This is a genomic window from Wolbachia endosymbiont (group A) of Gymnosoma rotundatum (genome assembly GCF_947250765.1).
Taxonomy (GTDB): Bacteria; Pseudomonadota; Alphaproteobacteria; order Rickettsiales; family Anaplasmataceae; genus Wolbachia; species Wolbachia pipientis.
In genome coordinates, this window is sequence record NZ_OX366347.1 from 576,714 (window position 1) to 807,399 (window position 230,686).

Below are 230,686 nucleotides of genomic sequence, written 5' to 3' on the forward strand. Positions count from 1 at the left end.
AACTCCGAATACCAACAATTAATTATACAGCAGGCACACTACGGGTGCTAAGTCCGTGGTGAAGAGGGAAACAACCCAGATCACTATCTAAGGTCCCAAAATTACAGCTAAGTGGGGAAGGAAGTAGAAAAACCATTACAGCTAGGAGGTTGGCTTGGAAGCAGCCATCCTTTAAAGAAAGCGTAACAGCTCACTTGTCTAAATAAGTTTTTCTGCGCCGAAAATGTACCGGGGCTAAAGCTGTATACCGAAGATGTGAGTGCTTATTGATTTCGATCAATAGGCGCGGTAGCGGAGCGTTCCGTAAGTCTGTGAAGGTGGTTTGTGAAAACTGCTGGAGATATCGGAAGTGAGAATGCTGACATAAGTAGCGTAAAAGAGTGTGAAAAACACTCTCACCAAAAATCTAAGGGTTCCTACGTTAAGTTAATCTGCGTAGGGTTAGTCGGTTCCTAAGGCGAGTCCGTAAAGGAGTAGTCGATGGCAATTAGGTTAATATTCCTAAACCTCTTAAGTGTGACGGGTTTCGTATTTGTATAGATCTTATTGGATTGATCTATGCTTAAAAGAAGCTCCAGGAAATAGCACTTATATTTATGAGGCCGTACCGCAAACCGACACTGGTGGATGAGTAGAGTATACTAAGGTGTTGAAAGAATGATGTTGAAGGAACTCGGCAAATTATACCTGTAACTTCGGAAGAAGGGTAACCTGCTTTTAGGCAACTATGAGTAGGTGGCACAAAATAGGGAGTAGCGACTGTTTACTAAAAACACAGGACTCTGCAAACACGTAAGTGGAAGTATAGGGTCTGACGCCTGCCCGGTGCTGGAAGGTTAATAGGAAGGGTGCAAGCTCCGAATTGAAGCCCCAGTAAACGGCGGCCGTAACACTGACGGTCCTAAGGTAGCGAAATTCCTTGTCGGGTAAGTTCCGACCCGCACGAATGGCGTAACGATTTCTCCACTGTCTCCAACATCACTTCAGCGAAATTGAATTCCCCGTGCAGATGCGGGGTACCCGCGGTTAGACGAAGAGACCCCGTGCACCTTTACTATAGCTTTACATTGCTATTAAAAGTGTGATGTGCAGGATAGGTGGGAGACTTTGAAGTTATGGCGCTAGCTATAATGGAGTCAACCTTGAGATACCACCCTTTACACTTTTGATATCTAACTATGTTTCATTATCTGGAACTAGGACATTGTATGGTGGGTAGTTTGACTGGGGCGGTCGCCTCCTAAAAAGTAACGGAGGCGTGCGAAGGTAAGCTAGAGCTGGTCGGAAATCAGCTTGATAGTATAATGGCATAAGCTTGCCTGACTGCGAGGCTGACAAGCCAAGCAGAGACGAAAGTCGGTCATAGTGATCCGGTGATTCTGTATGGAAGGGTCATCGCTCAACGGATAAAAGGTACGCCGGGGATAACAGGCTGATGGTGTTCGAGCGTTCATAGCGACGACACCGTTTGGCACCTCGATGTCGACTCATCACATCCTGGGGCTGAAGAAGGTCCCAAGGGTTCGGCTGTTCGCCGATTAAAGTGATACGTGAGTTGGGTTTAGAACGTCGTGAGACAGTTCGGTTTCTATCTGCCGTGGGTGAAGGAAATTTGAGAAGGTCTGACTCTAGTACGAGAGGACCGAGATGGATATACCTCTGGTGTACCAGCTGTTATGCCAATAGCATCGCTGGGTGGCTATGTATAGATGGGATAATTGCTGAAAGCATATAAGCAAGAAACCCTCTTCAAAAAGATTTCCCAATTAAGGCCGTGGAAGACTACCACGTTGATAGGCTAGGTGTGGAAGCATGGTAACATGTGAAGCTAACTAGTACTAATAGCCTGATTGATTTATTTGCTTTCTATATGTGTGTATGCAGTGTTAAATATTAAGTTAAAATTGTTAAGTTAGAAATTTTTATTGACTTGGTGGCTATAGCAAAAATGAACCACCCGATCTCATCTCGAACTCGGAAGTGAAACTTTTTAGCGCTGATGGTACTTGAAAAGGGAGAGTAGGTCGCCGCCAAGTTTATAAAAATTTCTTTGTTAATTAGACAGTAGGTATACTTATATTTTAACTTTCTTGTTTTGTTACTATTCTTTAAGTTTTTACTTTAACCACGATATCTTTTTTTTCTTATATGTTCTTGGTCATTTTCTACATTATTTAGCATTGTTCCTACTTCCCCTAATTGATTCCCTTTTGAAGGAGAATTACTGATTTCTGGTAATATTACATTACTTCCCACTTTTTTAAATAATTCTTCTTGTTGGCGAAATGCTGACCTCCAATCTGTTCCTGTTCCTTTAGGAAGAAATAAGAATTGATACATCTGACCAAAGCCTGTGTTATTTACCTCTTTTATATGCTCTACCATTCACCACACCCATTAACTATTTTTAAAAATTTTACCTATATTATCATAAAAAATATAGTTGTAAATACCTTAATTGAGATTTTTTTTTATTTTATCTTTTTTAAGCAAATAGTTAGATCTTTTTGTAAGTTTTTATAACTTGCTTGCATAATGTTTCTATGAGTTAGTATTATGTAGTAGTGCCCTATATTACTTATATTTAAAATGCTAATTTTAGCAAGCATTCGTAGTTGCCTTTTTATTTTATTTCTTTTTGCTGCTTTTCCGGTTTTTTTACTGATAGCCAGACCTACTCTAATAGTATGAATGTACTTTTCAGGTTCTCTTTCTTTTATAGCGTACAGTGATATATAAAGCCCACGATAAAAAAGACTGTTGAGTGCTAACTTATTTTTGAAAGCAGAAGAAAAATCTTTTTTTTTATACTTACTATGCGCATAATTTGTTACACCCTAATGAACGGCGCCTATTAAGGATTTTTCTTCCAGCTCTTGTTGCCATACGTGAACGAAATCCGTGTCTGCGCTTTCTTATCAAATTTTTTGGTTGAAATGTTCTCTTCATTGTTTTTATATTAATATAATTATTTATTTTAAATTGTTTTACTTTATTGTCAAATAATGGTGAACTTGTATGACATTTTCGTAGAATAAAATTTGATGCATGGAAGAATGAATTCGGTGATAGTCATACCTGTCTTACTAATCCTTTTATTTTGTTTTAGTAGGTTTCAAGAAGTAAATAAGGTTAAATCTTATCTATATCTTAGTTGTGTATGGATGCTAACTTGGTTGTTAGTATTCTATAATAATTGTTTTGTAACTTTTATTTCTATAGCGTTACTTTTTTTCATGCTTGCTTTTATCTTTAAAAATAAAAGAAATAAGATAATAAAACTTTCGTTATTTGTGGCTTTGGCCATATCATTTTTTATCACTTTATTTATAATGCTGTCTATTTTTATTCAATCCATTAGTTTTTTTAATAAAGTAGCTATTTCAGAATTCTTGTTTTGCTTGAAATGGGGCCACAATGTAGTCACTATCAATGAAGAGAAGATAGGATGTTTTGGTATAGCGCCGCTTTTAGTTGGTACATTACTTATAACTATTATAGCAATGTTAGTTGTCGTTCCGCTTGGTTTATTTTCTGCAATATATATTAGTGAATATGCGAGTGAGAAAGTGCGTTATATTGTTAATACAACTTTGCAAGTTTTGTCTGCTATTCCTACGGTTGTATATGGATATTTCGCGGTTGTGTTTTTGTCTTTCTTTATAAAGCAGGTAGCAAATTTTTTTGGTTTAAGTATACACTCAGAAAGTGCCTTAGTTGCCGGTTTATCGATTGGGATAATGATTCTTCCTTTTATTATTTCTTTACTCGAAGATGCCATAAGATCTGTTCCAAAAAGCTTGCGTTATGGCTTCATGGCACTTGGTGCAACTCCAGCGGAAACTATATGGCATATAACAATACCTTATGCAATGCCTACAATTTTAAGTGCAATTTTATTGTCAATTTCAAGAGTGATAGGTGAAACAATGATTGTGCTAATGGCTGTGGGAATCAACGCAAATTTGACTTTTAACCCTCTTAATTCAGTTACTACCATTACCGTGCAGATCGCTACATTACTTACCGGAGATCAGGATTTCAATAGTGTACAAACTCTTGCTGCTTATGCGCTTAGTTTAGTATTGTTTATTATTACTTGGCTATTAAATGCGTTTGCATTGTTTGTAATGAAGCGTAACTAGTAAGCGTTTTAATGTTGCAAAATTTCTATTAATAATATAAAATTTATTTTCTTTAGAAGTTCTTTTATGGAATTATAGTGTTAGGTGATAAAAATAAAGAGATGAATATAGGTAGAGCGATTAAGGTAACTCAAGCAGTTGTTGATATAAAATTTGAAGGTGAATTGCCTAAAATATTTAATGCTTTAAAAAGCAAACTAAAATATAAGGATAAGGAGCTGGTTTTAGAAGTTTCGCAGCATATAGGTGACAATATAGTTCGTTGTATTGCTATGGATAGCACAGATGGCATGTCAAGGGGGGATGAATTTGTTGATACAGGTGCACCAATATCGGTGCCAATTGGGCGTTCAACTTTAGGAAGGATTTTTAATGTTGTTGGAGAGCTTATAGATGAGTGTGGTCCACTGAAGGGAAAATATAACTTAGAGCCTATACACAGAGCACCTCCAAGTTTTACTGAACAGAGAATACAGGAAGAAGTTTTAGTTACGGGAATAAAAGTTATAGATCTTCTTGCACCTTATCTTAAAGGAGGAAAAATTGGCTTATTTGGTGGAGCCGGTGTTGGTAAAACAGTCCTAATAATGGAATTAATTAATAATATAGCAAAAGCTCATAAAGGATTTTCTGTGTTTGCCGGGGTAGGGGAGAGAACGCGTGAAGGTAACGATCTTTATCACGAGATGATCACTTCAAATGTAATAAATATAAATGAGCATGAAAAATCTCAAGCTGTTTTGGTTTATGGTCAGATGAATGAGCCTCCTGGAGCAAGGGCTAGAGTTGCTTTAACAGCACTTACTATGGCAGAGTATTTTCGTGACCGTGAAAACCAAGATGTTCTATTTTTTGTGGATAATATCTTTAGATTTACACAAGCTGGTTCTGAAATTTCTGCTTTACTTGGAAGAATACCGTCAGCTGTTGGTTATCAGCCAACCCTTGCAACTGATATGGGTGCAATGCAAGAAAGAATAGCTTCAACAACTTCTGGCTCTATTACTTCTGTGCAAGCTATATATGTTCCTGCGGACGATTTAACTGATCCAGCTCCAGCAACTACGTTCTCTCACCTTGATGCCACCACAGTGTTGTCAAGGCAAATAGCTGAAATGGGAATATACCCTGCTGTTGATCCACTTGATTCAACTTCTCAGTCTTTATCTGCTGAAATCATTGGTGAAGAACATTATAAGGTAGCTTCTGAGGTGAAACGTATATTGCAAACTTATAAATCACTGCAAGATATTATCGCAATACTTGGTATGGATGAGCTATCTGATGAAGATAAAATTATTGTTGATAGGGCTCGTAAGATTCAGAAATTTCTTTCTCAACCTTTTCACGTTGCAGAAATATTTACTGGCATGCCTGGTAAATTTGTTTCACTTTCTGATACTGTTTCCAGTTTTAAAGGGATTGTTGAAGGCAAATATGATCACTTACCAGAGGCTGCTTTTTATATGGTGGGGAATATAGATGAAGCAATAAAAAAGGCTGAATTAATACAAGCTGAAGCTAAATAAAAGTTAAAGATTATGAATACTTTTAAAGTGCAATTTTTCTCTCCTGATGATCAAATTTCATTCAGTGGAGTGGTTTCTCTTTCAGTAACTGGGCTCGAAGGGGAGCTTATGATTTTAGCTCACCATGCTCCTTACTTAATTTATTTATTGCCTGGTATGATTACTGTTAAAATGAGTAACCAAACAGAAAAGAAAGTTGTAATTGATAGTGGCGTATTAGAAGTTGCAAGTAATAATTGTAGCATTATAACAAGTCAAATTCAGGTTTTTGATCGTGCAATTCATGATGAGAAATCGTTTAAAAATAAGAGAATTAGTATATACTTAAGTTATCTTGATGAGAAGTTTCTTTCTTAGTTATTTTAGGCAAAAAGTCAATTATCATTCAAGTGGCTATAAGATTTTTGCTCAGGGGGCTCTTTTTTGTCATCCCAGAAACCCCGGGGTGTCATCCCAGTGTCGGAGTACTTTAGGTGTATGATCCCAGAGTGTGATGGTATGGGACCATACACCTAATCAAATAAAAATTAAAGAAGGAGAGTTGGTTGTAACGGTTGGAGATAACGACTTTGTTTTACCTGGAATTTACGTTGGATAAACTACAAAAAATAACAGGTAAAAATCAACGTAAATTTAAGATAAATCGATTTTATTAGTATTATCAAATCAAAATCTGTTTTTAATTAATCAATAATACTTTTTTACATATTTTCATCCCCTTTCATGGATTTTTTAATTTTATAGATGATATCTAATATTATTAGAAGCATTGTAAAATATCTTATGAGAAAAATTATAAAATATATTAGCATTATTGGTATTGCATGTTTGACCTTACCCAGAAAAAGTAGAGAGAAAGTTAAGACGTTTTTATCATGAGAATAAATTGTGCAGGAATGCAATAGTTAATAGTAGAATGTCTACGTTATTTGTTATAAAAGATTTCTATGTATTCAAATATGGCAGTTCTGGTTTGTTGAGCGAGAAGTATCAATAAGCAGCTCCCTTTTAAGTGAACTTTTCTGCAACAGAGTTATCGTAACAACAGCCCTTATGGCTCATGCTGGAAATGATGTTTTTTGTATTCAATAGAAATTGGTAATTTTGAGAGGTATACTGTGACCCTTGATCGCTATGTAACAGCAGATTTTTATCGGGTTTGCGTTTATCAACGGCCATCAATAAAGAATCTATAACTAATTATCATGTTACTCATTAACCACCATGCGTGAATATAGGTCAATTATTGCCGCCAACAACCTTCTTTAGTTTTTATGTAGGTAATCCCAAACTTTATTTGGCTGATCAGTAGTAAAATTTTGATCCAATGTGTTCGGAGCCACAACTCGGTTGCTTATTTGCTGTTTTTTATTTTTGAACCTTCGTCTAAGCTTGGCTTTAATGCCATTTTCTTGCATAACACTTTGTACTGTTTTAATTTTTGCCTAAAGCTTTTAATTCAGCGTGAATTTTAGGGGCTCCATATCTGCATTTAGAATGCTTGATGTATTTTTTGAATATCTGCTAGAAGCCCTTCTTTTGCTAATTCTTTACTGCTTTTTTCCTTAGCAACCAATACCACCAGTACAAAACCCTACATAGTTCCTGTGTTTTATAGCAATTTCTATATAAAAGAATACTTTACTCTTTTTCTTTGCCCAGGGCTTTTTTTAAAATGTCTCTTTCTCTTGTTAGTTCTTTTTTTAGATCAAATCTTTCTTTGTCATAAGGAGCCTTTGCCTGGAAATGCGTATGCTCCAGACATTTTTCCATCATATTTTCTTACTTAACATACTGCCATCTATACCTAGATCTTTTGCTATTTTTGTACTTGCTTGACCTGTTTCTTTAACCAGCTTAACAGCTTCTAATTTGAATTCTGCTGTATATTCTCTTCTATTTGTCATATTTTGAAAAAACGTTTTATTTTACTCCAAAAACGTCTTAACTTTCTCTCTACTTTTTCTGGGTAAGGTCACTACTTGGATGACAGATAGTAGTGCGAAAGTCTCTTACAACTTACTTTTAATTAGTCTAACCCATGCGTGCCAATCCCTCTCACCAAGATTGCTTTCAAAAGATAGGAGATCCTTTACAGCTTTTGAGCAAATTTCTTCACTTGGAATTGATAACTCCTTATTCATTGCTAACGTTAAACATTGAGTTTTGCACGCTTGTTCTAAATGATACGTGTAAAACATTGCTTCTTGTATAGTCCGACCACACGTTATAGATCCATGATTACGCATTAACATGACAAAATTTTCTTTCAGATCAGCTATTAACCTTTTTCCTTCTGTATCGCTAAGTGCTAGGGAATTATAATTATGGTAAGAGATTTTATTGTAAAAGTGCAGTGCCCATTGACTTATAGGAAGCAGCCCATCTTTGAGAGAAGAAACCGCTACAATAGAAGGTGTATGCAAGTGAAAAATTGCTTGAATATCTTTCCGTGCTTGATAAACAAAACCATGAATTATATAGCCAGTTCTATTATATTGATATTCTTTGCCTTCAATTACATCTCCATCAAATGATACTTTCATTAACGAACGTTCATCTACTTCATCAAAACGCATACCAAACGGATAAATATAAAACGACTTTTGATCTTCAGAACGCACTGAAAGGTGAGTATATGTATGATCATCGAACTTAAGGTAGGACAAAATCTGATAGGCATAGACTAGATCCCTTTTTACTCTGCTCTTTGTTAACAACACAATCCTCTGTTAGAATCTTCTGAAGGTTTATACGCGAAAAGAGACTTGTAGTAAACTAATAAGTCTATGCCACTCTGTCTTGCTTTCTGAATACCAAACACTTTTGTGTTGTAGCTTGCTTAAAAATAGTTATCGTTATTATAGAGTTTATATACAGAATTTATGTTTTTAAATTACATAATATCTTAACTACAAAAATAATTTTCTATATAATATTTCATATGCTTTAAAGCTTCATTTTTATGTTATTATAAATGTAAGTTTCAAGATTGAAAATAATATGGTAAATATTAACACAAAAAAACAGCCAGCAGGATTTTTCATATATCTCTCTGGTCTTTCGGGAAGTGGTAAACTTTCCACAGCAATAGAATTATCTAATATGATAAACGCATTAATTGTAAATAGTAAGTTCTATAACAATGTTCAAGCTTGCTCTATATACGATGGTGTCTTTGAACGTGATCAAATACCTAAAGAAGTTCAAGATAGAATATATGGCATTATGCAAATTATGCTTCAGGTAATAGAAAATTATCCGATTCACTCAAAAAATTACATATTTATTGATGAGTTGATGGAAAATAATGACCAGAACATGAGGATGTATGATTCAATAGTAAGGCTTAGTAAAAAAATGAACACAGAAATCCTTCCTGTGGTACTTAGGTGTGATCTACCGACATTACAAAAGCGTATTGCATTAAAAATGCAAAGAAAAAATAGGAAGGTGATTAATCTAAATAGCATGATAGAGCAATGTAGGATTAACAATTTATTTACACCACCGAGTGCTATAGAGATAGAAAATTCAAATATGAGTATAAAAGAAGTAGCTCAAGAGATAGTAAACCAGATGCACAAGCTTAGCCAAATTGCGTGTATGCAAAAAAATAGTCTATAGCAATTTCATATACTGAGGCTCATTTAAATATAGAGCTTCAACTTCATTTAATTTTTGCTTGTTCTTTAGTCTATAATGAACTAATAGCCCTGCATGGCTAGCATTTAAATTGCAATCCATATGTGTACTGCTTGTAGCGTGACCAGGGTCACATGCTGCAGTTGGACCAGACAGCGGCAATAAATTGAAATCAAATAACTGTGTATAAAACCCTTGAGCATTTTTGATTATAGCTCTGATATTTTTTTTGCTATTTGCACAAAGCAAAGATATTGCGTAGGCTTGAACTTCCAGCGCACTAACCCCGTATAACGGCTTATTTGTAGCAAGATTTATACCTTGTGCAGCTGATATACCAACTCTAATTCCAGTGAAACTTCCTGGTCCAACTACTACCGCCAAATGATCTATTTTATCGTAGTTATAATTGTGCTTATTAAATAAAGTATTTAAAGTTTTAAAAAATGATTCTGCATGACTATTGCTGGCGGAATTGCGCTCTACAAAACAATTACCATCATAATCAACTATTGCTATTGAACTACCAATACCTACAGTATCAATCGCTAAAATAGACATTACTTAAGCTTATCATAGAGTTTTGCAAACATCATAGTAAAGGCACCATTACCCATAACATTTGCTGAAGTGATTATTGGATCAAACACTATATACAATGCTGTAATTAACGAAAGCATTTCTGGAGAGAATTTGAGATGTTTCTCAAGAATAGGTAGCATTACCATAATTCCTCCTGCCGGCACTGCCACGATAGCAAACTTAAATAACAAAAAATAGAGAAGAAAAGTTACATAATCTATTGTGAATAATGAATAACCGGAGGCAATTATCATTGATAATATTATAATAAAAAAGCAATCACCTACTAAATGAAAGCTAGCAGTTATTGGTACAACAGACGATGCTATGTCAGGTTGCTTTACATTTTTTTTGCTTCCTTCAAGAGTAAGTGGCATAGTTGCATTACTAGACATTGTGCTCATTGCAGTAATAAATGCCGGTATCATATTGCCTATACTAGCTATCCAGCTTGTGATCTTGAATGAATTTGCTGCTCCATATAAGAGGAAAACATAAAGGTAGGTTGCAGATGCTATAATAATGAAAATTATTGAGTAATCCTTAAATATTATAGATAAAACTTGATCATGCTGCATTTTTAAAGCAAGCCCAAGTACAAATATTGGAATAATCGGCGTCAAAAACGTCTTCAAAATAAAGAGAGTTAAATCTAACATTTTGTTCGAAAGCTCTTTGCTTTTCTTGGGTAGCAGTGTGGACACTACTATGCTGGACACAAATCCACAGGCAAGGGCATAAAAATTAGAAAGCAATGCAGGCAGCCTAAACGACCATAAGGGAACAATTGTTTCTTCATACGTTATATCTTGTATTGAATGAGTGTTTTGTATGATGAAATGCCCAACAGAATAAGCTATTAAACTTGAAGCCAGATTTGACAAGAAGATCATTATAATAAGTAACAATATGAACTTTATAGCTGACTGCTTAAGATTGTTAACACTGCTAAAGATTAACGCAAAAATAATAAAAGGCATTATAAATAGCAAAACCTCTTTTATACTCAGGCTCGTTGAGTACAAGAAGGTTTTTGCTTCCATTGGAACTAAATGACCAAAGAATGCAACTGAAGTGATGACCGTGAGTAAGATTAATAGTTGTAGCACGTTCTTATATACCAATGTCCTATGGACATATATATGGTAAGTTAGTTGTTAAGTAAAGCAAAACTGTCTAAACTGCACAGCAAATGGTGTAATGAAAGTAGCTGACACTGGAATGACAAAGAAGAGTGAAATTAGCACTCACTTATTATTCGTGTCGTTTTCAGTAAAAGCCTCCTCCCATGTGCCTTGAGTTGCTGCACGGCTATACTCTGTTACTCTATTTTCAAAGAAATTCGTATGTTCCACGCCATTTAGTATTTCATCAAGCCACGGAATAGGATTATCATTAACATCATATATGGACTCAAGACCTAATTGCATTAACCGTCTGTTTGCTACGTAGCGTATGTAATTGCGCACTTCTTCTGCAGATAGTCCTTCAACGTCTCCGAAATTAAAAGCAAGCTTTATAAACTCATCCTCAAGCTCAACAATAGTGCGGCATGCAGAATATAATTCCTCTTTAAACTCATCGTTCCAAATTTCATTATTCTCTTTAATAAATGTATTAAATAACATAATAATTGAATTGGTGTGCAAAGTTTCATCACGGGCTGACCAGGCAATTATTTGTCCCATGCCTTTCATTTTTCCAAAGCGTTGAAAATTGAGCAAAATTGCAAATGATGCGAATAACTGCAACCCCTCGGTAAATGCACCAAACACCGCTAGAGTTTTAGCTACATGTTTTTTATCGTGTTTTTTGCTTTCCTCGAATTCTAACATGTATTCATACTTCTTTCTCATAGCATCATACTTTAAGAATGCTTGATACTCGCTTTCTGGCATGCCAATTGTGTCTAAAAGATAAGAATAAGCTGCAATGTGTATAGTTTCCATATTGGAAAAGCTTGCAAGCATCATGCATATTTCTGTTGGCTTAAATATATTTGAATAATGCCTCATGTAGCAGTTATTTACTTCAATGTCTGCCTGAGTAAAGAATCTAAAAATCTGAGTTAGTAGATTTTTCTCTACGTTTGAAAGTTTAGTTTTCCAATCCTTTACGTCATCAGCAAGCGGAACTTCCTCAGGTATCCAATGGATTCTTTGTTGCTGCAGCCACGCATCATACGCCCAAGGGTAATTAAAAGGTTTGTATATTGGATCTGCTTTTAACAATGACATAAGACACCTATTATTTTCTAAAGTAAATATTATATTAAGTGATATTGAGAATCAGTCAATTTAACTTTTTTGAAATTTGACGGCAGATAATTTATTAGTGTATTATAGCTTCAAGTAATTTATCAACAGAAATGCGAGTATTAATATCTTTTATTTTATTATTTACAGTGAGCTGCACTCACACTATTCACAATCACGGAGCTCCTGGCATTAGTGTTGAATTGTGGAGCAAGATAAAAGTAGGTGACGATAAAGAAAAAGTGGTTCACACTTTAGGATCACCAACATTAGTATCAAAGTTCGATGACAATGTTTGGTACTATGTCTCATATAAAATTAAACAAGCCAATTTTTTAGGAAAAAGGAAGTATAGTAGTAAGTCTCTGCAAATTTCATTCGACCAGGACGGTAAAGTTGAAGATACAAAAGAAACTGACATCTTAGAGAGATCTTTGGCTGTTTCTGATTGAAAGTTTGCTAACTATAGAGTTTTTCTCACTCTTCTTTGCATCCAAGAACCGTATAACGTCATCCCAGTGTCAAGCACTGGGATGACACCATTTGTTGTAAACTCACTTTTACTCTATGGTTATACTACCTTGCTGCTATCCTGAACGGATACAGTGGGCTTATTAAATTATAGAATTACTTTAGCTATAGAATAAAGTCTAGTGTTACTTCACGCCAAATGTGGTGGTGCTGAGTAGGCAAGCCGGTTAATGGGCTACATTTATATACTGCACGCATTGCGTTATCTGCTATCGACCTGAAAAGTGGATTATTTCGATAGGAATCACTGTCTGCTACATCCGCCATAATTATCTCGCCTTGACTGGATAACAATAAGTTAATTTTTATATTAAAATTTTCTTTGTAAGCTATGCTTTCAGGAATGCTCCAGCATTTTGTGAGCTTGTCTCTTATAGAGTTAATAATTTCTGTTACAACTAATTCATCCTTTTTGCTCTCAACGCTTTTTTCGTTTCCTATTTCATTTTTTGCCCCTCTAACATCCCTTCTTAGTTTTTTCTCTACACTTTTTTTTCTTTTTGGAATTGGAATGAATTCTTTACCCTCGTTAATAATGACTTCTTCTTGCATTTCGATAATTTGCCTCGGTTGTGCTACAACAGTGTGCTCAACCAATTCTTTTTTCCTTTGTGGTATAGGAACAACTGACGTATCATTCGTTTGGGCTTTTGTTGAAGGTAACGAAAAAAGCAGAAAACAACATAAAGACAAAAAAAGAATATAATTAGAATAGAAAAAACGCATATGTTAAGCAGCTTGTTTTACTGGTTTAAAGCTAATATTGCACATAAAGTCAATATATTTTAGTTGATGGACAACTTTGAAGTCAATAAGGAATCCCTTCAAAGTTGCAGGCAAGCGAAAGATTGTCTTCTCGACAGACAAAGAATTGTATAATGGATTAAAAGGGACCGTATGACAAAAATTATAGGAAAAGAATATACAGAACTTTTAGAGCAGTTGAAAGATCGTATTGCAACAAACCGTTATAAGGCAGCACTTGCAGTAAATAGTAAGCTTATTTTGCTTTACCACCATATTGGTACAGAGATCCTAAAACGCCAAAAAGAACATACCTGGGGAGCTAAGGTAATTGATCAATTAAGTAAGGATTTGAGAAGTACATTTCCAGAAATGAAAGGCTTTAGCACGAGAAATCTGAAGTATATGCGTAAGTTTGCCGAAGAATATCCTGATGTTGAATTTGTGCAGGAGCCTCTTGCACAATTAACTTGGTATCACAATATCACTCTTTTGGAAAAAATAGAAAGTCATGAAATAAGATTATTTTATGTAAAAAAAGCTATTGAACATGGCTGGTCACGTAACATTATGGTGATGCAGATAGAACTTGGACTACATAAACGTCAAGGAAAAACAATAACTAATTTTAAAGAAAAATTACCATCTCCACAATCCGATCTAGCACATTACACATTAAAAGATCCGTATATTTTTGATTTTTTAAGTATAGGTAAGGATGCTCATGAAAGAGAAGTAGAAAAAGGACTCGTAGGGCATATGGAAAAATTTCTGTTAGAACTCGGTGAAGGATTTGCATTTGTTGGTAGACAATTTCATTTAGATGTTGGTAATAAAGACTTTTATATTGATTTATTATTCTATCATTTAAAGTTACGTTGCTTCGTAGTGATTGAACTAAAAGATAAGGATTTTAAGCCGGAATATGCTGGTAAAATGAATTTTTATCTTTCTGCAGTTGATGATTTACTGAAGCACTCGACAGATCAACCTTCTATAGGGTTAATCTTATGTAAATCTAAAGACGATGTACTTGCTAAATATACACTCAAAGACATAAATAAACCAATAGGATTAGCGGAATATCGAATAACTGAAAATCTACCAGAGAACATAAAAACAGCTTTACCGACGATAGAAGAATTAGAAGCTGAATTATCCAAAATTTCAGATAAGGAAAAGTAATGGTTACTAAAATCATTCAAACAATTATTTAGCAAACCAAAAGCTCAGCATGGAGGCTCAGGAAGAAGAGTGGCAGTCAATAACTTACTCTCTCATAGCCTTGAAACTTTGGAATAGTAACGGAGTAAGTGATTTTTATGGATTACAAGCTCTAGGTGTACTATCCTATAATATCATACGGTCAATACACTCTAAATGAGATGGAAAGATGAAGGCATCATTATAGCTGCTAAAAAATACGGCGATAAAAACTTAATTCTTTCTCTGTTTACAAAAAGTCATGGAAAGCGCAGGGGATTAACTAAGCTAACAAACAATAGCAATTATAAGTTTCAGATAAGTAATCTATTACATGCAGAATGGAGTGCTAAGTTACCTGAAAATCTAGGTTTTTTTAAGTGCGAATTAATCGAATCTCCATTCCATCATTTCTTTCAAGATAGGTTAAAAAGCATTACTATTGTTTCTTTCTCCTCTATTTTAGAAAAAGTGCTTCCAGAAAGTGAACCCTGTGCCATACTGTATGACAATTTTCGATATTTCATCGATGTAATTAAACACAACAATCAGTCTTGGCAAAGCCATTATCTTAACTTAGAGCTTCTGCTTCTTACGCAATTGGGATTCAAGTTAGACTTATCCAAATGCGCTGTAACAGGTGTTAAGGAAAATCTGCAATTTATTTCTCCAAAAACTGGTAGAGCAGTGTCAAAAAAAGTAGGAGATTATTATGCAGATAAACTCCTACCTTTTCCACAAATGTTGCATGATGTATACAATAATAACCTACAAAACAGCTACTCATTCCAAGAATTTCAGTTAGGACTGAAAGTTACAGGATATTTTTTAAATAAGTATCTATTTTTGCAGCTAGACATGAAATTTCCAGAGCTGAGAAACCTCATGTTGTCGCTTTAATCTTAGTTATCATTTTTTTGAAATCATTTCAGAAATCTATAGCTAACCCAAGCAACACGTCATACCGCGATTCATTCGCGGTATCTCAGCATAGATTCCGCTCACGAGTAGTGGAATGACGGTTGTCGGTAAACTTAAGCCACTTTAGCTATAGCCAGTAACCACTCTATTTCTACCACTGTTTTTTGCTTTATATAAATATCTGTCAGCACGTACTATAAATTTTTTAATATCATCAAAGTCAGATCCTTGCATTTCTGCAATTCCAATGCTCACAGTTACATTATGGGTTGTATTTTTATCTGCAAGTACAAAAGGTTCTTTAGCAATAATTTTTCGTATTCTCTCCGCAATAGTATACGCATCTGATACATTGGTATCTGGCATTACAACAACAAACTCCTCACCACCAAACCTAGCTAGTAAATCTGTCACTCTGATATTTTCAGAAATTCTTTTCTGTATTTGCTTTAAAAGTTCATCTCCAGCACTATGCCCAAAACTGTCATTCACTATCTTAAAATAGTCTATATCAAGTATCATAAGAGACAACCTTCTATCCTTTTCCACAGAGTCCTTAACAATGTTTCTTAAGTGTGCATCAAAATATCTTCTATTATAACAGTTAGTTAATGGGTCCTTTATAGACATTTCCGCATTATTAAATAAATTCATTCTCAAGGCATCTTGATATCTTTTGCGTTTTACTTGCGAATTAACCCTTGCTATTAGCTCACCCTCATCCAAAGGTACTGTTAAATAATCATTAGCACCTACATCAAGTGCTTTTACTAAATTGTTTTTATCATAATCCTCAGAAAGAATCAGAATTGGTGTATAACGTGTTTCCACCTTACTACGAAACTCAGAACACAAACGCAAGCCGTCAGTTTTTGAAAATTGCATATCAGAAATGATCAGGTCGTAACCATTCTCAATACCAACCTTCAATGCTTCCATTGGATCACTCAGTATTTTAATTGACCTAAAGCGTTGCTTTAATATATTATATATCTGCTCTGCTTGATGAACATCCTCATCTATAACAAGTATGTTAGCATCAAAAATCTGATTGGAATAATCCATAATACTGTTTCCTGCGACTCCACCAATCTCAGCGTTAGTTTCTCCTCTCAAACGCAATTCATCAATAATCATCTTTAAGCGTGTGAGAGACTTAATTCGTGCAGATAAAGCAGTTTCGTTTATTGGTTTAGTCAGAAAATCATCCGCGCCAGCATTAATACCTTGCACTCTATCATGAGTATCATGCAGCGCAGTTACCATAATTATTGGAATATGGGTTGTCAAGGGATCACCCTTTAGCTCCTTACAAACTTGAAAGCCATTCATCTTTGGCATCATGATATCAAGTAATATAATATCGGGCTGCTGCTTTGCTACTAAATCTATAGCTTCTTCACCATCATGAGCTACGATAACCGTATAGTACTCTGCTTTTAGTCGAGCTTCTAAAAGCTTGACATTAGATAGTACATCATCTACTACCAGAATCTTTGCTGTCATTATCTTTAGATGTATTATCTATATCATAAGTAGGATAAAGCTTACCATTTTTACCAATTATGTAATTTACTTTCTCAGCATTACATTCTTTATATAAGTCTTCAACTCCTGCGTCTTTCAATAACCTCCTAGCTTTTGATTTTATAATCATAAGATACTTATACACATTCCTAATAAGGTCAATAAATACAGGCACCTTATTTTTATCAAGAACAATTATGCTCACTAAAGCTACAACTAAAATTTCTGAAAGACCTATATTGAACATTTTCCTATGAAGCAAGTACTTTAATCCTTCTGATTATAAATATTAATTTGCTTAAATCAAGTTTAGAAGCAACCATCTCATCTAAAAAACTATTATAACGTTCTATGTAGTCCTTATCATTACAAGCCCAGGTTTGAACCTTATCTTCAGGGTTATCAGTAGCTTTTATGACTTTAACAGCTAGCTTGTGATGGTAATTGCTTAAATCGTCCAATAAATCATTAACTAAGCTGCGATCCCAATAAGAAGAGCGGCTTTTCATCTTGATGGCAATTGTTCTAATCAGATCGAATCTTAACAGCGACTTTAACTCAAAGTATATTTTACCAGCATCAAGAATGGACAAAGATGTCTGTTCAGCAACAGATATAATGTCCAGTGCATAAGCAAGAACGCATAGATCAGCAACTTTTTTTGCTAGATCTTTATTTATATTAAGTTCTACTAAAGAAGTTGATCCATGGCTATAGATCTTTAATAGGTGTTCATCTAAAACATCAGTTAAGTTCTGGCCTAAAGTTTCAATTGCATCTTTAAATTTTGTAACATCATCCAATTCTACAAAGCTAAGCTTGCCAAGATTTTTCACTAGCCAAAATGATACTCTGCCAATAAATTTCTGCACGTTCCTCACTATTTGTAAGTATGAGTTAACATCAATTTTTCCATCCAATTCATCAATTTTCTGCCACAGGCTGTTTAAATCATACAGGTGGTTAACAACAATATATATGTTAACCGCTTCTTGTATCTTAATTCCAGTGTTCTCAGCCAAATTATTGATGAATATACAGCCCATTCTATTCACTACATCATTTGCAATGCAAGTAGAGATAATTTCTCTACGAAGTTGGTGTTTTAATATGAAATCCTTAAACTTTGTTACCATCTTTTTAGGAAAATAACCTAGCAAGTAGTCATGAGATATAAGATCTTTTTCAGACAGATCGGAATGTATAATTTCATTTTTTATTGCTGTTCTAGCATAAGACATTAGAACAGAGAGCTGAGGAGAACTGAAACCTTCTGCACCAGTTAACATCCTTGCTATCTCTTCTTCAGTTGGAAGAAATTCTACGCTTCGGTTTAACAGCCCAGATTTTTCTAAACTGAGCAGTAACCTGTGGTGCTGCTCCAATCTCTCTTTAGCTTGCAAACACTCAAGAAGTAATGCTTTTGTTTCAATTTTGTTGTGGTTCTCAAGCACTTTGGATGCAACTTCATCCACCATACTTGCCAGTATTTCATTCCTTTTTTCTAAAGAAATACCCCCTGCTTTCATAGCTGAAACAAATGCAATCTTAATGTTAACTTCAAGGTCCGAACATATCACTCCGGCTGAATTATCAACAAAGTCTGCATTGATATATCCACCTTTTTCAGCATATTCTATTCTTCCAAACTGTGTACAACCAAGATTTCCACCCTCTATAAACATAGAAGCTCTAATATCTTTACCATTCACTCTTAACTCATCGTTTGCTTTATCACCGACCATGCTATGATTTTCACTCTTTGCCTTAACAAACGTGCCAATTCCTCCATTCCATATGAAGTCCACTTTTGCTTTCAATAGATATCTAATCAAATCACTTGGAGGTAGCATATCTTCTGTTATATCAAAGCACTTTTTTATTTCTTGAGAAATGTTTACTTGCTTACTGCTACGCTCAAATACTCCTCCACCCTTAGAAATCAAATCTTTATTATAATCCATCCAAGTTGAAAATGGTAACTCAAAGAGACGTTTACGCTCTGTGAAACTCTTTTCTGCATCAGGGTTTGGGTCAACAAAAATATGCATATGGTTAAATGCGCCGATTAAATGTATATTTTTTGAAAGCAGCATACCGTTTCCAAATAGATCGCCAGCCATATCTCCAATTCCAATAACAGTTGTATCCTGGTAAATATCCTTATTCATTTTCCAAAAATGCCTCTGTGCTGCAATCCATGCACCTCTGGCTGTAATACCCATTTTTTTGTGATCATAACCTGCTGATCCACCAGATGCAAATGCATCGCCAAGCCAAAAATTGTATTCAGAGGCTATCTGGTTGGCATAATCAGAAAATGAAGCAGTGCCTTTATCTGCTGCAACTACCAAGTATGGATCGTCTTCATCATACCTAATCACATTCTCTGGTGGAATTATTTCACCATCAACCACGTTATCAGTAATATCAAGCATTCCTCTAATAAAACTCTTATAGCACTCAACACTTTTCTCTCTTAAAATATTCTTATCTTTATAAGCTTGCTTTATTACAAATCCACCCTTTGCACCAACAGGGACAATAACCGCATTTTTTGTCATCTGAGCTTTCATGAGCCCCAAAACTTCAGTGCGAAAATCTTCCGTCCTATCCGACCACCTTAAGCCACCACGGGCTAATTTCCCTCCTCTTAGATGTATTCCCTCAAAAAGGTTTGAATAAATATACAATTCGCGATACGGACGAGGATCAGGCAAACCATTTATTTTACTTGAGTCAAATTTTGTAGATAAATATGGTTTATCGTCTTGATAATAACTGGTCCTTAAAATAGCCATTATCAAGTTAAATATCGAGCGCAAAACGTAATCATGTGAAACATTGCTGATCTCTTTTAGAAGTTCCTCAATTTTTTCTCTGACAATGTCCGTAGTTTCTGCTCTATCAATGTCTATGTTAGGATCAAATCTTGCATGAAATAGTTGTATCAAATACTTTACTACTTTTGGATACTCTGAGACTACCTTTTGGATATATTCTGGGTTGTAGTTAAATGACGTCTGCTTTAGATAGGCACTTAGCGCTCTAATCAGAAGCACTTCCTTCCACTTGAGCCCAGCAATAATGATCAAACTATTGAAATAGTCATTTTTAATTTCCTTGCTAAACACTTTCGCAAGTGTTATTTCAAATTGCTCTTTTAGAGTAATGTTGTCTATTAATTCCTCGACTCTTGACAACACAAAATGGTGTATCCATATTCCACCGTTAATTTCTATGTAATAGCCATTATGAGATAGAATTTTAGCTCCCAAATTCTTAGTGATCCTTAATATCTTCGATAATTCAAGGCCTCCATTGTTTGGAGTATAAACCTTTAATTGATAATTAAGATTATCACGAGTAAGTCTTAAATCGACCTCGCTAACTCCTTTCTTCCTCACTATCTCCAATTTTTTCATATCGTAATATGCGTCATGAGGTTCGAAACTCTCTTGATAGCTTATTGGAAATGCCTTGCAATAACGGATGAATATATCCTCAACAGTGCTAAAAGTATTGTATAAATTGTCTATAAAACGATCTTCCCACTTTTCTGTAATGTTTCTTAATTTGTTTTCGATACGCAAAACTTCATCATCAAGAACGCTAGCATTTTTGGTCTTTAGCACTACATGCAATTTCATCAAATCATATTCATTGATAATGTGATTGTTATAAATATCTGAACTTCCTGCACTTGTCTCATCCTTCAATATGTCACGTATCTTGAACATTAGCCTAGCGCTAGCATAACGCATCGGTATCAGCACTATGCAACTAATAAAATCCCCGACTCTTCTTAAAAATAATCTGACCCTTGGCCTAATCGCAAGAGACATGATCGAAATGCAAATTTTAAATAATTCGTCTTCATTTGATTGGAATAATTCATCACAAGAGAACACTTGCAAAATAGAAATCAAAGCTTTATTGTTGTGGCCCCCGGTTACAAATCCTGCATTTTTTTCTATAACTTTAACTTTATCTTTTATTATTGGAATAGTTCGAATATCTTGGACCTCCGCTACAGAAGTAAATAGCCCGAAAAAACGCCGTTCCTTTACTACATTACCCTGGTCATCAAATTCTTTTACTCCTATACAATTCATGTATGTACGCCGATGGACTATTGAGATTAGATCTGATCTCAATATGTATAGGGAATCAAGGTTTGCAGAAGGAATCAACGTACTTTGACCTACTCTCATCAGGCCAAGGGCCTTTTTGCTATCACAGACGAGTTTTTCATCTTTACCAGCAATATATTCTTGATAACCTAGAAATACGAAGTTACTATTCTTTAACCAAACTAGAAAATCTTTTTGCTCTTGATTTCGGTCTGGTGTCATTCCAGTGCGTGACACTGGAATCCACGTGTCCTTTTCCTGGATCCCAGCTGGGATGACAGAAAGACTTGCCTCATCAAGTTTCTTGAGCATTAAGTGCCAATCTTTCACAACGCAATTAACTGCTTTCAGCGTTTTTTGTAGAGATTCTTTTAATGTATCAACAAAACTGTCACTTATACCTTTGATAATTACATATATAACTGACTCTTTGACTCCATTGCTTTCTTCCAAAGAGTAAATCTCATCTATTAGGCCATCTTTTCTTTTAATGTTAATTATGCTGTTGCTGTAATAGCATATGGTTAAATTGTGCGATTTAATAATTGCAATAACAGAATCAACCAAAAATGGCATATCATCGTTTGTTATCTTAATCGTGGTAAAATCGCCTTCTATTCCTGGTATATCATCTATATTGCTTACTACTAACTTACTTTCATCTTTCTCTTTTTGAGAAACAAAATTGTAAGCATCGTTTACAATATATAGCAAAAACTTATCGTTGGCTTTTAGGTCGCTTTTATAAACAAAACTATAAAAATACTTAATGAATTTTTTAATTTTTTCTTTATCTTGCTGATTTTCTTGATCAGCTAACTTAAATAAAGACTCAGTGTCAACATTATGATCTATACACATTTTTTTTAACAAAAATACACAGTGAACTTAAACCTTTTTAACTAAGATTTCATTATCAAGAGCGTACACTATTAGTTCATCATTTTCTACTACTTCCCCTGATAAAACTAATTTAGCTAAATTATTTTGAATACACTCTTGTATAACCCTTTTTAAGGGCCTTGCTCCATATTCAGGGTCATAGCCAGTTTGTGCTATTAGTTCTTTAGCTTCCTGCGACAAACTTATACTCAGTTTACGCTTAGCAAGTGTTTTTTGTAAATAAGAAAATTGAACATCTATAATTTTATAGATGTCATTTCTGGTTAAACTGTGAAATATAATAATTTCATCCAGTCTGTTTAAAAATTCTGGACGAAATGTTGATTTAATTATCTGCATTACCTCATCTTTTACAGACTCAGCAATCCCCTTTAGCATTATCTCAGCACCAAGATTAGAAGTTAAAATCAGTATGGTATTGCGAAAATCAATCAATTTGCCATGACTATCAGTGAGTCTTCCCTCATCCAAGATTTGCAGCAATAGATTAAATATATCTGGATTTGCCTTTTCTATCTCATCAAATAAGATTACCTGATATGGTCTTCTCCTCACTGCTTCAGTTAATCTGCCACCTTGTTCATAGCCAACATACCCTGGAGGCGCGCCAATTAACTTTGAAACAGAATGTTTTTCCATATATTCTGACATATCAAAACGCAAAAGCGCTGATTGATCGTCAAACAGAAATTCAGCAAGGGCTTTTGCCAATTCTGTTTTTCCAACTCCGGTTGGACCCAAGAATAAGAATGAACCAAAAGGTCGATTAGTATCTTGCACACCAGAGCGAGAGCGCCTAACTGCATTACTTATCGCTTCTATTGCATCTTTCTGCCCTATTACTCTTCTTCCTATTTCATTCTCCATGTTGAGAAGTTTTTCCTTTTCGCTGTGCATCATGTTATCAACTGGAATTCCTGTCCACTTTGAAACAATGTTTGCAATATCATCTCCAGTCACTTCTTTCTTTAAGAAACTATCAGTAACCTTTTCCTGATTTTTTAATTCATTCTCAAGCTGAGGAATCACACCATACATCAGCTCTCCTGCTCTTCCCAAATTCCCACTACGCTGAACTAATTCCAACTCTTTTCTAGCGTTATCTAATTTTTCGGCTGTTTCTTGTATTCTAGCTATTTTATTCTTTTCCATCTGCCATTTGCTGTTCAAGTCAGCAAATTTACTGTTTAGATTTTCGATCTCTTCATTTATCTTTTTTAAACGCTGTTTAGAATTTTCATCACTTTCTTTTTTTAAAGCCTCTGCTTCAATCTTTAGCTGTATAACCTTTCTCTCAAGTTCATCAATAACTTCAGGCTTGCTATCCATTTCAATTCTCACCCTGCTTGCTGCTTCATCAATCAAATCAATTGCTTTATCAGGTAAAAACCTATCTGTTATATATCTATTGGACAACGTTGCAGCAGCAATTATTGCACCATCTGTAATTCTTATACCATGATGCACCTCATATCTTTCCTTCAAACCCCTGAGTATTGAAATGGTATCAGTTTCAGTTGGTTGAGAGATAAACACAGGCTGAAAACGCCTTGCAAGTGCAGGATCTTTTTCTATATGCTGACGATATTCATCTAAAGTTGTGGCTCCTATACAGCGAATTTCTCCACGCGCAAGAGCAGGCTTCAGCAGATTCGAGGCATCCATTGCACCACTTGTTGCTCCTGCTCCAACTAAAGTGTGCAATTCATCGATGAATAATATAATTTTTCCCTCCGCTCTCGAAATCTCATTAATCACTGCTTTTAACCTTTCCTCAAACTCTCCTCTAAACTTAGTGCCAGCAATTAGTGCTCCAAGATCCAAAGCTAAGACCTTTGCATCATGCAAACCAAGTGGCACATCGTTTGCAACAATTCTATTTGCAAGCCCCTCAACTATTGCAGTTTTTCCAACACCAGGTTCACCGATCAGCACTGGATTATTTTTTGTCCGCCTCAGTGATACCTGCATAGTTCTTCTGATCTCTTCATCACGACCAATTACAGGATCAAGCTTTCCTTGCATAGCAAGCTCTGTAACATCTTTTGTATATTTCTTTGCCGCGTTTAATTTTTCCTCACTGTTTGGCGAGTCCGCACTGCTGCCCTTTCTCATTTCTGCAATAACTGAGTTCAGTTTTTGTAGAGTCACACCATTCTCTGCCAGAATTTTGCCTACAGTATCATCTTTTTGTGCAGTGAGGCCCTGTAGTAAACGCTCAACAGCAACAAATGAATCTTTATTTCTTCTTGCAATACCAATTGAATCTTCAAAAACTTTTGCTATTTCTCTTGAAAGTTGAAGGCCACCACTTCCTGGACCTTCAATTACTGGCAACTTTTTTATTGCGCTATCCACAGCATCAGAAATACTTTGCACACTTCCACCACAAGCGTTTATCAAATCCTGAACTAAACCTGATTCATCTTCAAGCATCACTTTTAGTAAATGCTCAGGCATAAAAATCTGATGCCCAGCTCCCAACGCTTTCATTTGAGCACTTTGAATTAGACTTTTTGCTTTTTCGGTAAATTTATTTAAGTCCATAACACCAGTTAAATTCGTATTTGCTGATGTATATAACAACTGATTTCATAAATTTAAACCTAAAGTTGTTTATTGTTAGGTATGAAATTTAAAACTTTCTTAAAAAAGGAACTATCATAGTAACCATACAAATATCTTGTATCTCAAGACCTTTGGTTTTTGTTGCTGAAAATGGTTGTATTATTTAAGTTATTAACAATATACAATACTAAGTTAATGTAATTTATTTGGAGATGACAGGAAAATTTATTGTAACTTTATATTCTAAATAGAATAAAGTTCTTTTGTTAGTATTGTCCTTTTTGTAAAAAATATTCCTAATTTCTTCATCATTTCTGTGGGTAAGGTCATCTGCTTCTCTACCTCAAGTGGTTAACAAAGTTTCTTGTCACGAGGGACCAAATGGAAATCTGCTCGTTTTCACGCGAATTAATGTTACAAATTCTATACATTTCGTTACAAAATGGCATTCGCTTTCTCCATTATCCTTTACCTGCATTTTCATCAGCGTTCCTTGCGGTTTGCTTGCCATATAGGCGGAAATACAGGCTTACCCTGTTCCTTCTGTCATACAACAGTGGGTTAGGTGACTTCTCTATACCGGTGATTTGCGTACATCCAGAAATGAAAAATGTCACATTACCTTTTGGTCGGAGCTTATCAGCATCTTTAGCTCTTTAATCGTTACGATACTTATGAAGCTTCACTTACGTTCACCATACCACTAAGCCTAGCTCTCCAACCACATGATGCTTGTAGTTTATGCTCCTTTCACGATTGAGCATCTTCTTTTTCAAGAGGAGGTTCATTGTCCGCATCGCTTGGCACCAACCGGTTACCCGATTCGCACTGATGCGTAGACTCAGATGGCAAAACATCTGGTTTAATAAGTTTTAGAACTCTTTTAGTTTCTTTCTGAAGGAATTCCTCTCCTTTTAAACAATATGACCGAAGACTTTCAGGTCGCACCATTTCAATAATTAGCTGGGTTCCAGCAGAATCAGTACAGAAAACATCAACAATACTTTGTTTTTTAGAGGCAATCTCAGCATCCATGATAGTGCTGAGAAATTCTATTTCTTCTATTTCATCTTTGCCAGCGAAGCCCAATATATCATTGAGAAAGTGAATGAGAATATCTTTATTTTTCTCAGTGCCAAATATTCTCTTGAACGCGAAATTGTTTTTTGGATCGAGAAATTTCGAAAAGGCCATAATTAAATACAATTAGGAGACGAATAATTATACACTATTTTTCGCAAATGTTCAACCTCTGATTACTCCTTATTCTTTGCCCTTCCTGCACGCCTACGTTCATTTGGATCAAGGAATTTCTTGCGTAAACGTATAGATTTTGGAGTTACTTCCACCAATTCATCATCATCTATATACGCTATCATATCCTCCAGTGTCATTATCTTTGGTGGAGTGAGCTTTATAGCTTCATCACTACCTGAAGCTCTTACGTTTGTTAATTGCTTACCTTTTAGCACGTTTATCTCCAAATCATTGTCACGGCTATGCTGGCCGACAACCATGCCACAATATACCTTATCTTGTGGCTTAATAAACATAATTCCCCTGTCTTGCAAATTGAAGATTGCATATGCCACAGCCTCACCCTTATCTGTAGAAATTAAAACTCCATTGCGCCTTCCAGAAATTGGACCTCTATGTGGAGCATAACTATGAAATAAACGGTTAATTATGCCTGTGCCCCGAGAATCAGTTAAAAACTCTCCTTGATAACCAATTAATCCTCTTGATGGCACTAAAAACGTTAATCTTGTCCTGCCATTACCAGAAGGTCTCATGTCAGTCACTTCACCTTTTCGGAAGCTGAGTTTTTCCATGATGATTCCACTATATTCATCATCTACATCAATTACTACTTCCTCTATAGGTTCAAGTTTTTTGCCATCTTCTTCCTTAAATAGCACTCGAGGGCGTGATACCGAAAGCTCAAAACCTTCTCTTCTCATATTTTCAATTAACACCCCAAGCTGTAGCTCACCACGTCCACCTACTTCAAACGCTTCACCGCTTGGTGCCAAAGTCACAGTAATTGCAACATTTGTTTCTGCCTCCGCGTATAAGCGATCCTTTATAGCAGTTGAGGTAAGCTTTGTACCTTCTTGTCCAGCAAAAGGCGAATCATTAACACTCAGAGTAATCGCCATTGTCGGCGGATCAACTGGAGTTGAGCTTACTGCAGTTGTAACCTCTGGTGCTGCTATAGTATCTGAAACCGAAGCTTCCTCAAGTCCTGCAATTGCAATTATGTCTCCCGCCACAGCTTGTTCTACTGGAATGCGTTTCAAGCCAGAAAATGAGAGCAACTTAGTTAATCTTCCTCGTTCAATTACTTTGCCATCGAGGTCAAGCACCTTAAGATCTGAATTGACTTTTGCAACGCCCTGATAAACCTTTCCTGTCAATATTCTGCCAAGAAACTTATCAGACTCAAGTAGAGTGACTAACATAGCAAAAGGTGCATTTTGATCATAAACAGAAGGTTTTATATAATCTATAACCGTTGAAAATAATGGGCTTAAATCTTTTCTTTCATCAGAAAGCTCCTTAGCACACCAACCATTTCTACCTGAAGCATACAACACTGGAAAATCTAGCTGCTCGTTGGTTGCATCAAGGTTAAAAAATAACTCATATATTTCATTTAATACTTCATCAATTCTGCTGTCTGGTCGATCGACCTTATTGATTATCACAATTGGCTTCAAATTTGCTTTTAGTGCTTTTGACAACACAAATTTAGTTTGTGGCATGGGACCTTCTGCAGCGTCAACCAGCAGCAACACACCATCTGCCATGCACAATACCCTTTCCACTTCTCCACCAAAGTCTGCGTGCCCTGGCGTATCAATAATATTGATCTTTTCATCGCCCCACATTATTGATGTGCATTTTGCAAGTATTGTAATTCCGCGTTCACGCTCTTGATCACCACTATCCATCACTCGTTCTTGAACTTCTTGATTCTCGCGAAATGTGCCGCTTTGTTTTAACATGTTATCAAGCAAAGTAGTTTTACCGTGGTCAACGTGTGCGATTATTGCTATATTACGGATCGATTTAAATTCGTTCATTTTCTATTATTTCAAAATTAATTTAGTAATAAGTATACATAAAATACACTTAGAGTAAATAACTAAAGCTGTGCTGTGCTTCCAAGATATTATAGGATTACTTTGTTAAATATTCCCTACTCCCAGGTTTTGTTATGGGTAGTTGTTTTAATTCACTTGGAAGTTCTTCCTCGCTGTAGTTTTTGATGTTCAGTTCAATCAAAGATATGACAGGAAAAGGCAGTTTCGTTTCACTATTTCTCTTTATCAAAGAAGCTTCAGCAACAACTTTACCTCCTTTCCCTTCTGCACATTCCACTGCTTCAAGTGAAGATTTGCCTGTGGTTATTACATCCTCGATAAGTAATATTTTCTCACCTTTTTTGATCTTAAATCCACGGCGTAATTCAAACTTGCCGTTAACGCGCTCGCAAAACATTGTCTTTATTCCAAGCTGCCTGCCAATCTCATAACCCACAATTATTCCACCAATTGCAGGAGATAATATTAAATCTATTGAGCTATTTAATTCTTTTCTTATTTTATTTACCAATAGCTCACAAACTCTCATAGCTCTGCTTGGATTTTCAAAAATCTTCGCACATTGTATGTACGTGTCGCTGTGCAGCCCGGATGATAAAACAAAATGCCCATGCAAAATTGCTTCTGCTTCCTTAAATTCTTTTATTATTAGATTATTTTCGTCTAATATCATTTTTTAAGTTTCACTATTACATTCTTTATTAATTATCTGAGTAATACAAATATCAGACCACACATTTATTGCAGTTTCAAACATATCGATGATCGTGTAAATAGGTAAAATAAGTCCCATGATGTGCAAAGGAACATTCATCGATACGAGATAACTGGTTGCCATAAAATAGCACCCCATCGGCACTCCAGCGTTACCAATTGCAGCCCCTGTAGCTAAAAAAATCCATATCAACATTTCGCTTAAGGAAAATGCGTATCCGTTCATTTCTGCAACAAACATTACAGTGATTAGTATAAATGCAGCACATGCATTCATGTTGATTGTTGTGCATATTGGTAAAATAAAAGACGATAATTTCTTTGGCACCTTTAGCTTGTTCTGCACACATTCTATAGTTGTTGGCAATGTTGCACTGGATGATTTAGAAAAAAACGCAAGTGTGAGTGCCGGCATAACCCCTTTCAGCGTTTGAGTTGGTGATATGCCTTTATACCACATAAGTAGCGGTAAAATCAGAAACGCTTGCACGAAATTTGCAGACATTATGCAAATAAAATACCATAAAAGACTGTAGAACTCACTACCACCTTTTAATTCATGCAAAAAACAAGTAATAAAAGACCAAACAGCAAGCGGAATAAATTTTAATAACCCTTGAGCAATTTTAAGTAGCGCATCAAAAAGTGCAGAGAATACTTGATATAATATATCCTGCTTTTCTTTTGAAAGTGAAACAATAGCTCCACCCATCAAAAAAGCGATTAATATGCTACCAATCATATTATTTTCAAGAAAAACTTGCACAAAATTAGAAGGAATGAGTGATTTTAAATATGAAAAATAACTGTGGTTATTGCTGTTAATACTCCCTATTGTATTACTTATGAAATTTTTTCTTGCTGGATCTATTAACAAATAAAACGATAATGCAACAAACGCAGCTATAATAGTTGTAAGCAGAGTATAAAATAGTGTTTTCTTAACTAAGACTTTGATTTCAATTGAGTCTTTGAGCCCGGAAATTGTGGAAACTATGGATAAAAAAACCAGAGGTAAGCTTATTAATTTGAGCAAGCTGATAAAGATATCACTAAATAGCTTTGCTATTTCAAATATGATTTCATTGTTTAGGTAGTAAGCAACTATTGCAAGCAGTATAGAAAAAAGTATTGCAAACTTGTGCATTGAAAATAAAACTTCAAAGTAACATTATACAATAATTTTGCTGTTTTGGAATCAGATTGATAGACAAAATAACTTTACAGATTAGGGAAAGATAAGAGGATGTGTTTATTCGGAGACAGTGTAAGATTTCTTAATTTAAATTTAGGTGCACTTAGCCCATTCTGGTGATAACAAATTGGAATAGATAAGATATGATAACTAACTCTTCTGCGAGTATATAGTTTTGCCGGACACAACAGTACGTACTACGTGTCCTTTTACTTTGCGACCATCGAAAGGAGAATTCTTTGATTTACTAGCAAAGTTGTCAGTTTTAATTTCCCATTCATGATTGAGGTCAACTAAAATTAAGTCTGCAGCAAGGTTTTTTTGTATACGACCACGTGGTATGTGTATTATATCTGCAGGCTTATATGTCAATTTTGCAAGCACATCAAGTAGACCCATTTGCCCACTGTGATAGAGTTCAAGTGAAAGGGGCAGCATTGTTTCAAGACCAACAATACCAAATGCAGCATTTTCAAGTGGTAGATCTTTAGAACTACGATCATGCGGAGCGTGATCAGTTGCAATGCAATCAATCACACCTGTCTTTAAACCTTCAACCATAGCTAAACGATCTTCTTCAGTGCGAAGCGGCGGATTCATTTTTGCAATTGCCCCATGTTGTTTTACTATATCTTCAGTCAAAGTGAAGTGATGAGGGGTTACTTCGCACGTAACATTTAATCCCAAATCTTTTGCACGTTTAATAGCATCAAGTGAATCTTTTGAAGAGACATGTAGAATATGGTAGTGCACATTTTCCATATCCTTCATTAGCAGTATATCACGATTTACCATAACCGATTCTGACGCACTCAAGATCCCCTTTACTCCCAATTCTTCAGAAATTTTACCTTCGTTGATTGCGCCACCAGCAGATAAATTTAAATCTTCTGCATGTTGAGCAATAGGGACATTCAGCATACTTGAATAAAGCAGTGCCTGTCTCATAATCATTGGGTTCATAACTGGCATGCCATCATCAGTGAACCCAACCGCACCTGCTTCCTTTAAAAGTGCCATTTCAGTCAACTTTTCTTCCGAAGTGGTGATTTTAGCGTAAAATTCAACGTTTACATGTGAAGTTTCAAGTGCTCTATATTTCAAATATTTAGCCAAAATAACGCTATCAATTGCTGGAACAGTGTTTGGCTGACAAACTACAGTTGTAACTCCCCCCGCAGCTGCAGATTTGCTGCCTGTATATATAGTTTCTTTATGTTCCTGGCCTGGTTCACGAAAATGTACGTGAATGTCAATAAGGCCTGGCATTAGAACAAGCCCTTTACAGTCTATTGTTTCATCAACTCCACTTGTTGAAAATAATGATTCACCAAAGTCAACAATTTTATCCCCTTCAGTCAATAATGAACCTTTTATATCAAGTTTAGTTTCCGGGTCGATAATACGAGCATTAGTATACGCAATTTTATAGCCTTCCTTTTGCCCTGTTTGCAACAAATCCCAAGTTTGAGTCATTATATTTGAGTATCGATTATAAAATAAATTTAAAGTTTTTTTAATAAAACACAACCAAATTAAAACACAGACTAAGAGCTGTCTTGAATTAAAGTGCTTTCATTACCCTAAAGATTTGGTTCTTATAACCTAGTTAGCTCAGTTTTAACGTTAATGTGTGAAACTCTGAGTTCTGTTGAAGGATTTTCCAGCTGAATATCTAGCTCATTCTGTATGTTCGATAAACAAATTAAAGCTGAATCAAAAATTTCATCACACTGCTTTGCTTCATGTATATCATCAATTATTTCCTCGAATTCTTCCACATCATCTATTTCTTGCGGCGCACTTTTTAATATCGCTTTTATTTGGTTTAAGTTTTGACGAATTTTCTCCTGATATCCAACAATTCTCTCTTGATATATATCAATCATTTTTTGACATGCGTTGCCTCTAAATGGATGTTCTTTTTTCTCTTTTATGTAAGAATTTTGAAAGTCTTTACAGTTAAGGATTGCTTCTCTATGTTTTTTTATGTCATTAATTGCGCTGATTATCGACTTATCTCTTTTCTTTAAATTTTCTTCCCGTTCTTCTCTTTTAATTATACTTTTGGATTCATTTTTTATCTGGTTCATTTTGTCATACAGGTTTCTGCATCCTTTGTAAGATGCCATTGGTTGTAATATTCCTTCTTCTACACCTTTATTGTAAAAATTCTTCAACTCATCACTTGATAGTATTGTTATAGCATCTTCCCTTTTACCTTGTGATTTAGGATACTTTTTATTCAATAAACTAACATGATTTAACAAGAAATCTCTAACTAGCCCTTCTTTTTTTACTTCGGATAATCTTTCTAGTGTTTCTATATATTTCAGAGTTTCCGCAAAGAGCTGTCCACCAGAGGGAGCAAATCCTTGAAGTGATTTACTCTGTGCTTTACAAAAATCGGTTTGTAAAAAATCTTCAGCTTGTTTTTTTATTACTGAAAGTTCATTAAAGGCTTTTTCTGGATTGATTTTTCTCAAAATACTAATAGCTTTTCTAATCGCTTTTTCTCTCTTTTTATTATCTTGCTTTTCATTTAATATGAGATGTTCAGTTTTGGTAAAAGCATTACCTTGATCACTCTTTGCAATGTTACAAACGATGTTTTTTACAACTTCTTCGGTTGCTGCATAATCTATTTCTTTTGCAAAGCAGTCAACAAATGATTGCCAAACTTTTTTATTAACAAGTTTACTTGTCTTATTTTCAAAATCTTCTATATCTTTGAATCCTAAAATAGTATAGAGATTTTTTTCGATTATTGGTTCGGCATGTTGTTTTGCCACTTTACCTTTTATATTGAATGGAAATTTACTAATCTTAGTTGTACCCACAATGTTACCTCAATATTAACGCTATCTATAAAAGTATAAAGATTTAATATTTAATTTTTAATTAATACTAGCACAGCTAACTACGGGAGCATTATGCTAGCATCAATTAACACTTTAACTTCTAACTTGTCATCAGTAATATTGTTTATATAAAAACTATAATTTTTTATGCCTGAACTTGGGAATATATTGCTATTGCTAGCCTGCTTATTGTCTTTGACATATTTGTTTTTACCGCTTAGTTCTTGTCGGTTTATTACCACTGCCATATTTTTTTGTGTATCAGCGTCAATGGCTATTTTGATCTACTGCCACATTACAAATGATTTTTCACTTGAAAACGTATACTACCACTCACACACAACAAAACCTTTGATCTACAAGATTTGTGGTGTTTGGGGAAACAAAGAAGGGTCCATGTTGCTTTGGACCTTAGTGCTTGTCATGTATTTATTACTAATGGATATTTATATACCTTCTGTCATCCCAGTTTCCCCCTCTGTCATCCCAGTCTCTTCTTCTGTCATCCCAGTGTCCAGACACTGGGATCCAGACAATTTAATTGCAAATGAGTACATCAAATGGCAGTGTAATAAAAACTGGATTCCAGTGTCAAGCACTGGAATGACACCAGAACGAACTAATGGTAGTAAATTAAAAAAAATATCTCTTATCACTCATGGGCTGATTTGCTTTTGTTTTTTGCTGTTCACTTTAATTGAATCCAGCCCCTTCACTAAAATGCCAGGCATTGAAACAGATGGATTGGGTTTTAATCCGATATTGCAGGATATAGGCCTTGCTATTCATCCACCGATATTATATTTGGGGTACCTTGGATTTAGCGTTCCTTTTTCGCTCTCTATAGCTGGATTAATTTTAAATACTGAAGGAAATGTTTGGGCTAAAATTGTCAGGCCTTGGGTACTTATTTCTTGGTCGCTGCTCACTTTGGGCATCAGCTTGGGTAGCTGGTGGGCATATCGCGAACTTGGGTGGGGTGGATTTTGGTTTTGGGATCCAGTGGAAAACGTTTCTTTGATGCCGTGGCTAATTGCAGTAGCGCTGACACATTTGTTGCTCGTGGTACGGAATTTCAATGTTTTAAGGAACTTTGCTATTTTACTTACGCTTACAACTTTTATATTGAGTGTGACTGGAACATTTCTAGTCCGCTCAGGAATACTTACCTCAGTGCACACGTTTGCAGATGACCCAAGATATGGACTATATATATTAGCTCTACTTGGTGTAATTACAGTCAGTAGCTTAGTAATATTTGTAGTATTTACGAGAAAAAATCACACGCCTGCGATGTCATTCCAATGCTTGACACTGGAATCCAGAAAGAAACTTGCTACTCAAGTGACAGAGGGTAGAAGATTCTTTTCACGCTTTACGATGATACTGATGAACAATTTATTATTCATCACTGCCTTTTTCATCGTGTTCGTTGGCACTTTATACCCTACAGTGCTTGAGTATTTAACCGGTGAATTAATTTCAGTTGGAGCACCATATTACAATTCTTTATTTAACTCTATTGCACTAGCTATTCTAGTGCTCACCATGATAGGGCAATACTGCAGTTGGCAGGGAAATAGTCTATTGCCAATATTCCGTGAATACAGATTCTCATTCTGTAGTGCTGCAGCTATTTTGCCGTTTATCTTTCACATGGAGCTAATGATTGTGCTATCAATTACTATCTCCATAGCATTATTAATCTTTGTTTTAGAAGCATACAGTAAAAGAATTCGTTTATTTAAGGTAGCATTTGGTGAATCAATTTTATTAGCAAGAAGAGTTTCTAAGTCCTACTATGCAATGATGCTTGCTCATGCTGGAGTGGCAATTCTAGTGCTTGGTATAGCTTATTCAGTTGGTTGGCAGGAGAAAAAAGAAAATTACTTAAAAATAGGGGATAGCATAACAGTCAATAAATTTAAAGTTACTTTACGAAATATTGAGCTAATAAAAGAAAAAAATTTCCATGCAGTGAGGGGTACAATGGATATCAGGAATTTGCTGAATAATAAGATATTAGGTGAAGTAACTCCTGAATATAGATTTTACCTTGCGGAAGGTCAGAAAAATGTTGAAAGCAGTATCTACCACAATTTATTTTCTGATATTTATGTTGTAATTGGAGAAATTGATAAGAGTAAGAGCAAAATTGCAGCTAAAGTGCACTATAAACCTGGAATGTCTATAATCTGGTTTGGATCCTTTCTTATCGCTTTTGGTTCGCTCCTTGCTGCTTTGCCTTCTAGTAAACGGGCGAAGGTTGTCTAGCTGTCGTGGATTTATTAACAACGCTCCTAGGTCCAGAGTGCAATATATGAGAAATTACCGGGCTATAGATACTGATTTGCAAAGGTTAGAACCAAAGAAAGTTATATTTTTTTATTGACAGACCTATATATTACGATATTCACTAAGGGATTAGTGAGTAATGGTTATACAATATGAATGGTGGGGTATCAGGCAAGGAAAAAGTTATACGCACTGCTTTCGACTTTAATAAGGATCCTTGCAGTGAGTGGCGTAAAACTCTTAAAAGTAATGCACAAACTCCTCTACAGCACTCCGATGATTCTCGTACAAGCGATAACAGTAATAATCATAGTCAAGTGCTTTTCACTACGCACCGTTCTAATCAACAGTATAACCCTTCCAACTATGATTCGTCGAGCGAAATAAATGAACACGATATAGAAACTCAAAAGATTAAAGAAGGTGATGGCCATGATTCAGGTATTAGTTCCGATGATGAGGATGACCGGACAACTTATACAGCAGTACAATTAACTAATGATTCTCTTGATAGCCAAAGATATACAGGAATATATATTCCAACAACAACTGATGGTTGGGTAGGTGAAAATAATCATCAGACTGGTTTATCAGGTAATTTGCCAGACGGAAGTAATAATCCACAAATTTTTGAAAGTACTGATTCAGTAGAGCATAATTCTACCTGCAATGATCATGTAATTTGTGATTCAGGTCACAATTCTGACGATGAGGATCAGTTTAAACTGTTGTACGAAAAGGAGAAAATAGAAGCACAAAATAATCAAAAATATACAGAAAATGTATGTAATCCAACAAATGGTGGTTTGTTAGGTGAAAGTGATAATCAACAGATTTCTGAAGATACAGAAATAACTTCTGATTGTAATCCAGATGATTCAGATCCAAAAGGGAATGAGGGCTATGGTTCAGATGGTTCTTGTGAAAGTAAAGAAAATTTGACAAAGGGCGCTGGTGGTAGTAATCAGACTTTTGAAGGTGAACAGAAAAGCTCAGAATTTCCGAAAGTTGACAATTGGTCAGATAGTGATGGGAACTCAGAAGATAGTTCGGACTCAAAAAAGGGTTCGTACTATAGTTCAGGTAATCTTGATTCAATGGAGTTAACAGATGATTTGGATTCAGAAAATGATCGGGACCTAGAAGATGATAATCCTTTTCTAAAAGACTCACTTTTTATGAAACTAAAAATGTCGTTAACTCAAAGTAAACAGGATCTGATTGATAAATGCTGTGGGGAGGTGAGAGGTATAACAGAACAAAATGAACAAAAAGATATAAAAAATACTCCAGAAAGTATTAAGTGCATAGTAGCTAAATACTTAGAAAAAGAAGTAATGTTAAATTTAAAATGTAGTTGTTGTAACAAAACTGTAACAAATACAGTATTTGAAGAAATAAAAGATCTTACTAGTGGTAGTCATATAAGTAACAGAAGTAACACTTTTGTATTTGATAACTTTCCCTATCAAAGTAAAGATAAAAACTGTAACAAAGAAAGTAAAGGTCAAAACTGTAACAAAAAAAATGAAGTGTCCGAAGAGGACATTATCAAAAGCATTGTTAGTAATTTATTGTTAGAAGGTGGGAAGGTAAAACGCCATAATTTTTTCGATGGGAATGAGTTTGAGCAGATAGTTACTTGTAATGGATTTAATGATGGTCTTTCTGAGAAATGTAAGGAAATTGAAAGCAAGCTAAAAGGTTTAGCATATGAAAGTATTGTAAACAAAAGCAAGCAGACTCAAAATGTATTAGGAGTAGACAAGGATAATAGATATTTTTGTATAGAATACTCGCAAGATAGTATTGTTGAAGTTGCAGAAATCCTAAATAATGAAAAAGCCAAAGACTTAAATTTAAGAGTTGGCATACTCAAAATTGGAGAAAGTATAGTAAGAGTTGAAAATGTAGAAGAAATAGGGGGAAAAAGAAATTACATGGATGTCTCAAAAGGTGGTATTGAAATGTCTTTTACTACTGAGGTAGGAGAGATAAGTATTTATCTAAGTCCTAGTGAGAAAGGCAGCAATAAAATAAAAGTGGAGATTGATGGGGAAAACAGAGCAAGGCTTAATGAGTTAAAAAATAGGGGAAAAAGTTTAGGGGAAAACTGTCTTTTAGGAGGAAAAAGTGTTGAGGAAGCTATAGAGCATGAAAGTTTTGAAAGATATGGCAGTGTACCTAACACTGCTATGAAGGAACCTAGCTTAGGTTGCGTTGCTAACATAGCAAGGGGGGATAAGCTTGCAGAGATAAAATGATGGGCCAAATTGGCAGTATTTCGCTTTTGTAATGTACTTCAAAATGGTAGTATGCAAGCTAGATAGAACTTAATTGACAGACAAGAATTAACTGATGGAAAAATTGACATAATCAAACAATCACAGAATAAACTAGTGAATTTTTTGAAAAGTATATAAAATTCAAGTTTAAGTAAATAGCATGGCACTTAGACTCATTCCAGACAACCTCGATATCAAGTTTAGTAAATATAGGGATTTGACTGCATTAATTAGCATTATTCTTATCATCTTTTCAATATTCACTGTTGTGCTGCGTGGAGTGAACTTAGGCATAGACTTTGCAGGCGGAATTTTGATAGAGATAAAATCTTCAGATGAGAATCACTCTATTCTCGATGCATTAAAAGAAAATAGTTTTACAGTGCAGAGTTCAAAAGCGGGTGATAATTTAGTCATGCGTTTTAAAGATGAAGGAGATGAAGATAAAATCAAAAAGATAAAAAGCATACTAGAAGAAAAGCTGGGGAGCTCAATAAGCTATCGTAAAATAGACTATGTTGGCCCACAAATAAGCTCAACACAAATATTTGAAGGAATGTTATCCATGTTGATCGCAATTGTTGGAATATTTTTTTACGTTTGGTTTAGATTTAATTGGCAATGTGGATTCAGTGGAATAACAGCACTGATTCATGACGTGATTTTAACTGTTGGTTTTATTAGCCTAACTGGCATTGAGTTTAATATTTCATCAGTTGCAGCTCTTCTCACTGTCATTGGTTATTCAATCAATAACTCAGTAATTATATACGATCGGATTCGAGAGTATTGCAAGAGTGGTAAAAGTGGGCGGATGAGTGAGATAGTAGATGCAAGTATCAACGCTACATTATTTCGCACTATATTAACCTCGGGTACAACCCTTCTTGCTGCTCTTCCTTTGGCATTAATCTGCACAGATGCAGTGAAAGACTTCAGCTTGATCATTTTTTTTGGTATTTTGATTGGCGCTTGTTCTGCAATATTTATTTCTGCTCCTATATTAACCTACAGAGCTTTGATAAGTAGATTGTAGAAGTGTTTAGTCGCGGTATAATATCAACTTATTATCTCTTATAGTGAAATGAAAATACCTTAAAAAGCTCATTCCAAGTAGTGAATGAGACATAGAATGAGTGTTAACGCTTGCCTGTACATCATTAATCAAAAAATTTCCTATTTTAACTTGAGGTATTTGAACCACTCCAGCTTTTATTTGACCTTTCGCAGTTTCATATATTTTAAAATCCTGAACATTTTGTAAGTTAATACCAACATGTAATGCGTCTTTTTGTGATAGAACAATATCGGTTGCTCCAGTATCAAGCAAAAACGTTATATTGCGATCATTGACTTGAGCCTGAATATAAAAGTGTCCATCATATGACTTCGTAAATTCAATACTTCCACTATTCTGACCGCTATTTTGAATTCTTCCTTTATATGGTAAAAAAGTACTGAGAAATCTGTCGCTTAGTTTGTCCCTTTGTGAATCAATAAGCATTGCAGTAGTGGCTATTATTAGCAACCAAATAACTAGATTTTTCACCGCGTTCATATTGTTAAAATTTGAAGCTATTAAAATAAATTTTAAAGATCAGCGTTAAAAGTTATTATTAAAAATAAGTAAATTTCATTGTTTTAGTACAATATTTAGTATACACTTTAAGAAGATATGTTTGATTTAATTTCATGTCAGAAGCAAAAAGTTTAATTTTAGCAGCTATCCTTTCCATGTTGATCATGGTATCTTGGCGTATTATTTATGATAATTTTTTTAGTGCAAACCAAAATCAGCCATTGATTGAAAATATTGAACATATCGAATCTTTTAACGACCTTGCTCCTATAATACACCAAAATCGTTCTGAAATTATTAATTCTACTCGAGAACAGAGGGTTAGTTTAACCAATAACATGATTAAAGGATCAATTTCTCTGAAAGGTGCAAGGTTTGATGACTTAATTTTAACTAATTACCACTTAGAACCGAGTTCTTCTTCTCCACAAGTGGTGTTACTGTCACCTGCAGAATCAAAAGATGTATATTTCGCAGAATTTGGGTGGCTCGATCCGAATAAAAAGATTAAAGTTCCAGATTCTAAGACAGTCTGGCAAGCAGATAAACTCAATCAAAGAGAGGTAATTTTATTTTGGGACAATGAGAATGGCATTGTGTTTAAAATGAAAATTAGCCTTGACGATAACTACATGTTTAAAATTGAGCAGATTGTTGAAAATAACACAAAAGATAATGTAGTTTTGGTTCCTTATGGTAAAATTAACCGTAAACGTGACAATATCAACGAATCTTATTGGATATCCCATGAAGGAGTTCTGGGTGCATTTGATAATAAACTAGAGGAGTGGACATATAAGGATGTCTCTAAGAAACATTTAATAAAAGCAAGTGCAAGTGAAAAAAATTGGTTTGGTTTTGCTGATAAATACTGGCTTACAGCCATCATACCTGAGAAATTCGATAAAATAAATGCAAGCATTAAACACACGAACGTTAATAATACTGATAAATTCCAAGTAGATTTTGTCAAACCTTACAAGAGCATACTTCCTGGTGCAAGCACTTCTAATGTGAATTATTTTTTTGCTGGAGCAAAAAAGTTGAATTTACTGGATTCTTACAAGGATACTCTCAATATACCTTTATTTGATAAAGCTGTAGATTTTGGTGTTCTTTATTTTATAACCAAGCCAGTGTTTTTACTGCTTGAATACTTTAACTTCGTTTTAAAGAATTTTGGCTTAGCAATATTATTGCTGACTTTAGTAATCAAACTTTTGATGCTTCCTTTATCTAATAGATCATATGTTTCAATGTTCAAGGTGAAAAGCTTGCAGCCTGAGCTAACTCGTGTAAAAGAGTTGTATAAAAATGACAGCTTAAAGCAGCATAAAGAGACAATTGCATTGTTTAAGAGAAACAACGTAAACCCAATGTCGAACATTTTTCCCATGCTAATACAAATACCGGTATTTTTTGCTCTATATAAAGTATTATTTGTTACTATAGAGATGAGGCATGCTCCTTTTTTTTTATGGATTAAGGATCTTTCAGCTCCTGACCCAACGAACATCTTTACATTATTTGGGTTGTTTAATTATAACTTTCCTATTTCTATAGGCATTTTACCTATAATTTTCGGTGCCACCATGATAATTCAGCAGAAGCTAAGTGAGAAAGATCAAACCAGTAAAGATGATATTCAAGTAAATGTTATGAAGTTTTTACCTTACATTTCTGTCTTTATTTTTTCTTCTTTTCCTGCCGGCCTGGTAATATATTGGATATTTAGTAATATTATAACTCTAATTCAACAGTCATTAATAAAGTTGTTTTTAACAAAAAAAGTGGTAGTAAATGTCGAGAATACTAATAGTTAATTCGATTTATTATACTGAAATAGCGAACCTTTTGCTTGAAGGTGCAATTGATAAATTAAAAGGCAGTAATGCCAGTTACGATGTAGTTGAGGTTCCTGGTACATTTGAGATACCAGCTACAATTCTTTTTGCAGTCAAGAGTGGGCATACTAATTATGATGGTTATTTAGCTCTTGGGTGCGTAATTCGCGGTGAAACCGATCATTATCAATATGTTTGTAAAGGAGTAATTGAAGGCTTAAATGAGGTTGTTATGCATTATGCAATACCCCTTGGTATGGGTGTAATTACCGCTGACAGCAAAGATAAAGCACTAGTTAGAGCTGATAAAAACAAAAAGAACGTTGGTGGCCATGCAGCCTCAACTGTTTTGCATATGATAGATTTACACAATAAATTAAAATAATGGAGGAAAAACCAGTAGATAAAAAGTGGCGCATAAAAAGAAGCACGGCAAGATTTCTTGCTGTACAAATTGCTTATTCAAATATTTTCGTAGGTTACAACAAAAGCACTTTTAAACTGGAAAATTGTGAGCTTAAGGACTACATAAATAAGTTGAAAGATATATTTGAATGTGAAGAATTTGAACATCAGTTCTTAGAAAACTTGTTATATAAGGTTATAAAAAGCAGTGAAGAATATGATAAAATAATAGAGTCTTACTTACACCCAAGCTGGTCCCTTTCACGGTTAAATCTCATAAGCTTATCTATTTTGCGTGTTGCAATATGTGAGTTGATTAATTGCGATACGCCAGTTCCAGTTGTCATTAATGAATATACTAACATTGCATCTGATTTACTTGATAAACCAAGCGAAATTGGCTTTATTAATGGGTTATTGGATAAGGCAAAAGATGCAGTTAAATTAAATAAAAATCCTTAGCAATTATAGCCAGCAAACACAGGGTGTCATCCGAGTAGCTGCTGTATGAACGTTGTCTACCAGGAGGGTGTCATCCCAGTGCCCAGACACTGGGATCCAGCTTTTGATCGAAAATGTTGTATAGTGCACAGTCAATTTTTCTGGATCCCAGTGGGCTTTGTTGCATCGCTAGCTATGATGGATTAAAGATAAAAAAGGTGGAGAATATCAGTAGCTTATTATTCTGGTATTTACAACAAGAACGGTCAGTGAATACCTAAATTTGAGTAAAAGAAATTTCACTACCACTCACTAATCCGGCTAAAATTCAAGAATTTCAATGCTTTAGCTATTTTCAATAGAATTAAATTTATTAATATAAATAACAAATTACTATTCTTAAATTTGATCAGATTGATTGCAAAAAAACAAGATTTTCAATAAGTTGCTTATAATCCTAATTATAGTTAGCCTTTCATAAGTAGCGATGCAACAAAGCCATCCCAGTGTCAAGCACTGGGATGACACCATCATAAAGTGAACCAGTGTCAGCTACTTGCATGACACCATTTGTTGTACACTCACTTTTTCTTGATTTTTTAGTTTATCTTGCCTACCTACTTTGCCACTCTGCTGAACGGATACATTCCCATAATGAATTTGAGTAACCGACACTAAAAAAACAAAGAGGCAGACTTAATTTACCTCTTTTATTTCACTTGGCTATACTGTCTGTTGTTGAGAAGCAACTTGTTCAACAGAAATAAGTTGGCCTAAATAAGTGTTAACCTCTTTAGCACCATCTTTGTCTAAACCTAATGTTTTACTCCACTTTGTTTCATTTACTGCCTCGAACTTACCTTCATCGTTTTTCTCTTTTAGTGAATCTATCTTGAAGAGTAAAGTATTGCCTAGCGTCTTGGTAAGCTGATCAATATCAACAATAATACGGTAGTTCTTGCCTTCTAAGCTGAAGTCTATATAATGTTTATCCTTTTCTACCTTACCTTCTTCATCTTTAACTTGGTTATTTCTTACAATTTCCCTAAATGCGTCTTCTGTTACTAGCAACCCATCCTTAATAACCTTCAGAGCTTTCAACTCAGATATTTCGTTATTTTTGCTGATAGCATATATTGCTAAATAAGTCAGCGCAGCAGCAACAAATGCTAAAACGCCCATTCCAAGTGGTGTAGCTGCAAAAGCTGCTAGCTTGCAAGTTGAAGGCCTCCAAAGCGGTGTTGAAAGTATTGCTAATCCACCTATAACGTATATAGCAGTAAATGCAACAAATACAGTGTTTGCTTTGTGGAGCTGGCCACAATGATTTTTGAAAGTTAGCATAAACGACTTCATTTAATAAAATATTAATATGCTTAAATTATGTATAAAAAAATTGTCATAGTCAAGCTTTTCCGTAAGTTACCTGCCACTTGAGCCAAAGCCCCCTGCATTGCGACCGGTTTCTTCTGCGCAGAATTCTTCTCTGTCATCCCAAATTACCTGAGATACAGGAGAGATAAGGATTTGTGCGATTCTATCTCCTCTTTTTATTTCGTATGGCTGATTACTTAGATTAATTAGACAAATTTTAACTTCACCTCGATAATCAGAGTCTATAGTGCCCGGAGAATTTAAGACAGTGATTCCATGTTTTGCAGCAAGACCAGAACGTGGGCGGATTTGCCCCTCAAAACCGTTTGGTATTGCAATCACAATTCCAGTTGGAACAAGTAATCTTTCAAGTGGATTTAAAACAGCAGAATCATTCAATGCAGCATAAAGATCCATGCCAGCACTCTGCGTAGTTGCATAACATGGAAGAGACAAGTCTTCTCCGTGTGATAATCTTTTTATTTCTACTTTAATTTTACTTCTTTGCACTCCAATTTACCATCTATGAAGACTCAATTATAGCATGTAAATTGTATCTGCAAAAGTGATAAATGTTACATCGTAAATGATGTCATTCCAGCGCGTGACGCTAGGCCATAAAATTCCTTGACAAGTTCAGTGCTCCTTTTTTTGTCATCCCAGTGCTCCTATGATGTTATTCCAGTCTGGAATCTAGTCCTTATTATGCAGCCACTTGGTTGAAATTAAGTCTTCTGGATCCCAGTGTCTGGGCACTGGGATGACATCATAAGGGCGCTGGGATGACACCCTGACAACCGTCATCCCGCTACTTGTTAGCGGGATCTAGAGATACCGCGAATGAATCGCGGTATGACGTAGATTGCTGTCATTCCAGTGTCAGCTACTTGAATGACACCCTCTTGGTATTCGTGTAGTTGTAAGCAGTATAGCTATAAATCACTCACAATCGATATGCTTGAATTATTCTCAGTAAATAAATCAAGCATAATGTTAGGTATTCTACCATCAACTATGTGAACAACTCCAGCACATTCCTCCGCCATTTTAACGTATGTCATAAGCCTTTCAATAAATTTTTCCCCTTTAATTTGCCCACAATCAATCGATGCATTTAAACTTTTAACAGATATCTTCCTGCCACCAATTTTATCTATTTCTTCATCTGTGTCACTCAAGATTATCATTTTAGATGCAGAAACTGCAATTGCAATTGCGCTTGCAGTGCTATCGGCATCAATATGATACGTTTCCCCATCTTTTCCATGACCAATTGGTGCAATAACTGGTATAAAATCTGATTCTTCAATAAAAAATAATATATCAGGATTGATTTCAGTGGGTCTACCGATGAACCCCATGTCTAATATCTTTTCGATATTATTTGATCTATCTTCTCTAAGCGTAGCGGTTATTTTTTCGGCTTTAATTAAGTTACCATCTTTTCCACATAATCCAATAGCTGAACCACCAGCAGAATTTATATACTGAACAATTTTTTTATTAATTGAACCACACAGTGCCATTTCAATGATTTTCATAGTGTCTTTGTCTGTAAGTCTGATACCATTCACAAACTTACTGTTCATATCCAGCATTTTTAACACTGAGTTAATTTCATATTCTCCGTCATGAATTATTACCGGATTTATACCAAGCTGCTTCAACAAGACAACATTATGCACAAAAGTATTAAATAGTGTTTCATCTAAGATTATTGTACCACCGCATTTAATGACAAAAGTCTCGCCTACAAAGCTAGGTATGTTAGATAGCACTTCAAGTAATATTTCTGCTTTTTGTTCAAATGATACCTCACCCTTTAAAAATTCACTACTCTTCATTTTTTTATCTTGTAAACTTGAAAAACTCATCTCTTACCTTGGTTATTTTATGCTTAACACGGATGCTCATTTGATGAATTGACACATTCTCATTATTAATCCATTTTTGAATATCTTCTATAACAGCACCTAAGCTTTTTTGACTTACTTTATCTATTTTTGTTAGCACAATGTTAAAGTTAATGTTATTATATATTAACCAATAAATGAAGTCTTTGTCTATTTCTTTTAATCCTACCTTGCTATCTATCAACACAAACACTCTTCTTAGATTTTCTCTTTGAATTAGATAATACTCAATTAAGTTTAAATATTGTATAATTTCCTCCTTGCCTGCATGAGAGTAGCCATACCCTGGTAGATCAACAAGTCTGAACTTATCATCGTACATAGAGTAAAAATTTATTTGTCTAGTGCATCCAGGTTTAGAGGAAACTCTGGCAGCTTTTTTGCTGTTTATCAGTAAGTTGATCAGACTGGATTTTCCTACATTTGATCTACCAGCAAACGCAATCTCTGGAGCCGACTCATTTGGTAATGATTTTATGTCCGAAGCTCCAAATATGAAATTGCAGTTTGATGTTATCTGTTTTGCCATTATATTCAACTAGAAGGTAGTAGGTATATTATAGTGTTATTGCTTGATATAAGAAATTTTTTATTTCAGTATATATTACTTAGCTAGATCTGTGCTATATGGATATGGAAAATAATTTACAAGACTTAAAGAAAAAATTTAATGATATAGAGAGGAATTTGGAAAATCCTACCAATTTAAGTCAAAAAGAATTCATTACCCTTTCAAAGGAATACTCTGAGCTCAGGCCAATAATCAAGATAATTGATGAATATAACACGCTGAAAGAGGAAATTTCAGACTTAGAAGAAATAATGAAAGATGAAAACAGCGAAGGTGATATAAAAGAGTTAGCAAAAGAAGAATTTTTCGAAAAGCACAAGGTATTATTACCAAAAATAAAAGCAAAATTAAAGTTAGCATTATTGCCCAAAGATGAAGATGACTCAAGAAATGCAATATTAGAAATTAGAGCAGGTACAGGCGGAGAAGAAGCAGCATTATTTGCAGCAATGTTATTTCGTATGTATCAAAAATATGCAGAAAGAAGAAATTGGAAGTTCGAGCCAATAAGCATTTCTAATACAGGTATAGGTGGCTATAAGGAAGCTTCTGCACTCATTAATGGAACAGAAGTTTTTGCAAGGTTGAAATTTGAATCAGGGGTGCACAGAGTACAGAGAGTGCCAGAAACTGAATCCTCAGGAAGGTTGCATACCTCTGCCGCTACTGTTGCGATATTACCTGAAGTAGAAGAAGTTGACTTTAAAATAGAAGAAAAAGACTTACGCATAGATGTTTATAGATCCAGTGGTCCTGGAGGGCAATCAGTGAATACAACTGACAGCGCAGTAAGGGTCACCCACTTGCCAACAGGGATAGTTGTGATACAGCAAGATGAAAAATCGCAGCACAAAAATAAAGCTAAAGCGCTCAAAGTATTGAGGGCAAGGCTATACGAAATTGAAAGACAAAAAAAAGAAATGGAAAGGTCAACAATGAGGAAAAGTCAGATTGGCTCCGGAGATCGTTCCGAACGCATAAGAACATATAATTTTCCACAATCAAGAATAACAGATCATAGAATTAATCTAACTTCACATCGGCTAGAGCAGATCATAAAAGAAGGCGAACTAGATGAATTTATTGAGGCACTAATCTCACGTAATGAAGCAGAAAGATTGGCCGGAGAGAGTTAAAATTGATTAAACAATTCTGCAATTGTTTTTTAATCAAAACAGGCTTATACACGTACTCTGCTTGTAGTTCTTTTCACAGAGATTTCAAACCCCCTAACACTTAATGCTAAGACTAATCTATTTTTTTCAAATATTTCTATTGATTTCTTGATGAATAATAATATAATATTAATGTACTAACTAATAATAGTAGTAAAGAAATGCATAATAGTACTAGTGATATAAGTGATGAAGTAATTCAAAAATTAAACGATTCAGCGAACCGCGTGCAAATAAACAAATTTAGAGAGACGTTTAATAGCCTCAGTAACGACCATAAACAGTGTTACCTTAACATAACAACACTGAATGGTCATGCTATGGCTATGTCTTTTATACTGGTAGTAGTGGCAAAAGATCAAGCTGTTAGCATATTTCGTGATCTACTCGAAAAGAATCAAGATTTTGCGTTCAGTGTATTGAGAAATATCTCTACTCATAAACTTGCTTTATTTAAAACTCTATCTAATGAATTAGATTCTCAGCAAAAAGAAGACTATAAGGTATATTTAGAAACAAAGGTAACGGCCAGAGTTCGGTTTATCCCAAGGAATTTTTACTCAAACAATAAAGAGGGTTCAAGCAAGCTAAGAACCGAAAACTCCAATACAGACAGTTTAGGTAATGAATCGTTAGCGCAAAAAAGAAAGAGATCTTTTCAGGATGAATTTTCAACGTTAAATAATTTAATAAATTTCCTTTCAAATTCTGCTCCGTTAGAGGAGACAGCTGATCAATATGGGTTGAATCCCAGAAGCGTCGTTCCAAAATCTACTCTTATGGGCAATTGTATCGTCGATTTGGAGAATCAATCATGCGGTGAATTGATTTCCTGGGTGAATGGAGAGCAGCCATCAAGTAGTCTTCAACTCTCAATATTAGAAAAGTTTGATAGACTAGATGAGTTGGAAGAAATACACATAGAACCAGTAGCAAAGCGCCAACACATATTATAATAATAACTGAAAATAAGAAGATCTATATACCAATAATTATAGATCTTCTCCAGACCTTGAAAACAATAAATAGACAGTAAAAATAAGTTCTAGTACTATCACGGATAAAACAAGAACAGCTACACTGATTGCCTGACCATTGTAAACGTAGCTTGTTAAGCCGATAAAAATAGCCATGATAAAAGCTCTAATAAATGAAACTGCAGAAGAAGCTGTGCCTTTAATTTCAGGGAAAACATTTATTGATGCATTAAAAATCACTGCCTGGCAAATTGCACAACCGATAGAAAAAATAATCATAGACAGTGTTACTAAGTAGAAAGAGTGGGGTACAATTATACTGAATATTACAAGCAATAGAGACCCAATAGCACCCACGCTCGTGCCAGAAATTACACACCATATTTCTCCAAGTTTCTGCAAGATTTTGCCAGCAAATAGACTAATGAGTGAGAAGCACCCAACTATTGCACCTTGATGTAGTGCATAAATAGTGCTAGATAAACCAAAAGTCTTCATATACAGAAAAGGTCCACAAGTAATGAATGACATATAAGCGGCAGAAAAGAGGCTTGACATCAAAGACAACGTAACAAACCTCGGATTAGATAGTAGTTTTCTGTAATCTTTCATCGTTTTTTTCAAACTGAAAATATCGCGGTCCTTTTTTGTTTCTGGTAACGCTAAAAGCAGCAAAACCCAAGAGATCAAACAAAGTATTGCAACAGTTGCATAATTACCACGCCATCCTACAATTTCATTGATGAAACTGCCTAACACTGGCGCAATTGCCATGACAACTGTTAGAACAGAATTCATGATTCCAATAAATTTCACCGCTTCGTCACCTTTATAGCTGTCTGCAACGATTGCAAACACAACTACAGATGTGCTGACACCAATGCCCTGAACAAAGCGAGAGATTAAAAGCCAAAAAATCGACGGTGCAAAAACACAACCAACAGCGCCGATTAATAACAAAGTGTTACCTATGATCATAATTCTCCTTCTGCCGTAGCATTCAGACAATGGACCGAAAAACAACCCTCCTATGCAAAAGCCTAAAAAATTATAAGCAATAGTTAATTGAATTGTTCCTTCTGATACGTTAAAATAGCGCACCATATCAGGAAAACTAGGTACGGAAATGTCAATTTCAATGAACTTGGCAATGAGAGACAGGATTAACAGAAATGGTAGTAACATTTGAGATTTTTAATTAATGAATAAAAATATCACATTTAAAGCGTTGAAAGAAAACATTTTTTACTGTTATTAAAATGGTTAGAAACACCTCATGTGAAGGAATGGTGGATAAATTGGACACTAGGGTTAATTAAAGAAAAATACGACAACTATGTTAAAGCTCTTACTCTCTGTCCTAACTTTACTTATTTCCTCTTACTTTTTCAACAGTCCGTCTAAATTACTACAAGCAGTTTAATTTTTAGTAAATATGTCATTATTCAAAAATATGCAAGAAGCTTTACAGAAACTTAACATAATTTTATCATAAAAATGTCATTCTTAAGTCCTATGTAAAAACAAATTTTGGCACTAATTTAATTAACTATGAGCTGGATAAATTGGAAAATAAATTTTGTTTACTTTTATAATACCTTAAGATCTAATATCACTTTATCAGTCAAAAGTATCACAATAGGCTAGTATGTTCTTTACTCTTTTTCTCAAAATATTACCTATTTATATTACAATATTTATTGGTTACTTAGCAGGAAAATATCTTAAAATTGATAGAAACACTATATCTCAAATACTTTTTTATATAGCTAATCCAATAGTGATTTTATATGGAGTCTCTCATACAGAAGTTAACTTAAAAGTAATTTCTCTGCCGATTTTGATATGGTTTATAGGTAGCACTATGTCCTTATCAGTGTATTATCTTTCTTCTTTTTTATTTAAGGATAACACGAGAAACATATTAGCATTTAGCTCGGGTAGCACAAGTATGGGTTATTTTGGCCTGCCGATTGCCATGGCTTTATTTGATGAAGATTCAGTATCTGTATATGTTGTTTGTTATATAGGAATGGCGCTATTTGAAAACAGCTTAGGATTTTACATAGCTGCAAATGGTATTTATACCGCAAAAGAATGCATATTAAAGTTGTTCAAACTTCCTTCGCTTTATGCGATGGTTCTGGGCTTCTTTTTAAGTATATACGATATACAAATACCTACTTTTTTAACAGATGTTATGATGAATATTAGAAGTACATTTGTCACATTAGGAATGGTGCTACTTGGAGTGAGCATTGCGAATATTGCAAGCTTTAAAATAGATTGGAAGCTTGCTTTGATCACTATTACAGCAAAGTACGTATTCTGGCCACTGTTTGTTTTAGGAATTGTCCTTTTAGACAAGCATGTTATAGGTATATACGATGAGAGCATATATAAAGCACTGATGTTGCTGGCTATTATTCCACTTTCTGGGTCCAGTATAATACTTGCTAATATTTTGAATTATCAACCAGATAAAGCTACTCTGTTGCTTCTAATCAGTACTGCAGTGGGACTGTTTTATGTTCCACTAATAATATCATTATTTTTTACTAAACTTGTTCCTTTTTGATCAAAAAATTAAGCGCTTGCACAACCATTATTTGGGTAACAACACAAGACATTGATAAAACTTGAATTTATAGCTAAAGCAACTTCTACAATTTGGTAACCCGTCATCCCGCTACTAGTTAGCGCCGCGGCGGTAAATTGACCTTACCCAGAAAAAGTAGAGAGAAAGTTAAGACGTTTTTGGAGTAAAATAAAACGTTTTTTCAAAATATGACAAATAGAAGAGAATATACAGCAGAATTCAAATTAGAAGCTGTTAAGCTGGTTAAAGAAACAGGTCAAGCAAGTACAAAAATAGCAAAAGATCTAGGTATAGATGGTAGTATGTTAAGTAAGAAAATATGATGGAAAAATGTCTGGAGCATACGCATTTCCAGGCAAAGGCTCCTTATGACAAAGAAAGATTTGATCTAAAAAAAAGAACTAACAAGAGAAAGAGACATTTTAAAAAAAGCCCTGGGCAAAGAAAAAGAGTAAAGTATTCTTTTATATAGAAATTGCTATAAAACACAGGAACTATGTAGGGTTTTGTACTGGTGGTATTGGTTGCTAAGGAAAAAAGCAGTAAAGAATTAGCAAAAGAAGGGCTTCTAGCAGATATTCAAAAAATACATCAAGCTTCTAAATGCAGATATGGAGCTCCTAAAATTCACGCTGAATTAAAAGCTTTAGGCAAAAATTAAAACAGTACAAAGTGTTATGCAAGAAAATGGCATTAAAACCAAGCTTAGACGAAGGTTCAAAAATAAAAAACAGCAAATAAGCAACCGAGTTGTGGCTCCGAACACATTGGATCAAAATTTTACTACTGATCAGCCAAATAAAGTTTGGGATTACCTACATAAAAACTAAAGAAGGTTGTTGGCGGCAATAATTGACCTATATTCACGCATGGTGGTTAATGAGTAACATGATAATTAGTTATAGATTCTTTATTGATGGCCGTTGATAAACGCAAACCCGATAAAAATCTGCTGTTACATAGCGATCAAGGGTCACAGTATACCTCTCAAAATTACCAATTTCTATTGAATACAAAAAACATCATTTCCAGCATGAGCCATAAGGGCTGTTGTTACGATAACTCTGTTGCAGAAAAGTTCACTTAAAAGGGAGCTGCTTATTGATACTTCTCGCTCAACAAACCAGAACTGCCATATTTGAATACATAGAAATCTTTTATAACAAATAACGTAGACATTCTACTATTAACTATTGCATTCCTGCACAATTTATTCTCATGATAAAAACGTCTTAACTTTCTCTCTGCTTTTTCTGGGTAAGGTCACCTCTTTAGGTGCTCCTTTTTTCTTTCTTATACACACAAAAATCATATAGAATTGTAAATACAGCTTTTTTATTCTGATGCTTTTCAATTCTATAGCTCTGGTTGTCTCTCTATTACTATTTTTCTACATTATCGTAAAAAAACTGAGCGAAAAGAAAGCAAACCTTGAGGGTAATTTATGTAAATTAGAGCAAGAACTTCAAGAAACAAAGCAAACTTTGCTTACGAAGAATGAAGAAATAGTTGATTTAAGGGTCAAAAGAGCAGAACTTGAAGTAACTCTGCAAAAAGAACGTGAGGAAAAGAAAAAGGAAATAGAATTACTAACAAAAGCAGAGGAGAGATTAACAAACACTTTTAAAGCGCTCTCTCTTGATGCTTTGCAAACAAATAACAATAATTTTCTGAACTTAGCAAAGGAAGTCATTGATAACAAATTAAAAGAAACGGAAAGCGATTTCAAAAAAAGACAAGCAACGATCAACGAAGTTGTAACGCCAATAAAAGAAAAATTAGAAAAATTCGATAATGAAATACGCGAGCTAGAAAAAGAGAGGGTAGGGGCCTATGAAGGTTTAAAGGAGCAAATTGGAGCGCTGATGAACCAAACTTCCAGCCTTGCTAATGCCTTGAGAAAGCCTCACATCAGAGGAAAGTGGGGTGAAATGCAGCTCAAAAGGGTGGTAGAAATGGCGGGAATGATTGAATATTGCGATTTTTTTACTCAAGCCTCAGTGATTGATAAAAATGAGGATAATTTATTGCGTCCTGATTTAATAATTAAAATGCCATCTGGAAAGCAAATAATAATAGATGCTAAAGTGCCGCTTGATTCTTACATGGATGCTATATCACAAAATGATTTGCAAATACAAAAGGAGAAATTAAAGAACCATTCCCTGGCAATAAAAAAACACATAAATGATTTGGGTAAAAAAGAGTATTGGAATCAATTTGAAAATACGCCAGAACTTGTGGTGCTTTTCTTAACAGGGGAGGGGGTTTTTAGCGCAGCACTGGAATATGAGCCTGCTTTGATAGAGATTGGAGTGGAAAAAAAAGTGATCATTGCAACACCGATCACTCTAATTGCGTTGCTGAGAGCAATAGCGTATGGATGGAAGCAAGAGATGATAGCTGAAAACGCAAAGAAAATCAGTGAACTAGGTCATATTTTATATGAGCGCATTTGCACAATGGGTGAAAACTTTGATAATTTGCGCAGGAGCTTAAAAAGTGCTGTTGATCATTATAATAAAACTGCTGGCTCTCTTGAAGCAAGGGTGTTTCCTGCTGCTCGAGAATTCAATAAGCTTGGTATACATGCAAAAAATAAAAGTTTAAGTGCTGCAAAGGAATTAGAGTCTTTACCACGCAGTTTACATACTGAGGAGCTGAAAGTAGATTAGGCATCTTAACAGGGAATGTTCAAAAAAGCATACGCGTCAAGTTAAGGAAATAAAGGTATGAAAGAGATAGAATAATAAGGTATAAGTTCTCCCAGATATACTTTTAGTGAGAGAACCAATGAATAAAATAACTTGCTTATCAAAAAAGCTCAAAGAATTTTTTAATGAAAAAGCAGAGAAAATCTCAATTACAACAAGGTTTATAAAAAGAAAGAGAAAGCTAAAAGGTTCATCGTTCGTAAAAGCCATGGTCTTGGGTAATATAGGGGTTGATAATTGTGGCGTAGAAACAATGTGTCAATTACTAAACGAGGACTCGATAGATATAACAAAACAAGGTTTGGATTTTAGATTTACTGAAGAAGCAGTGGAATTTATGAAAAGGATGTATAATGAATCTGTGATTCTCTTTAAAAATATCTTGCAAGTTGATTGCAAAATCTTACAGCAATTTAATAGTGTTAAATTATTGGACAGTAGCTCTACCTAACAGTATGGAAGAGATGTATAAAGGTTATGGTACTAGCTACAGTGGCTATGAAAGCAATACTAAGTCTGGAATAAAGTTACAATTAGTTTTCGATTACATGAATCAGATAATAGACCAACTTAATTTAACGGAGGGAATAAGATCAGACCAGGGATATAGGAAACATTTAAGTAATATATCAAGCAATGATTTGCTAATATCTGATCTCGGTTATTTTGTGCCAAGTTCTTTTAAACAAATCAATGAAATAGGAGCTTATTTCATAAGTCGTCGATACCAACGTATATGATGTAGAAACAAATCAAAAAATGGAGTTATTAGAATGTTTAGAGATTTTTAGAAAACGAGGTATTGTTAGGAAAAGAAGCAAAAATTAGAGTAAGAATTATATGTCAGAAACTAACTGAATATGGCCAGAAGAAGGAAAGCTAATAGATTAGCAAGATCGCAGGATCCTCTAAAAGAAATCAAAAATTATTGAACTGGTATAACTAATGTTCCAGAAAATAAAATTAGTGCTGAGCAAGTATTACAGAGTAAGGTGGCAAATTATTTAAATTGTATAAAAGCCATATCAGGCTTGATAAGCTAAAAGGAAAGCCATGCAGAGTATTATGTGAACTATATGCTAAATTGTGCGCGATTCTTATATTTCACGGCATAGTTGGTTGCACAGAAGTGAAAAAGAATACAGAACTTAGCTTAACAAAGGCATTTATTGAGCTAAAAAGACGGGTTAGAGAGTTATTTTTAGTATTAACCAAAATTAATAGTTTAAAAGTATTTCTTAAAAAACTCACTATAACTTGGTCGCGATTTTCATTAAAAGACAAACGTAGAAGGGCTAGAGTATCCACTTTAACCTCTCTAAATTTGCTCACAATCTCTTAACTTGACGCGTATGGTTCAAAAAAGTGTGTCAAACCGAAAAAAAAGTAATAAATTGATATAAAAAAATGGAGGTTTGACAATGAGTCAGAAAGTAGTAAACAGAACTACCGGTTTGGTAGATTACAAAGAACTGGAAGCAAATATACTGTCATCAATAAGGGAAGGCAGACCATTAACAGGAAGGGATGGAGCATTTACACCATTTATAAAAAAGCTGCTGGAGGCAAGTTTGGAAGGTGAAATAGAAAATCACTTATTAGCTGAAAGTGAAGAGAGGGTTTGGTTGGAAGAAGTGGAGTAGCGAATGGATATACAAAACGCTGGGTCTATATTCAGACTACAGAATAAGGTATTACAAACCGAAAGCATCACCAGCACAATATGTTATAAACTTTGGTAAAGAATCTGCTAGGAAAGCGTAGTGCGGATGCTGCGTTTGACGAGGCGGGAGCTGGAAACGTTAACATGGGAATTTGGATTGAGGCCTATTGTGAAAACAATGGATCAGCCACCAAACCCTAAAGTAGGCGCGCCAGTTCTTGACCCTACATATTTTTTTGAAGGTTAAATCCAGCTTAGGGTCGAGAAACTTAGATAAAGCCATAGCCAAAGTGTTTAAAAATATTAATAATTATACACACAATTATTCAACCATATTTTTGAAGATAGCTATGCCGCCGCGGTATCTCTTAGCCGCTAACAAGTAGCGGGATGACGATTGTTGGTAAATCTAAGTCAGTTTAGCTATAGGCAGCAATTTTCTGTATTTATTTTAAATTGAAGGAAGCTCAAATGAAAGATCATGTTTTGCTAAAAATCACAGAATGCAGTCTAACAGTGAACGGTTACGCTTTTGATCAAAAATGTTGTATAGTACACAATCAATTTTTCTGGATCCAAGTAGTCAAGGCACTGCCTTTGTGTTTGAGGCAAAATCGGCTATAACACTTAACATACTGCCTTTGCAAACAAATGTTCGTACAGTTATGTGTCAGCTACTTGCATGACGCCATTGCCTGAACGGGTACCAATGATTACCTATCAATCTCACCAAAAACTATATCGAGTGAGCCAATAATTGCTGCAACGTCAGCAAGCATGTGTCCTTTTGCCATAAAGTCTAAGGCTTGTAAATGCGCAAAGCCAGGTGCTCTTATTCGGCACCTATAAGGTCTATTGGTACCATCTGAAACTATATACACTCCAAACTCACCTTTTGGTGCCTCAACAACTGCGTAAGCCTCACCTTCTGGTACGTGATATCCTTCTGAATAGAGCTTAAAATGGTGAATCAGAGCTTCCATAGATTTTTTCATCTCTGCTCTTGACGGTGGAGAAATTTTTCTATCTTCAGTTTTTATTTGCCCTTCAGGCATTTTCTCTATGCACTGCTTCACCAAACTGATAGATTGCCTAATCTCTGCCATTCTAACTAGATAACGGTCATAACAGTCGCCATTTTGGCCGATCGGTATATCAAAATCTAGTTGATCATATATCTCATATGGCTGGCTTTTTCGCAAATCCCAAGCAAGCCCAGCAGCGCGCAACATTGGGCCACTAAAGCCCCAATCAAGTGCATGTTTAATTGATATTTCACTAATTCCTACAGTGCGTTGCTTCCATATCCTATTTTCTGTTAAAAGTTCATCAACATCGTCTATATATTTTGGAAATTGCTCTATAAACTTTGCAATATCCTCAATCAAATCTTCTGGAACATCTGCTGCAATTCCACCTGGCCTGATGTAAGCTGCGTGAAACCTTGCACCTGAAGCTCTTTCGTAAAATTCCAGTATTTTTTCTCTTTCTTCAAAGAGCCATAAAAGAGGGGTCATTGCTCCAACATCAAGTGCTTGAGAAGAAACGTTCAGTAAATGATTTAGTATTCTCGTCAGTTCACAAAACAAGACACGTAAATACTTTGCCCTAATTGGCACTTCACATTGCAACAATTTCTCCACACAAAGTGAATATGCATGCTCTTGTGACATTGGTGATACGTAATCAAGGCGATCAAAATAAGGCAAAGCTTGAAGATACGTTTTATGTTCTATTAATTTTTCAGTACCGCGGTGCAAAAGCCCAATATGGGGATCTGCCCTCTCGATCACTTCACCATCCATCTCTAAAACAAGACGCAACACTCCATGTGCAGCTGGGTGCTGAGGTCCAAAATTTAACATCATTGTCTTTAGATCGGGCATGTCCAGTAGTTTAAGATATTAAAATTGTATAGGCTAAAGTGCGCTCAAAGTCAATAAACTTCTTGCATAGGCTACAACTATCATTCAATAGAAACAAAAACTTTTACAATGGCTAATAAGTGTTGGTAAAACCAAGTCACTTTAGCTATAGAATGACAAAAAAGGTTTGCATTAGCCAAATTTTTAGTTGAAGTAGCATAAGAGGTTAAAGGAAAAGCTTTGTGTTAATGGATTCATTTCAGGTATAGTATAGATAATACCACAATACTTATAAAATGGATCATGTTGTTAATGCGTATAATAGACTTGACACTCCTATAGTCAGGGGAGAAGGGGCATATCTTTTTGATAAAGATGGTAAAAAATATTTAGATTTTGCTGCAGGTATTTCTACAACTTCTTTAGGGCATTGTCATCCATACATTACAGATAAGCTGAAAGAGCAATCGAGCTCATTATGGCACTGCTCTAACATTTTCACTATTCCCGAGCAAGAAAGGCTTGCCGAGCGTTTAACAACCCTTACTTTTGCAGATAAAGTTTTTTTCTGCTCAAGTGGGCTTGAAGCAACAGAAGCTGCAATTAAGTTTATTCGTCGTTACTTTTATTCAAAAGGGCAAGCAAAACGTAATCGTATTATTACAATTGAAGGAGGCTTTCATGGCCGCAGTATTGCTGCAATTTCTGCTGGAGGCAATGAAAAATCACGCGAAGGTTTTGCTCCGCTCCTTTCTGGTTTTGATAAAGTGCCAAGAAATGACATTAAAGCATTAGAAGAAAAAATCAACAATGAAATAGCTGCTGTATTTTTAGAGCCCATACAAAGCGAAGGTGGAGTATATCCACTAGACGTAGAATATCTTCAAAAAGTAAGGGAAATAACAAAAGCTCAAGGAATAATTTTGTGCTTTGATGAAGTGCAGTGCGGATATGGACGCATCGGTTCTTTATTTCATTATCAAAATGTCGGCATTGAACCTGATATGCTAACCTGTGCAAAAGCTATGGGTAACGGTTTTCCTTTAGCTGCATGTTTAGTGAAAGATTATATAGCAGAAGCAATCACTCCAGGAACTCATGGATCAACCTATGGTGGCAATCCACTTGCCATGACTGTTGGTAATGCAGTGCTCGATATAATGCTAAAAGAAGGCTTTTTTGATCATGTTAAAAAAATTAGTAAAGATTTAAAAGAAAAGCTGTTGCTTTTAGCTAAAGAATTTCCTGAGATGATTTTAGAAGTTCGTGGAGAAGGGTTACTAATGGGAATAGAACTAGCAACTCCTGTAGCTGATAAAATTATTAGTCGATCTCTTGATAAAGGTTTAATAATAACTAGGGTTTTAAACAACAAAGTAGTAAGGGTAACCCCACCACTTATCATTGAGGATGAGCATGTGAACGCAGCGTGTAATATGCTTTATGATTTGTTTTTTAAGATTAAAGGTATATAAAATTCGGCAATATAAATTCAGGCTTGCAAATGCCTCTCATAACATGTAAAATTAATTTTATTTTTTATCACAATAACATCGTACTTTAATGGATTGGTTATTGGTCTTAGTATCATCAGCAATTTTTGTTTTGTTAGTTTTATCGTTTTTGTTCTCAGGAGCAGAAATAGGCTTAACCTCAATTAGCCGTTCTCGAGTTAATAAGCTAAAGCTAGACGGTAACAAAAAAGCCAGGGTAATAGATCGCTTATTAAATAGGAAAGAATTGACAATAGGAACGGTATTGCTCGGCAATACAATTATTAATATTACTTGCTCTGCTTTATTTACAGCAATATTTATCAATCTTTTTGGAAATGAGGGCATTCTCCTATCAACAATTATAATGACATTTTGTATTTTATTGTTCTGCGAAGTTCTACCAAAAACTTATGCTATTCAAAATCCTGAAAAATTTGCATCATTTTCTGCTTATTTTGTATTGTTTTTTGTAAAGATTTTTTCTCCATTGACACTAGGTATTCAATTTATTGTTAACCTCATCCTAAAATTATGTGGGCTGCATAAAGATAAGGAAGTGATATCTGCAGCGGATGCAATGCGTAATATGATTACTCTTCACCGCAGTGAAGGAACTATGTTGCAACAGGATTTAGATATGCTAAGCAGCATACTTGATTTGGCTGAGACAGAGATATCACAAATTATGACCCATAGAAGAAACCTATTTTCTCTTGATATAGATCGGAATAAAGAAGAGTTAATAAGAGAGATTTTAACCAGCAGTCACAGTAGAGTACCTTTATGGCAGAAGGAACCAGATAACATTGTAGGTGTAATTCACGTGAAAGCTCTAATAAATGCTTTGCGTGAAAAGAATAATAAAGCGGAAGAAGTTGACATTACCCAAGTTATGTCAAGGCCTTGGTTCATACCAGAAAGTACACCGCTCAGCGTGCAACTTCACAACTTCCGTAAGAACAGGAAACACCTTGCATTTGTTATTGATGAGTATGGAGCACTGCAGGGAATTGTAACTCTTGAGGATATACTGGAAGAAATAGTTGGAGAAATTTCGGATGAACATGATTTGATTACGGAGAATTTTATAAAGAAAATATCTGATAATATGTATTACATAGAAGGAAAATCTACTATTAGGGACATTAACAGGCAGTTACACTGGAATCTCCCTGATGAAGAAGCTACAACTCTAGCAGGTATGATTGTAAATGAAATAGAGCGCATTCCTGACGAAGGCGAGGAGTTTTCCATGTATGGTTTTCGCTTTAAGATTTTAAAAAAAGATAAAAATATTATTACTGTTGTTGAAGTGCAAGTAAAAACTGGTAATATTAGTGGCAGCAATTAATTAGTGGAGTTTCATGGAAGATACAGTAAAAATAACGGCTGAAGAGTTGAAGGGTTACATAGAGAGAATCGAAAAACTTGAACAAGAAAAGAGGGATGTGCAAGATCACATTCGTGATGTATATGCAAAAGCCGCAGATGAAGGTTGGGATATAAAAGTGATGAAACAAATTATTAGGCTGAGGAAGATGGATGATGATGACAGAGAGGAACAAGAAATATTGCTTGATACCTATAAACGTGCATTGGGAATGAGCTACGAAGAAGAGTTAAGTGAATAGCAGAATTGTAATTGGAATAAGTGGAGCATCTGGTTCTATTTACGGTGTGCGTATTTTAGAAGCGTTGAAAGACGTCGATTATGAAACTCATTTAGTGATAAGTCGTGCTGGGAAAATAACTTTAGCTCACGAGATTAAAGAAAAACTTGAAGATATTACATCGCTTGCAGATTTTTACTATTCTGAAGAAAAGATTGGAGAAAAAATAGCAAGCGGCTCATTTAAAACCTCAGGGATGATTGTAGCACCATGCTCTATGAAGACAATGTCTGAAATCGCATCAGGTGTTACTTCCAATCTATTGACAAGGACTGCAGATGTAACGCTAAAAGAAAGAAGAAAGTTAGTTCTTATGGTGCGAGAGTCACCACTGCATCTTGGGCATTTACAAAATATGTTAAAATTAACGGAGATGGGAGCAATTATTGCTCCACCAGTGCCTGCTTTTTATATTAAACCGAAATCGTTGGATGATATTATTAATCATTCTGTTGGCAAAGTATTGGATTTATTTGATATCAAATTACCCGACTTTAAGGAGTGGCAAGGAAGTGACAATTATTATTGATGGTAAAAAAATAGCAAACGACCTATGTGAGAGGCTATCACAAAAAATTGATATTTTAAAGAGAGAGTATAACATTTTTCCTTGCCTGAAAGTAATTCTCATGGGTAGCAATCCAGCAAGTCAGGTTTATGTTCGCAACAAACAGAAAAAAGCAGAATCAATAGGCATAAGTTCTGAGACCATTGTTTTGCCTGATAATATTTCAGAAGATGAATTAATTGAAAAAATCAATGAATTAAATGAAGATCCATCTGTGCATGGCATTTTAGTGCAATTGCCTTTACCAAATCATATTAGTGCAAGCAGAGTAATTAACACAGTAAGTGTTGAAAAAGATGTAGATGGCTTTCATGATGAAAACGTTGGCAAATTAGTTAAAGGTGAAAAAAACTGCCTTATACCTTGCACTCCTAAAGGTTCTTTGCATTTAATTAAGTCAATTGAAGAGAACCTTTCCGGTAAAAACGCAGTGGTAATTGGTAGGTCAAATATCGTGGGCAAGCCAATGTTTTACCTGCTATTGCAAGAAAACTGCACTGTCACCATCTTGCATTCACAAAGCAAGGATTTAGCTGAATATTGCTCTAAAGCGGATATAGTAGTTGCAGCAGTCGGAAAGCCAAATTTTGTTCAAGCAGACTGGATAAAGAAAGGTGCAATAGTGATCGATGTTGGCATAAATAGCGTTAACGTAGGAAAGCTTGTAGGTGATGTTGACTTTGAGGGAATAAAAGGGAAAGCCAAAGCTATGACCCCAGTACCCGGGGGCGTTGGCCCAATGACCATTGCATTTCTAATGATGAACACTGTTATTGCTGCTTGCTTGCAAAAGGGAGTTGATGCTTCTGATTTCATTGGTTGAGGTATGAAGAGGAAAGCTATATGAAGATAGAATGTACCATATCACAATTAATAAAAAATTGAGATTTTTGAAATTCCTCAGTAGTCAAATTTATTAAATATTTAGGATCATCATCTATTCTTTTTTCTCTACAAGTATAGCTAAAGTGGCTTAGGTTTACCTACAATTTGAAAAACAACAAATTCGTCATTCCGCTACTCGTTAGCGGAATCTATGCTGAGATACCGCGGCGGTATGACGTAGGGAAACCTTTCTTGGGTTAGCTATAGTTAGTGGAATTGCAAAGTTTCTAGGCATAAAAAGCTTTGAACCTAATATATGAGCCAAACTTGATTTTCCAACCGTAGATACACCTGTAATAAAAATAATAGTCTTCATTTTGTGAATTTACTTGCTATATGAACTATCGGAGAAATTTTTTTATAGTTTATAGTATCTGACCTTACCCAGAAAAAGTGGAGAGAAAGTTTGGAATGTTTTTCACAAAGAGAATGATGAATCAAAATGCTCAGGAATGCAATAGTTAATAGTGACGTTGTTTGTTATAAAAAATTTCTATATATTCAAATATAGCAGTTTTGATATGCTGTTTAGAGTGCCGAGAGGTGTCTATTGGTAACTCCCTTTTTAGAGAACTGAAGAAGCTTTCCACAACAGAATTGTCGTAACAACAACCTTTATAACTCATCTATGTTTTTTATGGATAAGAGATATTGATAACCTTGCGAAGTATATTGTGAACCTTGATCACTATGTAATAGTAGATTTTTGGCAGGTTTACGCTTGTTAACGGCCATTAATAAAGAGTCCATAACCAATTGTTTATTTATTGAACTGCTCATTGACCAGCCAACTACCATGCGTGAATATAGATCGATTATTGTTGCCAAATATAGCCATCCTTCTTTGGTTTTTATATAAGTAATCCCATACTTTATTTGGTTGATCGACAATAAAGTTTTGGTCTAATATATTGGGAGCTACTGTCCGTTTGTTGTTTCTTAATTTTAAATTTTCTTCTCAATATAGCCTGAATACCATTTTTCTGCATAATACTTTGCACTGTTTTTAAGTTGCAACTTTTACCCAAAGCCTTCAATTCAGCATGAATTTTAGGAGCTCCATATCTACATTTAGAAACTTGATATATTTTTTGAATAGCTGCGAGTAGCTCTTTATTTGCTGATTCTCTACTGCTTATTTTTCTTGTGGTCCACTTATAGTAGCCACTAGCAGAAAATCCTACATAATTCCTGTACTTTATAGCAGTTACTATGCTCTTTTATAAAAAAATATTTTACTCTTTTTGACTGGCCAGGGCTTTTTTTTAAATGTCTCTTTCCCTTGTTACTCTTGCTTTGTAAATCAAACCTCTCTTTGTCGTAAGGAGCCATGTTACCTCTACCTGGAAATGCATTTGCCGCTGACTTTTTTTCGTTATATTTCTTCATCCATTTTCCTAATACACTATCCCTTATTCCTAGATCTCTTGCTACTTTTGCAACTGGTTGACCTACCTTTCTTTGTTCATTTGCCAGCTTAACAGCTTCCAATTTGAATTCTGCCGTATATTCTCTTACCATTTCTAATCCTCCAAAATTTTATTTTACCCGAAAAAACTCCTTTCTTTCTCTCCACTTTTTCTGGGTAAGGTCAATATACCAGTGCCGAAAATAGTTGACAAAGATTGTGTATACTTATTACAATTGTTTGGGTAACAGAAGTTTTTACGGCAACAAAGTATGCACTAACTATAAGTAAGGAAGACTTTAAGCAGGCAATAAAAAAAATGAAGTAACGTTTAAAAGAGATTGAAGGAGAGAAGAAAAAGGTAAAAGGGAATACGGCAGAAAATGAATCTTATTACAAATAGCATAAAGGGCTTTTATTCTAGTGTTAAATCGGACCTAGATTGGCAAGCCAAACGTAGTCTTATTAGAACATTAGTAAAAGAAGTCAACATTGATCTTGATAAAGTAGATGTAGTATTTAAGATCAAAGAACTTGAAAACCCCGCCCAGAATGGACAAAATCAAAAGATGGTACATTGTCTAAGGGGTCTGGGCACTGGGATGACATCTTTTTTCTTGGTACAAATTACTCTTATGTCTCAATATTTGTACAGTTGTGTTATCGGCTGTTTGATGTTTACAACGCAGAAAGTTCATACGGTTGTAAGTCAAGCGGTAGGATGACAAGATTTTGCAAGGGTATTTTTTTTATAGGAGATGAATATGGAAATTTTTCTTGATAGCGTTGATTTAAATGAAATTAAAGGACTAAAGGAGTTCATTGACGGCATAACAACTAATCCTTCTTTAATAGCAAAGTCCGGGCGTAAAGATAAATACGAGGATTTAGTGCGTGAAATATGCTCTATTATAAAAGGGCCTGTTAGTGTTGAAGTTGTTGCAGATAGCCATGAAGAGATGATCACAGAAGGTCTGAATTTAGCAAAAATTGCTGATAATGTTGTGATCAAATTACCTCTTACACATGAAGGATTAATTTCTTGTAAAAAGTTATGGACAGAGCATAAAATACCTGTTAACATCACATTATGTTTTTCTCCTGGACAAGCACTGCTTGCCGCTAAGGTCGGTGCTTGTTTTATTTCCCCCTTTGTTGGTCGCCTTGATGATATAAGCTATGATGGCTTATCGCTAATAGAAGATATATGTACTATATATTCTAATTACGGTTTTGATACTAAAGTTCTTGTTGCATCAGTGAGAAGCCCAGCGCATGTAATAGAAGCTGCAAGGCTTGGTGCTGATTCAATTACTGTGCCAGCAAAAGTACTTAGACAATTAATTAATCACCCACTTACTGACCAAGGGCTAGCAATATTTGAAAAAGACTGGGGTGTAAAATAATAGACGGTTACAAATGAACATAAAAATTGGCGTATCCGTTCAGGCAATGGCGTCAACTTAAGAGCCTTCATTAGCAAACTCTCCTAAAGACATGATGGCGTTTGCTACCTTATTGCGGCTGCCCTGGTCGAATTTTAACTTTATAGCTAACCCAAGAAAGGTTTCCCTACATCATACCGCCGCGGCGCTAACGAGTAGCGGAATGACGAATTTGTTGTTTTTCAAATTGTAGGTAAACCTAAAGCTATAGAAAAAAAGAAGAACCAGTTTCTTAGTTCTTCATTGACATAATCCACTCCATATGCCATAATAAAATTTTATATCTTGGAGAAGGAAATGACATTAAGGTTAATACTACAAGAAGTCAACAGTAGTCCAGACCTGAGTGCAGAAAATGTAGTTGAGAAAATCAAAGATGAACTACAGCAGAAGCTTCCAGATATCTACAGTGAGTGGGAAAGTAACCAGTTTGATATAAATCACACATTTGAAGTACTTAATTGTGGTTTATTACTTATAGCAGCTAAAAATGGTTGTGGAAAAGTAGTAAAACACCTAATAAAAAGCGGGGCTAATGTTAATGTACAAGATGTATGGAAAAAAACCTCTTTACATTATTCTGCTCAGTATGGGTATACGCAAGTAGTAGAAGTTTTGCTAGAAGAGGGAGCAGACGTTAATGCACAAGATGAAGATAAAGAGATTCCTTTACATGTAGCTGCTGGCAAAAGAGATATAGAAATAGTGCAAATGTTATTGGAGAAAGTGGCAAATGTTAATCTACAGGATAAATCTGGAGGAACTGCTTTGCACTATGCTACATGTAATGCTAACATATGTACTCCTATGAAGGATGATAGTGCAGCAAAGATAGCGGGACTTTTATTACAAAGAGGAGTAGATGTTAATATAAAAGACGAGGATGGAAAAACTCCTTTGCATTATGCTATTGGTTATGAACTTATACAAACAATAGAAATGCTATTAAAAAAAGGTGCAGATGCTAATATAAAAGACAAGGATGGAAGGGCACCTTTATACTATGCTACTCTTAATTATAGTTACCGTAATATAAGGTTAGGAGGAAAACTGCTACTAGATTGTGACACAACTTTACTAGGTAATTTTTATGAACCTTACAAACCTAGTCCAAGGATGGCAAAACTCCTGCTAAATTATGGTGCAAATCCATCATGCATCCATAGACCTAAAGCTATAACAGCAGGAATTACTGTGGGTGTTATATCTGCTGTTGTAGTTCCACTAGTATAGCTCTTTCCATAAAAGTCCGGATGTGATAGGATAAGGATAGATGATGATAAGGAGGTTGAATGCCAGCAGCATATAGTTATGATTTAAGAAAAAAAGCAATGGAAGCGCTAGACGAAGGAGAAAGCAGAGAAACAGTGGCAGCAAGATTTAAGATTGGACGAACTACTTTATGGGAGTGGCAGCAAAGAAGAAAAGAAACAGGAGACTTTCAATCAAAAAAACTTGGAAATGGGGGTTACAATCACAAAATTACCGACTGGGATACCTTTGCCAAATTTGCCAGAGAACACGGAGGAAAGACTCTATCGGAAATGGCTAAACTTTGGAACAACGTTAGTATCCAAACGATCTATCGAGCCCTTAAAAAAATTGGATTTACGCGCAAAAAAAGACATATGGATACAAGGAAAGAAACGAAGAAAAACGTGCTGAATTTTTGAAAATTATAGCGACAAAAGAACCTAAAAACTTAGTGTATATAGATGAGTCTGGCATTGATAACACCGAAGACTACCCCTACGGATATTGCCAGAAAGGACAGCGGTTTTATGCCTTAAAATCTGGAAAGAAAACTCAACGAATCAGTATGGTTGCAGCCTTAAGTGGAAGAAAGATAGTTGTTCCGTTAACCTTTGAAGGCCACTGTAATATGGATGTTTTTAATGGATGGTTTGAGCAATTTTTGACACCGATCTTGGAACCTGGACAGACTGTCATTCTTGACAATGCTACTTTTCATAAGTCTGATAAGATTATCGAGCTTGCTAAAGGGGTTGGTGCAGAAATTTTGTATCTGCCGCCTTATTCTCCAGATTTCAACAAAATTGAGCATCATTGGTTTGCTATAAAAAACAGAGCCAGGAAAAACATTCCTCTATTCGAATCCTTTCGTCGTGCTGTTGATTCTGCCTTCCTATGACCTGTTCGGACTATTATGAGAAATGCTATACTTGCCTATGCCACTGCATTACCTGCACTAGCAATAATTGGAATTACTGTAGCATCTGTACTGATAGTTGGTGGTATTACCTATGGAGTTGCATATAAGTCATCAGAGCATTCATTAAACAGTAAGCTAAGTGAGGTTAGCTGCAGTAATGTTGATGGAAATAAACAAACTGTATAACCATAATTATTAGTTCACTACAGTAACCGCACCATGGCAGTGTTTGTATTTCTTTCCGGAGTTGCAAGGACATTTGTCATTTCTTGAGACTTTGGGAAGTCTGCTATTTCTAGCAGAATGTAACCTATTGCCTATCTCTTGGTTGTCTGCCAACTTAAAGTGTGCTAAGCGGTGAATGGTGAGTTCCTTCCATTTTTCAAGCATTGACTCAAACATCAAGAAAGCTTCGCGTTTAAATTCATTCAGTGGATCTTTCTGCCCCATAGCACGTAAGCTTATGCTTTGTCTTAGGCTCTCTAGAACTGAAAGGTGTTCCCTCCATAAATGATCAAGTGTCATTATCATCATTTGCTTCACGATCGTATTCCACAAATCTGTAGTGTGCTGACTGTTGAAATATTTTTCTTTCTCAGTAAAAAATTCTTGTATCTTATCATTTATATAATTCAAAGCTTCTTGTTTATTCAAAAACTTTGCCAAGTCTTCTTTATCAAGCGTTATTCCATACCTTGTATGGAATTCTTTGGCTATATCTTCAACATAATCTTCGTAATAGCCACTTTGGATTATACCTTTTACTACGCTCTCATTTACTTCGCTATACACTTCAAATATATCATTAATTTCGTTGCCTAAGATATTGTTTCTCTGCTTAAAAATAACTTTACGTTGGTTATTGATTACGTCATCAAACTTAAGTAGAGATTTCCGCACGTCATAGTTTCTAGCTTCAACTTTCTTTTGCGCTTTCTCGAGTGCCTTATTGATCCATGGATGATGAATAGCTTCGTTATTCTTTAACCCTACTTTTTGTAAAAAGCTTCTCATTCTATCAGAACCAAATATTCTCATTAGGTCATCTTCGAGCGATAAAAAGAACTTAGAAAGTCCAGGATCCCCCTGACGACCAGAACGGCCGCGTAATTGATCATCTATTCTCCTGCTTTCATGTCTTTCGGTTCCAACCACACATAAACCACCAGCTTTTATAGCAATTTCCTTATCTTTTTTTACTCTTTCAATTATTTCTTGATATTTTTTTTCTCTTTCATCAGCATTTTTTATTTTCTTGAGCTCTACCTTTGCGATCATTTCAGCATTTCCACCAAGCTGAATATCAGTTCCACGCCCTGCCATGTTAGTTGCTATAGTGACACTACCTGGCACCCCAGCTTGCGCTATTATGTACGCCTCTTGTTCATGATAACGAGCATTCAATACTGAATGCTTAAGAGAATGGCTTTGCAAAAGCGCAGAAAGCTTCTCAGAGTTTTCGATGCTCACCGTGCCAACAAGGACCGGTTGAAGGCGTTTGTGGCATTCTTCTATAAACTTCAACACAGCATTAAATTTTTCCTTTTCTGTACCGTAAATTTCATCATCAATATCAACTCTTTTTACAGGTACATTGGTTGGAATTTTTACTACATTTAATCTGTATATATCACGAAACTCTTCTGCCTCTGTTGCTGCTGTTCCAGTCATTCCGGAGAGTTTATTGTACATACGAAAGTAATTCTGAAATGTAACCGATGCTAAAGTTTGGTTTTCATGCTGAATTTCAAGATTCTCCTTCGCTTCAAGTGCCTGATGAAGACCATCGGAATATCTCCTGCCCTCCATCATACGCCCAGTAAATTCATCAATAATCACTACCTTGCCATCCTTTACTATATAATCTTTATCAGCAGTAAACAGCTTATGTGCACGTAATGCTTGGTCTATATAATGAGTCATTATCATGCTGTCAGTATCATAGAGCGAGGAATTTTCAGGAATGAGATTGTATGACCTCAGTAGTTCCTCCACTCGTGAAATACCATCTTCAGTCAAGAATACCGTTCTACCTTTTTCATCTACTTCATAATCATAGTCAACTAATTTGGTTACTATTTTATTGATATGCTTATATATCTGATTGTTTTCCTCAACAGGGCCAGAAATAATAAGCGGAGTGCGAGCTTCATCAATGAGTATTGAGTCCACTTCATCAACTATTCCGTAGTGAAAGCCTCTCTGAACCATGTCTTCTTGAGAAAATTTCATATTATCTCGCAGGTAATCAAAGGCAAGTTCGTTATTTGTAGAATACACGATATCTGCACTGTAAGCCTCTTTTCTCTCCTCATCCGTCAAATTATTCGTAATGAATGCAACAGAAACCCCAAGAGAGTTATATAATTTGCTCATCCACTCCGTGTCTCGTTTCGCAAGGTAGTCGTTAACAGTTACGACGTGCACGCCTTTCCCTTCTAAGGAATTTAGATATGCTGCTAAAGTTGCAACGAGTGTCTTTCCCTCCCCTGTTTTCATTTCTGATATCATGCCACTGTGGAGTACCATTCCACCAATTAGCTGAACATCAAAGTGTCTCATGTTAAGAAACCTTCGGGAGGCTTCACGCACAACCGCAAATGCAGGTACGAGAAGATCATTTAATGTTTTTCCATTTTTCAATTCTCGTTTGAATTCTTCAGTTTTACCAGCAAGTTCCTCATCAGATAAGCTCTGCATTTCCGCCTCTAGTGCATTAATTTGCTGAGCAATTTTTCTGAAGGATTTTATTATCTTCTTATTTGTTGACCCAAACATCTTTCTTATAAAAAAGAATGACGACGTAAAAATGAAAAATATAAGAATGGCTGTCAAAATTAGCGGAAAATCTAGCATAAACTTAAGTAAAGTCTTATTTAATATGAGATTATATTACTAAATGCAGCCTACAGCAATTACATATTAGATTCGGGAAATCTTTATTCATATACTAAGGTAATAAACAAAGGAACACTTCCAACCCTGTTCTTGCAGACTTTTTTATTGACACACAAAAATTCTGCTGCATTATTTCAGGCATTTGATAACTTTTATCGAAGAAAGTTATTGGTAGTCTTCAGTAGAGTGGTGAATTATGCACGGTAATATCTATCAGTTAAAGGTATTGATGCTGTTTTTGCATCGCGGAGTACTTTATCAGCATTCTTTTCGCTTAGGTACAGAAATAGAAGAAGCCAGAAAGTTTGATGACTTAGTGTTTGAATATACCCAGGGTAGTAAGAAAGCATACCGCTTTTTGCAGGCTAAACATACACAAGATGAAGATAATAGAAAAATTGAAGTAAGGGACTTACTTACAAAAGATAAAAATAGAGATGAGTTTAGGTTAGCAAAGTATTTCATCTCTTATCTAAAGATTAAAAATAATCAAGATTTTGCAGATGGTAACCTGAAAGATTTTATTATCTGTACTAATATCGATTTTGATCTGGATCAAAGCACAGCACGAAACACAGTGAAGAAGTTGAGGGTAAAAACTTTAGGACCAAACGAGGAAATAGAAATTTTAGTTGAAGTAATCGACACTAGTGATGTCTTTTTTAAAGATGGTGGCACTAGATATAAGTTCTCTTATATTCACAATAACATGATTTCAGTAGTGCAACCAGCATTTGAAAGTGCTGTAGAAGAAGCGATGGAAGAATTAGAAGAGGAGATAGAAAAACTTCAAAGTAAACCAGATCAGGACTCAAAAAGGAAATTGGAAAGAAATCAGACGTGGCAACGTGAATTTGGACGAATGATGAATGAAGGTAGGTTGGAAGACAATATAAAAGAATTTTTTGACAAATTAGTATTTGCAGTAAATCAGCCTAATGAAATAAAACTAGCGGATATTATCAAAAGTGAGCTAGGTGAGCAATTTAATGATATTGACAGAAAAAATGTTTACGCTCGCTTCCAAGAAAAAATGCTAGATTGGCTGAAAGAAAAAGGGAGACGTTTTCTTACACATGAAGACGGAAGAGAATTCTTTCGCAAGATGAAAGAAGAAATCTTAGGAGGCTTTCGATTTGAGGTAAGAAACCCAGTAGGATCGTTTACTGGAAGAAAAACAGAGCTAGAAAAACTGCATGAGTCAATACAAGAGAGTCAAGGTGTAGCCACAGTAATATCGCAACTGGTTTCTATTAGTGGGTTGGGAGGAATAGGTAAGACTGAGCTGGCCAAAAAATATATTGAAGAACACAGTAAAGATTATGACAACAATATTATATGGATAAAAGCTGAAACCCATGAAACCATGGTGCAGTCTTTTCTCAGGTTAGCTAGAGATCCTTTAGGCATTCCTACAGAAGATAGGGATATTGAATCTATTGTAAGAGACATATACGCTTTTTTCGCCAAGAGAAAAAGTCTCTTTGTTTTCGATAATGCAGAAGAATATAGAAGTGAAGGTCAAGATGCTGGTATTAGTCAATTCTTACCGTCCCACTTTTTATCATCTGATGATAATAAACCTAGTGTTTTGATTACCTCTCGTAATCAGAAATGGGGAGATATAAAATCATTAACATTGGGTGCATTTACTGAACCAGAATCAATAGACTTTATTAGAAAAGCATTAGGTATAAAAGATGGGTCACAAGAAAATGAAATAAAGAATTTGGCAGAAACATTACAGCATTTTCCTTTAGCTTTGCAGCAGGCAGTTGCATACATAAAAGAAAGGGATATAGCATTAAAGAATGTAGGCTTGAAGTTTGAAATTAGTGATTATTTAAAGAGATACAAAGAGGAAGCAGAAAAATTACTTGATTTTAAGTTTCCTAAAGACAGCGACAATAGCTACACCAAGACAACTTTTATAACCTGGAGAATTACTATTGATAAAATCAAAGATAACCCAGAGTATGGTCAGCAAGCCAAAGAAATTTTGGATATCATTGCCTATATTGCTCCTGACAACATTCCTGCAAAAATGTTTTTAGGGGTAGAACGCAATGAAGAAAAGTTAGGTGATGCTATCCAACTACTTAAACAATATTCAATGATCAACTCAGGAGAAGAGCAAAGTTCAGTCAACGTTCACAGGTTAGTGCAGCAAGTAACAAGAATAGAGTTAGAAAAGCAAGGCAAAGAAAAAGTTGTGAAAAAGACTTTTGAATTACTGAAAGAAAGCTTTCCTTATGACAGTGACAAATTAGAAGATTATGCTAAGAAACGACAATTATTACCACATTTAGAAGCGTTCTTATCACATATAGATAATTGGCTAAAAGAAAACCCTTTGAAAAAACAAACAATAGAGAAGGATTATCTAGGAGATTTATTAATATGGATGGGTGATGGATACCGTGACTTGGGTAATTCCAGAAGACAAAAGGAGCTGTTTGAACGGGCTTTAGTAGTTCAAGAGAAACATTATGGGCCTTATCACTTTCAAGTTGCTATAGCACGGGCAAACCTAGGTAACGCTTATGGGGATTTAGGTGATCATAAGAAAGAAAAGAAGTTACTTGAGCATGCTTTACCTATTCTTGAGAAACATTATGGACATGATCATTCTCAAGTTGCTATTATACTGATAAACCTAGGTAACGCTTATGGGAGCTTAGGCGATCCTCAGAAACAAAAGGAGTTGCTCAAACGGGCTTTAGCAATTCAAGAAAAACGTTATGAACCTGATCATTTTGAAGTTGCTAGAACACTAGCAAATCTAGGTAATGTTTACAGGGATTTAGGTAATCCTCAGAAAGCTAAAGAGTTGTTTGAGCGGGTTTCACCTGTTTTTGAGAAACACTATGGTTCTGGTCATATTCAAGTTGCTAAGCTACTGGTAAGCCACGGTGGCACTCATGGGGATTTAGGTGACCATAAGGAAAAAAAGGAGCTGCTTGAACAGGCCTTTCCTATTTTTGAAGAACATTACGGCCCTGATCATCCGGAAGTTGCCAAACTACTGGCAGACTTATGTGAAGTTTATGGTACCTTAGGTGACCACAAGAAACAACAGGAGTCGTTTGCACGGGCTGTATCTATCTTTAAGGAACATCAGAGTCCTAATCATTTCTGAAGTTGCTAAACTGCTGGCAGAATTAGACAAAGTTTAGGTTTTGAGCAATACTAGACTAACAACAACTCATTTGAGCTACACTTCCAAAACTAATCTATTTGGATCTTCTATATAATTTTTTATTTTAACGAGGAAAGTTACTGCTCCTTTGCCGTCAACTATTCTGTGATCGTAAGAGAGAGCAATGTACATCATAGGTCTGATTTCTACTGCATTACCAACAGCAACTGGCCTGTTTTGTATTGAATGCATTCCAAGTATTCCAGATTGCGGAGGGTTTATTATCGGAGTGGAAAGAAGTGAACCGTATACTCCACCGTTTGAGATGGTAAATGTTGCACCTTCCATTTCTGATACTTGTAATTTACCCTCACGAGCTTTTTTGCCAAGAGCAACTAAAGTCAACTCAATTTCTGCAAATGACATCTGATCGGCACCCCGAATAACTGGTACAACAAGACCTTTATCGGTGCCAACAGCAACACCTACGTCATAGTAATGTTTATATATGATTTCATCGCCTGAGATTTCAGCGTTAATTTCAGCAATTTCTTTCAATGCTTGCACCGCTGCCTTTATAAAAAACGACATAAAACCAAGTTTTATTCCATATTTTTTTTCAAAGGCGTCCTTATATTTTGCTCTTAGATCCATGACATTTTTCATGTCAATTTCATTGAACGTGGTCAGTATTGCAGCAGTATTTTGCGATGCTTTCAAACGAGCGGCAATTACTTGCCTTATTTTGCTCATTTTTACTCGTTCCTCTCTTTGCTTTCCATTTACTACACTTTTTGGCAATTCATATTGTTTTATTGGAGGTTGTTCAGCTTTGTTCATATGGCCTATCACATCTGCTTTTGTTATTCTGCCTCCCATGCCAGTTCCTTTGACGCTTTCTGCACTGATTGCATTTTCTTCCATAATTTTACGAGCTGATGGAGCATCTTTTTTAGCAGCACTTTCGCTTTTATCTTCTTTTCTCGCTTCCTCTTTTACTTCTCCCATGGAAAGCTTTGCTAACAATTGATCAGGACTTATTACATCATCTTCTTTTATAAGAAATTCAGTTATTTGCCCTGAAGCTTCTGCAGTTAATTCGAGTGCTGTTTTGTCAGTTTCAATTTCAAAGATCAAGTCATCTACTTTTACTGCTTCTCCAATACCCTTCTTTATTTTTACTATACCTTCTGTAACTGATTCACCACCAAGAGTTTTTGGTGCTCTGATTTCTATAATTTTGCTCATAAAACAACTTCCGTATAAAACTTTCTATAGATTTATACATGAAAAGAGACATGTAATAAACTAATAAATTCATTGAGGCTCTTATCATTTAGAAGTGGACCACAACTCCCAAATGTCATTCCAGCGCAGCCATAAAAATTCCTTGACAAACTCCGCTAGTCCCCTTATCATGAAACTGAAGCTATTTATTTATCTTCTCTGTACAGATTAAATGACAAAAAAACTCACGTATCTGGCGTCCCATGTTTAATTTTTTGCACTATGTGCACCTTATGTCTTTATAAAATTTCTAGGTTTTTACCTAATATAAGCTGAAATGCGCTTATAAAGCATTTAAAACATCAAAAAACGCCGATTTAAAAAATGGATAGTGAATAACTAGCTACCCTAGGGTTTCTTTTGCCTTTTTTTCTGTTTAGTAAATTTCTTAAACATTTATAACTAAAGGTTAGTTGCATTAAAAAGCAGCTAAATCGAGGTTATTAAGCGTTTAGAATAAAAAAACGCCATACTTGAAAGTATAATGTAAGTAATTAGCCAACCACGGGGCTTCTTTTGCCTTTTTTTTCGTTTGGTAAATTTTTTAATATTTATAGCTAAACGACAACCGTCATCCCGCTGCTTGTTAGCGGGATCTAGAGATACCGCGAATGAATCGCGGTATGACGGTTAAATAATTCGTCATCCCGCTACGTGTTAGCGGGATCTAGAGATACCGTGACGGTATGACGGTTCGCGGTGGTATGACGATAAGGTTTATACCTTGTCATGCAAGTACTAGAATCCAGTAAGCTTATTTATGCATATAAAAGGTTATTATTTTGTAAAGTCAAAGTTGCTTTTGGTTTTAAGTTAAAGTACAATAAATGCAAAGGTTTATATAAACTGGATCCAAGTAGTTAGCTACTTGAATGACATCAGACAAACAATCGTACACATGCTAGTCAAAATAGGCACCAGAGGAAGCAAGCTTGCAGTTGCCCAGACTTTGGAAGCAAAACAAAAGTTGCTGGACTCTTTTCCTAACTTATCTATTGAAATTGTTAAAATAAAAACTTCTGGAGATAAGTATGCAAACGCAAATCTTGCTGAAATAGGAGGTAAAGGATTATTCATTAAAGAAATTGAGGCTGAATTGCTTGAAAATAATGTAGATATGGCAGTTCATTCGCTAAAGGATGTGCCTGCGTTTTTCTCAGGGGGTTTAACAATTCCTTGTGTTTTAGAAAGGCTAAGTCCATGCGATGCGTTTATTTCTCATAAACACAATAGCCTTGAGTCTTTGCCACAACAGGCTATTATTGCCACTTCTGCAATAAGAAGAAAAGTTCAGTTACTAAATTTTAGACCAGATTTAAATATAGTACCGTTACGTGGAAATGTAACAACTAGATTGCAAAATCAAAGTTTTGATGGAATAATTTTAGCTGAAGCTGGACTCATAAGATTAGAAAAACATCACTTAATTACAGAGGTATTGCCACAAAAAGTTATGTTAAGTGCAGTGGGGCAGGGGGCGGTTTGTATTCAATGTAGAAGGAATGATGTAAAAATTATCGATCTTTTAGAGAAAATTAATAATAATATGTCTTTTATAAGAGTGAAATCAGAGCGCAGTTTTATGAAAACAGTGAATGGTTCGTGTTTCACACCACTTGCAGCTTTGGCTGAATATGTGAGCGAAAATATGCTACATCTTCGTTGTATGTTAGCAAATGAAAAAGATATATACTTTACTGAGCGCACTTCATTTATAGAAGATGCAGAAGAAATGGGTATGGATGCAGGATTAGAGTTGAAATCAAAATGCTTATAGGCTTACCTAAAGTACGTGGAATCTATCGTTATGACGTCTTAATGTCTAAAGCGACGTGGTTAAACGTCGGTGGACGAGCTGATGTGTTATTTAAACCATGTGATATTGAAGATTTAACATACTTGATTAAAAATACTGAACTGCCAATTAGCGTTATTGGTGCAACATCCAACATAATAGTGCGAGATAGTGGCATTCGAGGAATAACAGTAAAATTGGGTAAAGAATTTTCATATATAAAAAGTAAAGGTAACAACTCTATTGTTGCAGGTGGTGCTGCGCTGCTCAGGAACCTTGCTTACTTTGCAGGAGAGCAACAAATTAGTGGACTCGAGTTTCTAGTTGGAATTCCAGGAACAGTTGGTGGCGGAATAGAAATGAATGCAGGTGCATATGGTAGTGATATCGCAAGTGTTGTACAATCCATAAAAGCAGTGAATCTAGAGGATGGAAACCTATATGAGTTCTCCAGCGAAGAAATGGGGTATTTTTACCGTGGACATAGCCTAAAAGGAAATTGGATTTTTGTTGAAGCTGAGTTTAAAGGAGTAAACTCAGAGTATGAGCTTATACTGCAAAGGTTAAAGGAAGTTATTGAGAGGAAAAATAAAAGCCAGCCAATAAGAGGAAAAACTGCTGGGTGCATATTCAAAAATCCAAAAAACTACCGAGCATGGGAGTTAATTGATAAATCTGGCTGCCTAGGGTTAAATATTGGTGGAGCTAGAATCTCTAAGAAACATTGTAACTTCTTGCTCAATTACGATAATGCAACTGCATCTGACTTGGAAAACCTTGGCAACAAAGTAAAAGATGCAGTAAAGGATAAATTTAATGTTGAACTTGAGTGGGAAATAAGGGTTTTGGGTAGCTATTAGATAGTTTTTATAGCTTATGTATATTCGTTCAGGAGAACGGCAAATAAGGTAAACAAGTAATCTAAAAAAATAATCATAGAGAAACCGTGAGGTAATGTGGTTAATCTTGTAGAACTTTGCAAGAATCTAGAGAGAAAAATAGCAAAGTTATACCAATTCTCATTATTAGTGAATCAAATAAGCGATATTGTAGAGTTATAGCCTTTCTTATAATAGTCCGAATGCGATAAGATATGTGTTTATGGCTATAGCAGGCCAGTAGCATATTACGGTCTGTTCGGATTATTGTAAAAAGAGCTATATTTAATTGTGGAGTGAGAAAGAAAGGCAATAGTATGGCTTTTTTTCCATTGTTATCTATCCGTTTATTGTGCAGTGGGAATTGGTATTAGCTGAACGGACACTATTGTTATACTATATCTTATATACAATTGTGCAATATGGACAATGGCAACAAATTTACTAGCGAAATTCAGTGATTTATGATTGATAATTAAAGTTCTTAATTAGTAACCGTTCACACTTAATTCTTCAATCTCACTAATAGAAAGGCCAGTAAATTTGACAATAGTGTTGACATCAACATTGTTAGCCAGCATTGCTTTTGCGACTTCGATTTTTCCTTCGATTTTTCCTTCAATTTTCCCTTCCTCTTTACCGATTTTGATGCCTCTTTCTTCGCCAATTTGGATGCCTTTTTCAGTAGCAAGATCAAGTCTGTATTCAAGAATGGCTTCTTCTTTGCGTAGATCCATTATTCTTTCTTCATAAGCTACTAAATCTTTTTCATTCCAGCTAAACCTGTCTAATTCATCGTAGGCTAACTTTATTATTGGTGCTTTTTCTGCTATTTTCCTTAAGTCTTCTTCCGTAGTTTCATCTGCATATTTGAAGAAAAATAACCAACGATCCACTATGCTTTCTAGCTGTTCTTCCTTATTCTTAGGAAATTTAGGTAGTTCAATAAATACAAATTGAAAATCTTTTAAGTCATGCTCATTGGTTTTCTCATCTCTTATAGTGTGGCTGATCAAGCTTATCAGGAAATAAATTACAATTAGAGATAGCAATAAAGAAAACCTTCTTTAAATCAATGTACTTACCAGATTTATCAGCTTGCCTTGAGTAAGCCTTAGCAGCATATAATTGAGCTCGTTTTTCGAAGCCTTTATCGCGAGTAAGCTGGTTAGGTAAGGAAGTAGTATTGCTACTACTCCCTCCCTTAGAAACGCAGCATGCAGGTTTCCCCACACTACGCTTGAGCCCCTTATCTAAGTCCTTCTTTTCTCGAACCGGCTTGTCCTTCATGATTCCTCAGAAAACATCATTCTTAATGGTGACACCAACAGTAGAGAACCTTCTCTTGAGAAAGAGCTTGCTAACATTTTTGTTTGTTTCACTCTTTCATCAAAATACTTTTTCCATTTTAAGTCAAGTGGATTTGCATCCGCCCTGATTTTAACATGTCGTCTGATAGGTATATCAATCAACCTAAGCAGTCTTAAATACCTTATCTCTTTCGGTTTGTTCTTGCATATGGGTGCAGCAAAGACCCATTGACGTTGTTTCATTACCTTGAAGTAACGATTCTTTATCCAACGTAATCCTTTACGAGGATGTCTTTTCTTTGCCCATTTCCATAGAGCACACATAATTTCATGGTCTATTTTGTTAAAAGCTCTTTTCGCACACACATGGCTGTAGTAATTTCCCCATCCCCTTAATAGGGAATTGAGCAACTTGATTAGTACGGCCTGAGTGTTCGCTATGTTTGCCTTTATCAATGTACGTGCTTTATTAAGAAGTTTCTTAATACTTTCTTTTGAAGGTTTTATAATTAACTTCTTATTATACCTGCGTACATTACAACCAAGAAAGTCAAACCCTGTTGTAATAGATATAATTTTTGTTTTCTCTTCGGAAAGGATAAGACCTCTCTCCTGAAGAAAGGACGATACTAGAGGTTTTACTTCATTTTCCAGTACTTCACGTGTGATTCCTGAAATGATAAAGTCATCTGCGTACCTGATTACATTTACTCCACTTCTGATTTTGCTTCTTCTTTTACTGCCAAGTTTACCAAATTGACTTTCCAATGATTTTTCAAGTCCATTTAGGGCTAGATTTGCTAGTATTGGAGAGATGATACTACCTTGTGGGGTACCTGCAGTTGTGGAATACAGAGTTTTTGATTCTAGGAAGCCAGCTTTTAACCAGCTATGAAGAATTTTCTTCTCCATAGGAATATGCTTCATGAGCCATTCATGGTTAATGTTATCAAAACACCCTTTAATATCACCTTCGAGTATCCATTGTAGTTGGTTACGGCTTGCCAGTAACAAGTGACAAGCCACAGTAGCGTCTGCGCAGGATCTTTTTGGTCTAAAGCCATAAGAGTGACGATCACTGATCGTTTCAGCTATCGGTTCCAAAGCAAACAAGTATAATGCTTGCATGGCTCTATCTTTTATCGTAGGGATTCCAAGAGGTCTTCTTTTGCCATTAGACTTACTGATGTATATCCGTTTTAGCGGAGAAGGTTTGTATCCTCTTTGTTTTAATAGCTTTATTCCTTGAAATTTTGTGTTGCAAGTTGACCATATTTGACGATCTACACCTGCTGTCTTGGTTTTCAGTTACTCTCTTAACCGCCAAAGCTTTGCCGCTAAAAGAGCGTGTGAGAAGATGTTGTAAAGTTTTCACCTTACCCCATCTGCCTTGTTGGACAGCCTTAACAATACGCCTCTGTAGCCTCATAACAACTTTTTGGCATTTCTTCCAGGGTCATGCTTCGGAGTTATTGGTAGGTGCACTTACAGTTGTACTTGTAATCATCTGCTTTCCTACCTTAAGTGGTTAACAAAGTTTCTTGTCATGAGGGACCAAATGGAGGTCTGCTCGTTTTCACGCGAATTAATGTTACAAATTCTATCCATTTCGTTACAAAATGGCATTCGCTTTCTCCATTATCCTTTACCTGCACATCCATCAGCATTCCTTGCGGATTGCCTGCCATATAGGCGAAAATACAGGCTTACCCTGTTCCTTCTATCATACAACAGTGGGTTAGGTGGCTTCTCTATACCGGTGATTTGCGTACATCCAGAAATGAAAAATGTCACATTACCTTTTGGTCGGAGCTTATCAGCATCTTTAGCTCTTTAATCGTTACGATACTTATGAAGCTTCACTTACGTTCACCATACCACTAAGCCTAGCCCTCCAACCACATGATGCTTGTAGTTTATGCTTTCTCTCACGATTGAGCATCTTCTTTATCAAGAGGAGGTTCATTGTCCGCGTCGCTCGGCACCAACTGGTTACCCAATTCGCACTGATGCGTAGACTCAGATGGCAAAACATCTGGTTTAATAAGTTTTAGGATTCTTTCAGTTTCTTTCTGAAGGAATTCCTCTCCTTTTAAACAATATGACCGAAGACTTTCAGGTCGCACCATCTCGCAAATGTATTGAGCACCTGTAGAATCTCTACAGAGAACATCAACAATACTTTGCTTTTTAGCGGCGATATCAGGGTCTTGAATAGTACTTAAAAACTCTATATCCTTTATTTCATTTTTACCAGTAAAGCCAAGAATATCATTGAGAAAGTGAATAAGGATATCTTTATTTTTTTCAGTACCGAAGATACGCTTAAATGATACATCATTTTTGGGATCAAGAAACTTAGAAAAAGTCATAAGAAATCAACCTAAAAAGCATTAATAATTATACACAATTCTGAAGAAATATTCAACGTTTTTATTTTTAGGTAAGATTCAAGAGTGTTGATGAAAAAAACGACCTTCAGAGGTGGGCTTAGAATAGCATTCTCTACTTTAGACGTCTTTTGTATATCTTTTTACAATCACCTCTGTAACATGCCTTAGAAGGCCGGCAAATGGATACTATGAGTTTGGAGCTGTAGGAGACATCAAAGATACCCTTTTTGGTGTATAAAAATACGAATCTACGACAACATCGTTTAAAGAAATTAGCAGCTATTAATATCTTCTACCTTTTCATAAAAAAATAAACAAAAAAAAATTGAAAATTTGATTTGACTTCACCCAAAAGCTATGGCTTTATGCCAATACTGCTAAGAAAATAACAGTAAACATTTAAAAATAATTTATTATTAGTGAAGGGTATATTATATGAACAATAAGAATAAAAGTAAAGATCGTAAAAAAGAAATAGTGACCTTACCCAGAAAAAGTGGAGAGAAAGAAAAGAGTTTTTTTGGGTAAAATAAAATTTTGGAGGATTAGAAATGGCAAGAGAATATACGGCAGAATTCAAATTGGAAGCTGTTAAGCTGGCAAATGAACAAAGAAAGGTAGGTCAACCAGTTGCAAAAGTAGCAAGAGATCTAGGAATAAGGGATAGTGTATTAGGAAAATGGATGAAGAAATATAACGAAAAAAGTCAGCGGCAAATGCATTTCCAGATGTAGCACCTTATGACAAAGAGAGATTTGATTTACAGAAAGAGTTAGCAAAAGTAACAAGAGAAAGAGACATTTTAAAAAAAGCCCTGGCCAGTCAAAAAGAGTAAAATATTTTTTCATAAAAGAGCATAGTAAACACTATAAAGTGCAGGAATTATGTAGGGTTTTCTGCTAGTGGCTACTATAAGTGGACTACAAGGAAAATAAGCAGTAGAGAATCAGCAAATAAAGAGTTATTAGCAGATATTCAAAAAATATATCAAGCTTCTAAATGTAGATATGGAGCTCCTAAAATTCATGCTGAATTAAAGGCTTTGGGTAAAAGTTGCAACTTAAAAACAGTGCAAAGTATTATGCAGAAAAATGACATCAGGGCTATACTGAAAAGAAAGTTTAAAATTAAAAAACAACAAACAGATAATAGAGCTGTAGCTCCCAATATACTAGATCAAAACTTTATTGTTGATCAACCAAATAAAGTATGGGATTACTTACATCAAAACCAAGGAGGGATGGCTATATTTGGCAGCAATAATTCTCACGTATGGTAGTTAATGAGTAGTGCAATAAATAAACAATTGGTTATGAACTCTTTATTAATGGCCGTTAACAAGCGTAAACCTGCCAAAAATCTACTATTACATAGTGATCAAGGTTCACAATATACTTCGCAAGGTTATCAATATCTCTTATCCATAAAAAACATAGATGAGTCATAAAGGTTGTTGTTACGACAATTCTGTTGTGGAAAGCTTCTTCAGTTCTCTAAAAAGGGAGTTACCAATAGACACCTCTCGGCACTCTAAACAGCATATCAAAACTGCTATATTTGAATATATAGAAATTTTTTATAACAAACAACGTCACTATTAACTATTGCATTCCAGAACAATTTGATGCATCATTCTTTTTGTAAAAAACATTCCAAACTTTCTCTCCACTTTTTCTGGGTAAGGTCATCATAGCATTAGTTAGATGCATTAGAATTGATCATGATGATGTACATATAATGTTTAGGTTTCAAGAACTTGCTCTGGAAATGCAAAAAAAAATGTTCAACATTATGTCGCGAGTCAAACTTAGGGTATTTGGCGTCTCATGTTTAATTTTTCGCACTACGTGCATCGCATGTCTTTAAAAATTTCTGGGTTTTTACCTATATAAGCCGAAACGCGCTTATAAAGCGTTACAAGACATCAAAAAATGCCAATACTCGACAGAGATAGTAAAAGACTAGCTAACTCGGGGATTCTTTGTCTTTTTTTCTGCTTAGTAAATTTCTTAAACATTTGCAGCGTAGGTTAGTTGCAATTAAAAGCAGCTGAATTTCGCTTGTCAAGCGTTTAAAACATAAAAAACGCCAATATTTTAAAGCGGATAATAACCCCAGGGCTTCTTTTGCCTTTTTTTTATTTGGTAAATTTCTTAATGTTTATGGCTAAACGACAATCGTCATCCCGCTACGTGTTAGCGGGATCTAGAGATACCGCGAATGAATCGCGGTATGACGGTTTGTGGCGGCATGACGATAAGGTTTATACCTTGTCATCCCAGTGCTTGACACTGGGATGACAGCTAGCCTGACAATCGTCATCCCGCTACGTGTTAGCGGGATCTATGCTTTGAGATACTGCGAATGAATCGCGGTATGATGGTTAAGTAAGGGATCTATGCTAAGAGATGCCAAAGACCTTCATGAAACTTTGCCCATTTGGCTTCTCTAAAGATTTCGTTTACAGAATCTAGTAACTCAGCTATGCAGAATAAAAAAAGTTTGTATGGTATACAAATAGTGTGTTTTTTTTATAATTATTTTCTATAATACATAAACCTTTGGTCCAAGCTGTAAATGCCACCATAGGCATTAAAAGTTAATTAACAAACTGCAATGTATAATGAAATAAAGACACTTGCAAGATTTTGATCTTGCAAATCATAAACTTATCATAAAGTTTAATAGTGTCTGTTACTGCTTTTAGGTGTGAGGCTAGAGGGTTATTAGCAGTAACAGACACTATTAAACTTATTATAGAATTTACTTAAAGTAAATACTTAATTTAAAATATTATAATATTTTTACTTACAATAGATTTATGTAAATGCTTTTTTCCTCAAATTAGTATTGTACTATTATACTTGTTGAATGCTAAAAAATTATTAACCATCACTAATCTCTATTTGCATAGTAAGTTTATATATACTATTATACAGTATATCATTTAGTTTTATAGCAAACAAAAGATATGGTGAAGTTATTTGCACTATTGATAATATTTTACTCAAATATATCTGTTGCCTCTGCTCCTACTTCCTGGCAATTTGGATTTCCTGCTCCTGCAACTGAAGTAATGGAGGCTGTAGTTAGGTCACATTCGTTTGTGATGCTTGTGATGGTTACAATAATGCTTTTTGTGTGGGCGCTGCTTGCTTATATAGCGTTTCGCTTTCGTAAAAGCAAAGTAACAAACATAAGTAAAACTACCCATAGTGTTCCTTTAGAAATTATTTGGTTTGTTATACCAACTATCATTGTTGGAATATTAGCCTTTGAAAACGCTAAATTACTGAAGCTACAGGAAGAAATACCGAAAGCTGACATAACACTAAAAGTTATTGGCCATCAATGGTATTGGAGCTACCAATATCCAGAATATCAAGGTGTGTCATTTGATAGTTATATTAAGGGAAAAGAAGACTTTATCGAAGGAGATTTAAAGCTATTCTCTGTTGATAACAACATCATTTTACCCGTTAATGCTAACGTTCGTTTACAAGTTACAGCAGGAGATGTGATACACAGCTGGGGAGTACCGGCTTTTGGTGTAAAAATTGATGCGATACCAGGTAGGCTGAATGAGGCGTGGTTTAATATCAAAAAGCCTGGTGTTTATTACGGGCAGTGCTACGAATTGTGTGGTCAAGGCCATGGATTTATGCCAATTGTTGTTGAAGCAGTAAGCAAAGAAGATTTTAATAAGTGGATTGAAAATAGAAAATTAGTGAGTTAAATTTGGAGTATAGATATGAGTGACGTACCAAAGGGCATAAAGCGTTGGTTGTTTTCCACTAATCATAAAGACATAGGGACACTGTACATTATTTTTTCCATATTAGCTGGAATTATTGGTGGATTATTATCGGTGATTATTCGCACTCAGCTAATGCACATTAATATACTTAACAATAATTATCAATTATATAACGTAATGGTTACAGGGCATGCGTTGATAATGGTGTTTTTTATGATAATGCCAGCCTTAATGGGAGGATTTGGTAATTGGTTTGTACCTCTCATGATTGGCGCACCAGATATGGCATTTCCTCGTATGAATAATTTAAGTTTTTGGTTATTAGTGTCATCTTTTATTTTGCTCATTCTCTCAGTGTTTATTGGTGAAGGTCCAGGTACAGGTTGGACTTTATATCCACCTTTATCACAGGTAATGTCCCATCCAAGTGCAGGAGTTGACCTTGCTATACTTGCACTTCATGTTGCTGGTATGTCGTCAATTGTTGGGGCGATCAACTTTATAGTTACTATATTTAACATGCGCGCAAAAGGCATGTCATTAACTAAGATGCCACTGTTTGTTTGGTCTGTCTTGCTAACAGCATTTATGTTGATTGTTGCTTTACCAGTGCTTGCCGGTGCTATAACTATGCTTCTTACTGATCGCAATATTGGCACTTCCTTTTTTGATCCTGCCGGTGGTGGCGATCCTGTGTTATTTCAACATCTATTTTGGTTTTTTGGTCATCCAGAAGTTTACGTAATTATTTTTCCTGCATTTGGCATCATAAGTCAGGTTGTATCAACTTTTTCTCACAGACCTGTATTTGGTTACATAGGGATGGTTTATGCAATGATAGGTATAGCAGTATTTGGCTTTATGGTTTGGGCTCATCATATGTTCACTGTTGGGCTTAGTGCTGACGCTGCTGCATTTTTTAGCACTACCACAATTTTTATCGGTGTTATAACTGGTGTAAAAGTCTTTAGTTGGATTGCAACTATGTGGGGCGGAGCAATTGAGTTTAAGACCCCTATGCTATTTGCACTAGGTTTTATTTTTATGTTTGTTGGCGGTGGCATAACGGGAATAATTCTTTCTCATGGTGGAATAGATAAGCTCCTGCACGACACCTATTATGTTGTTGCTCACTTCCATTATGTCATGTCACTTGCTGCATTATTTGGAGCTTTTGCTGGCTTTTATTATTGGATTGGTAAAATGTCGGGTAAACAATATAATGAGCGCTTAGGTCAAATCCACTTTTGGCTTACTTTTATTAGCACCAATATCACTTTTTTACCTCAACATTTCTTAGGATTAGCTGGTATGCCAAGGCGTATACCTGATTATCCTGATGCGTTTATCCCTTGGAATTATATATCCTCAATTGGTTCGTATATGTCCTTTGTTTCAGTTATGTTTTTTGTGTTTATAGTTATACATCTCTTTAAATGGGGCAAGAAAGCTGGAGATAATCCTTGGGAAGGTGACACCTTGGAATGGACGGTATCTTCACCACCGCCTTTTCATACTTTCGAAAAGCCACCAGTGGTAAAATAGAATGTACACAAGTGTTTTGCTAAATGTTGAATCAACAATACTGGATTTTTGGCGTTTGCTGAAGCCAAGGATAATGTATCTTGTGGTATTTACTGCAGTTGCTGGTATGGTTACTGCACCAGGTAGTATGCACCCTTTTCTAGCACTAATATCTCTTATATGTGTTGCTCTTGGCTCAGGATCTGCAGGTGCTATAAATATGTGGTATGACAAAGACATAGATCTGCTCATGGAAAGGACAAAAAACCGCCCTATACCTTCAGGTAGAGTTTCTGCAGAAAGCGCGCTTGAATTTGGTATAACTCTTGGAATATTGTCAGTATTTATCATGGCAATAGCAGTAAACTATATTTCTGCTGCTTTACTTGCAATCAGCATATTGTTTTACGTTTTTGTATATACGATCTGGCTCAAAAGACGCACTCCGCAGAATATCGTTATCGGTGGTGCAGCAGGTGCTTTCCCTCCAATGATTGGCTGGGCAGCTGTGACTAATTCTGTCAGTTGGGAAAGTTTCATTTTATTTTTAGTAATTTTTATGTGGACTCCACCACACTTTTGGGCCCTATCTTTAAATAAGTCTGAAGACTATGTAAAGGCATCGATTCCAATGTTCAATATTGTTTATGGTCCGAAGAAAACAAGAAAATATATATTAATTTATAGTGTGTTGCTGGTGCTAACTAGCTTGCTTCCAGCTCTATTTTTGAAAAAGGCTTTACTTTATCTAAGCATGGCAACCTTTGAAGGGTGCGTTTTTATTTGGTACGCTATATCAATTCTCAGATTCAAGAACCACAGCTCACAGAAAAAAATGTTTTCTTATTCAATTTCTTATCTATTTTCCCTATTCGCCAGTATTATTTTTTGTTCTATTGATTTATTTTAGTTATGAAAGAACGGCAGAAACATAAAAACTATTTTTTCCTTTTCCTTTTGGTAATGCTCGTTGTCACACTTTTTTTTGTTTCTATAATAAAATTTAAAGGTGCAGCTTAAACTACCTTTAGAAATTGTGCTTTCATAGAAGCAACTATATACTTTGTTAACCGATATAAACAAAGATGAGTAAAAAAGAAGTGACAATATATACGGATGGGGCGTGTTCTGGTAATCCTGGAGCGGGAGGATGGGCAGCTATCATATTATTTCAAGATTACAGAAAAGACATTTATGGTAGAGAAGAAAATACCACAAACAATAAAATGGAGTTAACAGCGGTGATCAATGGGCTGAAAGTATTGAAATTTTCTTGTAATATTAATTTATATACGGATAGTCTTTATGTTAAGCATGGCATAACAGAATGGATAAATAAGTGGAAAATGAATGGCTGGAAAACAAGTAATAAAAAATCAGTAAAAAATATGGAATTGTGGAAAGAGCTAGACAACGTTGCTTCACAACACGAAATTGATTGGAAGTGGGTTAAAGCACACAGTGGCGATAAGTATAATGAGGAGGCTGATAGTTTAGCAAGAAAAGCAATAATCGATGCTTAAAAAAATCACTATATCACTTTCCATAGTTCTATTGTTTGTATTCTGCTTATTTGTCTTTTTTAAGGGTGAGAGTCCTTTAGAAATCAATATTAATTATATTAATTTTTATGTTAAACATAAAATATCAAAGATATTTGTTGGCTCAAGCGTTAATATGGAGAATACCTCAGTTGTTTGGCAGAAAGGTAGTAAAGATCCGTATTTAGTCATTACAGATTTGGCAATAGCAAATCCTAATTTTACTATAAAAGTTCCTGAGCTTTTTGTACATTTTAAGTTAAGTTCCTTATTTAAAGCTAGCACAAATCTCTCTCAGGTTTCAGCTGATAATGTGCATGTATATATCAAGAGAGAAGAAACTAATGTTAATCCGCAAAACTCATTAGACCTTTTGGATAATCATTATTTAAGTAATAACCGCCTTCCTTCGGTGTCATTCCAGCGCGTGACGCTGGAATCTAGAAAAAAAGAAACCTGGATCCCAGTGTCAAGCACTGGGATGACAGGAAAAAAAGATACTGGGATGACAGGGAAGAATTTCAAGATGACAGAAAGCAGTGCAAAAAATCTATTAAAAACAATAAGGGAATTTTTTTTTGACTTAAATGCGGATTCAAAAATTGAATTTACTAACATCGCTATTGATAAAAGCACAGAAGATGAATTTTTTATTGATAAATTATATATAGGGAAGGGGGAAGATTTTAATGTTTTAGATATTCATGTGAATACAAAAGATGGAAAGGGATTTTTGGATGATTTATCAATTACGATAAAAAATCGCAACAATTTGCTAAATGTGTACGGGACATTTTATGATCTAAAATTGGGACTATTGAGCAAGTTTTCTACATTAGTTAAAAGCTACAATTTGGACAAAAATATAGGATTCGAAGGAAGCTTCTCAGTGAAAATTAATAAAAAGGATGAAATTGTAGATGGAAATATATACGTATTAAATACAGAAAATTATTTGAACAAAAATTTGGCCTTAACTAATGTAAATATAAATTTAACATATAGTAATGGAATTATTAGTGTAAAAAACTTCCATTTTAAGTTAAATGACACGTATCTCTCTTTAATAGGCAAAATGAACTTTAGTACAAGTCATGCTTTGCTTAGAATTAATATTAGTAAGTTTGCTGCAAAGGATTTATGTACTTATATACCAGATAGTGTAGTAAATAGTAAATTTAAAAGCTGGTATTGTGATAATATCGAAGGGGATGTTTTAAATACCATTGTAAGTTTCAATGGCAAAATTAACAATTTGGTTGATGACGATCTGTCAGACATTGTAATTGTTGCTGATATAGAAAACGGTAGCGTAAAATTTGATGAAGATTTTGAGCAAGTAAAGGAATTAAAGGGTGATTTGATCATCAAGAATAACGATCTTGAAATTACTGTAAATAGCGCTAAGTTTCAGAATTTCACTGTTAATGGTGGTGATATTGCAATGAAATCTCTCAATAAGGAAAATTCAGTTCTAACCATTAATGGCCAAGCTGTAAGTGATGCTTATGGTTTATATGAGCCTATAAAATTTAAGCTGGATGATGTGGTGAAGGTTGAAAGGGATAAAGTAAGTGGAATGGCAAAATCCGTATTTAATTTTCGCATTTTTAATCTAAATGCTGATGACAAAAAAGTAGATTTTTCGGCCAATTTTCATTCCGAAATTGACAATTTGGCCGTCTATAATGCAAGTCTTGGTAAATATGATGTTAAGCTTAGTTTTGGCAGTGACTTTATAGATTTAAATGGTAGTGGTATGGTGAATAACACACAGCTATTATTTGACCTGAAAAGTAGCAATAGGAATGAAAGTTTCGCCTGGAATTTGACCGGAGATTTACCTGCTCAAATATTTAATTTTGATAGTGGCTATGTCAGTGCAAATTTAGAGTCAGTGATAAATCAAGATAAGACGGGGTATGTTAATGGTGATATAGATTTATCAGAATTTGAATCACATTCAAGCTACTTAGGGTGGAAAAATCGCTTTGAAGATCACAATAAAATTTTGTTTTCTACAAGGTTAAAAGGAGCAGGTGAATTGTTAGTAGATAAATTAGACATTGTAGGAAATGACCTAGATATAAAATTCAGCGGAAGAGTAGAAAATGGAAATTTATATTTAAATTCTAGTAGCTTTAAATTGCCTGATAATGATTTTAGTATAGAAATTGAATCAGGTAAGGAGAAAAATGCCATAACTATTTATGGTGAGGAAATTAACTTAAGTGATATTTTAGGCTTGCTTGGCAAAAACAGTAATGGATTAAATAAAGATATAGAGATTAGTATGAATGTTGACAATGTAATTATGAAAGAAGGCATCGTTATCAAAAATGCTAAGCTGAATGTAACCTGTACTAAAGGTAATTGCAATGGAAGTCAATTTACAGGGCAGTTTCTGGAAGATAGCAGCAACATACTAGCAGAATACAGTGGAATAGGGCTCGAAATATATGCGGATAATTCAGGTATGCTTTTGCGTTCCTTAGGCATTAGTAAATCAATTAAAAACGGCAAATTGTCTTTTTATCTCTCTCCTCAGAGAGAAAGTGGAGAACATTATGGTACGTTATCCATTAGCAATTTCTACATCAAAGATGCTCCACTACTTACTACTTTATTGTCGATGTCTTCATTGCCTGGCATTGTAAATGCCATAAAAAATGAAGGTGTATACTTTTACAAATGTAATGCACCTTTTTCATACAAAGATGGCACTATTGAAATTGAAGAATCTTGGCTTGAAGGGGCGGAGTTAGGTATTAGCACTGGTGGTAAGCTCGATATTAGAAATTATAAATTCCAGGTTGCAGGACAAGTAATACCAGCATATTCAATTAATAAATCTTTGTTAAAAATTCCTATAATTGGAAAACTTCTTACTGGTGGGAAAAGTAGGGGAATCGTTTCAATAGACTATAAAGCAAGTGGTGATGACAAAAACAATAACGTATCTGTTGATCTTATCTCTTCGCTAACTCCAAACCTATTAAAGAGGTTATTGGGAGTGTTTGATCGCATTATGACAAAAACTAACGAAAGTGGCTTAAAAGGTGGTGTGAAAAAGAAATTTGGTTCGATATGACCAAAAGGGAAGTTATTTAACAAAATTATGGACAAAAATGCAAGAATTTCAGAATGATCTACCTGATTTTTTATTTAGTTGTTTAAGTAATACCACTCCCTTTAACCTCTCTATATTTGCTGAACAACTAAAAAGGGTAGGGGGGTGGTTGTAAATTGTATCTGTTCAGCAGAGTGGCAAAATAAGGTAGACGAGAAAAGACAACTATAGGAACAAATGGGTGTCATGCCAGTGCGTGACACTGGTTTCCATCCAAAAGGGTGTCATTCCAGTGTCAGCTACTTTCATGACATCGTTTACTATGTGCCATATTGTAATGTTCGTACAGTTGTGGAATGAATCGCGGTATGACGTGTTGCTTGGGTCAGCTATAGTATAAATATACTAGGGGTTATAGTTTTCTTATGCTGCCTTTTGTTATTAGACAACCACAATATAAAGGAGTGAAACGGATGCAAACAGTAGTGCATTTCTGCACCAAACGTATTACCTTTAACGAATAGTAAAATGTGAGATTTTTTGGAACTACCGTGGAGCAATTGCTCCACGGTTTCATTCTACTTAGAATCCACCCATGCCACTCATTTCTCCTGCACCCATAGGAGATGAAGCATTTTCTTTGCTTGGTACATCAACTATCATAGATTCAGTAGTTATCAGCACACTCGCAACAGATACCGCTGTTTCAAAAGCAATACGCACCACTTTTGCTGGATCAATCACACCAGCTGTAAACGCATTAGCATAATTCATAGCCTCAACGTTGTATATAAGCTCTTTATCATTCTGCTTAATCAAATAGTCAATTATAACAGCAGATTCAAGACCAGCATTTTTGACTAACCTTCTAATTGGAGCACTGAGAACTTTCTTGATAATGTTTATGCCTATTTGTTCCTCGTCACTTGCACCTTTTAATTTGTCGAGAACAGATGAAGCATAAAGAAGCGCAACCCCACCACCTGGAACTATACCTTCTTCAATTGCAGCTCTTGTTGCATGCAGCGCATCTTCGACTCTATCTCTACGTTCTTTAACTTCCACTTCAGTTGCTCCACCAACTTTGAGCACAGCAACGCCACCTGATAATTTCGCTAAACGTTCTCTTAGCTTTTCTTTATCATAATCAGAAGTTGAAGTTTCAATTTGAGATTTAATCTGCTCGATTCTAGCTTTCACACTGTCAGAATCGCTATTTTCGCTGACAACTGTGGTATTATCTTTAGTAATTTTAACATTTTTAGCCGTACCAAGATCATCAAGCGTGAGATCTTCCATCTTGATTCCAAGTTCATCTTTTATGACGTACTTAGCACCAGTTAAAGTTGCTATGTCTTCGAGCATCTCCTTTCTTCTGTCACCAAAACCTGGAGCTTTTACTGCAGCAACTTTTAAACCACCACGCAATTTATTGATAACTAAAGTGCTTAATGCTTCACCTTCGATATCCTCTGCAATAATAACCAAAGGTTTACCAGATTTAACAATAGCTTCAAGAATAGGAAGTAAAGGTTGAATAATATTTAATTTTTTCTCTGTAATTAATAGATAAGGATTATCAAGCTCCACGATCATTTTTTCATTATTTGTAATAAAATACGGAGAGAGATAACCGCGATCAAATTGCATGCCAGTAGTCAGCTCAACTTCTAACTCTTTTGAACCTTTACTCTCTTCAACAGTTATTACACCCTCTTTTCCAACTTTTTTCACGGAATCAGCGATACTATTACCTATATCCTTATCACCATTTGCAGAGATTATTGCAACTTGTGCCACTTCGTCTATTTTCTCTAGAGAAATTGTACGAGACATTGACGCAATTTCCTTTAATATTACATCTTTTGCCTTCTGTATTCCGTTTTTAATACCAACACGATCGTTTCCAGCAGCAATTGATTTTGAAGCTTCCATTATCATGTTGCTAGTTAGTATTGAGCACGTTGTTGTACCATCACCAACTTTATCGTTACATTGAGAACAACTTTGTGCAAAGATGCTTGCTATTACAGCGTTTAATGGTTTTTCAGGCTTGATACCCTTCATCACCTTATAACCATCTTTTGTAATTTCTGGTGCTCCATAGGGCTTATTAATCCCTACTGTTTTTCCTCTAGGTCCCGCAGTTATTGCTACCGTTGAATCCACTATTGCTGCGACTTCACGAAAGGCTTCTTGCAACTGCTCACCTGATACTACTACATTAGTCATTTTTATCACCTCTTGTTAATAAAAAATTTAGAAAACTATAATAAAACCATTTACAATGCGCTATGTTGCGCTTTGTTTCAGTTTAGTAAAATAAAGACTGCTACTTAATGACAGCAAGTATATCGGATTCCTTCATCACGATAAGCTTCTCATTATTATGTTCTATTTCTGTACCAGCCCATTGGCGATAGAACACTTTATCACCAGCTTTCACAGTTAAAGTTACGCGTTCGCCACTTGAATTGCGTGAACCTTCACCAATTGCTATAACTTCACCTTTAGTAGGTTTCTTTTCAGCACTTGATGGAAGCACAATTCCACCTTGCTTTTCTTCGCTAATAGGCTTGATCAGCACGCTATCATCTAATACATTTAAACTTATACTTGACATTTGTTTTTCCTCATCAACAAATTAACTTATAAGTTTATATATATATACTCGTAAGTTAGATTTCAAGGGCTGGAGCTTGTAAAATATGCACGCCATTATAAAATATGCACGCCAAAAGCAGTTTCTAAAAGAGCCTAATGTTATATAATAAAATTTAGATTTATTTATAGAGATTTCATGAGTTATATACCATTTTTAAGTCGTGGTGTGATAGTGCTATATGGGCCTGACACTAGAGATTTTCTGCAGGGTATTATAACCAATGATATTAATAAGTTGGATAGCCAAAAAGCCATTTACTCTTTATTGCTTAGCCCTCAAGGGAAATATCTATATGATTTTTTTCTTATTGAATATGGTAAATACACCTTCTTGGAGTGCGAAAACATACACTTGCAGCAAATAATCGAGAAACTAGATTTACTTAAAACTTATTTGAGGGTAAAGATTAAAGACGTTAGTGCACTATATAAGGTTGGGGTTTTGTTTAATACTAAGTTGGCGGAGTGTAGTAGTAAGTCACAAGTTATTTTTCAAGATCCAAGGCACAAGCTGCTAGGAATGAGGATCATACATAAAGATGAAATAAAAGAGCCGGTTGGGGATTTTACTCAGTATGAAAAAGTCAGAATTCAAAATCTCGTTCCAGATGGAGCGAAAGATATGGTGCAGAATTCATCATTTCCGCTGCAATTTTTAATCGATAAAGTAAACGGTATAAGCTTTAATAAGGGGTGTTATATAGGTCAGGAAGTCGTAAATCGAATGAGCAGACAAGAAATATTCAGAAGAAAACTTTACCTTGTTGAGGGAGATAACGCACTTCCAGATATTGGCACTAAAGTTACAAATGAAAATAATGAGGAAATAGGGGAACTGCGCTCTAGTGTAGACAACATTGGATTTGCATTGCTTAATACTGGAAAGAGCCATGCAAATTTATATGCTGGTGGGGTCAAGTGCGTTAAGACGTTGAAGTCTTAAGGTAGCACATATAGAAACGAAAAACTTGCTTGACACCCTTCGCCAGCACCCTTATCATAACAGTGAAGCTATTTCATTTAACTTCGCAATCTGTGCAGATTAAAACGACAAGGACTCCTGATATAATGTTGAACATTTTTTTTCTGCATTTCCGGGAATGTTCAAAAAAGTGTGTCAAACCGAAAAAAAAGTAATAAATTGATATAAAAAAATGGAGGTTTGACAATGAGTCAGAAAGTAGTAAACAGAACTACCGGTTTGGTAGATTACAAAGAACTGGAAGCAAATATACTGTCATCAATAAGGGAAGGCAGACCATTAACAGGAAGGGATGGAGCATTTACACCACTTATAAAAAAGCTGCTGGAGGCAAGTTTGGAAGGTGAAATAGAAAATCACTTATTAGCTGAAAGTGAAGAGAATAATCGAAGAAATGGGAGAAATGGAAAGACTTTACGGACAAGTGCACACTCACTTCTTCTTGATTTTTTGGTTTATCTTGTCTACCTATTTTGTCACTCTGCTGAACAGATATACTCAACTAATGGTCAATACATCTTCTATTAAAAATTGTACAAATTCATTGCCATTCCAGTAATTCATAGAGATTTTACCCAAAATAGCTTTAACATTACCCTGCATGATAGCAGAGCCAAGATGAGTATTTGCAGAACGAAATGCAATAGCTCTTACCATAACATTATCATCAGCAATAAAACATTTTATATGGTCAACTCCTATAACTTCAGGCTTTCTTATCTTTGCTCCTTGGATAATAAACCTTGGTTCAGGATTTCCAACTCCAAATGGTCCCAAGCGTTGCAATTGATTCCATAAAGACAAATTTATTGCTTTAGCAGTTACTATACTATCAGCTTTTAAAGTTTTCTCATTTATAGAGTTTGAAAATCTTTCAGTAAAAAAATCATGCAAATCATTTATTTTGTCTTCTTTAATTGAAAATCCTGCCGCCATACTATGGCCACCACCTTCAATAATCAAATTTATAAACTTTGCGGAAAGGACTGCAGCACCGATATCAACTCCCAAAATTGATCTACAGCTTGCTTTTCCTATTCCATTATTTAAAGATATCACTACTGTTGGCAAGTGAAACTGCTCCTTTAGCCTTGATGCAATTATACCAATTATTCCCTGGTGCCAATTGCCACTTATCATTATAAAATTCGCACCTGATTGGGCAGACTTTTCCGCTTGTGCTGTAGCTTCCAAGAGAGCCTCATTTTCTAACACTTTTCTTGCATTATTCAAATCTATTAATTTTAGCGCGATTGAATGTGCCTCTTCATCATCATCGGTGGAAAGCAACCTTGCACCAAGCGATGCTTCTCCAATTCTTCCTCCAGCATTTATGCATGGCCCAATACTAAACCCTAATCGAGAAACACTTGGTTTTTCAAGGATTCCCAAAGCATCAAATAAAACACGCAAGCCAACGTTTTTTCTTGTTGACATAACTTTTAATCCTTGTGAGACAAGTGCTCTATTGAGGCCTGTGATCTGCATAACATCACAGACAGTTCCCAGGGCAACCAAATCCAACAGATCAAATAAATCTGGTTCTTTTTTGTTGGTAAAAAATCCTTGCTCACGTAGGCTTTTATTAAGAGCAACAATTAGCAGAAATGACACTCCAACTGCTGCTAGGTTATGATAAGGAGAGCTCTCATCAAGGCGGTTTGGATTCACAACTGCTACGGCGCTTGGTAATTTTTCCGTACCAAGGTGATGGTCAACAACTATAATATCAAGACCAAAAGCCTTTGCATCTTCTATTGGTTGATATGCAAGCGTACCACAATCAACGGAAATACATAAATCAATTCCATTCTTTTTAAGTTGTAATAAAGCATCTGTGTTTAATCCATAGCCCTCATCAACACGATCTGGAATGTAGATTATAGAGTGTATATCGATTGCTCTTAGGTACCTGTTAATCAATGCTGACGACGTTGCACCATCAACATCATAGTCACCAAATATTGCAAGGTTTTCATCATTTTTTATTGCCCGTATTATACGAGAAACAGCTTTATCCATATCAAGAAGGTGAAAGGGATCTGGTAATAGCGATCTGATTAGTGGATATAAGAAGTCGCTTGCATTTTCTATGTTAACACCACGAGTAACCAATATTCTTGCTAATATTTCTGGTAACTCAAATCTCTGTGTAAGAGTTAAGATTTGCCTTTGATCTGCTTCTTGCAACTTCCACAATGCATTTGTTATGCTGCGCTTTTCAATTTCAAGTAGCATATTCTTTCTTTGTAAATAAAACTACTTTACCAGAATTTTTAAGCTTGTTCTATAATTGTATTAGACTTCTGCATAACCTAAACTAAGTAGAAAAAAGGTATCATCTAAGTAGCTGACACTGGTTTCCATCCAAGAGGGCAGTAGCCCCTTCGGTGTCATTCCAGCGCGTGACCAGGTCTTTTTAGCTATCATAGGATGACAGAAGCAGACACTCCACTTTGTCGTTCCAGTGCCTCCTTTTTTTGGGGTTCCAGCGTCACGCGCTACCTTCCGTATAAATATTAAAAAATTTACCAAATGAAAAAAAAGGCAAAAGAAGCCCCGTGGTTGGCTAATTACTTACATTATACTTTCAAGTATGGCGTTTTTTTATTCTAAACGCTTAATAACCGCGATTTAGTTGCTTTTAAGCCGCAACTAATCTAAATTACAAACGTTAAGAAATTTACTAAACAGAAAAAAAGGCAAAAGAAACCCTAGGGTAGCTAGTTATTCACTATCCATTTTTTAAGTTGGCGTTTTTTTATGTTTTAAATGCTTTATAAGCGTATTTCAGCTTGTGTAGGTAAAAACCTAGAAATTTGATAAAGACATAAGGTGCACATAGTGCAAAAAATTAAACATGAGACGCCAAATACGTTGAGTTTTTTTGTCATTTAATCTGTACAGAGAAGATAAATAAATAGCTTCAGTTTCATGATAAGGGCGCTAGCGGAGTTTGTCAAGTAAGTTTTTTCGTTTCTATGGGTCAGTTGGTACGCGCTTTGCCTTTTAACAGATGTAAAAGCACAATTATTACGAACAACATTCCACCAACAACTGATATAGCGCCACCTATAATGAAGCACGTGCGTGCTAACATTGATGAAATACTTGGCAGATCTGCAACTTTTCTTAAGGCACCATATCCACCAAGCCACACAAGACCAGTGATATGGAGAAAATGCCCTATACTGTAGGCATAAATCTGTAATTTTACGATAGAGTTTTTTACCTCTTTAAAGTTTAATTTGGGTAACAGCCAATAAATGAAATTCATAAAAGCTATAGTGATCCCAACTACAGAACCGTGATAATGAGCGGGAATGGTGACATTTCCTTCAATAGTCAACACTCCGAGCACATCTCCATAAGTGAACAACAAAAATGAATGTAATAAATAGTTGCTTTTATCATTAATAAAAGTTCTGATGTTGCAGCACACTAATATTATCAAAAAGCACGGCAAAACTGCTCCAGCAATCCTCATATGCCAAGTAAAAAACTGTATTAACTTGGCACTATCAACTGGATAAACAAAATATACAAACGGTGCGCCTACAGCTAAAATCGTGTTTATAAATAGTGGTAAAATAGTAATTTTATTGTTTGAAGCTAAACTAATATCATTGGAACTTAGCATTATTAAATAGACTAAAAACATTCCTTGAGTAAAAGCAAACTGCAATAAATGTCCGCCTCCCCAAAAGAGATATTCGTAAAATAAATTATTATCTGAGTGATATAGACCTGGAGGCATATTATTATATGCTAAAACAAAGCAAAGAAATGACGATACAAGTATAATAACTAGCCCAATTTGTCCCATGCAGAGGTATGAGGCTTGCTTATTTGACATATATGCAAGAACTGCATTTATTAATATGCTGGCAATAAATAAACTGAGTCCAAGTAAAAATAATTTGTTTTGTAATACGGGAATATAGTTACTTTTGATAACTTCAGTGTTTGGAACGAATGCGGATATAAACATGAGCAGCATCGAAAGGGTTGATAGAACCCATGAAAAGTTAAACCAACTATTGGTATTTTGTAGGTTTATGATAAAGAGCAGAGATATTATAGAGCACATCCACACTAAAATTGACAAGTTCACGTGTATTACCAGCGCATTATCAAAAATATATTGTGCAGAAGGAACAAGAGAGGAGATAAAAGGCAATCGTAGAAAAATAACAATTATTGACAGTAACCCAGAGCAAGCAAGAGCACATACTGCCAAGAACATCCATTTTCTACAGAGCGGAGCGTTGTCTTGTATATTAAGCACAATCTTTTTTCTCAATTTTGTTCAATACAATATATAACACTGCAATAATACCTAAAACATAGCAATAGTATACGTGTGGCACGACTGCCAAAGGTGAAACTCCAGCAATAGTGCTAGCCAAAAGCAATTGAGCGCCATACGGTATTAATCCTTGAAATACACAAGAAAATATGCCTAGCCATGCTGCACTATAGTGAGGCGGTATTTCATATTTCTTAGCAATATCTCTAGCAATTTCACCGCTAAAAATTATAGCGATGGTATTATTTGCAAGTAAAATATCAAATATACTGACTATTTTTGCAATAAATAACTGCGCTGTTTTTTGTCCACCACGTTGTATCATAACCCAAGATGAAAGTTTATCTGCAAACTCCTTAGAATTTTTACCTACCAGTCCTGAAAGCCCGCCAACCATCAATGACAGTAGCATAATTTCATGCATACTCATAAACCCCTTAGTGATGTTTTGGCTTAAAAACAATAAACCATGATTGTTGTTATTTATAAATCCAATGATTCCAGCAAAAGTTATGCTTAAAACCAATGCCGTAAATACATTTATTCCAAAGTTTGCAAGCAATATAAGTATTATGTAAGGAGTCACAAGCAATAAAGAATACTCCTTAACTGAAATAGCAGCACTATTGCTTGAGCTATAAAATAATATAATTATTGTGAATATAGAAGCAATTAGTGCCACTTTTGCATTCAGTTTTAATTTTTTCTTTATATCAGCCTTTTGAGACATCACAGATGCAATTGTAGTATCAGAGATAATAGATAAATTGTCGCCAAACATTGCTCCTCCTACAACGGTTGCAACTCCTAAGGAAGGAGAAATCCCAGCTTGTGTCAGTTCAACTGCAATAGGAGCAATTGTTGCAATGGTGCCCATTGATGTACCAATAGCAGTGGAGATGAAAGCTGCTACAAAAAATAATCCTATGAGTAAAAATTGTGTTGGTATAAATGAAAGAGCCAAATTAACTGTGGCATTAGCACTACCGATTGCTTTAGTTACTTCACTGAATGCACCTGCAAGTAAGAAAATGATACACATAGTGATAATATTACGATCTCTTACCCCATCTAGAAAGGCATACATTTTTTCTTCAGTATTGCCCTTGTATAAAACCCAACCCAGAGCTATGGCAGGAACAATGGCTACCAGTGGAGATAACTGATAAAAAGCATTTGACACGCCAAGAATAGTAAAATATATACCACTTCCTACAAAAAGAAATAGGAACAGTAAAATAGGCAAAAAATTTGTAAGATAAAACATACCTCAGCTCTGATAAATGCAAATCAACTATGATATAATTTATATTATTATAAACCACAGTTAGCACCTTGACCAATGTTTTTCTAGAAAGCAATCTACCAGAAAAGGTTTCCATGAAAAGGACTATTATAATATATCATCTACTTGAATTAAACTGGGAGATAGAATAAGTAAAAAATATGAATGACATAACAACAAAGCAAGTCATATCCTTATGGGATGCACAAGTTGGTGGATTTTTGCCGGATAAAAGAGAAATGGAGATTGATAATATTTTTTTAATCTAATGCTTCAATGTTTCCGACATAGGAAAAGTATCATCTTTACTTTCTATAGAGGAAGGCACACTATTTTGATTATCATCACCATCAATTGGAGTAGTAGGGTGCATTAAAGCAACTTTCATAACTTCATCAATATTCTTAGCAAAAACTACGTTGATCCCCTCTTTGATGCTTGCCGGAATCTCTTGCATATCTTTCTCATTTTCACTTGGTATAATCACAGTTTTGATTGATCCTCTGAGCGCTGCAAGCAATTTTTCTCTTAAGCCCCCAATAGCTAAAACTCTACCACGCAATGTCACTTCGCCTGTCATAGCAACATTTTTGTTAACTGGTATATTCGTCATAAGAGAAACAATAGACGTACATACCGCGCCGCCAGCAGAAGGGCCATCTTTTGGTACTGCACCCTCAGGTACATGTAAATGTATATCATTATTTTGGAATTTTTCGGGCTTTATACCAAAAAACAAACAATTTGATCGAATATAACTATACGCAGCTTTTATAGATTCTTGCATAACCTCTCCAAGCTTTCCTGTGTATTTTATTTCTCCCTTGCCCGGAATTAGGACTGATTCTATCATCAAAATATCACCACCTGTTTCAGTATAGGCGAGCCCAGTTACTATTCCTACTAAACTCTCATTTTCCGCAATGCCAAAGGTATATTTACGTACCCCTAAATAATCTTGTAAATTGTCAACCCCTACGGATATTTTCTTATTTTTATCAGTCAATATTTCTTTAACTGCCTTTCTCATGAGCTTTGCAAGCTCCCTTTCCATACTCCGCACACCACTTTCACGTGTATATAAACGTATCAACTCGTATAACGCCTCATTAGTTATGTCCCATTCCTTCTGATACAAACCATGCTCCTTCTTTAACTTCGGAATAAGGTGGTGTGTAGCAATACTGATTTTTTCATCTTCAGTATACCCGGACAATTGTATAATTTCCATCCTATCACGCAAAGGATGTGGTAAATTTAAGCTGTTTGCCGTAGCTACAAACATTACACTTGAAAGATCAAACTCAACTTCCAAGTAATGATCCGTAAAGTGTTTATTGTGCTCAGTATCTAAAACCTCAAGTAATGCAGATGCAGGATCGCCACGCGAATCAGAACCCATCTTATCTATTTCATCAAGCAGAAAAAGCGGGTTGCATGAATTAGCTTTTTTCATGTGTTGAATGATTTTACCAGGCATTGAGCCAATATAAGTTTTCCTATGCCCTCGTATCTCAGACTCATCACGCACACCACCAAGAGCTATGCGAACAAAATCTCTTCCTACTGCTCTTGCCATAGACTTAGCTAAAGAAGTTTTACCAACACCTGGCGGTCCAACTAAGCAAAGTATAGGACCTTTTATCTCTTTTACTCTTTTTAATACCGCTAAAAATTCTATTATTCTATCTTTTACTTTCTCTATGCCATAATGATTTTCATCTAAGATTTTTTTAGCTGCATTTAAGTTAATTTTTGCATCTTTGTACTTTCCCCACGGCAAATCAAGTAACCAATGCAAGTAACTAGATATAACTGTAGCTTCAGGAGAAATGGGATTCATTTTCTTGTATCTCTTCAAATCAGTTATAGCTTTCTCTCTTGCTTCCTGAGAAAGCTTTGTTTCATTTATCTTTTTTTCAAATTCATTGAGTATATTCCCTTCATCACCATTCTCAAATTCGCCTAATTCTTTCTGTATAGCTTTCAATTGCTCGTTAAGGTAGTAAACTTTCTGAGTGCTTTCAACTTGCGATTTAATTGTCTTATATAAACGGTTTTGTGCGTTCAAAATACTCATTTCTCTCTCAATAAAAGCAAAAGCTTTTTTAAAACGCTCTTCTGGGTCATAAGCCTCAAGTATACTTTGTTTATCTGATACTTTTATATTTAAATGTGAAGCTACCGTGTCTACAAGTTGATCAACTTCTTTGATTTGATCAATGGAGTTAATGGCAACCTCGGGTTGATTTTTCTTGTTTAGCTTACACCAGCTATCGAACGCGTCTACAACAGACCGCCTTAAAGCTTCTAAATCAATATTGTCTTCATCTTCTTTATAATAATTGTCTAACTCTACCCTGGCTTGTAATAAAGTATGAGAGCTAATATATTCTACAACTCTTCCCCTTCTTATCCCCCGGATTATAACTTTTACTGCATTGTCAGGTAATTTTATTAACGGTTGTACAATGCTTGCTAACACACCTACTTCATAAAGATCTTCAGGCTCTGGATTATCAACAGAGCCATCTTTCTGTGCTACAAGAAAAATCTCATTTTGGTGATTACTACTACTTATTGCATACTCTAGTGCATTAACAGATTTTTCTCTGCCTATGAATAAAGGCACCATTATATTTGGAAAAATTACTACATCTCTTAAAGGTAATACTGGCAATGCAGTAAAACTAGAGCTTACAGCACGTTCAATGTTCATAATATATGCCTCAAATTAATCATTAACCGTTATAACATTGCCATTGTTATTATGATTAACCGTTGCTTTTCCTAATTCTACCATTTTCTTAGTGATTACTATAGTGCTACCTTCAAAGCCTCCGTTTCCAGATGTATACATAATGTCAAGCAAAAGTGACTCCAAGATAGCACGTAACATTCTTGCACCTGTTTTGTAGCTTATAGCCTTTTTAGCAATAGCTGATATTGCTTCATCTGAAAACTCAAGGTTTACTTTGCTAAACGCAAGCAATGCTTTGTACTGTTTTATTAGTGCATTCCTTGGCTCTGTCAACACATGTATTAAATCTTCATGATCCAGCTCATCTAAAACAGCAGTTATTGGAACCCGCCCTACAAATTCGGGTATTAAACCGAATTTGATTAAATCTTCAGGTTGAACATCATGTAAAGCATTCTTTTTCTTTTGCTCTTTAGACTGACTTATATCTGCTCCAAAGCCAACTGACGTTCCCTTTTTTCTCGCTTCAATAATTTTATCGAGGCCTTCAAAAGCTCCTCCACAAATAAACAGTATGTTACTAGTATCCACTTGTATAAACTCTTGTTGTGGGTGTTTTCGCCCTCCTTGTGGCGGAACATAAGCAACTGTACCCTCCATAATCTTAAGCAGAGCTTGCTGGACCCCTTCACCTGAAACGTCACGGGTTATTGAAGTGCTTTCAGATTTTCTTGTAATCTTGTCTATTTCATCTATAAACACTATACCACGCTGTGCTTTTACAACGTCATAATTTGCAGCTTGTAATAAACGCGACAACACGCTTTCTACATCATCACCCACATAACCTGCCTCAGTTAAAGTTGTCGCATCAGCCATAGCAAATGGCACATCTGAAACTTTAGCAAGTGTTTTGGCTAGCAAAGTCTTACCAGAACCAGTGGGACCAATAAGCATTATATTTGACTTCTCGATTTCAATATCACTTATAGCATGAAATTGTACCATGGATTGACAATGGTTATACATAGCTACAGATAAAACGTGTTGCGCGTGTTCTTGACCTACAACATGCTTGCTGAGAAAGTTTTTTATATCCTCAGGTTTCTTTAGTAATAGCTTCATATCAGATATACGATCTGAATTAAAAGATCTATCTTTCTTTTGACTTATTGCTTTATGGGATAATTCTATGCACTCATTACAAATAAACACCTTTAAACCATCCGAAGAGTTAGTAATCAATTTATCTACTTCATCTTGCGCCTTGTTGCAAAAAGAACAGTAGTGTAAATCATTATTGTTATCCATTAACCCACCTTTTGTTTAACTTTAATATTTTCAATTTCAATATCTGTACGCTCAGCTATCACCCTGTCAATTAAGCCAATTTTCCTTGCTTCTTCAGGATCCATGAATTTATCTCTTTCCATCATTCCTTCAATTTTCTTCAGTGAATTTCCAGTATGTTTTTCATAAATTTGATTTAGTTTTTTCTTAACCCGCAAAATTTCATTAGCATGTATTTCTATATCAGTTGCTTGACCATGATAACCACCAGATGGCTGATGTATCATAATTCTTGAATGAGGTAGAGAGTAGCGCTTACCTTTTGTACCAGCTGCAAGCAATAAAGAACCCATAGACGCAGCTTGACCTATACATAAAGTTGAAACGTCTGGGTTTATATACTGCATTGTATCGTAGATCGACAAACCAGCAGTTACAACACCACCTGGTGAGTTGATGTACATACAAATGTCTTTATCGGGATTTTCCGATTCTAAAAATAAAAGCTGTGCTACTATTACACTGGCCATATTGTCTTCAATAGGACCTGTTACAAAAATTATTCTTTCTTTCACTAGTCTTGAATATATGTCATAAGCGCGCTCACCGCGACTAGTTTGTTCAACTACAATTGGTATAAGAGTCATACCTTTTCCTATTAAATATTATCAAATAATTCCTTTAATTCTTTCACAGAAACAATCTGCTCTTCTTTACTAACTTTTTCTATTATATAATCTGTCACTTTATACTCAAGCGCTTGCCCTCTAACTAATTCTTGAAATTGTTTATTTGATTCAAAATGCTTAAGTACTCTGTCAAACGGTACATCCTTACTGACATATTGATTTACAATAACATTCAAAACATCATTTTGAGTTAATGATATTTTATGTTCTGCACTAAATTTCATAAATAACATAGCAAGCTTTACACGTTTTTCAGCTTCTTTACGAGAATCATTTTGAGCACCCAATTCTCCTTCCATTCTTTGTTGCTCCTGTTTTACTATGTCTGTGGGTAAATCAAAACTATAATTAGCATCCAAATAATCAAATAGCTCTTTTTTAATTAAGAGATTTCTCATTTCGGTGCACTGATCACCAATCATTTTTTTTGCATGACTTATTAGCAAAGAATAATCTTTAAAACCAATACTCCTAGCTATTTCATCATCATTTTCAAAATCTTTGGCAATTTGAATCTCATTAACTCGCACAGAAAAATCAGCTTCCTGTCCTGCAAGGGAAATGGCTTGGTAATTTTCAGGAAATTTCAACTTAAAGTTCTTTGTTTCTCCCTTTTTCATACCAGTTAATTGATCTTCAAAACCATTAATAAATGTGCCAGACCCTAAATTAACGGCAAAATTTTTGCTACTTCCACCTTGAAAGAGCTTATTCCTAATCCGCCCTTCAAAATCAATTATCAATTTATCCCCATCTTTCGCTTGATAAGAAGCATCATCAACAGAGGCGAAATTGGGGAACTTTGTTTTAATAGAATCAATAAATTCTTTTATATCTTCCTCTTCAATCTTTGCTTCAATTTTCTTTAAGTTTATTTTGTCAAGATCTATCACTGGTACTTCAGGCATCGACTCAAAAGATAGCTTGTATACAAAATTGCCCTCCTCATTTTCTTTGCCCAGATCTGGTAATGATATAACATCAACCTTAGGATAAATGTGAGACTTGACTTCAATTTTTTTCATCAAATCACTTGAGCAATAATCAATTGTATTATTTATCACATATTCCAAAGCCTCGTTTTTATAATTTGCAACAACAAGGTCATAGGGCATCTTTCCAGCCCTAAATCCAGGTGATTTTGCATTTTCTGCTATCTCTTGCAACCTGGAATTTACCTTTTGTTTTATATAATCACTACCAACTGTGATTTCATACTCATACTTTAGTTTATCTATACTAAGCTCTTTGTAGGTATATACGCTACTTACTTCGACTGTATTTTGAGGTATATTATTAGACATCATAATTCATTTATTAACATTTTAATTCATATCTTAATAGAGTCATTTTACCAGAATTTAAGTTAAACACAATCCTTAAGAACAGGTTTTTATACAAACAAAAGTGTATTTAGTGATTATAAATTTTCCCTTAAAACCTAAGTTACATGACTTTAAAGTGCGGATAGAGGGACTTGAACCCCCACGAGCAAGCTCACCAGGACCTAAACCTGGCACGTCTACCAATTCCGCCATATCCGCAAGAAATTTTCATTACCCTATTATAGGTATTCCATTAAAAATATTCAAGGTTTAAAGTCTTACTTAATTTATGGTATTTACACAATCAAAAAAGCTTATTAACATTTCTTAATGAAAGCTCTAAACCATGAAAATCAATAATGAGATTAATAACAAGCTTCTTACTCGCAATTTTTTTGATTACACAAAGTGGTTGCACAACCCTTATAATAGGTGGTGTGGTGGCTACAGCGACAGCAACAGCAATAACAATGCAGGACAAATCCTTGGGAAATATCATTGATGATACGACTATGGTCATCAGAATTAATAAGGGGCTCTTAAAACATGGGCTATTTTCATCCATAAAGGTTAAAGTAAGTGAAGGAAGAGTATTGCTCATTGGAAGTGTTGACACTCCTGAAAAACAACTTACAGCAGAAAAAATAGCTTGGCAGCAAAAAGAAATTAAAGAAGTGATAAATGAAATAAGAGTAATACCAATTCAAATGGCTTCCATGCTAGACACCACTGTAGATGGCATGATAACAGCGGAAATAAGAACAAGACTTCTGGGAAAAAGAAATATTAAGTCAATTAATTATAGCGTTAATACGGTTGATAGAGTTGTTTATTTGATGGGTATAGCCCAAAATAAAGCGGAATTAAAAGCTGTAATAGCAATTGCAAGAAAAGTAAAGGGAGTAAAACAAGTTGTAAGTTATGTACGATACAGGTACAGTAAGTTACGCCATTAGGCAAAAATCGCTTTCAAATTATAACATTTGTACAGTTGTGACAATAGGTAGAGAACATAAATGAAAATTGCCTTTCAGATGGATGAAAATATAAATTTTGAAACTGACACTACATTCGTGCTAATAAAGGAAGCACAAAGGAGGAAGCACGAAGTTTTTGTCTATGCTCCTAACAATTTAGCACTAAAGCTAAACCATCCAATTGCTCTGGCTCAGAAAGTCAGCGTTGATGATTTTAGTTTTATCTCTAAAGAGGATGTAGCAATCAACTTGAATGAAATGGACATCATATTTATCAGACAGGATCCACCCTTTGATATGCGTTATATTACAACAACATATATCTTAGAAAAAACCAGCGCATTGGTAATTAACAATCCAACAGAAATAAGAAATTGTCCTGAAAAATTGATAACTTCATTATTTCCAGAGCTAATTCCGCCAACTTTGATTACTGAAAATATATCAATGATTAGAGATTTCTACTACAACTATCAAGATATTATTCTGAAGCCATTGTATAGTTATGGAGGAAACGATGTGATAAGAATACAAGATGAGAATAGTATTCAAGTAGTAGTGGATCTCATGATAGCAAAATACGAATGCCCTGTGATTGCACAATCATTTTGTAAAAACATAGATAAAGATAAAAGAATATTGCTGCTTTATGGCCAACCAATTGGTGTAATGAAACGAATTCCAAAAATCAGTGGAGAGATCAGGACAAATGTGCGGCTTGGAGCAAGTTTTGAACCCGCTCAAATGAACGATAGGGACAATGAAATATGTAACAAAATTGGTCCTGAATTAAAGAAAAGGGGGCTAATATTTGTTGGTATTGATATTATAGATGACTTCCTGCTCGAAATTAACACAACTTCACCCACGGGAGTAGTTTATATCAATAAATTGTATAATATATCGCTAGAAAAGGATCTTTGGGACGTGTTTGAAGAAAAAGCAAGCAGCCATCAACTAAACCTGTGAACAATCACCTTAACAAACTCAGTAGTCCCATTCTTTATCCCTGTTTTTTCTGTACTATTGGTCATATCACGCAATTTTTGAGAATTATTTAATAGATCAAATAGTACCTCTGTTAGATTTTTTTTTGCTTCACTATTCTGCTCAACTATTATAGCTGCTCTCGAGTCTTCAATATATTTTGCGTTATAAAATTGGTGATTATCTTTTGAGTAAGGGTAAGGAATATATATAGCAGAACGCCTAGCAAGAGTGATCTCTGCTATTGAAGTTGCTCCTGCTCTGCTAATTACCAAGTGAGCATTGGCCAGTCTATTCTTCATATCATCAAAAAATTCACTCAATTCACAATCGATCTTTTCACTTTTGTATAGACTTTTGACCTTGTTTACATTTTTCTTCGTACATTGCTGCGTCACTCTAATTTTCTTTTTCATTTTAATAGGTAAATCACAAATTACGCTGCTTACTACATCATCAAAAAAATTTGCACCTTGGCTGCCTGCTATGACCAATATATTTAGGATTTTCTCAGTGCTAGAATGGCTCTGTGCTTTTATATCAACAAAATTTCCTGTAAAAATACATTTATTGCCCTCTGCATATTTAGTCTCCGGAAAGCTGGTTGCAATTAATTTTGCACTCTTGAAAAAGAATCTATTTACTCTCCCTAAAACTGTGTTTTGTTCATGTAAAATTATAGGTATAGAAAGAACTCTTGCTGCAAGAAGAGTTGGAAAAGAAGCATAGCTACCAAAACCAATGACCGATTTTGGTTTTAATTTTCTTACTTGATACAGTGCTAACATAGAGCTGTATATCAAGAAAAGGAAAAACTTAAATTTGTTGCTGCTTGGTCTACGTAATGGTAAGGTGTAGCTTTCTATGTCGGTATTTTTATTTGTTTTTTTATCAGTGAATAATATGCAATTGTATCCTTGTGTCTTTAGTGCTTTTGCTAAAGCTATGGCCGGAAAGATATGCCCACCTGTGCCACCTGTTGCTAAAATAATATCCATCTGTAAATAATAAATCCTAGATTGTTAACTGTTATTTAACAATTTGCACGTAGAATTTTATTAAGCGTTATGATAGTTGAGTTAAAAATGCCTAAAAGTAATAGTAAAAAAGAACCTAATGAGAAAAATAAACCTCAAGAACAAAGAGAAGGCAGAAGCGGAGGTTTTTTAGAACTGCTAAAAAATATAATAAAAATTCTTTTCAATTCGGTCGTTGACCTACCTGAGCACGAGCAGCATAATAAAATGAAAAGCACTAATCTACAACAAGGTTTGGATACTAAAGGAAAAGGCCCAGAAGATCTTCATCCAAAGGCAAAGCTTGAAGTCAAAGAAGCAGCTAAGGGATTGAAAGAAGAGTTACAGAATTCTGATGCTGGTGGTAATCAATCTATTGAAACTAAAGTGCCTAATCAAACTACTACTCAAGACATTGACAACTCTAAAACAATGGAACGTTAATTCAACTATTTAACATCTGCAGCAAGCACTGATTCGTGTATCATCTCTGAAATGGTTGGATGAGGAAAAATCGTAGATTTTATGTCGAAGTCTGTTCCTTCTAGTTGCTTTGCAAGAGCAAAATTGCTAATTAACTCCGTTACTTCTGCACCTATCATGTGGCTACCCAGAATTTCTCCGGTTTTTTTATCTATAATCGTTTTCACTAACCCTTCAGTTTCACTGAGTGCAACAGACTTACCATTAAAGTTAGAGTGAAATTTTCCTATTTTTATATCATACCCACCTTTTATTGCCTGTTCCTCAGTAAGGCCGATGCTCGCTATTTGTGGATGAGAATAAGTGCAATTTGGTATGCATTCTTTTTTTAACGCATGAGTACCTTTACCAGCAATCTTTTCAATGCAGATCACGGCTTCATGGCTCGCTTTATGTGCTAAACATGGTGGGCCAGCTACATCACCTATTGCATACACATTTGATTCACTAGTTTCATACCATTCATTTATTTCAATAAAACCAGAAGGGCTTAATTTAATTTTTGTATTTTCTAAACCTATATTTTCAGTATTTGCCTGAATGCCAACCGCAACAATCACCCTATCAAATTCTTTGCTCTCACCACTACTTAGTAGCACTTGAGCAGAGTCTTTATTTTTAGTCAAAGCTTTTACGCTACTATTTGTATATATTTTTATCCCCTGTTTTGTGAATATTTCTTGTGCTAAATCTGAAATGTCTTTATCCTCCAGCGGCAAAATAGTGCTCTTTATCTCTATGATTGTTACATCAACCCCCAAAGTACTATAAAAACTTGCAAATTCTATTCCAATTGCACCAGACCCTATAATTAGTAGCGATTTTGGTAATCTCTCTGGAGTCATAGCGTGCTGCGCATTCCATATTAAATCTCCATCTGCCTCTATTCCAGGCAGATTCCGTGCCCTCACGCCTGTTGCTAAAATGATATGCTTGGAAACAATTTCTTGTTCTTCCTTATCGCTAACGACTTTTATAGTACTATTACCTGCAAGTTTACCAAAACCTTGATGAACTTTGATATTATTTTTTTTCATCAAATATGCAACACCACTTGACAATTTATCAACAACGTTTCTTGAATATTTCACTATTGATTGTATATCAAAACTCGCTTCCTTTACTTCTATACCAAACTCTTTTGATCTTTTTATTAGCCTATAAACCTCAGATGCTCTAAGCAGTGATTTTGTTGGTATACATCCCCAATTTAAGCATATACCGCCTAAATTTTTTTCTTTTTCCACAATTGCAGTTTTAAACCCAAGCTGTGCCGCCCTAATTGCCGCTATATAACCACCAGGACCGCTACCTATAACCGTAATATCATACTCATTCATCAGTTTTCTTCGTATTCAAAAAGATTATATATAACAGATGGAACCCATACAATCAATGGTCTGTCATCTACCGTCTTAAGAGTCAAGATAAAAGTTGTTATTTTTTATCATGGCATTTAAACAAACGATAATTTTTCTCATGACAGCAACTAATGCAACCTTAGCAGCTTTGCCAGAATCAACCAAACGCTGATAAAACGCTTTCATTTTTCTGTTGTGGCGCATAGCAACAAGAGCTGACATGTATAGTGCTTTCCTTGCATAAAACCTGCCTCCTTTGATTTGAGCTTTGCCAACTTTTCTTCCACTTTCACTAGTTTTAGGTGCAACTCCAACCAAGCATGCAATTTCTCTATTCTCTAATCTACCAAGCTCAGGCACCTCTGTCAGTAGAACGCTCGCCGTCTTTGATCCAATACCTTTATAGCTGATTAAAAGCTCATTTTTTCCTTTCAATTCAGGGTCAGAATCTATTGTGTCTTCTATGTCTTGCCTAATTTCTTTCAATTGTTTTTCAGCAAACCCTATCTGTCTTTCTATGTATTCTCTAGCTTTTCCCGTCGCACTTTGCAGGCGACACTTGTTTGCATGAATTGCATCATTTAAATTACGCTCAACTGCCCCCAGCTCCTTTAATTCCTCTTGCTTTTTTGAAATTACACATCCTTTTACTTCACCGTCTTTACTGACAAATTCAGCGTATTTTTCCAGTAATTTAGCATCTAACTTGTCAGTTTTTGCAAAATGATTGCAAGCTTTGGCAAATGCATATACCCGATTCGGGTGAGCTTTATGGACAGTTATCTTGCAACAATTTTATAATGAGCTTTTCATAGCCACCAGTTTACACATAACTTGATGGGTAAATCGACTATATTTGTTTCTCCTAAGAAACTCCCTCAATTAGCTCTTCCTGTTGCACCAAGATATAACCAAAAACCCGTGCCTTTTTGATCAAATTTTTCACGACTCTCTCTTTGTAACGTGTTTCGTAATAGTTCATTCCTTTTTCCACATACTCTTGTCCGTATCTCAACATTTGATAGAAGATACACGCTAATTTCCTTGCTGTAGCAGTAATTGCTTTTGGGGATCCCAGTTGCTTTTTTAATCTTCTATAATATGCACCCAATGCACTCTTACTTTTTCCCACGGCATAAGCAGCCATTCGAAATGCATTCGCAGCACGATTGATAACCTCACGAGTTCTTGTCCTAAATACTTTTTCCCCTGTAATCTTATTAGCAGGACTTAGCCCCAACCATGAAGTAAAATGCTTTTCTGATTGCCATTTACTGTAGTTAATACCAACTTCCGAAATAATAGCTTGTACAGTTAGTACATCAAATCCAGGAATTTTAGTAAAATCTATACCGGTTACTCGATACAATTCTTCACGCAAGGCAAAGTTTAGCTTATCTTTTCGATACTTACTTCTTTCCTTGCTTAACTCTCTACTCTCGTCAGATTTTGCTTCAAATGTCTTATAGTGGTTTTCAATATTTTTGTCACACTCTGCTATTTTTTCCTGATAAACATTGTATAGTTCAAATTCCTGCTGTAATGCAAATAAATGTTCCTCTCTGTAGTCACCTGTTAGTGCTTTGGCAATAGCCGATTTATCACTCTTTATTCGCACATCCCTTAATTCAGCTAATTTATTAGGATTTCTTTCACCTTCGATTATAGCCTTAATAATTTGCATTCCAGTGACACCTGTTATATGGCTTATTACTTTATGTAACTGAATATTCATTTGTACTAACGCCTTTTGCATCCTATTAATGTGTGTAGTCGCACTTTCTGTAAGATTTTTACGTTGCCGAACATAACTACGCAATATGCACATTTGATCATCTGGCCTAAACGATCCTTGGATTAACCCATAACTGTGTAGTTGTTGTAGCCATTGGCAATCCTGGACGTCTGATTTTCTCCCAGGTACATTTTTTACATGCCTTGCATTTGCCAGTTTTACTTCGAATCCATACGATTCAAGTACTTGGAACAAAGGAATCCAATATACTCCTGTTGACTCCATAGCTACTGTAGTAACTTTACACTTCTTTAACCACTTTGCTATATTGTGAAGATCTTCTGTGAAGCAGCTAAACTTTTGTACACGTTGTTCATCTCTTTCTTCAGGTATACATACATAATGCACAGATGAACCGATATCTATTCCTGCTGCGTTAGGATTCATTATCTCTAATTTACTTTTTGCTTTTTTCATGGTAGCTCCTATAATTTATAATAACGAAGCGCTTCAGCTTGGGAATGGTTAAGATTATACAATCTCCTAAACGAGGTAGTCATAAAATATGGCTCCATCAATGGTTCGAACGTTCCTCCCAAAACCATGCTATAAAACGGGCACTTATGGCACCAGTGAAACATTCGGTTATAACTGCAAAAGCACCTCCTGTACAATTGTACTTAAAAACTACTAAAACTTAAATTGGAGAGTTTCTTCCTGGTTTGACAGATTTTTCTGTTCGGTGCTATAAATTAAGTGAAAAAAAGGAATCAACTCCATTGGTCTGCAAGCTTCCAACGACCATCTATCTTATCAACAAGCTTACTTGCTACACGTTCACCATTACGAAGCTCAAATACTATTTGACGGACAGTGCTTTCCTCATCATGAGCAAACATCACCATGCCAGTGCTATAAAATCCACGTAAAGATCCAGCACCGCTTAGGCCTTGAAATGGATCTTCTTCCAGCATCTTTTTCGATAATTTTTTTGTGTGGTGAGTGAGTATTATGCCCGAATCTGGATTGATAACATTTCTCAGTCTTTCAAGCGTTTTTTGCAAAAAGAATAGCATAGCGCTATTGTCATTTTCATTGCCATATTCACTTGAGTTGAAGATGTTGCGAAGAGGATCGATTGCAATAATATCAGGTTTAAAACGCTCTTTAATAACATTTTTAATTTCATCTATTTCTTCACTGCTGAAAGATAATTGTACTCTTGGTGTAATGATTAAGTTATTGGCAGCTATAGCTTTTTTTACAATAATCCGAACAGACCGTAATATGCTACTGGCCTGCTATAGCCATAAACACATATCTTATCGCATTCGGACTATTATAAGAAAGGCTATATATTCAAAAGTTCGTTATCCAGTTGAAGTTGTTGCAAACGTTCTTTCATATATTCATATTCAATTTCAGTTTGCAGATAGAAAATTTTCATAGGTTTGCTTGGAGTCATACCCAAAAATGAAACTCCAGCAGCCATGTAAACAAGCCAAGAGATCAAAAAGTCGCTTTTGCCAATCTTAGGTGGGCCACCCAGTACTAATAGACCTCTTTTTGTCAGAATCCTTGGCGAGATTATATCTTCTGGTATTGGTGATTGATCATTCAAGTATTCTTTCACACTGAAAAAGGGAATTTTTTGACCGATATTGAAAAAGCTTTGTTCCATAATAATTATTCTCCAATTTTTAATTAAGCAATAGGTGCCAAAGTTTTGGCTTTAATTTTTGCAAGTAATTTACCCAAATGTGGTTCTTCAACCATATTCAAGCAGCCACTGCGATCTTTAGCTGGATATCCCCAACTATTAATAGTCTGACAGACAAATGAACGTTTCTCTGTTCCATCATCTTTCTTGATTCCAACCATGCTGATTACCTCATCAACTATCCCTGGAATCTCACTAGCAGTTTTAGCTCCTTCACATTGAGGTAGCCAAGTTGGACGATTGCAGTCATCGAGATATTGACCTAATGTGCCAACTGTGATGATGTCTTTATCTCTGATATGTTGAAACTGATTGAGCCATGCCATCATCTCTTGCGCAAGTATTCCGTAAGCAGCTCTCATGTCTTGCTTTCCACTTCTCTCAGAAAAAGCTTCAGGTTGCATCCTTGCCCATAATAGACATAAACGTGAAGCAACGGTTATACTATCCACAAAGATGCATCGGTATTTAGACACTTCAGAAAGAAGATCTTTGTGCTTGCTACAGACATGCTCATAGTGTTTCTGACTATACGCCTGATCAGATTTTAGTGCAGGGTTCGGACCACCAATTAGGCAGGCAATATCCCGAGCTTGATTCCAAGTACGAACACTAATTGAATCTCCCTGCCAATCTTGAACAGCAAGCAGACCTGCTTCAAAGTCAAGACATAGTGTTGGTTCACTTATAGTCTTTAAGAGACTGGTTTTACCAATACCGTAAGGACCAAAAATTACTACTTTTATGCCTGTAGTTGTTTTCAATCTTTCATTATTGTTTAAAATTTTAAAAGTCATTTATTTACCTCAATGGTATATGTTATATATTCAGGAAAGGTAGAATTTATGTTCAATTTTTCTTTTTGCCCTTGTAGTAGATGGAAGAGAGTTTTATACGTATTTTTCTTACCATAGTATTTAAAGTAGTTCTTGATATGTTGTTCATCTTAGCAACTTCATATAAGTTAAAGTACTTGAGTTGTTCGCATATCTTTTGCATCTTTCTTGGTAGCGTTGAAATCATGTAATCTACATCAGTACGTTTCGCTACTTCATCTTCAAAAGCTTCTGTTTTCTCAATATTGACATAGTTATTAATATTGCGCTTCATACATAGTTGTTTCTCCAATAAGTTATTGGCACGACGTTCAGTTAATCTTGCTACAAAAGTGTTAAAGCTACCTTTACTTTCATCATATCTATCAAGATAAGTCCAAATTTCACAGAAAAGTTCTTGCTCAAGATCTTCATGAGTTTCATGAGCAAAGCATTCAAAAAGTTTTAATCTCTTAGCTTGATACCGTATATTTTGAACAACTATGGCAGTTTTTAGTTTCATAACTTTTCCCTAAAACAATTAATGCTTTAAGGATGAGAACTTATAGGTGCACTTTGTAGGACAGGAGCAAAAATAAATAATACAGATGCAATTTTTAACCTATTGATATTCTATTGTTTTTTTTCGAGAATAATACAGTTCGATTTTTAAATAATACTGCAACAAAAAATTAGGCAAAAATTCATTTTTTTTGGACAAAAATTTTCCAAATCCTGAATATATATTATATAAGCCTTTCAAACTCATCACAGGTGTCAATTCTTACACAATCAGGAAGAGCAGCAATAGCAGCCAGCATAAAAGAGCAATCTCTACATCTTGCTTGGGGAAGTGGTGATTCAAGCTCTGGAAGTAGCCATCAGGTCGAAAAAGTTTTTGTTGAGGGTGAAATAGCTCTAGATCACCACACTATTAAAGACGTAAAGGTTTTTACAGGACAAACAGTGTATAAATCCAGTATTGACTATATAGTTGATAGCAGTAGTGGTGTAATAAAACGTACGGAAAATAGCTCTATCACGGCAAATAGTGCAGTTACTGTAGAATATACTCAAAGCACACCACCTGAACCTATAAATTCTATAAAGCTCTTGAATGAACTTGGCAGACGTACTGCAGATGAGGTTCTCTTTTGCACAGGTGATGAGAATGGAGAGCTTTTGACTCCAACAGGGAGGTTTAGGTCCTCAAATGTACCAACCAATAATTTGTACCTTAAATTTACTTTCGATTTCACGGATGCAGCAAATCAAGTGATAAGGGAACTAGGAGTTATGGTTGGTACTAAAGTAAAAAAAGAATTGCCTGAAGGACAGAGATATTTTGAACCTCAAGATATAGAAGACCATGGAATTTTGTTAGTTTTAGAACACACCGTACCACTTATCAGAACATCTGCAACTCGGGAAACTTTTTCATTTGTTGTAACTTTTTGAAACAAAATGACCTTAAATAGTTATTATAACCGCTTTAATCCTGACAAAGAATACGAAAAAAGCTTATTTCTTGCTGGAAGAGGTCTACAGTCTGCAGAATTAAATGAGACTCAGGAGTATGCTCTTTCTAAGCTTAAAGGCATAGGTGATGCAATATTTCGTGATGGCGATGTTATAACAGGAAGCAATTGTATTATAGATGGGGAAACTGGTAAAGTTACACTTGAGTCAGGAAAAATCTATCTTCGTGGAGCAGTTAGAAAAGTCGAAAAAGAAGAGTTTGTTATTCCACTGAGTACCACAGTGCGTATCGGTGTTTATTATCTAGAATCTACGATTACAGAACTTGAGGACGAAAATCTTCGTGATCCTGCTGTTGGTACACGTAATTATCAAGAAGTAGGGGCAGCAAGGCTTAAAGTTTCTACCATTTGGGGATACCAAGTAGAAAGTGTTACTGTTAACTCTACAAATGGCGAATTTTACCCAATTTACAATATTGAAAATGGAGTATTGATAGAACATTCACCGCCACCACAAGCAAATATAGTAACTACTGCTCTTGCTCGTTATGACAAAGAGGCAAATGGTTCCTACGTCGTAAATGGTCTTGAAGTAATGTTCCTGCAAAAGGAAGAGGGAGAAGGAGGAAAAAAAATATTTGTGATTAATGAGGGCAAAGCTCATGTTGATGGCTATGAGATTGAACTTCCTCACAGTATTCGTGTTTCTTTTGATGAAGATCCGGATATAAAATCAGTTGAATCAGAGCCACATACTTTTCAGCCAAATAGCCAAAGAGTAATGGAACTGAAGGTTAATGATTTTCCAATAAGTGAAATCAAAAAAGTAGATATAACTGTTCAAAAAACTATTACCATTACTCACGGTTCATATTCAGGAGCCATTGATCCGATACCTGACTCTGCAGTACTTGAAATTATTCAAATTAAACAAGGCAATGTTATTTATGAAAATAGTATAGATTACAAATTAAACGCAGGAAACGTCGATTGGTCATTACCTGGTAAAGAGCCAGCTCCTGGAAGTAGTTATCAAATAACTTACCGCTGTCGTACTCATGTAAGTCCTGAAGATATAAATGAAGAGGGATGTAAAGTAAGAGGTGCCGTTGATAACAGTCTGGTTCTGATTGATTACACCTGGAAAATGCCCCGCTATGATTTAATTACTATCGATAGCAAAGGAGCAGTAAGGAGAATAAAAGGTATAGCTCACCCTTGGCGACCATCGATGCCTAAAGCGCCCTCTGGACAACTTTTGCTCTGCTACATTCATCAGACGTGGAAAAACGGAGAAAAAGAAGGGGTAAAAATAGTGAATAATGCTATTCATGCTGTACCAATGAATGAGCTTGAAGCAATGAAAAAAGGAATAAATGATCTTTATGCGCTGGTTGCACAGGAACGTTTACGCAATGATGCAAATTCAAGAGAACCTACCACCAAAAAAGGAGTATTTGTTGACCCATTCTTTGATGATGATATGCGTGATCAAGGAATTTCGCAGTCTGCAGCGATAGTAAACAAGGAATTAATTTTACCAATAGATGTAACGATTGCTGATATTGATGGAGGAGAAAAAACTTATTTGTTGCCATATGAACTTAAACCGGTACTGGAGCAGCTTTTACAGACTAAAGGAGAAAAGATTAATCCATATCAAGCTTTTGATCCAGTCCCGGCACAAATTACTCTAAATAAAAACATTGACCACTGGACCGAGGTTACCACTAATTGGAAAAGTCCAGTAACCAGAGTATTTAATGTTAAAGAAACGACAGAGCTGCTGTCAAGTACTTCATACGAAACTGAATTTATGAGAGAAGCAACTCAAAATTTTGAGATTGAAGGTTTTGAGCCAAATGAAAAACTTAAAGAAGTAAAATTTGATGGAATTTTTATTCAACCTCAAGCATAGAAAATATTTGAAAGAAAAACATGATCGCAACATTTATTGCTGATAACAGAGGAAAAATAAAAGGAAGATTTACTGTACCAAGAAACATTCCTGCTGGAACTAAGTTAGTGCAGTTCCTCGGTGATAAAGGCAGTTATGGAGAAGCAACTTATACTGGTAAAAAAACAATTACCATAGAGGAAAGAAGAAGAGTTATCGCAGCAAGAAGAGTTGATCCTTTAGCGCAAACATTTACTTTAAATGAGAGCAGACACATAGGGGGTCTAGATTTATGGTTCACAAATAGCGGCAAAAAACGTGTTGTTGTGCAGATTAGAGAAACAGCAGTGGGAATGCCCTCGCAGACTGTCATTGCTGAAAGTTATATTGAGCCAAAAGATATAAAGATAGATGGCACAGCAACACGTATAGAGTGGTTACCAGTGTTTTGCCATGCAGGACAAGAGTATGCAATAGTGCTACTCACTGATGATGCAGATACTGCAGTAAAAATAGCAGAGCTTGGCAAATATGATACAGTAAATATTCGTTGGGTAACAAGTCAACCATATCAAGTAGGAGTATTACTTTCATCAAGCAATGCAAGTACCTGGACTCCACATCAGAACTTAGATTTAACGTTTCGGCTTTTGGCTGCAAAATTTAGCGAAGTTTCTCACATTATTGATCTTGGCAAGGTTACTGCAAATAACGTATCAGATTTAATTGTTTTGACGAACGTCGAAAAAGTAGCATTTGATACCAATGTGGAATTTATTTTAACAGATGAAGAAGGAAAAGAAAATTTTTTGTCTGATAATTTGCCGCTCGCACTGCGTGAAAGAATAAATGGGGAATTAACGGTAAAAGCAAGCCTAAAAGGAGGGCGAGAGAAAAGTCCTGTTCTCTATCCTGGGTTACAGCTAGTTATGGGTAATATAGGGGAAAAAGGAGATTATGTTACAAGAAGTATTACAGCAGGAACTAACACTAAGATAACAATTACCTATGATGCGCTAATACCTGGCACTGCAGACGTAAAAGCATATGTGCAGAAAAGCGTCAAAGAATGGCAGCTAGTAAATTTAACCTCGGGAAAACCAATAGGGGAAAATTGGGTAGAGAGAACTCATGTGCTAACAAACTTTAATGGTAATGAGACAAGGATAAAATTAGTTTTAAGTGGAACAGTTGTCTATCGTCCTAAAGTCAAAAATTTGCGAGTGATTATTACTTAAATCAATGCCAAATGACCAAAGCAAACGAGGATATACACTACCACATCCAGAAAATATTGCTGTGCAGGATGTTGTTCGTATCCGTACCACAATTGAGAAAATAGATGAAGATATTACCGAAAGAGAAGATGAGCATAATCAACTTAAGAGTAATTTTGAGCGGTTTAATTTTGAGACTTTTTTAAATTTTTGGAAATGAAAGAAGCAATATACCAAAGGATAAAGGATTTAGCAGCAAATAGCACACCTGATCAACTGGCATATCTTGCAAAATCGCTGGAATTGATAGCAGATAAAAAAGCTATTGCTGACATTGTGCAGATGACTGAGGTAAAAGAGATAATTGATGCACTACAAAAGAGGCTTAAGGATTTAGCAGAAAACAGTACACCAGATCAATTAGCATATCTTGCTAAAGCATTGGAATCAATAGTCGACAAAAGTGCAGTTTCTGAAATTGTACAGATGACTGATGGTAAGCTAAAAGAACTTCTTGATAGTGCAAAAAAACACTTAACTGATCTGGATAATAAAAAAGCTAGTTCTTTAGCAGTGATCTCTGAATCAGAGAAGCAGTTATTAAAGAGAATTGATGAAAAAGGAACAACAAATTTATCGCTACTTGATACGAGAAAGAATGCCAATATTGCAGCAATAAATAGCATTAGTAACAGTCATAAAGATGGTCTTAAAGGTTTAGTGAATAACTTCCGTACTGTTAATGATGTGCCAAGTGGCTCATCAATTATTAGGGAAATAGAAACTCGAATTGAAAACATCCTGAATGAGGTAAAAACTCGGGATGAACAGTTAAAAGCGTCTCTTATAAATGAAATAAGAAAGCGCAACATGGTTGAACCAGGGTCATTACCTTTCTTATTTGGTGTACTTGGCAGAAAAAATAATTATTTTGGCCACGGAACTTTTACGACAGAGCTTGGAAAGTGGAGTAGTGATATAACAAAAACAGACTATATGCTACAACTATAGTATTTCCTAAAGTAAATGATAAAGGTATAATAAGGTATTTGGGTTATAATGGCGTATAGTGTGGATTTAAGAGAAAAGGCAATATCGATGATAGGAAAAGGGAAGACGAAGGTTGAGATGGCAGAGCTTCTGGAGATAGGAATAGCAACTTTGTACCGCTGGTTAAAAAAGAAAGCTGCTGGTGAAAGCCTCAAGCCATCTAAAAACGGCAGCTTTATTCGAAAAATAGACCCAAAAATACTCGAAGAATATGTTACAAAGAATCCAGATCATACTCTGGCAGAGATGAAACAAAATCTTGGATTTGGAATAAATTCAATTTGGTATAGACTAAAACAGCTAAAAATTACTTTAAAAAAAAGTCACACTATATCAAGAGCGCAATCAAGAAGATAGGCAGCAGTTTATTGATAAAATCTCAAAAATAGACCATTCCAGCATCTTATATATAGATGAAGCAGGAGTTGATAATAAATTATACCGAGAATATGCAAGAGGAAAGAAAATTTATGCAGATATTCCAGCGAGAGAGAATCAGTATAGTAGCCGGGTGGATTGGAATGAGATTTATTGCACCAATGACTTTCAAAGGTGGGTGTGACAAAGAGGTATTCAATATATGGTTGGAGAAGATGTTATTACCTAAATTGCCACTTGGCACAACCATAGTTATGGATAATGCTACATTTCATAAGACCACTAAAACAAAATCATTAATAGAGTCTTTTGGCTGTCATGTGCTGTATCTTCCAACATATTCACCAGATTTGAATCCCATAGAACACTGTTGGCATACCATCAAAAGCCGCCTCAGACCTCTAATGTATAAATGTACAGATTTACAACTTTTGGTTGGTAATACCATAATGGAAATTTATCATTCATTTTAGAAAATACTATAGCAGAGAACTTAGGTTTGGCAGAATACGGAAGCTTTTTACCGGCAGGATTAAAGATAAAGCTTCCTGTTATTCAGAAACCAGTACAAAAGTCAAAATTAAAGGTGTGGGAATAAATGCAGCCAGATTTTATAATAGATAAATGTGAATCAATTAAAGATAGAGTTATATCATTGCGCCTTACCGATGAATCTGGAACAATAGATGATGTAGTTGAAGTACATGTTGATTATAGGGATGAAAACACAGATGTTCCGAATGAATTAAATATCGCTCTAGGTTACAGAGAAACTGGAGTCTTACCAATGGGCATATATACAGTCAACGAAGTTACAATACAAAGTCCACCTAAGACTCTACTAATCAAAGCTCATGCAACAAATTTAAGACTATCATTAAAGGAGAAAGCATCTAAAGAATGGCATCAAATTACTCTAGGTAGCTTGGTTAAGGAAATAGCAGAAAAGCACGGATATGGGTGCAGAGTTGCAGAAGAATTTGAAAATATGTTGATTCCACATATTAACCAAACAGAAGAAAGTGATATAAGTTTACTAACAAAAATAGCAATAGAACGCGAGGCAATGGCAAAGTTAGCTGGCGGATACATACTTTTTATTCCCAAAGGCAAAGCAAAGTCGGCAACTGGAAAAGCTTTAGGAACAACAGCTATTAGACCTCAAGACACAATAAATTGGAAGGTTCACTTTACCGTGAGTAGGTACAATTCAGTAATTGCAAAATGGCATAGCTATGAAAAAGGTGAAACTATATCAGAAATAGCTGGTTCTGGTAGTCCAAGTTATACTATACAAACGCTTTACTCTAATGTAGAATCAGCATTAAGTGCAGCAAATGCTAAGTTAAAACAATTAAAGCGAAATAATGCAGTATTGGATGTCACTATGCCTGGTAATCCAGAACTATTTGCAGAGGCAAAACTTAGCTTGTTAGGGTTTCATCAAGATATAGACGGTGAATGGATAATTGACAGAGCAGAACACATGTTAGATGGTTCAGGTTATCGCACTATGTTATCAGCATCAACGTTAAGAAAAAATCAGTAAACCAAATGTTTAATGTTAAAAAAAGTATTGAATATGAATAGAGACTCAAGAAATAAGCTACACTTTTGGTGGTGTATAACAATGATAATATGTATTGTTATTACCTATTGCTATATGAGAGCAAAAGCTACAGATAATTATAAAACAATATTACGAACTGCTTCTAAGAACTGCAGCCTAGAAGTAGTAAAATTTTCGGCTAATAATTTATTAGATATTAATACACAGATTCCCGAATTAACAGCATTACATTATGCATCCGGTGCAGGATGTTTGGAGGTTGTTAAATTTCTAATAGAGAAAGGAGCTGATATAAACACAGCAAACTATGAAAAATGGACAGCTTTACATTCTGCTGCATATAGAGGAAATTTAGAAATAATTAGGTTTTTATTAGAAAAAGATGCAAATCCCAAAATTAGAGATAAAGACGGAAAAAATCCTAGAGATGTAGCTGTAATAGAATCACGGCACAATAAAGATAAACCTTACAGAGAAATTATTAAGCTACTTGCAAATGCAGAGGAACAGCATAAATCAAAATAGTAGTTACTAAATTAGCTATCCATAATAAATTCATATTTTAAATCATTATGCAAAATCAAAAAATCCCAATCGCAGTAATTGTAACGATGTTAATACAGACGGTAGCGGCGATTTGGTGGCTTGCCAAACTGGATTTACGAGTGCATATACATGAAAAACTCATAGAACAAAATAATGGATTAACTGTTACGGTATATCGTCTGGAAGAGCGGGTAAAAAATCTTTCTGAGGAGTTGGATGAGCTTAAGGCTGATTTAAAGTAATTATTCTTCTACTTTTGGTGTGTAAGCATCAGATTGAGATTGACGATCTTTCCAATTTTTGATGTATTGCTCAACTAATGGAGGGTCTCCTGTTATAATTAGTAGATTCTCAGCATTTTTTTCCTGTGCGGCGTCAGAGAAATTGAAAGATCCGGTTATGATTTTTTTGTTATCAATAATCATGACTTTATTGTGAGCGATTGCTGGTTTGAAATCAATATAAATCTTAATACCTTGCTCGAATAGCTCATTGATGACACTATATTTTGTATGAATTTGCGACTTATCAAGAATTATCTTAACTTCTACACCTCGTTTTTTGGCTTGAATCAAGGACTCAGCAATAGGCTTTGAGGTAAATTGGTATGCCTGAACCAACACGGATTTTTTAGCATGATCCACAGAATCAATTATTAGATTGGTGCAATTTTCTCTAGGAGTAAAACATACAGTAGTACTAGGACAAGAAACACAACCTGATAAAAGAGAACAAGTTAATAAAATTATTAAATATCTAAACATGATTAAATATATCCTTTCAGTTGATGGCGGAGGCATAAGGGGCATAATACCAGCCATCATTCTAGCAGAAATAGAAAAAAGAACAAGAAAGAGAGTAGCTGAAATCTTTGATCTTATGGCAGGAACCTCAACTGGTGGAATTGTTATAGCAGGATTATGTAAAAAAGATAAACCTCAATATTCTACTAATGATTTAGTCGAGTTCTATCGGGAATATGGACCATATATTTTTAAGTCTTCATTTTTTAGGCGATCAATACTATCTTGGTTTAACTGCGCACAATATCCACATAAAAATATTGAATTTGTACTGGATAAATATTTTGGTGATGATACTTTACAAAGCACCTTAAATAAGGTACTGATTGCAAGTTACGATATTCACAATAATTGCCCATTTTTCTTCAAAAGCTGGAAAGAAGGTAATATTAAGCTGAAAGATGCACTCAGAGCTGCAACGGCTGCACCTACTTATTTCATACCAAAACATCTCAAAATTAACCAGATAAACAGAGTATTAGTGGATGGAGGGGTTTTTGCCAATAATCCAGCGGCTTGTGCATATGCAAGTGGTAAAAAATTGTTTCCAAATGATGAGATTATACTGTTATCACTAGGTACTGGTAGAACAGATAGAAGCATAGCTAATTCAAGGAGATTTGGAAAAATAAGCTGGATAAAACCACTACTACATGTGATGTTTGCCTCAAGTTTAGATGCAGTAAACTATCAACTTAATCAAGTTATAGCTGATAAATATATACGTATACAATCGCAATTAAAAATAGCGTCACCCGACATGGATAATATTACATCAAAAAATATCAAATCTCTTCAGCAAGAGGCAAAGGCAATGATAGAGGATAACCAGAAATTAATAGATAAACTTTGCGATTTCATATCTTGATTTATACCAAGCAAAATTCAACTGAGCCAAAAAAGTTGGTTAGCAAATTCTGCAGAGCTAAACAAGGGTTTGGAATAGATAATATATTAACTATTCTTACTTATATCTTAAATACAATTCAATTTTCACAATCACTCAACTCATCAGCAGTTAGACCACTTGCTCGCAAAATAACATCAGTAGAAACACCCGCCTTCACTAGATTTTTTGCAACCTTGATCTTTTCTGTTTTTTTTACTTTCTCTTTGCTATTCTTCATATCCCTAGATAAAAATTTCTTCACTAATTCTTGCTCTTCAGTTTTTCTTAGTAAATTAAGTAGTTCACTATCTTCATTTGTTTTAGGTAGCAGAACTTTAATATTCACTGATAATCCTTCTGCTATTTGATATAATTTATCAAATGATATGGCAGTGTATCCTATTTCATACTCGTGTATTTCCTTGAGTGTTAAACCAACTTTGTTTGCTAAATCTTTCTGAGTATACCTTTTTATCAATCTCCATTCTCTTATTCTTTGCCCTACTCTGTAGTATATAGAATCAGTGCAGACTTCTTTCTCTGTATTATCATACTCGTAAATAGATAAACCCGTTGCCTGGGAAATAACATCAGTAGAAACTCCTTCTTTTACTAGATTTTTTGCTACCTCTAATCTTGCCTCTTCTTGATTAATTTTTTCGCTAATATGAACAAACCTGACTAATGAAGGTACTATTTTGCCTAACTTTTGATTCTCGTATATTTTTGTTAGATAGAGTATTTCCTCGTCTTCATAGCTGTCTTCCCTTACTATTACTGATTCAGGTAATAAATCTACAACATCAACTGATAATACTCTTGCTATTACATATAGTACTTCAATTGGAATAGGGCTATATCCATTTTCATAACTGTTTACTTTTTGGTATGTTAAACCTATTTCACTTGCTAATCCTATTTGAGTATGACCTCGCATTAACCTACTATTTTCTATTTTTTGCCCTATTCCATAACTAACATTGCTTGCAGAAACAAACACATATACCTCCATTTAAGAAAAAAACTTTATTGCTATAATTTTTTCATGAGCTACCCATCTAAAACTATATCAACAGGTAAACCTACCGCTTGCAAAATAATATCAATAGAAATTCTCCCTTTTACTAAATTCTTTGCAACTTTGATTCTTTCCGCTTTTCTTACTTTTTCTTCACAAATCCTTATACCTTCAAACAGAGACTCTCTTAATGCGTTACGTAGTTCTTGGCTCTCAATTTCTTTGTATTCTTTTATCAAATCCTGTAGCTCATTTTCTACTTTACTACCTTCATCTATTAGTAGATCTGTAATATTAATCGATAACGCTTCTGCTATTTCATATAGTTTATCAAGTGGAACAGCAGTCCTCCCTTGCTCATAGTTGCTTATTTCGTCACGTGTTGTATTCATTTTCTCTGCTAAATCCTTTTGAGTATACTCTCTCACTAGCCTCCATTCTTTTATCTTTTTTCCTATTTGGCAGTATATAGAACCAACTTTTTCTTCAATACATTCATCAGCAGACAGACCAATTGTTTTTGCAACGATATCAACAGAAACTCCTGCTTTAATCAAGCCCTTTGCAATTTTTACTTTCTCTGCTTTCCTACTACTTTTCTCACTAACTTGAACAAATTTGGTTAATAAACAAAACATCCTACGTAACTCATGATCGTTAGTTTTTTTATATTCTCTTACTAGATTTAATATTTCTCCTTCCTCATTTTTAAAGCCGATTTTCTCCTTTGATGCAGGAATGAGATCGGTAATACTTACTGACAATGCATCTGCTATAGCGTACAGCCTTTCGATTGAAATTCTACGGTTCCCTTTTTCATATTGCAGTATTACCCAGTACTTTACACCAAGTTTCTCTGCTAAATCTTTCTGAGTGTACCCTCGTTCTAACCTCCAACTTTTCAATTTTTGCCCTACTTCATAGTCTAGATTTTTTTCCACGCAAAAAACCATATATATAATATTTTCTACTATAGCTCAAAGGCTCCAAATATAATAGCCAGACTCTGGAACCTTTAAATTAAAGTGCTCTACAAGTTTCTTTACTATTTTCACGTACTTTGTCTGCCCATGAAAACAATTTTTCACTTACTTCCTTCTGCTTTTCACTCCATATGCCGCACCTAGTGAAATTACCTTTCTCTACTGCTTCTTTAAGTTTTACTCCAGCAAAAAGGCAATTTTTTCCAATTTCTTCGCCTCTTTTTTGTAACTCAGCCCACATTTCCTTGTTTTCTACTCTGACTTGTACTTGATCATATTTTTTTACATCGTGGTACAATATAACATTTAGCTTACCAATGCTCGTAGGAAATTCCAATATAATGGATCTTCCATCTGACATATCAGTATAGTTTCTTATACCTCCCTTCTCACTTTTAACTTCAACTGCATCATTGCCAATTTTTAAAATATTACTTCCTAACTCTCTCAGTATTTTGGCTACCTCTACCTTGCTATCTTCAGAGAATTCCATAAAAAGCATTTTATTATCTATCTCGATATCTATTAATTCTCCTTCCTGAACAGCACTTTCGCCAGCTTTCTCTAGTTCTTCTAGTCTCTTATCTATCTGTGGCTGAACTTCTGGCTGTAGCTCATTATAGATTTCACCTATCAGTTTATTCTGTAGTAGAGTATCATGAAACTCTGCACCGCTTAGCATTAATTTACGCATTATCTTTTTTCGATCAGTCTTATCAAATTTATGAAAATGTGTGCCCAGTATCACATATTCCGCGAAGCTCCATTCTCCATCATTACATGCATTTAGCCTTGCTCCAGAAGCTAGTACTTTGTCTATAACTTTGTGCAATTCATTTACGTTTTTTGCCTCTACTACAGCACTTTTAAACCAGCTCAATTCTTTGCTTTCACTTGCACTTGGCTTTATTTTTTTTAATGCTGAAGTAAATGGATTTAAATCTTCTGCTTGATTACTCAAAGGTTTTGTACCATATATGTAGTCAAGTCCTTTCCCATAGTTGATTTGGTTTTCGCGAACTTCTCTACCAGGGAAAGGTACATCTCCAAGCTTTTTAGCCTTATTAGTTTTGCTTACAAAGGTGGATTGCTCCTTAGTACGACCAATACCTCTAATAGCATTTGATATTTCACCCTTCGATAATCTATCAAGATCAATGTTTAACTCGTAAGTACCTCCTTCTTGATCATCAAAAGGTACAATTATTTTATTACCCATATTATCCTCACTATTAAAAATACTTTTTAAGCGTACAATAAACTTTATTATTATACATTCTATTACTCATTATAAATTATAGTGAGTAGATTTGCAAATACTTTCTACTATAACAATCCGTTTTCTCGAAAGCTGAAATAGCCTCCACTTGTGATGATAATATGGTCAAATAATCTAACGCTTACAGTACTACATGCTGCTGCTAAGCTCTTCGTTACTTCTTGATCTTCTTCTGATGGTTCTAAGCGTCCCCCAGGATGGTTGTGTGACATTATTACTAATGTTGCATTCTTTATTAATGCTTTTCTTATAATTTCCTTTATGTATACTGGTGCTTTTTCCATTTCACCAATATAGGATTCTTCTCCGATTAGTTGGCGCCTTTTATTCAAGTACAGTATTTTTACACATTCCCTCTCTGCATGACCTATACTTACGTTCAAGTATTCTACTAGCCCTTGTAAGTCCATGATTGGTTCTCCCTTGAGCTTTTCTCTCAGTACCCTTTCTAGTGTTTCCTTAACGCACATAATCATTGCTATTGAAGAATCAGTTACTCCTTCTATGACTTTCAGGTCATCCATTTCTCGGCCTAAAATCCTTCCTACTCCCGTATAAGTATTCACCAGATTTTTAGCAATTTCTTGAGCTTGCGGCCTTTCATGTACTGCACTTAGAAACGTTTCCATTATTTCACGATCAAGTAGTGCTTTGCCTTTGCTTTCTAATATTCTGAATTCGATTTCTTCTTTACTTTTATTCATATAATTTACCCTTCACTAACAACAAACTTTTTTTAAATATTTACTGCTGTTTTTTTATCAGCATTGGCATAGAGCCATAGCTTCCGAGTGAAGTCAAATCAATTTTTCAATCTTTTTTACTTATTTTTTCATTAAAAAGTTAAGATATTAATATATGGTGATTTTTTTATTTTAAACTTGTTGAATTTCGCCTAAAGAGAGGCCTGTTATTTGCAAAATAATATCGGTAGAAATTCCTTTTTTAACTAAGTTCTTTGCAATTTTGATTCTTTCTTCTTCTCTAATTTTCTCCTCACAAATCCGTATGCCTTCAAGCAGAGATTTTATTAGCACATACCGTAATTCTTGACTCTCAATTTCTTTGTATTCTTCAATTAAATTCGGTAATTCATTTTCCACTTTATCATCTGCATCCTCTGTTAGTTCAAGTAGGTCCATGATATTAATCGATAATGTTTCCGCTATTGCATACAATTTTTCCAGTGGAATAGCCACACGTCCTTGTTCATAGTTGCTTATTTCGTCACGTGTTGTACTCATTTTCTCTGCTAAATCTTTTTGAGTATACCCTCTCACTATCCTCCACTCTTTTATCTTCTTTCCTATTTGGCAGTATATAGAACCAACCTTTTCTTCAACACACTCATCAGCAGAGAGGCCAATTGCCTGTGAAACAATATCAACAGAAACTCCTCCTTTAACCAGACCTTTTGCAATTTTTATTCTCTCCGTTTTTTTACTATTTTTCTCACTAACTTGAACAAATTTGGTTAGTAAATAAAACGTCCTACGTAACTCTTGATCGCTAATCTTTTTATATTTTCTTATTAGATTTAATATTTCCTCTCCCTCATCTTCAAGACAGATTTTTTCATTTGATACAGGAATAAGATCTATGATGCCAACCGATAACACTTCTGCTATAGCATACAATTTCTCAATCGAAATTTTTCGTGTTCCTTTTTCATATTGTAGTACTATTTGATATGTTATGCCGATTTTTCCCGCTAAATCTTTTTGAGTATATCCTCGCTTTAACCTCCAGCTCCTTACTTTTTGTGCTATCTGATACCTTATTGAGATATTTGCCATAAATATTATACAGGTTAATACTACCAAACAAAAGATATACAAAAACTTCTACGTTTCAATTTTAGTTGAATATTTCTTTAGAATTGTGTATAATTATTAATGCTTTTTACGTACTCTTGCTATGGCTTTATCTAAATTTCTTGATCCAAAAAACGACCTTAGTTTTAAGAAAATATTTGGCTCTGAAAAAAATAAAAATATCCTCATTCACTTCCTCAACGATATCTTGGACTTTTCTACTTCTGATCAAATAATGGAAATTGAATTCCTTAGTACTATCATGGATCCTGAAATTGCCTCTGACAAACAAAGTATTGTTGATGTTCTTTGCAAAGACTCTATTGGTAATAGATTTGTCATCGAAATGCAGCTCGCTCGTGATAAAGGCTTTGAAAAACGTGCTCAACTTTATGCCGCTAAAGCTTACTCAAGACAATTAGATAAATCTGGTAATTACATTGATCTTCAGAAAGTTTTCTTTATTGCTATTTCTAATTGTAACCTTCTGCCTGAAGAAGTTGACTATATTTCTACTCATAATATACGTGATATCAAAACCAATGGTCATTACTTAAAAGATCTACAATTTGTCTTTATTGAGTTGCCTAAATTTACAAAAAATAGAGTAGAGCAGTTAGAGAATACTACAGAGAGGTGGTGTTTCTTTTTTAAATACGCAGAAGAAACAACTGAAGAAGATCTGAAAAAGATAGCAGCAGAAGCTCCGATAATAAAGCTAGCATATGATGAATTAGACAGGTTCCGCTGGAATGAAAAGGATTTGATCGCATATGAGGAAAGAATATTGAGTGTACAGAAAGAGAAGGCTATTTTGGAACAACGTCTTGATGATGCTAAACATGAAGGTAGACAAGAAGGTAGACAAGAAGGTAGACAAGAAGGCATCCTAATCGGCCATGAAAAAGGTAAAATTGAAGGTCGAAAAGAAAGGGATATTGAAGTTGCAAAAAACTCACTCAAGGCTGGTGTCTCTATTGATGTGATAGCTCAAATTACCGGTCTCTCTCATTCTGAAATTTTACAACTCAAGGAAAAAACATAATTATTCACTTCAACATTTATGAAAACCTTCTCTAAGTTAGACATGTCCCCTAATTAAGAATCTAGTGAACTGTCTAAAATGGCTATAAAGATTGCACATAGAATTATATAAATTACTATCATAACGTTACCCAAACTTCTATATCAAAGCTACGTGCTGTAAGTTCAATATGGAAAACACATTAACCACTTAGCATTTATAGCTCTTTTCATAATAGTCCAAACGAGGTAAAATAAGTTTTTATAGTAGTGAAGGTAAGTATGCCAGCAGCATATAGTTATGATTTAAGAAAAAAAGCAATGGAAGTGCTAGAAGAAGGGGAAAGGAGAGAAACAGTGGCAGCAAGATTTAAAATTGGAAAAACTACATTATGGGAGTGGCAGCAAAGAAAAAAAGAAACAGGAGATTTTCAGTCAAAAAAACTTGGAAATGTAGGTTATAATCACAAAATTACCGACAGGAATAAATTTACTGAATTTGCCAAAAAACATGGTGGAAAAACTCTATCGGAAATGGCTAAGCTTTGGAGCAATGTTAGTATCACAACGATCCATCGAGCTCTTAAAAAAATTGGACTCACACGCAAAAAAAGACATATGGATACAAAGAAAGGAACGAAGAAAAACGCGCTGAATTTTTGAAAATTATAGCAACAAAAGAACCTCAAAACTTAGTATATATAGATGAGTCTGGCATTGATAACACTGAGGACTACCCTTATGGATATTGCCAGAAGGGACAGCGGTTTTATGCTCTAAAATCTGGTAAAAAAATTCAACGAATCAGTATGATTGCAGCCTTAAACGGCAGAAAAATAGCTGTTCCATTAACATTTGAAGGCCACTGTAATATGGATATCTTTAATAAATGGTTTGAGCAGTTCCTGACACCGATTTTGGAACCTGGACAAACTGTTATCCTTGATAATACTACTTTTCATAAGTCTAATAAGATTACTGAACTTGCTAAAGGAGTTGGTGCAGAAATTTTATATCTACCGCCTTATTCTCCCGATTTTAACAAAATTGAGCATCATTGGTTTGCTATAAAAAACAGAGCTAGGAAAAACATCCCTCTATTCACATCTTTTCGTCATGCTGTTGATTCTGCTTTTCTATAAGCTTTTCGGACTATTATGAAAAGAGCTATAATGTCTACTTTATCCATTTTAGTATTAGGACCATCAAACTTGATACTGGGATCTACCACCCCCACTTTAAATTCTATTGTAAACTTTCCACTATTTGGCATATTATATCTTTCATATTCTCATTTACCTACTCAAATTATTTTCAAGCTTGGTTACTCCCACACCAGAAAGACAAGTTGATACTTTATCCTTTTGTAGGACATTTGCACAAAAGCGCTTCTTGGACTTTTCTAAAACATTATCTAACCCAACATTACCACTAAATTCAACTCCTCTTTCCAAGCTTGCTATTATTTCTGGATATGCATCTTTAAGTTCAACATGTATTCTAGCTTGCTCTTTTGATTCTAGGTTTCTTATTTTATCTTCCACAAATGAATTAAATTTTTTAAGAGCAAATTCAACTGCAACTCTGCTGCTTGGCACAACTTCTACTCCTTTACTCATTAAACCTTGATAGCGCCTACTTGGAGTATTATCTAATGCATCGGCAACACAACTCGCAAGAGCAATATTTTCATTATTTAGGAATTTATTCCAACCAACAGATGATGTACTTTGTGGTATGTTTTTATTATCACTTTTTACATTATTCTTGTCTGCAATGTTGTATTGAGAGGGTAATGCAGGAATTATAGAGAAAGTGCTGGCTGCTAATTTTTTCGCCCAAGAAATACAATTATTTATCCATGAAGATGGTCTTGTACCACTACTTGCTGTTATCTCAGGTTGATCACTTGAATCTATAGCAAGAGGTTTTCTTGACATATGGTGACGAGCATGATCTCCATGGTGATGACGGCGTTTACGTTGTGCAGGTTTTTCTCTTTCTTCATTATCTTTAGTATTAGCTACTTGACTTACAAACTTCCCAACTCTAGTTCGATTAGAGCCATCTAGTAAGTGATTATCTAACCTTCCTGGTAACGCTAAGAGCTGAGAATCACTTGACTTGTTTCTAGCCCTTACCTTTATAGCTTCTAGGGAATCAGAACCTGCTTTACCATCTAATTCTTGTATATCACGTTTCTTGTGAATAGATTCACAATTTTCAATTTCCCAAGTACCTTGTCTAATATACCCTCCTGGAATCCAAGTAAATACTCTTCTCCTATTATCATCATATTTACCGTAATCAGCAGCGTATAAATATTCATTAAATTCAACATTCATCATATAAATGTTACCGCTGTTAGGAAAATATTCAAGCCTCCATAGACTTTGTTCATCTTTTCCTCCTGGAATCCAAGTAAATGCTTTTCGCCTATCCTTATCAAAATTGAAATCATCAATAGCAGCATATAAATATTCATTAAATTCAACATTCATTATAGAATAACCATCACCATAAGGCTCTATCTTCCATTTAAATTTGCCATCCTTTTTATCCACTGGAATCCAAGTAAACACTCTTCTTCTCTCGTCATCATAATTAAAATCACTACTAGCAGCATATAAATACTCATTTTGATAAAGATTTTTAATACATACTTTTGATGAAAACACTGCATTTTTTATTGATTCCGGTAATTTGCTTTTTAATTCTTCAAAGTGAGATATTTGTTCTTTATTATTTATCTTCTCCATAACTCCCTTTATACAATAGGCTAACTTCAGTATTGGACCATCATTAAAGTCACTTGCTTCAATAGTAGCACCTCTATTTAGTAGAAAGTCAATTATATCCGGCTTATTATATTGAGCAGCTACGCACAGAGGTACTTGACCATTTTTGTCTTTCACTTTAGTATCAGCTCCTTTCTCAATGAGAAACTCAGTAGCTCCTAAACATCCTCTCCGTGCAGCATAGTGTAGTGATGTCCAGCCATCTTTATCAGCATTATCAACGCTTACTCCTTTGCTTAGGAAAAGCTCTATAATATTTTTATTATTGTTCTCACTAGCAACATGAATAGGTTTTTTACCAGAGTTGTCTGCAGTATTAATATTGGCTCCTTTCTCAATGAGAAATCTAGCACTATCTAATTCACTAAACTCAGCAGCATAGTGTAAAGGGGTCGAACCATTTTTATCAGTTTCATCAACGCTTACTCCCTGGTTCAGAAGAAACTCTGTAATATTCACGTGATTATTCATAACAGCAAAGTGAATAGGAGTCCTGCCAAGTATATCTTTAGCATTCACATTAGCTCCCTTACCAATAAGAAACTTAGCAATATCTAAATGACCTTTCAATGTAGCCCAGTGTAGTAATGTGCAGCCATATTTATCAGTCGCATTAACACTCACATCTTTACTAACAAGAAACTCTACTGTACCTAAATTACCACTCCAAGTATAATAGAACCCGCCATGCGTTCTGTCATCAATATCTTTCGCAATAAGATCACTAATTGTCTTTAGATCTTTTTCATTTTTTACAGTAAGTAACAATTCTTTATCTAAGTGTGCTTGCATAAAGACTTGCCTTATCGTACCAGAATTAGTATAACGCTCCTCATCTTCAGGAGTTCTACCACTGTGATCTTTAACATCAATATCAGCACCTTTACTTATAAGATACTTCACCATACCTAAATGATGATCAGAACGTGAAACATAATGTAGAGGGGTTTTACCATCTTTATCTTTAATATTAACATCAGCACCCAGATTTATGAGATCTTTTACTTTACTAAAATCACTATCTTGCACTGCAGCCAGTAATTGCTCATTTAATTGAGCTTGTTTTAAGTATTTTACGATGCTATCATGCTTTCGGTCGATGGCGATATCTAGCGGTGTCTTACCATCCTTATCTTTAGCTTTGATATCTGCTCCCTTACTTGTAAGATACCCCACCACATCCAGATGGCCGCCACCAGAAGCCATGTGCAATGCTGTCTGCCCATCACTATCTTTTAGATTAACATCAACTTCCCCTTCATCTACAAAATACTTTACCACATCTAGCTTACCATTGTAAGCAGCATAGTGCAGGGAAACTCTACCGCCATTATCTTTAATTTCTAAGCTATTTTTTGCATCTGCTACAAAATATTTTACTATATCCAGATTACCACCATAAGCAGCAGAATGCATAACAGTCATCCCATTACTATACTTAGCATTCAAGCTAGCCCCTTGACTTACAAGATCTCTAACTTCATCAAAATTACCATATTGTGCTGCAATAAGTAATTCTTGATCTAGCTGCACTTGTTTTAAATACCCTACAACATCTTCATGTTTTTGATCAGTAGCAGCATCCAGCGATGTCTCACCACCTTTGTCCTGAGCATTAATGTCAGCTCCCTTTTCTACAAGGTACTTCACTACACCTAAGTGACCATTCCAAGAAGCACAGTATAGTGGCGTTCTACCATACCTATCGGTATCATCAACGTTCATTCCCTTACTGAGAAAAAACTCTATGATGTTTGTATTATTACTTTCAGCAGCAACATGTATAGGTTTTCTACCAAATATATTCTCAGCATTAATATCAGCTCCCTTCTCTATTAATAATCTAGCATTGTCTAATTGACCTTTCCATGCAGCTAAATGTAGCAGTGTCCAACCATTTTCATCTGTTGAATTAACATCAACACTTTCTTCAAAATGATTATTCACAGAAATATTGCAAATAGGAGGCTCTACTAGGCTTTGATTAAAACTAAAAGCCCCACCAGTATTGTCTACAGCGCTTGTATCTTCAACCTTACTTCTACCTTTTCTTATACTAGATCCACAATCTTCTATTTTCCATACACCTTGCGTAACTTTGCCCCCTGGAATCCAAGTAAATACGCTTCTCCTATCTTTGTCATATTTAGAATAATCAGCAGCATATAAATGTTCTTTAAGCTTAACATTCATTATAGAACAGTTGTTACCATCAGGTTTAATCATCCACACATCTCGTGCAACTCCTCCACCTGAAACCCAAGTAAATACCATTCTCCTGTCGTTGTCATAATTGAAATAATCACTAGCAGCATATAAATTTTCATTAAATTCAGCATTCACTATATTAAAGTTGTCACCATCAAGCTTGATCTTCCACTTAAATTTATCGGTTAATGCACCCTTTAAAATCCAAGTAAATACTCTTCTTCTATTGCTGTCATAATTAAAACAACTATTAGCAGCATATAAATATTCATTTTGATAAATGTTTTTAATACACACTTTTGACGAAAACACCGCATTTCTTAGCGATTCCGGCAATTTATTTTTTAACCTTTCAAGCTCAGATTTTCTTCCTGAATCGAGACTAGAATATTTATCAAAACTCATTGCCTCTTTAATAGAGTAAGCTAACTTAAATATTGCACTATTATTTAAATCATCATTTCTTTGCATTGCATCAAACACAGCTACATAACCTGATATACGCTGACCAGCATTATTATGACTGCGTACATAACTTAATATTTCTTTCGTATCTACTCTCCCATACACATCATTTATAACTCCTTTAATTATATCATCAAACAGCTTTCCATCTGATTTATAAATTTCATTAGCAAGTTCATTAACTGAACTATAACTATTATGCAACATGCCATCCTTTAGCTTCTCTTTTGCTACACTTTTTATTGAATATCTTAACTTTTCTACAAAAAACTCTGCCCATCTTTTTACATTAGGTGCAGTATCTGCTTGGTTAATAATTTCGTTCTTTACGCCCTCAATTACTCCCATTATCTTATATGGGTCGCTACTTTTAGCTTCAATACTAGCATTCTTATCAAGAAAAAATTTGACCATATCTAGGTCACCACTATAAGCGGCTACATGCAGAGGTGTTCTACCATCATTATCTTTAGCTCCAATATCAGCACCTTTATCCACAAGAAACTTAGCTATATTCAAATTGCCTTGCTGAGCAGTCCAGTGCAGAGGGTTACAACCATAGATGTCTTTATCTTTAACACTAAAATGCTTCCTATCAAAAAGAATTTCTACTATGTCCAACCTACCTTTTTGGATAGCAATGTATAAAGGTGTTAAACGTTTACCTTCAATATCAATAGTTTCAATTTTTCTAGTTAAATCTTCAGCTTCACTGATATCACTTTGCACTATAGCATTAAATACCTGCTCTTTTAATAAATTTACTTTCTCCTTGTTAAAGTCCTCTATAATATCCTCTGAATTACAAACAGAGACTATGCACTTTGGATTAGAAACCATTGTATCATTAAAAGCGAACATCATTTCTCTTGCAGGTTGATAATTACTCCAATTCTCCACTTTTGCAATGGTGCTATTTCCATATGATAGCACTAAACTACCATCAGCAATCTCCATATCAAAACCCAATACAGACTTATCTCTAAAATCAACTAAACCAATGTCATTCTTGCTGATAGGTTGATTATGATAAATCTGTAACCCTTGTTCTTCTGGTTGATAATATCTGAAAGAGTTAGGGTTCATTTCTACATGCTCAAGCCTTAAGTTTGTACTATCAATCTTATAAAGCTCATTATTCATTTGTAATACAATTTGTTGATTCTCTGGACTTTGAAAATAATCAACTAACCCAATGGATAAAGACCATTTAGTGCCTTTGCTATCAAGTATTATAATATCTTTTAACTCTAAGCTGTCCCCTGTAAGGTCAGAGATTGATTTGTTATAACATTCATTTATATAACTCCTTTCACCTTCTTCTATACCTATGCTATCAATATCTGCTACATTCAACTCAGCAAAATCAATAATATTATAAGGTATAGGTAATGCTTTGTTTTTTATTTTTACATTAAGCCTTATTGGCGACGATGAAATTTCGCTATTTAATATATCTGGTAGTTTAATGACATACCAATGGTGCGTTTTCTCTCCTTCTACTGTAATGTCTTGATAGTAATTACATAGCACCATATAGTCATCATAACTATAGCTCCCTCTATTATTACGGTATTTCTGATAACTACTTGTAACGTCAGAATTATTATAGTTAAAATCAACAATGACTTGACCTGAGTACATGCTAGCAATTATCACTTTTTCATTAGGTACTCCCATATGATTTTTAGTGACTTCTATTTGAGATATTGGTATGTCAAAATTATTGTCATCAGCAATACCTTTTGCAATTTGGTAAGTATCAAGTAATTCTTGGTCTAGAATACTTGCTTGTATAAATGCTTTTAACTTTTTTGCACTATTTTGTATTACCTCTCTACTAATATCACTTCCTGAACTTTTCAGCTCTTGATATCTAATATCTTCTATTGTATCAGACAAAGACTTATCTTGTATTGCAACAGACTCTGTTATTCCATTGCTATTTACTTGAATTACTAGATTTTTAAAATCATTGATTTTAGTACTTGAAACAATACTTTGTGTATTATTAGCTAAAACATCTAAGCTATAGCCGACCTTTTCTATATCTTCACTTATTCCCCACTGTGTAATATTAGCAACTTGAACCCTTATTACGTCAATATTTCCTTTCATTTTTCCTGTACTGCCTAAATCACTTATTATCCTAGCATTATCACTGTCTTCATTAACGATAAATATTGTTTGCTTTAATCCCCTGTGATGCACGTTTTCTTTGTTGACTATTCTAACTTCATAATCTTTATCTGCGCAGTTAGATGAATTCTGCCAAACTTCCGCGTTTTTTACATTAATTAATCTCGTTTCACAGTGAGTAGTAATATTTTGCTTGTTGTCAGAGTTAGATACATAGTTATACGTGTTAACCAATCTTATGTTATTACTATTACCATAACGTATAGTTCCACTATGCAAATTTGCAGCGATATTATTAGCTTTAACATTCATTACTAGAGTATTTTCTTTTCCTGCTCCACCTTTGAGGGTACCAGACATAGAATTATTAATAATAAAAATAGTTTCATTGTTTTTAGAGCCAATATAACGTATATTACTACCCTCTGGAATATGCATTACTGCTGGATAATTTGCTGCTGCTGTTAATGTTTTAGGTCCTGAAATATATAATACTGATCCTCTAGGAAATGTTTGCCTTTTTGTATTACCAGGATCTTTCCTTTTTGGATTAGTAAAAATAAAAGGTTCTCCTGAGAGGGTAAAGGTCTTTTGACACTCTTTATGAATTTTATTGGCATTACATCTCATATATCTCTCATCCAAACTGTAAAGCTGGAATATACGTTGCTTATTAATTATGCTACCGCATTGAGATTTTGGTATCGGGTTTGTTAATGGTGCATCTACAATTCTTAAACCAAGGTCTTCATACTCATATTTAGTTAAGTGAGGAATATGTTTTGCCCCAGTATTAACAACATAAACTCTTTCCCCCTTATCTGATTTTTGAAGACATTCACCTGCCATAAAAGCTCCTAAAGGAGAGATAACTGCTCCAAGGACAGGAAGTGCACATTCAAATCCTTGCATATTCAGAGTATGAGTCACCACAGACAATGCTTTGGAGATATCAAGAGAAGATAAATCAGTTTTTATATTAGAAGTTACATCAAAGGAGATGCCATCATATTTTTTTTCTAATCCACACTCCCACACAGTATTGCAACCAATCCCGCTACCCATACAAATGGTCCTTTCTTCAATGGTAGTAATTACCTCATGATACTTTTCCTGAATGGAAGAAACATATTGTACAACTGCAGCAATATTATAATTATCATTTAACAAACGTATAGCAACTTCTTTTATCTGATTTAAATAACCCTTTACTCTAATTACGTCCTCATATTCTTTTTCTACATCCCTTCCTGTAAAAAACTTGATCACCTTTGCAAAAAACACTTCTGCTTGTTCACTACCAGGTAATAGAGGCACTTGCTCTGCTATTGCTTTCGTATACTCCATTCTTTCATGAACTTCTATACCAATTGTTATCAACACATCAGCAACCATAGTAACTATTGCTGCTCTGCTTAAAACTTTGCTTGTAGCAGATAACCCTCTTAAAATCTTAGTAGTTGCACTTACACTTTTTACTGTAAAGCTAACACTTGCACTTATAGGCCTTATGCTCATACTTGCTAGTTTTACACCACTACTTGTTGTCCAATAATAATTTAGTGGATGATGATTACCTTGAGCTATTTCGTTTATACTGTATCCAAATTGATAAGCAATGGTTGCAAATGTAATACTTTGAACTACAGGATTATTGATAACCTTAACAAAAGCTTGACGTGCAGGCCCTGGTATTTTACCAATCAGTTTTCCTACTTTACTACTAGGAGAAATACTTACACTCGTCCTAACATCATCCATAGCATCTAGTATACCATTGATACCAAATACTTGCTTTAAAGCATCATTATTATGTCGTCCAAGTGTTGCTGTATCACCTATACTATCAAGCAAGTCATATATAGCCATCATGGAAAAAAACTTTCCACCTTTTGCTCCTTTTATTTTCGCTGAATCAAATTTATCACGATCAAATGCAATTCCTTTTTCTTTAAGGCTGCTTTCTACATTACTAATATAATCTGTAAAAACTTTTTCACCAAGATCATCAAAATGACTTTTAAACCTGTCGAAAGTATCTTCCCTAACTCCCTTTGCTAATAAATTCTGTTTAATTTCCTTTACAATATCATTGTAATCTTGATTAGTTTGAACATCACCTATGTCTTCAATGTATTTTTTATTCTCTAACAACTGCTTATCATTTAATAGTTGATGTAATTTATCAAAGATTACTTCTTTTCCATCTTGAAATATACTATCTAGCTTTATTCTATAATCATCAATTTTTAAATAATATTCGCTACTTTGATCTTTAATTTCTTCTATTATAGCATACTCTTTATCGCTACTTACTTTTAACTTTATCTCAAGATTTTCCTTATCCAGTATATAATTTTCTATACTCTTAATATTTGTAGCGTTATCTATTATTAATTCTTTATCATTACCGTCATTGTCTTTGAATTTTACACTCATTTTACCACCATCAATCCTCACTTGAGGAGAACCTATGGTTATAATTTTTTCATCATAAGCTTCAATACCAAATAACTCTTTAATAAGTTTTTCCTTTTCTTCCTTTGTAATCTTTTCTTCATCACGTGAGTCTATGCAGGCCATCCCTGTATTGCGTTTCTTTCTATTTCTTTTTAAACATTGCAGCTGACTGAACCTAAAGACAGAGCTGTGCCTAACTTCCACTTCTTGAAATGCTTCTCCTGTTAAAATAAGAGAACCTTTATCTTCAGCTTTTTCATCAAAAGTAACTCCTATAAAAGCTACTTTATCACCATCTGTAAGCGTTTTATAACTAACACCCTCCTTATATTCTGTGCGTATTTGCTCATCAGCTTCCTTCACTAATGCATCAGCTTTTTCACCTTTTCTTGGTCCCTTAAGCTCTAATCCCACAGGAATATATTCTTTGGCATTTCTATCTTGGCTTGCAAACTTAATACCATGAACCAACATATCGATACGTTTTCCTCTACCTGTTTGAAACTCTGTTAATACCAATGCTCTGTTTTCTTGTGATTCCCCTAGCCTTATATCACTATAGTGGCTGAATGCTCCATGTAGCACTGCCTGAAAGTGCGCTTCCTTTTCAATTAAAGGCTTCAAAGGAAGTATTCCTTCCCCCATTTTCCCTAACAATGCTTTATAATTATCGAATGCTTTATCAGAATCAGGTGCTACAGATGAAGATTGAGGAGTATGTTGAGACTCTAGTGTCTTATCGAATGTTTCCTTTAACTCAGCAGGATAAGGAATGTTTTTCAACTCTCCATTAAAAAAACTTTTTCCTTGCTTATACTCATTCAAAGAATTATATCTATTAATCTTCTCTACATCGAAAAAATCTGCTTTTCTTTCCTCTTGTAAACTTATACATACCTCTGTTATTTTACTGACTGTTGGTAGGTTAATGGGTATTTTTTTCCCACTAAACTCTCCTTTTCCTCCCTCTCTAATATGAAAAATAAACACTTCTTTATCCTGCCCCTGATTTCCTTTAGTCAGCATGAATGTTGTCACAGGTCTTTCAGTTGATTGTGCACCAGACCTTGTAAAAGAAGCAAGTGGGTACTCATTATATAAAAATACGGATTTCTCTAAATCAATATCTACAAACTTATCAGCAAGAAGAAGTTGCCCTAACAGGAATCTACTAAAGTAATTACCTCCTTTCTCCGGCGTACCAGGAAATGTGTGATAAATACGCTCTAGTGGCTGCTTTATTTTTTCTTTAACATTAGTGGTCGTATCTTGTCTTCCATTCCAGTCTGAAGCTTCCTTCAAGAGTGCTTGCATTGTAGGTGGAGCAATTTCTCTATCTTCACGAGGTGATATATGCATTGAAAACTTTTCACCTTCAGTTAAATCTAAATTTAACCCGACACACAATACATTATCTGAAATAGTCAAAACACGCATTGTATTTGGCTGAAACCCTTTTGCATAATCTTTTGCTTGCTCTAATGCATTACCTAGTGCTGTACCACGAACTGTTCCTGCTTTTAATTCAATAATAATTGGAACAGCATTTAATGACCTATCCTTACCACGAGGCACTAGAACAATATCAGCATAACCTCTTCCTGCAAACTGCTCCAAGTAAACCCTGAGATTATGTCTATAGCGAAAATTTACTAAAGCTCCTGCTACAAACCCATGATGCGCTGCTTCTCTTGCTTGATCAGCATAAACAAGTGAATTCTCATATTCAGAGTGGATCTTACTAACTTCTTTGAGAATTTTCTCCAAAGGTTTACTAACTTCCTCTGCATCAGAATTAGTTAGCTTCGCTATATCAATTTCTGAATTTTTCCATGACCCCTTTTTTATTTCCTTAAAATCATATGTTGCAGAAGCAACTTTACCCAATTTCTCATTTTCTACTTTAATAGATATTTCTCCCGTAGTTTTAGCAATCTCTATTGATCTGATTTGGAGTCTATCTTTAGCATCTCTTACATGTCCACTCTGTGCAGGTAAGTTTAATTGATTAAGTATATTTTCTAGCTCATCATAGGTAAACTTTTTACTCTTACTATCAGTCTTACCAGACTCTGAAATCACAAAAAGACTTAGATTAACTTCGTAATCACCATAACCTTTACCTTTATATTCCTTTTCATTCCCCCCATCTCTTACAACAGCAACCTTCAAAATTTTCGGACCATCAAAGCGAAAATACATTTTTTTAATCTTTAATTCCTTTGCAGCTTTTGTGTCTCCTAAGAAACTCCCTCAATTAGCTCTTCCTGTTGCACCAAGATATAACCAAAAACCCGTGCCTTTTTGATCAAATTTTTCACGACTCTCTCTTTGTAACGTGTTTCGTAATAGTTCATTCCTTTTTCCACATACTCTTGTCCGTATCTCAACATTTGATAGAAGATACACGCTAATTTCCTTGCTGTAGCAGTAATTGCTTTTGGGGATCCCAGTTGCTTTTTTAATCTTCTATAATATGCACCCAATGCACTCTTACTTTTTCCCACGGCATAAGCAGCCATTCGAAATGCATTCGCAGCACGATTGATAACCTCACGAGTTCTTGTCCTAAATACTTTTTCCCCTGTAATCTTATTAGCAGGACTTAGCCCCAACCATGAAGTAAAATGCTTTTCTGATTGCCATTTACTGTAGTTAATACCAACTTTGTAAATTAAAAATATGATATAAAGGAGATAAGAGGGAAGATAACCCTACTCACTATAGGAATAGAGTTATCACGGGCGTGTGCGACCGACCAACTGTTGGTATTATAACCGTTCGGATCAAGGTACACTAGCCCATCTCTCGATACGTTTGAATAGTTGCATGGGACATATGTATGCACCCGTTTACAATCTTAAATTAATTAAAACTAATCGAGGTTATTATGATTACATCTTATCAAAATTTTATTGGCATTGATATCGGAAAATTTAAAAATGTTGTTGCAGTTCACAAACAGAAGAACGCTGTCGAATTCGACAATGATACTGCTGGCTGGCAACAATTGTTTCAAGATTTTTCAAATATCTTACCTAATTCTTTAGTAACTCTGGAAAACACTGGAAAATATGAGCTTGGCTTAGCACATTTTCTTGTTGATAAAGATATTGCTGTACATCGAGCTAATACTCGCAAAGTAAAAAGCTTTGTTCTATCTCATGGAACTTTAGCAAAGTCTGATCAATCAGATGCAAGAGCCCTTGCTCAGTATGGGTTTGAACGCTATAGTACTCTATCTCTATTTGCACCTATGTCAAAAGAACAAACAACCTTAGTTGCACTTTGTCAACGTCGTGATGACATTACAAAAATGAGAGCTCAAGAGAAATCTAGGCTTGCAGCACCTGAAAACGACCATATAAAAGAAAGCTGTCAGAAAACTATTGAATTCTTTAATAGCCAGATAGATGAGCTCAACAATACCATACAAAAAATTATTGATGAGAATCCAGAGTTACAAAAGCGCCAAAAAATCCTTAAAACAGTTCCAGGAATAGGTGCAAAATTATCTCAAGATTTTCTGTGTCTAATGCCAGAACTTGGTTATGTAAGTAGGGGAGAAATTGCAAGTCTTGCTGGAGTTGCACCTCATCCGAAAGAAAGTGGTAAAACTATTGGTTATCGCAGAATAAGTGGTGGCAGAAGCAACGTTCGTGAAAAGCTTTTTACAGCTGCGATGTCTGCTTCAAGGTCTAAGTCTGCGCTTGGTGCCTTCTATTCAAGGCTTGTTGGTAAAGGTAAAAAGAAGATGGTGGCTATGACAGCTCTAATGCGTAAAATCATAGTAATTGCCAATGCGAGGCTTAAAGAAGCAGTCAATGTGAATTAAAAAAATCTGCATAGAAAATAGGTTAACGAATATGTGCGTCTACACACATTTAAAGCACATATTCGTTAACCATAAGATCTAAGCAGTAACTGTTGTTTGATACAAAATTTTTCTATGATTAAGTTAGGGTTTTTATTGTCAAAAATGCACTTTTTACTCGAATAAAAAACAAAATTACAAACAAAAGTTGTAATGAAACTAAATTCAAAAAATTTTAAAAAACATAGTTGATCCGAAATAATAGCTTGTACAGTTAGTACATCAAATCCAGGAATTTTAGTAAAATCTATACCGGTTACTCGATACAATTCTTCACGCAAGGCAAAGTTTAGCTTATCTTTTCGATACTTACTTCTTTCCTTGCTTAACTCTCTACTCTCGTCAGATTTTGCTTCAAATGTCTTATAGTGGTTTTCAATATTTTTGTCACACTCTGCTATTTTTTCCTGATAAACATTGTATAGTTCAAATTCCTGCTGTAATGCAAATAAATGTTCCTCTCTGTAGTCACCTGTTAGTGCTTTGGCAATAGCCGATTTATCACTCTTTATTCGCACATCCCTTAATTCAGCTAATTTATTAGGATTTCTTTCACCTTCGATTATAGCCTTAATAATTTGCATTCCAGTGACACCTGTTATATGGCTTATTACTTTATGTAACTGAATATTCATTTGTACTAACGCCTTTTGCATCCTATTAATGTGTGTAGTCGCACTTTCTGTAAGATTTTTACGTTGCCGAACATAACTACGCAATATGCACATTTGATCATCTGGCCTAAACGATCCTTGGATTAACCCATAACTGTGTAGTTGTTGTAGCCATTGGCAATCCTGGACGTCTGATTTTCTCCCAGGTACATTTTTTACATGCCTTGCATTTGCCAGTTTTACTTCGAATCCATACGATTCAAGTACTTGGAACAAAGGAATCCAATATACTCCTGTTGACTCCATAGCTACTGTAGTAACTTTACACTTCTTTAACCACTTTGCTATATTGTGAAGATCTTCTGTGAAGCAGCTAAACTTTTGTACACGTTGTTCATCTCTTTCTTCAGGTATACATACATAATGCACAGATGAACCGATATCTATTCCTGCTGCGTTAGGATTCATTATCTCTAATTTACTTTTTGCTTTTTTCATGGTAGCTCCTATAATTTATAATAACGAAGCGCTTCAGCTTGGGAATGGTTAAGATTATACAATCTCCTAAACGAGGTAGTCATAAAATATGGCTCCATCAATGGTTCGAACGTTCCTCCCAAAACCATGCTATAAAACGGGCACTTATGGCACCAGTGAAACATTCGGTTATAACTGCAAAAGCACCTCCTGTACAATTGTACTTAAAAACTACTAAAACTTAAATTGGAGAGTTTCTTCCTGGTTTGACAGATTTTTCTGTTCGGTGCTATAAACAGAGTATCTATAATGCTAGCTTTGGGGTAAAGTATTGCAGAGGAATTTTTTAATCTGGTTGTTGGCGTCACTGTTTTATGCATACCAATATATATTACGCGTAATTCCAAATATTATAATTCCTGAATTGGTAGTAAGGTTTAATATAGGAACAACAGAAATAGGACAATTTTGTGGACTGTATTATGTAGGTTATGTGTTAGCACATATTCCTGTAGGTATTCTTTTAGATAGATTTGGTTCTAAAGTTGTTATACCGATTTGTATTGCATTAACATCTTTAGGTGCTTTACCTTTAGTCAGTTCTAATGATTGGAGTTATTCTATTATTGGAAGAATAATTACTGGTATTGGATCCTCTGCTTCAGTACTTGGACTCTTTAAAATAATAAGAATCTATTACCATAGAGAAAAATTTGCCATGATGTTCAGCATATCGGTTATTATTGGCATTTCAGGTGGTGTATTTGCCACCAAACCATTACATGTCTTACTTGATAAGTTTGGGTGGGATTATTTATTTACTGTGTGTATAATGCTTGGATTATTGCTTGCTTTAACTACCTTTATATCTATACCTAAAGTTGGCACCTCAGACGAAGAATTAAATATTAAAAATTTAAGCAAAGTTATATTTAATAAAGATATTTTATTGATAGGTTTGTTTGGCGGTTTTATGGTTGGACCATTAGAAGGCTTTGCAGATGCGTGGTCCGCAACATTCTTGCATGAGATGTACGCTATAGATAGACACATTGCATATAGCATTTCAAAATGGATACTAATAGGCTTTGGCTTTGGGCATTTATTACTTCCTTACATATTAGCAAAAAATCCAACCAAGCACTATGAAATAATAATTTCTTGTGCTATGGCCATGATAATTGTGTTCTTATTACTTTTTATATGCAATATTAGTGAACTCCTGGCATGTATATTACTATTCATTATTGGTCTTGCTTCTGCATACCAAATTGTTTTTACTGCTAAAGTTGTAAGTTGTGTAAAAAACGAAGCAGTAGCAAGTGCAGGATCTGTAGGTAATTCCATAGTTATGAGTTTTGGTTATTTTTTTCACGTCATTATTGCAAATATAATGAATTTTTATTGGAACGGTGAAATTATCGATGGAAAGCCATTTTATGGAACTGATGTAATGGTTAAGTCTATGTTAATAATACCTATATGCCTACTAATAGGAATGATAGGCTTTTGGTTACTTAAAGTTATAAGCTGTAAAAAGAGCTAAGCAGATTTAGATGATTAATATAGTATTGTTTTTTATGACTAAAGTATCTATAATCCTAAATTTTAGCTGAGATTCATGTTGCAGAGGAATTTTTTAATCTGGTTGTTGACGTCACTGTTTTATGCATACCAATATATATTACGCGTAATTCCAAACATAATTGCGCCTGAATTAATAACAAAATTTAACATAAGTATTGCAGATGTTGGCCAGTTTGGTGGGTTATACTATGTAGGCTATACGCTAGCTCATATACCTATTGGTCTTTTCCTTGATAGATTTGGACCAAAGTTTGTTTTACCTGCTTGTACCGTTTTGACATTTACCGGAACACTACCGCTTATATGCTTTGATGAGTGGAGTTATTCAATAATTGGAAGAATAATTGTGGGAATTGGGTCATCCGCTTCGGCAATTGGAATCTTTAAAGTTGCAAGCATGTATTTTGCGCAAGAAAAATCAGCAAGAATGGCCAGCTTATCTATAATTATAGGAATTTTGGGAGGGATATGTGGCGGGTTACCTTTAGACTTCTTACTCGATAAATTTGGCTGGAATTATGTTATCTATACATTCTCAGCATTTGGGTGTTTACTTGCTCTGTTGCTGTTCTTAGTAACGCCTGAAAGCAATGCTCAACAGGAAAAAGTTAGCATTAGAGACTTAAAAAACATACTTTTCAACAAGCATATTATTCTAATTAGCTTTTTTGGTGGACTCATGGTCGGTCCAATGCAAGGTTTTGCCGATGGTTGGGTGAAAGCATTCTTTTTTGAAGTATATAAAATGAATGAAGACTTGGCATCTTCTCTCTCTTCCGTAATATTGATAGGAATGTTAACAGGATCATTCTCTTTGGCTTATTTATTGGAAAAATATAAAAATAAGCATTATGAAGTAATAATTGCATGCTCATTTGCAATGATCGCTAGTTTTCTTTTGCTTTTTACTCAGATTGGTGGCTTGTATGTTGTATTACCTACGCTTTTTATTATTGGCTTCACATCTGGATATCAGGTGGTTACCATTTACAAAGCGATAAGTTATGTAAATAATAACTTAGTAGGCCTGGCTACAGCTGTGTCAAACATGATAGTTATGGTTTTTGGCTATTTTTTTCACACTGGGATCGCAAAAATAGTAGATTTGTGTTGGGATAGAACAATAATACAAGGAAATCCTGTGTATGGTGCTGAATTGCTGATAAAAGCAACATCAGTTATTCCTGTATGTTTGCTGGTGGCTGTTTTTGGGCTCTTATGGTTAAAAAATAAAGATTTTAGAGAAGTTGATTGTAATAAGTAGATAATTTATCGAAGGCTCGTATGATAAAATCGTTAGATGTACTAATTTAAGGTTCTTGTTATTATGAAATATAATACTTTATTTTACTTTGATATTTTTGTTTTAATTGTAATTGGGTTTTATTAGGTGGTAGGTATGTCGAAAAGTAATTTTTTTGTATGGTTGATAGTATCTCTTTTCTATGCGTACCAGTATGTGTTACGTGTCATGCCAAACATAATTGCGCCTGTATTAATAACAAAATTTAATATAAGCATTGCAGATTTAGGGCAATTTAATGGTCTCTACTATGTGGGATTTACACTAGTTCATATCCCTGTTGGTCTTTGTTTTGATAGATTCGGTCCAAAAATTGTTTTACCTATTTGTGCTGTCTTGGTATCTATTGGAACATTACCTCTTGTGTGCTTTGATGAGTGGTATTATTCAGTATTAGGTAGAATAATTGTTGGGATTGGCTCGTCTGCGTCAGCAATAGGAGTATTTAAAGTTGCCAGTATGTATTTTTCGCGAGAAAAATCAGCAAAAATGGCAAGCATATCTGTTATTATAGGGCTATTAGGGGCAATATATGGTGGTCTACCAATAGAACTTTTGCTTGATGAGTTTGGTTGGAATTACGTAATTTATATTCTTTCAGGGTTTGGTTTCTTACTCGCTTTATCTTTATTTTTAGTTATTCCTTACAATGCTTACGACTTTCGAAAAGAAAAAATTAGCATGAAGGATCTAAAAACTGTGCTTTTCAATAAATATATCATTCTAATTAGTTTTTTTGGTGGCTTAATGGTAGGTCCACTAGAAGGTTTTGCTGATGCTTGGACAAAAGCTTTTTTATGTGAGGTATATCAAATGGCCGGTGATCTAGCGTCTTCAATTTCTTCTGTTATATATGTAGGATTTGCAGCTGGATTGCTCTCTTTTGCTCACATATTAGAAAAATACCCAAATAGACATTATGAAGTTATTATTGTCTGTTCCTTTGCAATGATTGCTAGTTTCCTTTTACTTTTTACACGGGCTGGCGGATTGTATATTGTATTGCCTGCACTTCTTGTTATAGGTTTCGCTTCTGGATATCAAATAGTAACACTGTACAAAGCATTAAGTTATGTAAATAATAACTTAATAGGATTAACTACAGCTGTATCAAATATGATAGTTATGGTTTTTGGCTACCTCTTTCACACTGGAATTGCGAAGGTAATAGGTTCTTATTGGGATAAAGCGATTATACATGGAAGTCCTATTTATAGTGCTGAATTGCTGATAAAAGCAACATCTATTATTCCTGTATGTTTGCTAATAGCTGTTTTTGGGCTCTTATGGTTAAAAAAGCAGGACAAGCAGTCTTAAAATTGCTTGTGCATCTTAAAATTAAAGCGAGGTTTGATCTATGATGAGTGTTTTAAAGAAAATCTGTGGCTCTAAAAATAGTTTAAAGTCTTTTGATAACGAGGTTTATCAGTTTATAGAAAAAGAATTACAACGCCAAAAATCACAATTGCAATTAATTGCATCAGAAAATTTTGCAAGCAAAGCGGTAATGGAGGCACAAGGCTCTTTTCTGACTAATAAATACGCAGAAGGTTATCCAGGCAGAAGATATTACTGTGGTTGTGAGCATGTGGACAAAGTTGAAAGTCTGGCTATAGAAAGACTTTGTAAGTTGTTTGGTGTAAAATTTGCAAATGTTCAGCCTCACTCTGGTTCTCAGGCAAATCAAGCCGTGTTTGCTTCACTGCTTACTCCAGGTGATACAATACTTGGATTGTCACTGAGTTGCGGTGGGCACCTAACTCATGGTGCGGCGCCAAGCCTTTCTGGTAAATGGTTTAAGTCGATTCAATATACAGTAAATAAAGACACTTATCTGCTCAATATGGATGAGATAGAAAAGCTGGCGCTGGAGCATAAACCGAAATTGATCATAGCTGGTGCTTCTGCTTATCCAAGAAAAATGGACTTCAAACGCTTTCGCGAGATTGCAGATAAAGTTGGTGCTTATTTGCTTGCAGACATTGCTCACTATGCAGGGCTTATTGCAGCGGGCGAATATCCATCCCCTGCTGAATATGCACATGTTATGACTTCCACGACTCACAAAACTTTGCGTGGTCCTCGTGGTGGAATAGTGATGACCAATGATGAAGCATTACACAAAAAAATTCAATCCGCAGTTTTTCCAGGATTGCAGGGCGGGCCACTTATGCATGTGATAGCTGCAAAAGCTGTTGCATTTAAAGAAGCATTAGCACCAGAGTTTAAGACTTATAGCAAGAAAGTCGTGGAAAATGCGAAAGTGCTGGCTCAAGAATTGCAAAAGCATGGACTTGACATTATAACCGGTGGCACTGACTCTCATATAGTGCTAGTTGACTTAAGATCGCAGAAATTAACTGGAAAAGACGTTGTAGATAGCCTTGAGAGAGCCGGTATTACCTGTAATAAAAACTCTGTACCATTTGATACAGCAAAGCCGACCATCACTTCAGGGCTCCGTTTTGGCACCGCTGCTGAGACAACACGCGGACTTGAGGCAGAAAATTTTAAAGAGATAGCTGGTCTAATAAATGAAGTAATTCAAGGATTAATCAGCGGAAATAGCTCAAGTGTCGAAAAAGCAGTAAAAGCTAAAGTTGAAAGGATTTGTAGTAATTTTCCTATTTATTAATTTATGTGGTGTCATCCAAGTAGCTGGTAGAAACGAAAAAACTTACTTGACACCCTTCGCCAGCCCTCTTATCATGAAACTGAAGGTATTCATTTATCTTCAATCTGTGCAGATTAAACGACAACAGTATTACGTAATTGGCGTCTTATTTTTAATTTTTTGCACTATGCGCACCCTACGTCTTCACAACATTTCTGGGTTTTTACCTATATAAGCTGAAACGCGCTTATAAAGCGTTTAAGACAGTATAGCACGCCAATTTGCAGGATTAGAGAGTGACAACTAGCTAATACGGGATTTCTTTTGCCTTTTTTTCTGCTTAGTAAATTTCTTAAACATTTAAACTAAGATGAGTTGCATTTAAAAGCAGCTAAATTGCAGTGTTTAAGACTTAAAAAACGCCAATACTGAAAATAGACAATGACTAGGGCTTCTTTTGCCTTTTTTTCGTTTGGTAAATTTCTTAATGTTTGTAGCTAACATGAACAAACATTTGAGAGTAACTTCTGCTAGTAGGGTGTCATCCCAGTGCTTGACACTGCTCTCCTTTGTCATCCCAGTGCCCAGACACTGGGATCCAGGAATTTTATTAAGTTGGTAAGCATAAAAGTAGCCGTTTTATGTTAAAATACAACATTTTAATGATTATGAAAAGGCTGGATTCCAGCGTCACGCGCTGGAATGACATTGTAGGGTGTTATCCGAGTCCTTTTTCCGTCATCTGAGGACCGTATGACGTCATCCAAGTAGCGTGACTACTTGGATCTAAGCTGTATTACCAAGTCCAATTAAGTGCAGCATCATCACTTGTTGGAGGCTCAAAATACGGTTGTGACATTTCCTCTTGCACAGCTCTTTTAAATTCTGGACTTTCTATGCTTATCTTTGTTACATGCTCTTGTAAGGCTTTCTCAGCAGCTGATGGACTTGTTCCATTTTTACCATCTTCTCCTTTAGGACCAGTATCCCCTTTCTCTCCTTTTAGCCCGGTGTCTCCTTTATCTCCTTTTGGGCCTTGAGCTCCATCTGCTCCTTTAAGACCAGTATCCCCTTTCTCTCCTTTTGGCCCGGTGTTTCCTTGATCTCCCTTTAGCCCTTTACCTCCTAAGAACACCTTTGCTGTTTGATCACTTTTGGCACCATACTTATTGTCAGTAGAGTTATCAAGGAATTCTCCTAATTTATCCACTAGAATTGATTTGTCGCCGTCTTTTGCAGGAAGTATAGCTTTCGCGAAAGCTTTTTTGTTTACTGCCTCTGTAAGGTTGGAAGCATTGATTTTAGCAAAAGCAGTATCAGCAGCAGTTTTAGTGTAAACATCTGCAGTATTAGCTTTCTTTCCTAGCTCAGTATCGACGTAATTCTTGTCAGCTTTGTTAGCTAGAGCGGCTGTGTCAGCTTTTTTTGCCAACTCATCATCTACATTTTTTTTAGTGTAAACGTCTGCAGTGTTAGCTTTAGCTGCTAAATCAGCTGAATTAGCTTTCTTTCCTAGCTCAGTATCGACGTAATTCTTGTCAGTTTTGTCAGCTAGAGCGGCTGTGTCAGCTTTTTTTGCCAACTCATCATCTACATTTTTTTTATTGTAAACATCTGCAGTATTAGCTTTAGCTGCTAAATCAGCTGAATTAGCTTTCTTTCCTAGCTCAGTATCGACGTAATTCTTGTCAGTTTTGTCAGCTAGAGCGGCTGTGTCAGCTTTTTTTGCCAACTCATCATCTACATTTTTTTTAGTGTAAACATCTGCAGTATTAGCTTTGTTGGCTAGATCAGCTGCACCAGCTTTCTTTTCTAGCTCAGTATTGACGTAATTCTTGTCAGCTTTGTTAGCTAGAGCGGCTGTGTCAGCTTTTTTTGCCAACTCATCATCTACATTTTTTTTAGTGTAAACATCTGCAGTATTAGCTTTAGCTGCTAAATTAGCTGAATTAGCTTTCTTTCTTAGCTCAGTATCGACGTAATTCTTGTCAGCTTTGTTAGTTAGAGCGGCTGTGTCAGCTTTCTTTTTCAACTCATCATCCACACCTTTTTTAGTATAAACACCATTATCATCAGCCCCTGCTTTGAGCTTTGCTAATAGAGCATTTACAAAATCATTATTGTTTATGAGTGATTTTTCTAAAGGTTCATCTAACGTCATATCACACTCTCCATTGATTATAAAAACCATAGAGTGCATAAAAATAATATAATTTCCGTAAATGCTAGATTTTGCATAAGACTTCCCTGAAACTTGTTGTTTCAGAATTCTCCTCTTGTAATCCAAGTGTGTAGCAGATGATGTCATGCAAGTAGCTGACACTGGTTTGATCGAAAATGTTGTATAGTGCACAATCAATTTTTCTGGATCCCAGTGGGCTTTGTTGCATCGCTCTTCGGATAGTAGGTAACGTACAATAAATTCATGAAGCTATCTCAAACTTAGCCATGCCTATTTCAGTAAATTTGTTAAGCAAATAACACTTGAGTAGCAGTTCCTTCTCACGATTAATCTCAGATTTGCTCCTAAAACTAAACCCAAATATTCGCTTCAACCTTGAGAAAAATCCTTCAATATACGATCTTTTTCCGTAATTTACTTCTTCTTTCCATCTTTTTATACCATTCTCACCATGTAATTTCATTAACTGAATAGCGGCATTTCTATCAAGCATATAATCCAATTTTGGATGCTCTGCTGCGTTGTTTTTCGGAGGAATTTTCGTTTTTATACCATATTGATTACACAGCTTATAGAGCTTTTCTCTGTCATATGCCCTATCTGCATATAGTACTTTTATGACATACTGAAAATCGACTTCTTTTAGCAAATCACAAGCTCCATAGTGATCAGAGTAGACACCGTTACTGTATTTTACAGCTATGGCTTTTTTGCTGTTTGTATTCAACATTACATGCAATTTTCTTGTCTGTTCATAGCTGCGATACTTTCTATCTTCGCTATTTTCTTTGCTATGACCAGGAGTGTTGTTGTATATACTAATTCCTGTACTGTCTATAGTAATTTCGATATCTTCCATATTATTTTTATCAATTCTGCAATCATTGATCTTAATATTGAGTTTCTTAAACCTTCTTGATGATTGTGAATAGCTGATAACTTGCAAATTTTTCCCAATTTGCTCAAGGTATCCTGCTATAAACCCAACTGTTTGCCTCAGGCCTATTCTAAATAAACAAGTTATTATGTGCACCAAAATTACAACTTTATCGCTATAAATATTGTTGCCACCTGGTATTTTTGGACCATTCTCGTACCACTTTTCTATGGCTTCGTTGATATAATGAAAAATATTTCCTCTTTTTTCTAGAAATTTGTTATATTCGCTATGGTTACTGACCCTCATTTTTTGTGGCATATTTTTTCTTTCAAGGTTAAATGGCTATTTTATAATGAATTTTGTCAGTAGCCACCAGATTTTTTCAGTTGCTATGCAACAAAGCCATCCCAGTGTCAAGCACTGGGATGACACCGAAGGGGCTACTCGCATCTGTCATTCCAGGGCGTGACGCTGGTTTCCATCCAAGACGGCAGTGCTTCTTACTATTACCCACAAATATAAATGGACATAAAAATAAAGTATTACAACATTAAAGTTTGCAAACATTGAGGGTAAAAAATGGCAAACAGGAATAATGAATGGGCTGAAAATGAATTTGGAGATGCTGTACTTGGAGATAAAAGGTTAACTGACCGATTAGTAAATATTGCTGATAGTTTTACAAGTTTACCTGAAAGCTCAATCAATCAGGCGTGTGGAAGTTGGTCAGAAGCAAAAGCAGCATATCGTTTTTTTCAAAATGAGAACGTGAAAGAAGGCGATATTCTAGCTTCACACGTTGCTAAAACAGTTGAAAGAACAAAAGCCCATAAAAAAATTTTTGTGATCCAAGATACAAGTTATATTTCATACACAGACCATGAAAAAACAAGTGGATTGGGAGTTATTACAAGAAAACATAGTCAAGGTATTATAATGCATACAGCTCTAGCTGTTAGTATAGAAGGTTTGGTACTAGGGATACTAGATCAAAAAATTTATTCAAGACCTGAAGAATCTGAAAACATAAAAAAAAAGAACAATGACAGTATCCGCATTGAAGATAAAGAGAGTATAAAATGGTTAGAAACTTTAAGCAACACAAACAACATTATTGATTCAACTCAAACTGAGACTATAACTATATGCGATAGAGAAGCAGATATATATGAGTTTTTTGAGCTTGCACATAATCTTAATTCGGCAGTGTTAGTTAGAGCTTCCAAAGATAGGGCAGTAAATAGAAAATCTCGATATCCTGAAAAAGGTGAGCAGAAGTTATGGGAATTTATTAAATCCTCTCATTGTGCAGGTACGGTAAAAGTTGAAGTTCCTGCAAAAGATAATAAGCCAAAAAGAACAGCACATTTGGAAGTTAGATTCGGAAAGTTTATTATGCATCCATCTAAGAATAGTATTAGGCATAAGACAGAAGAATTACTTAAATTACCACACTATGCAGTTTACGTTGTTGAAAAAGACTTTCCTTCTGAAACAAGTCCGCTAGAGTGGATGCTTTTAACAAATCTTCCAGTCAATACCTTTGATGAAGCTGTTGAAAAAGTTAGGTGGTATTGTCTTAGATGGAAAATAGAAATATTACATAAAATTTTAAAATCTGGTCTCAAAGTTGAAGAATGTAGGCTTGGAACAGCAGAAAGGTTGATGCGATATTTAACAGTAATGAGTATTATTGCTTGGAGAATTTTCTTTATTACAACAATTGCAAGAATTGATCCAACATTACCGTGTACTACCTTATTAGCCGAAGAAGAATGGAAAGTTCTATATGTAAAAATACATAGAAAACCATGTTCAAATGCAACTCCTACTATAAAAGAAGCTGTTTCATGGATTGCTCAACTTGGAGGACATTTGGCTAGAAAAAATGATCTAGAACCAGGCCCCATTACTATTTGGAAAGGATGGAGACGTCTCTTTGATCTAGCAGAAGGATGGCGACTTGCTCACGAACTTTATATTTGTGGGTAATAGTAAGGATTGTATCTTATCGGTAAAAAAGAAGAGCTATTTTAGGAAGTTTTTATAGGACTAAAACCAAAGAAAACTTGCATATAAGTTTATCAAGATGTAAAATTGAAGTTATTTTAAAAGAATAGGTTAATTATGAATCTTGTAACAAAATCTGCTATCGATTTTACTGCTTCATCTGTTCTCTCTGACGGAGAAATTGTTGATGATTTCTGTCTGAGTAAGCGCATAAAAAATAAGTATGCTGTCCTTTTTTTCTATCCACTTGATTTTACTTTTGTTTGCCCAACTGAATTGATATCGCTCAATAATAGAATAAATGAGTTTGCAAAGCGTGGTGTTGAAGTGATAGGAATAAGTGTAGATTCAAAATTTTCACATTATAAATGGCGAAACACTCCAGTTAATGATGGTGGTATTGGAGAGATTAGCTACACTTTAGTGTCTGATATCAAAAAGTCTATATCAAGAGACTATGGGGTCTTATATGATGACTCAATTGCGCTGAGAGCAACTTTCGTTATTGATGATAAATTTATTGTACGTCATCAATCGATAAATGATTTGCCTTTAGGGCGTAATATCGATGAATTCGTTAGAATCGTTGATGCAATTAAACATAATGAGGAGCATGGTGAAGTATGTCCAGCAGGGTGGAAGAAAGGTAAGCCAGCAATGCAGGCAAGCGATGAAGGAGTAGCTGATTATCTAAACTCATACAGTGAAGAATTATAGATTTAGTACAAAAGTTCTTATTATTGGATCCGGGGCAGCGGGTTATGCTGCTGCTATATATGCAGCACGTGCAAACTTAGAGCCAGTTGTAGTAACGGGAATGCAGCTTGGTGGTCAGCTTACAATTACTACAGATGTTGAAAACTATCCTGGTTTTGTTTCAATACAGGGTCCAGAACTAATGGAGCAAATGAGGTTGCATGCAGAAAAGGTTGGAGCAAAGATAATAGATGATGAGATAAAAGGCGTTGAACAACTTGAGGATTCTAATAAGTATAGATTTAGATCTTCTGGTAATATCAATGACTACTACTCGGATGCAATTATAATTGCATCCGGTGCGCAAGCAAAATGGCTTGGTTTGGAGAGTGAAAAGGAATTTCAAGGTTATGGAGTTTCAGCTTGTGCAACTTGCGATGGCGCATTTTTTAGGAATAAAGTTGTAGCTGTGATTGGTGGTGGAAATACCGCTGTTGAAGAGGCGATATTTTTAACTCGATTTGCCAAAGAAGTGCTATTAATACACAGGCGTGATAAATTAAGAGCGGAAAAAGTAATGCAAGATAGACTCTTTAAAAATGATAAAATAAAAGTAATGTGGAACCATACCGTAGAGCAGATTCTTGGAGAAGAAAATCCGAAGAAAGTTACTGGTATTATAGTTAAATCAACAGAATTAAAAGTCGATGGAGTGTTTATTGCAATTGGGCATGCACCAAATACAGGTATTTTTAAAGGCTTTGTTGAAATGGATCAGCAGGGTTATATAATTACAAAACCTGGAACAACTTTAACTAGTAAAGCAGGAGTATTTGCTGCAGGTGATGTTCAAGATAAGGTATATCGTCAAGCAGTAGTTGCAGCAGGAACAGGATGCATGGCTGCGCTTGATGCAGAAAAGTTTTTGGAGTCGTAGTTAATTCTAGGATTTTAGATAAATTGCTTGCAATTTTCCTTTTTTTTACATAATTATATTAGTAAATCATTAATAAAGAGGGTTTAGTATGCCTTATAGAAACGGTGTAACATATTATGGAGCTTATGGAGGTGGTGATAACACGGCACCGCAAGCTCGAAATCCGACAACTTCAAGACAGCTAAGTGAATCAACAAAATACTTATTTAATACTATTGATAATGGATATCTAGAAGGTTTTAAGCAAGCTCTAAAAGAAGGTGCGGATGTTAATGCGTTTGATGAAGAAGGCATGACACCTTTGATGTCTATTGTTAATGCCTGTGCTACCAGCGGTGATGGACAGCCCACGTTAGAAAAAATGGCTAAATTGCTTATACAAAATAGCAGTATCGATATTAACGCTCAAAGTAGGGAATATGTTTATGAGGAAAGGCAAAAGAGAGATCGACATGGGCGTCTAGTATATTTATTTTACGGTCAAGAAGTTGCAGAAGTGCAACCAGGTTATTATATATATTGTAATGATGGTCGATCTGTAGATAACGTGGATGATTCAGGTGAACGTAGATATTTCAATTCCTACTATGACGGTGTAAAGGAGAAGATAAGAACATCCAAGATACAAAAAAATACTGCCTTACATATTGCTTGCTTGGTTGGAGCTAAAGATATGGTAAAAATATTGCTCACGCACCCAGATGTGAAAACTGATATTAGAAATTATAAAGGTAAAAGCCCTAAAGATTGTATTGCAAGGGGGTTTGAGGACACAATAAAATTAGAGTTTGAAAAAGCACAAAAAGCAAACGAGTTGTTAGGTGCTCTTGCTAGTAGAGAATTTTACCAAGCGAACATGCTATTGAATGAAGAGCTTAACCCTAATTGCTGGAGAAGAATGAGACATGGAGAAATAACAACCCCCTTAAGCTCAATTATCATATTATGCCCAAGAAAAATAACAGAAAATGGAAAAGAAATATTGATAAAGCTTTTAAAACATAAAGAGCTTGATCTTAATCAAATAAAGTCAACACCTGCGATGATGGAACGGGAACAATTAAGGAAAATTATTGAAGAGAAACAATTAAAGCAAATAATCGAACAAGCTATTAAAGAGCGATTGATTGATGCTATTAATAGCAAGGATTTAGATGATGTGAAAAAATTAGTAGAAGATAATGACTTCATGAATTATGCAATTATTATTGCTCATGGAGAAATGTTAATAATCCAATCGAGTCTATTGTAAATTATCTAAATGAAAAATTTCCTGCAAATACATTACAACCTTTGGCAAGTACGAATGATATACCGGTAGGTTCTGAGCAAGTCATACAAGAACTTAAAGGTGAACTTGAAAGAACGAAAGCTCAACTCATAGAAAAAGAACGAGAGCTGGATAGGGTCGTACGCGAAAGAACGAGAGGCATTAACAAAATTTCACAATTAGAAAGAGATTTGAAACAAGCAGAACAAGGGAAATTAAATCAACAAACGAAGATTGATGATCTAAATAGTGAAGTAATTCAACTTAAAAGAATTGTGTGTGGAAGAGCAAGCGACACTGTCGAAATTTCACAATTAAAAAGAGATTTGAAACAAGTAAGGGAAGAAAGAGATAAGCTTTCATCAGAAAATAGACTGCTCCGTACTAGAAGTCTGAGTAATAAAAACGAAAAACCCTCACGAGCAATTTCTCCTGGTAAAAAACAAAGCAACTACGCTTCTGCTTCTTTTGTGTTGTCTGGAGCGTTTGCTGTTGGTGCATGTTTAGCAGTTTTATACGGTTATCCAGTAATAGGTGCTTGTCTTGCAGCAGTTGCACTTGTTCTTCTTTTAGTAGGATATTTTTTATACAAAGGAGATGAAAAAGACATAGGACCTGGTAGTGCCACAGATAATCCTCAAGTTACAAGGGTTTTGACTTTTTCTCCAAGCTCTGCTGAAAATTCTTATACATATTAAAAACATCTTGATAATTGAGGTGAGTGTAAACTTGAGTGGTCTCAAGACTCGAATGACCAAGCAGTTGTTGTATTGATCTTATGTCAATATCTTCCTGAAGCAAATGAGTAGCAAAACTATGACGAAATGCATGTGGAGATAAAATTTCTGGTAAATTTAACATTCTCCTTATTTTCTGCAAACGATTAGCGACATAAGTTCTTCCCAATTTTTTTCCTCTTACTCCTACAAAAAGATGTTGTGCTTCATCAAGGTAAGGACAGGCTTTTACATATTCTTGTATACATTTTTTTACTACTGGGAGAATGAATACCTGCCTTTGTTTATCTCCCTTACCTGTTACTATTAAACTTTCATTGTTAATATCACTAACCCTAAGGTTCAACGCTTCACTGATTCTTAAGCCTGTACCATATAGCAGGACGATAATTGCAATTTCTCTTTTTACCACCCAAGGTTCACCCAGGTCGGATAGTTTCATTTCTTTCAATAAAGTTTTTATATTAGGTATTGATAATGCTTTGGGCAGAGTTCTTCTCTGAATTGGCCTTGATAAGGAAAATACAGCTTCATTGTCTATATTGTGGTTATTTTTTATGTACTTGAAGAAATTTCTGATTACTGAGAGTGCTCGAGTGTTGGATCTTGCGTTTACACCTCTTGCGTAACGAGAGGTAAGCCAACTTCTTAACTCAGGTATGCTTAAATTTTTCAGAGTACCAACATTTACTTCTCCACCAATGTGAGTATTTAGGAAACTTATAAGATCCTTCAAGTCCCTTATGTATGATTCCAAAGTGTTTGGTGAATAAGATCTGTTGCACCTCAGCCACTCATACCATTTTTCAATGATCGAACCGAGGTCCACAATTATTTTTTAAAGAAAGCATCGATGCACGCATCTCGAAAGGCTTCATTTATATCAGGATGAGAGTGACAAATTCTGTATATATCCTCTGCTGCTGCGCCATATGCCATTGCAACCGCTGCTTCATTGATTAGCGTATCAGCGTATGCTCCTATGATATGCACACCTAGTATTGTATCTGCTCTGCTACAAGTCAGCACTTTCACGAATCCTTCAGCATCATCAGTGATTTTTGCTCTGCCGTTTGCAGCAAATTGACACTTACCCACTTTGTATTCACGGCCAGCATTTTTGAGTTCCTCTTCTGTTTTACCAATCGAGGAAACCGCAGGGTGAGTGTAAATGACAGATGGTATGATTCCATAATCAACGTGAGGTACTTGCCCAGCGATTATCTCTGCAACTGCTACCCCTTCTTCCTCTGCTTTATGAGCAAGCATTGCTCCACCGATCACATCACCAATAGCAAATATTCCTTTCACATTAGTTTCATATCTGTTGTTAACTTGAACGAAACCGCGATTATCTTTTTCTATTTTTTCATCAATACCAAGATTCTCAGTGCATGGTTTGCGTCCTGCTGCCACCAATACCTTATCCGCCTCTATAGTGTTTGTTTGATTATCTTTTACAGAGCAAACTTTCACACTCAAAGAATTACTACTTTGTTTTATCTCCTCAACTTTAGTGCTAAGTAAAAATTTTATTCCTTGTTTTTGTAGACTAGAAAGTAGAGACTTACTTAATTCTCCATCCATTGCTGCAGCGATTCTGTCAAAAAATTCTACTACAGTGACTTCAGACCCTAGCCTGCTCCATACAGAAGACATTTCAAGCCCTATTGCCCCAGCTCCGATTACGACAAGTTTTTTTGGTACTTCAGTTAAAGATAATGCACCAGTTGATGAAATAATACTTTTCTCATCGATATTAATTCCTGGCAAAGAAATAACGTCAGAACCGGTTGCAATTACTATATTTTTTGCCTTTAACGTCTTTTCTTCAACTGAAACTTCAAGATTACCTTGGTCAAAAGAAGCAAGCCCATTGATTTTAGTGATTTTGTGAAGGTTAAACAGATATTCTATACCTTTTCCAAGTTCCTGAACTCTGGCGTCCTTATAGCCTAGCATTTCTTTTAAATCGAAACTTGCGTCCTTAATTTTTATGCCAAGCTTCGACAGATCATTTTTCGTGTGAGCATACTGATAGGAAGAATGGAGCAATGCTTTGGAGGGTATGCACCCAACTCTGAGGCATGTGCCACCAAAAATGCTATTTTTATCTATGCAGGCAACTTTCAATCCAAGTTTTGCAGCAGCGATAGCACACTTATAGCCTCCTGGGCCACCACCTATAACAATCAAGTCATAATCAATCATAAAGAACAAACCTATTTTCTAAAGAATAAACACCTTTTCCCTCAGTTGTTACATATATCTTATTGCGAGTAAACACTGGAGTGTGAAACACATTACCAGGTACTTTGACTACCTTTCCTGCACTTTCAGATCCCGGAAAAGCAAACATTGAACCTTTATTGCTTGTCACCCACAGTGTATGGGCATGCATAATTGGAGCAAACAATTGCGTATTTTCTATTAAATCAGATGCCCAGACTGTTTCTCCATTTTTTATATCCAGGCCAATTATTTTATCGTCTTTAGTAACTATAAAAATTCTTCCGCCTTCCTTTTGTTTCTCTGCAGGAATAAGAGGACTGTAATATGATTCAATGTCTGATACACTTTTTACTTGCAGTGACTTTGACCATAAAATATTCCCTGATTTTACGTCAATACCATAAATATAAGAATTGTTTGTAGCTATTAAAGTATCGCCAAGCACTCTCGGTGTAGTAGTTACATCTGTGAGCTGTGTATCCAAAAGGTTTGTAGCCAATTTTTGGCTCCACAATTTTTTACCGTCTTCATTAAAAGCTATTAACTCACCATTTGAAAATGGTGCTATTATTTTATCATTAGAAATTGCTGGCGATATGGAATACAAACCTCGAACCTCATTGATACCGTTTTGATAAGCCCAAACGGAGCTGCCATCTTTTATATCAAACACGTACAGATAATTATCAATAGTCAATACTACCAATTTATTGTTTATTACTGCTGCTTTCCCTCTTACTGGAGCTCTCAATTCTTTTTCCCACTGAATCTCGCCGGTTTTTGCATCTATTGTGTGTAGAACGTTATCCACTATAAAGAAAACGTTTCCTCTGTGACGCAATAGGCTCATGTTACTAATTTTTTTTCTGTGTGAGAGGTGTAATTTCCAATTCATAGCCTTTGAGTTATCAATATCAAAGGAATATAAAGCGCCGTGCTTATCTGATAAAATAACGCTATCTTCTGTAAGCACTGGAGCTACATATCCTTGAGATAGTTTTTTATCCACTAGACTTATTCTCTCGCTTGCCATTGTGTAACTGCTACACAATAACATTATCATGACAATTATTACTTTCATTATTTATTGAAAACAAGATTCATTAATATACATCTTAAGAACCTTAATTACAACGGAAATGTTCTTGCTGCATGTTAAAAACGTTGATTTATGAACGAAATATTATATTATTATGTGAGATAATGTATACTCTTAGAGGTAGTACACCTCATCCACTATGCGGCAACGTGCATAGCTGTACGAACATTGAGATATAAAAGTAATTTATACCAAGAAGAAAGATGTCATCCAAATAGCCTCTTTTCCTGTCATCCCAGTGCTTGACACTGGGATGGCTCTGTTGCATCGCAACTGAAAAAATCTGGTGGCTACTGACAAAATTCATTATAAAATAGCCATTTAACCGCTTAAGGAAAAATATGCCACAAAAAATGAGAGTTAGTAACTGCCATGAATATAACAAATTTCTAGAAAAAAGAGGAAATATTTTTCGTTACATCGATAAAGCTATCGAAAATTGGTATGAAAATAGTCCAAAAATGCAGGGCGGCAACTATATTTATAGTGATAAAGTTGTGATTTTAGTGCATATAATCGTTAATCTTTTTAGAATTGGCTTAAGACAAACAGTCGGGTTTATAAAAGGATATTTGCAACAAATAGGAAGAGATTTGGCAGTTATCAGCTATTCGCAAGCTTCAAAAAAAACTTAATATTAAGATCAATGATTGCAGAATTGATAAAAATAATATGGAAGATATCGAAATTGCCATAGATAGCACAAGCATCAGCATTTATAACAACACACAGCAAGGAAAATAGCGCTGACAGAAAATATCGTGGCTATGAACAGACAAGAAAATTGCATGTAATGTTGAATATAAACAGCAAAAAAGCCATAGCTGCAGAATACAGTAACGGTCTGATCACTATGGAGCTTGCGATTTACTTAAAGGAGTTAATTTTCAGCATGCCATAAAAGCACTATATGCAGACAGAGCATATGACAGACATAAACTCTATAAATTGTGTGATGAATGCGGCATAAAGACAAAAATTCCTCCAAAAAAACAATGCAGCAGAGCATCCAAAGTATGGCAGAGAGAAATGCTGCAATTAGACTAATAAAGTCATACAGCGAAGATGGAATGAAGAGGTGGAAAAGGCAAACAAACTACGGAAAAAGATCTTATGTAGAAAGTTTTTTCTCGCGACTGAAACAAACATTCGGGTTTAATTTTCGGAACAAATCTGAAATTAATCGTGGGAAGGAACTGCTACTCAAGTGTTATTTGCTTAATCAATTTACTGACATTGGTATGGCTAAATTTGAAATGGCTACATGAATTTATCGTAAATTACCACCGCATAGTTGTAACATTGTACCATATTACAATGTTCGTACAGTTGTGTGCGCGACCGGGGGTTTTATACTATTCTAGAAGTAACATACGGAAAAGGGGGGATTCGAACCCCCGACATATTTTCATATGTGCACGCTTTCCAAGCGTGTGCTTTAGACCACTCAGCCACCTTTCCATGCTTATTCATAATATTGAAAATTGTACTGCTAAACAATATAAAAACCTGGTATATAGGGTTCACCACGAAAATTCACAGTATTGTTAAACTTGCTTCTGCAAGTTGGAAATGTTTTATCGCAACCTGCAAGTATTGAATATTTATCTCCAGCAGAAATTTGGTATGGAGGCGAAGTAAACAACGTAACTACTTTATTTTTATATTCTTTTACTACACCTTCAAACGCTGTTGAGCCAAAGAATTTCACTACTCCGTGCTTATAATATTCATCACTCTCAGTTAAATTCGTGTCTTCAAATCTTCTTTCATCTATTACTTTAGTGATTGTACTTATTTTACTAAATTTTTTAGTATCGGCTTTACATTTATCATCGCAAAATTGTGCTCTGCATGCAGGAGAGTATAATTCTGCTATGCTTCTCTCAAGCTTTGCTGAGAGCCCTCTAATTTCAACAATAAATCTTCCACTACTTAATGTCACTTTACCAAAAATTCCTGAATGTAGATTCATTGTCCCCTGGGTCAAGTCTTTATAATTCACAAGAAATATCTCAATATTTGCAAAATCGTACTTTCCTGATAAAACATCTTCTTCTTTAATATCACCACTATTTAATATCCCTTCAATTTCTAGATTATCAGTTTTTAAATCGCTGTTTAATATTATACTACTGGCTGTAAATCCACTTGAAGATTTATAGAGTATATTATCAATATTTAAATCTTCATCATAGTCAGTGAATCCCATTACTTCTCCACCTGCAAGCGTTAATTTCCAGCACGTAGCAGTGGTAAGTAATTCTCCAGCTAAATGATTTTTTAGTGTGGTTTGCATAGGGGCCTCCTATAAATAATGGTAGAAAAGAAACGGCTGCTATGTTGACTAAACTCGCTTCTTCAGATCTCTATAAAAATTCTCATGTGGAACAAGGGCAAGAAGTGTTAATTCATTATTTTGTTCATTATAAAAATAAGCTAACAAAGTAAGTTGATTAAAAATAGAGAATTTGTATACACGAACACCTGCAAGGTCACCTGACTTTAGTTCTCCGATACATGGATTATCTTGAATTTGCTTGATAGCTTCTTCAAGTTTAGGTAGTTGACTGTTATGCAGCTTTTTCATTGACCGCTTAAAAGTGTTGGTGAGAAGAACCTTCAAAATTTTGTAGATTTATACTCCTCAACATCACCTGATTTTGCATCCTCGATGCCTGAAAGGATTTCTTTAATGATGTTATAGCTTAGCTCAGGGTTATCTTCAACAATCTGACCAACTTTAGCCCAATGCTCGATTTGTTGTGGTACGGAACGATTTTGTAACATGGAATGAGACTGTACTATTCTCTCAAATTCTCCATCAAGATTTACTGTTATACCCATGATATCATTAGTTCCACTTTAGCTATTATACCATATATTGGAAACTTTTTCAATATAAATAATTTTCATCTGGAAATACACACCACATTAAACTGTGGTGTGTACTGGCTGGTTAGAAAGAAAACTTCACACCAGTAAGTAGAAGAATTCCTTGGTTAGAAGGTACATCAGTACCCTTTTGATCTTTCAGCGCACCTTTTTCATCAGTCATAAAATAATGTAAGGCTGCATAAGGAACAAATTTGCTCTTACTGCATGCAGGAGAAAGATCATATTGAACGCCAAGTGCACCATCGTGAAGCATATCTCCATCATTCATTTTACTGCCAAAGTATGTTAAGCTTGTGTAGATATTCTCATGTTGATAACCAGCTCCTACAGTCCAATACATTGTATCCTCTTTATTAAATTGTGTTAAGCCATTTTTTCTAACAGTATCAGTAGTATCTTTATACTCTTTTAAAGTAGGGTCATATTCCTTAATACTCTTCGGTTGACCAGATTTGCCCAAATATGCAAAAGAGGCAGCAAATTTTACGCCTTGATCTTCATTAATCTTATAATCAGCGCTTACACCCAAATTAACACCCATAAGGTTATTGTACTCTACAAACTCCTTATAAAGATGCTTACCTTTATTTGGTTCTTTTGCTTGACCATACTCACCAACCACAGAAGTTTTAACTTTTATGTTATGTTTACTAAAGTCATATTCATATGATGCACCAGCGCTTACTATGTGCTCATAGTCTGGCCCAACATGTCTTAGCGTCTCCTCATGTTTTACCCCCGTTACCTTACCATTTGAATCTTTGAGAAGATCTGGAGCTATTTCTTTTACAACGGATAAACCACTATCATAGCGAGGTGAATAGCTAACACCAAACCTTGCACCCATATAATTTGGTGAGTAGTAAGCAACTCTAAACGGCAGTGTAGTCATAACATCTTTGTTGTATTTCCCTGCCATACGGAAGGAGAGTTTTTCACTCTCGCTCGAGAAGCTTTCAGTGTAAAGACGTGGTGTTACGTAAAATGGAAAATTTGCGGCACTTCCTTCTAAATTCACTTTTCTGAACCAGTCGCTATCTGCAGCACCATCGACAGTTGCAATTCTTGTTGCATCAAGTCTCATCAGAGCCTCAGGACCAAATTGGTAACCAAGCTTCACGTCACCATATTTTGAACTCAAAAATACATGTGCACTTCTGCCCCTTGCAGCATTCACACCTTGTGATGCTCCCTTACCTTCGGTCACTGGAACATGAAACTGCACGTCAGCACCATAGAGAAGACCTAAATCTTCATTTTTATTTTCTGCTCTGAGGTGCAACATTGCATCCGAAATCATACCCATATTTTCGCTATAATCGCCGATATTCCCTATTCCTTTAGGAAATACTGGATTTGCTCCCTTTATCTCATTTTGAACATTGTTAAAATAATCTGTAGATTTCCCTGGCATAATGTTATAACGCCCATCACCAATGATTCCAGGCTTACCATGACCTTGAGAATCAACAACACCACCAAAAGTTATTCTTAAATTACTTTGCCCTTGATTGGTATCGATAATATCAACACCACCAACTGAGACAACAGCATCTGCCTTACCTTTTTTCTCTGTATTTTGATTAACAACTTTTACATCCTTCTTTACATCTTTAGCTTCAACTTTAGCATTCTTAGTTTTAGAACTCTTAGTTTTTGAAACTTTACCTTTTTCTATATTAGAATTCTTAGCGTTTAGAGCTTTCGCTTTTGAATCCTCTATAAGCTTTGCTTTTTTCTCATTTGCTAGCCTGATCTCCTCTTTTTTCTTCTGCTCGGCTGCTAATCTTAGCTCCTCTTTTTTCTTAAGCTCTTCAGCTTTTTTTCTTGGATCAGCATTACATATTCTGTCCATCTTTTCTTTCAGTTTTTTATTTGATGTTTTCATAACTTCTGTTTTTCCAGAAGTTTTTGTGCTCTCTTGCTTTTTTATTTCCTTCATACTCTCATCAGGAAAGTCAGCTGCAAAACTGCTGAAAGAACATAAAGTTAATAAAGAAACTAGAGCAGTTCTAGTATACATAGACTTTTTCATGAAGTGCCCCCAAAAAATTTCGAAATCATATCTTAAATGTAAATAGTATAAAAATGTTGAAAATTCAACTTAAAGCAACCTTATAACGAAAATAAAAGTAAAATGCAATACCTTAAAAGCAACTTTCTTAATATGCTCAACGTGTATATTAACCAAAATTTAGTACAGAGGTTTGCTTGTTAGTGCATTATAACTCGACTATTTATTCTATGGAAGTAAAATTTTTCCACCACAAGTTATTTGCCATTCTTCTTTAAATTTCTTTAGGTATTCTTTTTTTTCGCACTCTAAAAGTAGCTCTTCCACACTTTTGTTGTAGCTTTCAGTAGTAATCCTTCCCTGATGATGCATGAACCTTAAGTAAATCAAATAAGTGTTAATTACATCTGTTTCACAATAATCTCGAATCTCTTGTATCTTGCCGCTATCGTATAAGCCCATAACTTGTGACCCATCAACTCCAATCTTACCAGGAAGATTAAATGCTGCACAAACTTCGTTCATTTTTACTCTCGCAGAAGCTCCAAAATCAGAGAGGGATTCAAGCAAATCACAATGCCAATCACTGCTATATCTCTGATTGTAACTATTCCACTTATCGCCAGCTTTATGAAAATATTCTGCTTGAATGCCATGGACCATAGCACGATACTTCAGCACTGGTATATCAAAAGTGCGTCCGTTGAACGAAACTAATCTTGGCTTTTTCTCTGATATGTAGTTAAAAAATCCTTTCACTAGCTCCTTTTCACTGGAATTTAGTGTGCCTCCAGATCTTATTTCTTGCAGTGTGAACACCTCATAACCACTCTGGTAGCTTATATTGCAAAGTAAAAAACTAATAACTACAACAAGGTGAAAAGGCTGACGCAGAAAAGAGTTTTGCCCGTTTGTTATTTCAAGATGATATTTTGTTAATGCATCCCTCTTCTCTTCTACACTACTATCATCACTAATATTGAGTAAATTTTTGCAGGAATTTACATCTGGTATAGTTTCAATATCAAATACCAATAAAGAATTAAGCATTGCCTATATACTCCTCCGGACGGTCGATCCAAGGTCGCACTTTCACAAATAAAAAGAGGTGTACCTTGCACTCAAATAATTTTTCTAGTTCAGCACGCGCTTCGATATTAATTTTTTTAATATTACTGCCATCTTTTCCTAGTACTATTTTTTTATGACTATCTTTCAACACAAATATGATCTGTTTGATGACTAAACTCTTATCTTTTTTTTCCTCAAATTGTTCAGTTATAACAGCTGTAGAGTATGGCAATTCTTCACGCAAGTTCAAGAATAATTTTTCTCTCGTAATTTCTGCTGATAAAAAATTTGTCGAGGAATCGGTTATTTGATCTTCTTCATAAAACCAGGGGCTCACCGATGCAACTTCAGACAAGTAATTCATCAAATCAGAAAGTCCATCATTCTTTAATGCTGATATCATAAAAACCTTTTCAAATTTATAAAGCAAATTCAGATGCTCATGCGCCATCTTTAATTCAGGCCTTTTTACCAAATCAGTTTTATTGATAACCAAAATGCATCTGCCTTTTGTGCGCTGCAGCCGCATAAATATAGTCTTAATTCTTTCTATATTTTTCAAATAATTGCTTACATCAACAAGCAACAAAGTGATGTCACTATCCTTAACTGCCGACCATGCAGATTTGACTAAAGCTTTTTCAAGTTTTGTTTCTGCTGAGAAAATTCCTGGGGAGTCAGTAAAGACAATTTGTGTGTTGTTGCATGTTGCAACACCCCTTATTTGCGTCCTTGTTGTTTGCACTTTAGGGGTGACAATTGCAATTTTCTTGCCTATGATGCTGTTAATTAATGTAGACTTCCCAGCATTTGGTAAGCCAGCTATCGTTACAAATAAGCATTTTTGTTCTTTCACAAAGAAAATTATAAAGAAAACTGAATGTCAGCGTCAAGCTACTTATATGACAAGAAGTCAGAAAATCCATAGGAGGATTTGCTAATGAAGGCTCTTAAGTTGACGCCATTGCCAGAACGACTGCTTGATTTAAGGGTAACGTTTTAACCATAAGGTCACTAACTCCTTAATATGTGTGTTCATAATTTGATTTTCCACGAAAGACATAATAGCAATAACCAGTGTAAGTTAAAATGATTGGTAAAAGCGGTATTATAATAATGAGCATTAAAGATAAACTTGGCCCAGAAGCAGCTGCATCCAGAATGGTATATTGAAAAGGTATAATCCATGGGTAGATACTAATTCCTAAACCTAAATATCCCATAAAAAAAATAGCAATACTGAGAAAGAATGGACGGTACTCCCGTTTAGTATTCTGAAGATCAAACCACAGCATGAAAAATAGCCAAGATGTGAGTAATGGAATAGAAAATAAATAATAAAAATTTGGCATACTAAACCAAAAGTTTTTAATACGTTCATTTAAAAATGGTGTCACTACACTCACTAGTCCCATGAAAATACCTACAAAACCAAGCGTATAAGAAGCAACCTTGCGTGCCCATTCTTGTGTTATATTTTCTGTCTTCATTATGAGCCATGTAGAACCTAAAAGTGCATATCCAAATATCACAGCAACGCCTGTCATTACACTAAAAGCACTTGCCCAATCAAATTGGCCACCAGAAAAGTTGCGTCCGTTTACTTCTACACCATGTATAAATGCGCCTAAAATCATGCCCTGGCAAAATGCAGCACCAAGTGACCCAAAATGAAAGGCATAATCCCATAATTGCCTGTATTTTCCTTCTGCCTTAAAACGAAACTCAAAGGATACTCCGCGCACTATAAGGCCAAGCAGCATAATAATGATTGGAATATAAAAAGCAGGCATTAATATTGAATATGCAAGAGGAAAAGCAGCAAACAACCCTCCACCACCTAGTACCAACCATGTTTCGTTTCCATCCCAAAATGGTGCAATTGAGCTTATCATGTGATCACGGCATTTATCTGACGGTGCAAAAGGAAGTAAAATACCAATACCTAAATCAAACCCATCCATTAAAATATACAGTAAAACAGCTATGGCAATTAGTAATCCCCAGATTAGGGGTAAATTAATTAAGGAAGAAAAATCAAACATGATTGTTGCCCTTTCCAGATGTACCAGCATCAATCACTGAAGCTCCAATACCGTGTTTATAAAATTGCTCTTCTTCTTTAATGACAGGAATTCCTTTGTATATAAGTTTCAGGATATAGTAACTGCCTGCTCCAAATATAAGGGTATACATAACGATAAATGCAATCAAAGACCATGCAACCTGAGGACCGGTAATCGCAGGTGAAAATGATTCAATTGTGCGCATAATTCCATATACAGTGTAAGGTTGACGACCAATTTCAGTAGTGAACCAACCTGCAAGTAACGCTATGAACCCAGACGGCATCATTGATATCCACCATCCATGTAAGAAACAACTTTGGAATAATTTGCCACGAAGATACTGTATAACACTTACTAACCCAATTATGATCATTAAAATTCCAACTCCAACCATTATACGGAAGGACCAGAATACCCATACTACAGGTGGTCTATCTTCTTTTTTCCATTCCTTTAATCCTTTTACTTCTCCTAAAAAATCATGTGTTAAGATCAAGCTGGCAAGATTAGGAATTTTTATCTCGTAGTGATTAATTTCATTTTGCTGATCCGGATAAGCAAACAAAAGTAAGCCAGCCCCTTTTTCGGTTTCCCATATACCTTCCATTGCAGCAATCTTAGCAGGTTGATGCTTTAGTGTATTTAATCCATGCCTATTCCCCATGAACAGCTGAAATGGTGCAGCTAAAGCTACCATAATGGTTGCCATACCAAGCATAATTCTTGCTTGAGGAGCATGTCGTTTTCTCCAAAGATAAAATGCTCCTACACCACCAACCACAAAAGCTGTTGTAAGATAGGCTGCTGTTACCATATGAATAAAGCGATAAGGGAAAGAAGGATTAAAAATAATCTCTAACCAATTGGTTGGATATAGGAGACCATTCTCACCAATCGTGAATCCAGCGGGTGTTTGCATCCAACTGGGCTTTGTTGCATCGCTAGCTATGATGGATTAAAGATAAAAAAGATGGAGAATATCAGTAGCTTATTATTCTGGTATTTATAACAAGAACGGTCAGTGAATACCTAAATTTGAGTAAAAGAAATTTCACTACCACTCACTAATCCGGCTAAAATTCAAGAATTTCAATGCTTTAGCTATTTTCAATAGAATTAAATTTATTAATGTAAATAATAAATTACTATTCTTAAATTTGATCAGATTGATTGCAAAAAAACAAGATTTTCAATAGGTTACTTATAATCCTAACTATAGTTAGCCTTTCATAAGTAGCGATGCAACAAAGCCATCCAACTGTTGGCCGCAATAATCCAAAAAGCTGAAATAAGCGTTCCCACTGCAACAATACAAGTAGAAGCAAAGTGCATACGAGAACTTACTCTATTCCATCCAAATAGCATAATACTCAAAAAAGATGCCTCCAGAAAAAAGGCTGTTAAAACCTCAAAGGAAAATAGAGGGCCAAGAACATTGGCTATGCGGTCAGAAAAAATCGACCAATTGGTACCAAGTTGATATGACATTACAACTCCAGATACCACTCCCATGCCAAAAGCAACGGCAAAAATCTTGATTCAGAATTTATAAACATCACGGAAACGTGTATCACCAGTCTTAAGCCAACACCATTCCAAAAAGGTTAGAAAACTTGCAAGCCCGATCGTGAAAGCAGGAAATATAATGTGAAAGCCTATTGTGAAGGCAAACTGAATTCGAGCTAGCAGCACAGAACTAAATTCAAACATTTTATCCAATACCCATGTATTACAAATAATAGCCAAATCTACCTATAATTCAATCCATTTTTTCAAAAAATATTTTAACAAGATACCATGTCAATTAGTGACCTTGCCCAGAAAAAGTAGAGAAAAAGTTAAGACGTTTTTGTCATGAGAATAAATTGTGCAGGAATGCAACTGTTCTTCCTTGTCATACCGTCACGGTATCTCCAGATCCCGCTAACAAGTAGCGGGATGACGGTTGTTAGGCTAGCTGTCATCCAAGTAGCTGACACTGGTTCCTTTATGACGGCAGTGCCCCTATGGTGTCATTCCAGTGTCCCTATGATGTCATCCCAGTGCTTGACACTGGGATCCAGGAATTTTATTAAGTTGGTAAGCATAAAAGTAGCCGTTTTATGTTAAAACACAACGTTCTTGATGAGATTACGGCAAGGCTGGATCCCAGTGTCAAGCACTGGGATGACACCCTTTTTGGGTCCTCTAAGTAGCCTATATAGTGTCATCCAAGTAGCTGACACTGGGATCTAGCAAGCTTTGCTTGCAAATAAGTCTAATACACGTCGCGTTTTATGCCAAAACACAATTGGAGTTACATGCAAAATAGATCCCAGTGTCAGCTACTTGGATGACAAAAAAAGGAGCACTGGGATGAAACCATTTGTTGTGTTTAACAAAGTTCGTACTTAGCTTCATGTTAGCTACAAATATTAAGAAATTTACCAAATGAAAAAAAAGGCAAAAGAAGCCCTGGGGTTATTATCCGCTTTAAAATATTGGCGTTTTTTATGTTTTAAACGCTTGACAAGCGAAATTCAGCTGCTTTTAATTGCAACTAACCTACGCTGCAAATGTTTAAGAAATTTACTAAGCAGAAAAAAAGACAAAGAATCCCCGAATTAGCTAGTCTTTTACTATCTCTGTCGAGTATTGGCATTTTTTGATGTCTTGTAACGCTTTATAAGCGCGTTCAGCTTATTTAGATAAAAATCTAGATGTAGATGAAGTTTTGTAAAGACATACAGTATCTATATACTGCAAAAAATTAAACATAAGACGCCGATACATTAAGTAATCCTTACCTTTTAATCTGCAGATTGGCGAAAGCAAATACAATAGCTTCAATTTCATGATAAGGGGGCTGGCGAAGGGTGTCAAGTAACTTTTGCATTTAATCCATTTCTATGGCTTATATAATAATCGTTATTGTAGTATAATTTAGAATAATGCAATAGATACCTAAATGTTTTAGCTATTAATTATATGTTGCATAAAAGCATATATTGCCCTACCATCCAAGTAGGTCAAAAATAAAGAGGTTGGCATGAGTTTTACTTTACCTGAATTACCATATGATAAAACAGCTTTGGAGCCTTACATATCTGCAAAAACTTTGGATTTTCATTATGATAAGCACCATAAAGGATATTTAAATAAACTCAACGAGCTAGTTGAAAATACGGATTATCAACATGTAAAAATTGAGGAATTAATAACAAAAGTGCATGGTAATAGCGGCAACTTGCCTATATTTAATAACGCAGCACAAGTTTGGAACCACACTTTTTATTGGAACTCAATGAAAAAAAATGGTGGTGGTAAGCCTAAAGATAGTAGTCTTTTAGCAAAAAAAATTCAGGACGATATCGGTGGCTTTGATAAATTTTATGAAGAATTCTCTAATTATGGAGTAAGCCAGTTTGGTAGTGGATGGGTGTGGTTAGTGTTTGAAAAAGGAAAGCTCAAAATCACCAAAACTCCAAATGCAGATTTGCCAATAATTTATGGCCAAGTGCCACTACTCACTATGGATGTGTGGGAGCACGCCTATTATTTAGATTGTCAAAACCGTAGAATTGACTACATAAAAGTTTTCCTTGATCATTTGATTAATTGGGATTTTGCAGAAGAGAACTTAAAAAAGAACACATAAGATGAATACACCTCAGGTAACGAAATTAGATAATGGTCTGCGCATAATAACTGAGCAGGTGCGTGATATTGATTCTGTAGCTTTAAGTATACGAGTTGGTGTTGGCAGTAGAGCGGAAAGTGCAAATCAAAATGGAATATCCCACTTTCTAGAACACATGGCTTTCAAAGGAACAAAGACGAGAACTGCCTTTGAAATTGCAAAAGCTTTTGATGACATAGGTGGAGTTTTCAACGCTAGCACCGGTAGGGAAAGCACCACCTATTATGCAAAAGTCCTCAAGAAAGACATAAAAACTGGTATTGATATATTAATAGATATATTGATGAATTCCACGTTTCCAGAAGATGAATTGGAACGTGAGAAGGGTGTTGTAATACAAGAGATTTTTCAAACTAATGATTCACCAAGTGACATTATTTTCGACAAATATTTTGAGGCAGCTTATAAAGACCAACCATTTGGTAGGTCAATCTTAGGCACGCAAAATACTGTAAAATCTTTTACTCGAGGAGATCTAGATAATTACATAAATGAGCATTACTTTGGTGAGAATATGCTATTTGCCGTTGCAGGAAATGTTGAACATGAAGAAGTTGTTGCATTAACCAAAGATTTTCTCTCAAAGATTCATTCTAAAAAGCTGAAAAAAAGCCAAAATGCGAGCTGTACTGGTGGTGAGTATTTAGAACATCGTAAATTAGATCAGGTACACTTGCTAATTGGTCTACCTAGTGTTTCTCGCCATGACGATAAATATCACACGTTTCAAGTGCTTGATTCTATATTAGGGAGCGGAATGTCATCACGTTTATTCCAGGAAGTAAGGGAAAAGCAGGGATTAGCTTACTCTGTTTATTCATTTAATTCCAGCTATACTAATACAGGAATGTTTTCCATTTTTGCTGGCACAGATAGTAGTAACTTAGATAAGCTTTTAAAATCTATGACGACAGAGTTGAAGAAGATGTCTACAGATAATCTGAGGGAAGAAGAAGTAAATAGAGTGAAAGAGCGAATAAAATCCCAAATTTTAATGTCACGCGAAAGTGTTAGCTCACGTGCTGAAACATTGGGGCACTACTATGGTAACTATAATAGGTACATCAGTAAAAATGAATTAATAGAAAAAATTAGTGCAGTTACCACTGCTAACGTAAAAAAAGCAGCAAAAGAATTGTTATCTCAGCATGAAAAAACCACTCTAGCTGCAATTGGAGAAATTAAATCATTGCCAAGTTACGATAAAGTGGTTTCTATGCTTAAAGCTTAGTGTATTCTGTTATATTGATTCGGCTGCTTTACAATATAATTTAGCACAGTGATTACAGAAATGTAAGTTGAAATAATATGCTATGAACCACACATATAAGCAATTATATATATTAAACAAGAGTCTGACATTAGTTTTAATTCTTCTGTCAGTTAACTCTTGTCTTTTATACATGAATCACTTACCTATTCCAATCCCACCTGTATTTTTGCTTTGTATAGCCTTTTCCATATGATTTTTAGGAGGTACTGGTGGTGCAAGTGGTTTTTTGCTTACAGGGTTTGAGTCTATACCTTTCTTTTGCCGATGATAGCTCCGTGCTTCTTGAACGGTCTGAAATATAGACTCTCCATCATTATAGTTTCCTCTCACAGAGTTTGAGTTTGTGTCTTTCTTTTGCGGAGGATAGTTCAATGCCTCTTCACGAGTCTGAAATATAGGCTCTCCATCATTATAGTTTGAGTTTATATCTTTCTTTTGCAAATCAGCGTTCAATAACTTTGATATGTTTTGCTCCAGCTGGTCGCCTTTATAATTATTGTTAAGATCTTTAATTTTCTCTTTTTTCTCGATTATTTGAGCTAAGGACTCGACAATAATATCTTTGTTTATTCTTGAAGCATCTATTGGTTTACCTCCTTTGACAGTAATTTCACTTTCCTTACTACTCACACTATAGCCTTGCTCTTTGATTTTTGTTACTATTTCCTTTCTAAATAGATTGCAAATAGCATCTATTATTTTTTGAGCACAATCTTTAAAAAAAGCTTTGATTGCCTTAAATTCCTGTGCTAAGGAAACGATTTGAATATGTGTGTATTTTTTACCTAGTGGTGGCTCTTCAGCATTCTGGTGTATAGGTTCTATTTGCTGAGGGTCAAGCATCATTGCATGACGTTTTGAGCGTGTTGGGTTTGCTTGTGTTTCGGATGACGACATGTCCTTAATATCTTGTTTTTTATTCTCACCATCAGCAACCATACCATCACTTGATTTCCTTTTTTTAGGAGGCAATGGTGGTCGATTTTCATTGTTCTGATATATAGGTTCTTTTGGTACCGTTTCAGACAATGATCTCTGAATATCTTGAAGATTTTGGTATATAGGTTCTTCCTTCTTCAAATTTTCATAAATCGGTTCTTGTACCAAGTTAGCATTGACAAACTCCTGTACTCTTTCTAGATAACCAACATTTTTGTCCTCTTTAGGTACTTGAACGCCTTCAAATTTAATATTGTTTATATCTTCAACACTCAGCCCATTTTCTTTAAGCCATCCCTTTCTTTTGCTCATTGATTCAACGAACTCATTAATTCTTTTTATGTTACCCACACTATCATCAACCAACATAACAGTTTTTGGTAACCGACCATTGTGATTGTTCTTATAATTCACAATTGCCTCACAGATGTGTAAATTTTTTCCAACTTGACTTTGTTGCTCTCTAACATTTGACCTTGGCAACTGGGTATCATAATCTGCTGGAAATCCGCCAAACACAGAAACACTGTCTGCCTGTTCCTTAGATAAGCTCAAATGATTTTCTACAACCCTTTTCACAGCATTTGGATATCCTGTGTATGATGCAATGTTAACTTCCATTCCGCTTAAAAGCGCAGATTGCAGTACAGATTTTAACCCCTCTTTATTTTTTATTCCGTCTGTATTTTCTAGAAAATTTTTTATGTCGTTATTAGTCACCGCATTCTCTTCAGTAGAATCAAAATCACTTTTATATCCTCTAGAGAAAGCATTATGCATATGCCCATTAGTAATAGTATTATCAAAGTCAAATATTAACAGGGCATTATTTTTTGTAACCATACCTCTACCTCTTAATTTTTACAAATCATGTGGGTAGAGACTAACATTAATAGATTAATTATTTATTATAACCTTTCTAATTAATAGTGTGATAAATAAAGTAAATATAACAAGAAGTAAAAATCAACGGCATAAAGAAAAGACTTAAAGAGAGGCCAAATCAAAGTGCAATGGTATTTCACTAATCCAATTATTTTTCTCCTGATCTAGCCTATCATCTAATATTGCCTGCCTTATTGATGCCATTAACTTATTCATAAAGAAAATATTATGAATGGTAACGAGTGTGTAAGCCAGGAGCTCTTTAGCTTTCAGTAAATGGTGTATATAAGCTCTTGAATGTTTTCTGCAGGTAAAACATAAACAGTCACTTTCAATTGGGTTATCGTCCAGCTCAAATTGTTGATTTCGCAAATTGATATGCTCTTTGCACTTTGAAGAAATAGAATCTCTATTTTTTACTTTAATAAGCGCACCACCATGCCTTGCCAAACGAGTTGGATGCACACAATCAAACGTGTCAATTCCAAGACTTACTCCATGAAAGATGTCCACAATCCCACCGATACCAAGCAAATGAGTAGGCCTGTCTTTTTTCAAGTGGTCCATAGTGAAAGAAACTACATCATGCATCTGCTCTTTACTTTGACCAAGTGATCCACCTATTGCTTGACCGAAAAATGGTAAATTGTTGATAAAATCACAACTTTCTCTACGCAGATCGTGATATATTCCGCCTTGACTAATTCCATACAGTGCCTGCTTGCCATTATTGTTTTTTTCAAATTCATTTAAAGAACGTTCAGCCCATCTGTGGCTCATGAGCATTGATTTTGCTGTGTATTCTTTGCTTACGTGAAATGGAGTGCATTCATCTAAAACTAGGATTAAATCTGCACCTAATTTCTGTTGAATTTGTATAGATTTTTCAGGAGTTAAGCAATAAGTTTTGCCATTGATGTAAGAACGGAAAATTGCCCCATCCTCATTAATTTTGATCAGAGTTTTTTGTTTTTTTCTTATTCCTTTTATCTCTTCCGAAACAGATCCGTGGCCTAAACTAAATATCTGATATCCACCTGAGTCAGTTAGCATTGGCCCATTCCATCCCATCATCTTGTGCAAACCACCAAGTTTTGCAACGGTATTCTCTCCTGGTTGAAGCATTAGGTGATAGGTGTTGGAAAGTATGATTTGGGTACCTGCTTCACTTATTCTTTCAGTATCTACAGCTTTAATTGCAGCTTTTGTTGCGCAGAATATAAATGCTGGTGTTTCTATACTTCCATTTGGAGTTTTGATCGTTCCAACTCTTGCAGAACCTGACTGCTTGATTATCTTAAATGCAAATTCTTTTTTCATCTATTTGCCTGAAAGTTCTGCTATGATGTTTTCTACTTTCTCAGGAGTAAGATTTTCATAAAAGTCATTATTAATCTGCACAACGGGAGCATTAACGCATGCACCAAGACATTCAACCTCTTTTAAAGTGAACAAATTATCTTTAGTAGTCTCACCGATATTGATTCCAAGTTTCTCTTTAAAGGTATTTAAAACTTTTTCGCTACTGCATAACCAACAAGGGGTTGTTCTACAAATTTGTATTAGATATTTACCTACTGGTTTTAAATTATACATGGTGTAAAAATTTGCCACTTCATATACACGAATATGTGGAATATGCAGCATATCAGCAACGTGGCGCATGGCAGGTTCAGAAACCCATCCGCATTGCTCTTGAACCAGGTATAGTAAAGGCATAACAGCACTACCTTCTCTGCCTTTAGGATACATCTCTATAAACTTTCCTGCTTTCTTGAGGTTTTCTGATGTAAAACTAAACTGCTCTTCTTTTTCTATCATTCATGAGACTCGTGTAAACTTTAACAGATTATACCTGTAGAACCAATGATTGCAATTGTTGGTTTTTTGAGAAATAGCATAAAGCTTCTTAGCCCTCTTCAAGCTTATATTTACCTTTTAGTATAAAATATTATATTAATTTTTTAATTTTAGTTAAAATTTTCATTGACATTAACACACAGGAGTAATCATAATAGCATTTTATTAATATTTTAAATAAAATTATGTCTATATTAAGAAGATTGCTCGGGATCAACTCAAATACACCGGAAATTAAAGAAGCGATAGGTTTTAATCCAACAAACGTAGAATTAATTGAGGGGAATGGAGTTGCTTACGGACTCAGCTATCAAGATAATGGTAATGGGAGCAGTAAAGTAAAATTACTTATTAGTCCATTATATCAATCAAAAACATACGAATGTGGTACAAATATCAGCGTAGCAAATGAATTCAAAGATCAATTATCTCTCACATTAATAGAAGATTCAGCTGAAATAGATAAAGTTGGAGTTATCTTTCCTGAAGAAGGAATTAGCGAAGAAGGAGAAAAATGCGTTAAAGGCTTATCTTTTAACACTTACGGAATTAAACAATCAGTTAATACTCCTTCAGTTGAACATTTAGATAAAAGAAAATTACAAAAGAATATTGATAATAATAGTCTTGCAAATGTGGGCAATAGTTACTTTCAACCAAGAGCAGTGAAAGTTGGTAATGGTGACGTAATTGTAATCGCCCATAACTTAAAGGATCAAACTTTAGTTTCTTGGTACTTAAAGTCAAGCGAGAGCGGAAAATTTAAGGTATTGACTGGAGAAAAAGGTGTTACAGAAAGAAAATTGTTCAATTTTGATAATCAGGGGCAATTGGCATTAAATGGAAACACGATGCTTTATTCGCAAGTGAGCAAAAGGATTACTAAGGAAAATCAAGAGGTGAGAAAAACACGTATTTTTAAATTTGATATGGCTAAAGTGATTCAGGGTCTGAAGGATGGAGTTAATGGCTTTTTACTTGGTAATCGAAAAGGTCAAATAGATAATAAAGCACTATCTCTTTCTAGAGAACATGAAATAAGCTTTTTGCAGTATGTTGAACAAACGGAAGGAAATGATCTAGTTGCTTTTCTTGAAAATGACCAATCAGCTAATGAGCAGAGGTTACATATAGCAACTCTACTTAAAAATGGATCAGTGTCAGATTTTCCTATCTATCAATTTACAGATCCTATAGAGCAATTATATATTAAAGGCAACGGTCAGGGTGGTTTTATCGTAACTGCGGTAAGTGGAGAAAATATTGTAACTTTTAATCAAAACGGCTCTGGAAAATCTTCTGAAGCAACAATAATACCGGCAAATAGCATCAAAACTCTCAGTGATTTTGTTAATATCATTAACGGTCGATTAACGCCAGATATTATTTCTAGTAGTACCGTGGCTCCTATAACTGTTGCAGAAACGGTTGTGACTTCTAAGAAAACGCCGACTGCTGCAATTACTAGCACAGCAGAAACCGACGCTGTGAAGACTACTAAATTGACAACGGAAGCCGTTGCACCTACTTCTACAATAAGTAAACCTTCAACGGAGTCAACGACAGTAGCAAAAACAACTACTACTTCACAAGCGACCACGGTTGCTACAACGTCAACTAGTGTGCAGATAGTAACTTCAGGGACTGAGACAAGTACTGTAAAACCTACAGCAGCGACTGGTGCGTCGACTTCTACGATGAGTAAACCTTCAACAGAGTCAACGACTCAAACAAGTACAGTAACAGTGAAGCCAACAACAGAAGCCGTTGCACCTACTTCTACAACGAATAAACCTTCAACAGAGTCAACGACTCAAACAAGCACAGTAACAGTGGAACCAACTGCGCCAACAACAAGCTCAGAGAAAACTACACAAACAGTATTTAGTATACCAAGTACTAGAACAAAAGAGTCAACAACTCCTATATTCACCACGACTTTACTTCCTCAGTCTACTTCTTCACCACAACCTACTCAACTTGCTATAGGGTCTAATAAGGCAGGAATGATAGGGGGATCTTTGGTTGGAGCAATAGGTATTGTTGGAATTATAGGATTCATAGCATATAGATATGTTAAGGGTCGTAATGCTGCTCCTGTATTAGAACTAACTGATTTGGGTTATAGAAGGCGATCATCTTCAAGTAGCGATGAAGAAATTTTTACCACTGGTAACAGAATGCGAACTATATATCAATCTGAAACAGTGCTAAATAGTATATCAGTAGAAAGTAGTAGTCGATCAAGAAGTAGCTCATCGTCTTCAAGCGGTGGACCAGGCTCTTGACTAACTGAAGCGGAGTCTAAAAGTGAAAAAAGCTTATCTTGGGATAGTGATGATGTGCCGGAATATCACCTTTAGCTATTTGTCTAAATGTTTTTAATATGTAGACTGTTAGGAAATTGTCTTTTGCTTTTGTGATTTTCATGTTAAAGTATAATTCCTAGGTGAAATAAGTAGCTGCTGTTGTGTGATAAACATAGCAGAGGAAAGTCCGGGCTCCAAGGAAAAATAGTGACGGGTAATGCCCGCCGGAGGTAACTCCAGTTATAGGGCTACAGAGAATTACCGCCTAAAATATTCTTAGGTAAGGGTGAAAAGGTGTGGTAAGAGCACACCATGGCAATGGCAACATTGGTAGTCGAGTAACCAACACTAGGAGCAAGATTAAATAGAAGTAGATTTTATGTTTTCCTCATATCTACTCGGGTAAATCGCATGCGGTAAATGGTAACATTTACTCCAGATAAATAGCTACATAAACAGAACTCGGCTTATATTTCACCTAGGCGTTCACATGATACGTGCGATATAAGCCATGCTATATTTAAATGTATAGGCATTTCATGCGTTGTCCTTCACTTGTTCTGCTTGATAGCCATCACTACTTTCGCCTACATTAACATTAGAATATTCTTCATCATCAATATACTCTTTCAGAACATACCCTCTGCCCCAAACGGTTTCTATGTGGCTTTTTCCATCATTTGCACTTTCAAGTTTCTTACGTAATTTGCACATAAAAACATCAACTATCTTGTTATCTGAAGGTTCATCTAAGCCATTGTAAAGATGATTTAAGAACATTTCTTTTGTTAATACTGTTCCTTTACGCAGTGCTAGCAATTCTATCATAGAATACTCTTTATTAGTAAGGTGAACCGTTTTACCTTTCACCTCAACAATCCTGTGATCAAAATTGATATTTATATTACCAATCTTTATCACCGATTCAGGATGGCCTTTAGTACGACGCACTATGGCCTTAATTCGAGCTAATAACTCATTTTTATGAAATGGTTTGGTTAAGTAATCATCGGCACCATACCCGAGTCCTTTAGCTTTGTGATTGACAGCGGATATACATGAAAGTATTAAGACAGGAACTTTGATTTTTGCACTTCTTAGTCTTAGCAATATATCATATCCGTCAATATCACCAGGCAAGTGTATATCTAAAATAACTAGGTCATAGTAATCTCCGTTTGAGGAAACCATATTATTGTTATAATCTTGTGCAGAAGTAACAACGTCACAGAAATGTCCATCAGAAGTTAAGGCGTTAACCACAGTCTTTGCACTTACTTGATCATCTTCAATTAATAATATACGCATATTTTACACCCCATAAATAATTTATAATTTTAGTAATATATATAACTAAGGAAAGTAATAAATCAAATTTTTATTAACAAATGATCAAAATTACACTTATTAATTAATAGTAAATATATTGTTCCAAAGTTATATAAATAGATCTAAAATATAATAGACATACCATGATAGTAATAATATTTTTAGTAAATATTGAATTAAAGTTACTATTATTAAAAGAATACTTCGGTTAATAAATATTTAACTATTCTATATGTCTGTGTTATATTTTTAATTTACTTATCCTACTATTTTAAAGTATAAGTAATATTTTCAGGAATATTGTGTGGCAATATCAATTTTAGGTGCTGGTGCATGGGGTACAGCAATCGCAATTTCATTAGGTAGTAAGAAAGATGTGATTTTGTGGACTCGCAATGAAACTACATTTGAATCAATCAACGGGAAAAGAGAAAGTGACAAGCTACCCGGTTGTCGAATTTCTGATAATGTGTCAGTAAAATTGGCTATTGAAGACACAATTAATGCTTCAGTAACAATCCTCGCTGTTCCCACTCAGTCTCTGAGGAAGGTATGTCAGCAATTGCATAATTGTAATCTGAAAAAAGATGTAGCAATAATTTTAGCTTGTAAGGGAATAGAAAAGTCTACATTAAAATTACCTAGTGAAATAGTAAATGAAATTTTACCTAACAATCCTATTGCTATTTTTTCAGGTCCTAGCTTTGCTGTAGAAGTTGCAAGAAAATTACCCTATTCAATGGTTCTTGCATGCCAAAATAACACATTAGGTTCAAAGCTAGTATCAGAGCTGCAACAAGAAAATGTTAAATTGGAGTTTAGTAACGACATTATAGGAGTACAGATTTGTGCAGCGTTAAAGAACGTTTTTGCTATAGCGTGTGGGATTGTTTTAGGTAGTAAACTTGGGTTTAATGCTCATGCAGCATTGATTACGAAAAGTATGAGCGAAATTAAGGCTTTATACTCAGCAAAAATTGGTGACGGTAGTGTGGATATAAATACACTACTTGGGCCAGCATGTCTGGGTGACCTAATTATGACATGCACATCCTTGAATTCAAGAAACTTATCTTTTGGGTTTAAAATAGGTAATAGTGACAATGGCTTTAATGTTCAGCAGATTTTGTCAGAAGGCAAGTCAGTGATTGAAGGTTTTAGCACTGCTGAGTCCATATTTAATTTAGCAGGAAAGCTAAAGATAAAAATGCCTATATGTGAAGCGGTCTATAGATTATTGTATGAAAGCGCCTCTATAGAGGATACTATTTCTGTTCTTATAAGTTAATTTTGTATTTGGATATATTGTGAAATTTTTATATAAATTAATATCAACGTGGTGGCTGTCTGGAACAGTAAAAAAAATGCCAGGTACTGTGGGTAGTTTGGCTTCTTTTCCGCTTGTTCCTGTAATCCTGAGCAACAAAATTTTAGGTGCAGCAATTATTTCTTTTTTATTCTTAATTGGATTATGGTCTACAGGTAATTATATAAAACATTACAAGACTTCATGTGATCCAAAAGAGGTAGTAATTGACGAAGTGGTTGGTCAATTGCTGACGATACTTTTAGTTTCGATATTGTTAAGCCAAGAGATGAATTGTTCTTCATTGTTGTTGTGCTTTTTTTCTTTTAGGTTTTTTGATATAATAAAAACGTGGCCTATAAATTTAATCGATAAAAATACCAAAGGTCCTTTAGGTATTATGCTAGATGACGTTATAGCTGCAATTTTAGCCTGTGTTCTTATAGGAGCCTTTTATTGTTTATTGTTGGTGTATGCAGGATAAAAAAATTTATTATTCAAGCTTAATTGTTCAAAATCTAAAGGATTATATACTGTACACAGCGAATTTATCTGAGTGGGAAGTACACGATGAATTTGATAACATCATATTTACAATAAATGGTACCAGGGAGTCATTATTTAATTTTGTGTTCTGTGGAGATCAATGTACCGAGCTTTCTATACAAAAAACTCTAGATTATCTCAGAACAAGAGATATAGAAGCAACATGGGTAATAAATTCACATATGAAAATAAGAGATATTTTAGAAAAGTGTGAAATAAAACACGTTAGCACACCAAAAAAAGCTTTACTTAATATGAAAAATTACTTTTTACCTGCTGATGTTATTCCAAACTTGAGGTTAAATGCTGTGAATGGTAGCAACCTCTTAGAACAGTTAGATCTACACACTTCTAAAATTTTTTATCATGGCGTTGGAATTGTCAGCACATTTTTTCGCGGATTATCAAATTATGATGATAAGAACTCAAGATTAAGATTTTTTCTTGTAACACTAAATAATGAAATTATTGGGACATGCGGTCTTTATGTTCAAGACAGCGTAGCTGGTTTTTATAGTGATGGAGTTTTACCAATTTACAGGAATCGTGGAATAGGTACCCAAATGGTTTTAGAAAGAATAAAGATAGCTAAACAGCTTGAATGCAAATATATAGTAGCACATTGTATGAAATCTTCTGTGAACCTTTATAAGAGATTGGGCTTTCAAATGTTAGGCAATCTTTACTTATATACCTCTTCAGCATAATTCTGAGCGGTTACAAATTTTTACATTTGTTTTAAAAGTGCTATGTTTTTTTTGTATGAAGTGGTTTTAATATTGATTCTAATATTATTCTTTCTCTCTTATTCTAAATTAAAAATTAGTAATAAGATTAAGAACTTACAGCATCAAAATGTTATCATAAATAATTTAATTGATACTGTGAATGATGGGTTTTATATTTGGGATGCAAAAAAACGTATAGAAAAGTTCTCTCCCAATTTACTAATTTTGCTTAATACTGTTTTTTACTCATTTAATGAGTTTGTGAATTTTTTTGAGCAATCAGAAAGCTTAATCAAAAATTTTGTTGAGGCAAAGGAAATAAATAAATCTTTTACTCTAGATTTAAAGTCAAAAGACAGTGAGGTTTATTGCATATGTTACGGTAGAAGCATAATAGATGATTCTAACAATGTGATAGGTGTGCTGTTATGGATAAGGAATGTCTCAGACTGTAAGATAAAGGCTAACGGACTTGAGTTAGAAAATAGTAAGCTTACACAGGAAGTGGAGAGCTATAAAAACGTTTTCAACTCTTTACCATTTCCAATACTAAGATATAACAAGAGTAGAAAGGTGGAATTTTATAACTTGTTTTATGATAAATATGTAGATGGTTCTAAGAAATTTGCTATTACCGGTAGCGCTCATAGCACAAAACCAGGAAGACATGTCATAACTTATAAGAACGAACCTAAGGTTTTCGATTTTGTTAAAATTCCAATACAAGGTTCTGGTAGCATAGTAATGTATGGGAAAGATGTTAGTGATGCAGAGAAATTATATACTGAATTAAACAGTTATTTAGCTACACAGAAAAATTTGCTTGAGAGGTTACCGGTTGCTATAGTAATATATAGTAAGAATCAAAAGCTAAAATTTTATAATAATGCTTTTATAAAAACCTTTCAATTTGACCCAAAATTTTTGGCATCTTACCCAACTTATCATGAAGTTATGCTTTACCTCTGCGAATCTAAAAAGCTTTTAGAAAAAGAGGATTTTCAAACTATTAGTAATCAAAGACATGAGTTGTTCAAAAAATTATTTGAATCGTATGATGATACGATGCATTTCACGAATGGAAAAGCGTTCAGGGTATTAACAATACCCTACGCTTCGGAAGGTTTGCTGTTCTCTTACGAAGAATGCAAAAGATAATACTTAAACTCCTTCTCTCTCTACCATGAGCTGTTTTACTTTCGCTATTGCTCTTGCTGGATTAAGTCCTTTAGGACAAGTTTTTGTGCAATTCATTATTGTATGACAACGATACAACTTGAATGGGTCGTTTAAAACATCAAGTCTTTCACCTGTCTTATTATCACGGCTGTCAGCAATCCATCTGTAAGCTTGTAATAGTATTGCTGGTCCTAAAAATTTATCACTATTCCACCAGTAGCTTGGGCAACCAGTCGAACAGCAAGCACATAATATACAGTCGGACAAGCCATCTAATTTTTTTCTATCTTCAGAAGATTGAGAGTATTCTTTATTTGGTAGGGCAGGCTTATCTGCTTGTAACCAAGGTTTAATTGATTTGTATTGCTCATAAAATTGGCTCAAATCCGAGACTAGGTCCTTTATTACATACATGTGAGGTAATGGATATATTTTTACGTCACCTTTTATATCATGTATAGATCTAGTACATGCAAGAGTATTGGTTCCATCAATATTCATGGCACAAGATCCACATATGCCTTCTCTACAAGAACGTCTGAAAGTTAAAGTCGAATCTATTTCATCCTTTATTTTTATTAATGCATCAAGTACCATAGGGCCACAATTATCCATATCAATAAAAAATGTGTCTATTCTAGGGTTTTTCTCGTCATCAGCAGACCAACGGTAAATTTGAAATCTTCTGATGTTTTTTGCTCTAGCAGGAATAGGATAAATTTTGCCCTTTTGATTAATTTTAGAATTCTTTGGCAAAGAAAACTGAACCATATCACTTACCTTTTATTGTTTATAGCTAAAACCCTTTGTAGATAACATATTTTATTATCATCTACTATATTTTTATTAAATTCCTTTTAAATCGTGCACATATTGTAGCCAAGCGAAGCTAAAATCTCTCTTTCTAGATTTTTCATTATAATTTCTTCATCTTTTTTTTGGTGATCATAACCAAGTAAATGCAGTAATCCATGCACTAACATGTGTGCAATGTGAGCAAGAATGGGTATACAATACTCATGCGATTCTCTTTTTATTGTGTCTATTGAAATTGCTATGTCTCCTAAATCGCACTCATTAGACAATTGTTCATACGGAAATGATAGTACGTTAGTTGGCTTATCCATTTCTCTAAATTTTAAATTAAGTTGATGTAGCAAGTCATCATCAGCCAGAGCTATTGATATATTTGGTTTATAGTGGTCTATTTTTAATTCTTTTAGAGAAGCATTGATGACACCTAATACAAAATTTTTAGGATTTTCTATAATGCTGCACCATTTCTTGTCAAGAATATTTACTTCTAACATGAGTGACACATCAGTAAGGGTGTCATGCAAATAGCTGACACTGGAATCCAAAAAAGAAGAGTTATAGACCCTTGTGTCATGTACACAACTGTACGAATATTGTACACTAGAAGGATGTCATCCCAGTGCCTAGACACTGGAATCCAGGAATTTTGATTAGACATCAAGTTAGTGAATATAAAAGTAGCTAATCTTATATTAAAACACAACGGCTTTAATGTGGTTGCATTAAGGCTGGATTCCAGTGTCAAGCACTGGAATGACACCTTTGTGTTTGATGCAAAATCGGCTATAACGTTTAATGCACTGCCTTCGAGACAAATATTCATACAGCTGTGCGTTGTGTGCTGAGATGACATCATTTAGGAACTGAAATGACAGGTATTACACATCACTCATCCTTATTATTTCATTCCATTCAATTTCCGAAACTGGGGCAATTGATAAACGTGGTTGTTTTAATATAGTCATATTTTTCAAAAGTGGGTTTTGTTTTATATTATTTAACGTTACTTGGTTATTTAAAGGTTTCAAAAACTTTACATTCACTAATCCGAACTTGGGATCATTAACATGATAATACTCTTTAAATACTTCAACGATTCCAAGTATTGCTTTCTCTTTACCTGTATGATAAAAAAACGCAAGATCGCTTGCTTTCATAATTTTCATGTAATTTTGAGCTTGATAATTGCGCACACCATCCCACTCAACTACCTGATCCTTTTCCATTTTTTGCCATGAGTATTCACTTAGCTCTGACTTGAGTAGCCAAAATTGCATTATTTTTTTCTTCTTAAGTAAGCTGGTATATCATAGATATTGCTGCCCCACTTAGCTCCTTCGCTTACCTGTTCAGCTGGTTTTGTTTCCAGTGTTTTGTCTTGCGTACTTTCACTTTGACTATATGGCCACTTAAATTTCTCTTTCTCTGAGTCTTCGCTCTGACTTATAGGTGGAGTTTCTGATTTATTATTGCGACCATCAATGCCAGTTGCAAGAACAGAAACTCTAACTCTTCCCTCCATCGCTTGATCAAAAGTAGCACCAAATATTATATTTGCATTTTCATCTACTTCTTCACGCACTCTATTGGCTGCAGCATCAACTTCAAACAGAGTCATATCTCCGCCACCAGTAATGTTAATTAATATTCCTTGCGCACCTTTCATTGATACATTATCGAGCAATGGATTAGATATTGCAGCCTCTGCAGCGCTAATTGCTCTATCTTCTCCTTCTGCCTCTCCGGTGCCGATCATCGCTTTGCCCATCTCGCTCATTACTGTTTCTATATCAGCGAAGTCAAGATTGATAAGCCCTGGCATGACCATCAAGTCAGTTACTCCTCTGATGCCAATGTGCAGAACATTATCAGCAAGTTTAAATGCATCAGAAAATGTAGTTTTTTCATTTGCAATTCTAAATAAATTCTGATTTGGAATGACAATAAGTGTATCCACGTATTTTTGCAGTTCTTCAAGTCCAAGCTCTGCAATGCGCATACGGCGCACACCTTCAAAACCGAACGGTTTAGTTACAACTCCAACAGTCAATATCTTTTTTTCTTTTGGCGCTCTATCCTTAACTGCGGCTCTTGCTTCTCTGGCTGCTTTTGCAATTACCGGTGCTGCACCGGTTCCAGTACCACCGCCCATTCCTGCTGTGATGAAAAGCATATGACTATCTTTTATATGCTCCATAATCTCATCAATTGACTCTTCTGCTGCACCTTTGCCAACATCAGGCAAAGCACCAGCACCAAGCCCCTTAGTTAAATTAATGCCAAGCTGAATTTTTTTATCACATAACGACTTTTCTAGTGCTTGAGCATCGGTATTTGCGACAACAAAATTCACTCCTTGCAAATTAGATTGGATCATGTTATTCACAGCATTTCCACCAGCACCACCCACTCCCACAACGGTAATCCTTGGGTGCAATATAGGTAACTCCGGCAGACTAAGATCAATAGACATTTAAATTACTCAAATTTAGCGAATTCACTTGATAATAAGTTACCGCTTTTTTAATAATATGCAAATACTTTTCACTTCTATAGGCGTAAACAGTAAACGGGATTTACTTATTCTTAACATTTATACTAATAAGTGCAGTTAATTATAATAACTAGATTCTTAGATGACATCACTTAACCGATGCAAAAAATAGAAAACGTTTATAAAAAGGGACAGAAACCTATCCCTTTTTATTTTGTTAAAGATTACTAACTTCCTTATCTTTCTCTTCCACTTTCAATGCTTTAATCGCAACATCTTTTAATTTTGAGGCAATTTGATATGTTCCATAAAGAACAGCAGCTGCAGCAATTGCCATTATGGCACCCGCAACTATCTGACCAGCAACACCTGTTCCGATAAATCCAGGTAATGAAGCAGCTATTGCTTGATTTGTTCCAACAAAGTAACTGGCAGTCTTAGCAAGAAACCCAGAAGCTTCTGCTGCACTAACAAAGCCTGCTTTCATATGCATTGCTGTAAAGACAACACTTGCAACTGCAAGCGGAAATAATGCTGTTCTCCCTTTATTATGCATAGCGTACTGACCAGCTCCACCAGCAGCACCAGGAATTCCCCAGTATTTTTCAGCTCGTATATATCCTTCTGAAATAGCATGAAAAATGCCATCCCCTTTTCTATACTCATAATTTGTTAATGCCATAACTCTACTCCTTAAATAGAATGTTAAAATTTCATTAAGGAAGCATATAGTAAAAAAAATTGCCTGTCAAGTAAACTAATTTTTTAATATACCTTTATTCTGTAATTGAGCGCTTCAGCAATGTGTGCTCTTTTTACTTCTTCACTTTTTGCAAGATCTGCAATAGTTCTTGCAACTTTTAATACGCGTGTGTAGCCTCGATTGGAAATGTAATTTTCTTTCAGTACGTATTTTAGCAATTCTAACCCTGCCTGATCTGGTTCAGTAAATTTATTAAATGCTTCACCGCTTACTTCTGAATTGCAACGAATATTTAATTCACTATAGCGCTCAGTTTGAACTTTTCTTGCTGCTATCACTCTTTCTCTTATAATTTTAGTACTTTCTCCCTCCACAGAGATTTCAGGAGAGAGTATGCTAACGTTTGGCATCTCAATGCATATGTCTATTCTATCAAGCAATGGCCCTGATATTTTGTTTTTGTAATCTGTGCCACACTTTGGAGCTTTGTTGCACGATCTGCTTGCATCACCTAAATAACCGCACCTGCAAGGGTTCATTGCAGCTATCAGTTGAAAATTGGCAGGGTAGGTTATGTGAGCATTTGCCCTTGCAACGGTAACTTTTCTATCTTCAAGTGGTTGGCGCAGAGAATCAAGCACAAGTCTTGGAAATTCTGGCAACTCATCAAGGAATAACACGCCATTGTGAGCCATGGTAATTTCTCCAGGTTTTGCATTCTTTCCTCCCCCTATCATCGCTGGCATAGAGCATGAATGATGAGGTTCACGAAAGGGACGAGTTACTTTGAATATTTCATTACCAGTTTTTGTTATGCTGGAAATAATATTAACATCAATCATCTCCTGTTCGGTTAAATCAGGCAGCAATCCTATAAAGCGCTTAGCAAGCATTGATTTTCCAGTACCAGGAGGGCCAACAAGAAGCATATTATGCCCACCTGCTGCTGCAATTTCAGCTGCTCTTTTTGCAACAACTTGGCCTTTAATATCCTTCATATCGGGAACCAATCTTTTTTCTTTGGGTGCATCACTATATTTAAAAATTACTGGCTGAATTAATTGCTCACCCTTAAAGTGTCTGATAATATCAGTTAATTTCTCTATAGCTAGAATTGAAACATTCTTTACCCATGAAGCCTCTACTCCATTTCCCCTTGGGCAAATTACTCCTTTATTTGCCTGTTTTGCATTGATCGCTGTTGGCAGCACTCCTGAAACTGGAATAACTCTGCCATCAAGGGCAAGCTCACCCATAATGATATAAGACTGAACTTTTTCAACTGGTATCACATTCATTACAACAAGTAGTCCAATAGCAATAGCCAAGTCATAATGACTACCTTCTTTCAGTAAATCCGCAGGGGAGAGATTAACTGTAATTCTTTTTGGAGGTAGTAGTAGATTGATTGAATTTAACGCTGCTCTGATGCGTTCTTTGGATTCCGCAACAGTTTTATCTGGCAATCCAACAATATTGACTGCTAGTACAACATTGCATAATTCTATTATGCCTATTTTGATCAAAATTTGCAAGACTTTTTATGCGAAATACTATGTATAAGTGGTTGTGGTTGATTTCAATTTGATGAATTAACATTCTAATAATATTTTGTTTAGTCTGCCAATCTACCAGATCAAGTTTTGATTCAACACTTGAGGAAAAGTTTTTCAAGCTATCTGTAACAAGGCTCAATTCTTGTTGTAACTTCTTTTGATCGAGTGTTCTTTCTTTCTCTTCTTCAATTTCTTTCAAATGTTGTTTCATTGTTGTGATTCTTGGTTCAAATTCTTCTTGGCTTATAAACCCTTTGGCATAGCTATCAATAAATTTTTTGATACTTAATCTTAGCTTACTTTCTTGCTTTTCACGTGTTTGATTATGTAAAGGCTTTTTGTTCTCTGACAATCTACGTTGATATTCATTTGCAATCCTATCTGGCTCTTTCAGGATACTCTTGACTTCTTCCCATATAACTCCATCTAATACATCAGTGCGTATTGATTTATTATCGCAGATTTTATTGCCATTGAATTTGCTAGAGTTTGTACCAGAGCAACGATAGTAATAATATGTCGACTTTTTATGAACGTGGTTTGTACCGCAATAAGTATATTGACAACGTTGACATACCATTAAACCTTGCAATAAATATGTTTCTCTTCTTTGTCGTACTCTTGCTCTTTGCCTATTTTCAGTTAGTTGTGCCTGTACTGAATCAAATAAAGGCTCATTGATTATTTTTGGTACTGGAATATAAGTCCAGTTCTCTTTATCACTGTTAAAGCGACCACTTTTAAGTTTACCACAAGTTCCTTTTTTTGACTTTTTTACTTGTGGTTTTGAGCATGTCCTAGTTTTACCATAAGCTGCTTTTCCTATATAAGCAGGATTTCTTAACATGTTCCAAATAGTGCTCCTTTTCCAATACCTTTTTCCTGTTCGTGTTATTACCGGTATCTTATTCAGTTCATGTACAACTTCTCCTATACTTGCTCTTTCTTGGCCAACCCGACTAAATATTTTACGCACTATATTTGCCTCTTCTTCATCAACCTCAAATTGAGCACTTCCTTCACCTACATGTTTTGCTATGTAGCGATAACCGTAAGGCGCCCTACCCATCACACTTATACACCCAGCTTTGGCCGCATGAAGTTTACCTCTACGGTTTCGTTCCATAATCTTTGCACGTTCATACTCTGCTATTGCTCCCTGAATCTGTAGAAATAAATGGGAATCAGGATTATCATCAAACTTATGATTCAAAAATACTATTTCAGATCCAGCCTTTTTAAACTCTTCGAGTAAGATCATTTGATATGAAAATTTACGTGATAGCCGATCAGGTGAATGAATGTATATCTTATCAATCTTACCTTCTGCTACTCTATCACGTAAACTCTCTAAGCCAGGACGTTCTAAATTTGATCCACTGTAACCATTATCGATGAACCTATGCTCATCTAACAATTCATGTCCATCACTACTAATGCGACGCTCCAATTCTACAATCTGACTCTCTATTGTATTCTCCTGTGCCTGTTGTCTTGATGAAACTCTTGCATACAAGCTTACCGTTGTCATTTTCTTCTACCTCCTTTGTTTTACATTTCAATAATTGTTCATAAGCATTTGCCAAATATGTACCCGCCAACCTGTGAGGTTCATAACGGCAATTAATAGTTAATTCCCCTTTTTGCATGTTTTTCTTCCTGTGAATTTTTTTATAGGTTAGGAGACTTCTATTAAACTAAACCAATGCACACCTTATTTAAGAAAGCTATCTAGTTCACACAAATTCTCCCTAATAAATATACAAGATTTGAAGAAATTATGTCCAAAAAATCTTTGCCTAAATCATCATATTATGTATAACATGGCTTATTTAATATGTTATGGAGATTTATCCAAGTCATAAATTCTGGGAGAGCGACTTAGAAGTTCCGGTTAACCTTTTATTCTTACTATTACCCACAAATATAAATGTTTGTTGCATAGCTCTTAATGGCATAACTTGTGCTTGAAATAACTGTTTATATGGTGCAATTTACAGCTTTTAGTTGCTAAAATTATAACTCTTAGTTTAATAATTTTAATCTAATAAGCTTTCAGGTTAATAAAATTAAATTATTTGAATAAATACAATACTATGTTTTTATTTGTGGGTAATAGTAAGCCTTTTATTAGATCGTTTTCAGGATTCTAATATACGTCAGTCTTGGTTAGATTCCCTTTCTGGTAAACAACTGAGCATTATTTTTCAGCATTGCTTTAAAAATCATTTAAATGGACAACTTTTTCAAGACGGAGATTATGATGATAGATCCACTCAGCAAAAACGTAAGATACTTACCAATTACTCTGACTCTCTTTTTAACTATTATCTCATTAGCTACTTTGATCGTACAAAACTTGAGGCTACAGTCAGTGAAGTAGCAAGATTTGCTCTGACTGAGAAGTTAATGAGATCGTATCTGATAAAAAATAATACCAAGTATGATAAAAGATCCTTGTTGTTTTTACTATTTCACATAAATTGTGAATTTCTAAAATCTGTCTATCATTTTGATAAAGTACAAAAGAAAGGTTTCATATCATTTGCTCTACAGAAATCACCAAGACAAATAAACACTTCATTTAAAGAGTTTATGTCACAAGAAGCTGTAGAGGAGATACTTAAGGATGATGATCAGTTGCAGGGTTTTTTCCATCATCAAGATCGAATATATATGTTTGTACGTCGAGGAAGTGACATGGATTTACTGCTTAATTCAAACAAAGTTGTTCATGGTCATAAACCTGAGTGGATGATTTTAGATTTTTCGCTTGATGGTACAAAGGTTAATCTCTGTGCTAAAAATACTAATAAAGCTGTGGAAATCGCAAATAGAATTGTAAGTTGCTATTTTGATTGCGAATGTACTTTTGTAAATATACAAGATAAGAACTTTCCACTACAAGTGCACAAATTTCTTCAAGCATGTATAGATGGTTCTGACTCTGACATTTGTATATTTGAGTTAAATTTTAAGTCAGATTATTTTAAAAATAGTAATACATATCTTACTTTAAGTGTAAAACCGTATGATCCTATTGCACCAGAGTTACATATTTTAAAGCCAGCTATTGGCAACATACTACAATCTATTCAATCAGCTAAAGTAATGTTCCAAAACAAAAAGGTAACATTTTCTTTCAAAATAAGTGGGGAAGTTTATTATTCAGAGCATCCACTCAATAAAAAAGAAAGAGAGGACCTGAAGAAACATATGGAACAATCTTATGGTCTTAAAATTCTTTCACGAGCAAATTGCTGATCTTTTAAGTTCAAATGGTTCCTGGATTAATCCAAGCCAAAATCATATTAAAGCAGCAAGATACTTATTCGATCTTGGATTGATAAAAATGCAAGAAAGGTATTATATTGTTTGCTCTCGTGAAGAAGATCATCTTGATTGGCCAAATGTAATTGATTCAAGTTGTAGCAATGAGATTTTTATCGATTCAGACTTTGATGAAGCATGTGATGACGCTATTTGTGAAAACTGTTCTCGTCATATTCTGCCTAATACTTATCAAAAACAGAGATTTCATCTCTTATCCATATACTTAAATACAGAAAAGGTCATAGACTGGTTTGAAACAAAGTTGAATGATTCAAAACTTATGTGGGAAAAAGTGGAAAAAGGAGTTTATTATATTTGTAATCAAGGTCGTATTGTAAATCTAATAATCCTTGATTTTTGTACTGATGCGATATTTTTAACTATAGATAAACTTAGAGTCCACCCTACAGTTCTCATCACTCTAAAAAAAGATATACCAAATCTATTACTGAATCTATATGTAGTGCCAATGGTGAAACTGTTTTGTCAGCTTAAGACTGTAACTGAGATATTCCGAGAGGCAGCTAAAAGAGGAGTAGCAAAGGTAGTAGAAAATACTTCTTTGCAAGTTTTACCAGCTTCATATATTTCGCTTAAACGTGTTGAACCAATTATACCAACAAAGCTTTTGGAGTTACAGGTAGTTAAAGGTATGGTATATGTTAATAGTATTGAAGTTATAAATAAAAAAGCTGCATCATGTCTTAATATTTTTCGAATATTATTTAGGCAATTTTTACATGACTGTGAGAAAGAATTACCACCTGAAAAACATACACTTCTCAATATTAATCAGTTAGAAAAACTCTTGGGACTTAATTTAGAAGCAGATTTAGAACAACAAATCAGAAAACCATTAAATAAAATGCAAAGAACAATCAAATCTACACTTGCTGAGAAATTAGGATTAAGTATTGAACGTGATGATGTAATACAAACACTTGGTTGGCAAAGATTATCACATGGTTATCGAATTAACCCTTTTACTTTGACTATAAAAAAATAGAGTTTTTTGTTATCAAAAATAGTTTTTTTCAGCTCCATGAATAAATTTTCCCACCCCACGTGCAAATGGTCCTGTTTTTACATCAAGCCATTTATCCTCTTTTGAGCCATTAGCCATTCCTTTAACTATTTGCTTTACCTGTAAAAGCTCTTGTACTATACGCTCTAATCTATCCCTTCCCATACTATGAAAAATCTCAGGCAGTCTATGTCGTTGTTTATGTATTCCTGCACTTCCTGTATGAGTAAATGGATGTCCTGAACTAGCAGCTCGCGCAATTGAATCAATAAGATATATTTTAAGATCTTTATCGCTAATATTTTGAGCTTTTAATTGTTCAGTAATGTCTTCCAATAGCCCTGTTTCTTCATTTCTTAGGTAAGTACGTATGGTACGATCAGCTAGGCCATTTGCCTTAACAACAGCTCCATAAAATAAGGCATTTTGTCTTGGGATTTTTCCAATTGACCTAAAAATCATCGGTTTAGTCATATCCTCAACAGGCCAAAAAGCAAAAGAACACCTGACTCCATTTACGAGAGCAGAAGTACCTCGAATAGCATCTCGTGCTTGCTCTACTGTTGATATAGGCTTTTCTCCCTTCAGCTTTCTCATATGATGTGCAGTAATTATTGAAGCTCCAGTGCTACATGCTAAATCAGATAATAAACACATGAGATAATCCCCTACTGCTGGGTCAGCATTTAAATCTGCATGAATGAAAGAAGCAAGGGGATCAAATATAATGAGCTTTAAATCCTTTATTCTGCTCAGCTGCTTCATTACCGACTCAAATTCTGGAGATATTTCTACAACTTTACCGCGAACGTTCTTAAGTATGGTAAGAGATCCTCCGATGTTTGGTAATGGTACAATAAATAGCCTATCTTTATATTTCAATCTCTCGCATTTTGGATCAAGTCGTTCTAAGCGACGATGTATTTCATTTGTATCATCTTCTGCAGAAAATACCACAACAGATCCGTGTTCAGTAACAAGTTGGCCAAATCCGCATACCTGATCTATGCTAGCTGCAACCTTGAGGGCTAGGTCAAGAAGAAGCATACCTTTACCAGTATCACCCATTGCAGCTAAAATAGATGTGACACCCAAAGGAAATAATCCTTCAACTAAGAATCTTTGCTTTGGTACTGGACCTACAAAACGCTCTACACTCCAGCTGAAAATATCAAGTGGTGGTTTAATAATTATTTTTCTTGAGTTTTTTTCAATAAATTCTTCAATATTTATTCCCTCTAACACACAATCAGCAGCATCCCAACTCCTTGGTTTATCCGATGGAATCTTAAGCGTAGCAAGTGATGCAACACCAAGTTCTAAAAGTCTCTTTTCAGCGTTTTTGGTATATTTATTACCTGCTTCATCGTTGTCTGGCCAAATAATAATATGCTTGCCCTTAAGCGGAGTCCAATCTGTTTTATCAATAGGCGCATTTGCTCCAAACATTGCTGTTGTTGCAGTTATTCCTTTCTCTATAAGTGCTTCTGCGCATTTTTCTCCTTCAACCAGAATAACTTTATCGGACTTTAAAATACCTGGAATGTTGTAGAGTGGTCTTATCTCCGGCTCTTTGAATCTTTGTTTTTTAACATCAAATGGTTTAAACTGTTTTTTCTCTAGAGGAGGATCATAACGGTAGACTATTACGATTACTTGATTGCTCTCGTCGTAGTAGTTCCAGCTACAAGTCAGGTATTGTTCTAAATCTCTAGTATTATTTTTTTCTTTGATGCCGAGCCATTCACTTATTGAAAGCATTACTTCAGGAAATTCTGTTTTCGCATTCTTCCCGTGTACTGTTGCCCAAAGGTCAATAATGTCACCACCCTCTCCTGTTGCAAAATCTTTCCATAATCCGGCTCTTTCGCCTGTTAATTCTATTACAGTACTTTTGCCTTTGTTACCCTGTACATCACCTACATAAAACTTATCACCACGAAATGTCCCTCTTGGTAATAGATGAAAAAGACAAGATCTGATATTTTGCAAAAGCTGAGTCTTTAGCTCTACCATAGTATCCGTTTTTTGCGGACAAGTTAAGCCGTAGCTATAATTTTAGAATTCTGCCAACGCCCATTTACCCTGCTAATGAATTTTGCTGGTATTGATTTACCGCTTCTTAGTTCATATACTACTTGCAAGACATTTGCACGTTTACTTGGTTGAAACATTACAATACCAGATGTATAAAAGCTTCTTAAAGCATTAGCACCAATTAAAGCTTGAAAAGGGCTTTTTGCGAGTGTAGCTGTCGATACTTTTCTGGTGTGACGTGTAATAATGATTCCAGCCATAGGATTAATTATAGAACGTAGTTTTTCTACTCTGCTTTGCAGGCCAGAAAACATATTTTCATAGTCAAGAGAATCCAAGACGATAAGGTCTATTGTTTTAAATTTTTCTCCTATGATCTCTTTTATTCTCTCTATACCTTCATCATTTAAAGTTAATTTCATTTTTGTAGTAACAATCAAGTTTTCCTCTGCTAGATTTGGCAGTCTTTGATTAGTTATGATTTGTTGTATGCGTTCCCTGATATAATTGTACTCCATCTCATTTTGCAGATAGACTATTTTTAGTGGCCTTGCTGACTTCATCTTAAGAAACGACACTCCTGCTGCAAGATGTGCAAGCAAAGAGAGAAGAAAATAACTTTTGCCAACCTTTGGAGTACCACCAATGACTAAAAGACCACCTGGAGTGAGAATTCGTGGAGCTATTATGTCTTCTGGTATTGGTGATTGATCACTTAAGTACTGCTTTACAGAAAATATTTTTTCTTCTCTTTTTTCTCCCTTTTTTTCTCCACTCTTTGATTTTTTATTGAGCCACTTTCTAGCAGAATATATATCACCCTTAATTAAAATCCAAAGATCAATAATATCACCACCAGTTCCTTCGGTAAAATTACGCCAATCACCAGCTTCCTTACCTACTATTTTTACTGTAATTGTATTTCCATTTAAGTCTCCAATATAAGTTTTTTCTCGGTAAAACTCACCATTTGGAAGTAGGTAAGAAACACACTCCTTGATATTATCAATTAATAATGCTTTTATCTTTTCTTGCTTTTTAGACATAAAATTCCCATACATATTTTTCATACGTTTAAAGTTGAGATTAGCTAGCTCGCAAACAGTTTCAAAAGATTTTGAATTCAGCCAATTAATTGCTTCTTTTCTTAGCTTTGGGTTTTTTCCTACTGCGTCCTGAATACCTCTAGCAACGACAGCAGACCAAAGCTTTTCCTCGTCGTACTTCAAAATGGTACTCTGTCAATTTCATAATTTTTACGGTATTCCAAAGTAACTATTGAAGCAATTTTGTTCTTTTCTCCATATTCATCAGTTATAATACCTACCTTTACTGTAAACTCTAACCCATTTAATTCTGCAACTGAATTTAGCTTACGAGCAAGGATTGCACCTTCTGAGTTATCATGTGGATGAATGTCTCGTGCCGATTCCAGGATACTGCGAAGCATAGAGCGACCCATTTCTCCCCAAGTATCTTCTGCTTTATTACTTTTAATACCAATTATTTGGTAAATCTTGTGCTTTTCATATAGACCTTCAATAACGGTAAATTCTGTATTTAAATAAATGCTACCGGTAGTGGGGCTTTTAGTAAACCAATGCTCATAACCTCCAGGCTTGATTGTCATTTTTACCTTTACTATTGTACCTTTTGGTATCAATCTACTTTGCGGTTTTACAGTGTTAAAATCAGTTAATAGGTTTTGTAACATATATCACTCTCCATGTTTAAATTTTAAAACTTGCTTTTAATCTTTGTAAGCAGCTTGCCTAAATGCGGTTCTTCAACCATATTCAGGCGTCCACTGCGGTCTTTAGCTGGGTATCCCCAAGGATTTAGAGTATGGCAAACAAAAGAGCGTTTCTCTGTTCCATCCTCCTGTTTTATACCAACCATACTACTTACTTCGTCAACTATCCCAGGAATTTCACTAGCAGTTTTAGCCCCTTCGCATTGAGGTAGCCAGTTTGGACGATTAAAATCGTCTAAATACTGACCTAAAGTACCAACTATGATGATGTCTTTGTCTCTGATATGTTGAAATTGATTGAGCCAAGCCATCATTTCTTGAGCAAGTAATCCATAGGCAGCTCTCATATCCTGTTTTCCTGATCTCTCAGAAAAAGCTTCAGGTTGCATTTTTGTCCATAAAAGACATAAACGTGAAGCAACGGTTATGCTATCTACAAAAATGCATCGGTATTTAGAAAACTCAGAGAAAAGATCTTTGTACTTACCAGATACATGTTCATAGTGTCTTTGGCTGTATGCTTGATCAGATTTTAATGCAGGATTAGAACCGCCTATAAGACAAGCAATATCTCTAGCTTCATTCCAAGTGCGAACACTTATTGAATCTCCTTGCCAGTCTTGAACGGCAAGAAGCCCTGCTTCAAAATCAAGGCAAAGTGTTGGTTCATCTATAGTCTTTAGGAGACTTGTTTTACCAATACCATAAGGACCAAAGATGACCATCTTTACACTTGATATTGTTTGCAATCTTTCATTATTATTCAAAATTTTAAGAATCATTATTTATCCATGCTACGATGTATATATATACAAGAAAGGCAAAAATTTTGTTCAATTTTTCTTTTTGCCTGCGTAGTAAATAGAAGAAAGTTTGGCACGTATCTTCTTGATAATATTGTTTAAAGTGGTTCTTGAAACGTTGTTCATTTTGGCAACTTCATGTAAGTTGAAAAACTTAAGTTGCTCACATATATTTTGCCATTCCTTTGGTAAAACCGAGATCATATAGTCTACATCAATGCGTTTTGTTATTTCACTCTCAAGTAGCTCTGTTACATCAGTGCTAATATAGTTATTGATGTCACGTTTTGCACATCGCTGTTTCTTTAGCAAGTTAATAGCTTTATTTTCAGTTAATCTTGCTACAAAGGTATTAAAGCTACTTTTGTCTTCATCATACTGATCAAGATATGGCCAAATTTCACAGAAGAGTTCTTGCTCAAGATCTTCGTGAGCTTCATTAATAAAGCACTTAGCAAGTTTCAGTCTATAAGCTTGATATTTTACATTTTTAATAACTATATGGTAGTTTTGTAATTTCATAACTTTCCTTAAAAACAAATTGATGCTTTTAAGGATGAGAGTTATTAATGCTGTTATGTAGGACAGGAGCAAAAATAAATAATACTGATGCGATTTTTAATCTATTGATATTCTGTTATTTTTTTTTGAGAATAATACCGGTGCAATTTAAAATAATACAGTTCAGGTTTTTGGAACCTATTTTGAATGGATTTCAAAGAATGGGTAGCTCAGACTTCCTAAAATTATATTAAAAATATATAAGAATTTCATATTTTGAAATTCAATATCACCAATTTTTAAGAGGGAAAAATGTGCTCTCTATGATCTTAAGTTCCGTTCCTAATTACTGGCTTCCTAAATCAGGAATTAGGAATCAGGAATCTAGAATTAGCCTGTATGGAGGGTTTTCACCATGCGTTCCTAAAACCGTTCCTAGGAACGGCATATCTGAAGTCCGCCAATATGGAGGATTCTAGCTTCCTGAAACCCTTATATATAATATATATATATAATACATATATAAAAATATACACATATATAAAAACATATAAAATATCAGATTAGAATAATAAAAGAACCTCTGAAAGTAGAAAAATCATGTTTAGAAGGTTTTTAAATAAACATCTTCAAGAAAGAGTTAATTATAAAAAATTTTCAAACATTGAAGATTTTTTGGACGTAATTTTTTCAAATCTTGTATATATATGTACTCGGCAATTGAAAGATTTGGTAAACAAACTGGCTGCAAAAGAGTTTTCATGTTAGTTGTTAAATTTCGAAAATTAAAGATTTTTTGGACATAATTTTTTCGAATCTTGTATATATATGTACACAACAACTGAAAGGAAATGCTCACCCTAGATCTTGGCAAACAAACTGGCTGGACTATTTTAAATGATGGAATAGTGCAAAGTGGAAGTAAGAGTTTTCATGTTAGCAGGTTTAGTGGTGGTGGAATGCAGTTTTTAAATTTTCGTAATTGGCTTAATTCACTTAAGTATAAATTTCCAGGCATTGAAGTTGTGTACTTTGAAGAAGTGAGAAGACACTTGGGAACTGATGCTGCACATATCTATGGAGGGTTTTTAGCACACCTTTCTGCTTGGTGTGAGGAAAGCAATATTCCCTATCAAGGTGTTTCGGTTAAGACTATTAAACGTTTTATAACTGGCAAGGGAAATGCAAGTAAAGCTGATGTTATTGAAGCAGTGCAGAAAAAGGGTTTTTGTCCAATGGATGATAATGAAGCGGACTCTTTAGCTTTAATGTTCTATGTTATGAATTTTAGCAAAGATTTTAATATATTAAAAACACCATAGAAAGTGGGTCCTTCCGGCCATGCTGGCGGGTTTGGTGGTGCTGACCTCAGGCCTTCTTTAGCGTCAGAGATATTTTGAATATTAACTTTTTAATTATTAAGATATGAATTTAGCAATCCACTACTATCCTGTTGAAAATCTAGTCGAATATGAGCGTAATCCACGTAAAAATGATGACGTAGTAAACAGAATGTGTGCTTCTATTCGAGAATTTGGCTTTCGTATACCAATAGTTGCAAAAAGCGATGGCACTGTGGTTGATGGTCATTTAAGACTTAAAGCAGCAAGAAAACTTGGTATGGAGAGTATTCCAGTTGTTTTGAGTGATAATTTAAATGAACCACAAACTAAAGCTTTTCGATTACTGGCAAATCAATCAGCTAATTGGGCAAAGTGGGATGATGATCTTTTGAAGGTGGAAATTCAAGAATTAGAAGATTTGCAGTTTGATCTTAAAATGACTGGATTTGAGCTAGAAAAAGTTCAACGGTTTCTCAATGATTTTGATGGAGACAATGGTGAAGATCTTTCTGACTTAGCTATTGATGACAAAAAGGTAGAAATAACAAAGCCAGGTGATCTATGGATTTTAGGTGATCATCGAATCTATTGTGGTGATAGCTCTGTAGTTGAATCATATAAAGCGGTATTAGACGATAAAATGGCAGATATTACCGTATGTGATCCTCCATATAACGTTGATTACGGTAGCAGTCAGGAAAGAGAAGATAAAAAGATATTAAACGATAATCAAGGTGAAAGGTACGAACTTTTTCTCTATGATATTTGCACTCATATTTTAGCATACACCAAAGGTGCAATTTATATCTGTACATCATCATCAGAATTTTCGACGTTACAAAAAGTATTTGAAGAAGCAGGTGGTCGTTGGTCAACATTCATCATTTGGGCAAAGAGTCACTTTACGCTAGGAAGGTCTGATTATCAAAGACAATACGAAGCAATGCTCTATGGATGGAAAAGCGGTAATAAACGTGAGTGGCATGGCGGTAGAAATCAAAGTGATCTGTGGTTTTATGACAAGCCAATACATAACTCACTGCACCCAACAATGAAGCCAGTAGAGCTAATGGAGAAAGCAATAGTTAATAGCAGCAGACCTGGGGATACTGTACTTGATCCATTTAGTGGGTCTGGTAGCACACTGATTGCATGTGAGAGAACAGGAAGAATTTGCAGGATAATAGAGCTAGATTCAAAATTTGTAGATGTAACCATAAAACGTTGGCAAGTGTACACAGGTAGGGAAGCAATTCTTTCTGGTACTGGTAAAACTTTTTCAGAGATTCAAGAAGAAAAACAGTAAGAAAAAAGTGGAAAAGATAACGCAAACAGAAATTTAGTAAGCCTTGGTAGTTGTAATATTAATTTACTGGTATATACCGTATTTTAATGAGTTTAGCGTAACAAATAACTTTGGATTAAATGTGGTGTACTCAATGAATCAAGAAAAGACGTTAGCTGGAGTAGTAACGTCGCAAACAAATAATGAAGCTTCGTTTTCTGAAGAAGTAGAAAATAATGTTTCAAATTCTACACTATCTGTTAAGGAGAGAATTGAATTGTTTGAAAAAGGTACGAAGCAAGAACCTGACCTGAACACTGAATGCAAACTAGCTTCTTTAAATGTGATTAGCAATAGTAGCGATAGCAGTATTACAGCAAAAATAGACGAAGCAGGTGCTGATTTTTCAGTGAGTTGTTCTTCTTTAGTATTGGATGATGGTAAAGACATAGAGGACGAATTTAATGCAGTTTGTGAGGCAAATGGAATAGAATATAACCGTCCGTATTCTCTTGATCAGTTTGAGGCAGCATCCAACACATCTTCCAACCCCAAAATAGACAATACAAAAGAAATGCAAAAAGAGGAAGAGGATAAAGAATTAGGAGATAAACCAAAGCCGTTACCTAGGAATGGAATGTTGGAGAAGGACAATATTAGAAATGTAGCTCCACCTTCACCTAGAACAGCAGAAAATCATCGGTTGAGTATTATTCAGGATATTGCACCACCAAAGCTACCACATTCTTCTTTCCAATTAAATGGAGAAAAATGTGATGAGCAAGAAGCTATAGGAGAACCTATGTATGCAACTATAGACAAAAATAAAAAATTCTCGAAAAGAGGTTTAGATGGTGAAATAAACGATCAAAGTCCGGAGATGGAAAAGTCAAATTCTGAAGAAACATCAATTAAGAAAGGATCAGAAGATATAATTGGTGAACCTGTAGATCTGAATACAAAATTTTTAAAAAAGAGTTTGGAAGGAAGTGATAGTGGAATAGACAATAGAAGTGCAGAGATGACAAGATCAAATTCTCAAGTAACAGAAATGAGTGAGTCTTGTGGCAATCAAGGATGGGAGAATATGTCATTAAATCATGATAGTCCAGTTACACTTTCAACTAGCTCATCAGAAAAAAGTGATAATGAAGAAACCCCGTTAATTAAAAAAGAAAAGAAAACAAATAGAATTTTGCCAAGAGTAAAATATGCAGTGCAGCAGAAGGAATTTATAATTTTCGGTATAGCTGCTGTTGCACTTAGCGTTTCTGCAGCTTTGGTATATTTACAGGATAAAGCACAATTTATTGCATTTTTTGCAAACAGTACCATCTATGTGACTATACCAATTCTAGCTGTTGCATTATTGGTTGCAATTAGTCCGATGTTTTGTGGAATAAAGCAATTTAGAGATACTGAAGAGTGTCAAGTAGGGAGAAAGAATGCGAATGAAACTTTGAATCAGGTGCGAGAGTATCAACCAAAAGATAAAGTAATAAAATCAGTCAGACTGGAATACAGCAATAGTACTCATTCACATTTTACACTTAATGCTTGGAAGAGTAAGAACGACTTCATTAATATTGACGACAAAGTCATTAGTAGAAGGAATAAAGTAGAATCAGTAATCAAAGATAGGCCATTATTTACAGCATTATTAAGCAGTTTGGTTGCTGCAAATATAGTATGGCCTTTATTACTGTATGTGGAAGGTGGTATTAGTAGTGTACAGAAGTTTTACCAGAACGCTTTCGTAGGGCTATCAGTACTTGTAGGCTCGAGTATACTTGCACTATCAGTGATATTCCTTGGAGTACATTACTACAGAAAAACAAATTGCACAAATCTTGTATATTGTGAGGAAAGAATTGAACCAGAAAAAGTTAATGGAAAGTTCATTGAGGAAATAAAGGAAGCAAGGACAAAAGTGCTTGAAGAAAACCATAGTAAAGATGCCAAATGCAGCAGTTTAACGCTAGAGCAAGTAGTGGTTGAATCTCATAACTACAAAGATGCAATTTATAGTATTAGTTGAAAATGGCCAAATTTCACTATGTAAAAAGAAAGCACCGGAGTACTTCGCTCTATATTAGTAAAATATCTCTAAGACGCCGGCAAGTATAAACAGGTAGGGAATTGCTGATACTGGCAAAACCTTTTCAGAGATTCAAGAAGAAAATTCGTAAAAAGGAGCAATAAAGAGAGGAGGAAAAGAGTGGAAAAAATCACACAAACAGAGTGGGCAAGAGAACAAGGATTTTCAAAGCAATACGTCTGTTATTTAGTAAAGAAAGGAATAGTTGAGCTGGAGAATGGACTCATTGACCGAGAACAAGCAAATAGGGCTATAGAAACAATCAGAGATCCAAGTCAACCGCTGAGAAGAAAAAACTATTCAGAAAACGGAGAAAAGCTTTCCACAATGTTGCTAAAAACGCGAATAAAAAATGAGATGGAACGTGGTAAATTGCTTGAGGCAAAAGCTAAGGCTGAAATAGGAGAACTTGTAGCAGTAGAGGAAGTAAAGCGCGATGCATTTAACGTAGCAAGAGTTGTCCGTAATAATTTGCTTAATATTCCAAATAGAGTTTCAGCACTGCTTGCATCACTGAGTGACACTGAAAAAATTCACGAGACGCTAACTGAAGAGATTACAAACTCACTCCAAGAATTATCTAACGCTAAATTTTAAATATAAAAAGATTTTGAATATAAAATGGCTGATAACTTAAGTTTAGAGTTAATAAAGTGTCTCATCAATCAACCTGGATTAGATGTTAATGTTAGAGGGTTAAACGGAAAAACTCCACTGCATTGCGCTATAGAGTTTAAGCATGGTAGATTTGTTACTCACGAAGAAGAACATTAATCCTTTTGTGGAAGATAATGAAGGTAAAACATCTCTTGATTACGCCAAAGAAGGGAAAAAAGCAGAAATATTACAAGCACTAATTAATAACAAGTACGGGTCAGAACAAGATAGCTTACTTCATTTAGCTGCGATGATAGGTGAAATTAATGCAGTGAGATATTTGATCAGAAAAGGTATTGACGTTAATGTACGAAATGCTTTGCACCATACTCCATTACATCTAGCAGCAGGCATAGGACATGCAGAAGTTGTAAAGATTTTGATAAGAGAAGGAAAAGCTGAAATAGATGTCTTTGATGCACGAAATCAGACACCAATGCACTATGCAGTTAATAATAAAAAGTTGGAGATAGTAAAGTTACTGCTGAAGCTTGGAACAGATGTGAATAGTGCACGCATGGGACAAAACTCAATGAAATTGTCACCTGTGCATATAGCTGTAAGTAATGCTAATTACGATGAAAGAGACTTATGTCTTGATATCCTCAAATCCTTAATAAAGGAGCCTAATGCTCAAGTAAATTTGCAAGACTACGAAAATAAAACACCACTACATTATGCTGAAAGACTAAAAACAATAGAAGTTTTACTAACGCGAGAAGATATAGACCCTCTGGTAAAAGACGATAGCGGCAAGACACCGTTTGATTACGCTAAACCTGAGATAAAGAAGGCTTTGATGAGTAATAAATATGGTTCTGAAAAGAATAGTCTACTCCATTTAGCTGCACAAAGAGGAGAAATTGAGCTTGTAGAGTCTATCTTAAAAGAAGAAATCGATATTGATATTGTAAATAATAAAGGTTTATCACCGATTTACCTTGCTGCGGAAAAAGGGCATTTACATGTAGTAAAGTTATTGCTGAAAAAAGGAGCAAATTATACACCTGTTCTGCACTTAGCAATCAAGTCAAATAATTTAGAATTGCTAAAAACTTTATTTAAAGAAAAGAGCATCAAATTACCAGATGAGATAGGCAGATCTGTACCAATTTATTATAGGTGTATAGAGCATAGAGATGCAAAAGTAAGAAAATACAATAGTGTGATCTGTGTTTTTACCTCAGTAAGTGCAGTAGCAATGGCAGCATATATAGGTTTAACAGCAACAACAATAAGCAATGCAATCATTTTTGCAACAATAACAGGAATACTTGCGCTTATTATAGCAATAATGATAAGTGAGATGAGCAAAAGATATATAGAAAATGAATTTCAGAAAAAGATGTTTATGGAATTGGAGGAGTGTGGAGGAATAAACTCTACTGTTAACAATATTGAGATAGAACCAATTATGAGTAGATGCAGACAATGATATACGCTAGAGCTTTTTCTGAAGGTTTAAAACCAGATCCAGAGCTTAAAGTATCAGAGTGGGCGAATGAGTATCGAGTTTTAGCGCCAACTGCAGCATCAGAGCCAGGAAAATGGAGAACAGAGAGAACTCCTTATTTAAAAGAAATCATGGATTCACTATCTCCGTCCTCACCAGCAGAAAAAGTAGTATTCATGAAAGGAGCACAGATTGGAGGAACAGAAGCTGGCAACAATTGGATTGGCTATATCATCGATCAAACACCAGGACCAATGCTAGTAGTACAGCCAACAGTTGAAATGGGAAAACGTTGGTCGAAGGGAAGATTTGCACCGTTAATAGAGAGTACACCATGTTTAAAAAGTAAAGTAAAAGACCCAAGGTCAAGAGATTCAGGGAATACTGTACAAAGTAAGGAATTTCCAGGTGGAATAGTAGTAATAACCGGAGCAAATAGCAGTGTAGGTCTCAGGTCCATGCCAGTAAAATATCTCTTTCTTGATGAAATAGATGCCTATCCAGGAGATTCAGGTGGTGAAGGAGATCCAGTGCTGCTCAGTATTGCTCGAACTAATACATTTGCAAGGCGAAAGATTTTTTTAGTATCAACGCCAACGATTCATGGAATAAGCAGAATTGAGAAAGAATTTGAAGCAACAGATAAGAGATATTTTTTTGTACCATGTCCGCATTGTAATTATTACCAAATATTAAAATGGTCACAAATAAAATGGGAAGATAAAAATCCAAATACAGCACACTATATATGTATAGAATGTGGTGAAAAGATAGAAAATCATCAAAAGACAGAGATGCTAGACCGTGGAGAATGGAGAGCAACAGTGGAAGTAGCAAAAAAAGGGACAAAAAAAGGATTTCATCTTTCAAGTCTTTACAGTCCAGTTGGCTGGTATAGCTGGACTCAAGCAGTAGAGGATTTTCTTCATGCAAAAGAAAGTGAACAATTACTAAAAGTTTGGATAAATACCACTTTAGGAGAAACTTGGGTAGATAAAGGAGAAGTACCAGACTGGAAGCAATTATTCAACAGAAGAGAATTTTTTCCCGTAGGCACAGTACCAAAAGGCGAAGTAGTTCTTACAGCAGGAGTAGATGTACAAAAAGATCGTCTAGAGGTGGAAGTTGTAGCATGGGGAAAAAGCCGTGAAAATTGGTCAATAGACTACCGAGTATTTGAAGGTGATACTGGAAGAGGAGAAGTATGGGGAAAGCTTTCGGAGCTTCTGAGTCATCATTTTATCGGTGAAAATGGGCTTGAATATATGATAAGTATGATGGCGGTTGATGCTGGGTATGCAACGCAGGAAGTGTATAACTGGGTGAGAAGTCATCAAGGCTCTGGAAGAGTAATGGCAGTCAAAGGTGTAAATAAAGCACTAGTACCACTTAGCAGCCCAAGTAGAGTAGATATAACAGTTGGTGGTCAAAAGCTAAAGAGAGGAATAAAGCTCTGGCCAGTGGGAGTATCGATATTAAAGTCAGAGCTTTTTCAATTACTTAATATTTTGAAAGAAGAAGAGGGAAAAGCTCTGCCTGGATATTGTCATTTTCCGGAGTATGCACCTGAATATTTTAAGCAGCTAACGGCAGAGCAATTAGTCAGCAAGGTAGTAAAAGGATACACCAAACAGGAGTGGCAAAAGGTAAGAGAAAGAAATGAAGTATTAGACTGTAGGATTTATGCAAGAGCAGCATCGATAGCACTGGGAATAGACAGATGGCCAGAGAGTAAGTGGAATAGTTTGAGTGGAAAAATGGAAAGTAAAAAGCCTAAAAAAGTGAGACAAAGTAAATGGTTGAATGAGAAGTAAAATGTACAATCAGGAATATTTAAGTCAAGTCGAAGAAGCGATAAAAAAACTGCAAAGCGGAGAGCGAGTAGTATCAATTGCATATGGTGACCATGTGGTGAGATATGCTGAAGTTCAGATAAATGACCTGCTGAATCTACGGCAACGTATTAAGGCTGAACTGAAAGTTGCAGGTGTGAGACCGAAGAGAAGAATTGTGATTGCGACAAGTAAGGGAATTGACAAAATTGTGTAAAAATGTTATAGTTTAAAATTGGTATTTTCTAGTTAAAATATGGATCAAAGTCAAGAAAGGCTTAATGTTAATGTAAATTTTGAGGGGGAATTTGCTCACTACCTTATAGAAATGGCAAAAGTTCAAAATAGAACTATAGAAGAGGTTGTAAAGGACCTAGTGGAAGAAGAAATTGAAGCAAGTAAATTATCTGAAGAAGATGATGAAATAGATGAAGTAGATATAAAGTTGGCTAAGCTTTCTCTTGAGCGTGATGCTAGAGGTGATGAAGAAATTAGAAGTGAGGATGTAGATTGGAATAGAATATTATCTGCAAAAACAGTCTAAAGGTGGAGATACAAGCTGAGATACGATATTATCTATTCAAAAAAAGTTCTTGAGGAAGACTTTCTTGCATTACCACCAACGATAAGATCTAGAGTGAGAAGAGCTGTAGATAGTCGTCTTGCAACCAACCCTAAAGCAATAGGTAAAGCATTATCGCATGAATTCAAAGGGTATTTTAGGATACGAGTAAGTGATTATCGTGTAATTTATAGGATAAATTACTCAAAACACACAGTAACTATTACTGCAATGGGACATCGGAAGGACATTTATGAACGCAGCCCAGAATAAGCGTTGGTATTTGTGCAAGAGCCTCATGCATAATTTATAAAGTGTTAACAGCCAGACTCTCCAGCAGCTTGCTGTAATTTTTTAATGTCAAATTGCGCAACAAACTGCTGCATAATCAAAGAGGCAAAATGCTATTAAAATCGTTCAAACAACTATTTAGTAAGCCAAAAATCAAAAGCTCAGCGTGGGATGCAGCAGGCTCAGGAAGAAGATTTTTTCACTTTCAACCAGAGTTAGGAAGTATAAACAATTTGCTGTCTCAAAGCCTTGAAACTTTACGTAGTAGATCACGTGATATGGTGAGAAAAAATCCATATGCAGCAAATATTATTGATACAATAGTAAGTAACTCTATTGGAACAGGAATAAAACCACAATCAAAAGCAAAGAATGCAGAATTTCGAAAGAAAGTGCAAGAATTATGGCTAAAATGGACAGATGAAGCAGATAGCTGTGGAATAAGTGATTTTTATGGATTACAAGCTCTGGTATGTAGGAGCATGATAGAAGGTGGAGAGTGTTTTGTACGCCTCCGACATCGTAAACTCGAAGATGGATTTTCTGTACCATTGCAACTTCAAGTATTGGAATCAGAGCATTTGGACAATAAGAGCAATCAAACACTAGCCAATGGTAATGTAATAAGAAACGGGATTGAGTTTAACAGGCTTGGGCAAAGAGAAGCATATTACCTATTTAAAGAACACCCTGGTGAAAGTATGTTTGGAGAATCAGTGAGAGTGCCAGCAAATGATGTTTTACATATCTATAGACCATTAAGACCTGGGCAAATTAGAGGAGAGCCATGGCTTTCTAATATACTGCTAAAGCTTTATGAACTTGATCAATACGATGATGCAGAATTAGTGAGAAAAAAGACAGCAGCGATGTTTGCAGGGTTTATTACGAGACTCGATCCAGAAGCAAATATCATGGGAGAAGGTGAAGCAAGTGAGCAAGGAGTAGCATTATCTGGCCTAGAACCTGGAACAATGCAGCTTTTAGACCCAGGAGAAGATATAAAATTTTCAGAGCCGTCTGATGTTGGAGGAAGTTATGAAGCATTCATGAGACAGCAACTCAGGGCAATAGCGATTGGTACAGGGATAACATATGAGCAGCTAACAGGAGATTTAACCGGCGTTAATTATTCATCAATCAGAGCAGGATTAATAGAGTTTCGTCGTCGATGCGCTATGCTGCAACATAACATTGTGGTATTCCAATTTTGCAGACCAGTATGGAATAGATGGCTAGAGTTAGCAGTACTTTGTGGAGAACTCTGTATAGATGAAAAAGTAGTAAAAGCAGCGAAAGAAGAAGTAAAATGGATACCACAGGGATTTGATTGGGTGGATCCACTGAAAGACCAGCAAGCACAGCAAATGGCAGTAAGGAATGGATTTAAGAGTCGATCGGAAGTAGTATCAGAAATGGGTTATGATGTAGAAGAAATTGACCAAGAAATAGCAGAAGATCAAAAGCGAGCTAATTCTTTTGGACTTTGTTTCGATTGTGACGTTAATGTGCCATAAAATACAATAAGGGGAGGAAGGTGATGTGGATAAATAAACCAATAATGGTAGAGAGAAGAAGTTTTGAACTACTATCATTATATAACAGCAAACAACCTATCTTTAAGAACTTAAAGCATTTTCATATAAACCCAAAAGGAATAGCAATAATACGTATTTATGGAGTTTTGACAAAAAAAACAGAAGCTTTTGATCATATTTTAGATATGACTTCGTATGAAAATATTCATGAAGAGATAGAGAGTGCTTTAGAAGATAAAAGCATAGAGACGATTCTACTTGACATAGACAGTCCAGGAGGGGAAGTAAACGGTGTCTTTGACCTAGCTGATTTTATCTATAGTGCAAGAGGAAAAAAGAGGATAATAGCAATAGCAAATGATGATGCATATTCTGCTGCATATGCTATAGCTTCTAGCGCTGAAAAGATTTTTCTCACCCGCACTTCAGGAGTTGGGAGTATAGGAGTAATAGCAAGTCATATAGATCAAAGTAGGTTTGATGAAAAGCAAGGTATTAAGTACACCACAATCTTTGCTGGTAGTCGAAAGAATGATTTAAACCCACATGAGCCAATGACGTCTGAAAGTCTGGGAAGCTTACAAAAAGAAGTAGACCGACTATATGAAATGTTTTTGCAGCTAATAGCAAGGAACAGAGGTCTTTCAATTGAAAAGATTCGATCAACAGAAGCAGGTCTATATTTTGGCGAGAAAGCAGTAGAAATAGGTCTTGCAGATGGAGTTACAACATTTTTTGAATTTATCAATAATCATAGGAGTGTTAGCATGACAACTAATGAGTTAACTGAGGAAGGCTACGAGAACTGTAGTAGAGAAATTTTAGAGATAATAAGATTATGTAATATATCAAAGATGCCAGAAAAGATAGGAGAATTTATTGAGCAGGGCGTAAGTGTTGAGCAAGCAAGGGAAGTTTTAATGGAACTGCTAGCAGAGCGAACGAAGAAGACAGAGATACTGAGTGCAATACCACAGAATTCAGGAGAAGATTTAATGATACAGGTAGCAAGAAGTCGTAGGAGTTAAAGTATTTTTATAACCGCCGCGTACAATAACTACAAACATGGCGGTAAAACTAAAGGAAAAAAAGGAGAAAAGAAAATATGACATGTATAACCGAACAAAATAATCTAGGTGACTTATTAAAGTATGAGGCATCAAGTCTATATTCAAGAGATCAAATAACAGTAGCAAAAGGGCAGAACCTAAAGCTTGGTACAGTAGTGGCTCTTGATAAAGATAGCATGGTTAAGATAATAAATCCAACTGCCACAGATGGTACACAAACAGCAATAGGTGCAATAGTAAGTGATGTAAATGCGACAGAAAATGCTAAAGCAGTAATTATTACTCGTGTTGCAATGCTAGCTGATTGTGCGGTTGTGTGGCCAGCAAATATCACTGAAGAGCAGAAAAATGCAGCAATAAAGCAACTTGAAGGACGAGGGATCATTATCCGTAAAGCGGTGTAAAGCTATATTAAACAATAAAAAACACAAAGGGGAAAATAAAAGATGCAAAATCCATTTACAAATACAGCATTTAGTATGACGGCACTAACAAATGCGATGAATATATTGCCGATAAATTATGGACGAGTTGAAAATTTAAATTTGTTTCCAAGTAGGTCAGTAAGATTTAGACATATTACGATAGAAGAACACAACGGAGTGTTAAGTTTACTACCAACGCAAGTACCCGGAGCACCAGCAACAGTAGGAAAAAGAGGAAAAAGAAAGATAAGAACATTTACGATTCCGCACATTCCGCATGATGATGTAGTGCTGCCAGAAGAAGTACAAGGAATAAGGGCATTTGGATCAGAGAGTGAACTTAAAGCGCTTGCAGATGTAATAACTGATCATTTGCAGCTAATGAGAAACAAACATGCAATAACATTAGAGCATTTGCGAATGGGAGCGCTGAAGGGAATTATTCTTGATGCTGACGGGTCAGAATTATTAAATTTGTACAACGAATTTGAAATCACACCAAAAGTAGTAAATTTTGCCCTTGGAACAGCAACAACAGATGTCAAGCGTAAGTGTCTGGAGGTATTGCGACATATCGAAGACAACTTAAGTGGCGAATATATGACCGGAATTCATGCCTTGGTAAGCCCTGAGTTTTTTGATGCACTAACTTCGCATAGTAAAGTGAAAGAAGCATACGAGAGATGGCAAGAAGGAGCAGCGCTTCGAAATGATATGAGGTCAGGATTTACGTTTTGTGGTATAACATTTGAGGAATATAGAGGGCAAGCAACTGATCCTGAAGGAACAGTAAGAAGATTTATAGAAAAAGATACAGGGCACTGTTTTCCACTAGGAACAGCAAGTACATTTACAACATATTTTGCACCAGCAGACTTTAATGAAACAGTAAATACTCTTGGACAGCCACTCTATGCAAAACAAGAGCCAAGAAGATTTGATAGAGGAACTGATTTACATACGCAGTCAAATCCTCTGCCAATGTGCCATCGTCCGGCAGTTTTGGTAAAAATTAGTTCTAGTTGATGAATATAGGAAAATTATTGGAAGATTGTTTTGAGCATCTAGGAGTGGAAGCCATATATTGTAATAAAAATAAGGAGAGTATTCGTAAAATGAAAGTGCTAATTAAACGTCCCGATACTACGTATTCTTTAGGTGCAGATGGAGCATTAACTCAGCAAATTGCTTCTATAGAAATACGTGATCAGGACGTTACTTCCTTTAGCATAGGTAATTATATCAAGATTGAAAAAAGGTTCTACAAGATTTTTGAACCACCATTGAAAGATTCTTCAGGTAAAATATGGAAAATTGAGGCAATAGAAAGTGTTTAATATTAAAACTAGTAACAATATTAATGAAATAATCTCCAATATTGACGGAAAAGAGCAGAAAGTAAAACTGGCAGCTATAAAAGCACTAAATAGAACAGCACTATGGTTAAAAGCAAAAGCAGCTAAGGAAATCAGTGAGGAAAAGAAGATAAAATTAAGTTTGATAAGAAAGAGATTAAGAATTTTTAAGGCGAAAACTAGCAGATTAGAAGTGTTAATTAGAGCAAATCTCTATGACATTAGAGCATCGGCAATTGGCAAAATACAAAAAACAAGAAGAGGATCGAAAGTAGGAAAGTATGAGTTTATAGGAGGATTTGCAGCAGTTATGCCAAAAGGAAATAGCGGTATGTTTAAACGTGAAGGAAGAGCAGCATTGCCAATAAAGGAAGTAAAACTACCGCTGGAACCAGAAGGCTCAAGAATAATAAAAGACCTTGTTAATTATGAGAGTGAGAGAGTGTTTGAGAAATACTTTAAGCATGAGCTAAACTATATTTTAAAGATATGACAAAGTTCTGGACAGATTTACATCAAACAATTTGCAGCACACTGAAGAAAGAAATACCGTCTATACAGACATGTGAAATTTATCCAGCAATAAGAAAAGAATTGATAGCGCCAGCGTTATTTGTAGAGCTTGTGAGTTTAGAATCGGGAAAAGATCCTGGAACAGAGGAATTAGCGCTAAAAGCAAGATTTGAAGCAAGGGTTGTAGTTGATGGAACAGTCGAGGATTCCTCGTTAGTTGTAAGGTCATTAGCAGCAGAAGTAGCAAGAGTAGTGAACAAGAATACCTGGGAAAAGAATGTATCTCCGGCTGAATTTCTTTCTGCAGAGCCTGATGGATTTAGACCCGAATTAGATGCATATTTGGTGTGGATGGTTGATTGGAATCATCAGCTTCATTTAGGTAAATCGATATGGACAGAAAATAAGATTAAGCCACATACGATTACAATAGGAGAAAATGTTAGAGAGTAATTTTGCTATTTCAGAGCTGCAAAGAAAATTAGCAAACATTGTACGAATAGGGCTTGTAAAAGAAGTAGATTATGAAAAAGCAAAAGTAAGAATTAAAATAGGCGAATTTTTAACAGATTGGTTGCCATGGATAACAAGCAAAGCAGGAAAAGATAGAAATTGGTCTCCGCCAGATATTGATGAGCAAGTAGTTATACTTTCCCCGCTGGGAGAATTATCTTTAGGAGTAGTACTTCCTGGAATATATCAACAAAAGTACTCTGCACCAGAAAATAAAAAAGAGGTGAGTAGCTTAACATTTCAAGATGGAACAAAGTTGTCATACGATAAAGATAAACATCATTTAGAGATTGAAGTAGTAGACAAAATAACACTGAAAGCTGGGGAATCGAGCATAGAAATGACAAAAAGTGGAATAAAACTGAAAGCAGAAAGGATCGACTTAAATTGAACAAAGGAATAGTAAGGTTAGGAGACTATTGTGGAAAAGCTATACCACATTTCTGCATTAGCGGAAGTAATAATGTTTTTGTAAACGGCAAGTCAATATGTAGGCAAGGAGACAGTTTTAGTGAAGGAAAAGTAATGATTCAAGGATCAAAAATAGTGTTTGCAAATGGTCTTAGTGTAGGAAGAGTAGGAGATATAGTTTCATGTGGGTTTAAAGTAATAAAAGGCAGTGAAAGCGTCTTTGCAAAATAGAAATGAAGGGTATGGATGCTAAAACAGGAAAGACGTTAGAAGGAATAGAGCACTTAAAGCAGTCGATAATTGATATACTGACCACTCCAGTAAACAGTAGAATCATGAGGAGAGATTATGGGTCTAGGCTATTTGAATTAGTGGATAAACCAATCAGTAGAGATTTAACTATGGAAATCTATGCAGCAACAGCAGAAGCTTTGGAAAAATGGGAAAAGAGATTTAAGTTAGAAAAAGTAAAAGTTGAAGGAGTAAAAGAAGGGAGAGTAACATTGAATTTAGAAGGTGTCTATCTTTCAGAAGGTAAGTTCATAAATATTAATGGAGTAGTTGTTTAAAAATGCAGCAGCCAAATATTATCGAACCACTGAACTTTGAAGAGATTTTTGCTCGGATGAAAGAAGAATTAATAAGTCGAGATAAAAGTTTTACAGCACTAATTGAAAGTGACCCAGCGATAAAGGTATTAGAAGTAGCAGCATGGAGAGAGTTGTTACTCAGAGAAAGAATAAATGAAGCTGTAAAAAGTAATTTACTAAAATTTGCAACAGGAGAAGATCTTGGTAATTTAGCTGAGTTTTATGGAGTAGAGAGGCAGAAAGAAGAAGATGATGAACGATTTAGAAAAAGAATTAAAGCAAAGATAGCAGGTTGGTCAACAGGAGGAAGTAAGGAATATTATAAATATCATGCACTGTCAGCAGATAGTAGAGTAAAAGATGCACTAGTGGAATCAACTATACCAGGGAAAGTACAAATTTCAATCTTATCAACACAATTATCCACAACTGGCATAGTGTCAGAAGAGCTACTAGAAATTGTAAAAAAGCAGGTTACTAGAGATGATATAAGGGTTTTAACAGATACAGTAACAGTAATTGGTTGCAATATTACGGAAATAGATATTCACAGCAGAATGAGCATAAGTTCTGTAATATCAAAGGAGGAAATTAAGGAACAGTTCATTAAGAAGTTTGAAGCAAGTAGAAGGCTGGGATGGAATGTTACAAGATCTTGGATAATAGCAAATTTGTTTGTAGAGGGTGTAGAAAACGTAGAATTAATCGAGCCAAGAGAGGATGTTGTGGTTCTGGGGAATGAGTGTGCAGTGCTTGGCTATGTCAAGTTAGATAGGATTTAAAACGTATTTTTTTGTTTTGTGCCAGTGAGGGGATTGCGTGCAATAAGTGGTTTACTGGATAAAAATGACCAATGTTATGCAGACGAAAAGATTCTCCTTCTCCTAGCTGTTGCAACTTATTTTTTAAGGTATTAACAATATAGTCAAATATCAAAGAAAGTATTTTTAATACCGAGAATATCTTTGTTTTTTTGCAATGATCTCTTGCTTACTCATAAGCTACCTAAATAAAGGAAATTAAAGCAACTTGAAAGAAAAGACAAATGAAAAGTTTATTACCGCCAAACGCAACAAAGCAAGAAAAAGCGCTAGTAGAAACAATCGACTATAAAGTTAATCCAAGTTGCATAAGAGGGTTTAAATTTAGATTAGAAGAAGAAACATTGCCTTGGATAATAGAAGAATATGGTTTAGAAGAGATACTACGTTGGGTAAAAGATAGAAGAAAAGCCGTAGTAGAAGGAGTAAAATTTCAAAGACTACGTGGAACCCCAGCATCACTCAAAATAGCACTAAAGTGGGCAAATATAGAAGATATTACAATTATTGAAGAGCCACCCGGTAAACACTTTTTTGAGTTGCAAGTAGGGATAAAAGAGGTACCAAATGACTTCTTCGTAGATGCAGTAGTAGAGCTGGCAAAACTATCACTGCCTGTAAGATCCAGATTAATGAGGATTTTTAACGATTATTATAATGTGCAGAGATTTATATTGGATGAGAGTTTATTTGGAGATCTTCTTTCTGATTATTCAGGGGTAAAAATAGAAAAAGATGGACCAGTGTTATCGTTTGGAAGAGTAAATTTTTTCAGGTCTAGTGGTCCAGTTATTAGGATTATAGAAAACTATCTACGCGATCATTATGAACGAGCTTTAAGCAATGATATATATCGCCTAGATGTAGCAATCCTTGGAGAAACAGAGACTCACACAAGGGATTACAAAGGCATCTATGAAAGGAGTCATCAGTGGTACAATTTAAAAGCACTATATCCATTACCACAGAGCTTATTGCCAGAAATAAAGTTTGCAAAAGCGCAGATAGTATTATCAAACAGTTGGGATTTAGGAGAAATAAACACATGTTTTCCAGTTGGTAGTATAGAGGAAAGAGGAAATAAATTTGTATTGGGAAGCGATAAACTTTCAGGGCAATATTGGAATTTAAAACACAAACCAATTTTAGAAAGGTTTAGCGTTACTCACCACTACAAAGTAGAAGATTTTACCAACCAGAAAGTTATAAGATTTGGTTTAGCAGAACATAATGTTCATTATGAAAGCGAATTAAATTCAGAGCAAAAAGACTCAATACACGAATTAGAAAAGCACATTTTAGTATTTTACCTGGGAGTACTGAAGTGGCACGAACATCGACATTTGCACAGAAGTTGGAAAAATAGTCAAGTAATATCTATAATAAGTTAAGTACTTATATTTAGATCCTTATATATTATATTAATAATAGGTTAAAATATATGAAATAAAAAGAAAAGGACTTGCTTTCTCATGCTAAAAAGGACATGACTTGAATAGCAGCAGGTAAATATAAGAAATTTGTCTGGCGCTAGAAAAGCTAATTTTGTGAGGTATGAAATGAGTTTTAGCAAGAGTAAGTTTTTTAAAGAAGTATCAAGTAACGGGTTTAAAAACATTAATAAAAGAAATGAAGAAGGAGAGACGATCTTGCATCAAGCAGTAGAAATCTCCGATTACAAAACAGCGAGGTTATTAATAAAAAAAGGAGCAGAGGTTAATGCAAGAGATAAAAATGGTTATACACCACTACACTGTGCAGTATTCGCAAAGAGTTTAGAAAATGTAAAAGTGCTGCTAAGGGAAGGAGCGGAAGTAAATGCCACTCAATATGTCAGTGGATGTACGCCACTCCACTCTGCGTGCAAAGGAGCAGGAGTTGAAATAATAAAAGAGCTGGTAAAGGCTGGAGCTGAAGTTAATCAACTGAATAAGTACGGAGCAACACCAATGTATTACATCTGGGAAAGTGAAAAGTATCGTCTATGTGATAGCAAAGAGAGTGAAGAGGCGAGTAAATTTCTGAGAGAAAAAGGTGGAGTAACAAAAAGTAGAGAACTGACGTGCTATGGAATAGAGGGGCTAGTGGGAGAAATAGCAGACATGTTGAATGGAGGCTACATGCCTGAGCTAAAAATAATAGAGATAGGAGAAATAAGGAAGAGAGATAAATCGCTAATAAAGAAAGAATGTCAAAATTTAGCAAGCAAGATAATGAGCCAAGTGAACGAAATGATAGATGAGGGAGTGAGAAGGAAGGCTTAAAAGAGAGGTCTAAATTTAAAGAAAAGGTGAGGTGGATTATGTTAAAGCTTAGCAAATTTAATAAATTAGCAAAAGAATTATTAGAGAACTCATATAAAAATATTTATGCAAGAGACGAAAAGGGAACTACATTATGCGATAGACGCAAAAACAGTGAAGTTATTAGTTGAAAAAGGAGTGAATGTGAATGCTAAAGATGTAGAAGGATACACAGCACTGCACCTAGCGGTAACGGAGAAACGTCTAGAAATCGTGAGGGAATTGATAAAGTCAGGGGCGAATGTAAATGCTGAGGAATATGGAAATAAATGCACACCGCTGCACCTTGCATGCATGTTAAGTGAAAAAGAAATAGTGGAGGAGCTAGTAAAAGCAGGGGCTGAAATAGAGCAAACGGATAAATTTGGGATGACAGCAATGGGTTATGCAAAAAATAGTAAAGAAGTAACCGAGGTATTAAAGAAAGAAACAGACAGAATTGAAAAGCTATTTATGAAGGGCTAAAAATATGGAGAAAGAAATAGAAAAGAAAGTAATGAATTTAGAGAGAAAACCTTTGGGTGAGCTGAGAAAAACGTGGAAGAAGGTATTTGGGGAAGAGGCGCCTAGATACTCAAAGAAATATCTGATACCAAGATTAGCTTATAGAATGCAGGAAAAAGCGTATGGAGAAATGTCAAGAAAAGGGTTAAAAAGACTAGAATATCTGGCAGATCGACTAGAGAAGGGAAAAAGAATAAGTAGCGATAAATTACCAGTAGAAGGGACAGAATTAATACTAGAGAGAGGTGAAGAGACGCATGCGGTAATGGTAACAGATAAGGGTTTAATCTACAGAGAAGAATTTTATACATCATTGTCAGCAGTGGCGGGGAAAATAATGGGAATGAGCTACAATGGGCCGCTTCTATTTGGAATGAGAGATAAGGAGAAAGAATGCTGAAAGAGGTAAGATGTGCGATATATACTAGGAAGTCAAATGAAGATGGTCTGGAACAAAAGTTTAATAGTCTTGATGCGCAACGTGTAGCATGTGAAAAATATATAAAAAGCCGAGAAGGCTGGGTAGCATTGGCCAAAAGGTACGATGATGGAGGTTTCTCAGGAAAGAATTTAGAAAGACCAGCAATAAAGGAATTGTTTGAAGATGTAAAAAAAGGAGAGGTAGATTGTGTAGTAGTGTACACACTAGACAGACTATCAAGAGAAACAAAAGACAGCATCGAAGTAACGTCATTTTTTAGAAGGCACCGAGTAAATTTTATAGCAGTAACGCAGATATTTGACAATAATACGCCAATGGGAAAATTCGTACAGACAGTATTATCAGGAGCAGCACAACTAGAAAGAGAGATGATAGTAGAGAGAGTAAAAAATAAAATAGCAACATCAAAAGAACAAGGATTGTGGATGGGAGGAACTTTACCGCTTGGGTATAATGTAAAAGATAAGGAATTAATAATAAATGAAAAAGAAGCAAAAACAGTGAAGTATATATTTGAAAGATATTTGGAGCTGAGATCAATGGCAGAATTGGCAAGAGAGTTGAACAGAGAAGGATATCGAACAAAAGCAAAATCAGATATTTTTAAAAAAGCAACAGTGAGAAGGATAGTAACAAACCCAATATATGTGGGAAAGATAAGACATTATGATAAACAATATGAAGGAAAGCATGAGGCGATAATAGAAGAAGAAAAATGGCAAAAAGCACAAGAATTGATAAAGGATCAGCCATATAGAAAAGTAAAATATGAGGAAGCATTGCTAAAGGGAATAATAAAGTGCAAGAGCTGTGAAGTAAACATGACGCTGACGTACTCGAAAAAAGAGAATAAAAGGTATCGATATTATGTATGTAACAATCATCTAGGAGGGAAAAATTGTGAATCGGTAAATCGAACTATAGTTGCTGGAGAAATAGAAAAAGAAGTAATGAAAAAAGCAGAGCAATTATATGAAGAACGGGGAGAAAAAGGGGAAGAATGGAGTTTTGGAAAGCAGAAAGAAGTAGTGAAAAAGTTAATAAAGAAAGTAATGGTAAAAGAGGATGGAATAGAAGTGTGTTTAGAGGATAAGGTGGAATTTATACCAATGAAGAAAAAAGGAAAGAAATGCACAGTAGTAGAACCAGAAGGTAAAACAAACAATGTGCTACTGAAAGCAGTGGTAAGAGCACATCTGTGGAAACGTCAACTAGAGGAAGGGAAATATGCGAGTATAAAAGAACTGAGTGCCAAAGTTAATATAGGTACAAGACGTATACAGCAAATTTTGAGGTTGAACTATTTAGCACCAAAAATTAAAGAAGATATAGTAAATGGGAGGCAGCCAAGGGGTTTGAGGTTAGTGGATTTAAGAGAAATACCGATGCTGTGGAGTAAGCAAAGGGAGAAATTCTATGGTCTTAATTTATAAAAGCCACAGGAGATAGATGTGCCAGAAAATCAAAAGGTACCACTATTGCAAAAGGAGCTGCCACAAAGGGCCATACCAAAAGATGTTGAGATTGATGTAGAAGAGCAAATCAATGTTACAAAATCAATTATGTAAAAATATCAATACAAATGATGAATATTTTAATATTCTGGATGCAACAGTGATAGAAAATGTATCCAATTTAGCTGCATATTTTAATAGTAGATCTGGAGTGTAAAAGGCAGCTCAGAGCCAATTGTATGTTCCATATCCTCATTTTGTAGCCAGCTTAAAAACAATATAAAAGAGTATTCTTAGAAGACATTGGTACAATTTCCTTAATCTATAAATCATAGTAGTTTATATTTAAATAATAATCTTTAACCTTTATGGCAAATTAATCTACCTAGAAACTTCTCTCTTAGGATCAGAAGTTCTTCTTAACTCTTCACGTTCTGCCCATTTCTTGCTAGATTCTCTTATTACTTCGGGAAGCATTAATCCACCAGATCTTTCAAAGTACCCATTTTCAATAGCATCATAAACCCAATCTTCACCAAGTGCACAATCATTACCTAATTCTTCTTTTCTACCTTTGAATTTTTCTAATATTTCCTCTCTATTACTCACTTCTACTATAATTTTGCTTTTATCTTGTACGTCAGGATACAGTCTAACGTCTATATTTCCCAAACTAGTATAGAAAGTTAATACTATATCGCTGCCTTCTGTAAGATCTGTGTAATACCTTATTCCACCTTCGGTTTGAATTTCTACTTCACTTTTACCAATCCTTATTATATCTCTTTCATATTTTATGCTTCCCTGAGTTGATCCTAAATTTCCTGCTCTATCTGTAATCTTTGCAACATCTATTATGCTGTCTCCAGAATATTCTAAGTAGAGAGTAGAGTTATCTATTCTTACATCATACAACTCACCATTGGTGGTACTTTTCGCCAATTCAATAAACTTATGAGCATTACTAATATAATTTTCATGAGCTTTTACCATATTAGCTTTATGATCATTAAATTCTGATTCCAGTGCATCAATTACACCAATACCAATTTTACTGTTAAACACTGCTCCTCTTGATACCAACTTACATATTATGTTGCTGGCAACTTTAGGATTTTTCTCTAGCTTACTGATTTTTTCTATTACATGATCTACAAAATTGTATGCTTTTTTACCTTGAGAAGACTGCTTAGAAAAACCAATCCTTACTCCGGAGCTTATAGCTTCATTTACGATTTCTTCTAGTCTATACATATTTTGAACTTCAGATATCTTGTTTAAAAATTTATTCAGCTTTACCTGATTTGGTGTATTCCATAAAGTAGATTTTACACAATACTTTTCTCCCACATTATAAAAAGATCCACGACAATCTAAGAGAGAAGCTTCTTTCTTGCAAAAAATACCTGCCCCTACCGATAGAAATAAATCTACTACTTCCTTATCAATGTACCGAGCATAATTAAGTATTTTTGAATTACCATCTATGTCTCGAATACTAAAAATCACCTTTAGGTCTTCGCTATTCTTGTGTTTACCTAGAAACTCTTTTAGATTTTTAATGAAGTCAGAAGCATAACATGAATGATCCTCATATGCACCAAGACATTCATCAAGCATACGGTATAATTCTGTACTCAAACTCTTTTGGTCATTAGTGCAAAAGCATTCTTCAATATAATAGTAACGATTATCAATTGCAACTTGTAGTGGCGTTTCCCCTTTTCTATTCTGTATGGTAGGATTAGCTTCTTTCTCTAGGAGTAAATTAACATAGTCAGCATGACCAATACTAGCGGCATGATGTAAGGGTGTTTCTCCTTTGTGATCTTGTATATTAGGGTTGGCCTTTCCTTTTAAAAGAGAAGCTGCATTAGCAAGAACATCAGTATAATGCAGGGGAGTCCTTCCTTTATCACTCTGTATGTTAGGATTAGCACCTGCCTCTAGAAGTAAATCTACAGTTTCATTATATCCTTGAGTCACCTTACCTACAGAAGATACTAGATGCAATACTGTTAATCCAGATTCTCCTCTTTTAAGGTTAAGAACAGTTTTGAGGTCTTGATTATTCTTATTGCTTTGTAGGAAATTTTTAAGTTTTTCAATATAGTATTCACAATGTCTATCTTCTTTTTGATCATAATGACATGGATCTAAACCTTTAACGATGTTTAGTAATTCTCTATTTAACTTCTTTTGACTGTCTGTTAAATTAGATGTGCAGGCAATCCATGTACATACTATACCTTGAAATGAGAGTTTACTATCCATCAAGATAGAAGAAGCAAGAGGTGAAAAAAGACGATTTTTTATCAATTGATATTCTTCATCTAATATTTTGCCAATGCTTAAATCCTCTTCTAATTTTTGCTCATATGCTTTTTTATTTTGCACAATAATAGATTCAGTAACAACCATACCACACCTCCTAACCTAGACGGATATCGTATCATATACAATATACAACATAAGTAAAACTGATTAAACATAATCTTTTTATCATTCTGCAATGTTTTAACTTCTGCACTAAACTCAGATATTCACATAAACTTTAATCAGCACCCTAATATACAAGAAATATAACTTACATTTTCCTTCAATTATGCCACTTATTTTTCTTGAGCATTTTTAGATAGGTTTTCTATTATTTTATAAGTTAGCACTATCCCAACCTTTTATAGTATTCTTAATCGACCACATTGCGAACGTTGTTAATTTTTTCCACCTTAACTTTTGTAAATCAAGTTATTCTGCTTAAACATTAGTAAACACAGCACCCACAAAACCTCCACCAACTTATAAGTTCTTTGCTCAAAACTTAATCACTGATTAACTACTCGAGATGGACCTGCTTGTTGAGCGTTAAGCTGTTGGAGATTACTACTCTGATGTTGACGAGTAGAAAGCATTGTTTCAGAACTATGCTCTTTAGGTAGAGTTTGAAAACCACCAGTTTTTATAAGAGAGTCTTTATCTTCTGCATTTTCATCAAAGATAGCGTACATTACATTTACTCTATCAGCATCGGTAATTATCTTATATGCTCCACCCTCTTTATATCTTATCAACTGGCCCTCAGCCTCTTTTTCTTTTTTACCTAATTCTTTTTTCTTAGCAAATTTCAACTCTATTCCAATAGGGGGATACTCCTTTGTGCTAGAAGCTTGAACCAATATCATATCCAACTTCTCTCCACCACCTATTTGGAACTCAGTAATAACTTTTATATTATCATCGCTGTAGCTACTAAACAAACCATGTAACACAGCTTGAAATGTAGCTTCATTGTTTATTAATGATTTGAAAGGATACAGTATATTAGAAATTTCTTTAAATACTTTTTTGTAATTACTATCATCACCGGATTTTATAGCATTCTTCATGGCTGTCTTAAACTCCTTGTTTTCAATAATCGAAGTAAAATTACCCTGAAGAATTTCTCTATCTTCTTTGTATTCACCCAATGAGTTGTACGTGGTTACTGCAATTCCCTCACAGTATCGATCAAACGAATTCCTATTACTAGGTGTACCACGTAAGTTACAGATTATTTCCTGTATCTCTATGTTATCAATGTTTCGAAATTTTTCTTCAATCGGAATCCTTGTATCAGGTGGTACTTTTAACGCAGGTCTATCTTTTTCGTTTATATTGAGTATAAACATCTTTTTACCCATAGTTAACACTATGGTTGTAACACAGTCTGCAATACTTTCTTCTGCTAGTTTTGGACGTGTTTGTGTTCCTTCAACCATTTTACCACCCCTATTATAAGTAAAAAGATACTTTTTTAATTTCTCATCTTCAATCTTATCAGGAATAAGTATTAACTGACCTATAATAAACTGACTTACATAGTGTATATTATCACTACCTCCATTACTCCAAACGATTCCATGATATAGGTATTCTAACTGTTTCTTTATGATTTCAGTTGCACAAATATTAGGTAACTTTTTCAAAAGTTCCTCTAAACACTGTTTATTAACTTTATCTTCTTTTCCAAATAAATCTATTAATTGGTTTTCTATTATTTTATCAATTTCTTTTTCACCTAATCGCTCTTCTATAGTGCTTTTATTTACTTCCTTTTTCCGAGTTTTTAATAAATTTTTTAACTCTAACTTGTCCACTGCTTTAGCAGCTGATATCATATCTTGAGAAATACTAAATGACTTTTCTATTACAGAATTACCTTCCCTGTTTAAGAAACTTTGCGCATAAAGTGAATATTTAGGAACATAGTTCATTTCAAAGTTCAACCCTATACAAACCACTTCTTTAGCTGCAGTAATCATTCTAGTAAAATTAGAAAAGAAACCTTTAACATAATCTTGAACCTGTTTCATTGCTTCTTGTGGTGTGTTTTTTTTATCCGTACCAGCTTTAAGCTCAATAATAATAGGCACAGCATTTAGTGATTTATCAGCGCCACGTACAAGTAAAATAATATCTGCATAACCTTTTCCCGCAAACAGCTCTAGATAAAGTTTTAGATGAAAGCGATACTTAAAATTCATCAAAAATCCTGCTAAAAAGCCATGATAACTTGATTCTTTACCTTCAAATTGTTTTTTAATTTTATCCTTATATTGATCACGGACACCAGTAATATATTTTAACACTTTTTCAATTGTATTTATTACTTGCCCAGAGTTTGTATTCGCTAACCCTCCAATTGAATCTTTCAAGTTCTCTTGGTTGTTTTTTATTAAAGTAAATTTTTTCGCCTGTTCTGAGTCAGAAGGAGCTATTTTAGGCTTTTCCATCACATCACAAGCAACCTTTCTTTCCTTTCCAATTGTTACACTATAAACAGTTTCTTTGCGATTTTCATATCTTGGATCTTGACCTCGATTAGGAAAGACATGGAGATATATGTTTCTCAATTCTTCTGAATCAAATTTTGGTTTATGATTCTCTTTATCAGATACTGCAATATAGATTATTTTTTCACTTTTTGTCTTAGAATCTTCAGTTAGTACAGCTAACTTCAAAGCACCATAACGATCAAAACGAAAGTAAATTTCCTTAACCTTAACATCTCCAAAATCAGCAAGATCTGAATCCAATAAAGTAGCAAAAGCACCAAAAAAGAAACTAGGAAAAAATCCTTCTTTCCCAACCGAGTGCAAGAAAGAAGGAGACTGATCAATGAATGACTGAAACCTTTTTTGAAAATCTAAAAACTCGTCCCCTGATGTATTTTCCATCAATAGAAGTTGTACCAATTCAAGTGGCCCTGTAGTATTTAGCATATAATCCTCCTATTTGCTATGGCTTGAAGATTCTACATGACATGGGGCATCAGTTAGGCTAAACCTTGATTGTGGCAAACCGGCTGGCTCACCAGCCCCATCATCACCTTGAGCAGCTAGATCCCCTTTTTTGCACTTAAAGGACTTATCTAAATCAGAAAAAAGCTGCTCTATCAGTTTCTTATCCTCAGTGAATCGCTCTTCACCAATTCCATGCACCGCACTCATTCTATGTATTAAAGAATTTTGAATCTCTTCAATTTGTGTATGCTTAACACACTCCAATATTCCTAATATTTCCTTCTTTCTATTTTCATTATCTGAACTTTCCTTTCTTAATTCTACTATTAAATTCGTTACCATTACAATAAAAGAGTAGTCTTTAAATACAGATTTTCTGCATTCCTCAAAATTCTCATGTTTCCAAACGTACATGATAGTTTCCTTAGTTTGTTCAGCTAAGTCTGAACTTAAAAGCATCCTTCTTGATAGTGATGATAAAATAACCCCATACTGCTCGAACGAAAGATCATTGGATTCAAGTAGGTCAAATAAATTCTTAAAAGAGTCAAAGCAGTATTCATCAATCAGTTCACTTAACACTGCATAATATGTATTTTCTTTAAAGTCTCTTTTCAATAACTCCTTTTTCTGCTTATCACTCATATTGGGTAGACAAAACTCTATAATATCTGAATCTCTGTACCCCTTGACTGCAGATAAAGCTGCGTTGATTAATAAATCTCCTTTACTGTAAATACTTGGATCATTTTGTAACTTATTATAGAAGAACTCTATACCCTCTTCCCAATTTTTACGTGAGTTTACTCGTATGGCTTCTTTTAAACCTTCAACTGCTGTATATTCATTTAGTTTTCCAGTCTGTTTATCAATAAGGGAAGACCAAAAAGCCTTTATAGGGCTACTCTCTTTATGGTGATCCAAAAGTTCATCTTTTAGCTTGTCATCAGAAATATCTTCTTCAAATGCACTATTTTTAAACTTTATAAATACTTGCTCAAATAATCTAGGTATCTTACCTTCTAAGCAGTATTTACATGCTAAGTAATATCTTTTAGAAACGTTTAACGGATTCTCTTTTCCATTTTTATTTATTTCTTCAGTTAGCCTTTCACCAACAACTTCATTTTTTAACCCCGCTCCTTTCCAACAAGAATCATCAGAGAATATATCAGAGAAAAATTCTAGCTCTACTCCGCTAAAATTTTCAATCAACTGAATGTTAACTTTTAACCACCTTTCTATTCTTAAACGTTTTCTTGCTTCGGTCTGTTTGTCACTGTCCTTGACAGCACTTGTTAACCTATTGAGTATTGCATTGTAATTACAATCTAAACCAGATTCCATACTTACTACCCCACTATATATTTTAATGTAGTTTCTAGTATACTAAGTCACCATTGTCAACAACTATTTTTCTAAATTTTAAGTAAATTTTTTGTTGATACCTAATTATAAACATGAAAACTTTGAGCAATGTATGAAAAAATTCCACACTGTACTTTGCTTTTCCATGCTTAAGAGAAGGAGCTAAGTGTGGTACTCTCATTTGATTATTTGTTCTTCTTTTTCTTAATCTAACGGTTAATTATAAAACATTTTTACCATATGAGAAATGGACCTCTTTGTCCTCATTGTAAATAAAAACACATCTATTTTAGCGTCACAGAAAATTTGTTTATTTACTTCTTAAAAACGTAAGATAAAGATCGTATATTCGTGAGAACAAACTGCGTAAAAATGGGATTGTAAAAATAAAAGTTTGAAACCTTTGCAACAAAGTCAGGCAATTTGATTCATATATAAATGTGGTAAGAATAGGCTAATATAGCTAGTTTTACGATATGGTGAAATCACCATATAAAAAAGTTCGTATGGTACACATGGTAGACCATCCCATCCCAAAACAAAAAGCTCTCACCTCCCTTGGTTTTGAGTGCTGGAAATGACTATACTATTTAATTTATTAATAGTATATAATATTAAGTTAGTGTAATTTATTTAGAGATGGCAGGAAACTTTATTATAACTTTATATTCTAAATAGAATAAGATTCTTTTCCAATATAATCCTTTTTGTAAAAATATCGCTTTTTTCTGGGTAAGATCATCCAAGTAAATGGCCGTCACTATCACTTTGCCCAATTGATTGATCGGGTACAATCAAAGAATGATCACTAGGTTGTGCATCGGTCTTTTTTTCACTTGATGAATCCAGTGGAAGTAAAGAAATACTAGCGTTTGGTTGTGATATAGATTCATCGATTTTTTCTTCATTAGATCCAAACAACCATGAGAAAAACCCACTAAAAAATGATACAATTAGTGAAAAAGGCTTAGTAATAATACTAAAAAAATTATCAAAAAAAGTGCTTGTTTGTTCTTCTGCTTGTACAGTGCTACTATGGTCTACAGTTTTGATCTCAACATCATTATCTTTCTCTGCATTGGTGATATTGTCTTTGTTATTA

The 230,686-nt window shown here is 35.0% G+C and carries 188 protein-coding genes, 2 tRNA genes, 2 rRNA genes, 1 other RNA gene and 21 pseudogenes (2 of these 214 only partly in view); 114 read left to right on the forward strand and 100 right to left on the reverse strand.

Translation table 11 applies throughout. The features are described from left to right. A 23S ribosomal RNA gene (locus tag OOK97_RS02900) occupies positions 1–1,863 on the forward strand (it extends 903 nt beyond the left edge of the window). A gap of 66 nt (positions 1,864–1,929) precedes the next feature. Beyond that, positions 1,930–2,036: ribosomal RNA gene (gene rrf / locus OOK97_RS02905) — 5S ribosomal RNA — on the forward strand. Between the two features lie 85 nt (positions 2,037–2,121). Here rrf and OOK97_RS02910 read toward each other — a convergent pair. The 3 genes and pseudogenes from OOK97_RS02910 to rpmH form a co-directional block, all read right to left on the reverse strand. Beyond that, positions 2,122–2,385, reverse strand: coding sequence for a hypothetical protein (locus tag OOK97_RS02910; RefSeq protein WP_012673084.1), 264 nt, complete (start codon positions 2,383–2,385; stop codon positions 2,122–2,124). An 86-nt stretch (positions 2,386–2,471) separates the two neighbouring features. Continuing rightward, positions 2,472–2,747, reverse strand: a pseudogene (rnpA, locus tag OOK97_RS02915) (ribonuclease P protein component); the annotation flags it as partial. Positions 2,748–2,814: 67 nt separating this feature from the next. Further along, positions 2,815–2,949 (reverse strand): 50S ribosomal protein L34, encoded by a 135-nt coding sequence (gene rpmH, locus OOK97_RS02920; protein WP_006279898.1) that lies wholly within the window; start codon positions 2,947–2,949, stop codon positions 2,815–2,817. A 107-nt stretch (positions 2,950–3,056) separates the two neighbouring features. Between rpmH and pstC the strand changes: the two genes are divergently transcribed. From pstC to OOK97_RS02935, 3 genes are all read left to right on the forward strand, one after another. Beyond that, entirely contained in the window at positions 3,057–4,145 is a 1,089-nt protein-coding gene (gene pstC, locus OOK97_RS02925) for a phosphate ABC transporter permease subunit PstC (RefSeq protein ID WP_038199744.1), read from the forward strand. A gap of 101 nt (positions 4,146–4,246) precedes the next feature. Further along, complete coding sequence (gene atpD / locus OOK97_RS02930) at positions 4,247–5,674, forward strand: F0F1 ATP synthase subunit beta (RefSeq protein ID WP_012673086.1); 1,428 nt, start codon at positions 4,247–4,249, stop codon at positions 5,672–5,674. Between the two features lie 12 nt (positions 5,675–5,686). Continuing rightward, positions 5,687–6,031, forward strand: a complete 345-nt coding sequence (locus OOK97_RS02935) for a F0F1 ATP synthase subunit epsilon (protein ID WP_065095371.1) — start codon at positions 5,687–5,689, stop codon at positions 6,029–6,031. 568 nt (positions 6,032–6,599) lie between these two features. Here OOK97_RS02935 and OOK97_RS07580 read toward each other — a convergent pair. Together OOK97_RS07580 and OOK97_RS02950 are read right to left on the reverse strand one after the other, a co-directional pair. After that, positions 6,600–7,581: pseudogene (locus tag OOK97_RS07580) on the reverse strand (IS3 family transposase). 105 nt (positions 7,582–7,686) lie between these two features. Then, entirely contained in the window at positions 7,687–8,397 is a 711-nt protein-coding gene (locus OOK97_RS02950; protein ID WP_182320803.1) for a class II aldolase/adducin family protein, read from the reverse strand. 280 nt (positions 8,398–8,677) lie between these two features. Here OOK97_RS02950 and OOK97_RS02955 point away from each other — a divergent pair, with 280 nt between their 5' ends. Beyond that, positions 8,678–9,301 carry an AAA family ATPase gene (locus tag OOK97_RS02955; RefSeq protein WP_264705581.1) on the forward strand — a complete coding sequence of 208 codons (624 nt, stop codon included), beginning with the start codon at positions 8,678–8,680 and terminating at the stop codon, positions 9,299–9,301. Here OOK97_RS02955 and tsaB read toward each other — a convergent pair. From tsaB to OOK97_RS02970, 3 genes are all read right to left on the reverse strand, one after another. After that, the gene (gene tsaB / locus OOK97_RS02960) at positions 9,296–9,880 is read right to left on the reverse strand and encodes a tRNA (adenosine(37)-N6)-threonylcarbamoyltransferase complex dimerization subunit type 1 TsaB (RefSeq protein WP_264705582.1); all 585 of its coding nucleotides are present in this window, start codon (positions 9,878–9,880) and stop codon (positions 9,296–9,298) included. The two genes, OOK97_RS02955 and tsaB, sit on opposite strands and share 6 nt — an antisense overlap. Further along, the gene (locus OOK97_RS02965; RefSeq protein WP_264705583.1) at positions 9,880–11,010 is read right to left on the reverse strand and encodes a dicarboxylate/amino acid:cation symporter; all 1,131 of its coding nucleotides are present in this window, start codon (positions 11,008–11,010) and stop codon (positions 9,880–9,882) included. The genes tsaB and OOK97_RS02965 overlap by 1 nt, the downstream gene beginning before the upstream one ends. 138 nt (positions 11,011–11,148) lie before the next feature. Next, a complete protein-coding gene (locus OOK97_RS02970) occupies positions 11,149–12,138 on the reverse strand; it encodes a ribonucleotide-diphosphate reductase subunit beta (protein ID WP_182320796.1) in 990 nt (329 codons plus the stop codon). A gap of 131 nt (positions 12,139–12,269) precedes the next feature. Here OOK97_RS02970 and OOK97_RS02975 point away from each other — a divergent pair, with 131 nt between their 5' ends. Then, positions 12,270–12,608: an outer membrane protein assembly factor BamE gene (locus OOK97_RS02975; RefSeq protein WP_006279908.1), complete on the forward strand. Its 339-nt coding sequence runs from the start codon at positions 12,270–12,272 to the stop codon at positions 12,606–12,608. 184 nt (positions 12,609–12,792) lie between these two features. Here OOK97_RS02975 and OOK97_RS02980 read toward each other — a convergent pair whose 3' ends face one another. Next, positions 12,793–13,413, reverse strand: coding sequence for a hypothetical protein (locus OOK97_RS02980; RefSeq protein ID WP_006279909.1), 621 nt, complete (start codon positions 13,411–13,413; stop codon positions 12,793–12,795). A gap of 171 nt (positions 13,414–13,584) precedes the next feature. Between OOK97_RS02980 and OOK97_RS02985 the strand changes: the two genes are divergently transcribed. Together OOK97_RS02985 and recO are read left to right on the forward strand one after the other, a co-directional pair. Beyond that, positions 13,585–14,616 (forward strand): PDDEXK nuclease domain-containing protein, encoded by a 1,032-nt coding sequence (locus OOK97_RS02985; protein ID WP_264705584.1) that lies wholly within the window; start codon positions 13,585–13,587, stop codon positions 14,614–14,616. Between the two features lie 195 nt (positions 14,617–14,811). After that, entirely contained in the window at positions 14,812–15,534 is a 723-nt protein-coding gene (gene recO, locus OOK97_RS02990) for a DNA repair protein RecO (RefSeq protein ID WP_264705585.1), read from the forward strand. A 144-nt stretch (positions 15,535–15,678) separates the two neighbouring features. Here the strand turns inward: recO and OOK97_RS02995 are convergent, their stop codons facing one another. The 11 genes and pseudogenes from OOK97_RS02995 to OOK97_RS03045 form a co-directional block, all read right to left on the reverse strand. Further along, entirely contained in the window at positions 15,679–17,061 is a 1,383-nt protein-coding gene (locus OOK97_RS02995; RefSeq protein ID WP_264705586.1) for a PleD family two-component system response regulator, read from the reverse strand. Further along, a complete protein-coding gene (gene tatB, locus OOK97_RS03000; RefSeq protein WP_038250226.1) occupies positions 17,033–17,329 on the reverse strand; it encodes a Sec-independent protein translocase subunit TatB in 297 nt (98 codons plus the stop codon). The genes OOK97_RS02995 and tatB overlap by 29 nt, the downstream gene beginning before the upstream one ends. Before the next feature lie 4 nt (positions 17,330–17,333). Next, complete coding sequence (locus OOK97_RS03005; RefSeq protein ID WP_264705654.1) at positions 17,334–22,076, reverse strand: NAD-glutamate dehydrogenase; 4,743 nt, start codon at positions 22,074–22,076, stop codon at positions 17,334–17,336. A gap of 27 nt (positions 22,077–22,103) precedes the next feature. Further along, the gene (clpB, locus tag OOK97_RS03010) at positions 22,104–24,665 is read right to left on the reverse strand and encodes an ATP-dependent chaperone ClpB (RefSeq protein WP_155969008.1); all 2,562 of its coding nucleotides are present in this window, start codon (positions 24,663–24,665) and stop codon (positions 22,104–22,106) included. A 969-nt stretch (positions 24,666–25,634) separates the two neighbouring features. Beyond that, positions 25,635–25,880 (reverse strand): annotated as a pseudogene (locus tag OOK97_RS07275) (PD-(D/E)XK nuclease family transposase); the annotation flags it as partial. 62 nt (positions 25,881–25,942) lie between these two features. Next, positions 25,943–27,772 (reverse strand): translational GTPase TypA, encoded by a 1,830-nt coding sequence (gene typA, locus OOK97_RS03020; protein WP_264705587.1) that lies wholly within the window; start codon positions 27,770–27,772, stop codon positions 25,943–25,945. Positions 27,773–27,869: 97 nt separating this feature from the next. Beyond that, positions 27,870–28,466: an orotate phosphoribosyltransferase gene (pyrE, locus tag OOK97_RS03025; RefSeq protein WP_264705588.1), complete on the reverse strand. Its 597-nt coding sequence runs from the start codon at positions 28,464–28,466 to the stop codon at positions 27,870–27,872. Between the two features lie 3 nt (positions 28,467–28,469). Next, positions 28,470–29,654 carry a dicarboxylate/amino acid:cation symporter gene (locus OOK97_RS03030; protein WP_264705589.1) on the reverse strand — a complete coding sequence of 395 codons (1,185 nt, stop codon included), beginning with the start codon at positions 29,652–29,654 and terminating at the stop codon, positions 28,470–28,472. Positions 29,655–29,852: 198 nt separating this feature from the next. Then, positions 29,853–31,178 carry a dihydroorotase gene (locus OOK97_RS03035; protein WP_077188568.1) on the reverse strand — a complete coding sequence of 442 codons (1,326 nt, stop codon included), beginning with the start codon at positions 31,176–31,178 and terminating at the stop codon, positions 29,853–29,855. A gap of 122 nt (positions 31,179–31,300) precedes the next feature. Continuing rightward, entirely contained in the window at positions 31,301–32,542 is a 1,242-nt protein-coding gene (locus OOK97_RS03040) for a hypothetical protein (protein ID WP_264705590.1), read from the reverse strand. 80 nt (positions 32,543–32,622) lie between these two features. After that, the gene (locus OOK97_RS03045) at positions 32,623–32,811 is read right to left on the reverse strand and encodes a hypothetical protein (RefSeq protein WP_022626229.1); all 189 of its coding nucleotides are present in this window, start codon (positions 32,809–32,811) and stop codon (positions 32,623–32,625) included. Between OOK97_RS03045 and OOK97_RS03050 the strand changes: the two genes are divergently transcribed. From OOK97_RS03050 to secF, 3 genes are all read left to right on the forward strand, one after another. Next, positions 32,768–34,837: a cytochrome c-type biogenesis CcmF C-terminal domain-containing protein gene (locus tag OOK97_RS03050; RefSeq protein WP_458694322.1), complete on the forward strand. Its 2,070-nt coding sequence runs from the start codon at positions 32,768–32,770 to the stop codon at positions 34,835–34,837. The two genes, OOK97_RS03045 and OOK97_RS03050, sit on opposite strands and share 44 nt — an antisense overlap. 173 nt (positions 34,838–35,010) lie before the next feature. Then, entirely contained in the window at positions 35,011–37,122 is a 2,112-nt protein-coding gene (locus OOK97_RS03055) for a hypothetical protein (protein ID WP_264705592.1), read from the forward strand. 181 nt (positions 37,123–37,303) lie between these two features. Continuing rightward, positions 37,304–38,179 carry a protein translocase subunit SecF gene (secF, locus tag OOK97_RS03060; protein ID WP_264705593.1) on the forward strand — a complete coding sequence of 292 codons (876 nt, stop codon included), beginning with the start codon at positions 37,304–37,306 and terminating at the stop codon, positions 38,177–38,179. A 6-nt stretch (positions 38,180–38,185) separates the two neighbouring features. Here secF and OOK97_RS03065 read toward each other — a convergent pair whose 3' ends face one another. After that, positions 38,186–38,701, reverse strand: a complete 516-nt coding sequence (locus OOK97_RS03065; RefSeq protein WP_006279648.1) for a TIGR02281 family clan AA aspartic protease — start codon at positions 38,699–38,701, stop codon at positions 38,186–38,188. Between the two features lie 134 nt (positions 38,702–38,835). Between OOK97_RS03065 and yidC the strand changes: the two genes are divergently transcribed. Genes yidC through OOK97_RS07515 form a run of 4 tightly spaced genes read left to right on the forward strand, consistent with a single transcriptional unit; the run spans position 38,836 to position 41,619 of the window. Next, positions 38,836–40,545, forward strand: coding sequence for a membrane protein insertase YidC (gene yidC / locus OOK97_RS03070; protein ID WP_264705594.1), 1,710 nt, complete (start codon positions 38,836–38,838; stop codon positions 40,543–40,545). Beyond that, positions 40,523–40,951: a 6,7-dimethyl-8-ribityllumazine synthase gene (locus OOK97_RS03075; RefSeq protein ID WP_264705595.1), complete on the forward strand. Its 429-nt coding sequence runs from the start codon at positions 40,523–40,525 to the stop codon at positions 40,949–40,951. Before yidC ends, OOK97_RS03075 begins: the two co-directional genes overlap by 23 nt. Beyond that, on the forward strand, positions 40,951–41,433 hold the full coding sequence (nusB, locus tag OOK97_RS03080; RefSeq protein WP_264705596.1) for a transcription antitermination factor NusB: 483 nt from the start codon (positions 40,951–40,953) through the stop codon (positions 41,431–41,433). The genes OOK97_RS03075 and nusB overlap by 1 nt, the downstream gene beginning before the upstream one ends. Before the next feature lie 45 nt (positions 41,434–41,478). Then, positions 41,479–41,619 (forward strand): hypothetical protein, encoded by a 141-nt coding sequence (locus OOK97_RS07515; RefSeq protein WP_264705597.1) that lies wholly within the window; start codon positions 41,479–41,481, stop codon positions 41,617–41,619. Positions 41,620–42,135: 516 nt separating this feature from the next. On the opposite strand, the gene OOK97_RS03090 is transcribed toward OOK97_RS07515, so the two are convergent. From OOK97_RS03090 to yihA, 4 genes are all read right to left on the reverse strand, one after another. Next, on the reverse strand, positions 42,136–42,756 hold the full coding sequence (locus OOK97_RS03090) for a hypothetical protein (protein ID WP_264705598.1): 621 nt from the start codon (positions 42,754–42,756) through the stop codon (positions 42,136–42,138). Between the two features lie 78 nt (positions 42,757–42,834). Beyond that, complete coding sequence (gene dut / locus OOK97_RS03095) at positions 42,835–43,296, reverse strand: dUTP diphosphatase (RefSeq protein WP_006279458.1); 462 nt, start codon at positions 43,294–43,296, stop codon at positions 42,835–42,837. Between the two features lie 422 nt (positions 43,297–43,718). Then, a complete protein-coding gene (gene argB, locus OOK97_RS03100) occupies positions 43,719–44,630 on the reverse strand; it encodes an acetylglutamate kinase (protein WP_319803572.1) in 912 nt (303 codons plus the stop codon). A gap of 4 nt (positions 44,631–44,634) precedes the next feature. After that, positions 44,635–45,228, reverse strand: coding sequence for a ribosome biogenesis GTP-binding protein YihA/YsxC (gene yihA / locus OOK97_RS03105; protein ID WP_010962460.1), 594 nt, complete (start codon positions 45,226–45,228; stop codon positions 44,635–44,637). 98 nt (positions 45,229–45,326) lie between these two features. On the opposite strand from yihA, the gene prfA reads away from it, so the two are divergent. Continuing rightward, positions 45,327–46,406: a peptide chain release factor 1 gene (gene prfA, locus OOK97_RS03110; protein ID WP_007548640.1), complete on the forward strand. Its 1,080-nt coding sequence runs from the start codon at positions 45,327–45,329 to the stop codon at positions 46,404–46,406. 200 nt (positions 46,407–46,606) lie between these two features. Further along, a complete protein-coding gene (locus tag OOK97_RS03115) occupies positions 46,607–47,401 on the forward strand; it encodes a hypothetical protein (RefSeq protein ID WP_264705600.1) in 795 nt (264 codons plus the stop codon). A gap of 36 nt (positions 47,402–47,437) precedes the next feature. Here the strand turns inward: OOK97_RS03115 and OOK97_RS03120 are convergent, their stop codons facing one another. After that, positions 47,438–48,607, reverse strand: a complete 1,170-nt coding sequence (locus tag OOK97_RS03120) for a multidrug effflux MFS transporter (RefSeq protein WP_264705601.1) — start codon at positions 48,605–48,607, stop codon at positions 47,438–47,440. Between the two features lie 16 nt (positions 48,608–48,623). On the opposite strand from OOK97_RS03120, the pseudogene OOK97_RS07585 reads away from it, so the two are divergent. From OOK97_RS07585 to OOK97_RS03160, 7 genes and pseudogenes are all read left to right on the forward strand, one after another. Next, positions 48,624–48,766: pseudogene (locus tag OOK97_RS07585) on the forward strand (N-acetyltransferase); the annotation flags it as partial. Positions 48,767–49,070: 304 nt separating this feature from the next. Next, complete coding sequence (locus OOK97_RS03125) at positions 49,071–50,000, forward strand: AEC family transporter (protein WP_264705602.1); 930 nt, start codon at positions 49,071–49,073, stop codon at positions 49,998–50,000. 209 nt (positions 50,001–50,209) lie between these two features. Next, positions 50,210–51,191 (forward strand): annotated as a pseudogene (locus tag OOK97_RS07590) (IS3 family transposase). Positions 51,192–51,364: 173 nt separating this feature from the next. Beyond that, the gene (locus OOK97_RS03145) at positions 51,365–52,696 is read left to right on the forward strand and encodes a DNA recombination protein RmuC (protein ID WP_264705604.1); all 1,332 of its coding nucleotides are present in this window, start codon (positions 51,365–51,367) and stop codon (positions 52,694–52,696) included. 118 nt (positions 52,697–52,814) lie between these two features. Next, positions 52,815–54,077 (forward strand): annotated as a pseudogene (locus tag OOK97_RS03150) (IS4 family transposase). A 79-nt stretch (positions 54,078–54,156) separates the two neighbouring features. After that, a pseudogene (locus OOK97_RS03155) lies at positions 54,157–54,351 on the forward strand (IS256 family transposase); the annotation flags it as partial. 589 nt (positions 54,352–54,940) lie between these two features. After that, complete coding sequence (locus OOK97_RS03160; protein ID WP_153296793.1) at positions 54,941–55,084, forward strand: hypothetical protein; 144 nt, start codon at positions 54,941–54,943, stop codon at positions 55,082–55,084. Positions 55,085–55,111: 27 nt separating this feature from the next. Here OOK97_RS03160 and OOK97_RS03165 read toward each other — a convergent pair whose 3' ends face one another. After that, complete coding sequence (locus OOK97_RS03165) at positions 55,112–56,284, reverse strand: NADH-quinone oxidoreductase subunit D (RefSeq protein ID WP_264705605.1); 1,173 nt, start codon at positions 56,282–56,284, stop codon at positions 55,112–55,114. A gap of 275 nt (positions 56,285–56,559) precedes the next feature. Between OOK97_RS03165 and OOK97_RS03170 the strand changes: the two genes are divergently transcribed. The 5 genes from OOK97_RS03170 to folD all read left to right on the forward strand — a co-directional run bounded on the left by OOK97_RS03170 (position 56,560) and on the right by folD (position 60,820). Beyond that, positions 56,560–57,738 carry an aspartate aminotransferase family protein gene (locus OOK97_RS03170; RefSeq protein WP_038249924.1) on the forward strand — a complete coding sequence of 393 codons (1,179 nt, stop codon included), beginning with the start codon at positions 56,560–56,562 and terminating at the stop codon, positions 57,736–57,738. A gap of 88 nt (positions 57,739–57,826) precedes the next feature. Then, positions 57,827–59,110: an HlyC/CorC family transporter gene (locus OOK97_RS03175; RefSeq protein WP_264705606.1), complete on the forward strand. Its 1,284-nt coding sequence runs from the start codon at positions 57,827–57,829 to the stop codon at positions 59,108–59,110. Between the two features lie 13 nt (positions 59,111–59,123). Next, positions 59,124–59,390, forward strand: a complete 267-nt coding sequence (locus tag OOK97_RS03180; RefSeq protein ID WP_010082293.1) for a DUF2312 domain-containing protein — start codon at positions 59,124–59,126, stop codon at positions 59,388–59,390. Next, positions 59,383–59,958 carry a UbiX family flavin prenyltransferase gene (locus OOK97_RS03185; RefSeq protein ID WP_038249916.1) on the forward strand — a complete coding sequence of 192 codons (576 nt, stop codon included), beginning with the start codon at positions 59,383–59,385 and terminating at the stop codon, positions 59,956–59,958. The genes OOK97_RS03180 and OOK97_RS03185 overlap by 8 nt, the downstream gene beginning before the upstream one ends. Then, positions 59,942–60,820 (forward strand): bifunctional methylenetetrahydrofolate dehydrogenase/methenyltetrahydrofolate cyclohydrolase FolD, encoded by an 879-nt coding sequence (gene folD / locus OOK97_RS03190; protein WP_213862871.1) that lies wholly within the window; start codon positions 59,942–59,944, stop codon positions 60,818–60,820. The genes OOK97_RS03185 and folD overlap by 17 nt, the downstream gene beginning before the upstream one ends. A gap of 480 nt (positions 60,821–61,300) precedes the next feature. Here folD and OOK97_RS07595 read toward each other — a convergent pair. Further along, positions 61,301–62,403: pseudogene (locus tag OOK97_RS07595) on the reverse strand (IS3 family transposase). Between the two features lie 270 nt (positions 62,404–62,673). On the opposite strand from OOK97_RS07595, the gene OOK97_RS03205 reads away from it, so the two are divergent. The 5 genes from OOK97_RS03205 (at position 62,674) to OOK97_RS03225 (ending at position 66,094) form a co-directional block, all read left to right on the forward strand. Next, positions 62,674–63,015: a hypothetical protein gene (locus OOK97_RS03205; RefSeq protein ID WP_213862869.1), complete on the forward strand. Its 342-nt coding sequence runs from the start codon at positions 62,674–62,676 to the stop codon at positions 63,013–63,015. 39 nt (positions 63,016–63,054) lie between these two features. Continuing rightward, complete coding sequence (gene fsa / locus OOK97_RS03210; protein ID WP_007552982.1) at positions 63,055–63,696, forward strand: fructose-6-phosphate aldolase; 642 nt, start codon at positions 63,055–63,057, stop codon at positions 63,694–63,696. Between the two features lie 336 nt (positions 63,697–64,032). Further along, positions 64,033–64,968 (forward strand): ankyrin repeat domain-containing protein, encoded by a 936-nt coding sequence (locus OOK97_RS03215; RefSeq protein ID WP_264705607.1) that lies wholly within the window; start codon positions 64,033–64,035, stop codon positions 64,966–64,968. Between the two features lie 59 nt (positions 64,969–65,027). After that, positions 65,028–65,887, forward strand: a protein-coding gene (locus OOK97_RS03220; RefSeq protein WP_264705388.1) for an IS630 family transposase whose coding sequence is annotated in 2 segments (ribosomal slippage) — positions 65,028–65,352 and positions 65,352–65,887 — 861 coding nt in all. Because the reading frame shifts where the segments join, the coding sequence is not laid out codon by codon here. A 15-nt stretch (positions 65,888–65,902) separates the two neighbouring features. Then, the gene (locus tag OOK97_RS03225; protein ID WP_264705608.1) at positions 65,903–66,094 is read left to right on the forward strand and encodes a hypothetical protein; all 192 of its coding nucleotides are present in this window, start codon (positions 65,903–65,905) and stop codon (positions 66,092–66,094) included. Positions 66,095–66,103: 9 nt separating this feature from the next. Here the strand turns inward: OOK97_RS03225 and secA are convergent, their stop codons facing one another. Beyond that, positions 66,104–68,686 carry a preprotein translocase subunit SecA gene (secA, locus tag OOK97_RS03230; protein ID WP_264705609.1) on the reverse strand — a complete coding sequence of 861 codons (2,583 nt, stop codon included), beginning with the start codon at positions 68,684–68,686 and terminating at the stop codon, positions 66,104–66,106. A 316-nt stretch (positions 68,687–69,002) separates the two neighbouring features. Between secA and OOK97_RS03235 the strand changes: the two genes are divergently transcribed. Continuing rightward, the gene (locus tag OOK97_RS03235) at positions 69,003–71,945 is read left to right on the forward strand and encodes a tetratricopeptide repeat protein (protein ID WP_264705610.1); all 2,943 of its coding nucleotides are present in this window, start codon (positions 69,003–69,005) and stop codon (positions 71,943–71,945) included. 75 nt (positions 71,946–72,020) lie between these two features. Here the strand turns inward: OOK97_RS03235 and odhB are convergent, their stop codons facing one another. Beyond that, a complete protein-coding gene (gene odhB / locus OOK97_RS03240; protein ID WP_264705611.1) occupies positions 72,021–73,193 on the reverse strand; it encodes a 2-oxoglutarate dehydrogenase complex dihydrolipoyllysine-residue succinyltransferase in 1,173 nt (390 codons plus the stop codon). 937 nt (positions 73,194–74,130) lie between these two features. Here odhB and hemC point away from each other — a divergent pair. Continuing rightward, entirely contained in the window at positions 74,131–75,009 is an 879-nt protein-coding gene (gene hemC, locus OOK97_RS03245) for a hydroxymethylbilane synthase (RefSeq protein ID WP_264705655.1), read from the forward strand. Beyond that, on the forward strand, positions 75,000–75,887 hold the full coding sequence (murB, locus tag OOK97_RS03250) for a UDP-N-acetylmuramate dehydrogenase (protein ID WP_264705612.1): 888 nt from the start codon (positions 75,000–75,002) through the stop codon (positions 75,885–75,887). The genes hemC and murB overlap by 10 nt, the downstream gene beginning before the upstream one ends. A gap of 100 nt (positions 75,888–75,987) precedes the next feature. On the opposite strand, the gene OOK97_RS03255 is transcribed toward murB, so the two are convergent. The 5 genes and pseudogenes from OOK97_RS03255 to OOK97_RS07280 form a co-directional block, all read right to left on the reverse strand. Then, positions 75,988–76,152, reverse strand: a complete 165-nt coding sequence (locus OOK97_RS03255; RefSeq protein ID WP_264705613.1) for a hypothetical protein — start codon at positions 76,150–76,152, stop codon at positions 75,988–75,990. Between the two features lie 241 nt (positions 76,153–76,393). Then, a pseudogene (locus OOK97_RS03260) lies at positions 76,394–77,195 on the reverse strand (Rpn family recombination-promoting nuclease/putative transposase). Beyond that, on the reverse strand, positions 77,192–78,490 hold the full coding sequence (ltrA, locus tag OOK97_RS03265) for a group II intron reverse transcriptase/maturase (RefSeq protein ID WP_319803573.1): 1,299 nt from the start codon (positions 78,488–78,490) through the stop codon (positions 77,192–77,194). The pseudogene OOK97_RS03260 and the gene ltrA overlap by 4 nt, the downstream one beginning before the upstream one ends. After that, positions 78,396–78,644: a reverse transcriptase N-terminal domain-containing protein gene (locus OOK97_RS03270; RefSeq protein ID WP_264705007.1), complete on the reverse strand. Its 249-nt coding sequence runs from the start codon at positions 78,642–78,644 to the stop codon at positions 78,396–78,398. The genes ltrA and OOK97_RS03270 overlap by 95 nt, the downstream gene beginning before the upstream one ends. Before the next feature lie 697 nt (positions 78,645–79,341). Next, positions 79,342–79,587 (reverse strand): annotated as a pseudogene (locus OOK97_RS07280) (PD-(D/E)XK nuclease family transposase); the annotation flags it as partial. Between the two features lie 572 nt (positions 79,588–80,159). On the opposite strand from OOK97_RS07280, the pseudogene OOK97_RS07600 reads away from it, so the two are divergent. From OOK97_RS07600 to OOK97_RS03320, 7 genes and pseudogenes are all read left to right on the forward strand, one after another. Beyond that, a pseudogene (locus OOK97_RS07600) lies at positions 80,160–81,252 on the forward strand (IS3 family transposase). Positions 81,253–82,579: 1,327 nt separating this feature from the next. After that, entirely contained in the window at positions 82,580–83,344 is a 765-nt protein-coding gene (gene coxB / locus OOK97_RS03295) for a cytochrome c oxidase subunit II (RefSeq protein ID WP_182320018.1), read from the forward strand. A 15-nt stretch (positions 83,345–83,359) separates the two neighbouring features. Then, complete coding sequence (ctaD, locus tag OOK97_RS03300; protein ID WP_253303143.1) at positions 83,360–84,910, forward strand: cytochrome c oxidase subunit I; 1,551 nt, start codon at positions 83,360–83,362, stop codon at positions 84,908–84,910. 1 nt (position 84,911) lies between these two features. Further along, a complete protein-coding gene (locus OOK97_RS03305) occupies positions 84,912–85,799 on the forward strand; it encodes a heme o synthase (RefSeq protein WP_264705615.1) in 888 nt (295 codons plus the stop codon). Positions 85,800–85,974: 175 nt separating this feature from the next. Then, positions 85,975–86,412, forward strand: a complete 438-nt coding sequence (gene rnhA, locus OOK97_RS03310) for a ribonuclease HI (RefSeq protein ID WP_151807582.1) — start codon at positions 85,975–85,977, stop codon at positions 86,410–86,412. Further along, on the forward strand, positions 86,405–89,521 hold the full coding sequence (locus tag OOK97_RS03315) for a DUF3971 domain-containing protein (protein ID WP_264705616.1): 3,117 nt from the start codon (positions 86,405–86,407) through the stop codon (positions 89,519–89,521). Before rnhA ends, OOK97_RS03315 begins: the two co-directional genes overlap by 8 nt. Before the next feature lie 235 nt (positions 89,522–89,756). Next, positions 89,757–89,900: a hypothetical protein gene (locus tag OOK97_RS03320; protein WP_264705617.1), complete on the forward strand. Its 144-nt coding sequence runs from the start codon at positions 89,757–89,759 to the stop codon at positions 89,898–89,900. A gap of 182 nt (positions 89,901–90,082) precedes the next feature. Here the strand turns inward: OOK97_RS03320 and groL are convergent, their stop codons facing one another. Then, entirely contained in the window at positions 90,083–91,732 is a 1,650-nt protein-coding gene (gene groL / locus OOK97_RS03325) for a chaperonin GroEL (protein ID WP_155968879.1), read from the reverse strand. A gap of 100 nt (positions 91,733–91,832) precedes the next feature. Continuing rightward, entirely contained in the window at positions 91,833–92,114 is a 282-nt protein-coding gene (locus OOK97_RS03330) for a co-chaperone GroES (protein ID WP_173862895.1), read from the reverse strand. A gap of 186 nt (positions 92,115–92,300) precedes the next feature. Between OOK97_RS03330 and ygfZ the strand changes: the two genes are divergently transcribed. Next, positions 92,301–93,107, forward strand: coding sequence for a CAF17-like 4Fe-4S cluster assembly/insertion protein YgfZ (ygfZ, locus tag OOK97_RS03335; RefSeq protein ID WP_264705618.1), 807 nt, complete (start codon positions 92,301–92,303; stop codon positions 93,105–93,107). A gap of 225 nt (positions 93,108–93,332) precedes the next feature. Beyond that, a pseudogene (locus tag OOK97_RS03340) lies at positions 93,333–93,590 on the forward strand (IS256 family transposase); the annotation flags it as partial. Between the two features lie 54 nt (positions 93,591–93,644). On the opposite strand, the gene recJ reads toward OOK97_RS03340, so the two are convergent. From recJ to OOK97_RS03385, 9 genes are all read right to left on the reverse strand, one after another. Beyond that, on the reverse strand, positions 93,645–95,384 hold the full coding sequence (gene recJ, locus OOK97_RS03345; protein WP_264705619.1) for a single-stranded-DNA-specific exonuclease RecJ: 1,740 nt from the start codon (positions 95,382–95,384) through the stop codon (positions 93,645–93,647). Positions 95,385–95,444: 60 nt separating this feature from the next. After that, positions 95,445–95,681 carry a hypothetical protein gene (locus OOK97_RS03350; protein WP_223823092.1) on the reverse strand — a complete coding sequence of 79 codons (237 nt, stop codon included), beginning with the start codon at positions 95,679–95,681 and terminating at the stop codon, positions 95,445–95,447. 451 nt (positions 95,682–96,132) lie between these two features. After that, the gene (locus OOK97_RS03355) at positions 96,133–97,434 is read right to left on the reverse strand and encodes a cbb3-type cytochrome c oxidase subunit I (protein WP_264705620.1); all 1,302 of its coding nucleotides are present in this window, start codon (positions 97,432–97,434) and stop codon (positions 96,133–96,135) included. Further along, the gene (locus OOK97_RS03360) at positions 97,427–98,722 is read right to left on the reverse strand and encodes a Na+/H+ antiporter NhaC family protein (protein ID WP_264705621.1); all 1,296 of its coding nucleotides are present in this window, start codon (positions 98,720–98,722) and stop codon (positions 97,427–97,429) included. Before OOK97_RS03360 ends, OOK97_RS03355 begins: the two co-directional genes overlap by 8 nt. Positions 98,723–99,005: 283 nt before the next feature. Then, complete coding sequence (gene lon, locus OOK97_RS03365; RefSeq protein ID WP_264705622.1) at positions 99,006–101,459, reverse strand: endopeptidase La; 2,454 nt, start codon at positions 101,457–101,459, stop codon at positions 99,006–99,008. Positions 101,460–101,474: 15 nt separating this feature from the next. Then, positions 101,475–102,752 carry an ATP-dependent Clp protease ATP-binding subunit ClpX gene (gene clpX / locus OOK97_RS03370; protein ID WP_006279985.1) on the reverse strand — a complete coding sequence of 426 codons (1,278 nt, stop codon included), beginning with the start codon at positions 102,750–102,752 and terminating at the stop codon, positions 101,475–101,477. Beyond that, positions 102,752–103,378, reverse strand: coding sequence for an ATP-dependent Clp endopeptidase proteolytic subunit ClpP (gene clpP / locus OOK97_RS03375; RefSeq protein ID WP_006280254.1), 627 nt, complete (start codon positions 103,376–103,378; stop codon positions 102,752–102,754). Before clpP ends, clpX begins: the two co-directional genes overlap by 1 nt. 11 nt (positions 103,379–103,389) lie before the next feature. Beyond that, on the reverse strand, positions 103,390–104,724 hold the full coding sequence (tig, locus tag OOK97_RS03380) for a trigger factor (RefSeq protein ID WP_264705658.1): 1,335 nt from the start codon (positions 104,722–104,724) through the stop codon (positions 103,390–103,392). Between the two features lie 158 nt (positions 104,725–104,882). Then, positions 104,883–104,964 (reverse strand) — tRNA-Leu (locus tag OOK97_RS03385). A gap of 140 nt (positions 104,965–105,104) precedes the next feature. On the opposite strand from OOK97_RS03385, the gene OOK97_RS03390 reads away from it, so the two are divergent. Continuing rightward, positions 105,105–105,701: a BON domain-containing protein gene (locus tag OOK97_RS03390; protein ID WP_006279461.1), complete on the forward strand. Its 597-nt coding sequence runs from the start codon at positions 105,105–105,107 to the stop codon at positions 105,699–105,701. Positions 105,702–105,761: 60 nt separating this feature from the next. After that, on the forward strand, positions 105,762–106,691 hold the full coding sequence (gene gshB / locus OOK97_RS03395; RefSeq protein ID WP_264705623.1) for a glutathione synthase: 930 nt from the start codon (positions 105,762–105,764) through the stop codon (positions 106,689–106,691). Here gshB and murG read toward each other — a convergent pair. Beyond that, complete coding sequence (gene murG, locus OOK97_RS03400; RefSeq protein ID WP_264705624.1) at positions 106,676–107,707, reverse strand: undecaprenyldiphospho-muramoylpentapeptide beta-N-acetylglucosaminyltransferase; 1,032 nt, start codon at positions 107,705–107,707, stop codon at positions 106,676–106,678. The genes gshB and murG overlap by 16 nt on opposite strands. A gap of 69 nt (positions 107,708–107,776) precedes the next feature. Here murG and OOK97_RS03405 point away from each other — a divergent pair, with 69 nt between their 5' ends. Further along, complete coding sequence (locus OOK97_RS03405) at positions 107,777–108,169, forward strand: hypothetical protein (protein ID WP_006279962.1); 393 nt, start codon at positions 107,777–107,779, stop codon at positions 108,167–108,169. 5 nt (positions 108,170–108,174) lie between these two features. Here OOK97_RS03405 and lpdA (OOK97_RS03410) read toward each other — a convergent pair whose 3' ends face one another. From lpdA (OOK97_RS03410) to OOK97_RS03440, 6 genes and pseudogenes are all read right to left on the reverse strand, one after another. After that, the gene (gene lpdA, locus OOK97_RS03410) at positions 108,175–109,548 is read right to left on the reverse strand and encodes a dihydrolipoyl dehydrogenase (RefSeq protein WP_264705625.1); all 1,374 of its coding nucleotides are present in this window, start codon (positions 109,546–109,548) and stop codon (positions 108,175–108,177) included. Positions 109,549–109,623: 75 nt separating this feature from the next. Next, a pseudogene (locus OOK97_RS07605) lies at positions 109,624–110,392 on the reverse strand (IS110 family transposase); the annotation flags it as partial. 42 nt (positions 110,393–110,434) lie between these two features. Next, a complete protein-coding gene (locus OOK97_RS03420) occupies positions 110,435–111,781 on the reverse strand; it encodes an IS110 family RNA-guided transposase (RefSeq protein ID WP_264705004.1) in 1,347 nt (448 codons plus the stop codon). Between the two features lie 293 nt (positions 111,782–112,074). Then, a pseudogene (locus OOK97_RS07415) lies at positions 112,075–112,985 on the reverse strand (AAA family ATPase). Positions 112,986–113,008: 23 nt separating this feature from the next. Next, entirely contained in the window at positions 113,009–113,821 is an 813-nt protein-coding gene (locus tag OOK97_RS03435; protein ID WP_264705628.1) for an ATP-binding protein, read from the reverse strand. Between the two features lie 52 nt (positions 113,822–113,873). After that, entirely contained in the window at positions 113,874–114,362 is a 489-nt protein-coding gene (locus OOK97_RS03440; protein ID WP_230609203.1) for a sigma-70 family RNA polymerase sigma factor, read from the reverse strand. Between the two features lie 251 nt (positions 114,363–114,613). Between OOK97_RS03440 and OOK97_RS03445 the strand changes: the two genes are divergently transcribed. The 11 genes and pseudogenes from OOK97_RS03445 to OOK97_RS03495 all read left to right on the forward strand — a co-directional run bounded on the left by OOK97_RS03445 (position 114,614) and on the right by OOK97_RS03495 (position 122,220). Further along, positions 114,614–115,297, forward strand: a complete 684-nt coding sequence (locus OOK97_RS03445; protein WP_264705629.1) for a hypothetical protein — start codon at positions 114,614–114,616, stop codon at positions 115,295–115,297. 6 nt (positions 115,298–115,303) lie between these two features. Continuing rightward, the gene (locus tag OOK97_RS03450) at positions 115,304–117,238 is read left to right on the forward strand and encodes a DUF4815 domain-containing protein (protein ID WP_264705630.1); all 1,935 of its coding nucleotides are present in this window, start codon (positions 115,304–115,306) and stop codon (positions 117,236–117,238) included. Positions 117,239–117,258: 20 nt separating this feature from the next. Next, positions 117,259–118,455 (forward strand): hypothetical protein, encoded by a 1,197-nt coding sequence (locus tag OOK97_RS03455; RefSeq protein WP_264705631.1) that lies wholly within the window; start codon positions 117,259–117,261, stop codon positions 118,453–118,455. Positions 118,456–118,459: 4 nt separating this feature from the next. Beyond that, positions 118,460–118,654, forward strand: a complete 195-nt coding sequence (locus tag OOK97_RS03460) for a hypothetical protein (protein WP_065094988.1) — start codon at positions 118,460–118,462, stop codon at positions 118,652–118,654. Continuing rightward, positions 118,651–119,442 (forward strand): annotated as a pseudogene (locus OOK97_RS03465) (hypothetical protein); the annotation flags it as partial. The gene OOK97_RS03460 and the pseudogene OOK97_RS03465, both read left to right, overlap by 4 nt. A 51-nt stretch (positions 119,443–119,493) precedes the next feature. Further along, positions 119,494–119,841: a transposase gene (locus OOK97_RS03470; RefSeq protein ID WP_264705632.1), complete on the forward strand. Its 348-nt coding sequence runs from the start codon at positions 119,494–119,496 to the stop codon at positions 119,839–119,841. 92 nt (positions 119,842–119,933) lie between these two features. Then, positions 119,934–120,335: a transposase gene (locus tag OOK97_RS03475; RefSeq protein WP_264705633.1), complete on the forward strand. Its 402-nt coding sequence runs from the start codon at positions 119,934–119,936 to the stop codon at positions 120,333–120,335. A 26-nt stretch (positions 120,336–120,361) separates the two neighbouring features. Continuing rightward, complete coding sequence (locus tag OOK97_RS03480; RefSeq protein WP_264705634.1) at positions 120,362–120,460, forward strand: tail protein X; 99 nt, start codon at positions 120,362–120,364, stop codon at positions 120,458–120,460. Next, on the forward strand, positions 120,461–121,411 hold the full coding sequence (locus OOK97_RS03485; RefSeq protein ID WP_264705635.1) for a contractile injection system protein, VgrG/Pvc8 family: 951 nt from the start codon (positions 120,461–120,463) through the stop codon (positions 121,409–121,411). 12 nt (positions 121,412–121,423) lie between these two features. Continuing rightward, the gene (locus tag OOK97_RS03490) at positions 121,424–121,957 is read left to right on the forward strand and encodes an ankyrin repeat domain-containing protein (RefSeq protein WP_264705636.1); all 534 of its coding nucleotides are present in this window, start codon (positions 121,424–121,426) and stop codon (positions 121,955–121,957) included. 47 nt (positions 121,958–122,004) lie between these two features. Beyond that, positions 122,005–122,220 carry a hypothetical protein gene (locus OOK97_RS03495; protein ID WP_064085525.1) on the forward strand — a complete coding sequence of 72 codons (216 nt, stop codon included), beginning with the start codon at positions 122,005–122,007 and terminating at the stop codon, positions 122,218–122,220. On the opposite strand, the gene OOK97_RS03500 is transcribed toward OOK97_RS03495, so the two are convergent. Next, entirely contained in the window at positions 122,221–122,742 is a 522-nt protein-coding gene (locus tag OOK97_RS03500) for a phospholipase D family nuclease (RefSeq protein ID WP_264705637.1), read from the reverse strand. Here OOK97_RS03500 and OOK97_RS03505 point away from each other — a divergent pair. After that, a complete protein-coding gene (locus OOK97_RS03505; RefSeq protein ID WP_264705638.1) occupies positions 122,741–123,649 on the forward strand; it encodes a patatin-like phospholipase family protein in 909 nt (302 codons plus the stop codon). The genes OOK97_RS03500 and OOK97_RS03505 overlap by 2 nt on opposite strands. 118 nt (positions 123,650–123,767) lie before the next feature. Here the strand turns inward: OOK97_RS03505 and wmk (OOK97_RS03510) are convergent, their stop codons facing one another. The 5 genes from wmk (OOK97_RS03510) to wmk (OOK97_RS03530) all read right to left on the reverse strand — a co-directional run bounded on the left by wmk (OOK97_RS03510) (position 123,768) and on the right by wmk (OOK97_RS03530) (position 128,746). Continuing rightward, positions 123,768–124,670, reverse strand: a complete 903-nt coding sequence (wmk, locus tag OOK97_RS03510; protein WP_264705639.1) for a WO male-killing family protein Wmk — start codon at positions 124,668–124,670, stop codon at positions 123,768–123,770. A 50-nt stretch (positions 124,671–124,720) separates the two neighbouring features. Next, positions 124,721–125,641, reverse strand: coding sequence for a WO male-killing family protein Wmk (gene wmk, locus OOK97_RS03515; protein WP_264685599.1), 921 nt, complete (start codon positions 125,639–125,641; stop codon positions 124,721–124,723). A 67-nt stretch (positions 125,642–125,708) separates the two neighbouring features. Beyond that, positions 125,709–126,890, reverse strand: a complete 1,182-nt coding sequence (locus OOK97_RS03520; RefSeq protein ID WP_264705640.1) for a hypothetical protein — start codon at positions 126,888–126,890, stop codon at positions 125,709–125,711. Positions 126,891–126,997: 107 nt separating this feature from the next. Further along, positions 126,998–127,654, reverse strand: coding sequence for a JAB domain-containing protein (locus OOK97_RS03525; RefSeq protein ID WP_264705641.1), 657 nt, complete (start codon positions 127,652–127,654; stop codon positions 126,998–127,000). Between the two features lie 171 nt (positions 127,655–127,825). Then, complete coding sequence (wmk, locus tag OOK97_RS03530) at positions 127,826–128,746, reverse strand: WO male-killing family protein Wmk (RefSeq protein ID WP_264705642.1); 921 nt, start codon at positions 128,744–128,746, stop codon at positions 127,826–127,828. 121 nt (positions 128,747–128,867) lie between these two features. On the opposite strand from wmk (OOK97_RS03530), the gene OOK97_RS03535 reads away from it, so the two are divergent. Together OOK97_RS03535 and OOK97_RS03540 are read left to right on the forward strand one after the other, a co-directional pair. Further along, positions 128,868–129,809, forward strand: a complete 942-nt coding sequence (locus OOK97_RS03535; RefSeq protein ID WP_264705643.1) for an Rpn family recombination-promoting nuclease/putative transposase — start codon at positions 128,868–128,870, stop codon at positions 129,807–129,809. 260 nt (positions 129,810–130,069) lie between these two features. After that, positions 130,070–130,929 (forward strand): IS630-like element ISWpi11 family transposase gene (locus OOK97_RS03540; RefSeq protein WP_264705644.1). Its coding sequence is split into 2 segments (ribosomal slippage): positions 130,070–130,394 and positions 130,394–130,929, totalling 861 coding nucleotides; the frame shifts between segments, so codons are not numbered across the junction. On the opposite strand, the gene OOK97_RS03545 is transcribed toward OOK97_RS03540, so the two are convergent. From OOK97_RS03545 to OOK97_RS03555, 3 genes and pseudogenes are all read right to left on the reverse strand, one after another. After that, entirely contained in the window at positions 130,902–131,060 is a 159-nt protein-coding gene (locus tag OOK97_RS03545) for a hypothetical protein (RefSeq protein WP_264705645.1), read from the reverse strand. The two genes, OOK97_RS03540 and OOK97_RS03545, sit on opposite strands and share 28 nt — an antisense overlap. 22 nt (positions 131,061–131,082) lie before the next feature. Continuing rightward, positions 131,083–142,059, reverse strand: coding sequence for an ankyrin repeat domain-containing protein (locus OOK97_RS03550; RefSeq protein ID WP_264705646.1), 10,977 nt, complete (start codon positions 142,057–142,059; stop codon positions 131,083–131,085). A 38-nt stretch (positions 142,060–142,097) separates the two neighbouring features. Beyond that, positions 142,098–142,550, reverse strand: a pseudogene (locus OOK97_RS03555) (transposase); the annotation flags it as partial. 197 nt (positions 142,551–142,747) lie between these two features. On the opposite strand from OOK97_RS03555, the gene OOK97_RS03560 reads away from it, so the two are divergent. Beyond that, positions 142,748–143,692, forward strand: coding sequence for an IS110 family RNA-guided transposase (locus OOK97_RS03560; RefSeq protein ID WP_264336326.1), 945 nt, complete (start codon positions 142,748–142,750; stop codon positions 143,690–143,692). A 230-nt stretch (positions 143,693–143,922) separates the two neighbouring features. Here the strand turns inward: OOK97_RS03560 and OOK97_RS03565 are convergent. Further along, positions 143,923–144,843, reverse strand: a pseudogene (locus tag OOK97_RS03565) (IS110 family RNA-guided transposase); the annotation flags it as partial. Positions 144,844–145,153: 310 nt separating this feature from the next. On the opposite strand from OOK97_RS03565, the gene OOK97_RS03570 reads away from it, so the two are divergent. The 4 genes from OOK97_RS03570 (at position 145,154) to glyA (ending at position 150,347) form a co-directional block, all read left to right on the forward strand. Further along, positions 145,154–146,368 carry an MFS transporter gene (locus OOK97_RS03570; protein ID WP_174515889.1) on the forward strand — a complete coding sequence of 405 codons (1,215 nt, stop codon included), beginning with the start codon at positions 145,154–145,156 and terminating at the stop codon, positions 146,366–146,368. Positions 146,369–146,443: 75 nt separating this feature from the next. Then, complete coding sequence (locus OOK97_RS03575; RefSeq protein ID WP_010962993.1) at positions 146,444–147,673, forward strand: MFS transporter; 1,230 nt, start codon at positions 146,444–146,446, stop codon at positions 147,671–147,673. Positions 147,674–147,808: 135 nt separating this feature from the next. Continuing rightward, positions 147,809–149,029, forward strand: a complete 1,221-nt coding sequence (locus OOK97_RS03580) for an MFS transporter (protein ID WP_253303566.1) — start codon at positions 147,809–147,811, stop codon at positions 149,027–149,029. Between the two features lie 40 nt (positions 149,030–149,069). Continuing rightward, entirely contained in the window at positions 149,070–150,347 is a 1,278-nt protein-coding gene (glyA, locus tag OOK97_RS03585) for a serine hydroxymethyltransferase (RefSeq protein WP_264704897.1), read from the forward strand. 775 nt (positions 150,348–151,122) lie between these two features. On the opposite strand, the gene OOK97_RS03590 is transcribed toward glyA, so the two are convergent. From OOK97_RS03590 to OOK97_RS03605, 4 genes are all read right to left on the reverse strand, one after another. Further along, positions 151,123–152,526, reverse strand: coding sequence for a collagen-like triple helix repeat-containing protein (locus OOK97_RS03590; protein WP_264704898.1), 1,404 nt, complete (start codon positions 152,524–152,526; stop codon positions 151,123–151,125). Positions 152,527–152,551: 25 nt separating this feature from the next. Next, entirely contained in the window at positions 152,552–152,716 is a 165-nt protein-coding gene (locus OOK97_RS03595; protein ID WP_174516150.1) for a hypothetical protein, read from the reverse strand. A gap of 33 nt (positions 152,717–152,749) precedes the next feature. After that, positions 152,750–153,706 (reverse strand): IS5 family transposase, encoded by a 957-nt coding sequence (locus tag OOK97_RS03600; protein ID WP_253303449.1) that lies wholly within the window; start codon positions 153,704–153,706, stop codon positions 152,750–152,752. Between the two features lie 64 nt (positions 153,707–153,770). After that, positions 153,771–153,902: a hypothetical protein gene (locus tag OOK97_RS03605; protein WP_264704899.1), complete on the reverse strand. Its 132-nt coding sequence runs from the start codon at positions 153,900–153,902 to the stop codon at positions 153,771–153,773. 65 nt (positions 153,903–153,967) lie between these two features. Between OOK97_RS03605 and OOK97_RS03610 the strand changes: the two genes are divergently transcribed. The 5 genes from OOK97_RS03610 to OOK97_RS03630 all read left to right on the forward strand — a co-directional run bounded on the left by OOK97_RS03610 (position 153,968) and on the right by OOK97_RS03630 (position 158,999). Then, complete coding sequence (locus OOK97_RS03610) at positions 153,968–155,380, forward strand: IS4-like element ISWosp2 family transposase (RefSeq protein ID WP_076612417.1); 1,413 nt, start codon at positions 153,968–153,970, stop codon at positions 155,378–155,380. Between the two features lie 135 nt (positions 155,381–155,515). Further along, positions 155,516–156,115 carry a peroxiredoxin gene (locus OOK97_RS03615; protein WP_012673206.1) on the forward strand — a complete coding sequence of 200 codons (600 nt, stop codon included), beginning with the start codon at positions 155,516–155,518 and terminating at the stop codon, positions 156,113–156,115. Then, positions 156,102–157,031: a thioredoxin-disulfide reductase gene (gene trxB / locus OOK97_RS03620; protein WP_264704900.1), complete on the forward strand. Its 930-nt coding sequence runs from the start codon at positions 156,102–156,104 to the stop codon at positions 157,029–157,031. The genes OOK97_RS03615 and trxB overlap by 14 nt, the downstream gene beginning before the upstream one ends. An 88-nt stretch (positions 157,032–157,119) precedes the next feature. After that, positions 157,120–158,283: an ankyrin repeat domain-containing protein gene (locus tag OOK97_RS03625; protein ID WP_264704901.1), complete on the forward strand. Its 1,164-nt coding sequence runs from the start codon at positions 157,120–157,122 to the stop codon at positions 158,281–158,283. A 41-nt stretch (positions 158,284–158,324) separates the two neighbouring features. Further along, a complete protein-coding gene (locus tag OOK97_RS03630; RefSeq protein WP_264704902.1) occupies positions 158,325–158,999 on the forward strand; it encodes a TomO hydrophobic C-terminal domain-containing protein in 675 nt (224 codons plus the stop codon). Here OOK97_RS03630 and OOK97_RS03635 read toward each other — a convergent pair. The 3 genes from OOK97_RS03635 to OOK97_RS03645 are packed head-to-tail and all read right to left on the reverse strand — an operon-like array spanning position 158,944 to position 162,351. Next, positions 158,944–159,867: a tyrosine recombinase XerC gene (locus tag OOK97_RS03635; protein WP_264704903.1), complete on the reverse strand. Its 924-nt coding sequence runs from the start codon at positions 159,865–159,867 to the stop codon at positions 158,944–158,946. The two genes, OOK97_RS03630 and OOK97_RS03635, sit on opposite strands and share 56 nt — an antisense overlap. Positions 159,868–159,869: 2 nt before the next feature. Continuing rightward, on the reverse strand, positions 159,870–161,249 hold the full coding sequence (gene lpdA / locus OOK97_RS03640; RefSeq protein WP_264704904.1) for a dihydrolipoyl dehydrogenase: 1,380 nt from the start codon (positions 161,247–161,249) through the stop codon (positions 159,870–159,872). Then, complete coding sequence (locus tag OOK97_RS03645) at positions 161,242–162,351, reverse strand: outer membrane protein assembly factor BamB family protein (RefSeq protein WP_264704905.1); 1,110 nt, start codon at positions 162,349–162,351, stop codon at positions 161,242–161,244. The genes lpdA (OOK97_RS03640) and OOK97_RS03645 overlap by 8 nt, the downstream gene beginning before the upstream one ends. A 359-nt stretch (positions 162,352–162,710) precedes the next feature. Between OOK97_RS03645 and OOK97_RS07610 the strand changes: the two are divergent. Further along, positions 162,711–163,637 (forward strand): annotated as a pseudogene (locus OOK97_RS07610) (IS5 family transposase). Positions 163,638–163,743: 106 nt separating this feature from the next. Here OOK97_RS07610 and OOK97_RS03660 read toward each other — a convergent pair. From OOK97_RS03660 to OOK97_RS03705, 10 genes and pseudogenes are all read right to left on the reverse strand, one after another. Then, a tRNA-Ser gene (locus tag OOK97_RS03660) sits at positions 163,744–163,830 on the reverse strand. Positions 163,831–163,861: 31 nt separating this feature from the next. Beyond that, positions 163,862–164,668 carry a DUF2163 domain-containing protein gene (locus OOK97_RS03665; RefSeq protein ID WP_264704906.1) on the reverse strand — a complete coding sequence of 269 codons (807 nt, stop codon included), beginning with the start codon at positions 164,666–164,668 and terminating at the stop codon, positions 163,862–163,864. Positions 164,669–164,716: 48 nt separating this feature from the next. After that, the gene (locus OOK97_RS03670) at positions 164,717–164,959 is read right to left on the reverse strand and encodes a type II toxin-antitoxin system RelE/ParE family toxin (protein WP_264704907.1); all 243 of its coding nucleotides are present in this window, start codon (positions 164,957–164,959) and stop codon (positions 164,717–164,719) included. A 32-nt stretch (positions 164,960–164,991) separates the two neighbouring features. Further along, the gene (locus tag OOK97_RS03675) at positions 164,992–165,216 is read right to left on the reverse strand and encodes a ParD-like family protein (protein ID WP_264704908.1); all 225 of its coding nucleotides are present in this window, start codon (positions 165,214–165,216) and stop codon (positions 164,992–164,994) included. Positions 165,217–165,328: 112 nt separating this feature from the next. Then, positions 165,329–167,302, reverse strand: coding sequence for a WD0745 family porin (locus OOK97_RS03680; RefSeq protein WP_264704909.1), 1,974 nt, complete (start codon positions 167,300–167,302; stop codon positions 165,329–165,331). A gap of 207 nt (positions 167,303–167,509) precedes the next feature. Then, positions 167,510–168,331 carry a 3'-5' exonuclease gene (locus OOK97_RS03685; RefSeq protein ID WP_012673253.1) on the reverse strand — a complete coding sequence of 274 codons (822 nt, stop codon included), beginning with the start codon at positions 168,329–168,331 and terminating at the stop codon, positions 167,510–167,512. Then, complete coding sequence (gene era, locus OOK97_RS03690; RefSeq protein ID WP_010082484.1) at positions 168,324–169,208, reverse strand: GTPase Era; 885 nt, start codon at positions 169,206–169,208, stop codon at positions 168,324–168,326. The genes OOK97_RS03685 and era overlap by 8 nt, the downstream gene beginning before the upstream one ends. A gap of 166 nt (positions 169,209–169,374) precedes the next feature. Continuing rightward, on the reverse strand, positions 169,375–170,397 hold the full coding sequence (cydB, locus tag OOK97_RS03695) for a cytochrome d ubiquinol oxidase subunit II (RefSeq protein ID WP_264705659.1): 1,023 nt from the start codon (positions 170,395–170,397) through the stop codon (positions 169,375–169,377). Further along, the gene (locus tag OOK97_RS03700) at positions 170,390–171,340 is read right to left on the reverse strand and encodes a cytochrome ubiquinol oxidase subunit I (RefSeq protein WP_264704910.1); all 951 of its coding nucleotides are present in this window, start codon (positions 171,338–171,340) and stop codon (positions 170,390–170,392) included. The genes cydB and OOK97_RS03700 overlap by 8 nt, the downstream gene beginning before the upstream one ends. Before the next feature lie 308 nt (positions 171,341–171,648). Next, positions 171,649–172,131, reverse strand: a pseudogene (locus tag OOK97_RS03705) (cytochrome ubiquinol oxidase subunit I). 228 nt (positions 172,132–172,359) lie between these two features. On the opposite strand from OOK97_RS03705, the gene OOK97_RS03710 reads away from it, so the two are divergent. The 3 genes from OOK97_RS03710 (at position 172,360) to OOK97_RS03720 (ending at position 175,331) form a co-directional block, all read left to right on the forward strand. Beyond that, positions 172,360–172,530, forward strand: coding sequence for a hypothetical protein (locus OOK97_RS03710; protein WP_182320634.1), 171 nt, complete (start codon positions 172,360–172,362; stop codon positions 172,528–172,530). Between the two features lie 919 nt (positions 172,531–173,449). Continuing rightward, complete coding sequence (locus OOK97_RS03715) at positions 173,450–174,058, forward strand: superoxide dismutase (RefSeq protein ID WP_264704911.1); 609 nt, start codon at positions 173,450–173,452, stop codon at positions 174,056–174,058. 1 nt (position 174,059) lies between these two features. Then, the gene (locus OOK97_RS03720) at positions 174,060–175,331 is read left to right on the forward strand and encodes a M16 family metallopeptidase (RefSeq protein WP_264704912.1); all 1,272 of its coding nucleotides are present in this window, start codon (positions 174,060–174,062) and stop codon (positions 175,329–175,331) included. A 177-nt stretch (positions 175,332–175,508) separates the two neighbouring features. Here OOK97_RS03720 and OOK97_RS03725 read toward each other — a convergent pair whose 3' ends face one another. The 3 genes from OOK97_RS03725 to nuoE form a co-directional block, all read right to left on the reverse strand. Next, positions 175,509–177,155 carry a hypothetical protein gene (locus tag OOK97_RS03725; RefSeq protein ID WP_264704913.1) on the reverse strand — a complete coding sequence of 549 codons (1,647 nt, stop codon included), beginning with the start codon at positions 177,153–177,155 and terminating at the stop codon, positions 175,509–175,511. Between the two features lie 144 nt (positions 177,156–177,299). Then, the gene (tgt, locus tag OOK97_RS03730; protein ID WP_264704914.1) at positions 177,300–178,517 is read right to left on the reverse strand and encodes a tRNA guanosine(34) transglycosylase Tgt; all 1,218 of its coding nucleotides are present in this window, start codon (positions 178,515–178,517) and stop codon (positions 177,300–177,302) included. Next, on the reverse strand, positions 178,518–179,018 hold the full coding sequence (gene nuoE / locus OOK97_RS03735; protein ID WP_264704915.1) for an NADH-quinone oxidoreductase subunit NuoE: 501 nt from the start codon (positions 179,016–179,018) through the stop codon (positions 178,518–178,520). It abuts the gene before it with no gap. 224 nt (positions 179,019–179,242) lie between these two features. Between nuoE and OOK97_RS03740 the strand changes: the two genes are divergently transcribed. After that, positions 179,243–181,345, forward strand: coding sequence for a hypothetical protein (locus OOK97_RS03740; RefSeq protein ID WP_264704916.1), 2,103 nt, complete (start codon positions 179,243–179,245; stop codon positions 181,343–181,345). A gap of 157 nt (positions 181,346–181,502) precedes the next feature. Continuing rightward, positions 181,503–181,852, forward strand: an RNA gene (gene rnpB / locus OOK97_RS03745) — RNase P RNA component class A. Between the two features lie 51 nt (positions 181,853–181,903). Here rnpB and OOK97_RS03750 read toward each other — a convergent pair. Then, entirely contained in the window at positions 181,904–182,674 is a 771-nt protein-coding gene (locus OOK97_RS03750; protein WP_264704917.1) for a response regulator transcription factor, read from the reverse strand. 325 nt (positions 182,675–182,999) lie between these two features. On the opposite strand from OOK97_RS03750, the gene OOK97_RS03755 reads away from it, so the two are divergent. Genes OOK97_RS03755 through OOK97_RS03770 form a run of 4 tightly spaced genes read left to right on the forward strand, consistent with a single transcriptional unit; the run spans position 183,000 to position 186,433 of the window. Further along, positions 183,000–183,983, forward strand: a complete 984-nt coding sequence (locus tag OOK97_RS03755) for an NAD(P)H-dependent glycerol-3-phosphate dehydrogenase (RefSeq protein ID WP_006280098.1) — start codon at positions 183,000–183,002, stop codon at positions 183,981–183,983. Positions 183,984–184,002: 19 nt separating this feature from the next. Beyond that, on the forward strand, positions 184,003–184,485 hold the full coding sequence (locus tag OOK97_RS03760; RefSeq protein ID WP_006279290.1) for a phosphatidylglycerophosphatase A family protein: 483 nt from the start codon (positions 184,003–184,005) through the stop codon (positions 184,483–184,485). Next, positions 184,475–185,254 carry a GNAT family N-acetyltransferase gene (locus OOK97_RS03765; protein ID WP_006280097.1) on the forward strand — a complete coding sequence of 260 codons (780 nt, stop codon included), beginning with the start codon at positions 184,475–184,477 and terminating at the stop codon, positions 185,252–185,254. Before OOK97_RS03760 ends, OOK97_RS03765 begins: the two co-directional genes overlap by 11 nt. Before the next feature lie 42 nt (positions 185,255–185,296). Beyond that, entirely contained in the window at positions 185,297–186,433 is a 1,137-nt protein-coding gene (locus OOK97_RS03770; protein WP_236514561.1) for a hypothetical protein, read from the forward strand. A 3-nt stretch (positions 186,434–186,436) separates the two neighbouring features. On the opposite strand, the gene OOK97_RS03775 is transcribed toward OOK97_RS03770, so the two are convergent. Both OOK97_RS03775 and ybeY read right to left on the reverse strand, forming a co-directional pair. Next, positions 186,437–187,225, reverse strand: a complete 789-nt coding sequence (locus tag OOK97_RS03775) for a succinate dehydrogenase iron-sulfur subunit (RefSeq protein WP_264378091.1) — start codon at positions 187,223–187,225, stop codon at positions 186,437–186,439. An 86-nt stretch (positions 187,226–187,311) separates the two neighbouring features. Next, a complete protein-coding gene (gene ybeY, locus OOK97_RS03780) occupies positions 187,312–187,764 on the reverse strand; it encodes an rRNA maturation RNase YbeY (protein ID WP_253303271.1) in 453 nt (150 codons plus the stop codon). Positions 187,765–187,788: 24 nt separating this feature from the next. Between ybeY and OOK97_RS07520 the strand changes: the two genes are divergently transcribed. Then, complete coding sequence (locus OOK97_RS07520) at positions 187,789–187,920, forward strand: hypothetical protein (RefSeq protein ID WP_259348783.1); 132 nt, start codon at positions 187,789–187,791, stop codon at positions 187,918–187,920. Between the two features lie 15 nt (positions 187,921–187,935). Then, the gene (locus OOK97_RS03790; protein WP_022626337.1) at positions 187,936–188,115 is read left to right on the forward strand and encodes a hypothetical protein; all 180 of its coding nucleotides are present in this window, start codon (positions 187,936–187,938) and stop codon (positions 188,113–188,115) included. 33 nt (positions 188,116–188,148) lie between these two features. Here OOK97_RS03790 and OOK97_RS03795 read toward each other — a convergent pair whose 3' ends face one another. From OOK97_RS03795 to OOK97_RS03815, 5 genes are all read right to left on the reverse strand, one after another. Beyond that, complete coding sequence (locus OOK97_RS03795) at positions 188,149–188,547, reverse strand: EVE domain-containing protein (RefSeq protein ID WP_264704920.1); 399 nt, start codon at positions 188,545–188,547, stop codon at positions 188,149–188,151. Next, positions 188,547–189,743, reverse strand: a complete 1,197-nt coding sequence (gene ftsZ, locus OOK97_RS03800) for a cell division protein FtsZ (RefSeq protein WP_264704921.1) — start codon at positions 189,741–189,743, stop codon at positions 188,547–188,549. Before ftsZ ends, OOK97_RS03795 begins: the two co-directional genes overlap by 1 nt. A gap of 238 nt (positions 189,744–189,981) precedes the next feature. Continuing rightward, positions 189,982–190,446, reverse strand: a complete 465-nt coding sequence (locus OOK97_RS03805; protein WP_264704922.1) for a hypothetical protein — start codon at positions 190,444–190,446, stop codon at positions 189,982–189,984. Between the two features lie 83 nt (positions 190,447–190,529). Then, positions 190,530–191,993, reverse strand: a complete 1,464-nt coding sequence (locus OOK97_RS03810; RefSeq protein ID WP_264704923.1) for a YifB family Mg chelatase-like AAA ATPase — start codon at positions 191,991–191,993, stop codon at positions 190,530–190,532. Continuing rightward, positions 191,923–193,554 carry a recombinase family protein gene (locus OOK97_RS03815; RefSeq protein WP_264704924.1) on the reverse strand — a complete coding sequence of 544 codons (1,632 nt, stop codon included), beginning with the start codon at positions 193,552–193,554 and terminating at the stop codon, positions 191,923–191,925. Before OOK97_RS03815 ends, OOK97_RS03810 begins: the two co-directional genes overlap by 71 nt. A 575-nt stretch (positions 193,555–194,129) precedes the next feature. Here OOK97_RS03815 and OOK97_RS03820 point away from each other — a divergent pair. Both OOK97_RS03820 and OOK97_RS03825 read left to right on the forward strand, forming a co-directional pair. Next, positions 194,130–195,287, forward strand: a complete 1,158-nt coding sequence (locus tag OOK97_RS03820; RefSeq protein ID WP_264704925.1) for a hypothetical protein — start codon at positions 194,130–194,132, stop codon at positions 195,285–195,287. After that, the gene (locus OOK97_RS03825) at positions 195,253–196,362 is read left to right on the forward strand and encodes a hypothetical protein (protein WP_264704926.1); all 1,110 of its coding nucleotides are present in this window, start codon (positions 195,253–195,255) and stop codon (positions 196,360–196,362) included. The genes OOK97_RS03820 and OOK97_RS03825 overlap by 35 nt, the downstream gene beginning before the upstream one ends. A gap of 12 nt (positions 196,363–196,374) precedes the next feature. Here the strand turns inward: OOK97_RS03825 and OOK97_RS03830 are convergent, their stop codons facing one another. The 5 genes from OOK97_RS03830 to OOK97_RS03850 are packed head-to-tail and all read right to left on the reverse strand — an operon-like array spanning position 196,375 to position 201,495. Further along, positions 196,375–198,396, reverse strand: a complete 2,022-nt coding sequence (locus tag OOK97_RS03830; RefSeq protein WP_264704928.1) for an AAA family ATPase — start codon at positions 198,394–198,396, stop codon at positions 196,375–196,377. 23 nt (positions 198,397–198,419) lie between these two features. Further along, entirely contained in the window at positions 198,420–199,646 is a 1,227-nt protein-coding gene (locus OOK97_RS03835; protein ID WP_264704929.1) for an AAA family ATPase, read from the reverse strand. After that, entirely contained in the window at positions 199,643–200,131 is a 489-nt protein-coding gene (locus OOK97_RS03840; protein ID WP_264704930.1) for a hypothetical protein, read from the reverse strand. Before OOK97_RS03840 ends, OOK97_RS03835 begins: the two co-directional genes overlap by 4 nt. Before the next feature lie 23 nt (positions 200,132–200,154). Continuing rightward, positions 200,155–200,952, reverse strand: coding sequence for an ATP-binding protein (locus tag OOK97_RS03845; RefSeq protein WP_264704931.1), 798 nt, complete (start codon positions 200,950–200,952; stop codon positions 200,155–200,157). 51 nt (positions 200,953–201,003) lie between these two features. Then, positions 201,004–201,495 carry an RNA polymerase sigma factor gene (locus tag OOK97_RS03850; protein WP_264704932.1) on the reverse strand — a complete coding sequence of 164 codons (492 nt, stop codon included), beginning with the start codon at positions 201,493–201,495 and terminating at the stop codon, positions 201,004–201,006. Between the two features lie 830 nt (positions 201,496–202,325). Here OOK97_RS03850 and OOK97_RS03855 point away from each other — a divergent pair. The 26 genes and pseudogenes from OOK97_RS03855 (at position 202,326) to OOK97_RS03980 (ending at position 223,151) form a co-directional block, all read left to right on the forward strand. Then, positions 202,326–202,796, forward strand: coding sequence for a Holliday junction resolvase (locus tag OOK97_RS03855; RefSeq protein WP_264704934.1), 471 nt, complete (start codon positions 202,326–202,328; stop codon positions 202,794–202,796). A gap of 103 nt (positions 202,797–202,899) precedes the next feature. After that, complete coding sequence (locus tag OOK97_RS03860) at positions 202,900–204,123, forward strand: DNA modification methylase (protein WP_264704936.1); 1,224 nt, start codon at positions 202,900–202,902, stop codon at positions 204,121–204,123. Positions 204,124–204,256: 133 nt separating this feature from the next. Next, the gene (locus OOK97_RS03865; RefSeq protein WP_264704937.1) at positions 204,257–206,140 is read left to right on the forward strand and encodes a hypothetical protein; all 1,884 of its coding nucleotides are present in this window, start codon (positions 204,257–204,259) and stop codon (positions 206,138–206,140) included. Positions 206,141–206,320: 180 nt separating this feature from the next. Beyond that, positions 206,321–206,797 (forward strand): hypothetical protein, encoded by a 477-nt coding sequence (locus OOK97_RS03870; protein WP_264704938.1) that lies wholly within the window; start codon positions 206,321–206,323, stop codon positions 206,795–206,797. A gap of 24 nt (positions 206,798–206,821) precedes the next feature. Beyond that, positions 206,822–208,292, forward strand: a pseudogene (locus tag OOK97_RS03875) (ankyrin repeat domain-containing protein). Beyond that, positions 208,289–210,124 (forward strand): phage terminase large subunit family protein, encoded by a 1,836-nt coding sequence (locus OOK97_RS03880; RefSeq protein ID WP_264705660.1) that lies wholly within the window; start codon positions 208,289–208,291, stop codon positions 210,122–210,124. The pseudogene OOK97_RS03875 and the gene OOK97_RS03880 overlap by 4 nt, the downstream one beginning before the upstream one ends. A 1-nt stretch (position 210,125) precedes the next feature. Next, positions 210,126–210,359, forward strand: coding sequence for a gpW family head-tail joining protein (locus tag OOK97_RS03885; RefSeq protein ID WP_143688830.1), 234 nt, complete (start codon positions 210,126–210,128; stop codon positions 210,357–210,359). Positions 210,360–210,398: 39 nt separating this feature from the next. After that, a complete protein-coding gene (locus OOK97_RS03890; protein ID WP_143688829.1) occupies positions 210,399–210,686 on the forward strand; it encodes a hypothetical protein in 288 nt (95 codons plus the stop codon). A gap of 93 nt (positions 210,687–210,779) precedes the next feature. After that, positions 210,780–210,977: a type II toxin-antitoxin system RelE family toxin gene (locus OOK97_RS03895; protein ID WP_237350101.1), complete on the forward strand. Its 198-nt coding sequence runs from the start codon at positions 210,780–210,782 to the stop codon at positions 210,975–210,977. Between the two features lie 128 nt (positions 210,978–211,105). After that, positions 211,106–212,512: a phage portal protein gene (locus OOK97_RS03900; protein ID WP_264704939.1), complete on the forward strand. Its 1,407-nt coding sequence runs from the start codon at positions 211,106–211,108 to the stop codon at positions 212,510–212,512. Positions 212,513–212,535: 23 nt separating this feature from the next. Further along, positions 212,536–213,561 carry a S49 family peptidase gene (locus tag OOK97_RS03905; protein WP_264376980.1) on the forward strand — a complete coding sequence of 342 codons (1,026 nt, stop codon included), beginning with the start codon at positions 212,536–212,538 and terminating at the stop codon, positions 213,559–213,561. 77 nt (positions 213,562–213,638) lie between these two features. Continuing rightward, positions 213,639–214,007 carry a head decoration protein gene (locus OOK97_RS03910; protein WP_264376981.1) on the forward strand — a complete coding sequence of 123 codons (369 nt, stop codon included), beginning with the start codon at positions 213,639–213,641 and terminating at the stop codon, positions 214,005–214,007. Positions 214,008–214,049: 42 nt separating this feature from the next. Then, on the forward strand, positions 214,050–215,054 hold the full coding sequence (locus OOK97_RS03915; RefSeq protein ID WP_264704940.1) for a major capsid protein: 1,005 nt from the start codon (positions 214,050–214,052) through the stop codon (positions 215,052–215,054). Continuing rightward, a complete protein-coding gene (locus OOK97_RS03920; protein ID WP_226080688.1) occupies positions 215,054–215,365 on the forward strand; it encodes a head-tail joining protein in 312 nt (103 codons plus the stop codon). Before OOK97_RS03915 ends, OOK97_RS03920 begins: the two co-directional genes overlap by 1 nt. Positions 215,366–215,384: 19 nt before the next feature. Next, positions 215,385–215,876 carry a phage tail protein gene (locus OOK97_RS03925; RefSeq protein WP_406719938.1) on the forward strand — a complete coding sequence of 164 codons (492 nt, stop codon included), beginning with the start codon at positions 215,385–215,387 and terminating at the stop codon, positions 215,874–215,876. Then, positions 215,873–216,349 (forward strand): hypothetical protein, encoded by a 477-nt coding sequence (locus OOK97_RS03930; RefSeq protein ID WP_264704942.1) that lies wholly within the window; start codon positions 215,873–215,875, stop codon positions 216,347–216,349. The genes OOK97_RS03925 and OOK97_RS03930 overlap by 4 nt, the downstream gene beginning before the upstream one ends. Further along, positions 216,336–216,800 (forward strand): phage baseplate assembly protein V, encoded by a 465-nt coding sequence (locus OOK97_RS03935; protein WP_264375430.1) that lies wholly within the window; start codon positions 216,336–216,338, stop codon positions 216,798–216,800. Before OOK97_RS03930 ends, OOK97_RS03935 begins: the two co-directional genes overlap by 14 nt. Continuing rightward, entirely contained in the window at positions 216,797–217,051 is a 255-nt protein-coding gene (locus OOK97_RS03940) for a PAAR domain-containing protein (protein WP_264375431.1), read from the forward strand. The genes OOK97_RS03935 and OOK97_RS03940 overlap by 4 nt, the downstream gene beginning before the upstream one ends. A 2-nt stretch (positions 217,052–217,053) precedes the next feature. Next, positions 217,054–217,389: a GPW/gp25 family protein gene (locus OOK97_RS03945; RefSeq protein WP_264375260.1), complete on the forward strand. Its 336-nt coding sequence runs from the start codon at positions 217,054–217,056 to the stop codon at positions 217,387–217,389. A gap of 2 nt (positions 217,390–217,391) precedes the next feature. Beyond that, positions 217,392–218,192, forward strand: coding sequence for a baseplate assembly protein (locus OOK97_RS03950; RefSeq protein ID WP_264704943.1), 801 nt, complete (start codon positions 217,392–217,394; stop codon positions 218,190–218,192). Positions 218,193–218,455: 263 nt separating this feature from the next. Next, a complete protein-coding gene (locus OOK97_RS03955) occupies positions 218,456–219,622 on the forward strand; it encodes a phage tail protein (RefSeq protein WP_264704945.1) in 1,167 nt (388 codons plus the stop codon). A 168-nt stretch (positions 219,623–219,790) separates the two neighbouring features. Continuing rightward, positions 219,791–220,495 carry an ankyrin repeat domain-containing protein gene (locus tag OOK97_RS03960; protein WP_264704946.1) on the forward strand — a complete coding sequence of 235 codons (705 nt, stop codon included), beginning with the start codon at positions 219,791–219,793 and terminating at the stop codon, positions 220,493–220,495. Positions 220,496–220,533: 38 nt separating this feature from the next. Continuing rightward, positions 220,534–220,999: pseudogene (locus tag OOK97_RS03965) on the forward strand (ankyrin repeat domain-containing protein). A 4-nt stretch (positions 221,000–221,003) separates the two neighbouring features. Further along, on the forward strand, positions 221,004–221,438 hold the full coding sequence (locus OOK97_RS03970; protein ID WP_264704947.1) for a DUF2924 domain-containing protein: 435 nt from the start codon (positions 221,004–221,006) through the stop codon (positions 221,436–221,438). Next, on the forward strand, positions 221,432–222,913 hold the full coding sequence (locus tag OOK97_RS03975; protein ID WP_264704948.1) for a recombinase family protein: 1,482 nt from the start codon (positions 221,432–221,434) through the stop codon (positions 222,911–222,913). The genes OOK97_RS03970 and OOK97_RS03975 overlap by 7 nt, the downstream gene beginning before the upstream one ends. A 112-nt stretch (positions 222,914–223,025) precedes the next feature. Further along, on the forward strand, positions 223,026–223,151 hold the full coding sequence (locus OOK97_RS03980; protein WP_264704950.1) for a hypothetical protein: 126 nt from the start codon (positions 223,026–223,028) through the stop codon (positions 223,149–223,151). A gap of 164 nt (positions 223,152–223,315) precedes the next feature. On the opposite strand, the gene OOK97_RS03985 is transcribed toward OOK97_RS03980, so the two are convergent. From OOK97_RS03985 to OOK97_RS04000, 4 genes are all read right to left on the reverse strand, one after another. After that, positions 223,316–225,355 (reverse strand): ankyrin repeat domain-containing protein, encoded by a 2,040-nt coding sequence (locus tag OOK97_RS03985; protein WP_264704951.1) that lies wholly within the window; start codon positions 225,353–225,355, stop codon positions 223,316–223,318. 404 nt (positions 225,356–225,759) lie between these two features. Then, positions 225,760–228,195: a hypothetical protein gene (locus OOK97_RS03990; RefSeq protein WP_264704952.1), complete on the reverse strand. Its 2,436-nt coding sequence runs from the start codon at positions 228,193–228,195 to the stop codon at positions 225,760–225,762. A gap of 9 nt (positions 228,196–228,204) precedes the next feature. Continuing rightward, positions 228,205–229,563 carry a hypothetical protein gene (locus OOK97_RS03995; protein ID WP_264704953.1) on the reverse strand — a complete coding sequence of 453 codons (1,359 nt, stop codon included), beginning with the start codon at positions 229,561–229,563 and terminating at the stop codon, positions 228,205–228,207. Positions 229,564–230,322: 759 nt separating this feature from the next. Next, positions 230,323–230,686 carry the 3' end of an ankyrin repeat domain-containing protein gene (locus OOK97_RS04000; protein WP_264704954.1) on the reverse strand. It continues 2,405 nt past the right edge of the window, so 364 of the gene's 2,769 nt are visible here — the last part of the coding sequence; its start codon lies off the right edge, out of view; its stop codon occupies positions 230,323–230,325.

What these genes read in the sequence shown, in the direction of transcription:
- OOK97_RS02910 (WP_012673084.1), bottom strand. Translation starts at nt 2,385, where the DNA reads ATGGTAGAGCATATAAAAGAGGTAAATAACACAGGCTTTGGTCAGATG.
- rpmH (WP_006279898.1), bottom strand. Translation starts at nt 2,949, where the DNA reads ATGAAGAGAACATTTCAACCAAAAAATTTGATAAGAAAGCGCAGACAC.
- pstC (WP_038199744.1), top strand. Translation starts at nt 3,057, where the DNA reads ATGAATTCGGTGATAGTCATACCTGTCTTACTAATCCTTTTATTTTGT.
- atpD (WP_012673086.1), top strand. Translation starts at nt 4,247, where the DNA reads ATGAATATAGGTAGAGCGATTAAGGTAACTCAAGCAGTTGTTGATATA.
- OOK97_RS02935 (WP_065095371.1), top strand. Translation starts at nt 5,687, where the DNA reads ATGAATACTTTTAAAGTGCAATTTTTCTCTCCTGATGATCAAATTTCA.
- OOK97_RS02955 (WP_264705581.1), top strand. Translation starts at nt 8,678, where the DNA reads ATGGTAAATATTAACACAAAAAAACAGCCAGCAGGATTTTTCATATAT.
- tsaB (WP_264705582.1), bottom strand. Translation starts at nt 9,880, where the DNA reads ATGTCTATTTTAGCGATTGATACTGTAGGTATTGGTAGTTCAATAGCA.
- OOK97_RS02970 (WP_182320796.1), bottom strand. Translation starts at nt 12,138, where the DNA reads ATGTCATTGTTAAAAGCAGATCCAATATACAAACCTTTTAATTACCCT.
- OOK97_RS02975 (WP_006279908.1), top strand. Translation starts at nt 12,270, where the DNA reads ATGCGAGTATTAATATCTTTTATTTTATTATTTACAGTGAGCTGCACT.
- OOK97_RS02980 (WP_006279909.1), bottom strand. Translation starts at nt 13,413, where the DNA reads ATGCGTTTTTTCTATTCTAATTATATTCTTTTTTTGTCTTTATGTTGT.
- OOK97_RS02985 (WP_264705584.1), top strand. Translation starts at nt 13,585, where the DNA reads ATGACAAAAATTATAGGAAAAGAATATACAGAACTTTTAGAGCAGTTG.
- recO (WP_264705585.1), top strand. Translation starts at nt 14,812, where the DNA reads ATGAGATGGAAAGATGAAGGCATCATTATAGCTGCTAAAAAATACGGC.
- OOK97_RS02995 (WP_264705586.1), bottom strand. Translation starts at nt 17,061, where the DNA reads ATGACAGCAAAGATTCTGGTAGTAGATGATGTACTATCTAATGTCAAG.
- tatB (WP_038250226.1), bottom strand. Translation starts at nt 17,329, where the DNA reads ATGTTCAATATAGGTCTTTCAGAAATTTTAGTTGTAGCTTTAGTGAGC.
- OOK97_RS03005 (WP_264705654.1), bottom strand. Translation starts at nt 22,076, where the DNA reads ATGTGTATAGATCATAATGTTGACACTGAGTCTTTATTTAAGTTAGCT.
- clpB (WP_155969008.1), bottom strand. Translation starts at nt 24,665, where the DNA reads ATGGACTTAAATAAATTTACCGAAAAAGCAAAAAGTCTAATTCAAAGT.
- typA (WP_264705587.1), bottom strand. Translation starts at nt 27,772, where the DNA reads ATGAACGAATTTAAATCGATCCGTAATATAGCAATAATCGCACACGTT.
- pyrE (WP_264705588.1), bottom strand. Translation starts at nt 28,466, where the DNA reads ATGATATTAGACGAAAATAATCTAATAATAAAAGAATTTAAGGAAGCA.
- OOK97_RS03030 (WP_264705589.1), bottom strand. Translation starts at nt 29,654, where the DNA reads ATGCACAAGTTTGCAATACTTTTTTCTATACTGCTTGCAATAGTTGCT.
- OOK97_RS03035 (WP_077188568.1), bottom strand. Translation starts at nt 31,178, where the DNA reads ATGACTCAAACTTGGGATTTGTTGCAAACAGGGCAAAAGGAAGGCTAT.
- OOK97_RS03045 (WP_022626229.1), bottom strand. Translation starts at nt 32,811, where the DNA reads ATGGCAGTGGTAATAAACCGACAAGAACTAAGCGGTAAAAACAAATAT.
- OOK97_RS03055 (WP_264705592.1), top strand. Translation starts at nt 35,011, where the DNA reads ATGAATGGTGGGGTATCAGGCAAGGAAAAAGTTATACGCACTGCTTTC.
- secF (WP_264705593.1), top strand. Translation starts at nt 37,304, where the DNA reads ATGGCACTTAGACTCATTCCAGACAACCTCGATATCAAGTTTAGTAAA.
- OOK97_RS03065 (WP_006279648.1), bottom strand. Translation starts at nt 38,701, where the DNA reads ATGAACGCGGTGAAAAATCTAGTTATTTGGTTGCTAATAATAGCCACT.
- yidC (WP_264705594.1), top strand. Translation starts at nt 38,836, where the DNA reads ATGTCAGAAGCAAAAAGTTTAATTTTAGCAGCTATCCTTTCCATGTTG.
- OOK97_RS03075 (WP_264705595.1), top strand. Translation starts at nt 40,523, where the DNA reads ATGTCGAGAATACTAATAGTTAATTCGATTTATTATACTGAAATAGCG.
- nusB (WP_264705596.1), top strand. Translation starts at nt 40,951, where the DNA reads ATGGAGGAAAAACCAGTAGATAAAAAGTGGCGCATAAAAAGAAGCACG.
- OOK97_RS07515 (WP_264705597.1), top strand. Translation starts at nt 41,479, where the DNA reads ATGAACGTTGTCTACCAGGAGGGTGTCATCCCAGTGCCCAGACACTGG.
- OOK97_RS03090 (WP_264705598.1), bottom strand. Translation starts at nt 42,756, where the DNA reads ATGCTAACTTTCAAAAATCATTGTGGCCAGCTCCACAAAGCAAACACT.
- argB (WP_319803572.1), bottom strand. Translation starts at nt 44,630, where the DNA reads ATGAAGAGTAGTGAATTTTTAAAGGGTGAGGTATCATTTGAACAAAAA.
- yihA (WP_010962460.1), bottom strand. Translation starts at nt 45,228, where the DNA reads ATGGCAAAACAGATAACATCAAACTGCAATTTCATATTTGGAGCTTCG.
- prfA (WP_007548640.1), top strand. Translation starts at nt 45,327, where the DNA reads ATGGATATGGAAAATAATTTACAAGACTTAAAGAAAAAATTTAATGAT.
- OOK97_RS03115 (WP_264705600.1), top strand. Translation starts at nt 46,607, where the DNA reads ATGCATAATAGTACTAGTGATATAAGTGATGAAGTAATTCAAAAATTA.
- OOK97_RS03120 (WP_264705601.1), bottom strand. Translation starts at nt 48,607, where the DNA reads ATGTTACTACCATTTCTGTTAATCCTGTCTCTCATTGCCAAGTTCATT.
- OOK97_RS03125 (WP_264705602.1), top strand. Translation starts at nt 49,071, where the DNA reads ATGTTCTTTACTCTTTTTCTCAAAATATTACCTATTTATATTACAATA.
- OOK97_RS03145 (WP_264705604.1), top strand. Translation starts at nt 51,365, where the DNA reads ATGCTTTTCAATTCTATAGCTCTGGTTGTCTCTCTATTACTATTTTTC.
- OOK97_RS03160 (WP_153296793.1), top strand. Translation starts at nt 54,941, where the DNA reads ATGTTGTATAGTACACAATCAATTTTTCTGGATCCAAGTAGTCAAGGC.
- OOK97_RS03165 (WP_264705605.1), bottom strand. Translation starts at nt 56,284, where the DNA reads ATGCCCGATCTAAAGACAATGATGTTAAATTTTGGACCTCAGCACCCA.
- OOK97_RS03170 (WP_038249924.1), top strand. Translation starts at nt 56,560, where the DNA reads ATGGATCATGTTGTTAATGCGTATAATAGACTTGACACTCCTATAGTC.
- OOK97_RS03175 (WP_264705606.1), top strand. Translation starts at nt 57,827, where the DNA reads ATGGATTGGTTATTGGTCTTAGTATCATCAGCAATTTTTGTTTTGTTA.
- OOK97_RS03180 (WP_010082293.1), top strand. Translation starts at nt 59,124, where the DNA reads ATGGAAGATACAGTAAAAATAACGGCTGAAGAGTTGAAGGGTTACATA.
- OOK97_RS03205 (WP_213862869.1), top strand. Translation starts at nt 62,674, where the DNA reads ATGAATCTTATTACAAATAGCATAAAGGGCTTTTATTCTAGTGTTAAA.
- fsa (WP_007552982.1), top strand. Translation starts at nt 63,055, where the DNA reads ATGGAAATTTTTCTTGATAGCGTTGATTTAAATGAAATTAAAGGACTA.
- OOK97_RS03215 (WP_264705607.1), top strand. Translation starts at nt 64,033, where the DNA reads ATGACATTAAGGTTAATACTACAAGAAGTCAACAGTAGTCCAGACCTG.
- OOK97_RS03225 (WP_264705608.1), top strand. Translation starts at nt 65,903, where the DNA reads ATGAGAAATGCTATACTTGCCTATGCCACTGCATTACCTGCACTAGCA.
- secA (WP_264705609.1), bottom strand. Translation starts at nt 68,686, where the DNA reads ATGTTTGGGTCAACAAATAAGAAGATAATAAAATCCTTCAGAAAAATT.
- OOK97_RS03235 (WP_264705610.1), top strand. Translation starts at nt 69,003, where the DNA reads ATGCACGGTAATATCTATCAGTTAAAGGTATTGATGCTGTTTTTGCAT.
- odhB (WP_264705611.1), bottom strand. Translation starts at nt 73,193, where the DNA reads ATGAGCAAAATTATAGAAATCAGAGCACCAAAAACTCTTGGTGGTGAA.
- hemC (WP_264705655.1), top strand. Translation starts at nt 74,131, where the DNA reads ATGCTAGTCAAAATAGGCACCAGAGGAAGCAAGCTTGCAGTTGCCCAG.
- murB (WP_264705612.1), top strand. Translation starts at nt 75,000, where the DNA reads ATGCTTATAGGCTTACCTAAAGTACGTGGAATCTATCGTTATGACGTC.
- OOK97_RS03255 (WP_264705613.1), bottom strand. Translation starts at nt 76,152, where the DNA reads ATGCTACTGGCCTGCTATAGCCATAAACACATATCTTATCGCATTCGG.
- OOK97_RS03270 (WP_264705007.1), bottom strand. Translation starts at nt 78,644, where the DNA reads ATGAGGCTACAGAGGCGTATTGTTAAGGCTGTCCAACAAGGCAGATGG.
- coxB (WP_182320018.1), top strand. Translation starts at nt 82,580, where the DNA reads ATGGTGAAGTTATTTGCACTATTGATAATATTTTACTCAAATATATCT.
- ctaD (WP_253303143.1), top strand. Translation starts at nt 83,360, where the DNA reads ATGAGTGACGTACCAAAGGGCATAAAGCGTTGGTTGTTTTCCACTAAT.
- OOK97_RS03305 (WP_264705615.1), top strand. Translation starts at nt 84,912, where the DNA reads ATGTACACAAGTGTTTTGCTAAATGTTGAATCAACAATACTGGATTTT.
- rnhA (WP_151807582.1), top strand. Translation starts at nt 85,975, where the DNA reads ATGAGTAAAAAAGAAGTGACAATATATACGGATGGGGCGTGTTCTGGT.
- OOK97_RS03315 (WP_264705616.1), top strand. Translation starts at nt 86,405, where the DNA reads ATGCTTAAAAAAATCACTATATCACTTTCCATAGTTCTATTGTTTGTA.
- groL (WP_155968879.1), bottom strand. Translation starts at nt 91,732, where the DNA reads ATGACTAATGTAGTAGTATCAGGTGAGCAGTTGCAAGAAGCCTTTCGT.
- ygfZ (WP_264705618.1), top strand. Translation starts at nt 92,301, where the DNA reads ATGAGTTATATACCATTTTTAAGTCGTGGTGTGATAGTGCTATATGGG.
- recJ (WP_264705619.1), bottom strand. Translation starts at nt 95,384, where the DNA reads ATGCTACTTGAAATTGAAAAGCGCAGCATAACAAATGCATTGTGGAAG.
- OOK97_RS03360 (WP_264705621.1), bottom strand. Translation starts at nt 98,722, where the DNA reads ATGTTTTATCTTACAAATTTTTTGCCTATTTTACTGTTCCTATTTCTT.
- lon (WP_264705622.1), bottom strand. Translation starts at nt 101,459, where the DNA reads ATGAACATTGAACGTGCTGTAAGCTCTAGTTTTACTGCATTGCCAGTA.
- clpX (WP_006279985.1), bottom strand. Translation starts at nt 102,752, where the DNA reads ATGGATAACAATAATGATTTACACTACTGTTCTTTTTGCAACAAGGCG.
- clpP (WP_006280254.1), bottom strand. Translation starts at nt 103,378, where the DNA reads ATGACTCTTATACCAATTGTAGTTGAACAAACTAGTCGCGGTGAGCGC.
- tig (WP_264705658.1), bottom strand. Translation starts at nt 104,724, where the DNA reads ATGTCTAATAATATACCTCAAAATACAGTCGAAGTAAGTAGCGTATAT.
- OOK97_RS03390 (WP_006279461.1), top strand. Translation starts at nt 105,105, where the DNA reads ATGAGATTAATAACAAGCTTCTTACTCGCAATTTTTTTGATTACACAA.
- gshB (WP_264705623.1), top strand. Translation starts at nt 105,762, where the DNA reads ATGAAAATTGCCTTTCAGATGGATGAAAATATAAATTTTGAAACTGAC.
- murG (WP_264705624.1), bottom strand. Translation starts at nt 107,707, where the DNA reads ATGGATATTATTTTAGCAACAGGTGGCACAGGTGGGCATATCTTTCCG.
- OOK97_RS03405 (WP_006279962.1), top strand. Translation starts at nt 107,777, where the DNA reads ATGATAGTTGAGTTAAAAATGCCTAAAAGTAATAGTAAAAAAGAACCT.
- lpdA (WP_264705625.1), bottom strand. Translation starts at nt 109,548, where the DNA reads ATGAATGAGTATGATATTACGGTTATAGGTAGCGGTCCTGGTGGTTAT.
- OOK97_RS03420 (WP_264705004.1), bottom strand. Translation starts at nt 111,781, where the DNA reads ATGAAAAAAGCAAAAAGTAAATTAGAGATAATGAATCCTAACGCAGCA.
- OOK97_RS03435 (WP_264705628.1), bottom strand. Translation starts at nt 113,821, where the DNA reads ATGACTTTTAAAATTTTAAACAATAATGAAAGATTGAAAACAACTACA.
- OOK97_RS03440 (WP_230609203.1), bottom strand. Translation starts at nt 114,362, where the DNA reads ATGAAACTAAAAACTGCCATAGTTGTTCAAAATATACGGTATCAAGCT.
- OOK97_RS03450 (WP_264705630.1), top strand. Translation starts at nt 115,304, where the DNA reads ATGACCTTAAATAGTTATTATAACCGCTTTAATCCTGACAAAGAATAC.
- OOK97_RS03455 (WP_264705631.1), top strand. Translation starts at nt 117,259, where the DNA reads ATGATCGCAACATTTATTGCTGATAACAGAGGAAAAATAAAAGGAAGA.
- OOK97_RS03460 (WP_065094988.1), top strand. Translation starts at nt 118,460, where the DNA reads ATGCCAAATGACCAAAGCAAACGAGGATATACACTACCACATCCAGAA.
- OOK97_RS03470 (WP_264705632.1), top strand. Translation starts at nt 119,494, where the DNA reads ATGGCGTATAGTGTGGATTTAAGAGAAAAGGCAATATCGATGATAGGA.
- OOK97_RS03475 (WP_264705633.1), top strand. Translation starts at nt 119,934, where the DNA reads ATGCAAGAGGAAAGAAAATTTATGCAGATATTCCAGCGAGAGAGAATC.
- OOK97_RS03485 (WP_264705635.1), top strand. Translation starts at nt 120,461, where the DNA reads ATGCAGCCAGATTTTATAATAGATAAATGTGAATCAATTAAAGATAGA.
- OOK97_RS03490 (WP_264705636.1), top strand. Translation starts at nt 121,424, where the DNA reads ATGTTAAAAAAAGTATTGAATATGAATAGAGACTCAAGAAATAAGCTA.
- OOK97_RS03495 (WP_064085525.1), top strand. Translation starts at nt 122,005, where the DNA reads ATGCAAAATCAAAAAATCCCAATCGCAGTAATTGTAACGATGTTAATA.
- OOK97_RS03505 (WP_264705638.1), top strand. Translation starts at nt 122,741, where the DNA reads ATGATTAAATATATCCTTTCAGTTGATGGCGGAGGCATAAGGGGCATA.
- OOK97_RS03500 (WP_264705637.1), bottom strand. Translation starts at nt 122,742, where the DNA reads ATGTTTAGATATTTAATAATTTTATTAACTTGTTCTCTTTTATCAGGT.
- wmk (WP_264685599.1), bottom strand. Translation starts at nt 125,641, where the DNA reads ATGGTTTTTTGCGTGGAAAAAAATCTAGACTATGAAGTAGGGCAAAAA.
- OOK97_RS03520 (WP_264705640.1), bottom strand. Translation starts at nt 126,890, where the DNA reads ATGGGTAATAAAATAATTGTACCTTTTGATGATCAAGAAGGAGGTACT.
- OOK97_RS03525 (WP_264705641.1), bottom strand. Translation starts at nt 127,654, where the DNA reads ATGAATAAAAGTAAAGAAGAAATCGAATTCAGAATATTAGAAAGCAAA.
- wmk (WP_264705642.1), bottom strand. Translation starts at nt 128,746, where the DNA reads ATGGCAAATATCTCAATAAGGTATCAGATAGCACAAAAAGTAAGGAGC.
- OOK97_RS03535 (WP_264705643.1), top strand. Translation starts at nt 128,868, where the DNA reads ATGGCTTTATCTAAATTTCTTGATCCAAAAAACGACCTTAGTTTTAAG.
- OOK97_RS03545 (WP_264705645.1), bottom strand. Translation starts at nt 131,060, where the DNA reads ATGCCAAATAGTGGAAAGTTTACAATAGAATTTAAAGTGGGGGTGGTA.
- OOK97_RS03550 (WP_264705646.1), bottom strand. Translation starts at nt 142,059, where the DNA reads ATGTATTTTCGCTTTGATGGTCCGAAAATTTTGAAGGTTGCTGTTGTA.
- OOK97_RS03560 (WP_264336326.1), top strand. Translation starts at nt 142,748, where the DNA reads ATGATTACATCTTATCAAAATTTTATTGGCATTGATATCGGAAAATTT.
- OOK97_RS03575 (WP_010962993.1), top strand. Translation starts at nt 146,444, where the DNA reads ATGTTGCAGAGGAATTTTTTAATCTGGTTGTTGACGTCACTGTTTTAT.
- OOK97_RS03580 (WP_253303566.1), top strand. Translation starts at nt 147,809, where the DNA reads ATGTCGAAAAGTAATTTTTTTGTATGGTTGATAGTATCTCTTTTCTAT.
- glyA (WP_264704897.1), top strand. Translation starts at nt 149,070, where the DNA reads ATGATGAGTGTTTTAAAGAAAATCTGTGGCTCTAAAAATAGTTTAAAG.
- OOK97_RS03590 (WP_264704898.1), bottom strand. Translation starts at nt 152,526, where the DNA reads ATGCACTCTATGGTTTTTATAATCAATGGAGAGTGTGATATGACGTTA.
- OOK97_RS03595 (WP_174516150.1), bottom strand. Translation starts at nt 152,716, where the DNA reads ATGCAACAAAGCCCACTGGGATCCAGAAAAATTGATTGTGCACTATAC.
- OOK97_RS03600 (WP_253303449.1), bottom strand. Translation starts at nt 153,706, where the DNA reads ATGCCACAAAAAATGAGGGTCAGTAACCATAGCGAATATAACAAATTT.
- OOK97_RS03610 (WP_076612417.1), top strand. Translation starts at nt 153,968, where the DNA reads ATGGCAAACAGGAATAATGAATGGGCTGAAAATGAATTTGGAGATGCT.
- OOK97_RS03615 (WP_012673206.1), top strand. Translation starts at nt 155,516, where the DNA reads ATGAATCTTGTAACAAAATCTGCTATCGATTTTACTGCTTCATCTGTT.
- OOK97_RS03625 (WP_264704901.1), top strand. Translation starts at nt 157,120, where the DNA reads ATGCCTTATAGAAACGGTGTAACATATTATGGAGCTTATGGAGGTGGT.
- lpdA (WP_264704904.1), bottom strand. Translation starts at nt 161,249, where the DNA reads ATGATTGATTATGACTTGATTGTTATAGGTGGTGGCCCAGGAGGCTAT.
- OOK97_RS03645 (WP_264704905.1), bottom strand. Translation starts at nt 162,351, where the DNA reads ATGAAAGTAATAATTGTCATGATAATGTTATTGTGTAGCAGTTACACA.
- OOK97_RS03665 (WP_264704906.1), bottom strand. Translation starts at nt 164,668, where the DNA reads ATGCAAACCACACTAAAAAATCATTTAGCTGGAGAATTACTTACCACT.
- OOK97_RS03670 (WP_264704907.1), bottom strand. Translation starts at nt 164,959, where the DNA reads ATGAAAAAGCTGCATAACAGTCAACTACCTAAACTTGAAGAAGCTATC.
- OOK97_RS03675 (WP_264704908.1), bottom strand. Translation starts at nt 165,216, where the DNA reads ATGGGTATAACAGTAAATCTTGATGGAGAATTTGAGAGAATAGTACAG.
- OOK97_RS03680 (WP_264704909.1), bottom strand. Translation starts at nt 167,302, where the DNA reads ATGAAAAAGTCTATGTATACTAGAACTGCTCTAGTTTCTTTATTAACT.
- OOK97_RS03685 (WP_012673253.1), bottom strand. Translation starts at nt 168,331, where the DNA reads ATGCTTAATTCTTTATTGGTATTTGATATTGAAACTATACCAGATGTA.
- cydB (WP_264705659.1), bottom strand. Translation starts at nt 170,397, where the DNA reads ATGTTTGATTTTTCTTCCTTAATTAATTTACCCCTAATCTGGGGATTA.
- OOK97_RS03700 (WP_264704910.1), bottom strand. Translation starts at nt 171,340, where the DNA reads ATGCAAACACCCGCTGGATTCACGATTGGTGAGAATGGTCTCCTATAT.
- OOK97_RS03710 (WP_182320634.1), top strand. Translation starts at nt 172,360, where the DNA reads ATGACGGTTGTTAGGCTAGCTGTCATCCAAGTAGCTGACACTGGTTCC.
- OOK97_RS03715 (WP_264704911.1), top strand. Translation starts at nt 173,450, where the DNA reads ATGAGTTTTACTTTACCTGAATTACCATATGATAAAACAGCTTTGGAG.
- OOK97_RS03720 (WP_264704912.1), top strand. Translation starts at nt 174,060, where the DNA reads ATGAATACACCTCAGGTAACGAAATTAGATAATGGTCTGCGCATAATA.
- OOK97_RS03725 (WP_264704913.1), bottom strand. Translation starts at nt 177,155, where the DNA reads ATGGTTACAAAAAATAATGCCCTGTTAATATTTGACTTTGATAATACT.
- tgt (WP_264704914.1), bottom strand. Translation starts at nt 178,517, where the DNA reads ATGAAAAAAGAATTTGCATTTAAGATAATCAAGCAGTCAGGTTCTGCA.
- nuoE (WP_264704915.1), bottom strand. Translation starts at nt 179,018, where the DNA reads ATGATAGAAAAAGAAGAGCAGTTTAGTTTTACATCAGAAAACCTCAAG.
- OOK97_RS03740 (WP_264704916.1), top strand. Translation starts at nt 179,243, where the DNA reads ATGTCTATATTAAGAAGATTGCTCGGGATCAACTCAAATACACCGGAA.
- OOK97_RS03750 (WP_264704917.1), bottom strand. Translation starts at nt 182,674, where the DNA reads ATGCGTATATTATTAATTGAAGATGATCAAGTAAGTGCAAAGACTGTG.
- OOK97_RS03765 (WP_006280097.1), top strand. Translation starts at nt 184,475, where the DNA reads ATGCAGGATAAAAAAATTTATTATTCAAGCTTAATTGTTCAAAATCTA.
- OOK97_RS03770 (WP_236514561.1), top strand. Translation starts at nt 185,297, where the DNA reads ATGTTTTTTTTGTATGAAGTGGTTTTAATATTGATTCTAATATTATTC.
- OOK97_RS03775 (WP_264378091.1), bottom strand. Translation starts at nt 187,225, where the DNA reads ATGGTTCAGTTTTCTTTGCCAAAGAATTCTAAAATTAATCAAAAGGGC.
- ybeY (WP_253303271.1), bottom strand. Translation starts at nt 187,764, where the DNA reads ATGTTAGAAGTAAATATTCTTGACAAGAAATGGTGCAGCATTATAGAA.
- OOK97_RS07520 (WP_259348783.1), top strand. Translation starts at nt 187,789, where the DNA reads ATGCAAATAGCTGACACTGGAATCCAAAAAAGAAGAGTTATAGACCCT.
- OOK97_RS03795 (WP_264704920.1), bottom strand. Translation starts at nt 188,547, where the DNA reads ATGCAATTTTGGCTACTCAAGTCAGAGCTAAGTGAATACTCATGGCAA.
- ftsZ (WP_264704921.1), bottom strand. Translation starts at nt 189,743, where the DNA reads ATGTCTATTGATCTTAGTCTGCCGGAGTTACCTATATTGCACCCAAGG.
- OOK97_RS03805 (WP_264704922.1), bottom strand. Translation starts at nt 190,446, where the DNA reads ATGGCATTAACAAATTATGAGTATAGAAAAGGGGATGGCATTTTTCAT.
- OOK97_RS03815 (WP_264704924.1), bottom strand. Translation starts at nt 193,554, where the DNA reads ATGACAACGGTAAGCTTGTATGCAAGAGTTTCATCAAGACAACAGGCA.
- OOK97_RS03825 (WP_264704926.1), top strand. Translation starts at nt 195,253, where the DNA reads ATGGTCTTAAAATTCTTTCACGAGCAAATTGCTGATCTTTTAAGTTCA.
- OOK97_RS03830 (WP_264704928.1), bottom strand. Translation starts at nt 198,396, where the DNA reads ATGGTAGAGCTAAAGACTCAGCTTTTGCAAAATATCAGATCTTGTCTT.
- OOK97_RS03840 (WP_264704930.1), bottom strand. Translation starts at nt 200,131, where the DNA reads ATGTTACAAAACCTATTAACTGATTTTAACACTGTAAAACCGCAAAGT.
- OOK97_RS03845 (WP_264704931.1), bottom strand. Translation starts at nt 200,952, where the DNA reads ATGATTCTTAAAATTTTGAATAATAATGAAAGATTGCAAACAATATCA.
- OOK97_RS03850 (WP_264704932.1), bottom strand. Translation starts at nt 201,495, where the DNA reads ATGAAATTACAAAACTACCATATAGTTATTAAAAATGTAAAATATCAA.
- OOK97_RS03855 (WP_264704934.1), top strand. Translation starts at nt 202,326, where the DNA reads ATGCTCACCCTAGATCTTGGCAAACAAACTGGCTGGACTATTTTAAAT.
- OOK97_RS03860 (WP_264704936.1), top strand. Translation starts at nt 202,900, where the DNA reads ATGAATTTAGCAATCCACTACTATCCTGTTGAAAATCTAGTCGAATAT.
- OOK97_RS03865 (WP_264704937.1), top strand. Translation starts at nt 204,257, where the DNA reads ATGAATCAAGAAAAGACGTTAGCTGGAGTAGTAACGTCGCAAACAAAT.
- OOK97_RS03880 (WP_264705660.1), top strand. Translation starts at nt 208,289, where the DNA reads ATGATATACGCTAGAGCTTTTTCTGAAGGTTTAAAACCAGATCCAGAG.
- OOK97_RS03885 (WP_143688830.1), top strand. Translation starts at nt 210,126, where the DNA reads ATGTACAATCAGGAATATTTAAGTCAAGTCGAAGAAGCGATAAAAAAA.
- OOK97_RS03890 (WP_143688829.1), top strand. Translation starts at nt 210,399, where the DNA reads ATGGATCAAAGTCAAGAAAGGCTTAATGTTAATGTAAATTTTGAGGGG.
- OOK97_RS03900 (WP_264704939.1), top strand. Translation starts at nt 211,106, where the DNA reads ATGCTATTAAAATCGTTCAAACAACTATTTAGTAAGCCAAAAATCAAA.
- OOK97_RS03905 (WP_264376980.1), top strand. Translation starts at nt 212,536, where the DNA reads ATGTGGATAAATAAACCAATAATGGTAGAGAGAAGAAGTTTTGAACTA.
- OOK97_RS03910 (WP_264376981.1), top strand. Translation starts at nt 213,639, where the DNA reads ATGACATGTATAACCGAACAAAATAATCTAGGTGACTTATTAAAGTAT.
- OOK97_RS03915 (WP_264704940.1), top strand. Translation starts at nt 214,050, where the DNA reads ATGCAAAATCCATTTACAAATACAGCATTTAGTATGACGGCACTAACA.
- OOK97_RS03920 (WP_226080688.1), top strand. Translation starts at nt 215,054, where the DNA reads ATGAATATAGGAAAATTATTGGAAGATTGTTTTGAGCATCTAGGAGTG.
- OOK97_RS03930 (WP_264704942.1), top strand. Translation starts at nt 215,873, where the DNA reads ATGACAAAGTTCTGGACAGATTTACATCAAACAATTTGCAGCACACTG.
- OOK97_RS03935 (WP_264375430.1), top strand. Translation starts at nt 216,336, where the DNA reads ATGTTAGAGAGTAATTTTGCTATTTCAGAGCTGCAAAGAAAATTAGCA.
- OOK97_RS03945 (WP_264375260.1), top strand. Translation starts at nt 217,054, where the DNA reads ATGAAGGGTATGGATGCTAAAACAGGAAAGACGTTAGAAGGAATAGAG.
- OOK97_RS03950 (WP_264704943.1), top strand. Translation starts at nt 217,392, where the DNA reads ATGCAGCAGCCAAATATTATCGAACCACTGAACTTTGAAGAGATTTTT.
- OOK97_RS03955 (WP_264704945.1), top strand. Translation starts at nt 218,456, where the DNA reads ATGAAAAGTTTATTACCGCCAAACGCAACAAAGCAAGAAAAAGCGCTA.
- OOK97_RS03960 (WP_264704946.1), top strand. Translation starts at nt 219,791, where the DNA reads ATGAGTTTTAGCAAGAGTAAGTTTTTTAAAGAAGTATCAAGTAACGGG.
- OOK97_RS03970 (WP_264704947.1), top strand. Translation starts at nt 221,004, where the DNA reads ATGGAGAAAGAAATAGAAAAGAAAGTAATGAATTTAGAGAGAAAACCT.
- OOK97_RS03975 (WP_264704948.1), top strand. Translation starts at nt 221,432, where the DNA reads ATGCTGAAAGAGGTAAGATGTGCGATATATACTAGGAAGTCAAATGAA.
- OOK97_RS03980 (WP_264704950.1), top strand. Translation starts at nt 223,026, where the DNA reads ATGTTACAAAATCAATTATGTAAAAATATCAATACAAATGATGAATAT.
- OOK97_RS03985 (WP_264704951.1), bottom strand. Translation starts at nt 225,355, where the DNA reads ATGGTTGTTACTGAATCTATTATTGTGCAAAATAAAAAAGCATATGAG.
- OOK97_RS03990 (WP_264704952.1), bottom strand. Translation starts at nt 228,195, where the DNA reads ATGCTAAATACTACAGGGCCACTTGAATTGGTACAACTTCTATTGATG.
- OOK97_RS03995 (WP_264704953.1), bottom strand. Translation starts at nt 229,563, where the DNA reads ATGGAATCTGGTTTAGATTGTAATTACAATGCAATACTCAATAGGTTA.